Here is a 230,686-nt window from a genome sequence, read left to right as displayed (position 1 = left end):
CATATTGGCCTGCGGGCAATTTTAGTTCATACTCTAGGGTAGAGCGGTCAAATTCTCTAGTGGTCATCATGGCGCCTGTTCCAATATTGCGGGCCACAATGGTGAGGTCCTTGGGCAAATGCCCCGGATAAGCCAGTTTTCCAGAAACAGTAGCTTTTGGCGTTGCGGCCTGATCCTTAGTTTGTTCTTGCGTTTCTGTTTGGACCGGCTGCTCTTCGCTTGCGGTTTGGCAGGCCCAAAAACTCATAGAAAGGAGAAGAAAGAAGATTGTTTTTTTCATAATGCTGATTTTGGTCGTGCAGGCGGCGAAGCCGCCGCAGGCTTAGGGATGGAAAGCAGTGGCCGTCAGGCCAGACCCAGCCGCCGAAGGCGGCGCAGGGCCGAGCGAACAGCGAGCTGCGACACAGCCCGGCCCGCCCGCAGGGCGGGCAAGCCCCAAAAAAAATAAATAAAATTAGGGATCCCCTTAAAAAAGGGCTTTTTTTGCAAAAAAAAAGAAATGCAGTTACCAGAGGACTTTTGTCAGTTGATGCAGGAGCAATTGCCTGCGGCGGATTGGGCCAATTTGCAGGCGGGGCTAGAAGCCGAGGAAAAGCCGCTTTCTCTGCGGCAAAACCCGTATAAAAGGACCAATTTGCCTTGGGCCGAGCAGTTGCAGCCCCTGCCTTGGTCTGCCGATGCCTATTATTTGTTGGAGCGGCCAAATTTTGCCCTAGATCCGCTTTGGCATGCGGGAGCCTATTATGTGCAAGAGGCCTCTTCGATGCTGTTGGCGCAGGTGATTCGGCAGCATTTGCCGCAAAAAGAAAATCTGGCGGCCCTAGATTTATCGGCAGCGCCGGGTGGAAAAACGACTTTATTGGCCGCTCAACTGCCTGCTGATGCCTTATTATTGGCCAATGAGGTGGTAAAATCTAGAGCCCATATTTTGGCCGAAAACCTACAGAAATGGGGCCGGCCAAATGTTTGGATTTCTTGTAATCGCCCAGCTGATTTTAAGGACCTAAAGCATTGTTTTGACTTTATTTTGGTGGATGCGCCCTGTTCTGGAGAGGGGATGTTTAGAAAATTGCCGGCTAGTCGAGGCGAGTGGTCTTTGGCCAATATGCAGCATTGTGCGAGTCGACAAAATGAGATTTTGGACCAAATTATTGGCTGTTTGGCGCCGGAAGGGGTTTTGGTGTATAGCACTTGCACCTTTAACCGACATGAAAATGAGGAGCAAATCGAGCGGCTTTTGGCCGAGCGGGAAGATTTGGAGCTATTGCGTTTGGCGCTAGATGAAAACTGGGGTTTTATCGAAAGCAATTTGGGCTATCGGGCCTATCCAGGTCGGGTTTCTGGAGAAGGCTTCTTTTTGTCGGTCATTCGGAGAAAAGCGGGGCGAGCCAAAAAGCTCAAAGCGCCTAAAAAGCCAGCCTTTAAGGCCGTTAAGGAGCTGGATGATTGGGCCAAAAAACTGGATGTGGCTTGGGGCCTAGACTTTTGGTCGAGAGGAGAAGAAATTTTAGCCTTTCCCAAAGCGCATAAAAAACTGGGCGAGCAATTGGCCCAATCCTTATATCTTTTGCAGGCGGGGGCCAACTTATTGGAGCAAAAAGGCCCAAAATATCGGCCATTGGCGAGTAGTGGACAAAGTTTGGCTTGGGCCAAGTCTGCTTTTCCGAGCATAGAGTTAGAAAAAGAAGCGGCCTTAAATTACCTAAGAGGAGAAGTTTTATCCTTAGAAAATATGCCCAAAGCTTGGTTTCAACTCCATTATCAGGGCTTGCCCTTAGGCTGGGCCAAAGGCTTGGCAGGGGGGAGAATGAATAACTATTACCCCAAACATTGGCGGCTCAGACAGCGTTAATCTCAATGTTTACGATTTCTTAATAGAAAATGTCTATAGACAAGCCCGAATAGTCGCCCTGCTTTTCTCTAAAAAAGCTTAACTTTGCGCAAAACAAAGCTGCCTGTTATGAAAGACCAAAAGGACTACAAAATTCTAATTGCAGATGATGAGCCCGATATTTTGGAGTTCGTTACCTACAACCTCATCAAAGAAGGCTATCAGGTGAGTACGGCCAGAAACGGCATGGAAGCCGTAGAAAAAAGGCCAAGGAAGTACAACCTCACCTTATTTTGCTCGATATTATGATGCCTGAGCTAGACGGGGTAGAGGTTTGCCGAGAATTGCGTAGCCAGCCCGAATTTGAACACACCATTATTGCTTTTCTCACGGCCCGAAGCGAGGATTACTCGCAGATTGTGGGTTTTGAAGTGGGAGGCGATGACTACATCACCAAACCGATTCGCCCTAGAGTGCTCATCAGCCGAATTGCGGCCCTTTTGCGACGCTATAATAATAGCCCGCAAGAAGAAGGGGACCAAATTCGGGTGGCGGACCTCGTTATTGATAAGGAAAGAGTTTTGGTGATTCGAGGAGAAGAAGAAATTGCCTTGGCCAAAAAAGAGTTTGAACTGCTCTGTTTGTTGGCCTCTAAACCCGGAAAAGTCTTTGCTCGCGAAGAGATTTTCAAGAATGTTTGGGGCAATGATGTCATTGTTGGTAACCGAACAATTGACGTGCACATTCGCAAAATTCGAGAGAAGATTGGCGAGTATTATATCAAGACCATTAAGGGGATTGGTTATAAGTTTGAGTTTTAATTTTTGAAGAAATAATAAAGAGGAGAGTACTTAGCTGACTCTCCTCTTTTTTTGCCTTTTGTTAAATTTTGACCCTATGTTATTTTTGGCGCCTAAAAATCCTACGCCCCAATTATTGGCCTTTCTTACGGCCCTACAAGCCAGTTTGCCGGCCTTAATTGGCTTGATTACGCTCAAGTTATTACTGCCTAGCTTACTTAGTTGGTGGGCACTTTTGCCCGCCTTCCTGATCTTTTTGGGCACAGGATACTATGCTAGCCATCGGGCTTTGCGCAAGTTTATCTACAACAAAGTGAAGCTGATTTATAAGTCGATTCACAGCCTAAAGGCCCCTAAATCAAGCAAGCCGCTCAATATTGATATGCGCAATCATATTATTGACCGAGTAGAAAAAGAGGTGACCGAATGGGCCAAAGACTGGACCCAAGAGATTCGCTACCTCAAAAAAATGGAGCAGTACCGCCGAGAGTTTATTGATAATGTTTCGCATGAACTCAAAACGCCTATCTTTAATATGCAGGGCTATTTGTATACCTTAGCCGATGGCGGTTTGGAGGATGAAATGATCCGAGATAAGTATTTACAACGGGCCATTGATAATGTAGAGCGCATTGCAGAGATTGTCCAAGAGCTCAATCAGATTTCTAAATTTGAGTCTAGTGCGGTAGAGCTAGAAATGCAGCCTTTTGATATTCAGGAGTTGGCCCAAGAGGTGGTGGAAAGCATGGAGATTAGCGCAGAGAAAAAGCAGATTGATTTGCGCTTCAAGGACACGGCCAAAAAACCTTATATTGTACAAGCCGACCGCGAGATGATTCGGCAGGTTTTGGTCAATTTGGTCTCCAATTCGATCAAATATGGCCGCCCAAAAGGCCATACCCTCATTGGTTTTTACGATTTGGACCAAAATGTCCTGATCGAGATTTCCGATACGGGCAAGGGCATTGCCCAAGAGCATCTGCCCCGCCTTTTTGAGCGCTTTTATCGGGTAGACAAAGGCCGCTCTCGACATGAGGGGGGCACTGGTCTGGGCCTTTCTATCGTTAAGCATATTGTGGAGGCGCATCAACAGACGATAAATGTGCGCAGCCGCCTAGGCGTGGGCTCCACTTTTGGCTTTACTTTGGCCAAATATAAGGGCTAGGATAATGAGGATTTGGGGCCCGCGGCCGGCTAGCCTTCGGCTAGGTCGGCCGCCGCTATGCTGCGCGGCTTAAATCTATGAGGGTTTCAACCCTCATTTTATGAATTATCGCAGAGCGATGCCATTGTTGCGGTGGGTTTTAACCCACCGAAAAAAGGTCCTGCGCAGCGCTGGGCCATTTGGACCATTCTTTATGCTTTAAACTAAACTGCTAATGAACAAATTTATCTTGTTATTTGCTGCTTTGCCCTTGCTTTGGGCCTGCAAAAAAGAAACGCCCGATCCTCAAACAGAAGAGGCCAAAGTCATTTTCCGCATTTCGGTAGATCCTAGCCAAGAGCGGCTAGATAATTTGGGGCAGCCTGCAGCCATGCCCGCAGGGCATGCGGGCCAAGATCCCGATTTTTACGAAATTACGGCCCATTATTTAGAGCTGGCTCCCTCGGCTTATACCCAATTGGGCGATGGGGCAGTTTTGTATCATGCTCCAGAAGTGACTACTGGCGGCGATCAAGCTATTGATTTCTCGCAGCGGAAAGCTACTTCTTCTGGTGATATTTTTTTGGAGGTCCCTATTTCTCAATTTCCTCTGGGCGACTATGAGTGGATCCGCCTTTCTTTGGCCTACCAAAACTATGGGGTAGCCTTCTATTATAACAATCAGGCGTTTACTGGCCGTTTGGCTAGCTTTGTGGGCTATAATACCTATATCGATACGGTGGTGGTGGACCAACAATCTTTGGCCGTTAATGCCAATAAGTTGCAGGGATTTTGGGCCTTTGAAACGCCCTTTAATTTAACTTCTGGTCAGGCCGCAGGGACCACCGTGCCCAATCCTTTGGCGGCCAGCTCGCCTATTCCGGCCGGTAGCTGCATTGTCACTGGCCAATTGGACCAAATCCTGAGCATTACAGGCAATGAAACCGAAGATATTGAAATCAATATGAGCCTGTCGACCAACAAAAGCTTTGAGTGGGAAGACCTCAATGGCAATGGAAAATGGGATGTAGGACCCAATAATCCAGAATCTGTAGTGGATATGGGCTTGCGGGGATTAAAAGCTTTTGTTGATTAAGCTTTCCTTGATGCCATCTAAAAAGCGCCTTCTGTTCAGAAGGCGCTTTTTTATAGATAATTTTAGAACAACAAACATAAAGAAAATGAGTGCGAAGCTATGGAAGCTATATGAAGAGAAAATTCATCAAGAGTTGAGTCTGGTGTATAAAAACTGTGACTTCTTTTTTGACGATAGAATTTTTGGGAAATATAGTAGAGTTGATAGACAAATTGATATTTCAATTAGAGGAAACCTTGGCGGAGAAAAAATTTTGGGGGTAGTTGATTGCAAGTATTTCTCTAAAAGAATAGATGTGAAAATCGTTGAATCATTCTTGGGGATGATAGAGGATGTTAAGGCTAATTTTGGTCTTATCATCACTAATAAAGGGTATAGCGAAGCTGCAAAAAACAGAGTTTCAATGAAAAATTTAAACGTTGAAATTCTAGATTTCGACTCTATGGGAAATGTAACAATAACATTAGATTACTTATTTAACAAGCATATTAAAAGCTTAGACCTCTCAAAGTACGAGTTCTTTAATAGATGTAGCCAGAATTGGGCGCTCTTTGATCGAGAAAAATCTAGTTATGAAAAAAGGAGTCTTGTATTTAGAGCAGGACATGCTAATACAGAATATTACGCGTATAAAAAAATAATAAAGGCTTCAGCAAGGTGCTTTAGAGATTTCAATGATTTGACTAGAATTAGAGTTGAAATCCCTGTGGTAAAAGATACAGAGGAAGCCTTAATCTATTATTCTGAAATAAGCAGAAGGGAGTTAGAAGATTTCTTAGAGTTAAATTTTGAATCTCTTAAAGAGGATATAGAACTATGGCGAACTAATTTTATTTCTAATAGCCGATATACAAAGGCATCTATATATGAATTTGCTGAAAAATATATTCAGTCAAAAAAATAAACTACTACAGGCCTGAAGGGCCGCAAGCCTAGCGATGCGAAAGGGGGCGGCGAAGCCGCAGACCAAGGCCGTTAGGCCGCAGGGCCGAGCGAGCCGACCAACGGGAGCCGACGCAGCGAAGCAAGTAATAGCGAGCCCTGACAACAAGGACTTTAGTCCGCAGTTCGACGACCAAAGGGAGTAACCGTAGCGCCGACGAGCGGAGCGAGGAGGAGCCCCCAAAACCAACAAAGCCCACTACTTAATTGTAGCGGGCTTTCTCTATTCAGCGCAAAAGCTTAAGCATTCATCAAGCTTTCGATTTCTTCCACCTCAATCGGAATTTGCCCCATGAGGTTATCCACCCCATTTGCCGTGATGAGCAAATCATCCTCAATGCGCACGCCCAAGCCCTCTTCAGGGATATAAATACCGGGCTCGCAAGTAAAGACCATCCCCTCCTTAAATTCAACATAGCGGTTGGCCAAATCATGCACATCCAAGCCAATGTGATGCGAGGTGCCATGCATAAAATATTTCTTATAAGCAGGCATGGCCGGGTTTTGCTGGGCCACTTCTTCTTGGCTAATCAAACCCAAACCAATGAGCTCTAGCTCCATAATATGCCCCACTTCCTGATGGTAATCGGTCAAGTTGTTGCCCGGACGAAGCAATTGCTGTGCCTCATTTTTTACCCGCAAAACCGCCTCATAAACCGCCTTCTGGCGCTCTGTAAACCGACCATTTACCGGAATCGTACGCGATAAATCAGCCGCATAATTGCCATATTCCGCCCCAAAATCCATCAACATCAAATCGCCATCCTGCAAAATGGCATTGTTGTCATTATAATGCAAAATACAAGCCGCTGGCCCCGAAGCAATAATAGGCGAATAAGTATGCCCAGAAGCCCCAGAGCGAATAAATTCATGCATGATCTCGGCCTCTACTTCATACTCTTTTAGGCCCGGACGAGTCGTTTGCAATACTCTGCGAAAGGCCCGATTTGTAATTTCACAAGCCGCCCGCATCAATTTAACCTCTTCCTCCGTTTTCTGCATCCGCAGTTCCTTCAAAATAGGCTGAGCACGCAAAAACTCATGCCCCGAATACTGATGCTTCAATTCCAAGGCCTTGCGCTGGTTGCGGTTAGGCACCTCCGAAGCGGCCCGATCATTCTCATTGCCATTAACATAAATCGTATCGGCCAACAAAATCATCTCATTGAGCATGGCCGGCATACTCTCTAACCAAGCCACCGTAGATACCCCAGAGGTCTGGGCCGCATCCTCTTTGCTGTATTTATAACCTTCCCAAATTTTAATATATTCACTGGTCTTTTTCGTAAAAATTACCTCCTCAAATGCTTTCCCTTTGGGGCAATTGGGGTAAAGTACCAAGACGACCTCCTCCTGATCTAAACCAGAAAGATAAAAAAGGTCGCTGTCTTGCCGAAAAGGAAAAAAACAGTCCCCATTACGTGGCAATAGGTCTGCCGCATGGAAAATCGCAATGCTGTTGGGCTTCATTTTTTGCATAAATCGCTGCCGATTCAATTGAAAAAGCGCAGCGGGAATATCTTGGTATCGTTTCATCATGATGTGTTTTAAAAATGCAATCCCGAAAGCTAATTTTTTTCTCTTAAAGGACCAAATCAAGCCGCCTTTTAGGTTTTTTTTAGAAATTTTTGGGGCCTCCGCCTCGCTTCGCTCGTCGGCGCTACGTTGCGCAGCTCGCTGTTCGCTCGGCCCTGCGGCAGCAAAGCTGCCTCGGTCTGGCCCTGCGGGCCACTGCTGCACATCGCTAGGCCTGCGGGCCTGACGGCCCTCTAGGACCCCCATAGCACTTAACAAATTCTTCACTACCTTTAGATTTCCTTAAAAACTATTGGTCTTCTTCTTGTCTTTTCCTAAAAAAAGACTTTCTTTTAAGTGCTCCATGTCCCTACCTTCCCCTTTTTAGTACCTACTGCTTTAGGAAGTCGCTTCCATTAAAAAAAATGCTAATCAGGATTTTATGAATCAAACTATTGGTCTTTGTTTGGGCCTGCTACTTTTGGCCCTTCCCAGCTTCGCACAACAATATTTATTATCTGATAAAGAGCTGGAGCAAACACAAATTTACCGCAATCTAGATGAGGCCCTAGCCAACCCCGAGTTTGTCTATATATTAGATCTTCGCTCTCAGGGAATTACCGATCTGCCCAAAGAAATTAGTAAGCTCTATAAACTCCAACGCCTATATCTGCAAAATAATAATCTTCATAAGTTGCCCGCCTCGGTGGCCAAACTCGAAAATTTGCAGCTCTTGCAGTTGGAGAAAAATCAACTGACAGATATTCCAAAAATTGTAGGCAAACTCGCCAACTTAGAAGAGCTGCGCCTGCGCTACAATAGCATCAAAGATATTTCTAAGTATTTGGGCAAATTGACTAAACTTAGAGTGCTGGACCTTAGAGATAACCAAATTAAACGTTTGCCCGAAACCCTGGGCCAATTAGAAAAATTAGAGGAGCTCCAGCTAGGCTATAATAGTATCCAACGGCTGCCCAAAAGTATGGGCCAACTACAGTCCCTCTATTATCTAGATTTGGCCGGCAATCCGCTTTACCAAATCCCTATGGACCTCTACCGAAATGAAAAAATTACGCATCTCAATTTGGGCTATTGCCAAGCTTTACACCCCGTTTTTGTAGCCGAATGGGCCTGTTATCTGCCCGCCCTAGAAGAACTACATTGGGAGGGCTGCAATTTTGAAAAGCTCTCAGAAAAAGAACGCTTCGAGGTGCCTAAACTAAAACGCTTGTACCTCAGTCAGTCTAGAGGGGCCAACTTGCCTTCTTTCTTTTTGCGCCTGGGCGAACTAGAAGAACTAGAGCTAGATGAGGGCCAATTTAAAACCCTCGATTTTTCTCAGGCCCAACTCCCCAATCTCCAAAGGCTTTCTCTCAAAAAGGGCCTGCTCGAAGAGCTGCCCAAAAATATTGAAACACTGAAGAGCTTGAAAAATCTTAATCTAGAGGAAAATGCCATTGTGGCCTTTTCTGCAGATTTGGCCCAATTAAGCGCCCTGCAAACGCTCTCTCTGCAAAAGAATAAAATAGAAACCATTCCCAATAATCTCGACCAATTGGTCAATTTGCGCCTGCTCGAGTTACAGGGCAATCCCATTAAAGAATTGCCAAGCTGCCTAGGCAATATGCCGCAGCTTTCTGGCCTTTATCTCAATAATACCGAAATTCCCCTAGAAGATATTCAAGCCCTAAAAGAGCTCTTGCCTTATACGGCTATTCAGTATTAGAAAAAAAAGCGCCCGTTCTTTAATGAACGGGCGCTTTTGCGTTCTGCAAGGCGGCAAAGCCGCCGCAAAGGCGCGTAGCGCCTCGGCTGAGGGATGGATAAGGGGGGCCGAAGGCCAGACCGAGCAAAAATGCGCAGCATTTTTTGCGAAGGGCCGAGCAGACCTGCGAGCCCTGACACAGCCCGACCCGCCCGCAGGGCGGGGCAGCCCCAAAAAAAGATCCTAATATTCTGGAGTATCTAGACTTTTGGGATCGGGCAAGAGTTGCCATTCCTCGGCGCTAATGGCTCGGCCAACGCCAATTTCAGTTTCTGTGCGCAAATCTAGCTCAAAAACGGGATAGGCCCGCAGATAGGCCGGATGCCCCTCGGGAATTTCGGGCAAGGGCAAGGGCATAAATTCTTGCTCATTAAAGAGACGAATGCGGTCTAGCCAAAGGCGATTATCGGGACCTAAATTGGGGCCCGACCAAGTCTGAAGCTCCGGGTAGTAGTCGACCTTAGTGATGATATATTCTCGGCCAGCCCAGTTTTTAGGATTGAGCTGGTTTTTCTTAAACTGCCCCTCCTCATCATAGCCCCGCAAACAGTAGGTATCCTTGGCCAAATGTAGGCGCAACTCGATATGGATGCACTTGCGTTTTGGACCAATATTCTGCTCAATAAAACGATCCAAACTATCCGATAAAAAGCCCTCTAAAAAAGGCAGCGCCCGCTTATATTCTGAAGGCACCAGCTGCGAAAAACGCTGCAGCAAGGCCTCTCGAACCCCATTGAGCAAGGGCTGGTCAAATTGTGCTAAAGAGAAGGCTGGCGGCCGCTGCATCAGATCCGCGGGGGCGCTGCTATAGCCCAGTTCTCTCAAAATTCTAAAGCTGCAGTAGGCCGCATAACGGGCCTCATAGCGACTAGCCGCCTCCGAGGCAAAGCCCGCAAAACCCGAAAGGCCCAAACCGGGCAGCTGAAGCAGGCCATAGGGCTCTTTTTCCGAGTGGTAAAAGTCAAAGGGGGCAATGCCCACAATTTTGGCCTTTTGTTCTTTGGCCAGCAAGCCCAGCCCTAAATCTAGGCCCAAAAAGCTTAGCGCAAGGTCCCAAGCGGCCTGTTCTTCCGCCTTGATTTTTTGCTCCTCTACATAGGCATAAAGGCTGTCCCAAAGCGCCTGCGCATCTTGCCAGGGCAATTTATCGGCAAAAAAGGCTTGCTCCTCACTTAGAATTCGGCTGAGCTCTTGGCTCAGTTGCAAATAGGCCGGCGGCAGGTAGAGCCCCTGACGCAATTGGGCCAATTCTTCTTCTATAAACTGCCGCAAGACCTGCCGCTCTTGAGGCGGAAGCTGCTTGCCCGAATACTGTAGTTTTTGATACTGTCGGAGCTTTTTGCGCTCCTCAAAACGATCCACCACCGCCTTGATTTTTCGCCATTCTCCCTGCTGAGATTCATGCAAAAGGGCCGAGACTAACTTGGGCAATTTGTCGCCAATTCGGGCCAAAGGCGAACGCGCGCCCCATTTGGCTCGACCAGTCAACCAAGAACGCTGCAGCCCCAATACCTGAGTAGAGCCCTCCTGAAAATCCTCCTTAATTTCGCCTACAATAGGATCGACAAAAAGCATCAAGCGGTCGTAATCTGGCCCGCCCTTATGCAGCTGGTCCAAATAACTGCCCAGCCGCATGGCCTCTCGAATCGGCTCATTATTAAACATTCCACCATCTACATAGGTAAAAATATGGCTGTCTTCTGCCGCCAAGGCTTCCGGCCAGCGGTCCTGCAATTCATGCCGATACCGACGAAGGCGAACAGGCTCAAAAGCCAAGGGAAAAGCCGCCGAGGCAATACAACTAGCCGAGAGCTCTTGCCAATAGGCCATATTGAGCAAACTGCCCATTTCTTTTTGTTGCCCCTTGTTTTCATAGCAGTAGGCTGGCCCCAAATGAAATTGCCGCCAGGGAATAGGGTAGTGGTGGAAAAACTCCTCTTTGACCTCCCCAAAGTTGAGGTCAAAACAACGCAGTTCTGCATGAGATTTATAGACTTCGGCATCATTGAGGGCCGAGCCAAAAGGCGATCCCTTTTGACTGCCTTGCAAGTTGAGGGCCTGCAAATTACTTAGGGTACAGGCAAAAAGAACCCTTGGGGCCAACAGCCGCCGCTGACTGACTACGGGCTGCTGCTGCGGAAAACCAAAGTAGCGATGCCCCATTTCATCTATATAACTGCGGTCCAATAAACCAGCCTGCGTCTTTACTTTTTCTTTGTTCTGAGCCAAGAGTTCGCCTAAGTTGACCTCCTTGGCCCAGATGTGCTCTTGTAGCTTCTGAACGCCCTGAATGGCCAGTAAATCCTCAAACTTTTCAGGCTGCTCGCCCATCATTTTATAGGCGGCCTCCCCAAATTGACCCAGCAGTTCTTGCTGCAATTCTTGCCTAAAATGAGGGTAGGAGTTATAGCCCAAAAACTGATATTGATCTCTAGGGCTGGCCAGCCCCCTAAGCATAATTCCCAAACTAATGGCCCCCGCACTAGAGCCCGTGAGTACATCAATTTCAATGCGCGCATAAGGCCGCTTTTGCCCAGCAGTATCCTCATATTCCGCATAAACTAATAGCTGCTTAATCGATTCGCAGAGCGCAGCCGAAGAAAAACTGCCCAGAGAGACGCCACCTCCCATAATAAAACCTAGGCGCAGAGTTTTAGACATCATCAATCTTGTTTTAAGGGGATCATTTGTTTGTTATTCAATGTAGGCATTTCAGGCAGAAAAAAGGAATTTTATTTTTTTCTAAACTATGCGACTTGCTTTTTTGGGGCTGCCCCTGCGGCCTTCGGCCTTGGGTCGGGCTGTGCGGGGGCTCGCAGGTCTGCTCGGCCCTGCGCTTTTTCGCTACGCTCAAAAGCTTGGTCTGGCCTTCGGCCACCCCCTACCATCCCTCAGCCAGATTTAATCGCGCTGCTTTAAGTGAGTGCGTTTAAATTTGGCTATTGCCTGCGGGCCTGCGGCCCTGTAGAACGCAAATGAAAAGCGGGCTGGCTTCAATACTGAAGCCAGCCCGCTAATTACTTAAAGTGCTCTATAATAATAGCATTCATTCAAAACTTCTCGCTCAAAGTTGGTCCCCTTATACTGTTTAAGGGCCTTGAGGTAGTTTTTGTGTTTGCTTTTCTTGACATTATCTTCCCAGTCCCAATAATGCCCCAAAATATGCGGACGACTAAGCTCTATCTGCGCGCCCAAATAATTCAATTGGGCCGCAAGTTCGTCATTGATGTCCGCCGCCTTTAAGCCAATTTCTACATACTTAATGGCTAGGTCGGGATTATAATAACGCTGCCGCTCCCAACTCGCTCCCGCAAAGCTTTTGGCTAGCTTCTCCTCTTTGCCGAAGTCGTACCAGGCCGAATGCCCCCCATTATCACTACTGTAATAAATGGCCGGACGATGCCAGCCCGCTGGACCAATATTGTAGAGGGCCTGGGCCAAAATATAGGCATACTCTCCCCGCTGAGGAATGTCGCTCTCGGCTTTTTCCTTCAGCTTTTTGAGCGTCTTTGCAAAGCTGAGCAAATTGTAGTCCTGAGCTAAAAAAGCATGGTCCTCATACATCCGATAGATGTTCTGCTGCTCAATATCAAAATAGTAGGCCGCAGGATTTATCTTGCTGCTAAAAATAGACTTATCCAAGTAACTAGAGTTAAAGCTAGGGCTGCTGGCCTGAAAGGCTTTACTACAACTACTCAGGGCCGAAATGGCCTTGTCCAATTCAAAGCGCTGCAAATGATAAACGCCACGCATCTCCTTAATCTGGTCTACAGCATTTTCCCCAATGCGCTTTTCTAGCAAGTAGTTGTCAAAGTAGTTGGACCAACGGGCCTTGTTCACAAACTGCTCAAAGCTGCGGAGCAAAGGCGCACTGAGCTGGTCCTTGGCGGCTCGCAAAGGGTTTTGCACCAAAAAGGCCCGAGCATAATCGCCTTGTTTGTAGAATTTTCCAGCAAAGACTTCTTGGGTAAATTGCTTCAACTGATATTGGTCCTTAAAGAAGGGGTTGCGCTCTAGTTCTTTCCAGAGCTGCGCAGCAGCGCCCATGTCTAAGGTTTCCAAACTAGCCAGTTGGGCCACAAAATGAATGCGGGCAGCCTCGGCTTGCATTTGGTCGCTATAGTTTTCTTTGCTGGTCAAACGCATGGCCTCATCAAAGTTGCCCCCAAAGAGCTGTACATAGGCCATGGCCAATTGCCAAAGCTGTGGACGGTCTAAGTTGGGTTGGGCCAATTGCTGCGCCAATTGCTTTTCTAAGCTCGCTAGCTCTTGGCGGTGCTGGGCCTGCATTTCTGGGTAGTTCTTGTATTCATTGTAGCCATACTTAAAGGCTTTGCCCTCCAGATGCTCAAATAGACGGGCCAAAAGCAGCTCGGCTAAGGGACTGTTGGGGTTGATCTTGAGTACACGCTCTAGCTCTTTGCTAATATTACCCCCATGAACCAAGGCCCGCATGCTATAAAAGGCCGCTTTTTCTTCTTCGCTTTCGCAAAGGGCCAAGCCTTCCTCCCAATTGGCGGCCAGCTTTTGCGCAAAGCTGTTGAGACTAGAGGCCCGGCGGTCGGCACAATGCGTAAAAACAGCCGCAAAGCCATGGCTGGCCTTGGCCCCCTCTTCGCCTCCGGCCTTATATTCTAGGGCGCGGTAGTAGATGTAGTTTTTTGGTCCTTGGGCAAAATAACGATCAAAGTATTCGGCGCAGCTTTTTGGTCCTAAGGTATAAAAGGCCAAACGAACAAGCTGAAAGCCATAGCGCTGACGAATAAAGTCTAGACGAGCATTATCTGCCGCCTCTTCGCCAGTAGTCAATAGGCGAGTTTGCTTTTTGCGCTCTTTCTCCTCTAGGTCCCAGCTATAGGTTTTTTGTCCCGTATGTAAGGCGGCCTCTTTGGCAAAGCAAAGGTAGTCGGCCATCTCTTTTTTGAGCTGTCGGTCCTTTTGCCAAGCTTGCAAAACAGAGTTGCCCGCAGCGGCTAGCTCCAAACTCCTGCGGTCTCGGCCATACTTATAAATGGTCTCTACTGGGGTTTGATAGATGAGCTGCTCTAAATCGGTAATCCTAACTTCTTGGCCAATTTGCTGCTGCCAATCGCTTAGGTTATGATTGAAGCTTTCATTGCGGCCCCGCCAAAGTCTGGGCTCATAGTCTAGTAAATAACGAACGCCCAAATCAGTGGATACTCTGGGCTCGAAAAAGCGAAAATGATAGTCTCCATCATCAAAATAACAGAGCTGGGGCCGCTGATAGAGCCCAAATAAACACAATAGGGTTAGAAAATAACGCATGGGATAGTTTTATGTATATAATGAGTAGTAGTGGCCTTGGCGGCGGGCTTGGCCCAGCGCTGCGGAGTGGGTGGCCGAAGGCCAGACCAAAGGCAGGCGAAGCCTGCCTGCAGGGCCGAACAGGCCTGTGAGCCCCGTAGCATAGCGGCGGCCGAGCTAGGCAAAGCCTAGCCGGCCGCGGGCCCCAAAATATTATTCAAAACAACGAATATATAAGGGGTCTGACTCGATCTCATTGCTCCAATTACCCGCTCGGTCTCGGATCATAATGGTATAGCTTAGCGAGTCGTAGACATTGGGAATGTTGCTATAAAGCACAGGAAAGCCCGGAACCATGCAGCAAACTGTGCTAATATCCACTTCCACCTCTCCAGAAATGCCATTGGCCACCCCTTGTTGCGGAACATAAGGCATGACGTAGTAGATGCTGTCTTGGGTCCGATTGTCAATGATAATCATGTTGTAGGTAGTATCATTACCCGATTTCCCAATGTCGCCATCGCCATCGGTAAAGTTGACGATGAGCTTCATCTGCCCAGTAAATTGTTGTAGGGTGTCTACCGAAAAACGGTTCCAGCTAATCTGAGGTTCTTCTGGAAAAATGGGGGCCGGCTCGCAGGCCCAAAATAGACTGAGCAAAAGCCCAAGGCTAAAGAGCGCAAAAACAGATTTATTCATAATGCTAGTTTATTGGCAAAGCAAACGAATGGGGGGACAAAGCAGGCGATTACTCGCTTGACCCGCCTGATCGATCAATTGCAGTTCATAAGAAAAGTCTTCATTAAAGACGCTAGGATGTGGCCCGCAGTTGGGGACCGTATCCTGGTAGATACAACAAGCCGAGTAGACAATCAGTTGCAGCTCGCCCTCCTGCGTTTGCGGCGAGTTGGGGTCTAGCGGAAACTGATAGCTAGCCAGCCGTTGGCCCGTTCTGGGGTCGTAGATAAAAATATTGTCGCCTGATTCATAGCCCAAATCTCCTTCCAAATCTTGGTAGGCAAAACGAACTAGTATAGAATCTTGGCCATTTTGAACTAAACTCTCTTTAGAAAAGCCTAGAAATTCTATTTTTGGCACCGAAGGCAGGTTGTCGTTCTTTTGGCAGGCCGTAAACAGGGCCAGTAAGGCGATAAGCAATAGAAATCCTTTCATAAAAAATAGGAAATAGTTATGAGTTCAGCCGATGCTTGGCGAGAGGAGTTATGGACCGCAATTGGGCAGATGCAGGCCCCTGATTTGCCCGAAATAGCCCTGGCGGTTTTTCGCTATCAATATACACATAATTTGATCTATCAACAATGGGTAGATCTTTTGGGCCGAAAGCCCCAAAACGTAAAGCAATTAGAGGATATTCCCTTTTTGCCCATCTCTTTGTTTAAAACGCAGCGGATTGCGGCAGGGGATTGGGCCGAAGAAGAAGTATTTAGTAGCAGTGGGACCACGGGGCAGCAGCGCAGCCAGCACTTTGTTCGAGAACTAAGCCGTTATGAAGAGCAGTCGGTCCGCTGTTTTGAAGCACAATATGGCCCCCTCTCGGATTACCGCATTTTGGCCCTTTTGCCCTCTTACTTGGAGCGGCAGGGCTCTTCCCTAATCTATATGATCGAACATTTTTTGAAGCAGGCCAAGAGGGGCAGCGGCTTTTACCTCTATAATATAGAGGAGCTGCGCAGGCAGATGCAAGCGGCCAAGGCTGCCGACGAAAAGGTTTTGCTTTGGGGCGTGAGCTTTGCCCTGCTCGATTTTGCCGAGGCTGGGGGCTTTCCTTTAGGCCCTCAAGATATTCTGCTAGAAACTGGGGGCATGAAGGGCCGCCGCAAGGAGATTTTGCGAGAGGAGCTGCATGCTATTTTGGGCCAGGCCTTTGGCGTTGAGCAGATTCATTCGGAATATGGCATGACCGAACTTCTATCGCAGGCCTATTCTCTGGGGCAGGGCATTTTTAGTCCCCCCGCCCAAATGGGCATTTATATCCGTGAGCATAGCGACCCTCTACATATATATAGGGAGCCGCAGCGCAATGGGGCCATCAATATTGTGGACCTCGCCAATCTGGATAGCTGTGCCTTCATTGCTACCGACGACCTAGGCCGAAAATATGCCGATGGGCGCTTTGAGGTCTTGGGCCGCCTCGATCAGTCGGACCTTAGAGGCTGTAATCTGCTGGTAGAACTCTAGGAGGATGTTTTGGGGCCTCAGCTGCGGCTTCGCCTTGCTGCGCTACGTTTACTCCCTTCGGTCGTCGAAGACGCCCTAAAGGGCTTGTTGTCGCAGCTCGCTGAGGTTTTGGGGCCTCCCGCCTACGGCGGGCGCTACGTTTCGCAGCTCGCTGTTCGCTCGGCCCTGCGTCGCCTTCGGCTCCTTGGTCTGGCGCTGCGCGCCACTGCTGCACATCGCTAGGCCGTTTGGCCTTCGGCCATAGCTGCGGCTTAAAAGCCGCAGCCAGATTAGGATCCAATCAGCTAGCTCTTTATTGCCCCTTGGCCTGCAGCTTAAAAGCCGCAGGTCCTGAAAACCTAAGCCCCTGCCTTCTATCCTGGAAGCAGGGGCTTTTAAGCTCCTGCGGCGAGCAAGATGATCAATAGTTGAGGCCCTCGCAGAGGGCTGAATCCATTGGATTAGCCTAGGGGCTTGTCCCTAGGCGATGATTGGCCAAATTGTTAAGCAGTTGTTAAAAATTATATTGAGGCAACAAAATAAAAAATGGTCTTATTTAGCTCTCAGACCCAGCCAGCTTACTCTCGGACCTAGCCAGCTTACTCTCAGACCCAGCCAGCTTACTCTCGGACCTAGCCAGCTTACTCTCGGACCCAGCCAGCTTACTCTCGGACCTAGCCAGCTTACTCTCGGACCTAGCCAGCTTACTCTCGGACCTAGCCAGCTTACTCTCGGACCTAGCCAGCTTACTCTCAGACCTAGCCAGCTTACTCTCGGACCTAGCCAGCTTACTCTCAGACCTAGCCAGCTTACTCTCAGACCCAGCCAGCTTACTCTCAGACCCAGCCAGCTTACTCTCGGACCCAGCCAGCTTACTCTCGGACCTAGCCAGCTTAAAAAAATTACTAATACGAGCTTTTTCCAAAACAAAAAGCTAACAAAAAAATCTAACTATCAAAGAATTGCATAAAACAGCTCAGCTCTAGGTCCTGAAAAAATGTTAATGTGAGGTTAATGAAAAAGCCAGTTTACTCTTTTGTAGACTGGCTTTTTTGCTCGTCAAAGGTCGATATATAAAGTCTTTCGGTAAAATTTAAGTTGTAAAGTAGGCTACTTAAATCAATGCGACTAATTTTTTTTGTCGTAAAAAATTAAAGATATAGTTGCATCTATAAAAGTATACGCTTATAATTGTAATGTACAATGAGTTATAACTCTTATTTATAAACTTTAATACCCATGATTTTATGGCAAATCTCAATTTGAATCGTGTGTCTGCATTTATGACTGACGCCGATTTCGCAAATGCTGAGCAGCTCTTGAATGACTGCCAAATGCTTTTTCCTTTTCTCACTGAGCTTGATGAAGAAGAAATTCGTAAGCTTAACCACATTAGCGTAAACAATCATCGCTTTGTTGCAGAAACTATTTCTGTGGTCAACTACCTTGACCTTAGCATGCCTGCACACATCAACATGACTGAAATTTCAAATGACCTACGACTCTTTGATCAGCTTCAGCAGTTTATTGTGCGTATGGAGCAGTTTCTAAAGGCACTAAAAAACACGGCAGCCCTCTCGGGCAGCGAAGCCTATGTCAATAGCCTTTTTGTTTACAAGATTATTACTGCCTATGCAGAAGCTAGTGTACCTGGTGCAAAAACGGCTTATGACCGTCTCAGCGAACGCTTTAAGGGACAAAGATCTTCAAAGAAGCAAGAAACAGTAGAAAACTCTGACTCTTCATCTACAAACGATGATGATACGGTGGATAATGACAACCCAATTATTAGCCGTTAAGCTCATCATTATTTTGGCCTGCAGCTTAAAAGCTGCGGAAGTTGAAAACCTAAGCCCCTGCCTTCTATCTTGGAAGCGGGGGCTTTTTAGTTATATCCATCCTACAGGCCCGAAGGGCCGCAGGCCTAGCGATGCGGCGGGGTGGCCGTTAGGCCAGACCAAGGAGCCGAAGGCGACGCAGGGCCGAGCAGACCTGCGAGCCCCAAAGCGTAGCGCAGCAAGGCGAAGCCGCAGCTGAGGCCCCAAAAAAAGAAGATGAAGCTTCTTATATAGAGGGGCTTAATTAGTTTTAAAGAGCGCTTGGTGGATATAATTTTGTTCTTTGGGGGAGAGATTTTGCAGGCAGGGCCAATCCTTTTTGGCTAATTGGATAGCTTGGTAGGGCAGGAGTTGGTGCTGGGCGAGGCTATCTTTGAGGGCGAGGAGGAGGGGATCTTGTTGGCGCCATTTATAGAGTTGTTTTGGGCCATATTGGGAGACCACAAAAGCGAGAGTATGAGGCCAGAGTGAGTCATTTAATTCGCTTTTTTGCCAAAGATGTTTAAATTGAAGGAGGCGTCGGTCTGCTTGATGTTTGGGACCATTTTTTTCGGCTTCAAAAAGCTGAAGGAGCGCTTTGTTCGTATCAGTAGTTTTGGGCGCTTGGCAGGCCGAAAGGAAGCTGAAAAAGAAAAGGAAAAAAAGGGGGAGAGGCGGCAAACTCATGCTAAGATGCGTTAAATAAGTATAAATTAAACAAGCGAAAGAGATTGGGCGGATTCTACAAATTTATTGTAAATTTGTCGGCAAAGTGGTAGGAAAAGATGCCATTTAAAAAAAGCAACCTAAGTAATATATGAGTAACAGACCTTTACAACAGTTAATGATTCTTGCGGTCTTTTGTCTGTCTGCTGTAAGCATACCGCTTACGGTTTGGGGGCAAACAGTACAGCGATGTGTAACAGGAAATACGGTAACAGCTTCTGGAACGGCTAGTTCTGGGGCTGTTGTCTTTAGTTCTCCGGGAGATTTTGCGCCGGGTCAGCAGATTGCTGATGTGGAAGTAGAATTGACCTGGTCGGTAGTGCCCAATGCCTGCGGAAGTGGGGTAGGGGGAACAGTTGATTTGTCGGATATAGGTTTTGAGTTAGTTTCTCCTACGGGGACCGTGGTCCGTTTGGTACAGACGGCGGCACAGGGGGGAGCGACTTATAGTGGAACTACGGCGGTAAATAGCTTAGTGACGACCTTCGCCTTTGGTGGGGCGGTACAGGGGGCGACTCCTGCTGCGGGAACCTATGCGGCGGCCCAGCCTTTATCGGCATATTGGGGCGAGAACCCTGCGGGGAGTTGGAGCTTGAACGTCATTCATGATGGGGGCGGGAGTTCTCCGGTTTGTGTAGAGAACCTTTGTATTCAGCTTTCGGCTTGTACGCCGGGTAGTTTGGCGGCACTTTGTCAGGCTACGGCTTCGGTTGCTTTGGATGCTAGTGGAAACCACAGCTATGAATTTATAGATGTAGATAATGGATCGGATACGACTTGTTATTTGCAATCGGCGGTATTTTCTCCTGCTACGGCTAGTTGTGCTGATGTAGGGGCTGGGCCGGTTACGGTACAGATGACCCTAACGGACCGATTGGGCAATACTGATTTTTGTTTTACCGATGTAACGGTACAGGATGTTACGCCACCAACTATTGATGCCTGTACGGCTTATCCTGCAGTATGGGACACCATTTATTTGGACAATACGGGAGTGGGGGCCTATGATGCGGCTGCGGCCATTGTGGCTACAGATGCTTGTGGAGTGAGCAATGAATTGGTTTCTCAGCAGGTAAACTTTCCTTTTACCTTTGGGCCGGTTCGCAACTTTGATTGTTCGAACAAAGGGACCAATAATATTTTCTTTCAGGCGCCAGACCCTTCTGGAAACGTACAGACCTTTGGGCCGATTAACGGTTGCCGGGCCAGAGTTGTCGTTTTTGATACTATTGCGCCTACGGCTCTTTGCCAAGACACTACCGTCTACTTAGACAATACGGGTAATGCAACCATTGATGGTAGCTTTATCGATAATGGAAGTAATGATATTTGTACCCCTTCCAACCTATTGCAATATCAGGTGAATGGGGCAACAACAATAACCTATAATGCGAGCAATATTGCCGCCTCGCCTAACAATGTGACCTTGACAGTTGTAGAGGCACAGTCTGCGGCGCAGGGGGGAAGTAATATTGCTACTTGTTCGGCTTTGGTGACGGTTTTGGATACTACAGCGCCTACAGCTATTTGTAGAAACCTTACAGTAGATCTTGATCCTGCGGGTAATGCGACCTTATTGGCTGATAGCGTAGGTATTTTGAGTACGGATAACAGTGGTTCTCCTTTGAGCTTTAGTTATTCTGGGGGGGCAACTACAGTAAGTTATGATTGTAGTAACCTCGGGACCAATACAGTAACGATTATTGTAGCCGACCCTTCTGGTAACCTAGACTCTTGTACGGCTACGATTACGGTAAGAGATACCACTGCACCCACGGTCATTTGCCAGCCCGCTACCATTTATCTAGACAATAACGGACAGGCTAGCTTGAGTGCGACAGATGTAGACAATGGTAGCTCGGATGTTTGTGATCCTTCGCCCACTCTTTTGATCGATGGGCAGGCGAACTTGAGCTATAGCTGTACGCAACTGGGTAATGGAAATACAGTGACCTTAACCGTAGAAGATGCTTCGGGGAATATTGACTCTTGTCAATCTGTAGTGACTGTATTGGATACGGTCGCTCCTGTAGCGAACTGTCAGAACATCACGGTATATCTAGATGCTTCGGGTCAGGTCCTTGTCAATGCGGCAGATGTAAACAATACGGGAACGCCTTCATCGGATAACTGCGGTATTGTCAATGAATATATTAACAACCAGGCCAGTCTTACTTTTGATTGTTCGGCGGTAGGAGCGGTACAAACTGTATCTTATTTGGTAGAGGATGCCTCGGGGAACTTAGATTCTTGTCAGGCAGACATTACTGTTTTGGATACGGTAGCCCCTGCGGCAATTTGTCAGAACATTAGTGTGAGTCTGGACCCAGTGAGTGGCCAAGTTGTAGTGAATGCAGCAGATATAGACAATGGTAGCAGTGACAACTGTCCTGCCTTTGTTTTGCGCATTAACGGGCAGGCTGCGGTAACTTATGACTGTAGTCAATTGGGGAACAATACAGCTACCTTAGTGATAGAGGATGCTTCGGGTAACCTAGACTCTTGTCAGGCTATTGTAGAAGTATTGGACCAAACGGCTCCAGATATGCAATGTCAGGCGAGCATTAGTTTGCCTTTGGATGCTAGTGGTCAGGCCACGGTAGTGCCTGCAGACATAGACAATGGTAGCACTGACAACTGTACAGTATTGAACTTGACCGTCAATGGTCAGCCTTCTATTAACTTTGATTGTACGCAATTGAACAACAATACCGTTTGGTTGATCGGAACAGATGGCTCTTCTAATGTAGACTCTTGTTCTACGATTGTGAATGTACAGGATACGACTTCTCCAGTTGCGCAATGTTTGAACATTGATGCTTATTTGGATGCTACGGGTTTGGCTACTGTTGTACCTGCTGATGTAGATGACAACAGCACGGACAACTGTGCGATCATCAACTATACGGTAAATAATGGTGGGCAAGTCAACTTTAGCTGTGCGGACATTGGTGCGCAGACCGTCATTTTAGAGGTAACAGATGCCAATGCCAATGCGAATAGTTGTCCGGCTACAGTAACAGTAAGAGACACCTTTGCTCCTGATGCGGTTTGTCGGACTCGTCCTTTGAACGTTAGTCTCAACCCCTCTGGTCAGGTAGCTGTATTGGCAACGACCATAGATAGTGCAAGTACAGACAACTGTGGAACCACCAACTTGCAGCTCAATGGAGCAGGTCAAGTTACCTTTGATTGTGATGATTTAGGATCAAATACAGTCAACTTGGTGGTTAGTGATAATGCTGGCAATGCAGACTCTTGTACGGCAACGGTAGTCGTTAATGATAATCAGTTTCCCTTAGCGCTTTGTCAGGCCGACACGGCTATTCTAGATCAGAATGGGGAAGCCACCTTATACCCTATAGACATTATTGACCCTGCTAGTGGAGACAACTGTGCAATTGTAGATAGTACCATTAACAATGCGGCTAGTCAGTTGTATGACTGCAGCAGTTTGACTGTTTTGACGGGAACGCCAGTTTTGGCCACCTTAGAAATCACGGATGCTGCGGGTAATCCTTCTAGTTGTCAGTCTCAGATTACGGTATTGGATACTATTGCGCCCAATGCGATTTGTAGAAACATTAGGGTGGTCTTGAACGCTACAGGGCAGGCGGTAGTGAGTGGGACCGATATTGATGGCGGTTCTACAGACAACTGTGCGATTACGACTTACTTTATTGATGGGGCCAACTCAGTAACTTATGGTTGTGCTGATATTGGGACCAATAGTGCTCAATTGATTGTAGAAGATGCCTCTGGAAATAGAGATACTTGTACAGCTACGGTAACGGTAGAGGACAGTCAGTTGCCTACAGCGCTTTGTCAGAACATCACGGTATATTTGGATGTGAATGGTCAGGCTGTGGTGAATGCAGTAGATATTGATGGGGGGTCTTTAGACAACTGTAGTCCTATTACGCTACTCATCAACAACCAGCCAAGCTTTACCTATACTTGTGCTCAGGCGGGCTTGACTGTAAATGCTCAGCTATCGGTAGAAGATCCTTCTGGAAATGTTAGTTTCTGTACTGCGCAGGTGACGGTAAGAGATACTATTGCTCCACAGGCCAACTGTAATAGTCCGATTGATATTTTCTTGAACAGTAGTGGTACGGCTACCGTAACGGCTGCTCAGGTGAATGGTGGATCTACCGACAACTGTGGAGTAACGGCAGTGAGTCTATCGGGAAGCAACTCTCAGACCTTTGACTGTAGTCAGATTGGGGTAAATACAGTAACCTTGATTGTTCGTGATGCAGCGGGTAATATAGACAGTTGTGTAGCGACAATTAACGTTTCGGACCAATTGGCTCCTACTGCAGATTGCAGAAACATTTTGGCCTATTTGGATAATAATGGTCAAGTGGTGGTAAGCACCTCTGATGTAGACAATGGTAGTGATGACAACTGTGGTACTCCGACCTTGAGCTTCTTGAATGGTTTGGATACCGTTATTTATAGTTGTGCCTACCTGGGTAGTCCTAACCTCTTGTCTTTGGTGGCCACGGATTCTACTGGAAATGCGGATACTTGTCAGTCTTTGGTGACGGTATTGGATACCCTAGCGCCTGTTGCTCGATGCCAGAACATTAGTGTTCAGCTAGATGCTGTAACTGGACAAGTTACTGTTCAGGCCATTGATGTGGATGCTGGATCTACGGACAACTGTGGAACCTTAAGTTATCTAATCAATGGACAGAACAGCTTGAGTTATGACTGTAGCAGTTTGGGCCAAGATACGGTAACCCTTAGTGTAACAGATGGACAGGGCTTGAGCAGCAGCTGTCAGGCTGTTATTACGGTAGAGGACCTAACGCCTCCAACAATGCAGTGTCAAAACATCAATGCTTATTTGGATGTGAATGGTAGTGTGACCATTTTGCCTTCAGATATTGATAATGGAACAGCGGACAATTGTGGACTACTCAGTTTGACCATTAACCGTCAAGCTTCGGTGAGTGTGACTTGTGCAGTAGCTGGCCCCAATGTCTTTACGCTTTATGCTACAGATGTAAATGGCAATGAGGATTCTTGTCAGGCGGTCGTTACCATTATTGATACCATTGCCCCAACTGCTATTTGCCAGAACATAGATGTTTATCTAGACATCAATGGCGATGCTCGGGTATTGCCTTCAGATGTTGATAATGGATCTAATGACAACTGTACGATTGTTAACTATCTCATTAACGGCAGTTCTTTTGTGGACTATACTTGCTTAGAGATTGGTAGCAATACAGTAACCTTAGTCGTAGAAGATGCGGCTGGTCTACAGGATAGTTGTCAGGCTACGGTAACGGTACATGATACTCTTCCGCCCACAATGGTTTGTCGTACGCCGCTCTTCCGCAACTTGGATAACAACGGACAGTTGGTGATTCAGTACTTTGCCTTAGACAATGGTTCTAATGATGCCTGTGGTATTCAGAACTATGCGCTGTCTCAGGATACTTTTGACTGTAGTCATATTGGGGCCAATACGGTCACGCTTTATGCTACAGACTTTAATGGAAATACAGATTCTTGTAGTAGTACCTTGAATATTCAGGATGCTACAGCTCCTACAGCTTCTTGTCAGAACGTACAGCTGTTGTTGGATAGCAGCGGTACAGTAGTGCTTTATCCTCAACAATTGGATGATGGCTCTACCGATAACTGTGCAGTAGCCTATTTTGAGGTAAACAACCAAGACAGTTTGATCTTAGACTGTACTGCTATTGGAAGTCAGTTTGTGACCTTGACAGTTTATGACTCTTCTAATATTCAGGCAAGTTGTTTTGCCAACGTTACTGTTTTTGACTCTATGCCTCCGGTAGCTGTTTGTCAGTCTATTACGGTGCAGCTAGATGCAGCGGGTAATGTTACTGTAGGCGCTACCGATTTGGATGGCGGTTCTTTTGATAACTGCGGCATCAACTCTATTCTTTTTGATGATGGTACGGCTAACCGCAGTTTTGACTGTAGTCAGTTGGGGCCCAATACGGCTAATATTGTTGTGACGGATGCCAATGGTAATCGCGATACTTGTTCGGCCATTATTACTGTAGAGGATGTTACTGATCCTATTGCAAGCTGTCAGGCGGCTACCGTATATGTAGATGCCAATGGTTTGGCCCAGATTGACCCTGCTGTTATTGATGACAACAGTAGTGATGCCTGTGGTATTGATAGTATGTATGTGAGTCCCGCCCAGCTCAACTGTAGCAATATTGCTGCTCCAGTCAATGTTGTTTTGACGGTAATTGATGCTAGTGGCAACAGCAATAGCTGTACGGCTAACCTAGCGGTTCAGGATACTTTGCCCCCCACTATGATTTGCCAAAATGCTACTGTTTATGTAGACCAAAACGGCTTTGTCAATGTGCCCGCCTCTGTAATTGATGGGGGATCTATTGACGCTTGTGGTCCTGTTAGCTTGGCCATCAATGGAGCGAGTAACCAAATTTATACTTGTGATAGTTTGGGCGTACGCACGGCCATCCTAACGGCGACTGACATTTATGGCAATAGCGATACTTGTCAGGCACAATTGACGGTTTTGGATACGGTGGCCCCCGACGCTATTTGTCGTGCTCCATTTGAAGCCTTCCTAGATGGAAACAGTGGTTTGGCTACGGTCCAAGCTCCTCAGGCAGATAGCGCAAGTAGCGATAACTGTAGCTTAGATCCTTCTAGTTATTTGCTAAACGGTCAAACGGCGCTTACATTTGATTGTACCGATGCAGGAACAAACCAAAACGTAGTGCTTACTGTAACCGATAGCTCTGGAACCTCTAGTACTTGTTCTACCGAAATTATTGTTCGAGATACAACGGCTCCTGTGGCCAACTGTAGAGCAACACTTTCTGTTAACTTGGATGCCATTAACGGTTTGGCTACGGTCAATGCGAGCACACTCAATAACAACAGTACAGATGTTTGTGCACCACCGCTTAGCTACCTCATCAATGGACAGCCTTCTTATCAGTATAGCTGTTCTGAAATTGGAAACAATACGGCTACTTTGACGGTAACTGATCCTAGTGGTAACTTTAGTACTTGTACCACCCAAGTGACCGTAAATGATGTGACTAGCCCCAACGCACAGTGTAACTTCAATGTACAAGTGCAGCTAGATACAAGCGGACAGGTAGTGGTTCAGGGAATTGATTTGGATAATGGCTCTACCGATAACTGTGGAGTAACTACTTACCTGATCAACGGACAAGCTTCGCAAACTTTTGATTGCTCTAATATTGGAAATTCCTTGGTGACCCTAACGGTCCAGGATTCTAGTGGCAACCCCAGTAGCTGTTCTTCTGTGGTGAATGTCCAAGATACTATTGATCCCGTAGCGGTTTGTCCCACTACTCCCGTAGATGTCTACCTAGATTCTTCTGGAATTGTACAGGTGGCCGCAGCAACAATTGATAGCGCTAGCTATGATAACTGTGGGATCCAAACCTATTTGATTAACAACACTAGCGCACAAAGCTATACTTGCCAAAATATTGGCCTAAATGGCGCTACCCTAATTGTTAGAGACCCCTCTAACCAACAGGCGAGCTGTGCTGTAGATGTTAATGTACTCGATACGATTGCTCCTGTGGCGATTTGCCAAGACGTAACGGTCACGCTAAATGCAAATACAGGCCAAGGTACTGTAGATGCTACTAGCCTCGATAATGGTTCTACCGATAACTGTGGAATCAATAGCTATCAAATCAATGGACAAGCACAAGCTAGCTTTGATTGTAGTAATGCAGGCGTAAATGTAGTGACGCTTACGGTAACAGATAATCAAGGGACCACTAGCCAGTGTCTATCTAATGTGACGGTGGTAGATAATAGCCAACCCACCATTAGCTGTACAAACGGCAATGTTTATCTGGACCTCAACGGAGATGTTTCTGTTTTGCCTACAGATTTTGCTACTGGAAACGATGCTTGTGGTATCCTTTCTTGGACTATCGATAGCTTGCCACAACGACTATATGATTGTTCCGCCATTGGCCAAACTTTCCAAGATACTATTCGCGCTAGCGATCCTTCTGGAAATACTGCCAGCTGCTTGGCCCAAATTACCGTGCTCGATACAATTGTACCTCAAGCCAATTGCAGAAATATTACGGCCCAATTGGATAGCTTCGGCAATGTGAATATTGCTGCAGTACAGATTGACAATAACAGCAATGATAATTGCTCGATTACTACTTACTTGATCAATAACCAACCCTCTGTTAGCTTCAACTGCGCCGATACTGGCCAAAATATAGCTACCCTGACGGTGGTAGACCCCGCCGGAAACCGCGACTCTTGTCAAGCTACTATTACTGTAGAAGACAATATCGCTCCTGTGGTGATCTGCCAAAATATTACGGTTCAATTGAATGCAAACGGTACGGTAACGGTGCCCGCTACTAGCGTAGATAACGGCTCTTCCGATGCTTGCGGTCCTTTGAGCTATACGATTAACGGCCAAACGGCCATTACTTACAACTGTACCAATATTGGAAACAATCAGGTGCAGCTAGAAGTGACAGATGCAAATGGGAATGCCTCAACTTGTCAGGCTACTATTACGGTAGAAGATAATTTGGCCCCCACGGTTAGCTGCCAAGCCTTTACGCTTTATCTAGATAATGGCGGAAACGGAACGGTTCGCCCTGTCGATGTAATCGATATGAGCAGTAGCAGCGACAACTGTAGCATTTTCTCTTATACTGTAAATGGTTCTACTACTGGAGTGAACTATAGCTGTGCAGATGTTGGACAAGATACGGTTATGGTGATCGCTAACGACTTTAGCAGTAATGCTGATACTTGTTATGCTGCTGTGACTATTGTCGATACAACCGCTCCTGTGGTAAACTGTAACAATATTTTGGTTAACCTCACGGCTTCTGGTGTAGATACCCTAACGGCTCAACAGCTAGGCGTAAATACCAATGATGCCTGTGGTATTGATACCGTACTCATTAACCCGCAAGTGATTACTTGTGCCGATATTGGGGTGGTGCCAGTTACGGTAACAGCCATTGATGTGAATGGCGTGTCTAGTGTTTGTATCTCTGATGTGACCGTGGTCCTCGATGGTCCTCAGCCCACGAGCAATGACCCACTTTGTGAGGGCCAAACCCTAACGCTCTTTGCCAACCCGCCAGCTACTGGCTTTAACTACAATTACCAATGGACCGGGCCCAACGGCTTTAGCTCTACCTTAGCCAACCCGACTAGAAGTAATATGCAAGCCGCCGATGAAGGCTTCTATATCGTAACGATTAGCCCGCAAGGCGCTCCCGGTTGCTCTCCTACCGATAGTGTGTTTGTAGATATGAATGTAGTGCCACCTCCCGTTATTGCCGTAAATGCTCCGCTTTGTGCCACTGGTCAAGCCGTATTTACCCTAGATAATCCTGGCGATTATAGCGGGACGAACTTTGACTATCAGTGGTTCTTTAACGGAACTTCTATTGGTCCAAATGACGATACCCTAATCATTAACAACATCGATACAGTGAATTCTGGCGATTATACGATGATTATTACTGTAGATGGTTGCCGCGATACTTCTGCCGCCCCCTTGGCCGTAGTCGTTAATCCGCTTCCTCTACCCTTTACGCCTTTGGCAAGCACGCCTTGCCAAGATAGTACCCTAGATCTAGATGCTAATGCGGATCCCGCTTCTACTTATACCTATCAATGGACGGGCCCCAACGGCTTTAGCTCTACTTTAGGTACACCTAGTATTAGCCCCGCTGGCCTAGCCGCCGCAGGTAGCTATGTCGTTACAGTTACCGACCAAAATAGCTGTACCGCTACGGGCGCAGTTACCGCTAGCATTATTCCTACTCCACAAACGCCTAGCTTGTCTTTCAATGAGCCGCTTTGTTTGGATGATGTCCTAGAATTGACCGATAGCACGATTTATAACCCCACTGCGGTTTATAATTGGTTCTTGGCCGATAGCAGCAGTCAACAGACCTTTATGGGCCAGTTGGTGGTGGTCGATGCTCTTGAAGGGTTCTATAGCTTGTCGGTAACGGAAAATGGTTGTCCCTCTCGCCTAGATAGTATTGAGGTGCTCTATGAACCCGCTCCCGATGCCCTAGATGATGCCTTTACACTCAATTTCCGCGACTCAATCACGGGAATGGATGTGACGCTCAATGATGCCGTTCGACCAAATGCTAGCGTTCAGTTGGTGAATGCGCCACTCAACGGAATCGCCACAATCAATGCGAATAATACCTTTGATTATGTGCCCGATCGCCTCTATTTTGGTATCGATTCTTTCACTTATGAGGTTTGTGACGCCACTTGTCCCACCATCTGTGATACGGCCCTAGTGGTCCTCGATATCCAATATGAAGAGCGCTGCCTCATGCCGAATGGTCTTTCTCCAAACGGCGATGGAATCAATGACGAGATCTTTATCGTCTGCGATGAAGAGTATCCCAATATGCAAATCCGCATTTACTCTCGCTGGGGCAATATGGTCTATGAAGGCGAACCTACTGGCTTTAATGGCCAGTTCAACGGCGCCGACCTACCCGATGGTACTTATTTCTATGTCCTAGATTATGGAGATGGCACTGACCCCTCTACCGGATATATTATTATTCATCGATAGGCCTAGAGCCAACAGAAAAAAGACCGCTACGCTTTAGTAGTGGTCTTTTTTTATGCCCAAAAACAGGCTAATGATGGGGTTTTGGGGCCTCCCGCAGCAAGCTGCGGGCGCTACGTTTCAGGGCTCGCAGGTCTGCTCGGCCCTTCAGCGCTGCGCGCTTCGGTCTGGCCTTCGGCCACCCTTGCACATCGCTAGGCCGCCTAGGGGCGCCTAGGGCCAAGGCCCTAGGCTTCGCAGTTTCTGGACCTAAAACAGTTTTTTGCTCCTAAAGAAGAGGACCAAAATAATAGAAATAAGCACGGCAATACCCATTAAGGCCCAAAAGGCATTGGGGTGTTGCATCATGGGCAAACTGACGTTCATGCCATAAAAACTAGCCACTAAGGTGGGCACCATCAACACAATAGTAATGACGGTGAGCCGCTTCATGACTTCATTCAAATTATTAGAAATCATAGAGGCCAGGGCTTCCATGGTGCCCCCCAAAATATTGGAGTAAATATGGGCCATCTCCAAGGCTTGGCGGTTATCAATGAGGATATCCTCAAAGAGGTCTTCTTTTTCCTCATCGCCCCGAATGCCTAAAAAATTGGTCCGCTGGATCTTACTCATCAACTGATTGATGGTGGTGAGCTCGGTGACAAAATAAACCAAAGACTTTTCTAGATTGAGCAACTTTTTGAGGTCCCGATTCTTAGAAGATTCATAAACCTCTTGCTCTACTACATTTCTACGGACGTTAATATCTTTGAGGCAGCGCAAATAGGCATAGACGTTTTGTTCCAAAATTTGCAAAACAAATAAAGAAGGGTCTCTAGGATCAAAGTCCTTGACCTTTTGGCCCAAAAAGCTCTGCAAGACCGAGTTTTCATAAGAAGAAATAGTAATAAAATAGTCGGGGGTCCAGATAAGGCCCATGGGCACCGTAATATAAAGGGTGCGCTCTTCGGTGCTATGATCATTGAGCACCGGCGTATTTAAGATAATGAGCTTGGCCTCATCGCTAAACTCGAAACGGGTCCGTTCATCAATATCCAAAGGGTCGGTCAGATAATCGAGATCGAGCTCTAGCTCTTCGGCCAGGGCTTCTATGCTGGCAATATTGAAAGGAGGCGAAATATTGACCCAGCAGGGGGCCTGCATTTCGTTGAGTTCTTGCAATTTGCGGTCTTCTAGGCGGTAATAACGAATCATTTGGTCACATTTTTCAGAAGCTCCAAACTTACAATAAACTTTAGGCTCTAGCTTATTCTAGGCATACTTTTTAAGGAGCCTAAGCATATTTTTAAATGCTCGGAATAGTTTGTACTTTTAGCTAGTTGTTTTCTTGGCTTAGGCGGCGAAGCCGCCGCCAAGGCGCGCAGCGCCTCGGCTGAGGGATGGACAGCAGTGGCCGAAGGCCAGACCCAGCTTTTTTGAGCGTAGCGAAAAAAAGCGCAGGGCCGAGCGAATAGCGAGCTGCGACACAGCCCGACCCGAGCCGAAGGCGAGGGGCAGCCCCAAAAAAGAATCAAAAAAAATCAGTAAAAAAAAGATAGATGTCAAAAAGTTGGATGTTTTTGCTCCTACTGCTTGCGGGTAGTTTGAGCGCACAAAAAAAAATGAGTTTAGAAGTAGAGCTAGCCGCTGATTGTGAGCTAGAAAATTTGCAGCTTTTTCAGTGGACCGGCACGCAGGTGGAGCCTTTTAGTGCGATGGAACTGACGAGCTCGAAATCGGCAAAACGCTATAGTTATAGTGGGAGTTTGGAGGAAGGAAACTATTATTTGGGGACCTCGCTCAACCAGATGCGGCCGCTTTATTTGGGCAATGAAAAAAAGGTAATTTTGACGGGCGTTTGTGAGGACATTAACGCCTATGAAATAAAAAAATCGAAGACGAATCAGGCTTTTGTGGCCATGTTGGATAGTATTCGGGAGCAAAGTGCTAGTTTTTTTGCCCTAGTTTCGGCCTATAAGCAAAATGTAAATGAGCCCAAAGTGCTGGCGGATTTGGATAAAAAGCTGGAGGCTTTGGATTATCGCCGCAAGTCATATTTGCTGGCTTTGAAGAAGGAGCAGCCCGAATTGGCCAAAATTGTGGGCTTGTATACCTATTTGTCTTATCAGAATAACAAAAGTTCGGCGGAGCAAAGAGAGGGCGATTATTTGGCCCAAACTTATTTTCAGTTTACGGACCTTTCTGATGGGACCTTCAAGCGGATTCCCTTCTTTTATGAGGCGATTAAAAGCTATGCGACTAATGTGAGTCGGGTGGGCTTATCGGCGGAAGAAGTGCAAAATTATTTGGACAAAACTTTGGATGCGGTGGGGCAGGAGAGTCCTCATCATCAGTCGGCTTTGTTGGGCGTGGCCTTTGGCTTGTTGTCGGCTCAGCAAAAAGAATTATTTGTGCAATATGCCGAGCGTTATCAGAAAATTCATGGCGGAAAATCGGAAGTATTGGACAATTTTATTCAGCAGCAGATTATTCAGGTTCGTGGAGCCGCTCCTATTGGTGGTTTGGCGCCCGATTTTGAGGTAGCCACGCCAGAGGGCAAAATGCTCAAGCTATCGGATTTGCGTGGAAAAGTGCTGTTGGTTGATTTTTGGGCCAGTTGGTGTGGGCCTTGTCGCCGCGAGAACCCGAATGTGCGCAAAGTTTATGAAAAATATAAAGATCAGGGCTTTGAAATTTTGGGTGTTTCCTTGGATAACAATCGCGATCGTTGGCTCAAAGCCATTGAAAAAGACGGTTTAGACTGGTATCATGTTTCTGATTTGAAGGGCTGGAGCTCTGCACCGGCAAAACTATATGGCGTTCGGGGCATTCCCTTTACCCTTTTATTGGATGCCGAGGGCCGAGTATTGGCCAAAAATTTAAGAGGGCCAGCTTTGGAAGCCAAGTTGGCCGAACTTTTTGAAAAAAAATAGGATGTTTCAATTTTCAAATTTAATTCCGCTTCCTTTAGCCGAAAAAGATTTATCGAGCTCTGAAGTTTGGGGCTGTGATTGGGCCTTAGTCGAGGGCACCGCTTATTTTTTGGAGGCGCCATCGGGGCGAGGAAAAACCACATTTCAGCATTTGCTCTATGGTTTGCGTCAGGATTATAGCGGTCAAATTTCATGGAAAGGCCAAGATATTCGACAATTTTCTGCGGAAGATTGGGCGCTTTTGCGGCAAAAGGAATTGGCCATTATTTTTCAGGATTTGCGTTTGTTTCCCCAGCTCAGCATGGCGGAAAATTTAATCCTCAAGCAGGAATTGAATCCCGCCATGGATCTGGACCAACTCAAAGCTGCCGCCGAAGAACTGGACATGATGGAGCATTGGGATCGGCCCACGGGGCTTTTATCTTATGGGCAAAAGCAGCGGATTGCGATCATTCGGGCGCTCAGTCAGCCCTTTTCCCTTTTGTTGATGGACGAACCCTTTGCGCATTTGGACCAAGAAAATATTCGCCGGGCTTGCCAACTGATTCAGCGCCGTTGCGAGGAAGAAAAGGCCAGCTTTTTAATTGCCAGTTTGGGCGACGATTATTTTTTGAACTACGATAAAAGCATTCGCCTTTAGGGGCCAAGCGGCAGGAGAACAAAAGTTTTTCTGCCGCTTTTTTAAGCTAAGAAAATGAACTATTTAGATATAGAAAACTGGAATCGAAAAGAACTTTTTGATCATTTTCGAAAATTTCAGGACCCTAGTTTTGCGCTAACTGTAGAGATGGATTTGACAAAAATCTATGCTCGGAGCAAGGCCGAAAAGCAATCTGTTTTTTTATTGTATTTGCATGCTTGTCTGCGGGCCATCAACCAGATAGAGCCCTTAAAATATCGGATAGAAGGCGATCGGGTCCGAATTTACGAGCGCATAGATGTTTCAGCCACCATTGCTCGGCCCGATCACAGTTTTGGGTTTTCTTATGTGGAGTATACGGAGGATTTTGCGCTTTTTTCGGAGCGTTTTCGTTTAGAAAAAGAGCGGATATTTAATTCGCGCAATTTATTTCCGCCTCGCAGCAGTTTGGGCTGCATTTATTGTTCTGCTGTTCCTTGGGTGCATTTCAAGGCGCATAAAGAGCCCTTTTTTGGCGACAAAGACATGAGTGTTCCGCATTTATCTTTTGGTAAAATTTTGCTGCGGGACAAAAAAATGATCATGCCCTTGGCCATCAGCGTCAATCATGCTTTGCTCGATGGATATCATATTGGGCAATTTATAGAGCGCTTTCAATTATTTTTGGATCAGTAATTTTTGAGGCCTCCGCCTCGCTTCGCTCGTCGGCGCTACGTTTCGCAGCTCGCAGGTCTGCTCGGCCCTGCGCAAAAAAACAAGTTTTTTGCTGGGTCTGCGGCTTTGCCGCACTGCTTCACATCGCTAGGCCGCTCATCTGTCTTTTTTTCTCTACTCTTTTTCTTCGGCCCTTAATTTCCCCCTTTCAAATAGCGGCTTTCAATTAGCAATTGGGCTAAAAAACAATGAATTTTTTTGGCGCTAAAAAAATTACGCTGATCAAAACAAGAGAAAAAAATAACCGCCCCAAAAAAAGGAAACGGTTTTAGTTTAATTTTTCATGAGCCGATGGTTTCAACCTTCGGCTCATTTTTTTGGGCTGTAGAATGGCTAGCTTTTTTGCGGTGGGTTTTAACCCACTGGTCCAAAAAAACTTCAAAAAAACAACCGCCAAGAAAAATCCCCTCGTATGAGGGGATGATAATTTTTTTTCTTAGCCCAGGGCCTTGGCCCTGGGGTTGCTATGAAATTTATGAGGCAGAAATAATAGCAATTGTTTTTATCGCTGACTTTTTCTGCGGTGAAAAAACTAATGGATTCAAAACCATTAAGAAAAACAACAACCACCCAAGCACAACCGCCAAGAAAAATCCCCTCGGATGAGGGGATGACAATTTTTTCCTTAGCCTAGGGCCTTGGCCCTGGGGTTTCGATGAAATTTTTGGGGATATAAAAAATCCCCCTTTCAAATAGCGGCTTTCAATTAGCAATTGGGCCAAAAAACAATGAATTTTTTTGGGGCTAAAAAAATTGTGCGGATCAAAACAAGAGAAAAAAATAACCGTCCAAAAAAAAGGAAACGGTTTTAGTTTAATTTTTTATGAGCCGATGGTTTTAACCATCGGCTCATTTTTTTTGGATGTAGAACGGCATTCTTTTTTGCTGTGGGTTTTAACCCACTGCTCTAGAACTACTAAAGAAAAATAATCTGCTCCAACCGCCGAAGAAAAAAACCGCCCATGTTTAAAGCGGTGGAGGATTTTAATCCTCCCCGCACTATAGATGTAAAATAGCTTTGTTGTATGGCTGTAGGTTTCAACCTACAGGTCCAAAAAACCAAAACCAAAACTGCCGAAGAAAAACAATGGCCTGAAAAAACTAGATGAGCGGCTGAGGGATAGAAAGCAGTGGCCGCAGGCCAGACCCAGTTTTTTTGAGCGCAGCGAAAAAAAACGCAGGGCCGAGCAGACCTGCGAGCTGCGACATAGCCCGACCCAAGCGAAGCGCAGGGGCAGCCCCAAAAAAAATAGAAAAAAATAAAATATTCTAGATAGGCTGGACAGCGACTTCCTTTTTTGTGAAAAATAAGGGCAAAACTTGCTTTTTTTGGTTTGGAAAGTTAATTTGGGGGAACCTAAAGACAAAACAGATAAATCGTGCGAAAAAATATTTATACATAATATAATTGGGCTAGTCGAAGTATGTGCTTCGGCCAGCCCTTTTTTTGTAGCAAAAACTAAAAGCTTATGCACACAATAACTTTTGAATGCGAGACCATTACGCCCATGTTTATGGCTGGGGCCGATGGAAAAACGCCAGAGCTTCGAGCGCCAAGTATAAAAGGGGCGCTGCGGTTTTGGTGGCGCGCACTTAATGGGCATTTGGAGTTGGAGGAGTTGAAGAAGAGGGAGGGGGAGATTTTTGGGAATACAGAGCAGCGTAGTAAAGTGTTGTTAAGGGTGCGGGAGGTGAATGTGAAGTATTCTGACCGAATATTTAAAAATTCTTCTCCGGAAGTATCAATGGATGTAAAGTACATGGCTTATGGAGTTCAAGATAACTACTACATTGAAGAGGGAAGTCGGTTTAATATTATTGTATCATGTCGCAACAAAGAAATTTTAGAAAAAGAAATAAAGCCAGCCTTTAGCGCATTAGTAGCATTTGGAGGTTTGGGAGCAAAAGGCCGTAACGGTTTTGGTTCTATAAAAGCATCAAATGTAGATGATATCGATATAGTGTTAAGATATTCTGCATTTAAACAAGAAATACAGGCAACATATACCGCACTTTCATCAAAAGTAAAAGTTTTTGAAGGGGTTTACTCGGTATGCAGTTGGGAGGTAGGAATATCTGATTTGAAACTTATTTATGCAGATAATGGGAAGAAAAAAGTTGATGATGAGAAAAAAGTCTATGTAGCAGCTCCATATCCTAATGTGAAGACTCCAGAGAGGCACGCAAAGCTTTTTTTTATGAGTTTTTTTGAGGTAAAGGGTGAGATCTATTATAGGATTACATTTATTCCATATCAATATTTGAGTGGATACCCATTAGGTAATGAAGTGTCTTATGATAGTATCTTTAAGACTTGGACTCAGGTGATTTATGATGAAGAAAATGGAATGAATGATAATGTTTGTAATTCGTCTGATCAAGGTGATTTTTTACTAAAAAAAAGAGAACATAATGATAACTACTAAACACCTATTCATATTTACCATTGGCCCAGTGCAGTCTTTTATTTCTAAGGCAAGAAAAACTCAGGACCTGTATGTTGGGAGTAGAATGCTTTCTGACCTTATTGGTCAGGCGATGGAAAAGCTTAAAAGTTTAGAACCTAAGGTTGAATTTGTTTTTCCAAATAAGGAAGTAGAATCTAAACCTAATCGTTTTGTAGCAGAATTAAGTAGGGCTTCCACTATTGACTGGCAAAGTCATTTTGAAGAATTACAGAAGCATATTTTTGACTACTTAAAAAAAGATGTAACTGGAGGTATATCTTTCCCTGCTAGTTGGTTTGCTCAGATAGAAGATTATTTTACTTGCTATTATAGTAGCCTTCAATATACTGATGACAAAGAATTTATTGCTGCCTTGGGTGACTTAGAGCGTCAATTAGCGGAGCGAAAAAATATTAGAGATTTTGCTTTCTTTGAAGAACAGGGACGCAAATGCATGATCGACGGAGAATATAATGTGAAAATTTATCGCAAAAACGATAAGGAAGAGAAGGCGAGTGATGATGAAAAACTTCGCAAGAACAAATATCTTTTTGATGATGACATCACCATTTTAGGAGCTAATGAACAGAGGTGTGTAAACTACAGAGCTCTAAAAAAGGGAGAGGGCTTATCTGCTATATCTTTTTTGAAAAGACTTTATGCACAAAAAAAGGGTATGGCCTTATTTCCTTCTATTGCTGAAATTGCATTACGGCCAACTATAGAGTCGGTAATAAATGATGAAGCAAAATTGAAAGCGATAGAGTTAGCACTTTTAGACTGTAAGTATAAGCTTGGTATACCCTTAAAAAAAGAGCATTTAAACCAAGGCCGTAAGGATTATGATGCTTGGGATTTATACTATGAAGATAACTGGACCAAAAAGCATTTTGAAGAAAATGATCTGGATTTATCTGCATTAGATAAAGGCAATCTTGTCATTGAAAAACGTGATGAACTCCTTAAGCTTATTAAGGGAGACAAGGATAATCCAAGAAAATTAGCTAAATATTATGCAGTAGTATTTTTTGATGCTGATGACATGGGTAAAAAGCTTCAAGCTGCAGAAAGTAAAGAAGATTACCAGCGATTATCGAATCGCTTGGCAAATTTTGCTCAAAAAGCTAGGAAGATTACAGATGAGAATGCTTGGGGAAGAACTGTTTATGCTGGAGGAGACGATTTTGTTGGTTTTTTCAATTTGAACTATGTCTTTTCGCAGCTAAAACGATTGAGAGTAGAATTTGACCGCATTGTCAATAGAGGAGAGGGCATGGGCGAAAAGGAAACAAAAGAATACCAGCTCACTTTTTCTGCGGGATTGGCAGTAGGCCATTATAAAACACCTTTAGGAATTGTTTTGAATGCGGCCAGAGGAATGGAGCATAGAGCAAAAGCAGTTGAGGGAAAAAATGCGATTGCTATTGCTGTTCTAAAACGATCAGGAGAGATTCATGAAACGGTATGGCCTTGGTCTTTTGAAAATGATGGACAAGAATACTGGCCTATAGAATTTTTAGATGAGCTTACTTCTATCTATAAGGCGGAAGAATTGTCCAAACGGTTTAATCAAAAACTTGCAGAACAGTTCAGGTCTTTAGTTGGCACAAATGGGAAACTAAAAAATGAATTACAAGATGTGCTTAAGCGTAATTTGCAAAAGCGATGGGAGCGTCAACTAAATGTAAAGGAAGAAACGACTGAAGACAGGCTATCTAACTGGAAAGTACTTTATAAACTACATGAGGAAACACATGAAAAAACCTATGGAGGCTTTCAAAATTTCATGTCGTTTATTGACATCGCTGAATTTATTTCTAGAGAACTAAACCGCAAATAAATAAGAACTATGGATAAGATTTTTGAAGTGACAATCAATCCTTTAGATACCGTTTTCTTTAGGGATGCCAAACCGTTTACAATGGGAGATGACAGTTGGGGGAATGGACTTTTTCCACCAGCACCTTCTGTTTTATATGGAGCGATTCGTTCTGCTTATTTATATCAACATCCTCATATCTTAGAAGAAGAATTAGTCGATACAGATCAAGATCCTTCTAAGAGTATTGAGGTGATTGGGGTTAATTTGAACTATAAGACTAGAGACTTATTTCCACTTCCTTTAGATTTAGTTCAAAAATTAGATAGACTGAAGGAGGAGGAAAAAGAGGATAAAAAGAGGGGGGTACAATATGCAGAAGTATGTTTGTTGAATTTAGAAGGAGAAGAAGAGGGAGATGGATCACAACAAATTCTATCTAAGGGGTTAGGGCAAATAGATGTGTTAACAAAAAAAGATACTAAAGTTGAGTTGTTGTCCCTAGGACTTTTAGCAGAAAATGTATATGATAAATACTTGAAAGGGCCAGATGTTTTTAATAATGCTGTTAGAAAGGCATATACATTAGATCAGCTTTTTGTAGAGGAGCCTAAAATTGGAAATCAAAGTGCAAGAACGCTTTTAACAGACAATGATAGAGCCTTATACAGAGTTGGTTTTAAACGAATGAAAAAAGATCTGAGTTTTAATGTAAAGGTTCGTTCTCTTGCAGACTTATCAGTTTTAAACAAAAGTTTTATTCGGTTAGGGGGCGAAGGTAAATTGGCTAAACTAGCGGTAAAGGAAATTGAGCTAAAAAATAAGCCCATTAAGCTAGACACGGTATTTAAGTTAGTATTAACTAGTCCTACTTTTTTTGAAAAAGGTTGGTTTTCTCAAGAATTAGCAGATGCAGGTTTTGAGCTAATTACAGCAGTTGTTGGTAGCCCTGTAGCTATAGGTGGATTTGACTTAGCAAAAAAATGTCCCAAACCACTTAGAAAAGCAGTTCCCGCAGGTTCAGTCTATTATTATAGAGCAAGTTCAGAAGCTCAAATTAACAGTTTTTTTAACGGAAAATTTTCATTATGCAAAGTTGAAGCTGACCGAAAGCAGGGCTACGGTTTGTTTAAGCTAGCGAAAAAGTAATTGGATATGTTGCATATAATTAGCACGGTAGGAACTTCTATATACTCTAATTTTATATCGGATAAAAACACGAAGCCAATTGATGATTTGAAGTTGGATGATTTACGTGACAAAATAAAATCTAACCGAGAGTCAGAGGAAGAAGACATAGAGTATTGGCCACCAGAAGGTGTCTTTGAGAATTGGCTAAAAAAGTATAGAAAAAAAAAGGACTACTGGCTTAAAGCTAGTGAGACTGATGTCAATGTCGAAGCATCCGCAGAAATTCAGTCTATCATCAAAATCATTGAAGAGGCTAAGCTTGAAAAGGGGGCTAAAGTAAAGTTGTACTTTGTTGCAACAGATACCGCAGAAGGTTGTTCTGCGGCTCGTATTGTAGCCCATTTTTTTAGTTCAGGCATTTATAAAGAAGGTGCAGCGGCTAAAGAAGTAGAGATAGAAGTAGTTGGTTGTAAGTTGTTGGAAGAAAATCCAAAAACTACTGATGGAATAAAGGAAATAAGAAACTACCTGTCAGTTGACTATCAGTCTGAGGTAGATGATCAAGCTTTTGCTGTGGCTGGTTTACAGGTGAAAAACCTAAAAGAATTTCAAGAAAAAGGGCTTTATAACTTGCTAGAAGTTGTTGGCATTTTGAGTGAGCAAGCTTCATCCAAAAAAGACCAGCTAGTCCTAAATATTTCTGGGGGCTATAAAGCAATGATTCCAGTAATGACTGTTTTTGCACAGATTTTATCTGTTCCCATTAAGTATATCTATGAGGAAAGTGACGAACTCTTTACCCTAGAGCAGTTTCCGATTGATTATGATTGGGATTTGATTATGGAGTACTCTCATTTCATTAAAGAATTTAATGCATTAACGAAAGCTATACAGTTAAAAGAAGAGGACCAAATAAAAGAATGTACTGAAGAAGAGAAAAAAACAAAGGAAGTTATAAGTTTGAAGGAGATGAGGGTTAGGTCATCTGAAAAATTAAAAACAAGATTTATTGTTAGAGCAGTAGATGGTGAATATCAACTCACTTATTTAGGCAAATACTTGAAAAAGTATTTAAGCAATGATAAAGGATTTTATAAAGCAGATATTTTAGGAAAAATTGCAGAACATTTGATAGGGGCTTATTTTAATAAAAAAACTAAACCTGATAAAGAACATCAGTACACGATACTAAATCCAACTCCATTTTTTGAAGGGTACAATTTTTTATGGGATAAAGAAAAAGATATATTAAGTCTTTACAGTGATAAGGATAAAGAAGCCTTATCTACTACTGAAAAGAATGTTTGTAGATCTGTAAACGATGTAGATTTGGAGCTGATTAGGTGTACGGGTAATGAGGAGGCTGAGTGGTGTCTCTCAGAAATAAAAACTATTCAGGCCTTTCAAAATGCTCTGTCTAAAAAGAATCTTAATAAGACAAAGTCACAGTATAAAGCGAGGATTTTAACACAGATAGGGCTTTGGGAGGAAAAATTGAAGACTGCGAGCTTTAATTTACCTGTTAATGATAAAAAATGGGGTAGAGTAAGTTCTTTGGGTTTTAGGATTGTTTTTTTAGACTTTAAGTTTAAAGAATTTACTTTATATAGTTTTCCATTTGTGAAAAAAGGAGTTGATGAAAAAGCAAAGGAGATTGTCGAGTATTTGAGTACTGATGAACAAATTCAAAAAGAGTTGGAAAGATTAAATATTTCTTTATCTATTGATATTTGGATGTGTGTTTCTAAAGTGGAAAAGGGTAGTGATGGAAAACTTAAATGGGCTGAGGCTCTTCTAAATCCAGGAAAAGGGATTCAGTGGAAGTTAATACAAGAAAGTTTTGTGAAAAATCTAAAATAAAACAATAACACTATGTTTACAGAAAATAAAATTTTATTCCTACAGGCCAAAAGCCCTGTACATGCGGGATCAGGAAATGATTTAGGCTATATTGATTTACCCATTCAGCGAGAGAAGCATACGGGGTATCCAAAAGTGGAGGCTTCTTCTTTGAAGGGAGCTATGCGTGAGCGTCTAGAAAGTGTAGGTGAAAAAGTAGATAAGATAATGGGCTCTAAAAATAGTGGAGACCATGCTGCAGCACTGGCATTATCTGATGTTCGACTACTATTTTTTCCTGTGAAATCACTAAGGGGAACCTTTGCATGGGTAACTTGCCCTGCTGTTTTAGAGAGCTTTAAAGATGCTTTTGAACTTTGTGGTGGAACTAGCACTAATATAGCTTTTCCTCGTTTTGAGGATAAACAAAAGGTTTACTGTGGGGATGATTGTGAGCTTTTTGTAAAAAATACTAATCTAGTTTTGGAAGACTATAGCTATACGGCAGAAAAACGAACAGAGGTTACTGCTTTTGCTCAAAAGCTAGGAACTATTTTGTCTATCAAAAATTTAGCTCAAAAGCTATTGATTGTACCAGATGATGAGTTCAAAGATATTGTAGAACTACATACAGAAGTAATTACTCGTAATAAAATATCTGAGAAAGGAACAGCTGAAAACCTCTTTAATGAAGAGTTTTTGCCTGCAGAAAGTATTTTATACAATATGTGTTTTGCTCGAAAAGATTTTAAAGATAAAGAAAGTTCGGCAGTTCATATTATGAATGCGTTTGAGAAGTTCTTTTTAGAAGATGATGCTCCTCTGAAATATTTTCAGATTGGCGGAGATGCTAGCTTAGGGAAGGGAATTGTCAAAGCAACTATTTACTCAGCACAATAAATAAAAAGAACTATGTTAATAATGCGAAATACAGATCAGAAATTGGCTGCTTATGCCTTAGAATGTGTAAAAAACGTAGAGGGTAGAGAAGGAAAATATGCCAGCTATGTTAAGTCGTTTTCTATGATGATACATAATTCTGGTTTACGTGCAGCTATGGCTTTTGCTGCACAGAAGTCTAAAAAGTCTTCTACTGCTAGTAGTCCTTCTGGAGATGCTCCTGCTTGGGGGAATTTGTTTAAGGATGTAGCAAACTTTTGGAAGACTGAGAGTGAAATTCTAAAAAACAAATTTACCCTTATACACTTTATTGGTCCTGTATGGCAAAAAAAGGTAATAAACGTTTTAATCGAAATGGATAATGCTGAATATCGTCAAGCACAAAGAGAAGCCTTGAAATTACTGGCTTGGTTGAAGAATCTTTTACCTGAAGACGCTTAAAATAAATGACTTATGAGTATTTCATTCTTTAAAGACCGGCGTTTGCCAATAGCCCAAAATGGGCTGGAAGATAAGGTGACTGAATTAAATTTTTCTATACTGTATTATCACTATCCACATTGGGACAAAGAGGATGACTTTCAATTTTTTTGGGAAGAGGAAGAGGATAAAACCAGAAAAAATAAAAAACCCAAAAAAATAAAAACCCTTTGTGGACATACTATGAGGTCCAATACAGATCAGAATGCTTTTTTCCCTTCTGCTAAGCTAGAAGGCCTTGTAAAAGATCAAAAAGACGTAGTAGAGGGATTATTTCCTAATTCTAGTACTTGTTTTGATTTAGAGGTAGATGGGAGCATGGCTATTGGTCTGGGAATATCTTCTGTTTATGAAACAGGAATTTGTCTGCACCATACTTATGCAGTACCTTATATTCCTGCAACAGCCATAAAAGCAGTTTTTAGACGCTATTTGGAAGATGAAGGAAATGAATCTTTAGTGAGTAGTTGGTTGGGATTTTCTGACGAAGAGACAAAAAATGCTGCTAAGGGAAAAATTACTTTTTTCGATGCTTTTCCTTACAAAGTTAAACTAGCTCCAGATATAATTAACAGTCATTATCCTAAATGGTATAGTGATGGTAAAACTCCACCAGCAGATTGGCAAAGCCCTGTTCCCGTATTTTTTATGAGTCTAAAAGATGCAAAATTTCAGTTTGCTTTTGCTTTAAAAGAGGGTTCTAAAGAAGATTTAGAAGAAATAAAAACTAAACTCACCCAAGCCCTCCAAAACCACGGCCTAGGCGCCAAAACCGCAGTAGGCTACGGCTTTTTCAAATAACCCCTTTCAAATACCACGGCAGAAAAATCATCGAGATTTTTCTGCCGTTTTTTTTTGCTTACGCTTGCAATCCCCAAAAAATAAACTTAACTTTAGAAACAACAAAAAAATACGGCCCCATGATCAATCTCCAGCAAAAACTTCAAGATTATAAACTGAGCAAAAAAATGCTCAAGGTATTTTACGGCATTTCTTATCCCACCTTGCGCAAACGCCTAAGGGCGGCGGGCTTGGATGAATTTATTGGCCGCAGAAAATTTTTGTTTGGGGAGTTCCTTCTTATTTTTCGGGCGTTGGGCCAGCCCGAGCAAATTTATGCGGAGCTGCAAGAGCTGGCGCAAATTTATGAGCAACTCATTAGCTTGGGCTTATTGGCAGGGCAATCGCAAAAAGATTTGCCGAAGAAAGCAGCAAAAAAGGAGAACCCGCAGAGCAGTTCTTCAAATTTATCTTTGTTGCAAGCGCCTTTAAGGTTACTCAACCGCTTTATTGCCCTTTATTATCAGTTGCTTTTGCAAGGATGGGAGCTGATGCAAACCCAAAAAGCGCATCCCATAATTTTGGGACAGGCAGCCTAAGCTTTTACCGAAAATTATAGTAGGTTTGCAAAAAAATATGAAAATATATAAGGATATCGTCCAAATTAGAGAGGCACTACTTAATGGCAGTTTTTTTAATCCAGAGAAGACATTTGCCGATAGTCTAGAAGATATACATGAGGCCGAAGCAATAGTAGATCAGCTTGGAGATGCTGTAACGGAAGAGGGCTTGATCCTGCTACAAAAAGCTTTGCATTTAGATCCAAATAATCCAAAGGTTTATGCGAAGCTTGGAGAATATGAGGGGCAGGAGGAAATAGAAGTTTATTTTTGGAATAAGCTAGGCAGCACTAGATACGAAAGAGTCCTTAAAGAGTCTTTAGTGGTTAGAGGTCAAGACTTTTGGGAGAACGAACATGCCCGTTCTTATTTAAGGATAAAGGCCGAATATGCAGAGGATTTACTAAAGAGTGACTATATTGATGCAGCGATGTCAGAATATCAAACAATATTGGAACTTGACCCCAAAGATCATTTAAATCTAAAAGTTTTTTACGGAGTCCTCCTGTTGGAGTTTGAAGAGGATGAGGCTTTCGAGGAGTTGTTGCAGATGTATGAAGGACAAGAGGTAGAAGCAGGATTCTTGTTTAATCATGCCCTCTATTTGTTTAAAAAAGAAAAAGGACGTAGCCCAAAAGCAAATAGTCTATTAGTAAAAGCCGATCAGTTAAATCCATTGATTACCATATATCTAATGAATGCTAAATTATCGCTTAGTTGGGAAGATATGCAAGCTAGAGGTATTTTTGCTCTGGATGAGGAAGCACAGTCTTATGTCAGTGCGGCAAGATATCTATGGAAGGATACAAAAGGAACCCAAAGATGGTTGCATAATCTTCACCGCAGAATAACAACAGGAAAGTAGTTTCCCCCTTTCAAATTTCATAAGCCGATGGTTTTAACCTTCGGCTCATTTTTTTAACACGAAATGCTTTTCTATTTCAAGACGCTTCATTTTTTAATGCGATTTTTTTGGGGCCTCCGCTTCGGCTTCGCCTTGCGGCGCTACGCTTTGGGGCTCGCTGTTACTTGCTTCGCTGCGTCGGCTCCCGTTGGTCGGGTCGCTCGGCCGTTATTCCCTTCGGTCATCGAACTGCGACTTTCAGCCTTGTTGTCGTTTTTTGAGCGTAGCGAAAAAAACTCGGTCTGGCCTGCGGCCACCCCGCCGCATCGCTAGGCCGCTTATCTGTATTTTTTCTCTAAACTTTTTTCTTCGGCCCTTAATTCGCCCTTTCAAATAGCGGCTTTCAATTAGTGATTGGGCTAAAAAACAATGAATTTTTTTGTACTGGAAAAAAACTAATCGTTCAAAAAAAGCCAAGAAAAAAAAGCGAACAAGGACTTTAGTCCGCTAGTTCGCTCAAGTCTACAACCCTGGGCTTCAGCCCAGGGCGGTAATAATAGCAATTGTTTTTATTGCTGACTTTTTTTGTGTGGAGTTTAAGTGTAGAATTGTTTTATGGCCATGGACTAAAGCCCATGCTTGCGAATCTATGCAAACTGGCGGGCTAAAGCCCTTGTTTGCTTGAAAATGGAAAAGATTTTTAGTTTATCTTTCATGGGCCGATGGTTTCAACCATCGGCTCATTTTTTTTGGAAGTAGAACGGCCTCCCTTTTTGCAGTGGGTTTTAAGCCACTGTTCCAAAACAACCAAGAAAAACAACAAGCACCCAAGCACAACCATCAAGTTTCTATGAAATTTTTGGGGATATAAAAATCCCCCTTTCAAATAGCGGCTTTCAAATAACGGTTGGGTTAAAAAACAAGGAAATTTTTCTGCGGTGAAAAAACTGCGGTGGTCTGTAGGTTGAAACCTACAGCCAGGCAACAAAAAGGCATTTCATTTTAAATGGAGGTTTAAAAACCTCCATAAAAAAACAGGGATGAAAATTTCTCTTTGGGAAAAGCTGGCCGAATGGCGATGAATGATTTTTTTCCACAATTTTTTTCTTAGCCTAGGACCTTGGCCCTGGGGTTTCGATGAGATTTTTTGGGAGAAATAATATCAATTGTTTTTTATCGCTGACTTTTTTCTTCGGTGAGAAAACTGCTCTGGTCTTTTCTCATCTGTTTTTCTCGATGTGCTAAGCCCCAACTAACCATCTGGTCCAAAACTTTTTTGAGCGCATGGCCCGAACTCGTGAGTTCATATTGAATCAATACAGGCGTTTGATCATAAACTTTACGAATCAAAATGCCATTGAGCTCCAACTCTTTAAGTTCTTTAGACAACATTCTAGGGCTAATTTGAGGCAACATCTCTTGAATGCCTGAAAATCGCTTGGCCTCAAAAAAAAGACAACTTACAATCGCCAGTTTCCATTTGCCCGTCACCGCATTCAAGCTGTCATTGAGGGCCAAAACATATTCTTTCGGACATTTAATGCCGTTAAAATAATTATTACTCATTTTAGCGTAGTTTTTTCTGTGATATACTCTAGTATAGCGCTATACAATAGTATAGTACTATATAAAGAGAAGTCAATTTACTGTAGATTTGTGAAAGAAAAAATTTTTGACCCACTAAAGAAGGTAAATATGATTTTAGTTAATGCTGCAACAGGCCAATTGGGCCAAGGAATTATTCGCGAACTTCTCAAAAGTGTTTCGGCCAAAGAAATTCGCGCTTATGTACGCAATGAAGAAAAAGCAAAATTCCTAAAGGATTTGGGCGTAGAACTTGCCCTTGGCGATTATGATAATAAAGCCGCCATTGCTCAAGCCATGCAGGGCATTGATACGCTTATGCTCATTTCTGGCGCAGATCCTCATCGTCTAGAGCAACACAAAAATTTTGTGGATGCAGCTAAGGAAGCAGGCGTGAAACGCGTACTTTATACTAGCATAAGCATGAAATCAGTTGAAGATGCAGCCCTAAAAGGAATGATGAGCGATCACTTTGAAACGGAAAAACATATTATGGCCGCCAATTTTGAGTCGGCTGCTAGTTTGCGCAATACGCTTTACTTAGATGTGCTCAAAGATTTCTTTTTGGGCCCTCAACCGCAGGGTATTTATCTGCCAATCAAATCGGGAGCCGTGCCTTTTGTTTTGCGTAGCGAATTGGCCCAAGTTGCGGCCAAACTACTTTTAGCCGATAAGCTAGAGAAAAAATATTATGAACTATATCATCCCGAAACCCTCAGCTTTGCAGAAATTGCTAAGCAGTTGGATGTCCCTTTTGTTTCGCTCACAGAGGCCGATTATTTGACGCAGCTCAATAAAATGGGCTTGCCCGAGCCAGTACAACAAATGTTGTTGGGTTTTTGCCAAGATATGCAAGCCGGCCAGTTCATTGTTGATCGTCCCAGCGATCTAAGCGCAATTTTGGGCAAAGCGCCTAGCAGCCATGCAGAAGGCCTAAAGGAATTGTTTGCTTAAACTAAAATAGAGCAAAAAATAGCTTACTGTTTCCAGAAAATTATTTTTTGGGGCCCGCGGCCAAACAAGGCATTGCCTAGTTTGGCCGCCGCTATGCTGCGGGGCTCACAGGGCCGAACAGACCTGCGAGCTGCGCCATAGCCCGACCCAAGCGAAGCGCAGGGGCAGCCCCCAAAAAAACCGTCAGAAAAATGAAAAAGTAGTATCTTCCCAAAAAAAGCGCTATGAAATGGATCTCTTTATTTTCTTTGCTTCTATTTTTATCGGCCTGCCAGCCTTTGTCTACAGAAAAAAGCTCGACAAAAAGTCCGATTTGGGAGGAGCAAACGGCCGCCCAGCAATTATTGACGCCCATCAAAGGAGAGGAGAAAAAAAGTTACCTTTCTGTTTATCCCGCCGTTTTTTCACTGCATGAGGGCCGCCAACATCAATTGACCGTGACTTTGAGTTTGCGCAACCGCTCGCCCAAAGATAGTTTGTATATTTCTCAGCTCGATTATTATAATGGGGAGGGCAAATTATTGCGAAATTATTTGGAGCAACCCATTTTTTTGCGCCCTTTGCAAACCCTTTCTTTAGTTTTGAACGAAAAAGACAAGGAAGGCGGAACGGGCGCCAGTTTTATCATCAACTGGGCGCAAGAAGCTGGACCAAGGCCCATTTTTGAAGCCATTATGATTTCTACTTCGGGCCAACAAGGGCTGTCTTTTCGGACCCAAGCCGAGCAAATTGATTAAAATAGAAGCGAAAAATAAAAAGAGCGCAAAAACAATTCGTTTTTGCGCTCTTTGCTCTAGAACAAGAAAAAAAATGGCTTAAACCAAATCACTCAACCAATCGAGCAGTTCTTTTTGCAAGCTCTGCGTTTTATCCTTGGCATACCAAAGCTGCATATCTTTTGCAAATTCTGCATAAGGCGGTTTTTCTTCCAAGGCTTTATAATCGCGGACTTTTTGCTGGGCTTCTGCCGGACGAGGACCCCAATGGCCCAAAACAGTTTGCGTATCAGCATCAATCAGCAAAACTTTGGGAATCCCAATGCCGCCATCCGTTTTATAATCTTCCATCAAATCCAAATGCTCATCTCGCCAAAGCGTTTTCATCTGCCAATTGGGCTGTGTTTCCACCAATTTATAGATGGGCGGCAAGTTTTGCGCGGCATCTCCGCACCAAGCCTCCGTGAGGACCAAAAAAAGCAAATTTTTCTGGCTGTTTTTCGCCAATTCAAGCAGTTCGGGCCAAAGTTTTGTCGTTTTTTCCAAACGCTTCATGCGCTGCAAATTCATTTTTGTAAAATGCAGATACATTTCAGAATGATTTTCGCCTGAGGTTTTACCTTGGGCCAAAGCGGCTTCAATCCAAGGCAAATAATCGGCATAGTCTTTTGCGGCAGCTATTTTTTTCGCCAAATCGTAAGACATCAGTCATTGTTTTAAAGGTCCAATAATCCTTCTGGAAGTTGCATGATAATTTGCTTTTGGGCTTCCAAAATTTCTACAATCAGATCCTCATGAAGGGGGATGAGCACCTCTTTTTCTTCAATATTTAATACGGCCATCTCTTGCTGAGGCAGCTCAATTAAGTCGATAATTTCGCCCAAATCGCCCAATTCCTCATCAAGGAGATGAAAACCGATCAAAAAGTCAAAAGCGAGGCCCGAAATCGGGGCGGCTCCTTCCAAAAGGTCTTTTTCTCTGAGGTAAAGCGTTTTTCGGCTCCATTGTTCAGCCTGATTGCGGTCATCAATGCCTTCTAGCTTGATAATCCAGGTTTTTCCGCTTTCCAATTCTTCTAAAAAAAACGGAATTTTTTGGCCCTGATGCTCAATAAAAACGGCTGCAGCAGCCTCTAAACTAGGGACATATCCCTCTTCTAGCCGCGCTTTTAGCGCGCCTTTAATATGGTGTGGTTTGAGCGTTTTGCCCAATTCTACAAATCCTGCTGACATCTTTAATTTTAAGGATATTTAACAACTGAGGTCTTTTTTTGGGGCTTCCCCTGCGGCCTTCGGCCTTGGGTCGGGCTCTGTCGTGGCTCGCAAGTCTGCTCGGCCCTTCGCAAAAAAACAAGTTTTTTGCTCGGTCTGGCCTTCGGCCACCACTATCCATCCCTAAGCCGTTTTGGCCCTTTGGGCCAATTGGGCCGAGCCCTTTTGTTTTATTCTTCTTCCGATAGAATTTGGGCGGCAGTTTTGCCAAATCGTCTTTGTCTAGACTGAAAATCGGCAATGGCGGCATAGAGTTCTTTCTCTCGGAAGTCGGGCCAAAAAACGGGCGTAAAATACAGTTCGGCATAAGCAATTTGCCAAAGCAAAAAGTTGCTAATGCGGCTTTCTCCGCTGGTTCTGATGAGTAATTCTGGATCGGGTAGGCCAGTGGTACTTAGGGCGTTGGCCACTACTTTTTCATCAATATCTTCTAGTTCGAGTTCGCCTTTTTTGCTTTGGGCGGCAATGCGTTTCACGGCCTCTACAATTTCCCATTTGGCGCTATAACTGAGGGCCAAAATAAGGGTCATTTGTTCATTATGGGCGGTAGCATCAATGGCCTCTTGCAGTTCGTCGCGGGTAGCTTGGGGCAAGCTCTCCAAATCGCCAATGGCCTGCAGCCGAATTTTATTTTTTTGCAAAGTAGGGAGCTCTCCCTTAATGGTTTGGACCAAAAGGGCCATCAGGGCGGCCACCTCTTCTTTGGGGCGGTTCCAGTTTTCGGTAGAAAAAGCATAAAGCGTTAAATACTCAATGCCCAATTTGGCCGCCGTTTCTGTAGTCGATCGAACGGCTTCTACGCCATTTTGATGGCCAAAAACACGGGCCTTTCCCTGTTTTTCGGCCCAACGGCCATTTCCATCCATAATAATAGCAATATGCTTGGGCAAACGGCTTTTGTCAATTTGGGCCAAGGCACTGGCCGCTTCTGGCGATGTTTTGTTGGTCATAACGGAAGTTTTTTGGCTTTTCTGCAACTTAACAACAGTTTAAACAATGATGCGGGCCTTTTTTGTTACTTTTGCCCCTTGCAAATTTAGCCTGCGCAAAAATAGGAAAAACTTTCTTTTTCTACGTGACTTACACCATCAAGCTTCCACAATTCGAGGGGCCCTTTAACCTCTTGCTCTTTTTTATCGAGCGCGATGAGCTCGATATTTACGATATCCCGATCTCTTCGATTACCAAAGACTTTTTGGCCTATACGCAAGAGCTCGAGCGGATGAATATTGACCTAGCCAGCGAGTTTATCTTGGTGGCCGCTAGCCTGATGCGCATTAAGGCCAAAATGCTTTTGCCCCGCAAAGAATTAAATGAAGAAGGAGAGGAGATTGATCCCCGCCAAGAATTGGTCGAACGTCTGCTCGCTTATAAAAGCTATAAAGAAATTTTTGCCCTCCTCCGAGCGCAAGAACTCAAAAGGCAAGAACAACAAGCTCGGGGAAACTTGGTTCTAGAACTACAAACCGTAGCCAACCAAGCCCTAGCCGATGCCGAACTAGAACACCTTAATCTTTTTCGCTTACTCAAAACTTATGAGCAACTTTTAGAAAAATTAGAAGAACGAGAAAATCGCCCTGTGCATAAAATCGTTCATTATCCCTACACCATTGAAGGGCAAAGACATTACCTCAAAAGGCAGTTGCAAAAACTAGAACGCGCCCGCTTTGAGGACCTCTTTTTGCCGCTCGATGGACAAATGCAGGCCATTTTTACCTTCTTGGCCTTACTCGAACTCCTCCAACAAGAAAAAATCAAGATCTTAAGCCTCTCCGAAGAATACAATGATTTTTGTATGCTTTGGGCCGAGGAGGATTAAGCTCATTTTATCATCGAACTCCCCAAAAGAGTTCATCTTAAAGTTTGCCAAGCATGTCTGTGCAACCTTCTTCTACAGAAGAATCATCTACACCCAAAGATAAACAAGATGAAGCCCTAAAATCAATCAGCCCCGGCCGTATCGCTATTGCCGTGGCTGCTGGCCTAATCGTTATCGTTTATCTTTTTATCCAAGATTTTAGCTTAGAGGATTTTCAGAAAATTTCATGGAACCCCAAAACGCTCTACTGGATCGCCGGCGCCTTTTTCTTTGTGCTGCTTCGCCATTTTGCCTATATGTTCCGCCTCTGAACAATTACGCAGGGCTTTTTTAGCTGGCGAAAATGCTTCGAAATGATTTTTGTCTGGGAGTTTAGCTCTGCCGTTACCCCTACCTCTGTGGGTGGCTCTGCAGTGGCCTTGGTGGCCCTCTCTCAAGAAAAAATTTCTCCCGGTAGAACCACCATGATTATCTTTTATACTATAGTATTAGATACCTTTTTCTACCTCTCTTCGCTCTTACTGCTCTTCTCTATTTTTGGTTTTCTGATCATTTTGCCCGGCACAACCAGCTTTTCTGAAATGATTAACCAGTATTTTGGAGCCGGCTTTTTTGGCGCCTATTTATTTATGTCTATTTATGGTAGCCTCTTTTTTTATGGGGTCTTTATCAATGCCAAAGCTGTGCACCGTGTACTCATGGCCATTACTAGCCTGCCCCTTTTGCGCCGCTTTAAAGAAGGAGCCGATAAAATGGGCCAAGATATGCAGCTGGCCTCTGGCGAACTCCGCCGCCAAAAATGGCAGTTCCACCTCAAGGCGTTTGGTGCCACCGCTGGCGCCTGGGCCTCCCGCTTTATGGTCCTCAATTGCCTGATTATGGCCTTTATCGCCAATTCTACCGACCCCGCCGTGCAAGCACATTATAATAGTGTACTGATCGACCAACAAGATTTCTCGCTCTTTGTCCAACAGGTATTTATTGTGGGCCGACAAATTGCGATGTATGTGATTATGGCTATCGTTCCCACTCCCGGCGGCGCCGGAGCCGCAGAGTCTTCTTTCGAAAACTTCCACTCCGATTACCTGCCCGCAGGAGGTACGCTCTTACTTGTCATGACCATTTTCTGGCGCTTCTTTACTTATTATCTTTACCTCTTTATCGGTATGATCGTGGTCCCTAACTGGATTCGCAAACTCATCAACCGAAATAAACAAGAGGCCGAAGCCGCTCAGCCCACAGAATAAGAACAGAAAAAAAGACCGCTCAAAAAGCGGTCTTTTTTTTTGAAAATAAAGGCTCCAAAAAATCTAACTTTCATGGAGATGCCTTAATTTTAAGCCCTTATGATGGAATATATACAGATTATACTCGACTTCTTTCAAGTCTACTATATCGACCGATTTAGTTGGTGGGTGCTGCTCATCCCCATAATTTCGGCGGTGGTGGGCTGGGGGACCAATAAATTGGCCCTCAAGATGACCTTTTATCCCCTAGAGTTTGTCGGCTGGAAAAGCAAAAGCGGCCAGCCAATTCTAGGCTGGCAGGGCATTATTCCATCCAAAGGCGTGAGTATGGCCGATACTTCCGTAGATATGATTACGGATAAACTCATTGATGTGGAAGAACAGTTCGACCGCATCAACCCCAGAGTCATTGCCAAAGAAATGGAGCCCCGCATGCTCGATCTTACCCGAGAGATTATCAATGAGGCCATGCGCGAAGAACTTCCGCTCTGGAAGTTGCTGCCCGAAAAACAAAAGGCCGCCGTTTTTGAACGAGCCGCCCGAGAAATTCCTAAGGTGACCGAGGAAATTATGCAGGAGGTAAAAGATAATATTACCGAAATCTTTAACCTCAAACAAATGACCATCAACCACCTGAGCAGCAATAAGGAATTGATGAACCGCATGTTCTTAGATGTAGGCGATAAGGAATTTCAGTTTATTGAATACTCGGGCCTCTATTTTGGCTTTTTGTTTGGCCTGGCCCAAATGTTAGTCTGGATTCCCTTTGGCGCTTGGTGGCAACTCCCCCTAGGCGGCTTGGTGGTCGGTTACCTGACCAATGTTTTGGCCCTCAATATGATTTTTAAACCCGCCAAAGCCTATAAACTTTTTGGCTGGAAAATTCAGGGCCTCTTTATCCTACGCCAAAAAGAAGTGGCCAAGGAATACGCCAATATTGTGGCCAACGAAATTATTACTATGCCCAATATTTTTCGGGCCATGTTTGAAGGCGATGCCTCTGACCGCCTGCTCCACATTATCGAGGAACATGTCAATGAGAGTTTTGACCATACCGCTGGCTTTTCTAGCGCCCTCATTCGCATCACTTCGGGCAGCGATAGCTATGACCGCATCAAGGAAATTGCCTGCCGCCGCCTAGTGGCCGAGGTGCCCGAACATATCCACCTGATTTTTGATTATGCCCAACAGGCCCTAGATATCGAGCATACGCTCAGCGATAAGATGAGCAGCCTCCCCCCAGAGGACTTTGTCGATTTTCTGCGACCCGTTTTCCAACAAGATGAATGGAAATTACTTTTAGTGGGCAGTATTTTAGGTATGATTGCCGGTTTTCTACAAATTCTGACCGTTTAATTTTTTTTGGGGCTGCCCCTGCGCTTCGCTTGGGTCGGGCTGTGCCAGGGCTCGCAGGTCTGCTCGGCCCTGCAGGCTTTTTCGCTTCGCTGCAAAAGCCTTTGGTCTGCGGCTTCGCCGCCCCCTTTTCCATCCCTCAGCCTGCGGGCCTTCGGCCCTGTAGGACGCAGAAATCCAACCCAGAAGGCCATTTTTTCGTCTTAGCAAAGAAGGACGCCCAAGCGGGCGCAGCCCGCCCGGCCTAGCGATGTGAAGCAGTGGCCCAAAGGGCCAGACCCAGGCGGCAAAGCCGCCGCAGGGCCGAGCGAGCAGCGAGCTGCGGAACGTAGCGCCCGCCCTAGGCGGGAGGCCCCAAAACAGCAGCATACAATTAGAGAACAAAACCCCCAGAACGCCATGCCAAAAGATGAGTTTGCAAAATTGACCGATGAGGAGTTAGTGGCCCATTGCATTAAGCATAAAAGGCGCTATCAAGAGGCCTTGTATCGTCGTTATGCCGATGATTTATATGCCGTGGCTTTGATTTATTGTAAATCGGACCAAGATGCGGCGGATGTATTGCAAGAGTCTTTTATTAAGATATTTAAGAACTTAGAACGCTTTAAGTTTCAGGCCGCCCTAAAATCTTGGATGCGTCGCATTTTGGTGAATACCGCTTTGGACCATTATCGGAAGCGCAAGCGGGAAAAGGCGCATTCAGAAAATTATCAGCAGCAGCAAGAGCTCAAAGTAGACGATATTTTGTCGAGAATCAATGCGGCAGAACTACTCGAACTATTGAACCAATTGCCCAAAAAGGCGGGCATGGTGCTTAAGTTGTATGCCATAGAAGGCTATGCGCATAAAGAAATTGCGGAACAGATGCAGATTTCGGAGGGCACCTCTAAGTCGCAGCTGAGTCGAGCCCGCAGCCTATTAAAAGAATTATTGGCCAAACTTCAGGGAGATGTTTAGAGAAGAAGAGAAGGACCTTTTGGGGCAGCGTTTGCGAGATTTACCCAAGGATTTGCAGGCTTCGGCCCCCGCTGGACTTTGGGATAATTTGGCCCAAGAACTAGATGATTTGGCCCTAGATGAGCAACTAAAAGATAAATTATCTACGCAAAAAGCAACAGCACCCGCTGGGCTTTGGTCGGCCATCTCTGCCGATTTACCCTTGGACCAGGATGCCCTTTTGGATGAGAAAATACGGCAGGCTTATGCAGAAAAAAAGACGCCTAAAGCCCCCGCACAGCTTTGGTCGGCCATTGACCAGCAGTTGGAATTGGAGGCCGTTTGGACCAAAATGCAGCAGCCTTTGGACCAACTGGCTTTTCGCTATCGGCTGCGACTATGGGGCCGCCGCTTGAGCTGGGCCGCCTTACTCTTATTGTTCTGCAAGGCTTGTGGACCAGAAATTACGGAAGGCTTTTGGCCCGAAAATAAGACGCCTTTGGTGCAAAAAACGAGCTATGAACAGCCTAAAAAAGAGCAAGGAAAAGCCCTTGGGCCAACTTCTTCGGCTGAGCAAAAAGAACGTCCTGCCGCGGCAGAAAAGAAAGCTGAAAATGCGGCGAGATTAGCACAAAAGGCAAAACCTCAAGCTGAAAATGAAGCTGGCCAAAATGGACCAAAAAGAAAGCGTGGAGCTGGACAATTGCCGCCTAGCTCGCCCTTACCCCCTGCTGGGAAAGTAGGAGAGGAGCAGCTCAAAAATAAGGCGAACACTTTGGCTACTGTAGAAAAAGAGGAGGCATTTGCTTTGGAGCAGGCTGGGCAAAAGTCGCTAGCTCCTGAAATCGAGCAATTGGATAAAGCGGCTACTCCTTTGCTAGAAGAAGCAGCATTGGCCAAGCCCCTATTGCTGCCCACTCTTTTGGCAGCGCCCATTGCTTTGGAAGAAAGCGCAGCGGAAGAAACTGGACCAAAAGCCCCCGTTTTACTACTAAAACGGCCTTATCGCAAGCATTACTTGGGGCTGCGGAGCAGCCTAGAGCAGCAACTCATCACCAATGATTTTCAGCAAAAGAAAGTAGAATATCAGCATTTGAGTTTGCTCTTGGCGGCAGAACAGCCCGAAAACCCCTATAGTTTGAGTCAGCCTAGTTTTAATTGGGCCTTAGACTATCGTTATGCGTTTAGCCGAAACCAGCAGCTACAGTTTAACTTTTGGTGGAGCAAAAATATGGTAAAAACTTATGATTATAGCTATGGCGGACGCATTGGCGAGCAGCGGCTCAGTCTAAACTACATGACCGTGGAGCTGGGCCTAGAACAGTCGCTTTATCGCCTTTGGGAGGACCGTCTACAGGGATTTGTAGTGCTTGGGGCCTATGGAGGAAAGCTCATGCAATTTAAAAGCAGCCGTAGTTTACAGTCTTCTGGTTATTTTCTTTTAGACTATAATGATTGGGAGTACGGTTTGTCATTTGCTTTGGGCCAGCGGCATAAGCTCAAAGGAAACTGGGAGTTGCAGTACGGTTTTCAAAGCCGGCTGGGCTTGGGCGCCTTATTGGAAGACCCCAAACAAGATCAGCGTGCTTATGCCCATGCTTGGGGCCTTTATTTGGGCCTAGGAAAAAAGTTTTAGTGCCGAAGGCAACCTTGGCCCCCCTTCTAGCGTCTAATTTTTGGATGTCCGATAGGATGACCACCTAACAATCATGAAAATGGGGATTTGCTGCTACAAATCCAAGACTGCAAAAGAAAACGACTAGCTGGCGAAACTGCTTGCTAGTCGTTCTTTTTTAATAGCTAGGGGGCAACTCTAAGCGCTTTTCAATTTTGCCCGCCTCACAGTAATAGAGCTCAAAGGCGAGTTTTGTTTTAGCTGGGCGGCGGTGGGTACTATAAATAACCGTACAATCTTGGCTGCTGGCATAGGCCTGCAAGAGCTTAAAGAAATTCTGGGCATCTATTTCGTTGAGCTCGGCAGTGGGTTCATCTAATAGGAGAACCTGTGGGTGATTGAGCAGGGCGCGAACCAAGCGGTAGAGCAAGCGCTGCAAAGGCGGCAATTGGCCCAAGGGATTAAATCTAAGGGCATCCAATTGGAAAAAATGCAGCAACTGGTCGATGCGGTGCTGTCTTTGGCTCTTACTGCTCCAATCCGTAGCCAAAAGCAATAAGTCGAGTTGTTCTTGCATTTTTTGCTGAGGCAAAAGAGGTTGTTGGAGCGACAAAAGGGCCACCCTTCTTCGGACTGCCGAGCGCTGCAAATCATCTAGATGGCTTAAATCAAAGTCTAAAATACGGCCCTCTCCCTTAGCTGCGGGCAACTGCCCATGCAAAAAAGCTAAAAGTACAGATTTTGCATTGCTCAGCGGTCCATATAAGATATTAAAGCTGCCCAAAGGAATTTGCCAATCTAGAGGCCCTAAGATTAACTGCTGGTTTTGTTCTAGTAAGAGGCCCCTTAACTCTATGGCATAGTCTTTTTTATTCCACATAAATTGAAAATCCTGTCTTTTTTGTATAATTTTGGATGCTATGCCCAATAAAATAAAAATTTTATTTATTTGACTGTTACTTTTATTGGCTAGGCTTGGTTTTTGTCAAGGCAAGCGAGTACTAGCTAGTTTTGCCTGTCACAAGCTATTGTTTTTTATCCGATAAAGATAGTTTTGCTTTTTTGCACAAACTACCATCGGGCATCCATCTCCAATATAGCATTCTCTTGTTATTTAAAAAGGTATTTTAACCCTGATGAAGCGAATATTTTACAAACTAATGATCGTTTTTTGTCTTTTCGCTAGCTCGGCATTACATGCCCAGGCCAGCAAAATTATTCATCAGAGTATGACTTTGGATGGGGCGCAGACAATCAATATCAATGTAGTAGGGGCCAAGGTAGAGGTCAAGCCCTCGCAGGGGCATCGGCTGATGATTGAAACCAAAATCGAAATTGCGGTCCCTAGTCCACGCCTATTAGATTTTATTGTGAACCAAGGGCGCTACAATTTGGTCAAAGAAATAGATTTGGCGACCAACGAGCTAACGGTTTCCTCTAAAAAGACAAATAATGTACTGATGGTAAAGGGCAAGGAGTGTATGGAAACCCTCTCTTATATCTTTTATGTGCCCGAAACCGTTAAATTTGCCAATAACAGCACCATTCAGGACCTTTCTACAGAATAAGTTTAAATAAGATTTGGGTATTTAAAATTGCTGCCTTACCTTTGTAGCCGCTTTTGAACTAAGAAAAATACCTACGTACTAATGCAGACTTCTAATTCTATGATTTACAGACTACTATTTGTTGTTTTTTGCTTTATTTCTTTTGCTCAGCTCAAGGCGCAAAGTCAGAAAAAGCTGTATCAGTCTTTTGCGGTACAAACGGCCACTACGGTAGCGCTTGAGTTAGGAGATTTTCCTGTAGAGGTTCGGGAAACAGAGGGGCCATCAATTTTTATTGAGGGCGAGCTTTCTGTTACAGAAATTGACGAGCAGTTGTTGAGCTTTTTGGTCCAAAAGGGCCGCTATAAACTAAAGGCAAATTATAATACATCTTGCCAAGAAATCAAGTTGGCTTGGGCCAAAGAATTGTCTACCCTAATGAAAGCGGGAGAAGTTTGCGAGGAGCAGATTAAGTTTGTGCTTTATTTGCCCAAAGGCCTAAAAATTAACGATAGCCAAACTATTTCGGCTAGTCGCTAGATGAAAAGACTGCAATCATCCAAGAAGGAGCGCTATTCCCTAAATTGAGGGCATAGCCTTTTTTTTGGTCCAAAATAAAAGCCCGCTAGAATTCTTTTCTAGCGGGCTTTTTCTGGCCTAGCGATGTGCAGCAGTGCGGCGTAGCCGCAGACCTAGGCCGTCAGGCCGCAGGGCCGAGCAGACCTGCGAGCTGCGAAACGTAGCGCCGACGAGCGCAGCGAGGCGGAGGCCCCAAAAGAAAAAACTAAAACACTCTATTTTTCTTCTTTTCCAGATCAATCAGGCCAAACTGAAGACCCAGGCCCAAATGCGCTCGGAACTCCGTGAGCGAATAATCATCGGGGACTTTTCCGCCTCTTTGTTCGGCTACAATAGCCTGAGCGCCAGCCGATAAATGTAAATATTTGCTGATGTAAAAATTGACACCAGTTTGGAACTGAATGGCTGGCGAAACTTGAAAATCGCCATATTGGGCATAGACAAAACCGGGTTTTTCGTAGGTGGTTTGGCTAATGTGCAGGCCCGCTTGCAGGCCAATATAGGGGTCCCAGATGGGTTTATTGACAAAATGCCAGAAGCCGCCCAGATAAATGCCCGTATTTTGCTTAAGGATACTGGCTTGGCTGGGGCTAGACAAAAGCATAGAAAAATCGGCCCTTAGCGCCACTTTTTTCTCTGGAAAATAGGCCAAACTGCCTTGCAAATAGTGGTTATAAATAATTTGGTTGGGCATAAAGCCAGAGGCAAAAGCGAGGTTCAGTTTGAGAAGGCCCTCGGTAGATGCAAAGGGCGCATCTTTCTCATAATCCTCCAATTGATCGTATTGCGCAAAGCTGGTTTGCCCCAAAAAGAGCAGGGCCAGCGCAAAAAATATTCGGTTTACCATAGGTCTGCAATTTTGTAGTTAAGGCTAAGGCTAAAGAGGAAGCGCTGCTCTACTTTTTCGCTAGGCTGGCTGAGGAGCAAGAGGCGGCCATTATTATTTTGCCAGCTCAATTCCTCGCCAAACTCCAGCATATATTGGGTCGAAAAGCTGAGGTCAAATTTGGGCGTTAGGTTGAGGTGGGTCCCCAAACCCAAGGCTATAGCGGGGTTCCAGCGATCTACCTGATTGCTAGGATTGGCATTGGCCTCTAGGGCGCCATAATTCATACTGCCGCCCAGAGAGATGAATGGGCGCCAGCTTTCCTCAAAATCTTCATTGCCTGGAAAGGGGTAAAAAAGGGCATTGGCCGAGATAAAAATATCTGTTCGGAAGGCCTGTTCGCCAAAATCGGCTTGCATATAATGCAGGGCCCATTCGGTATTGATGCGGTTATGCAGTTGCAGGCGAAAATTTGCGCCTACGCCAATTGGCGCTTGATAATCCTCTTGATGCAGTAGGCTAGCGGTTTGTCCCGCCACGCCCAAACTCAATAAACCAGCTGCCGAATTATCAAAACTCGCCTTGCTGTCTCGCTCATCGGGCCATTGGGCCCAGGCGGTTTGCCCCAGAGCTAGAAGCAGGGCCAAAGAAAGTATAAAAGATCGCATGTTCTAAGTAGTTTGCCCTAAGTTAGGTCTATTTTGCCCTTTAGCAAAGAATTTTTAACAGTTCAGTAAGATGATTTTTTGGGGCTGCCCCTGCGGCCTTCGGCCTTGGGTCGGGCCATTGCGCAGCTCGCAGGTCTGCTCGGCCCTGCGTCGCCTTTGGCTCCTTGGTCTGCCGCCTTCGGCGGCCCTGCTCCAGCCCCTCAGCCGGGCGGGGCGGCCCCAGCTTATTCTTTTATTATAGGGCTTGGGGCTAAAGCCAGGGGCAAAGTTGGCAAATTGGGTTAAAAACTGTAGTTTAGAAGGAGCAAACATAAAAAATAGCGCCGAGGATGTATAAGAAAAAATTCAACAAGATACAACAAGAAGAAGAGGAGGAAGAGCAGCTTAGTCCGGTCAATGAGGAAAGTCAAAAAGGTCTAATGGAAGAAGATGAGCTGCTTTCTGTCAATCGGGCCATGGCTCAATTGGAGCGGCAGCTTTTGCCTAGTCCCAAGGAAGAGGAGAAAAGCGAAGAGATGAGCGAAACGCCCGAGCAAGTTGTTGCCGAAGAGGAAGAAGAGTTCTTGGCAGAAGAAGAGCAGCTTGAAGGGCCAGAGGAGGAAGAGGAGCCCTTAGAAATAGAATTGGAGGAAGAAGAAGAGCTAGAAACAGAGGAGGATTTGGCCGAAGAATTAGCCGAAGCTGCCGAGGAGCAGGAAGAAGACCCCTTGCATTTAACGGAAGCCTTGGAAGAGGAGCAGGAAAGTCGAAAAACCACGGCCAAAGGCCGCCTAGCCCCCGTCCCTGAAGAGGGCCGAGACCCTAGTATGGATGAAGACCCCTTGGAGGCCGAAGATTTGGGCTTGCCAGAAGATAGTATTTTGGTCGATCGGCGTTTGCGCAAGGAAGAACTACAACTACAAATGAACGCCCAAAGCAAAGACTTTTTGGGCTCTAATATGCATCGCACAAGAGATTTTGCGGCCATTTTTGCCAAGGGAAAAAGCTCAAAAGAAGACCCAAAACTCGATTTGGCCTATGAAATTGACCAAAATCTAGAGTATCGCAAAGAGTTGGTGGCCCAACAGCTATTGCGCAACTTCCATTCGGCAGATAGCAAAGAGTCTTATCATGCGGGCCTCATCTTCAAAGAATTGGGCCTAACCGACAAAGATGATGAAGACTTTGCCGATGATGTATCTGCTGACTCTGCAGCCCATGAAAATGAAGAATTTATTGAGCAAATTCGGAAGCGCTTGCCGAATTTGTAGTGTTCTCTTTTTATTGATTGGGACTTTAGGAAATTAAGTTGAAACTTAGAAATAGCAACTATGTTGAGTAGGCCGCGGATTGTACTAACAACCTTTGTAGCTTGGGGGATTAGCAGTTTAATGTATGCCTTATGCTTTTGCCGAGAAAGCAATTTTGAGTTAGAATGGCAGGCCGTTTTGTACTACTTTTTGGTATTTGGCGTAGTGGCCGCCCTCTTTGCTTATATTCCAATAGTCGCTATTTTATTATTATGGCAGCGCAAATTGACTGTTCTCTCAATAAATGGGATAATTCTATTGTTTTCAGTAGTGGCAGCAGCTGGAATTTCCTATTTTTTTATGGGAAAAGACCTTTTTGAGGCTATTGAGCTCTTAGGGTATTATTTATTGCCAGCACTATTTTTAGTGAATTTGGCTTTAGGATATCAGCATGCGGTTACTAAATGCTTACTATTATTGTTAATGCCGATATTGATAGTCGCTTGTAAAACAACGGAGTGTATATATAGTGATAGTGGCGGATTTACCATAATGAAGGTTGATTCCAATACGGTTTTTATCGAAAAAAGGTACCCTATTGGAGGATTGGTTATACTCCCCTTCTTTCTGGAAAAAGAAAAGGGAGATAGCTTGATTTTTAAATCAATTGATGAGCTAAGTAATATTACATACCTAAAGCGGGTTGATAGAGAAAAAAGCAGAGAAGTAAATTTTACTATTTTAGACTTAGAGTTTAAAGACACTTTTTTGGTTAATCATTTGTTTATTAACGACAAGCTGTATCAGACGAATAGAGAGGGAGTCTTTAATATTTTAATCGATTCATTACCAGCAAGTACTCAAGACTCTTTTGTAGTTAAATTTAACCTTCTTGGAGAGTTTAAGGTTGATTTAGATTTTGATTCAAGGTTTAGTTATGTTATATATGCACACAATAATATGTATGTGAATAAATGGACCGATAAAGTTTCTTTTTTTAAGAATAAGTTTTACATAGATGGATGTCAAGTGAAAGGCAGATCCTGTAGTTCTAAAAATAAGATATTGCAGAACTAAAATTAACCTTCTTCTAAGCTGCTCCATGATGAGTTTTCTAGCTTAGATGCCCCAAAGGGCTTGACCTTTTTTATGCTTAATTTGCAATTAGCTGATTTTTATTGATTTGGGTTTATTTGGTGAGGGAGGCTAGAGGAATTATATAACTATTGTTTTTTAGTTAATAAATTTTTAAGAACTATGGAAAATGTAACTGTAGAAGACTTACGAGATGTAGAATTTCACGATGCTACTTTTTCAAATTTTACGATTGATTTTAGGAATAAATGGATCGAAGTTGAAGTAGAGTCTTGCTGTGATAGACCAAAATTAGTCATTCAGTTTTCTAAAGTTAAAAATATTAGTGTAGATGATGAAATTGAGGAATGGGATGACTGTCAGATTGGTGATGTTGATTTCAAACCTATTCCTTCGACTGAAAGGATAGAAGTGACCATTACTCTTATTATGGTGCCTCGTTGTGCCTGTCCTGAATTAAAATTTTCATTTTCAGACTTAAAAGTTCGGTTTACTCATGGAGTAAAGACATTAGATGAGCTAAATCAAATTTGGAGTGAAGATTAGTCGTTTTTCGCTATAGTTTTTTGTAGCAAGCACTAACTAGTAGAAAAATAGCTTATTGGGATAACTTTTTGGGGCCTCCGCTGCGGCTTCGCCTTGCAGCGGTTACTCCCTTCGGTCGTCGAAGACGCTCTAAAGGGCTTGTTGATTTGTAATTAGTTGATTTTCATAGACTTGGGTTTGTTTGGTAAGGCCTTGGGAATATGAAAGTTACCAAGTCTAGAGAAAATAAAACTAAAAAATAATATGTTGAGAATAGCTGTTTGGGTTGTTATTGTGTCTTTGATGTTTTCTTGTGATCCTTTAGATAAAGTAAATGGAAGGCTAGAAAATATTAAGTTATGCCATGATTTTAGGAAGTGGACGAAAGGGGAGTGTAATTTAGTTTACATTGAGTTTAATCTTGAAATAGAAAATTTATCTTCAGAAGAAGTGAGTATAGAGCTCCCATTTGGTAAAGAAAAATGCATAGATAATTCTCCATCTATAAAGAGCATGGCTCTTTACGTTGAAGACACATCTTATTTTTTAATTTCTCCAACTTGGGAAAGAACGACAAAGATTATAAAGCCTTATTCTAAAGACAGTCTTTCTGTAATTTTTATGGAAGAAATCATGCTGCCCTCAAGTTCGTTAGAGGGACTATCAGATTATTATTCTACGTACTTCAGTAAGAAATCTAGAATAGATTTACAACTGAATATAGGTCAGGTAAAAAAGACTATGTCTATAGAGATAGACGAAAATCCAATTTTTGAATATTGGATATTAAAGGATAAGGGAGATTGGACATGGGAGTGGGAATCGATTCAAAGAGATCATCCTGATTTTGACTATTCTCCATTTAGACCACCTGAAATAAAGTAAATAGGTATTTATCAGTATTAGTAGCCGAATCTATCAGCCCTATCTATATTGATGTGTAGCAGGGGCCTCCCGCCTTCGGCGGGCGGTTACTCCCTTCGGTCGTTGAAGATGCTCTAAAGGGTTTGTCAATTTGTAATTAGTTGAGGCCTTGTTGCATAAATAAAACCCTTCAAATCAGTTAATTACAAAAAACCTTGCGAATTAGGCATAAAAAAAGGGACAAGCCCCGTAGATTTAAGTTTTTTCGATGAACAATAAAACCTCGAGCTGTCCCATGACAAATGTAGAAAAAACCTTACAGAATTACGCCCTAATCAACAGATTTTATACTGCCCAAGGAGAGTTTCTTTTTAATGCTTGGTTTCCGCCTTTGGCAAGCAAAAACCTTATAGCTAAGCCTTCAAAACGCGGCAGACCTAAAACCATTTCCGATGAATTTATTCGCTATTTATTCCGATTAAAAGTGCTTTTTTCCTTTGGATATCGACAATTAGAAGGTATTCTAAAATGCGTTATTTCCGAATATAATTTGGATGTCAAGCCGATATCTTACAGCCAAATATGCCGCAGAGTGAAAAAACTAAAGCTGAAGCTTAAGCCTAAAAAAACGGATAAAGAAAGGTCGGTAGCGATAGATAGTACAGGGCTAAAAACCAAAGGACAGGGAGAATGGTTAAGAAAAAAACACCTAGAAAAACAGCGCTCTAGCTGAATTAAAGTGCATTTAGCAGTGGATGATAAAACAGGAGAAATCTTATCCGTAGAGATTACCACAGAGCGAAAAACCGATGCCTCTCAACTCCTCAAAATGATAAAAAAATTGAAGCCATTTAATATTAAGCAAGTTTATGCAGATGGCGCCTATGACCAAACAAAATGTCGAGAAGCAATTTGTGATGCTGGGGCGGTTCCATTGATTCCCCCACGTAAAAATGCTCGCCTAAAAAAAGGAAAAAATGGAGAGCTAGTCGATAGTTATCGCAATGATGATATTTTATATATCTGGGAGTTAGGAGCGGCTGCTTGGAAACAAGATTTAGGCTATCATCGTCGAAATTTAAGCGAAACGGCAATGATGCGACTCAAGCACTTTTTCTCTGAACGGCTCTCTTCGATCAGCTTCAAAATGCAGAAACAAGAAGTGCTGATGCGTATTCAAATTTTAAATGAGCTTAATGCCGTCAAGCTAGAAGTTACTGCTAATCAGTAAGTTACGATTTATGCGACAAGGCCGTAAAAAGTAAAAGCTAAACGATTTGATTTTGAAAAGTTTAATGATGAGTCTAAATAAGTGTTTGTTATTGTTATTTATTTTTACTTGTTGTAAGTTTGATCTTGCTAGTGACCGCTCTGAATTAGAAATGATAACAACTAAAAAACAACTTGTAAATATTCTTTGTAAAGAATTTGAGAAAGAGGGATTTAATGTGCATAAGAGATCAATTATAGATAGTCTCAGTGATATAGGGGAGGTGAAAACCACTCAAGTTTTTTTTGAGATAGGCGAATTAAAGGAGAGAAAGCCTATTGATGGACGAGATTACTTTAGAATTGACCTAAATGTTTTTAATAACCAAGTTTTAGCAGATTCTTTTAAGAAAAGCTTTAAAAGGTATAAAAACTATAAAATTGATACAAATGTTGTCGTTTCATTTGATAGAGGGTGCTGTATGGGAATTAACGAGTTAAAGTTAGTAGAAGAAAAGATTAACTTGATATTCGAGAGTACATCATTTCCCTTAAGATAAAGTGGTATTGTGTTCGTCCGTATTAGTAGCATTAACCATCTTCACGCCAGTAGCTCTACCTATATTGATGTGTAGTTGGGGCCTCCCGCCTTCGGCGGGCGCTACGTTTCGGCAGCTCGCTGCTCGCTCGGCCCTGCGCAAAAAACAAGTTTTTGCTGGGTCTGCGGCTTTGCCGCACTGCCTACCATCGCTAGGCCAGTCGCTTCGCTCCTTCTAGATGCAGGAAATTAGCCTTTCTAGTTATGGGCCGATGGTTTTAACCTTCGGCTCATTTTTATTGTGTTTAGCATAGCCTCCTTTGTTGCTGTGGGTTTCAACCCACAGGTATGTATATATCCATCCTACAGGCGGCTTTGCCGCCTGCTGTTCATCGCCTAGGGACAAGCCCCCAGGCTAATAAATGGAGTCAGCCCTAAAGGGCCTTAAGTTGTTGTTTACGGCTTTGCTCATCTGTTTTTGCAGAGAAGGGCCATATCCAAAGGCCCTCTTTAGAGGGCTGTCTAAAAAAGCTAGCCTAGGGGCTTGTCCCTAGGCGGTAAAAAGGGGCGCAAACAAGATTTTAATATTAGTCCCTCAACTTTTTCTGTGTAGAGAGGGAAGGGGAAAGTAAAGAAAAAGCCTTTTAATAGCTGGGCGGTTTTGGGCCCATGGGCTGAAGCCCATGGTTGCGGGTCTATGCAAACTGGCGGACTAAAGTCCTTGTTGTCGTTCGGCAGCTCGCTGCTCGCTCGGCCCTGCGCGGGCTTCGCCCGCTGGGTCTGGCCTACGGCCACCCCTGCACATCGGTTACTCCCGTTGGTCGTCGAAGACGCCCTAAAGGGCTTGTTGTGGCCGCTCAGCTGTCTTTTTTCTTTGGGCGGTTTTCTTCGGCGGTTGGGCAGTTTGGTCCCATGGGCTGAAGCCCATGGTTGTAGACTATGCAAACTGGCGGGCTAAAGCCCTTGTTTGCTATAAATGATAAAGCTGTTTATTACAACTCATTATGGGCCGATGGTTTCAACCATCGGCTCATTTTATTGCGCTTAGTATTGGCCTCTTTTGTTGCTGTGGGTTTCAACCCACTGGGATATACATCCATCCTACAGGCGGCGAAGCCGCCGCAAAGGAGCGAAGCGACTTGGCCTAGGGGTCTGAAAGGGGGCCGCGCAGCGGCAGACCAAGGGCGAAGCCCGCAGGGCCGAGCAGACCTGCGAGCCCTGCAAGGGCCCGGCCGCCAAAGGCGGCAGGCCCCAAAAAAAGAACATCCCCAAAAAACTAACGAATCAAAGATAGATTGCCTTTGAGGACCTGCCAGGGATCTTCCTCGCTTTGGCCCAAACAACGATAGCGCAAATAATAACCATAGACATCTGGGGGCAATTCTTGGTTCCGAAAACGGCCATCCCAGGCCTCATCCTGTGATTGGCTGCGGAAAACCTGCTCCCCCCAACGATCAAAAACCAAAAGCTCAAACTCCTGAACGACATTGGAACGCAAGCGAAATACATCATTATGCCCATCGCCATTCGGACTAAAACTATTGGGCAAAAAGACATAGGGCGGTCCACAAATATAGCTTTTGGTATAGACCCAAATGCTGTCCGTAGTCTGGCAACCCATGGCATCTTGGGCCGAAACAATATACAACTGCGCACTATCTGGCCGAGCCAAAGGATCGGCAATATCATCAGCGGATAAACTGGGCTGGGGCTGCCATTGGTAGCTATAATCGCCTTGGCCCAGGACCGTCAACTGGCTTTCTTGGCCCAAAAATACAGTATCTGGACTAGCTTGTAGCTGAATGCTCGGCAGTTGTCCCGATACCCGCACCCAAGCCGATAAGCTATCCGTACAAGCATAGGCATTTGTGAGCAAAACCTGATATTGCTGGTCTTGGCTAGGCGACATTTGGACCCTAGCCGTTCCTTGTCCAGCCAATAATAAACTATCTGGCGACCAATAATAGCTCAGACTTTGCTGCTGCAAATCGAGGACCTCCAGCTGAGCTGGGGCATTGGGACAAGCCAAGGCGGTATCTACTAGCTGCGCCCTAATTCCTCTTTGGTAGAGCCAAAAACTATCCATTTGCGGGCAGCCAAATTCCGTTAGCGTTTGTGCATAAAGCAAGAGGCTATCGGCAAAAAGGCTATCTTGATAAAGAGAATCTTGGCCCAAGATAAGAGAGAAATCAGCCTGGCTACTCCAGCTAAACTGCTGGCCCAAATCAGAGCGGGCGACTAGGCTAAAGGCAGGCGCACATAAATCCTCTTCTCCCAAAAGCTGTAAATCGGGAAGGGGGCGATGGCCCAAAACAACTTCGCCACTATCTACACAAGTTCCCATAGTTTGCCCCGCCAACAAAATAGGCGATTGGGCCAAAAACTGATAGTTTCCGGCTAGGAAAGTCCTAGGATTGGGCAAGCTAGGATCATTTAAAGCGGCTGCAGGCGACCAACTATAGCTCCAAGCCGTATCGGCCAGCGGATAAAGCTCCGCAACTTCTCCAGAACAGACCCAAATGCTATCTAAGGTGGACTGTTGCAGCAAAGAAAAATGAATAGGCGCCTGATCCTCTGCTGTACAATTGCCTGGCCCCTGCAGACGAACTTGCAAGAGATAAGTTCCGCTGCTGTCATAACTGATCTGCCCCGAGTCCAAACTACTCAATTGTCCATTGCCAAAATCCCATTGCCAAACTAGGGGAGATAGCAAGTTGCTATCTGCAGATTGGGCCGAATAAGATAGACTCAGGTTCTCTCCACAACTATCTAGCAATAACGCCCATTGCAAATCCAAAGGGCGGTTTAATACCGCCAAATCAACACTATCTATTGCCTTACAGCCCAGACTATTTTGTGCCCGAAGATAAAACCTACGTCCCTGATGTAAATTGATGTTCAAGGGATTAGACTGGCCCAAAATCAATAGGAAATTTGGATCTAAGGCCCAATCATAACGGCTGCTGCTGTCATTGCTATAGGCCCAAAGCGAAACATTATTGCGACAAATGATTTGATTCTCAATAAGATTTAATTGCAAGCTGTCGGCAAAAATATAGAGGCTGTCCGTATACTGGCAGCCCGTCGAGGGGTCGCTAATCAATACGGTATACAACTGATTGCCCGCAGGCGTATAATAAGGACTTGGGCTATTTGGATTGGATAAACCCAAAGCAGGACTCCATTGATAATTTAGCTGTTGGTTAGCATTGGGCTGCAAAACAAAGCCTGAGGTATCTCCGCAAAGTCCTAGGCTATCGGGCAGGGCTAAGCCCAAGGCCCGAACGGCCAAACTATCTACAAATATTCCCCCACAGCCATTTTCTAAGGTCAGCTCTAGCTGGAAAATATGCGTACTATCGGCTGGACCATAAACAAAACTAGGGTTGGGTCCGCTAGCCGTTTGCCCTGGCCCAAATCGCCAGTTCCAACTGACTATACTTGCCTGACTAGTATCTGTCGTTAAGTCCTGAAACTGCACTGCTACGGAATCTGTGGGGCAAGGCGGATAGCTCGCCTGCGCCTGTACCTGAATGGGGGCCGTTTGATAATGCAATTGGGCCGTATCATAAACCGCACAGCCAAACTGGTCCTGCCCCCGAACATAAAAAGTCAAATTGGAGGGGTTACTGCCATAGTTGAGCGTAAAACTCGAACTATTGGCCACCAAAATAGAGCTGAAGTCGGGCGTTAAAGACCAATCTATATCCGATACATTATAACTGGCATTGGCCGAAAGTGTAAACTGACTAATGCAAAAGCTAGTATCCTCCACCACCGAAATGCTCAAAGGGGCGCCCTGCGATACTGTCACCGTTTCTGTTCGACTACAAGTGTCCCAGCTGTTGTAAGCCGTGATCTGGACCTGATAGCTATAAGGAAAACTTGGTGGTTGGGCGATGGGGTTGGCACTATTGGGGTTAGATAAGCCAATGGCGGGGCTCCAACTATAGCTTAGGCCCGTTGCATCGCCTCCGGGGTTTAGGGCCAGAGAATCTTCATTAAAACAAAGCGTCCGGCTATTGGCCCCAGCTAAAGCGGGAATATTAAGGTCCAAAATTTCGGAATAGCTGCCGGTGCAACCATTGGCTAAAGTAATGTCTAAACGGACCAAGACCGGCCCCGAGCGATTGAAGCTGAAAAGAGGATGCTGCTGATTAGATTGTTGTCCGTTGGAGGTTGTCCATTGCCAACTGACAATCTCCGCCAAAGAGCTATCACTCAAATCTGTAAACTGCAATTGCAAGGGGAAGTTGCAGCCCAAACTAGACCAAGAAAATTCCGTATTTGGACTGCTATTGATCTGCTGAACAACCGCAAAATCCGTCGCCTGACAACCATAAACATCTGTCGCTTGTACATAATAGGCCCATGGGCTGCTAGGCGGACTAAAACTAATCGGATTGCCCTGCCCCAAGACCGTGAAAAAACTAGGATCCGAGGACCAAATGTAATTTACAGCCGTTGGACTCTCCGCATTTAGGCTAACGCTATTCCCACAATATTGCTGGTCCTCCAAATTGACGGTAACCGCAGGCGGAAAGCCTAGAAAAACGCTATCTACTGCGGTACAACCATTGGCTGCCGTGATAGTTACCCTATAAGTGGTCGGACCGCTAGGGCTAGCTGTAGGAGAGGGGCTGCTGGCATCTGATAAACTGCCCGCAGGGCTCCAACTATAGCTTAAACTGCTATCTCCTCCCGCATTTAAAACCACCGAACTCTCTCCCTGACAAATTCCTACCGTATCTGGCCCAAACAAAATAGGCAATTGGATCTGTTGAAGCGTATCCTGAACAAAGCCCTGGCAGCCCTGCTCAGAAGTGACCCTCAGTTGCACGACATAACTGCCCGATTGCGTATAATTGACCGCAGGATGTTGCTGATTAGACTGCTGTCCATTGCCAAAATCCCAATCCCAAGCCACTATAGGCCCCTGACTACTGTCTACCGTCTCATCAGTAAATTGTATTTGCATAGGCGGCCCACAATTCGTCATATTATAACTAAAGGCGGCCTGCAAAGGAATATCTTGGCCCTGTAAAATGATGCTATCGACGAGGGTACAGCCCCAGGCGTCTTTGGCCCGAATATAAACGGGAAAGGCAGGCCCAGGCGGGGGCATGATAATCTGAGCGGGATTACTAGTGGATTGTAAGGGCAAAAAGTTTGGCGAATAAGACCAACTAATGTCTGCTGGCACCGAAGTTTGTACCCCCAAGCTAAGTGTATCGGCACAACTAGCCGTATCACTGACCGCCAACAATTGAATGGGCGGCGGAATAATTACCCAAACCGTTTTTATTAACTGACAACTATCGCCAGTGCTGCTATTGGCCGTTACCGTGACCTGATAACTGCTGCTGCTTGTGGGCCGTACCCAAGGACTAGCCGCCTGAGGATCGGAAAAAGCAGCCGCTGGTCCCCATTGATATTGTAAGTTGGGGTCTCCTCCCTGATTTAATTGTATGCTGTCTTGCCCCGGACAAAGCGGAATGCTGTCCGCCATATTGAGTTGGGCCAATTGAATGTCTATGGTGTCGTATAGGCTGCGCTCGCAACCATTTAGCGCCCTTAAGTTCAGGCTAATGGGGTAGCTACCCGATTGCGTATAAACGGTAGAGGCAAAAGGCGTTTGGGCCGTGTCTCCATTGCCAAAATCCCAGAGCCATTGCCCAATAGCCGAAATACTATCGATGCTAAGGTCGGCCACTTGCAGCTCGATGCTGTCACTACAAGGCCCCAAAACAAAATCCGCATCCAAAGCAATAGATTCATACTGCAAATAGATTTCTTGCTGGGCCGTATCGGCACAACTGCTGCCCGGGTCGGCTATTAAAGTGACGGTATAACGGCCCGTATCGGGGTAGATAAATACTGGATCATCTAAACTGGAGCTGCTCTGCAAACTGTCGCCAAAATACCACTGAAAACCAGAACCCAAACTCTGGCTGTTGTTCTGAAATTGGACCAATAAATCATTATCGCACTGAATTTCTGGCGCAAAAAAGGCCGAACTGACTAACTCCCCACAAATGCCCACCGCATACTGAAAGTCCCGCCGCATGGTCGATATTAACTGCCCATTTCGATATTCTTCTACTGCCACACCTACCACAAATACCCCCAAAATGCTCGGCGTTCCCTGCAATAAACCCGTCTGCGGATCTATCCGAAGAGAATCTTGGCCGCCCATCATGTTGGTCTCAGAAAAAGCGCCCAGCCAATTGACGGGCGTATAGGGCGGATTATAAGGCGGCTGCGGCATGGGATTGAGCGGAGCCGCCCCATCCAAAGGCGTAGACAAACGATATACTAAGGAGTCGCCATCCGCATCTGTGGCCGAATGATCAAAGCGCAGGGGCTTGTTGGCACAGATGTAAACTGGGGGCCAATCTCGAAATTCTGGACTGCTATTGCAGCCCTGCAAGGCCGCCTCCGTAATCAAACAATAGTAAGTGGCCCCCGTATTCAAAGGACTGACAATGTTCACAATGTCTTGGTTCCGACAACAACGCTGATAGACCAATTGATAGCCCCCAGCACGAAAGGGAAGCTGCACCGTATCTCGATAATAGGTCGTATGAATGCAAACATTGGGCGGCACGACCAAGCAAGGATCCTGTAGTTCTGGACTCAAAGTATCATTACTAATTGGCCGCGTCCGCAGGTCAAAAAGAAGCTGGTCATTATCATCAAATACCCCAATAGATGCGGGGTTGTCAAACCAAGGTACGCCCGTATCACAATCCCGAAATACCCGAAGATTGATCTCATAAAGCTCATTGCCCAAACAACGATAAGATAATTCGCCCCCAACAATATGCGTGGCCTTCAGGCTGGCCAATGTCAAGAACAAAAGAAAGAGAATGCTGTAGAGTTTTTTCATTTCTTGCTGTTTTTTTGGGGCTGCCCCTTCCGCTGGGTTGAAACCCAGCGCAAAGCGGTATCGCTTTGCGAAGCTATACAAAATGAGGGTTAAAACCCTCATGAATTATCGCTCGGGTCGGGCTGTTTCGCAGCTCGCTATTCGCTCGGCCCTTCGCCGCTTTCAGCGGCTCGGTCTGGCCCTGCGGGCCACTGCTGTCCATCCCTCAGCCGAGGCGCTTCGCGCCTGCAAAACCGGAAATAAGGACCAATGGCCGCCCTCTAAAATATACTTTATTTAGGCTTTTCCCTAAGGATGAGGGGCTAAGCTCGCTTTGCCTGAGCTCAATACGCTAAATAGAGGGCCCTTAGATGAAGCTGGGGGCTATTTTGGCTCCTCGCTGGGCCGCCCAAACTTGAATAGCTCCCTAAAGATGCCTATCTTATGGCCCTAAGATAACGAATCATTATGCAGACAGAAGAGATTGACTTAAATGCCGACTTTCAGGCTTGTTTGGAGGATATAGAGGCAGGGACTCCCGCCATGTTTATTACGGGAAAAGCAGGAACGGGAAAATCTACCCTGCTCCGAGAGTTTGTCCGAAGAACCCAGAAAAAAGTAGTGGTGCTGGCGCCTACCGGCATTGCCGCCCTTAATATTGGGGGACAAACGATTCATTCTTTTTTTGGCTTTCCGGCCCGCCCCTTACAAAGGAGCGAAATTAAGCCCAGAAAAAACCACCGCTTATATAAAGCCATTGATACGATTATTATTGATGAGATTTCTATGGTCCGTGCCGATATGATGGACCAAATAGATTTCTTTATGCGGATTAACGGAAGAGACCGCTACCTTCCCTTTGGGGGGGCTCAGATTATTATGTTTGGCGACCTCTTTCAGTTGCCGCCCGTGATTAGTAGCCCAGAAGTAAGACAACAGCTGCAAGAGCGCTATGAAAGTCCCTACTTCTTTTCGGCCGAGGTCTTTTTCCAGATGGACATCATCATGGCCGAACTCCGAGAGGTGTACCGACAGGCCGACCGCCGATTTATTGGCCTTTTGGATGCTGTTCGTCAAAGTACTATGGATTATGATGAATTTATGGAGCTGAATGAGCGGCATATTCCCGACTTTCCGGAGCAATCAGATTTTTATATTACCCTAGCGGCCAGAAATGCCCGAGTAGATGAGGTCAATCGGGCGAGGTTGCGGGTTTTGCAAGGGGAGGAGTACAGCTATATTGCGGAGGTTTCTGGGCAGATGAATGTACAACCGGCCCCCTCGCCGCTACGGTTAAAGTTGGGCGCGCAGGTGGTCTTTTTAAAGAACGACCCCAAAAGGCGCTATGCCAACGGGACCATTGGCAAGGTGGTTTATCTAGATTTTGATGAAATACAGGTGCAGGTCTATGGTCCTTTTGGCGACCTACAAACGATCAAGGTAGAAAAATTTGAGTGGGAGATGATGACCCATGAGCTCAATGATGCTGGCGAGATTGAGACCAAGGTTAGCGGAAGCTTTACCCAATATCCGTTGCGTTTGGCTTGGGCCATGACCATTCATAAGAGCCAGGGCAAAACCTTTGATCGAGTATTATTGGATATGCCCAAGGGGGCTTTTGAGTTTGGGCAAACCTATGTGGCCTTGAGTCGCTGCCGTACTTTAGAGGGCTTAGTGCTCAAGCACCCCTTAAAGCCCCAAGATATTCGGGTAGACCCCAGGGTAGTCGAATTTTACCAACAACATTTTTAGGTCCAAATTTGCGGATAGCAGGCGGCGAAGCCGCCGCAAAGGCCCAAAGGGCCGCAGGCTGAGGGATGGACAGCAGTGGCCCGCAGGGCCAGACCGAGCCAGCTTGCTGGCGAAGGGCCGAGCGAATAGCGAGCTGCGAAACAGCCCGACCCGCCCGCAGGGCGGGGCAGCCCCAAAACAGCAGTCAGAAGGGTCTGGATTTTATTTTTATAAAAGGGAAAAACGGCTGAATTGGAATTTTTTTTGATGAATAAGCGATGATATAAATAATATGATTTACCCATAGCTCCCCAAAGGGCCAAAACTCTAGCCTATGCGACCGCTTCCCCTGCTTTTACTTTTTATGCTCCTGCAATTTCCGCTTTGGAGCCAAATGATGATTTCTACTTCTTTGCGCGAAGACCTGCGATATAGCGAAGAAACTGGCGAATGGAAACTGATGTCTTCGGATGAGGAAGAGCTTACTTTTTTTGAATTTAATGCGGAGATGAGCATGTTTAAGCATACTACTCCTAGCATTAGTTCGGCTTATTTGATCAAGGAGGCCCGGCAGGATGAGGAGAATGAAATCTTTGAATTTTCGGTGGTTTCCGATGTGGGCAACCACTATGAAATGGTTTTGGACCCCAATGCCGATGAGGTTCGTTTTTATAAGGATTATGAGGGCATAAAAATTATGGTTCGCCACAAAATCAAGCGAATTTGGTTTGAGAATGAGGAGGCAGAAGAGGCCCCAGCGATAGAGGAAAATGTGTCGCCCAAACGGAATAAAGCGCCCAGTTATGGGGAGGAAAAAGGGACCAAAAGAAGTTAAGAAAACAATATATTGCTCCGGCAGTTTCGCTAAAGAAACTGCCGGTTTTTTTGTTTAAAGTCATCTATAAGAAAGGCGGCTTAGTCTAGATTAGGCCCTAAAAGCGGTAAGATTGTAGATATTTGTGTATAAACATCAAATTTATGCAAAAAGAAGACTGCGGTTTTGACTTTTCTCCGAGCTGGCGCAAATTTATTTTTCATTTTCTGCCCTGGCTTATCTTGTTGATTTCCCCGATTTTATGGATTGATTGGACGCATACGCATATCCCTTGGCAAAAGTTTTTGTTCAAGCACACATTAAACCTAGGGTTTAATGTAGTCGTCTTTTACCTGAACTTCTATGTTTGGGTGCCTCAGTTACTCATCAAGCGAAAGCATCGGGCCTTTTTGGGGCGCAATTTGGCTTTTTTGCTGCCGATGTTATTCTTTTTATACTTTGTCTATAGCCAAATAATAAGTGGATATATGTTGGTCAATGAAGGACATTTACATAAGCCGCCTATATTTTTGTTGCTATTTGGTGATAGCCTGGCTTTTTCTTTAAGTGTAGGCGTAGCTAGTGCCATTCGGGTAACGCAGCGCTTGCAAAGTGAGAAAGACCGATATCAGGAAATGGAGAACGAGCATTTAAAGTCGGAGTTGCTTTATTTGAAATATCAATTGCAGCCTCATTTCTTTTTCAACACCTTAAATAACATCTATGCGCTAATTGATTTGGCGCCTAAAATGGCCCAAGAAAATGTGCTTCGTCTTAGCCGCTTGATGCGCTACGTCTTATATCATTCTGATGAAATGGTGGTTCCTTTAGCCGATGAAATACAGTTTTTGCAAAACTATGTCGAGCTAATGCGCCTGCGTTATGCGGAGCATGTACAAATAGAGATGGAATTTCCGAAGGAAGAGGGTTTGCAAGTACCTCCACTCTTGCTCATTCCGCTTTTGGAAAATGCCTTTAAGCATGGGGTCGATGCTCGGCAGCCTTCTTTTATCCAGTTGTCTTTGCGGCTAGATGAAGAATGGCTCTGCTTTGAGGTAAAAAACTCCTTATTTCCCAAAACTGAAACGGATAAAAGTGGTTCGGGTATAGGTTTAGAAAACCTCTGCAAGCGCCTAGAGCTCTTTTATCCAGAAAAAAACTATCAATTTGAGCAAGGGGCCCAATCCAATTACTTCTTGGCCCGGCTTTGCCTTCCAAAATAATCCACTTATGCAAACCTATTCTGTCCTTGTGGCCGACGATGAGCCTTTGGCGCTTTCCTTAGTAGAAAAATACGTTAAGCAAATTCCCTTTTTGCAGCTGATTGGCAGCCATAATAATGCCTTATCCGTACTAGAGCAACTAGAAGAAGAGTGGGTAGACATACTCATTCTCGATATTCAGATGCCCAATCTTTCGGGCATGCAGTTGGCCCAACAACTGGCTGGGCAGGGGCATAAAATTATATTCACTACAGCTTTTGAACAGTATGCCATTCAGGGCTATAAGGTCAATGCTGTCGATTATCTGCTCAAGCCCTTTGCCTTTGAAGAGCTGCTCTCGGCAGCCCAAAAGGCCAAGCAGCAACTGCAGGCGGTTACGGTAGTGCAGGAAGATTACCTCATTCTCAAGTCCGATTATAAACTGCAACAAATTGCCCTAGATGATATACTCTATATCGAGGGCCTAAAAGATTATGTGCGCATTCATCGCAAATCTACTGATAAAAGTTTGCTTAGCCTACTGAGCATGAAGAGCTTGCAGGCCCGCTTGCCTCGGCATCGCTTTATGCGGGTGCATCGCTCCTATATTGTCAATTTAGACAAGATATCGACCATTGAAAGGGGGCAGTTGATTTTTGGCAAACAGCATATTCCCGTTTCAGACAAATACAAAGAGGCCTTTCAAGATTTTATTGATCGCCGATCGGTCTAATTGATCGCTTGGGCCTTAGTCCAAGCTACAGCATCATTTTATCTAGTTCACTAATCCTGTACAATGAAATATTATTTATCTCTGGCCGTTTTGATGCTCCTCAGTTGGAGCCTTTCGGCCCAAAACCAAAGCCAGCTCAATGGGCGCATTTTTGATGCGCAAACTCAAGAGCCGTTGATTGGGGCCAATGTTGTTTTGCAGTCGACCAAAGACAGTACAAAGCAATTTGGCACAAGTACCGACTTAGAGGGCGGCTTTCAATTGGCCCTGCCTCAGGGCCCCTACCAGCTCAAAATTTCCTTTTTGGGCTATGAAACCTATGAGAAACCCTTGCTTTTAGACAAAGCCGCCATTGATTTGGATCCGATCTTGCTCAAAGTTTCGGCCCTAGAGGAAGGGGTGGTAGATGTGGTCGGTAAAACGCCTCCCGCAGTGCTCAAAGGCGATACGGTAGAGTTTAACTCTAAGGCCTTTAAAACCAACCCCAATGCTTCTGCCGAGGATTTGGTGGAAAAAATGCCGGGTATCGAAATTGAAAACGGAACCGTAAAGGCCCAAGGCGAAACCGTGCAGCAGGTGGTCATTGATGGCAAACCTTTTTTTGGCCAAGATGCCAAAACTACTCTAAAAAACTTGCCTGCCGATATGGTGGATAAGGTCCAAGTGTATGACCAAAAGAGCCGCCAAGCCCAATTTTCTGGCTTTGAAGATGGCGAAGAAAGCAAAACGATCAACATTATTTCTAAGCCAGCTTATCGCTCGGGGACTTTTGGTCGCTTTTATGCAGGTATAGGCCATGATGATGGCCAAGAAGCCGACGACGATTGGCGCTATCGCCTAGGTGGGGTCTACAACCGCTTTAATGGCAATGAACGCATCTCGATTTTGGGCCAACTCAATAATATCAATGAGCAAAACTTTAGCTCTGAAGATTTGGCCGGAGTGGCTGCTTCGGGTGGAGGAGGTCGCCGCCGCTGGCGCGGCGGCAACCTCGGCAACTTCTTGGTCGATGATAATGGCGGAATCAATGAGACCTATGCCGGGGGAATTAACTACAGCAACGAATGGAACAAAAAATGGAAACTAAACGGAAGCTACTTTTTTAATCAAACCAATAATATCGGCTTCGATTCTACTTTCCGTAGCTTTATTTCGGAAGAAGAGGCGGGGCAGTATTATCTACAGTCACAAAACCAAAATAGTACGAATGTAAACCATCGGGCGACCTTTCGACTAGAGTATGAAATCAATGAGCGCAACCAAATTGAAATTGAGCCCAATTTGAGTCTGCAAATCAATCAGGGCCAGCAAATGAGCCAGTCCGAAACCTATAATATTGAGCAAACACTCAACCAAAGCCAAAGCCTCTTTAATAGTGAGCTGACGGCCTACAATTTTCGCAACCGCATGCTCTATCGCCACCGCCTAAAAAAGAAGGGCAGAACCTTTTCGGTTCGTCTTCAGCAAGAGTTTAGTGGCCAAAATGGCAACAATCAGTTACAGTCCGAAAATAATTATTATAGCCTCAACCAAATTGATTCTATTGACCAATCTTCGGATTTGGACCAATACGAACGCAGCTACTCGGCCCGCCTAGAATATAGCGAACCGCTGAGCAAACAAATGCAACTACAGTTCCGCTACGATCCCTCGATTAGTTATAATGAGGCCGATCAGTTTACCTATGATTTTGATGGCCAAGATTATAATTTGCTCGATACCTTTTTGTCTAATGAGGCCGATAGCCGCTATGAGCGCCATCGTGCTTCTTTGGGCCTGCGCTACAACAAAAAAGGCTTCCGATTTTATGTCCGCGCCTCTGCACAATGGGCCCAGTTGTCGGCTACGCAGGTCTATCCGCAAAGCTTTGAAAATAGCTACAATTTCTTCAATATCTTGCCTTTTGCCGTCATGCGCTACAAGATTTCGAAGACCAAAAATTTACGCATTTTTTATCGAGCCGGAACCGATGAGCCTTCTATTGGCCAATTGCAGGAGGTGGTCGACAATAGCAACCCCATCCAGTTATCTATCGGTAATGCGCAGCTTGGCCAAGAAACCAATCACCGCATTCATTTTCATTATGCTAGCCCCAATCCAAGCAAAAATACCATGTTTTTTGTCGGTTTTGGCGCCCGCTACAATAAGGATTATTTGGGCCAAAGTACCTTTATCGCTTATCAGGATACTAGCTTTTTGGGCGTAGATTTGGCTCAGGGAACGCAGCTCACGCAAGATGTCAATTTGGACCGCCAATATCAGCTCGATCTCTTTGCCGATTATAGCTTTCCACTCAATTTTATTAAGTCGAATTTTGGGATTAAATTTGGCGGCTCTTTCTCCGAAACCCCCAGCCTGATTAACAATCAGCTCAATTATTCTCGACAGCCTTCTGGCCGTTTGGGCTTTAAGCTAAGCTCGAATATTAGCGAGAAAATTGACTTTACCTTGAGTACGGACGGAAGCCTCAATTATTCGATCAATAGCCTGAATAGCAGCTCGAATAACCGCTACTATAACCAAAATACTCGCCTGCGGGCCTATTGGAACCCCTGGAAGTCGCTGGTCCTTCGCACAGACCTTAGCCACCAACATTATGCGGGCCTTTCCGATGGCTTTAATACCGACTTTTTGCTCTGGAATGCCAGTCTTTCGACTCTACTTTTCAAGAGCCAACGCGGAGAAATTGGCCTTTATGTCTACGATATTTTGGGCCAAAATACTAGCCTCAGCCGAAACTTTACGGCCAGCTATATCGAGGACCAAATTGGGCAGGTGTTGGAGCGCTATTTTATGCTTCGCTTTAGCTACCGCTTTGTACCCAAAAAGGGAAGCCTAGTCGATGAGAAAAAATCTAAGGAAATGATGGAGCATTATCAGCGCCATCGTCGTCATCATCGTTAGGATTTGGGGCTGCCCACTCGCTTCGCTCGGGTCGGGCCATTGCGCAGCTCGCAGGTCTGCTCGGCCCTTCGTCGCTGCGCTCCTTGGTCTGCCGCCTTCGGCGGCCCTGCTACAGCCCCTCAGCCTGCGGGCCTATCGGCCCTGTCCGCCGCAAAATGGACCAAAAAAAGGCCTCGGCTGCTTCTGCAGCTGGGGCCTTTTGCTTTTCTGGGCAAAAAACTGTTATTTAAGAGATATCTTAGTATATTCGGATTCAAAATATCCCCAGTATAAGCTATGGAACCTATACTCAACTTAAATTTTATGCATCCGCAATACGGCACACTCATGAATGCCGAGGTGGATCTTAGTTTCTCTGCTGCCGAAATGATTGAGCAGCTGGAACTTAGTGGCTTCCTTCCCCGAGGGGGCAGCTACCAACTGGCTTTTGGCGAGCAGCTTTTGCAGGCCGAACAGCAGTTGCAGCAACTTAGTGATTTGTATGAGGGCAGCATCTTGCGCATTGAGCAAGAAGGGCCAGCGGTCAAGCATTTTATTTATATACAAGATCCTTTGGGCCAAACTTATGCCCCCCTAGCCTTTGATGAGGAGCAATTGCCCCAGCAGGCGCTGCAGCAACTAGTCGATCAAGGCTTTTTGAGCGACTTGCCCGGAGACCTAAACCTTTACTTTAAGGGCGAGGCCTTGTTTTTGGACCAAAGTTTTGGGGCGCAGGGCTTGGCCGCTGGGGCCTACCTTCAGCTGCGCTCCGTTTCGCAAGCTTCTATAGAGGAAGAGCTAGAAAACTTGCAAAAGCGCCTGCAAGAATTAGAAGCACAGCAAAATCAAAAATTAGATTTGATTATTGAGCAATTGCCGCCGCCTTCGGCTATTCCGATAGACCCCAACTATGCGGTTCGGCCAACGGCAGAGCCCTATCAAAGTATAGATAGTTTGTTGTATGCGCTGCGAATAGAAGAGGGCTTGCCCGTACTAGAAAAAGTGCGAATTTGGAGCCCTATTTTGCTGAGTATTTATATTGTTTTGGCTGCTGCGGCTGTGGTGGGTCTTTTCTTTCTTATTCTATCATTCATTTAATCCCCTATACTTATGAACTGGGACGAATTTGTCGAGCAGTTGCCTTTTTATGCCCTGAGTTTTGCGGGCTTATTGGCCTTGGTGGCGGTAAGTTGGTTTTGGGCGCGTAGTCGCTTTATGGGCGAGTTGGCCAAATACCAAACTGAAATTGCCAAATTGCAATTGGGCCGCAACGACCAACTTTTTGCTTTGGAGGATGCCTGCAAGGCAAAAAACGAGCGTATTCGCTTGATCTTGAAGGACCTCAAGCAGCAGTTGAGAGAAAAAAACGGGGAAATGGTTCGGGCGCGCCGCAACGAGCTGAGCAATGTCTTTGTGCTGGATTATTGTCCGGCTATGCAGGCCTACTGCCGTTTGGCCCAAGAAATGTTTGAGTTGGACCGAGAGAAGCGCCAACAATTTATCGAAAACCATTTGAATCCCTTTTTGCAATTGGCAGGCGATCTGCTGCAGGTCCTCAACCAAAAGAAACTGACGGATATGGCGGGGCCGGGCACCTTGCCTATTCGCTATCAGTATATGGATTTTGACTTTGCCTTTGACTTTTTGCGGGCGCAGATTCGCTTTCAAGATTTTGACCTCAAGCAGGCGCGCAAGGCCCATTTGGAGCGCTTGGGCTTTGAGCGGGCCGTAAAAATCCACAACTAATGAAGAATACTGCATTTTGGCTGGGCTTATTGCTCGGGATTTTATTGAGTTTTTTGGCCTCCTCCATATTTTTCTACTACTACATATATCAGGAAATAGAGGGGTTAAAAACAGAGACCCGTACAGAATTTAAGAGCTTTAAATCATTTTGGGAAAGCGAATTGAAGGAAGAAGTATTGGATGCTAAGTCGGCGGTTTGGAAGCTAGCCGAAGAGAAATGGAAAGCTTATCGGGCCGAGCAATTGGCCAAGGACAGTTTGGTCCAGGAAAACTAGTATTGGAGGCGGCGGAGCCGCCTACAAAGGCCCGCAGGGCCGTCGGCTGAGGGATGGACAGCGGTGGCCCGAAGGGCCAGACCCAGCCGCCGAAGGCGGCGCAGGGCCGAGCGAACAGCGAGCTGCGAAACAGCCCGACCCGACCGAAGGGAGGGGCAGCCCCAAATAAAAAGAACAGTAGAAAACTTCTCCCCCTTAAGTTTGTTTTAAAGAATGGCTTTTCTCATTTTGCGATGAAAGCTGTACTTTTGTTATCCGCAAGATTTGCGGACAGATTACTTTAACCAAAATTTCTCTTTAGAAGATGAAAAGATTTGCAGCCCAATTTCTCAGCTTTGCATTCATTGGCTTGATGGCATTTACCTTTATGCAGTGTGGCGGTGGTGTTTCTGCCGCCGAGGTGGAAGCGACCAAAACCGATGTTGCTGTTCAGAATAACAACACAGTAGGACCTACTGGAACGCAACCCGCTCAATCCATCCAGGCTCAACAGTCTGGCAACCCACAGGAAGCTGTAGACCCCGCTTTGGCCACAAGCATGAAATTTGCCGAGGATGCCTTTGATTTTGGCACCATTAAGCAAGGCGAAAAAGTGACACATACTTTTAAGTTTACTAATGATGGCGACAAGCCTTTGACCATTACCAATGCCAAAGGATCTTGTGGTTGTACTGTGCCTCAGTACCCTAAAGAGCCTATTGCTCCAGGTGAATCTGGCGAAATTGAAGTAGAGTTTAACTCTGCAGGCAAAAAAGGTGCACAAACTAAATTTGTGACACTAACCGCCAACACGAATCCTGCTCAAACTCGTTTGACCATCAAGGCCGATGTAGTAACGACAGAAACAAAATAAGCGATTAAAGCGCTAAAAGAAAAGGAGTTGCAGCCAGCGGGCTACAACTCCTTTTTCTATTTTTGGAGCGCTAAATACTAGGCTTCACTTTCCTTATAGGCTAGGGCAGCGCGGATAAAATCGATAAAAATTGGGTGGGGATTTTCTACTCGACTTTTATATTCGGGATGAAATTGAACGGCCAAAAACCAGGGGTGATTTTTGAGTTCTACGGCCTCTACGAGTCCTGTTTCTGGGTTGCGACCAGAGGCGATCAGGCCGGCCTCCTCAAAGGCTTGCAGATAATTATTATTGAACTCATAGCGGTGGCGATGGCGTTCAGAAATCTCTTTTTGGCCATAGATTTGGGCCATTTTGCTGCCTTCTTGGAGCTGGCAGGGGTAGGCGCCTAGGCGCATACTGCCGCCCAAATTCTCAATGCGTTCTTGTTCCTCCATTAGGGAAATCACGGGCTCGGGCGTTTGGGCCTGCATTTCGGTAGAATTGGCTTGTTGGAGGCCCAAAACATGACGGGCAAACTCAATCACGGCGCATTGCATGCCCAGACAGATACCCAGAAAAGGGATATTATTTTCTCTTAGATAGCGAATGGCCGTAATTTTTCCCTCTACCCCTCTTTCGCCAAAACCTGGGGCCACCAGCACGGCAGATAGTCCCTTGAGTTCTTGGGCCACCGTACTTTCATTGATATGGGCCGAGTGAATATGGCGAATATGTACCTTACATTCATTGCTCACGCCGGCATGAATAAAGGCCTCATGAATCGATTTATAGGCATCTTGGAGCTCGATATATTTGCCCACCAGCCCAATTTCAATTTCATGCATAGGGTTTTTGAGTTGGCCCAAAAAGCGCTTCCAGCGATCTAGTTTGGGCTCATGTCGGTCTAGCAAGCGAAGCTTTGTCAGAATATTGCTGTCCAGTTTTTCCTTGAGCATCAGCATGGGCACATCATAAATACTTTTGGCATCCCGGGCCTCAATCACCGAGGGGGCATCGAGATTACAAAAGAGGGCCAATTTCCGTTTGATTTCCATACTGAGCGGATGCTCGGTTCGGCAGACCAGAATGTCGGGTTGGATACCTGAGCCGAGTAATTCTTTGACCGAATGTTGGGTGGGTTTTGTTTTCAGTTCGCCGGCTGCACGAAGGTAAGGGACCAAAGTGAGGTGGACCGTCAGGCAGTTTTCTCGACCGAGTTCCCAGCGCATTTGCCGCATTGCTTCCACATAGGGCAGAGACTCAATATCGCCCACCGTGCCACCAATTTCGACCAAGACAATATCGTAATTACCCTGATTGGCCAGGGCCATGATATTGCGTTTAATTTCGTTCGTAATATGGGGGACCACCTGCACCGTTTTGCCCAGGTAATCGCCGGCTCTTTCTCGGTTAATCACGCTTTGGTAAATTCTACCCGTGGTCACATTATTGGCCTGCGAGCTATTTTGGTTGAGGAAGCGTTCATAATGGCCAAGATCGAGGTCCGTTTCGGCCCCATCTTCGGTCACATAGCATTCGCCATGTTCGTAGGGGTTCAGGGTGCCGGGGTCCACATTGATATAGGGGTCTAGCTTCAGGACGGTCACTGAAAAGCCCCTGGCTTGCAGGAGTTTACCCACGGAGGCGGCAATAATTCCTTTGCCCAAAGAGGAGCTCACTCCACCTGTAACAAAGATATACTTGGTCATAATATTTTTCATATCGTACGGATTTAGATAAGCGGTAATGGGGGCAAAAATACGGTTTTTTTGCTGGCTCTTTGGCTTATAAAATCAAATTACTGTTAAGGAGTGGGGGAGGGGCCTCCGCTGCGGCCTACGGCCTTGCGGCGCTACGTTTCGGGGCTCGCAGGTCTGCTCGGCCCTTCAGGCTTCACTTCGTTTCGCCTTCGGTCTGGCCTTCGGCCACCCCTGCACATCGCTAGGCCGTTTGGCCTTCGGCCTGCGGCGGCTTTGCCGCCTGTAGGCTGCGGAAAAAGGGGCCAAAATTAAATTAGGAAGTATAGGAGATAAGTTTTATATTGTGAGCAGGAAATGTCTTTAGATAGTGGGAAAATCCAAATCTTAAAACTTTCTTAAAATGAAAAAAGAGCGTTTGGGAGCTTTGTGGTATATCTTAGAGTTTTATAGCTCTGATGTCGGTTATAGCTTTCTTATGGATTTTTAAATTATATGATGTATTATCTATACTAAACCCATTGCAGGCGAAGCAGCATTGAAACCGATATGCTGGTTGAGATACTGGATGACACTATTATACTAAACCCATTGCAGGCGAAGCAGCATTGAAACCCCATAGAGTCTTTGTTAGTGGCTCCTACAAATTTAATACTAAACCCATTGCAGGCGAAGCAGCATTGAAACTATTCTAAAGTTCGCCGAACTTGATAGCGGGCCTTATACTAAACCCATTGCAGGCGAAGCAGCATTGAAACTTGCTTGAGCAAATTGTCACAACACAAACAGTAGATACTAAACCCATTGCAGGCGAAGCAGCATTGAAACTCTCAATTCAACCAGCTCATCAAATCCTAAAATCCTATACTAAACCCATTGCAGGCGAAGCAGCATTGAAACTTTGAATTTAACTCGTATTTTTTTATCATAAAGTTATACTAAACCCATTGCAGGCGAAGCAGCATTGAAACGAGAGGTTTCGGTTTCTTTACAATACCCAAAAGAATACTAAACCCATTGCAGGCGAAGCAGCATTGAAACCCCTTTATTTAAACCCCCCACCAAACAATTCCAATACTAAACCCATTGCAGGCGAAGCAGCATTGAAACTTTGCTAGGATAAATTTCAAAACCTCTCTCATTAATACTAAACCCATTGCAGGCGAAGCAGCATTGAAACCCCAATCTGGGTAGTAGTCAGTAAAAATAGAAATATATACTAAACCCATTGCAGGCGAAGCAGCATTGAAACACTCCTTTGTCTTGGCTAATAAGTTTTAACCATATACTAAACCCATTGCAGGCGAAGCAGCATTGAAACATAATTAATACCCAATGATGCAGCATTGGGTTCGTATACTAAACCCATTGCAGGCGAAGCAGCATTGAAACCCTTAGAAATCCCTGCACTAGGGTTCTTGCTTGACAGATACTAAACCCATTGCAGGCGAAGCAGCATTGAAACTGTTTGCTAGAAATGTGCCGGGCCGAAACCCTTTATACTAAACCCATTGCAGGCGAAGCAGCATTGAAACTACTGAAGCTGCTAAGGACAGCGCAACCCAAATAGATACTAAACCCATTGCAGGCGAAGCAGCATTGAAACTTCCTGGTTGGCTGCAATGAAGTCTGCTGCCGTATACTAAACCCATTGCAGGCGAAGCAGCATTGAAACCGAAGGCTGTTTTAATCTGCTGCAAGACCCCTAGAATACTAAACCCATTGCAGGCGAAGCAGCATTGAAACTTTAAGGGTTTAGCCGAATTCCCTACCATAAATAAATACTAAACCCATTGCAGGCGAAGCAGCATTGAAACAGTCTGACCGTGTTCTACTTCAAGAAGCAAACGTATACTAAACCCATTGCAGGCGAAGCAGCATTGAAACACTCTTAGAAGAGTTGAAGCGTTTCGCTTTTAGATACTAAACCCATTGCAGGCGAAGCAGCATTGAAACTCCGTTAATTTTAATAATGACGTGCCTTTCGAGGTATACTAAACCCATTGCAGGCGAAGCAGCATTGAAACTCTGGGCCCATTCCGATCATTCGGCCAAATTTATACTAAACCCATTGCAGGCGAAGCAGCATTGAAACTCTTTCTAAAGGGATAAACAAAATCTTGTAGTCAGATACTAAACCCATTGCAGGCGAAGCAGCATTGAAACATAAATATTACGATATATTTATCGATGCAGAAATAGATACTAAACCCATTGCAGGCGAAGCAGCATTGAAACTGGGCCATCATTTGGGCTTAGAAAAATTTCTAAAATACTAAACCCATTGCAGGCGAAGCAGCATTGAAACCCGTTTTCCGTTTTTACTATTCGGTTAATACTCAATACTAAACCCATTGCAGGCGAAGCAGCATTGAAACAGCTTTACAAAGCCAATTGCTAGCCCATGGGTTTATACTAAACCCATTGCAGGCGAAGCAGCATTGAAACAGCTTTACAAAGCCAATTGCTAGCCCATGGGTTTATACTAAACCCATTGCAGGCGAAGCAGCATTGAAACTTTTGGATTACTTTCCAAGTACCGTACTCTTTGGATACTAAACCCATTGCAGGCGAAGCAGCATTGAAACAATCTCGTCGTCTTGCTTTGGCTAAGGCCAAGGCGATACTAAACCCATTGCAGGCGAAGCAGCATTGAAACTTGTATAAATTAGACGGCGGACGTCTCCGCTATTATACTAAACCCATTGCAGGCGAAGCAGCATTGAAACGCCTCGCCTGTAATTGCTGCAGAATCGCCTGCAGATACTAAACCCATTGCAGGCGAAGCAGCATTGAAACACTACCGTACTTGACAGGACATAGCTTTGAATGTGTATACTAAACCCATTGCAGGCGAAGCAGCATTGAAACAAATTAGGACCTCCTAACGGAATCGAACCGTTAATACTAAACCCATTGCAGGCGAAGCAGCATTGAAACTACTAAATACATCGTGGACATGTATCTGCGTACCAATACTAAACCCATTGCAGGCGAAGCAGCATTGAAACATTCTTTCGAAGAATGTAAACTTGAACTTCTCATAAATACTAAACCCATTGCAGGCGAAGCAGCATTGAAACAACTGCTTGGCTTTGCTTTGGATTTTAACGTACATACTAAACCCATTGCAGGCGAAGCAGCATTGAAACAACTTATCTATTGCGGTATACTCGCAATTCCAAAATACTAAACCCATTGCAGGCGAAGCAGCATTGAAACCTTTAAAATAGTAAAAGATATACATTTTTTAAATATACTAAACCCATTGCAGGCGAAGCAGCATTGAAACCCGCACTTGATAGCGGGCCTTTTAAATACTCTGAATACTAAACCCATTGCAGGCGAAGCAGCATTGAAACTTTCATATTGAAAGCCACTTTGAACTCAGAGGGCAATACTAAACCCATTGCAGGCGAAGCAGCATTGAAACAGTATTAACGAGTTAAACAACTATATCATGATTAATACTAAACCCATTGCAGGCGAAGCAGCATTGAAACTACTCTAAAGAGCTAGAGTGGCAAGCTTTGCGGCAATACTAAACCCATTGCAGGCGAAGCAGCATTGAAACTGCGCAGGCTAGCAGCCTTAATGAGGCGCAGGTGGAATACTAAACCCATTGCAGGCGAAGCAGCATTGAAACAGAAAGCCAAGATTGGAGTAGACGATTATAAGCTATACTAAACCCATTGCAGGCGAAGCAGCATTGAAACGCCTACCACCGTTTTCTAAACGATGCTGCAATGAATATACTAAACCCATTGCAGGCGAAGCAGCATTGAAACTACCATAGTACTCATCTAAGTAGTCTATGTCTAAATACTAAACCCATTGCAGGCGAAGCAGCATTGAAACGGTGGTCAAAGCTAAAGTCAAAAATTTTGACTCGTATACTAAACCCATTGCAGGCGAAGCAGCATTGAAACTCTCTAATGCCTACTGCATCGATGCCGATGTGGTAGGCATACTAAACCCATTGCAGGCGAAGCAGCATTGAAACAGTACCACGACTTTGCAATACAGCTTTTGAAGCTAATACTAAACCCATTGCAGGCGAAGCAGCATTGAAACAGGACTGTACGACGAGAACGAACCTAATGAATTCATACTAAACCCATTGCAGGCGAAGCAGCATTGAAACTAGCTCTTAATTATTGAAGGCGGGCAAATCTTAAATACTAAACCCATTGCAGGCGAAGCAGCATTGAAACTTTTTTAGCTATTCCAGAAGTCCAAGAAGCTATTCGATACTAAACCCATTGCAGGCGAAGCAGCATTGAAACTACACTAAAGTAGATTTAGCTACATTCAAGACAAATACTAAACCCATTGCAGGCGAAGCAGCATTGAAACTGAATTAAGAAACTCCATAATAGACTGTCTAATCCAATACTAAACCCATTGCAGGCGAAGCAGCATTGAAACTCTAACAGCTCTTCGTAAATTCTTTGATGGGGAGATACTAAACCCATTGCAGGCGAAGCAGCATTGAAACTATTATGAATAATCTACAAGCAGTATCTATGGAAATACTAAACCCATTGCAGGCGAAGCAGCATTGAAACTATATTTTTAAGGGAGGAGAATCTTCCTTTGTTAATACTAAACCCATTGCAGGCGAAGCAGCATTGAAACAAAGGGTCAAAGGTTGCCAGCTTTCACGCTGAAAATACTAAACCCATTGCAGGCGAAGCAGCATTGAAACTGCAGGCACTAGCCTAAGAGTTGTGGAAGACCCTCGGGCGAATACTAAACCCATTGCAGGCGAAGCAGCATTGAAACTTTGGTATGTTCCTTAAGTTTCATAGGCTGCTTGATTATACTAAACCCATTGCAGGCGAAGCAGCATTGAAACTAGTGCGAAGTCAAAACCGATCATCGACCAGTTTCTATACTAAACCCATTGCAGGCGAAGCAGCATTGAAACAGACATTTCTACTTTTTGGAAGCATATTGAAAAGATACTAAACCCATTGCAGGCGAAGCAGCATTGAAACATTCAACGGTCAAACGGCTACGCTCTTGGTTACAGATACTAAACCCATTGCAGGCGAAGCAGCATTGAAACCTATAAATCCTATCATTGATTGGATTATGGAGAATATACTAAACCCATTGCAGGCGAAGCAGCATTGAAACCCCTAGTCTATTTATATACAATACAATAGAATACTATACTAAACCCATTGCAGGCGAAGCAGCATTGAAACCTGGTGGTTCACTCCTTTTTTGATTCGGTTGATTTTATACTAAACCCATTGCAGGCGAAGCAGCATTGAAACAATACTCTTCCTCATTGCTCCCAACGCAGATGGCAATACTAAACCCATTGCAGGCGAAGCAGCATTGAAACACTTTACAGCCTGTAGCTCTCTTTCCGAGGGCATGGTATACTAAACCCATTGCAGGCGAAGCAGCATTGAAACCAGCCAACTCCAACTGGGGAGCGGCTGAAGGAAATACTAAACCCATTGCAGGCGAAGCAGCATTGAAACCTGATGGTGGTGTTGCTGGGGAAGTAGCAGAGTTGGATACTAAACCCATTGCAGGCGAAGCAGCATTGAAACTAAACCGTTGTGGTGTCTTAACAAGATTAACGGCACTATACTAAACCCATTGCAGGCGAAGCAGCATTGAAACTGATGACCATCATGGAACATATTTTAAAAAGTATAATACTAAACCCATTGCAGGCGAAGCAGCATTGAAACATCCAAACATTCCATATAACTCACTACAGATTCCAAATACTAAACCCATTGCAGGCGAAGCAGCATTGAAACAGGAGTTCCTGAAGATCGGGATGCAGCTCGGGCAAATACTAAACCCATTGCAGGCGAAGCAGCATTGAAACATCGTCTACTAGCTTATCATACTGGTGTACCAAATACTAAACCCATTGCAGGCGAAGCAGCATTGAAACTCTCTGGTAATGCCACTGATGGTGGTGTTGCTGGGGATACTAAACCCATTGCAGGCGAAGCAGCATTGAAACTGCCTTGGCTACCCAGTAATCATGGCGGGCTTGGGCATACTAAACCCATTGCAGGCGAAGCAGCATTGAAACACCTTTCGCTTGGTGCATTTGTTTCAATACAACAGTAATACTAAACCCATTGCAGGCGAAGCAGCATTGAAACGTTTAGTGCTTCTTCAAGCACTTGGTACTCTTCTATACTAAACCCATTGCAGGCGAAGCAGCATTGAAACTATGGCAACTCTATCTATGCTCTTGCGAGAGCGTATTATACTAAACCCATTGCAGGCGAAGCAGCATTGAAACGTCTCATGGACTCATTTCAAAATGAACACTACTCTATACTAAACCCATTGCAGGCGAAGCAGCATTGAAACTCATTGATTTTTTACCTTTAATTGTCCATACTTTCATACTAAACCCATTGCAGGCGAAGCAGCATTGAAACATTCCTGCAATAGAGATTGGGGATCAACCTCCTCATACTAAACCCATTGCAGGCGAAGCAGCATTGAAACTGTTAGTCTAGCGCTAGAACACGGAATGTCTCCAGATACTAAACCCATTGCAGGCGAAGCAGCATTGAAACTCATAATAGCCGAACTGAGCGGCCAAAGATGCGATTATACTAAACCCATTGCAGGCGAAGCAGCATTGAAACAGCGGCTGAATTGTCTGGCGTTCCTTTGGCGTCTTATACTAAACCCATTGCAGGCGAAGCAGCATTGAAACTGTAATTATACAGGATATATAACAAAATTAAATAAGATATACTAAACCCATTGCAGGCGAAGCAGCATTGAAACCAGATTATACTATTATTTCCCCTAATCCCCTTATCTATACTAAACCCATTGCAGGCGAAGCAGCATTGAAACCCGTTTATCAGCGGCCAAACACAAGGGATTTTACGATACTAAACCCATTGCAGGCGAAGCAGCATTGAAACGCTCTGATAGATTAAACCCTCTACCTGCAGTCATATACTAAACCCATTGCAGGCGAAGCAGCATTGAAACCCCTAAGTATCTCAACCAGTATTATCCGATCAAGGAATACTAAACCCATTGCAGGCGAAGCAGCATTGAAACCATATATAGGGTTAGAGGATTTTCCTCTAGCCCATACTAAACCCATTGCAGGCGAAGCAGCATTGAAACAATGCAGCCTCAGCACGATCTGCAGCCAAGTCGATATACTAAACCCATTGCAGGCGAAGCAGCATTGAAACCCATTTCCATGATATATGCTTCTAAAAGTTCACATACTAAACCCATTGCAGGCGAAGCAGCATTGAAACCTTCGCGGTGAGTCTGGATAAGGCGGTGGACAATGATACTAAACCCATTGCAGGCGAAGCAGCATTGAAACCTGTGGGCGAAATGCCCATTGTAAATTACCACTATACTAAACCCATTGCAGGCGAAGCAGCATTGAAACACCTCCCCTGCGTCACAGGGAGGATTACCCCCAAATACTAAACCCATTGCAGGCGAAGCAGCATTGAAACCGTGCTTGCTTCGCCTGTTTCAATACAATGATGCTATACTAAACCCATTGCAGGCGAAGCAGCATTGAAACAGTTGTGCAGGCCCTTTCTATTGATTCACAGGCGGATACTAAACCCATTGCAGGCGAAGCAGCATTGAAACTTAACCCAAATGCGAGGTTGTCCCTCAAATTCACCTGAATACTAAACCCATTGCAGGCGAAGCAGCATTGAAACATTTTGTAATCTGCATCTGCAAAATACTCTCTATAATACTAAACCCATTGCAGGCGAAGCAGCATTGAAACAGTTGGGAATCCTAAACGTTGTTTTACACCTTTTGGAATACTAAACCCATTGCAGGCGAAGCAGCATTGAAACAGCTTCTACACATTCGAAATATCCTTCCTTATGGAATACTAAACCCATTGCAGGCGAAGCAGCATTGAAACAATAAGGAGTTTCCTCCTCACCTTCCTCTTTTTATACTAAACCCATTGCAGGCGAAGCAGCATTGAAACAGCCTCTAATGAGACTGTTGTTTTAGTTTTACTTTTATACTAAACCCATTGCAGGCGAAGCAGCATTGAAACTGGCCTAAGCCGTTCATCCTAAACGGCTGGAAAATACTAAACCCATTGCAGGCGAAGCAGCATTGAAACGGGTTTCGATCGTCTTGTAGAAGTTCGCCCACTGCATACTAAACCCATTGCAGGCGAAGCAGCATTGAAACCTGGCCGTGCCATTGCGGCTTTCGAGGCCTTGAGATACTAAACCCATTGCAGGCGAAGCAGCATTGAAACCCCAATAGATTGGGGTATTCGCGGAATTGTACAAAATACTAAACCCATTGCAGGCGAAGCAGCATTGAAACATTAATAGCAATGAGGTAGACGGACTTAGCAGGCATACTAAACCCATTGCAGGCGAAGCAGCATTGAAACAGCCCGAAACGTTGAAGACGGCAATGATGCCGTTTTATACTAAACCCATTGCAGGCGAAGCAGCATTGAAACAGCTGCATTACCTGAAGAAATGCGTAAGTCTATTGAATACTAAACCCATTGCAGGCGAAGCAGCATTGAAACGTTTAATTTAATTTCTAAGGCTCGGATCGTGCCTTATACTAAACCCATTGCAGGCGAAGCAGCATTGAAACTCCATTTCGAACATTAAGCCCCTCTCATCGAGCTATACTAAACCCATTGCAGGCGAAGCAGCATTGAAACTGTTTTACGGTTGTGGCCGCTTCGGTCTCCATAATACTAAACCCATTGCAGGCGAAGCAGCATTGAAACATCGGAAATAACAAGCTAAGTTAGTAATGGGGTCACGATACTAAACCCATTGCAGGCGAAGCAGCATTGAAACAATCCGATCAAAAAGCTAAGCGGGACAAAAGGCGAATACTAAACCCATTGCAGGCGAAGCAGCATTGAAACATTAATAAGATTATTCATAATTTTACTAATGTTATACTAAACCCATTGCAGGCGAAGCAGCATTGAAACGTTGGAGGTTCAAATCAAATGCAATCTACAATTACATACTAAACCCATTGCAGGCGAAGCAGCATTGAAACTTTTGTAGATTTCAAAATCTACGTTAAAGAATAAGTTTATACTAAACCCATTGCAGGCGAAGCAGCATTGAAACTTTTGTAGATTTCAAAATCTACGTTAAAGAATAAGTTTATACTAAACCCATTGCAGGCGAAGCAGCATTGAAACTTTCCCTCATTTCTTAATTTTTGGTTGAGTCTTTATACTAAACCCATTGCAGGCGAAGCAGCATTGAAACAGAGACCTTAACCCAATTTGCGCTCCCCTTATTTGATACTAAACCCATTGCAGGCGAAGCAGCATTGAAACTTTTCTTGTATTTCCCGTTTAGGAGTTTTTCCTTTTTATACTAAACCCATTGCAGGCGAAGCAGCATTGAAACTTTTTCGTCTTTGATTACATTAAATTCGCACATAATATACTAAACCCATTGCAGGCGAAGCAGCATTGAAACAATGAGTTTTGAAAAATTTCTAGATATATATCTATACTAAACCCATTGCAGGCGAAGCAGCATTGAAACTGTTAATAGTAGAAATCCCATTTAGGGGATATATACTAAACCCATTGCAGGCGAAGCAGCATTGAAACTTGAACCCCCTACTTTAATCACTTCCCCCTCTAAGATACTAAACCCATTGCAGGCGAAGCAGCATTGAAACTCTAATCCTTTTGACCAGAGCCATCTCGGCCTCTAATACTAAACCCATTGCAGGCGAAGCAGCATTGAAACTCCCCGTGAATGAACACGGAGTAGAAGGAGGTCTTTATACTAAACCCATTGCAGGCGAAGCAGCATTGAAACAGAGAGCGATAAATACTTATTATTATGAGTAATATTAATACTAAACCCATTGCAGGCAAAGCAGCATTGAAACAAATATTAAGAGTTAACAATGGTCTCTTGGTTGGATACTAAACCCATTGCAGGCGAAGCAGCATTGAAACCTCTATATTAGAGAGGTAAGGTGCCAGTATTTCTATTATACTAAACCCATTGCAGGCGAAGCAGCATTGAAACAGGATAGTTGTCAAGTATTATATTGCTTGACCCAAATACTAAACCCATTGCAGGCGAAGCAGCATTGAAACTATTCAAGCTCCTTAACATTTAGGCTTTGGCCTATACTAAACCCATTGCAGGCGAAGCAGCATTGAAACTGAAGTTGAGTAACATACATTAAATTTAATTTCTTAAAATACTAAACCCATTGCAGGCGAAGCAGCATTGAAACACCTCACTAATTCGGACGGTAAAATTTCCGCCGAATACTAAACCCATTGCAGGCGAAGCAGCATTGAAACAAATAGCCCCTTTGGAATATTCCGATTGCATTAGTCTATACTAAACCCATTGCAGGCGAAGCAGCATTGAAACATATGATGATTTATATATTGAAAAGGAATTTGATACATACTAAACCCATTGCAGGCGAAGCAGCATTGAAACTCCAGCACCTCCGCTGTGAAGGAGTATTGTATGGATACTAAACCCATTGCAGGCGAAGCAGCATTGAAACAACTACTAGCGTAGTCTCTTTGATGTTCTCCCCACTATACTAAACCCATTGCAGGCGAAGCAGCATTGAAACAGTCTTTCCGCCTAAGCTAACGCTTTTGGTGCAAAATACTAAACCCATTGCAGGCGAAGCAGCATTGAAACTCGTTACAGCTTTTTTGAATGGTCTCGTTGGGTATTTATACTAAACCCATTGCAGGCGAAGCAGCATTGAAACGTTTACAGCCAATCTTGCTATAGCCCTTCCTTTAGATACTAAACCCATTGCAGGCGAAGCAGCATTGAAACCACTGCTTGTTCTCCAGAGCCTCTAAAGGCTGGTAATACTAAACCCATTGCAGGCGAAGCAGCATTGAAACTTTACAGCCAATCTTGCTATAGCCCTTCCTTTAGAATACTAAACCCATTGCAGGCGAAGCAGCATTGAAACATTGCGGATGTAGTTTGCTACACCCACAACTTTAACAATACTAAACCCATTGCAGGCGAAGCAGCATTGAAACCTCCAAGTCTTTGGCCATAATAATGGCCTTATCGAATACTAAACCCATTGCAGGCGAAGCAGCATTGAAACTCCCCCACCAGATCCTCCACCACGGAGGACCTTGAATACTAAACCCATTGCAGGCGAAGCAGCATTGAAACAACCCCTCCCGTTGCAGCATACGAGCCAAACAAATACTAAACCCATTGCAGGCGAAGCAGCATTGAAACATTACAGAAGCCGTTGAATTTGAAAAAGACTTTGTGAATACTAAACCCATTGCAGGCGAAGCAGCATTGAAACCGTGACCTTCCTCTTTTAGCACTACTTTTAGTGCTATACTAAACCCATTGCAGGCGAAGCAGCATTGAAACAGCAGTCTTTCCAGCTGTATTGCTTCGAAAGCAAAGATACTAAACCCATTGCAGGCGAAGCAGCATTGAAACTCAGGAGACAGGTGTGACATTAAATCGTCTGTAAGTATACTAAACCCATTGCAGGCGAAGCAGCATTGAAACTTCGGGCTTTGCGCCTTTTTATTCGCTTGCCCTTTATACTAAACCCATTGCAGGCGAAGCAGCATTGAAACTTTCCCATCTTATTAAACCCTGTGCTATTAAGTGATACTAAACCCATTGCAGGCGAAGCAGCATTGAAACAACTGCGTTTGGTGGTACCAGTCGCCCTGATATTTATACTAAACCCATTGCAGGCGAAGCAGCATTGAAACTAAATGGATCTAAGAAATAAGTCAATAGGTCCATTTATACTAAACCCATTGCAGGCGAAGCAGCATTGAAACTACCATTATATTTGCAAGTTCCGGCTTTATAGCAAAATACTAAACCCATTGCAGGCGAAGCAGCATTGAAACAGGAAGATGGAATACTCTTCCTCCTTGCTCCTAAATACTAAACCCATTGCAGGCGAAGCAGCATTGAAACATTTTCTGAAAATAGGGATTACCTTGGGCTCTTTTAATACTAAACCCATTGCAGGCGAAGCAGCATTGAAACACTTGTTCCATAATATCAGCAGAGCAGCCGATGCATACTAAACCCATTGCAGGCGAAGCAGCATTGAAACCTTGGTGGTGTGAAATCAAACTGCACCTTTCTTCCTATACTAAACCCATTGCAGGCGAAGCAGCATTGAAACAGCTTAAGAGAGGCTCTAAGGATTCTTAAGAATACTTATACTAAACCCATTGCAGGCGAAGCAGCATTGAAACTTCTGTTCCCAAGCTAGTCAAACTCGGTTCTACAATACTAAACCCATTGCAGGCGAAGCAGCATTGAAACTAAGGAGTCTGATGTTTTCACTCGGAAGACAAATATACTAAACCCATTGCAGGCGAAGCAGCATTGAAACGTCTGTGTTAAATCTGAAAAACAATCATCAAATTCTATACTAAACCCATTGCAGGCGAAGCAGCATTGAAACTTTCTTACCACGCTTCTGCTTATAAGCGTGGTATTTATACTAAACCCATTGCAGGCGAAGCAGCATTGAAACCTGATGACAGCGATGTCTATGGCTCTGGTGACTATATACTAAACCCATTGCAGGCGAAGCAGCATTGAAACCTCATTGGTTGTACCAAGAGAGTTGAGAATTTGAATACTAAACCCATTGCAGGCGAAGCAGCATTGAAACTTTTTCTACCACCATCTCCAACTTCTCCTTCAAAATACTAAACCCATTGCAGGCGAAGCAGCATTGAAACTTTGGCTGGCATTAGCCAGTCGATTGGCGTGCGGAATACTAAACCCATTGCAGGCGAAGCAGCATTGAAACTTTCACCCCTTTTTCTACCATAAATGCAGATATTATACTAAACCCATTGCAGGCGAAGCAGCATTGAAACAAATGGCATGGTGGTGGAATGTTGTATTATAAAGAATACTAAACCCATTGCAGGCGAAGCAGCATTGAAACTTTTGAATTGTTTTAGGCTTACCACTACAAATTAAAATACTAAACCCATTGCAGGCGAAGCAGCATTGAAACCAATTCCAAGCGTGGAAAGGAAGTCAGAGATTGCTTCTATACTAAACCCATTGCAGGCGAAGCAGCATTGAAACCGACTTACCTCCTCCGCCTCTTCCTCCTTGAACATACTAAACCCATTGCAGGCGAAGCAGCATTGAAACTTTGTAGAATGACTCCAGATGAATGGAGTCCTGCCATACTAAACCCATTGCAGGCGAAGCAGCATTGAAACTTCCACGACGTATTTAGTCTGGCAGCTAAGAACGGCAATACTAAACCCATTGCAGGCGAAGCAGCATTGAAACTTCAGCCTCCCCCTCAGCATCATCTGAGGGAGCTGCATATACTAAACCCATTGCAGGCGAAGCAGCATTGAAACTTTTGTATTGCGAATAAATAAAGAAGCCGACTCCATACTAAACCCATTGCAGGCGAAGCAGCATTGAAACACGTCGAGCCCGTCGAGGTCGTTCCTACAGGTTTCGAATACTAAACCCATTGCAGGCGAAGCAGCATTGAAACTGACAAATGGGATGTCCGAGCCCGTAGCTTAGCTAGATACTAAACCCATTGCAGGCGAAGCAGCATTGAAACTTCTCAGCTGCCTTAGACAGCTTCAAGGGTTTAATATACTAAACCCATTGCAGGCGAAGCAGCATTGAAACAATGAGAGCTTTACTGAGGAAGGAAAAACCATACATACTAAACCCATTGCAGGCGAAGCAGCATTGAAACAAGCCCAAATTTTTTAATAATTTTCTCAGCCTCCTCTATACTAAACCCATTGCAGGCAAAGCAGCATTGAAACCGAATGGTACTACGAAAACACGGATGACCGTGAATACTAAACCCATTGCAGGCAAAGCAGCATTGAAACTTCCTTTATTGAGACTCAACGTCTCATGGACTCATATACTAAACCCATTGCAGGCGAAGCAGCAGTCAATAATCGCCCAGGGACCAGCCCCTAGGCTAATCCAATGGAGTGAGCCCTAAAGGGCCTCAAATTATGACCTACTGCTTTGCTCCATTGTTATTGCAGGGGAGGGCCATATCCAAAGGCCCTCTTTAGAGGGCTGTCTGAAAAAAGCTAGCCTAGGGGCTTGTCCCTAAGCAGCGGAGCAGGAGGCCGTATGGAGATAGCTTTTATTAGTCCCTCAACTTTTTCTTGGGATTTTTGAAGGAAGGGAGAGAGAGGAATGAGAATAAGCCTTTTACTGATAAAACTTTATATTAGAATGTGTTATGGGCTGATGGTTTTAAAACTATCGGCTCATTTTATTGCGCTTAGTCTGTTCTCCTTTGTTGCTGTGGGTTTCAACCCAGAGGTTCAAAAAAACAACCGCCAAACAATAAGCGCTGAAAAAAATCCCCTCGAATGAGGGGATGACGATTTTTTAGCTAGCCTAGGGCTTTGGCCCTAGGGTTCCTATGAAATTTATGGGGGAGAAAAAAACAAAATCAAACTACCGAAGAAAAAATAACTCTTGTTCAAAGCGGTAGAGGATTTTAATCCTCTCCGCACTATAGATGTAGAATGGGGTTGTTGTATGGCTGCTGGTTTCAACCTGCAGCCACAGCTAGCAGGCGGCGAAGCCGCCGCAAAGGAGCGAAGCGACTTGGCCTAGGGGCCTGAAAGGGTGCCGCGCAGCGGCAGACCCAGCCAGCTTGCTGGCGCAGGGCCGAGCAGACCTGCGAGCCCTGCAAGGGCCCGGCCGCCAAAGGCGGCAGGCCCCAGAAAAAGAAAAATAAAATATAGATCTAACTGTTTGGTAATCAGTTGTAAAGGAGGGTTTAAATAGCTTGTTTTTCAAACCGAATTTAACTAATTTTAGAGCTAAATAGCTATTTGTTTTGTGGCAGAAATGCAGTTTTAATTAAATTTTTTAAAAAAATCGGAAAATAAAGTTCACAAAATGGACTTAAGTGACATTAAAGAATAGATCGGCATTTTAGTAGATGATGAACTTTAATAAAATGCTTTAACAGCTATGCCAAGAGTGGAGGCGCAAGTTGAAAATGGTTTTAATTGGAGGGCGTAGTTTTCCCAAAAGATTTTTTCCCAAACCCATGCTCTAGCATGGGGCAAAAAGACAGCATGAAAAAAAATGAGACCTTATTAACCGAGCTATTTGAGCTGGATGAGCTGAGGGCTTGTCAGGAATTGGCCGAAAAATTAATGGCTGAAGGCGCAAAAAGCTCGGCGCCATATTATTATTGGGTGAAGGTGGAATTAGAAAAAGAATCACCTAACTATTTGAATGCCAAGCGTTATTTGCAGTTGGGCCAAAAGCGTTCTGCCGAAAAAGGGCCGCTATATTTTTTGTTTGGCCAATTGATGGAAGAAGAGGGCCGCTATGATTTGGCGCTTCATTATTATGAGCAGGGGCGAGGCGATGAACAGGCCGATTTGGCCCAAGCCAAGTTGCTTTTTTTGTTGGAAGAAGATCTGCCCAAGGCCAAAATTTTACTCGAGAATTTGGCGATCCCCACCGCAGAAAGCTGCTATTTTTTAGCCGCCATTGCCTTGGAAGAAGGCGAATATTTGCAGGGAATTTCCCTCTTATCGCCGATTTGTAACACCGAGTTTGAGGAAGACTGTTTTGAGCTGCTCTGCCGCTTGTATATTGCTTTTGGAGAGGGCGAAAAAGCGCTTCCCTATTTAAAAACCTTGACCGAAAAGGCGGCAGATCCGATCGGCTATATGTCGGAATATGCGCAGCTTTTGCAGGACCTAAAACAAGATTTGGCGGCGGCCCAGGCTTGGTGCAGCTACCACAACAGTTTGCAGCAACCCCAAATGAGCCAGGACCGCATTTTTCTGGAGAAGGCCCAAGATTTTTATGCTTTGGGTTTGCATGAGGGGGCACTCTTTTTTTGCGAGCAGGCCAATCGCCATCAGTTGAGCGTGGAAGGCCTGCGGATGCAGACAAAATTGTATAAAGTGACTGGCGCTCTGGACAAGGTGGAGGATTGTCTGCAGGAGATGGCGCAATTTTATCCGGGAATGGATATCGCGGCTTTTAGCAGCAGTATGGAAAAAAATAATCCAGAGAATGACTTGCCTAAATAAGTAAAATAAATCTAACCAAACTAAACAACCTAATTTTTAACAAAAACACAATTACTATGAAAAATTACACTGAAAATCCTGATCCAGATCAGGACACCCCACCCAATCCCCCTGCGCAATAAGCGGGCGGAAGAGGAGAAGAAGCTTGGCTTTTTCTCCTTTTTTTTGGGGCCTCCGCAGCAAAGCTGCGGCGGTTACTCCCTTCGGTCGTCGAACTGCGAACTAAAGTTCTTGTTGTCGTTCGGCAGCTCGCTGTTACTTGCTTCGCTGCGTCGGCTCCCGTTGGTCGGGTCGCTCGGCCCTGCGCAAAAAACAAGTTTTTGCTGGGTCTGCGGCTTTGCCGCACTGCCTACCATCGCTAGGCCGCTCAACTGTCTTTTTTCTTTTGGCTTTCTTCTTCGGCGGCTGGGCAGTTTTGGGCCCATGGGCTGAAGCCCATGGTTGTGGGTCTATGCAAACTGGCGGGCTAAAGCCCTTGTTTGCTATAAATGATATGGGCCGATGGTTTTAACCATCGGCTCATTTTTATTGAGCTTAGTCTGCTCTCCTTTGTTGCTGTAGGTTTCAACCTACAGGTATATATATATCCATCCTACAGGCGGCGAAGCCGCCGCAAAGGAGCGAAGCGACTTGGCCTAGGGGCCTGAAAGGGTGCCGCGCAGCGGCAGACCCAGCCAGCTTGCTGGCGCAGGGCCGAGCAGACCTGCGAGCCCTGACACAGCCCGGCCGCCGCAGGCGGCAGGCCCCAAAAAAATAGGATAGCATGTTCCACCAAAACCCTTAAAAGCAACATCTGAATAGATATAAGTTTAAGGTTGATCTAAGGCTAATAGAGGAATCAAAAAAACAATTGGTTGATGAGAGTTTTATTTTGTTTGGGGCTGTTAGTCTGCTGTTTTTCTTGTAGTTTCTGGGCGGAAGTTGTCCCTAGAGGTTGTGCAAATATTTTTATCCTTTGCGAGGAGGACAGTTTATTCTTGTATAAGCCATGGACTGCTGAGCAGCATACTAAAACTAAGGATAGCATGTTGATTGAATATAAAGTTAAGGACTGCAGAGGAATAGTCTCCTTTAAAAAAACGGATCTGAGGGAGAACAAAATTTACTATGGGACTTTTCGTAGGCAGCGAGTGGCTTATGAAATGTTTCCCTATGTAGATGAATACAATCAGGACAAATTTTCAGAAGAGCGTGTTGTTTATCTTTGTAGAGATGGAGTATGGAAGCAGCTAAAAAAAGACGGTAGAGTGATAAAGATAGAACGATATAATAAGGGACAGCTAATGGAGGAGAAAGCGTATTAGCTATATTTGATGAGGTAAAAAAAGATAATGAAATATTTGTGCATCAGTATAGCAGCGGAAGGCCGAGCAGCAGAAGGATTCAAAAAAATAGTAGACTTAATGGAGTGCTATAGGCTTCGTAACTTTTTAGTCCAGAAGCATTAAGCATAAAAGGTATAGACTGAAATATTTAGATCAAAAGTAACTTAATGATGAAATTTGGTTTCTGTTTATTCTTGCCATTGATTCTCCTCTTGGCTTGCGTGGCTGAAGTTTCTGAAAAGTCGGAGGAGAAGCTAGAGCAGGAAAATTCAATTAGGCAGTTGAAGCAGCTCAAGAGGCTAGAGGGCTATTATCGGATGAGTTGTAAGATGCTGCTGCATTTGGGCCTGCAAGGAGTAGACTGTGATACATTTAGTAACCTAAATGAACAAAATTATTGGGTGCTAAATGTCATCAATAGCGAATATAGTCCTCATCATTCTTATAAACTGTTGGCCCAATTTAGAAAGGACACGTTTTTTTATACGAAAATAGAGTATGATCTTTACAGAGCCTGCTTTAGTGGACTTCAATTAGCCGGTAGGGATTATGATAGTCTCTATTCTTGGGCCTCTGATGAGTACGAAGGCGCTAAAGATTACTTCATCGTTTATAGTGTAAAAGATAGTTTTTTTATTCCCCCCGATCATTTTAAACGCTTTATGAATGCTCAGTTTTGGGAGTTAGCATCCGTTCAAGAGGAACCTCTAAGGCAGCCATTTTGGGAAATTATTGGTATCGATAAAAACAATAAAAAGCATCTTCATACTATCTATGCTGGAGCTGAATTAGCTAGTTGTGTTGAAATCATCATCAAGGAATCTAGCCTTCCCTTTGATTAGTAAAATGGACATATCTTTGGGGCAAAAAATGCGGAGCGGGTATTTATTATGTCTATCTTTAGTGCCTATTTTTTTTAAATAAAAAACAAAATGAGCTTACATCAACTTCTTTCGTACATCGAGCAACGACCTAGTATGTTTATAGATCCAGTGTCTCTAGACTCTTTATACAATTGTATAAGAGGTTTCTTGATGGAAAAAGATTTTTCGGATAAAGTATGCGAAGATGATCCTGCCTTTGATTTATTTCATCACTGGGTAATTACGAAGTTAGGGCCTGATATAAACCTAGCATATAATTGGCACAAGATCTTAAAACAAAAGTTTCATAATGAAGAACAGCGGTTGAAGGTCTTTTTTGATTTATATAACTCCTTCTCAAAAATAAAAGGAGTGAGCTACTCTTTAGGTGTAGTTGGCAATCATGGAGAGCCCAAAGTCATTGATTACCGGGAAGACAATATTGGCTTAATCCTTATCTATGAAAGAAGATATCATTTTGATGACTTAGAGAGTATGCAAGATTATGTAAAAAATAACTCTTACTTTGATTTTGAGTTCGATTTTCAAAAACTACTGCAGAGCTAAGCTCTAAAGGTCCAAATAGATCGCCCTAACCTTTAGGTTAGATAAAAAAGTTATAAAAGTAGGCAGCAAAATTGACATTTAACTATGAAGGCAGAACCTAAGCTGATCGTATGGGCAATATTTTTTTGCTTTCAAATTTGTGTTTGTCAGGGGCAGAACTGGGAGCCTCCTAAGGGGAATAAGTTTTTTTCTAAAGTAGAAAACATAAAAACTGGGGCTCTTCTTACGGGCTTGAGAAATGATACACTTTTTGTGTTGTTTTATGATAGACTGTTAAAGGTGGAGTTCTATTCGGCTATTGCGGATTTAAGCTGCGATAGTTGTACCTTTTTTGAGGAAACGTATAATTTTAGATCGAATTCTGGAAATCTTGATTCAAAACTACAGTCTACACTTGAAAATAATGGAGATACGCTATTTGTTATAGAGCAAAAAACACATCATAGACATCAATTCCTATCTGAGGATCGCCGCTACGAAGATTTGTGTGTGTTGAAGCGGTATGTTTTTTACTCTAAAAAAAAGGGGATTTACAGAATAGATTATGCCGCTAAAAAGAATGCTGCTGATTGCGCCAAACTAGGGTGGCAGTATATTGAAGGTGATTTTATCTATACATTTGGTCTCAAGTAACTTGAAATTTTGGGGCCTCCCGCCTTCGGCGGGCGCTACGTTTCGGGGCTCGCTGTTCGCTCGGCCCTGCGCGGGCTGAGCCCGCTTGGTCTGGCCTTCGGCCACCCCTGCACATCGCTAGGCCGTTTGGCCTTCGGCCATGGCGGCTTTGCCGCCTGCAATTCATCGTCTAGGGACAAGCCCCAAGCTGTAGAAGAAGATTCTAAATAGCTCTTGTTAGTCCCACAACTTTTTCTTATTTCTTTTGAGGGAAGGGGAAGGTAGAATAAGCCCTTTTAGGAACTAGTTGGTTTTGGGCCCATGGGCTAAAGCCCTAGTTTGCTGTTTATTAGAACTCATTATGGGCCGATGGTTGAAACCATCGGTCCATTTTCATTGCGCTTAGTCTGGCCTCCTTTGTAGCAGTGGGTTTTAACCCACTGGTCTTCTTATTATATAGTCGCTTAGGGGCTTGTTTCTAGGCAGCGGAGCAGATAGTATTGAGATAGCTTTTATTAGTCCCTCAACTTTTTCTTGAGAGTTTTGAAGGAAGGGAGAGAGGGGAGGAAAAAGCCTTTTAACGGCTGGGCAGTTTTGCGACCATGGGCTGAAGCCCATGGTTGTAGGACTATGCAAACTGGCGGGCTAAAGCCCTTGTTTGCTATAAAAATGGAAAAGGTTCGCTCCTCAAAAACAACAACCGTCCAACCACAACGGCGAAGAAAAATCCCCTCGAAGGAGGGGATGACGATTTTTTGCTTAGCCTAGGGCCTTGGCCCTAGGGTTCCTATGAAATTTATGGGGGAGAAAAAAACAAAATCAAACTACCGAAGAAAAAAATAACCCTTGTTCAAAGCGGTAGAGGATTTTAATCCTCTCCGCACTATAGATATAGAATAGGGTTGTTGTATGGCTGCTGGTTTCAACCTGCAGCCACAGCTAGCAGGCGGCGAAGCCGCCGCAAAGGAGCGAAGCGACTTGGCCTAGGGATGGACAGCAGTGGCCGTTAGGCCAGACCGAGGCGCTGAAAGCGCCGAAGGGCCGAGCGAACAGCGAGCTGCGAAACAGCCCGGCCGCCGCAGGCGGCAGGCCCCCAAAAAAGAAACAGCAGTAGAAAGGTGATGTTAGAAATTAGCGCCAAAAGGGACCACTTGAGCATCTGTTGAAATATGAAGTATTTTTTATTTGTAATTGTCCTTTTATTGGCGGCTTGTCATAGCCAAAAGCCTTTGCCAGGGCAATACGTAGAGACTGGCTCAAATCCAGTGGTTAGCATATCAATTGATGAAAAAGATAGTTTTTCTTATGAATTTAAAGGCGGTTTGAGTCATTATGAAGTTAAAGGTAAACTGCTCAAAGTAAAAGGAGGGTATCGCTTTGACTATGAGGCAAAAGTTCCCATTTTGATAAGGCAAGAACCCGCTTCAGCGAACGATAGTTTGAGCTTGACTGTCGTGGGGGCTGCTGCAGAACTCTTTGGATTAAATGCCTTTGATATTAGGAATGAAAAAGGAGTTTTTTATGCTAAGGCCGTTAATGAGACAACAATAAATGAGCTTGATTTTGCTCATCTGAGTCATCGTTTAACCTTTGCTAAAGATAGTGTACCTCTGCAGTTAATCATTAGTTTTCGCTCTTGGGAAGCGCCAATCATCATTAGGCGAGAAGACTGGAAAGAGCAAGATGTAGTACTGGAGCTTTATGAGGGACCTATTATTCGGCTCCGTTTACTAAAAGTAAGTCGATCAGCGAAAAGGATGAGGATAGAATGGAGTATAAATAATACTCCAGCTCATAAATCAGAGTTGGAAATTAGGCCGAGTTATTGAGTATTTTCAAGGGCCCGGCCGCCAAAGGCGGCAGGCCCCAAAAAATTATTTTCGCAATTCGAGAAGTTCCCGAAAAGAAAGTTGGCCAATCAAAAAGGCGCTGAAAAGAGAAGCCGCGCCCGCCAACAAAATCTTGAACCAAAAAATAAGGGGCAAAAATTGACTGCCGTAAAAAATGCCGAAACTCAATGCACTGCCCAAAATGAAGCGGAAAAATAAGGCCAAAGAGAAGTAGGAACGCAAGGCTGGGAAATAGCGAAAACTCAATAACATCTCCGTAATGGCAATGAAAAACTGCGTGATTAGGGTGGCCACAGCCGCTCCCAAAGCCCCATAAGTTGGAATCCAGAGCAGATTGAGGCCAAAATTGAGGACTACCCCAAAGGCAAAAAAGATATTCATCCCCTTGAGACGAGCCGCTGCCGTGAGAAAAGGACCAAAAATATAGATGAGTCCAGCAGCATTGGCCGAAAACAACAAAATCTGAAGCAAAAGAGGGGTCTGGGCATGGCTACTTTCATAAAGGGCCGGGGCGAGCTCCTCGGCATAAAAGAAGAGGGCAATGCTGAGCGAGACAGATAAAAAACTCATCCAGCGGAAAGCCGTGGCCATCAATTGGCCCAAATCTTTGAGCTGCAAAGGCCGCAGCAAACGAGAAAACATAGGCAACAACAAACCCGCAAATAAATAGGCAATCATGTTAAAGGCATCGAGCAAACGATAGGCAAAAGCATATTGGTCGGCCTCCAGTTTTCCCTCCTCCGCAGGTAGCAAACGCTCAATCATCACGGCATCCATACGGCTGTATAAGGTCATCAGCAAAATGACAAAGGCATAAGGCAAGGCCTGCTTGAGCAAAATGTACATCCGCCTAGGCGAAATGCGCCACCCCAAAGGACCCTCTACTTTTTGGGCCAAAAAAAGCGCGCAAATCAAAAAACTGAGGGCATAACCCAGAGATTGCGCCTGCACAAACTGAACAATATCAAAGGGCCCAAAAGGTTCGGCCCAAAGTAAGACGTAAAGCAAAATAATGAGCAGCAATTTATCCAAGGCCGATAGCAAACTGTCGAGCCGATAAAAGGCCATGGCCGATAAATTGGAACGCAAAAATAAAATGCCACTCAATAAAAACTGATTGAGGAGGATATAGGGCAATATCCGCCAAGCCGCCTCTCCATAACCCATCAGAAAAGCAGCCCCAAAGGCCAAGGCAAAATAACCCAAGCCCAAAACCGCCTTGAGACTGAGCAGCATCGGCAAATAGGCAGCGCGCAAATTTTCTTGCTGCGAAATAAACCGACTATTAAATTGTAGCAAACCCAAATCGGCTAGGAGCTGAAAAATAAAGGCAAAATTGAACAAACTAAAGTACAAGCCATACTCCCCATCATCCAAACGGTTTTGGACCTGTAGGTCGATCCCAAAAATATAAAATGGCTTTATCAGCAGGTTGATGCCCACCAATAAAGCCAAATTTAATAGAAATGTTTTCTTCATTAGGTCGAACTTAGAAGCCAAACATTCCACCCAAATCCCCCATGCCTGGAGGCAAGATGTCTTTGAGCATGTTCTGCGTCTCGGCCGCTTCTTTTTCTGCTGCCGCCGCCAAAACTCGGTTCATGGCCGTAAGCAACAAGTCTTCTAGCTCTTCATGATCGTCCAAAGAAAGCTCGGGGTCAATTTTGATGTCCAAAATCTGACGAGCTGCATTGGCCCGGATCTGAATGGCTCCGCCGCCAGCCTGAGCGCTGACCTCAATTTGCGTGAGGCGCTGACGCATTTTCTCTTGTTGTTCCTGAATATTTCCAAACATAGTAGTCGCTAATTTTTTGCGAAGATAAGGATTCAAGCTTATTTTTCTACATCATCTTCCAAAATGTAATCGCCCAACCAAGCTTTACGAATCTTAAGCTGCTCGGCGCTTACTTCTTCAAGCAAATTGAGGGCATGCTCCTGTGGTACTTTTACTTTTTTCAGTTTTCCCTTCAAAAGGACTTCCTCAATGGCTAAAGGATCTACCTTTTTGCCCTTTTTGATTCTGCGGTTGCGCTTGCGCATTTTGCGTTTGCTCAATGTTTCTTCTCGCAAAACAAGGACCTCCAATTCATAGCCTTCTTTGGCTTTGCTGGCATAGCTGGTCAATACCTGCTGCGCATTCAAGGGCGTCAATTCTTCGCCATCCCATTTTTTGAGCATATCGCCTTCTTTCAAGCCGAGCTCTTTGCCAAAGTCATCAATGAATTTTTCATTGGCCACCATCAAAAGCCCTTGCTCCGGATTGAAGCCAATGCCTCCGTTGGGATTGAAACCCAAAAGCGAAAGCTCGGTCCGAAATCCCTGATCACTGTACTCAATCCCCGCCTCTTTCATCAGCTCTACATAGGGCAAAGGCTCGGTGCCAGCCACATGCTTGAGCATAAATTCTTTGATTTCTGGAAAACCTGTAACGGCCACCATCTCATCAAATAGTTCGGCATCCTTGAAGGGTTTTTGAATGCCGTATTTTTTGGCCAAATCTTGCATCATTTCCTGAATGCCATAAGCGCCCTTAGATAAAATACGGAGCTTCAAATCAATGCACATCCCAATCAATGCGCCCTGCATATAGACGTTGGGGTATTGGTCCTTGTTTTCATCCAAACAAGTTTTTGACATCTCCGTAAAAGGCAAATCCTTTTTGAAGTAGTCCGCCGTAGCCATTTTGGTCGACATCTCGTTCAAGAAGTGCTCGGCAGAAACTAAACGCTGCTTAACTTGCACATGCTGGGCCGAGTATTCGGTTACGCCCTCATACAACCAAAGGTGCTCCGACATTTCGGGCTCAATGTAGTTGAAGTAGTGAATTTCTTCCGAATGAATCGATAAAGGCGTAACAATATGAAAGAATTCATGGGCCGCTACATCTCGTACCGTTTGGGCAATATCACCAGATTCGCCCTCAAACAAACAGTAAAAAGAAGAGTAAGAGTGCTCTAGTGCTCCAGCAGAACCCGACAAAAAGCTTTGACCGCCTTCATTCAAGAAAATCAAAAACGCATAGTGGTCCACAGGCAGTTTGCCGCCCAAATAGGCCCGCTGAGATTCCAAAATAGGCTGGATTTCCTGCACCAAATCCTTAGATTTTACCATGCCCGTAGGCGAGTAGGTCTGAATCAAAACATCGGCATCGCCCACCTTAATAATGGCCGTATCGGCCTCGGCATACATAATGGGCGCATCCACCAATTTATGATAATCGGCTACCCGAAAAACATCGGTGTCCTCATCGCCAGCCACTCTTTCCATAGAGGTGCCGCCAAATAAGTTTTTCGGACGGTCAATTTCAATGGTAAAGGGACGACGCTCTTGGTCGTCAAAAAAGCCAAAAATACCGTGGTTATTGAAAACGAAAACTTCATTTTCTGCATCAATATTGGTCCCCGCAGGCTCAAAAACAACATTTTCCTGCTCCGTATCCCAACTGTCTTCCACCTGATACTCAATTCGAGCCAGTTTTGCGCCCTCAGCAATGACCCAACTGTTGTCGTCCGGATGCTGCACTGCCAACTCTTTTCCATTGGCATCCAAGGCCTTAAAGTTAGACACAAAGCGGCCAAAATCATAAATGCTATAGGTGCCAGGCACCATTTTGGGCAAATAAAAACGCAGTTCTCCCTGGGCATTAAAATCCTTGGGCTCCAAACTCACGGTCAATTTATCGTCCTTGACCGCATTCAAATCTACCTTATAATGGTAGCTTAAAGAAGGCGCTTGGGCCTGGGCTTGCCAGGCAAGGCCACAAAAACCAAGGGCTAAAAGTAATTTTTTCATAGTATAAAGGGTTTAATGATTTTTATATTTTGGGGCCTCCTGCCTGCGGCAGGCGCTACGTTTCGCAGCTCGCAGGTCTGCTCGGCCCTGCGGCCTGACGGCCTTGGTCTGCGGCTTCGCCGCACTGCTGCACATCGCTAGGCCAAAGACGGCCCCGCTAGCCAAAGCAGCTTTCCTAACTCATAATACTTCAAAAGAAAAAGCTAGACGCCTTTTTTCGATTAAGTAAATTATTTTCTAGATAGAGTAGGCCCCCCGCTTTTCGTCGAAAAAATGGCCCAACCTACTTTTTTTGGATAAACTGCCCGCAATAACTGAATTTTTTTTCAGAGTCTTCTATTTTTGGATGAACTCAATCGGGAGCTCTTTCCCCATTCTTATCATATAATTATATCGTATGCGCTTATTACCCTTTTTAATGGCTGCTTTTATGACGCTCCCGCTTTGGGGGCAGCAGCTGCAACAAAACATTTACTTTGTTCAGTTGGCCACCTATGCCAATCCCGACTACAAAGATTTTTCTAAGGTGCACAGCCAAGGCTACCTCTTTGCCGAAATGCAACCCACGGGCCTTTATCAGGTGCTTATGGGAACCTATAGCAATTATAATGCAGCCAAAAAGAAACTGGATGCCGTAAAAGCTAGAGGCTATAAAGATGCCTTCATCCAAAGGAGAGCCATTTTGGAGCAAGATGCCGTTTTTATTGTGCAAATGGCCACCTTGGACCAAAACGAAGATGTCTATTGGCCCGATTGGGAACGCCTAACGCCCCAACTCAGTCTACAGCTTTCGGCCAAAAAATTACGGATTGCCGCCGGCCCTTACTACAGCCAAGCCGAAGCCGATGCGGCCCTCAAAACCATTCAGGCCAAAGGCGGCCGCCAAGATATGATTGTGCGCAGAGTAAGCGAAAAAGCTTTGCACCCGCTCAGCAATTTTGAGCGCCAAAAGTCAAAGAGTTATGGTAAAAAAACAGCGGTTCGCCCTACGGTAAAAAGCTTGCAGTTGGCCCTTAACCAAACTGGCGATTATCAGGAAAAAATTGATGGCCAATGGGGCCCCAATACCGAAAAATCGCTTTTGGCTTTTATGCAAAAAGATAGAACGGTCCAAAAATACCAACTCCTTAGCCAAGATAATTTCTTTAAGGAAGAGGTAGAAAAGTATAGCCTGCAATATTACCTCAATCTAATTGACCAAGATCCCGTACAAGCCGAAGCGGGCCTCAAGCAGTTTAAGCACCCCTTGGCCAAGGTGTACCGCGCCTATATGTACCGCAATGGCGATCTAGTGATCAAAAATGCCGATGCGACCATCAACCAACTGATGCAGGCCGCTATTGGGCAGGTCTTTGTCAATTATCGTCAGAAAACCCGCTACGATTTTAGCCAGCAATATGCTTATGGCGATATTCGCCAGCTGATTCAGCATTTGCGGGCCATTCATGAGGCCGTAAAAGATGAGCCCGATGTACCCTGCTGGTTTTTCCGCCGCCACCCCCAACTAGCCGCCGAGGCTTTTGCCCCTTATTGGAACAATGAGCGAGATGATTACCAAATTTCTAGCGATTGCGGCAGCTTTTTGAGCCTGCCCTCTATGCAACTGCTTTTGGCCATGACCGAAGATTTGTCGGGCGGTAAAAAAAGCCAAGATTTGGCCCAACTCAATTTGCTTTATGCTTTTCCCAGAGGATTAGAATATGATCAAATGAAATCCCTAGAGGCTTGGAACAATGGCGTTTGGCAGCAACTAAATAGCTGGAAACAAGGCGCTCCGCTACAGGCCAATAACTACAAAAGCCTAAAAGTAGCTTATTATAATAGCCTTAGAGAACTAGAAGACTACTTCATCCAAAAAGGATTTAGCAATCGGGATGCTAGAGGCTTGGGCTTGCAGACTTTGCAATTTGCCATTGGCTGCCAACTAGATGCCGCCTGCAAGGGCTAGGCTTTTGGTCCTAGAGGGCCGAAGGCCCGACGGCTGAGGGATGGAAAGTGGTGCGGCGCAGCCGCAGACCTAGCAAAATGAGCGTAGCGAAATTTTGCGCAGGGCCGAGCAGACCTGCGAGCCACGACACAGCCCGACCCGAGCCGATAGGCGAGGGGCAGCCCCCAAAAATAAATATTATCTTAAAAGTCGGCAGCAAAAACTGTCGGCTTTTTTTGGGCATAAAATTGGCCCTAATGAACTGCTTAAACAGCTAAATTATGCGTAAACTACTCTATATCTTGCCCTTTTTGGGCCTTAGTTTTTGGGCTCAGGGACAGCAAGATAGTCTGATTCGAGAAGGAGAATATTTTGGAACCACCAGCTTTAATGGCGAAATTATTCCCATTCTGATTATTGATGGAGATACCCTGCCCACGATTAGCGGCATTGATGTGCAAGTGAGCCGAAAACGAAATTTTGAAAACCGAGAAGAGCGTCGACGCTATCATCAGTGGCGGCATTATGCGGCAAAAGTTTTTCCGCTGGCCCTAGAAGCCGTTCGTTTGCATCGGCAAATGGAAGAGGAGACCAGAGGGATGAGCCGCCGAAAAAAGAAGAAATATATTAAGCAATACCAAAAAGAACTGACCCCAGAATATGAGGCACAGCTAAAAAAACTGACCAAATCGCAGGGCTATATCCTGATTAAAATGGTCGAAAGAGAGCTGGAACAGCCTTTTTATCGGGTCATTCGGAATTTTAGAGGCCGTTGGACCGCCGTCAAATGGCAAAGCATGGCCTCTTGGTATGGCTATAATTTGAAAACGGGCTATGATCCTAAAGATGACGAACTTCTGGAGATGATTTTGAGCGATTTGGACCTCTCTTATGAGTACGATATGTACAATACCGACTGGGAAAAAGATAAATAAATGAGTTCTGAAGGCTAATGCCTGCCTATAGCCCTTAGGCAGGCGGCCCAAAAAGGAATTTATCCTTGCCGAAGTTCAAAATTTATCAAAATAAAAGAACTTGCTTAAAAAAACAATAGAAAACTGCTTTATCCTAAAAAAGAGGGGCTTAGCTTGTCTTGGCATTTTGCTTTCTGTATTTTTTTGTCCCCAATATTATTTGCCAAAATACAACCCTCTTATGAATCAAGTTGAAAAGCTACAAGCGGTACTAAAAGATTATGAAAGCAAGCTCAGCAGTTTGCAAAAGTTGTTTATGAGCGATGGAAAAATTGACGCTCAGGAGCAAGAAGTGATTTCGGAAATTGAGGCCTTGATGGGCCGAATTAACCAGCGTTTGGATAAAGCTTTGGCGGCTTCTTCGGCGGCCACAAGCAGCACAGAAGAAACTAAAGAAGAACTGGGCCGAGAACCACAATTTGAGGTAGATCCGAACAAGCGTTGGAGTTTTGATGACTTTATGAAAGAGCGCTCGCAGGTGGTGGTGGACAAAAGCAGCTTGACCGCGGCTGAAAAAGATTATTTTGCCGATTATGCAGCCTTGGCGCAAAAGTATATTGACGAAAAAATGGCCAAATATGGTAAGGGCAAAAAAAGCCCAATTACTGGCCAAGCCCTAGCCGATGCCGCCCTCAAAACTTACCTCAAATATGGCGACATCAAAAAAGTGGTGCCCGTAGAAATGATGTTGTCGCAATTGCAATTTGAAACCTTTTTTGGTAGCCGTGGCAATCGAGAAGGTAGCGAAAAATCGCCTTTCAATGTGGGCGTCTACGATTCTGGAGATGCCAACTTTTTGGACCAATTGCCCGATATGAATGCCGGTATCGAAATGTACTTTGATTTGATGGCCGAAGATTATCTCTCGACCAAAGATGCCGACGAATTAGAGAAAAACTTTACCAATGAGAAGGAGCAGCGCTATGCTTCGGATAAAGAATATGAGGATAAGGTCCAAAGACAATCTGACCATATTGAAAGCTTTGCCAAAAAAACAAGGCCTCGATATGCCCGATGAAGAAGGCCTAGAGGAAGATGATGAGCCTTCTGGCAAAGAGGAAAATGAAGAAACCCCCACCGCCAATAGCAGCATTTCGGCCTCGGTCGGTAAAGGCGGAGAAAACAAAAAAGCCGATGCCGTTTTGGTCCAAAAAACACTAAATGCCAAAAATGATGCAGGCCTAGCCGTAGATGGCGATGTCGGCCCCCTCACGATTAAGGCCATCAGAAACTACCAGCAAAAAACCTTTGGTTGGCAAGATGGCTTGATTGAAGTGGGCGGAAAAACCGCGGGCTCCCTTTTTGGCCATGCAAGTGCTAGCGAAAATAATGATACGCCCTCTGCCGAAAATGATAATACGGTCACAGAAGATCAGCCAACTGATGATGGCAAAACTTCTGAAAAAGAAGGAAACTATCAAAAGCCCGCCTGGATCAGCAAAGCAGAAGGCTATAAAGGCAAAGCCGAAACGGCAAAAATGGTAAAAGATGACCCCTTTGTCAAAATGCTCTTCCAAGAATTGGGCACTTATGACGAATGGGCGCACAAACAAACCGTAAAAACAGCCAACTGGTGCGCGGCCTTCGTTTCGCATTGTCTCAAAAAATCGGGACAGCCCGCACTCAGTTATTATGATGGCGGTCGAGCAAAAAAATACCTTGATTATGGGCGAAAAATTGACAAGCCCGCCTATGGGGCCATCGTCGTTTTTAGTCGCTCTGGCGGCGGACATGTCGGTTTTGTAGCCGGCCAAACCGACAGCCATATTCTTACCCTTGGCGGAAACCAGGGCAATAAGGTGTGCATAAAAGCCTATCCCAAAAGTAAGGTGCAGGGTTATGTGGTGCCTTCTAGCTGGACCGTTCCCGAGGAAAATTATTTAGATTAAGCCTTCTTTTTAGCATGGGCGGAAAAATCGATCTGGTTTTTCCGCCTTTTTTTGTTTTTCTATCCTAGGACTGCAGCTCTTTTTTGATCTGCGGGGGCATTTTCTGTTTAAAAATAGCCTTGAGCAACTCCAACTCTTTCTCTTTTCGGCTATGTTTATCTCGAATAAAATAGAGTGGGTTAACAGAAGGTGTTTTTCCGCTCCAAATCAGCTGCAGCTCCTTACTTTCTAGCTCTTTTTGGATCAAAATATCTGGAATAATAGCTAGCCCTTCTTGTGTTTTTAGGCACTGAATAATCGTAGCTAGGCTGGGCAGCATGAAATTGGGTTGAAAAGGCAGCGATTCGTCAAAATTATCGGACCAAAATCGGCGGCTATGTTCCATTTCATTAATCACTGCATACCATGGAAATTCTCTTAGCTGCTGCGTTAATCGCTTATAATCCTGGGCTTCAATGGCCTGTCGAAAAGGAGAAAGGTCTAAATTTTTAGAGCCAACAAGGTAAAGTTGTTCTTGAGAAAAATGCGCTGCTTCGAAGCGTTTTTTTAGACTATGATCTAGGGGCTGAGCTGTAATTAAGAGATCTAACAGGCCTTGTTCCAATTCTTTAAAAAGAGTAGAATTATCGGCAAAGCGGGCATGTACATCAAAAGAGAGTGTTGATAATTGGGGCGCCAAAACCAATGAAAAAATTTCGGAGCAAAGGCCAATACGAATTCGTTCTCGTTTTTGTAAAGCAGTTTGTTGAAAAAGTTCTTCGACCTGCTCTAGACGTTCTAGTGCGGGCAGAACGTAGGCATGTAGCTGCTTAGCTTCTTCTGTGGGCTTCATTTGTCGGCCTGCTCGAATAAACAGTTTATAGCCTAGATGCTGCTCTAAAGCCCTTAATTGCATGCTAAGGCCAGGTTGAGAGCTATACAATTTTGGAGCAGCTCGGCTAATATTCCCTTCTTCATAAATTGCTTTAAAGCTACGGAGCCATTCTAAATTGAGCATAATTTGATTGCTTAAGCCTGATAGTATAAAAATACTAATAGCTAAATTAAAAATTATTGATTGTTGCTAGCAAAGATAACGCTTAATTTTGTGTTGCAATAAGGAGGGACGGTCCTCCCTTTACTTTCTAAATACATCATTAGCATGAAAAAGCAACATATTTTTGTCATAAATGCCGGATTTCCATTCGGTCATTCTCCCGGTCGATTTAACCAAAGTCTATTAGATATTGATCTTGATTTTTTTGCTCCCAAAGAGAGCTATGAACTACAATACACTAAACTAAGTGAAGAATATGATGTAGAGACAGAAGTACAGAAATTTCTTTGGGCCGACACCATCATTTATCATATGCCAATTTGGTGGTTTCATATGCCTTTTCGTTTTAAGGAATATATTGATCGGGTTTTCACAAAGGGGCATGGGCGGATTTATACCAGCGATGGTCGATCTTCTAAAAACCCAAAAGTCAATTACGGAACTGGAGGCTTACTGCATGGTCGCAACTACTTGATAACCAGTAGTTGGAATGCTCCCAAGGAAGCTTTTGAATGGGAAGGCGAGTTTTTTCAACAAAAATCTGTTGATGAAGGTGCCCTCTTCCCTTTTCATAGAATGAATGCTTTTGTAGGCCTTGAGTTTAAAGGGAGCTTGCATTTTCACGATATAGAAAAAAACGCCAGAGCCGAAGAAGAATTTGCGAACTATAAAGCATTTCTGAAGCAACACTTTGCCTAAAAAGGCAGTTGAGCTATATCCAAATAAAACCCCTAATCCAGTCTAATGATTCAGATGAAGCGTTCTTTTTAGCATGGGCGGAAAAATCGATCTGGTTTTTCCGCCTTTTTTTGTTTTTCTATTTTTTTGGGCCTCCTGCCTGCGGCAGGCGCTACGTTTCGCAGCTCGCTGTTCGCTCGGCCCTGCGCAAAAAAACAAGTTTTTTGCTGGGTCTGGCCTGACGGCCACTGCTGCACATCGCTAGGCCGCACAACTTTAGTTTTTTTCAGCGCTTTTTTCTTCGGCCCTTAATTCCCCCTTTCAATTAGTGGCTTTCAATTAGCAATGGCATAAAAAACAGAAAAGATTTTAGTTCATCTTTTATGAGCCGATGGTTTCAACTGTCGGCTCATTTTTTTTTGGATCTAAAACCAGCAAGAAAAAACAACTTTTTAAGATGCTTATGAAATTTATGCAGCTTATAAACTCCCCCTTTCAATTAGCGGCTTTCAATTAGCAGGCCACCCAACAACAAGGAGCAAAATTCCGCTGGCTTTTCCTTAAAGCAGAACAAAAATACTACTTTTGTAGCCTTAAAATAAAATTGCATGGAAAAGCAACTGCCTTGGGGGAAGATGTACCTACAAAATGGGGTATTTATTTGTGATATTACCGCCGGTGCACATATTGATGTAGCCGAAATGGATATTTGGGCCGATACCGCCGCAGAATTTTCTGCTGGCCAACCTTTTACCTTTTTGGTCAATCTCTCCGAAATGAAATCGGTGTCTAAAGAAGCCCGTCGGTTAAAAATTTATGAAGACGAACGTTTGCATATTATTGCTGGCGCGATCCAAATAAAATCGGTCTTATCTAAAATGTTGGCCAACTTCTTCCTGCAAATGAATAAAATCCCCAGCCCGGTCAAAATATTTAATGAGCGAGAAAAAGCGCTAAATTGGTTGGCCAACTTAGAGAAGGAGCATAAAAACTAAATTGAACAGTTATTTAGGTAAAATACGCATAGGGAAAGTACTGAGCGAGCCCGAAGAACTACCTAAATTTGGTTTATGCGATTAAAACCACTAAAAATCAGTGACTTGAGGCCTAACTTTGTATTATTAGAATAAGACAACTTATTCCAAAACACGCAAAGCTCCTCCTTATGAATTTCCCCAAAATTATTCTTTTTGCTTTACTGCTCTTGGCGCCAACTTTTATCTTCGCTCAACAGGATATGGACCAAGACGGCATTGCCGATGAACTTGATTTTGATGCCGATAATGATGGCATCCCCAATTATATAGAACAAGCTTACCCCTTAGCCGATCAAGATGGCGATGGATTAGCAAACTATCTGGACCTCGATAGCGATAATGACGGTATTTCTGACCTAGTAGAAGCAGGTATGCTCGATCAAGATGGCAATGGCCAAGTGGATGATTTTATTGATGAAGATCTAGACGGCTGGCATGATTATGCTCAATTAGATCTTGCCCAACTGGATGTGGACCAAGATGGATTGCCCGCTTTTTTAGACCTAGACTTTAATGGCGATGGCCAAGCCGACCTTTGGCTTTGGAATGATGTAGAACTAGACCGAGACGAAAATGGCCAAGTCGATAATTTTAGAGATTTGGACCAAGATGGCTTCGATGATCGCTTTGATGGCGACCTACTTAATATCCAAATGCCTGGAGAACTAAGAAATACACCCCAAAAATATATTTCTCTGCAAAACAGACTTTTGCAGCAAGCAACTACTACCGTCAATAGCTGCAAAGAAGCCGATGAATATGGCCGCTGCTATGACAATGATATGTAAAACCAAGACCAACTATAAGTATTCCTAAATTGCCCCCTTTTTGGGGGCTTTTTCATGCCCATATTCCTGATGATAAGCCGCCAAACATTCCTCCAACACTTTCTGCCGATCTTTTTGCTCAAAATTCATCCGCTCTTCAAATGAAAATGGAGAAAAAAGCGCCTCTTGCTGAGCCGACAACTGCCATAGATCCTGATGATGCTGTATGCTTAAGGATAAAAAGGCTTTTTTCCAATTCGCTAGGGCTTCGCCCGCTATATTTTTTTGGGCTTTTTTATACAGTAGCTTTTCTACCTTTTTTAATTCCTTTCTCCAACTTTTATATTTAAGGACAATAACTGTCCTCGCTTCTTGCCGAAAAAATTCCTCATCGGCCTGTGCTAGTTGGGCCTTTTTCTTTTCATACTTTTTTTGCCATTGTTTGCGCTCTTTGGCCAAATCCTTTTTGGCCCGATCAATATTTAGGCGATCTTGCTGAGCCAAAAAGGCTTTTTGCGCTGCCATAACTTCCTGCCACCAATCATATAGCTCTTTCATTAAGCTGGGTTTTTGCTCTACCCAAGGGGCCAAAGAACGTTTTTCTCCTCCCACAAACTCAAGCTCTGCCGAAATTGGATCTACTTGGGCCAAAGACAACATACTGTCAATACCCATATAAATGAGTAAAGTTTGATTGAAAGCTGGAGAAATACTAGGCAACCTTTTTTTATAGTTCCGATCAAAATCTGCCAAGCGATTTAGTCTTTGCTTTCCTTCTAGCTCTTCTTGTTGCCAACTGCTGTCTAAAGAACGCTGCTGACTTTCCCAAAGGGCCATATTTTCTTGGTAGTTTTTCTCTAAAATGGCCAATCTAGCTGCTTTTTTATCTGTAGAAAAAGAAGCCTGTTCTATTTTTTCCAATTCTTCAGCCTCTAATGCTGCCAACTGCTGCTTAGCTGCGGCTATACTTTTTTGCCCATTAAAGGGGTAAGGCGATTGCTCCCAGAGCTGGTTTAAAAAAGCATCCTTCTTTTTCCAAAGATGATGGGGAAAAGGCAGACTTTTTTGCCCATGCAATGCCTTTAGGGCTTTTTCCTCCTCTTTAGGATCAATTTGTTTTTCTGCCGCAGCTAAGATTTTGCGCTCTTTTTCTAGCTGCCTCAAAGCTTGCTGATACTCCTTAATTAAGTCTTTTTTCTTTTCTTCCAAATTCCAATAAGCCAATTCTTTTTTGGCCAAAGGAGGCTGCGCACTTTCTTCATTCCAAGCCTTTATTTCGGCCCAAATGGCGCCAATAGCTACTCTTTTTTGTTCTTGTAACAAAAGCTTTTTTCGCTTAAAATAGCCTAGAAGAGCCAAAACAACCGAAATAGGGAAGAGCAAAAAGCTTTTCTGAAATCCATAGGCCCATTTTAAATTTAGGGCCAAAATAGCTGCGACTACAACAAGGATAGGCAAGGCCCACAAAATTTCTTTCCGCAAATGGGGCGGAATAATCACCGCTGAGGGCAGTTCCTGAGGCAGTTCTAGGGCTTGCTGCTCCCAATGGGCCAAAATTGGCGCTTCTAGGGCCACTATGCTTTTTTCTTCCTGTCCAAAGTTAGTCGCTAATTCTTCTACCGTTAATAGTTCTCCTTTTTTTCGCCAAACAATAGGGTAGAAGTCTAAAAAACGTCCCAATAAATTAGGATCTTTTAATTCGGCCCACAAAATAGAACAGTATGCTCTGGCCGAAGGCCGATCTTGCGGCGAAGAATGCCCAAGAATAAAGGCCTGTTTAAATGCTTCTTGCAGAGCTGTAGATTCTTCTTTAAACCGCTGATGCGGAGGGGGAATAACTGAAAAAGGAATTTCTGATTGATGCGGAAAGAGTCCCGCCTCAATTTTTTGATGCAAACTCGTCAATTCGGCATATTTTCCCCCTGCGGCAGCTGCAAAGGGATGAATCCCAAACAATAATTTGTAAATAATCACGGCCAAGGCAAAATTGTCCCAACTGCTATCAAAAACAGAGGGTCGGCCATCTCGATAATATTCTGGGGCGCTATACTCTGGGGTAGTTACGGTGGCCTTTTCTAGCCCTTGAGGATGCTCCAATTGCATGGCATCCAAATCCACAAAAGCCAGTTGATTATCTGCAGTAAGCAAGATGTTTTCTGGCTTTAAATCCACTAGAACGTAGGGGCCCTCGGCCTGCAAACGAGCCAATCCCAAGCTCAATTCAAAGGCGAGGCGAAGCCGCAAAACTCGGCCATTTTCTGCGGATAAATTATATTTTTGAAAATAACTCCCTAAACGAGCGGGCAATTTGGGCAAACAAAAAAGCTCCAATTTATGTCCCTGCACAAAAGGCATCATAAAGCCCCGCAGTTGTTTGTGTTGGTCCACGACTATTTCTTCGGGCCAAACAAAAATAGGCGATTGTTCTTCGCCTAGGCCTTGGGGAGGGTAGTTGGCGAGGGCCCGCAATTTGCTTCTTTTTTCGGCCTGCAATTTATGCGGATAATACAATTTAACCACTCGATCTTGCAACCTTCGGGGGCTTCGCACTTTATACAAGGCCCCTTCTCCACCTCTGGCAAAAGGTTTATGGGCCAAGATGATTCGCTTTTTTGTTTTTTCTAAGTAGTAGCTTGCTCTAGACATGGGAATAAAATCAAGGGAAAGGGAAGGCTGTTGTTTTTTATATTTTGGGCCTGCAGCCTAGCTGGCCGCGGGCCCAAAAACAAGGGCCTTAATCTTGTACACAACGACAAGGCAAAAGCAAGTCGTCAAAAGGCTTTTGAGTAATGGTTACTCTTTGTTCCTCAAAATTGAATAGAACAAATTTATGGTATTTTCTCATAGTGGGATGGCCTGTATCGCTCCAAAAAGCGGTTTTCTTCCCTTGGTCCATAAATAAGCCGCCATTTTTGGGGCTGCCCCAGCCAATAGGCAAAACGGGAAAGCCAAAACCATCTCCTTCATTGATTTTTAAAAAGACTGAAGAAGGGGAGTCCTTTCTTTCGGGCTTTCGGCCATTGACTACCTCATGATAATAGCCGCCCGCTTTTTTGAGCAAAAACTTCCATTCTGCTACAGAAGGTAAATGCCAGCCTTCTGGACAAGCATTGCGGGCGCCAGCCAAGCTGTACAGCAAACCGTCAGATTTTTTACTTTCGTCCTTTCCATAAGGCTGCGCTTCTGCATGCTCAAAGCGGAGGTTTTCCGCCATCCAAACATTGCCGCTTAGGTTTACTGTTTTATAGCTTTGGCCATCTCTTGGATCGGTAAAACTGCCGCTGTTGTTGGCCGTTCTGCAAGAAGAGAGGAAGCCTAGGGCCAAAAAGCAAAATAAAAGCTGCTTTCTCATAATTTATTCTTTTTTGTTGCGCTTCAAAGCGCTATGATAAAATGCGTTTTGTCTATTTGGGTCCTACAGGCGGCAAAGCCGCCGCAGGCTGAGGGATAGTAGGGGGTGGCCGCAGGCCAGACCAAGCTTTTTGAGCAAAGCGAAAAAAGTGCAGGGCCGAGCGAGTAGCGAGCCCCCGCATAGCCCGACCCGCCGGCAGGGCGGGGCAGCCCCAAAATAAAAAAGAGGGAGTCGTCAAAATAAAAAAAATGTCCCTTTGTAAAAACAAAGAGACATATTAAAACTTCTTTAGTTAAGTGTCTTTCCGACTAAAAGTCTTCAGACTTGTACTTATCAGGAAGGTTACCTTTTTTGTCTACCCAGGCAGGAAGAGCATAGTTGTAGCCTTTTCCTTGTCCTTCACGAAGAGGGAATTTAGAGATTTTCTTCTCTTGGTTGCTCAAGCGGTGTAGGGCTCTAGAGATCAAGCGACGTACTTCACCAGCATCGGGGAAGCCCATCTCATCTTCTACATTGGCCTTGATGCCTAGCTCATAAATTTCGCGGCTGCTCAATGTTTTTTGTCCCTCTTCCAACTTGTCTAGAATGAATTTGGGCCAAGGGCTATTGCGAGTATATGGGCGTTTGCGGGGTTGCTCAGCAGCAGCTTGAGTGATTACACGCTCGCCATTATACATATAACCTACAGGAATAAAAGCGCTGTTTACGGGCTGTACCTGAGGTGTGGGATTTACTTCTGAAGAGCTGTCTCCATTCAAAACTGCATGTAATTTACCAATAGCGGTTTGTACCTGCTGTAGTTGGAAAAAAAGTTGACGTTGTTGCGCATCGTACTGCATGAGCAGTTGTTTGGCATCTTCTTCTTTCAAATTAGAGAAATCCATAAAATTTAATTTTAAAGTTAAGTTAGTTCGATTTTTGTTCCAGCTAAATTTACCGACAAAATAGAAGGGAGTTGTGACAGTTGATTAGCCTGCTAGCACGAATATATAACTTATTTCTTTTTTAGAAAAGGAATAACATAAACTTATTAAAATAAATCTTCCATTCTCTTAATGCTTTCTAAACTTTGCCGCATTTATTTTGCATAAAAAGCTATCTCCTAGAAGTAGTTTAAGCGTAACAGTCTATTATTACAAGATGGTTCTTTAGGCCTAATCTAGACGTTATTCATAGCGCAAAGATTCTATGGGGTCTAGGCTAGCGGCTTTCATGGCGGGGTAAATTCCCGATATCAGGCCCACTAAAAAACAGAGCGCAAAGGCTAGGGCCATCCAGGCCCAGGGGATCAGAAACTGCCCGCCCATAGCCAAAGTGACGACATTGCCCATCATGATGCCCAGAAAAATGCCTAAAATGCCGCCGATTTGACAAATAACAAGGGCTTCAATGAGGAATTGTTGTAGAATGCTACGTTTGGTGGCCCCCAAAGATTTGGCAATGCCAATTTCTCTTGTTCGTTCGGTAACCGAAACCAACATGATGTTCATCAGGCCAATGGCGGCGCCCAATAGGGTGACCAAACCGATAAAAATGGCGGCAATTTGAATGCTGGCCGTATTTTCATCCAAAACATCTAGCAAGCCATCGCTTTTTTCTAGCTCAAAGTTATTGGGTTTATCTAGGGGGATCTGCCGAACGGCCCGCATGATTCCTTCGGCCTCGCCCATGGCGAGCTCCATTTGTTGGGCCTCTTGTACGGCCACCGATAAATTGTAGGAGTTGGTCTGCGAGCCCAAATATTTGCGCAAACTCATTAAGGGCATCAAGACAATGCGGTCTCCGGAAAAGCTCATACTCGAGCCTTTTTCTTGCAAAATGCCCACTACGGTATAACTAATATTGCGCAGGCTAATCTGCTGGCCCAAAATCCGCTCTTGGCTTTGTTTGGGAAAAAGCTGTTCGGCAATGCCCTTGCCCAAAATGACCAAATTTCGACCAAATTCTACCTCGGTTTTCGTAAAGTTTCGCCCTCTAGCTACCTCATAGCCCGCCACCGATAAATAATTTTCATCAATGCCATAAACGGTGGTATTGGGGTTGGTTTCTTCTGGCCCCCGTTTGATTAGGCCCAGAGTGGTGCCCAAAGCAGAAACCGAAACCTTGGCGGGAAAATTATATTGTTGCTTAAAGGAAATCGCCTGCTGATAACTAATTGACTCGCCTCTTTTTTGGCGGCGGCCACGCCGCCCGCCCTGAATCCCCGTTCCCGAAGGGATAATATTAAAGGTATTGGCGCCCATATTGGCAAAATTGTCGGCCATAGAGGCCTTAATGCTGTCTATAGACGTCAAAATGCCCACCAATGCCATGATTCCAATGGCAATGATGAGCAAAGTGAGAAATGTTCTTATAAAATTGGATTGTATAGCCGAGAAGGCCATACTGATAGATTCTTGAATGCGCATAAGCGGGGATGTTTTTCCCAAATTAAGCGCTTTCAAAAGCTTTTCCAAGCTGTTTCGACAAAAAGGCTATTCCTGCAGATTTTTGGCCCATTGAATCCGCCAAGCTCCCCGAAAATCGCCCAGTTTATAGTTTTGGGCCTTATCTTCTGGATAAAGTTCGGCTAGTTTTTGTACATCTGCATCGGCAATGTCTTGGCCGGGCTTCCCATGGCATTTCAAACAAGCTGCATTGGGAATGCTAATGGGCTGATAGTAAATATAGTGGGTCTCGCTTTCAAAAATTTGGCTATTGAGGTCTTTGCCCTCTTTTTGGGCCTGTTCATAAGCCACCAAAAGCTGCTCCTCAAATTCATTTTCTGGGGCATCTTTAGGGTTGCGGTAACGAGCCGATCGCCTAGCAATTTCTACGCCCATTTCTTCGCCCAATTTGGCTTTTAGGCCCAAGGCTTCCAAATTACAATAGCTCAAGGCTCCCGCTACGCCCTTTTCGGCCATAGCGCCTTTTACGGTTTTTAGCAAAGTTTGCTGCGCCTTGAGGGCCGCCTCGCTGCCCTTGTTTTTTAGGGTTTGGGCTTGTTCTCCCGAATAAACTTTTGGTTCGCTGCCACTTGGCGTAGAACAATAGGCAAAAAGTAATGAGCCGCTCAAAAGCAAGCTCGCAATTTTTAGTGTTTTCATCTGTTTTTGCTCAAAGATAAACGGAAGAACCGCCCCCCTAAGTGATTTTCCTTACAATTATGCTTTTAGTTCCAAGATAAAACGAACCTCAGGATCAAAAGCATAAAAGGTTTCTTTAATATCAATTTGGAGCAATACTTCAAATTTTAAATTCGCTTTCAAGGCGTCTTCTACACTGTTAATGTTCCATTTTTTGAGCGCCTCGGCCAAGTCAAATTCAAAGTTAAGGGGATAGTGCAATTGCTCCCCTTTTTCTACGGCCAAAGGAAAATGCAAGTTCTCGGGAGCCGTTTTGCTGGCCATTTTATCCGCCAAAACCAGCTCTTCTATACAGGCGTCAAAACCAGAACGCTGCACCCGCACTGTCTGCCGAATATCGGTAATATCCAAATGATGCCCGGCCTGCAAAATATAGGGGAAATCAAATTGAGTGCTGTTGTATGGCAGCTCCAAATTGGGCCGCTTATGCTCTACTTTTAGTCCGGTAAAACCTACAAAGTCCTTAATTTTAGATAGAAAGCTCATCGTTTTTTTAGATTTATTGGGTTAGCTATAAGCAGATTTTTTTCTGCCAGTTGTTCCTACTCCAAAGTTAAGCGTTCTCTATCCTATTTCTAGGTGATTCTACTTACAGAGACATTTTTTTATTCTTAATTTTTTGGGGCTGCCCACTCGCCTTCGGCTCGGGTCGCTATGCTTCGCCGCTCGCAGTTCTGCTCGGCCCTGCAGCCCTGCGGGCTTTGGGCTGGCCCTGCGGGCCACGGCTGCGCAGCGCTCATCCGCTCATCTTTGGGGCTTTGGGCTTGGCTTTCTTCTCCGGCCCGCTATTCTCTTCTGATAAAGAGCTGGGGCCGGGCTTTCTGCAATTGGTCCAAACATTCAGCGCTAATGGGGTTGCCATCCAAATACAAGCGCCTAAGTTTGGGATATTGGGCCAAGTCCGCTACCGAAAAACTATCCATTTGGTTATTGGATAAGTCGAGGAGTAGAAGCTCGGGCCCAGGCTTGGCCCGCCACTGCTCAATCTGGTTTTGGCCCAGGCGCAAGACTTCTAGTTCTTGGCCCAAAACCAAACCCGCTGACAAAGCCAGTTGGTTAGATTGCAAATCTAAAACCTTAAGTTTTTTGGGCCAGTTTTGCGCCCCCAAAGCCGAGTCGGTCAATAAATTTTGGGCCAAATAGAGTTCTTCCAAAAGAGGCATATTCCAATGCCTAGGCAGTTGGTCCAAATGGTTATTTTCCAAACGCAGCTCCTTTAATTGGGGCTGTAGGGCCAGACTATCGGCTATGGCTTGTAAAGAACAAGCCGATAGGTCCAATTCTTCTAAATTTGGGGCCAAGGGCTGAGGATATATATAAAGAGCATTGCCCATTATATTAAGCTGCCGCAAACTACTGGGCCAAGAAGGACTCAATTCGCCAAATTCATTTTGGGCCAAATTTAGGCGCTGCAATTGGGGCAGCTGCATGAGCTGCTGCGGAAAAATCGGCAGCTGGTTGCGAGATAAATCTACCTCCTGCAAATTTTGGCAGAGTAATAAACTATCGGGCAGGGCCTTGAGCCGATTGTTCCGCAAGAATAACTGCTGTAGTTGGGCCAACTGGGCCATGCTTTGCGGCAACTGCCGCAAAGCATTGTGGTTAAGGTTGAGATAATGCAATTGGTCCAATTGGCCCAATTCTTCTCCTAGGGTTTCTATTTGGTTTCCACAGGCCTCTTTGCGAATCTCATAGGGCCGGCCTTCTAGGTCCAAATGGACCAAATCCCGAAAGTCATATATATACTGCGGTAAATTTGTTAGGCAATTGCCCGCCAAATAGAGCTCCCGCAACTGCTGCTGCTGGCCCAAAGAGGAGGGGAGGGCCGTCAGGGCCCTCTGCTCCAAACTCAGCCGATAAATTTTTTGCTCCTTAATCAAAGCAGCCGATAAGCCCTCATGCAGTTTGTCTTTTTGGCCCTGCCGAAATTTTAATAACTGCCAAGCCACAATAAAAGCAAGCAAAAAAAGGCCAAGGGTAGGGAGGTAGGCGGTCCATTTTTTCATCATCTGGGGAATTCGTATCAAAATAAATGAGGATACCTAAGATATTATTTATCATGCGCTTTTGCTCCTTTTTGGCCCCTAGCTTTTTGTTAAACTTTTGCATTCCTACAGGCCCGAAGGGCCGCAGGCTGAGGGATGGGCAGCAGTGGCCGAAGGCCAGACCGAGACAGCGAAGCTGGCGAAGGGCCGAGCGAATAGCGAGCTGCGAGACAGCCCGACCCGCCCGCAGGGCGGGGCAGCCCCAAAAAATAATCCTCCTATTTCGTTCGTTTTTCAAAATAAAAAGTGACCAACTAAAAAAATATACTCCCTACTATGAATCGCAGATAGCGATATTTTTACACAGCCTTTATCATATAGCCCCTTATGTCTATTGTCAATATTACCTCAGCGCGTTATCGAAGTATTTTTTTATTAGAAGAAGAAGATCTTCTTCTCGTGCGTTCGGCCATGAAAGAAATTAAGCAATATAAAGCGCCTATTTTTGAGGACTTTCATCATTGGATGGCCACTCAGCCCGAATATAGCAGTGCTTATACAGAAGAAGTTGTCTCTGTTTTTGATCGTCAATCGGATCGTTTTTGGGAACATATTACTAGCGTAGAAATTTGTGCCTCTTCTATTGAGTATAGCTCAAAGTTAGTCTTGTTCTTTTTACAAATGGGCCTTCCTTTTGAGGCTTACCTATCTGCCGTTTTTGCCTTTAATGAAATCATAGAGAAAGCCTTTGTATACTATAAAATAGCGAGCTTTGAGCTGATGCAAGCCTTTAAGCGAACAAGCAGTGTTGGGGTTTTTGTGGCTATTGATACATTTAATAATGAGATGAATAAACAGCTGCAAGAGCAGAACGATATGCTCAGTCAGTTGTCTACTCCGGTGACTCCAATTTGGGAAGGAATATTACTGCTGCCTGTTGTTGGCATTGTAGATTCATTAAGGGCTCAAAATATTATGTCTACCGTACTCCATGAAGTCGCTCAACGACAAACCAAAGTATTCATTTTAGATATTAGTGGGGTGGCGATTATGGATACGGCGGTGGCCAATTACTTTTTAAAGGTGAGTAAAGCTGCTGCGCTAATGGGCTGTCGAACAATTTTGTCGGGAATTTCTCCAGCCATTGCCCAAACCCTTGTAGAACTAGGAGTGGATACAGGAAAAATAAGTACTCGAAGCCATATGCAAGATGCCTTAGAACAAGCTTTTAAGTGGACGCAACTCAAAGTTGTTCCTGCCTAAGAACTGCCTAGCTAGTGGCAGATAAAAAAACTGACAGGACTGTCAGGGAAAACTGACAAAAAGAACGGCTTTCTGTCAAAAATGCAGCCTTTTTTTTCTTTTTGGCAACTGGCACAAGAGCTGTTAATAGAGGGCTGTCTGACTTTAATTAGGGCCCAAAAGGGCCAAAAGAAGACAGACATTTTATTGAAAAAAGAATTCATCTATAACTAAAAAACAGTTTAGCTATGAGACCCATCAACGATCGCGTTGTTGTGCAACCTGCCGCCGCTGAAGAAAAATCTAAAGGTGGTATTATCTTGCCCGAACAGGCAAAAGAAAAGCCTCAGAGAGGCGTAGTAGTGGCCGTTGGTCCAGGTAAAGACGGAAATGCCCTTACTGTAAAAGTGGATGATGTTGTGCTTTATGGCAAATATGCTGGCCAAGAGATCAGCCATCAGGGAAAAGATTACCTCATTATGCGTGAGGATGACATTCTTGTTATTCTTGACTAAGTTTTCATCTTTTTTCTCAAATTTTAAAACACTAGCAATATATCATGGCTAAAAAAATTAGCTTCAATACAGATGCACGCACTCAATTGCGTGAAGGAATTAACGCTTTGGCGGATGCCGTTAAAGTAACTTTGGGCCCTAAAGGTCGCAATGTAATTATTCAGAAAGCCTTTGGCGCTCCTCATATCACTAAGGATGGAGTAAGTGTAGCCAAAGAGGTAGAACTAGAGGATCCCATCCAAAATATGGGGGCTCAAATGGCTAAAGAGGTGGCCTCTCGCACGGCAGATGTAGCGGGTGATGGTACCACTACAGCTACTGTTTTGGCCCAAGCTATGGTCAATGCAGGAATGAAATTGGTAGCTGCTGGTGCCAATCCTATGGACCTCAAAAGAGGTATTGATAAGGCCGTAACTAAGGTAGTTGCTGCTCTTAAAGAAAGTTCTGAAATCGTTGGCGACAACTTCAATAAAATTGAGCAAGTAGCCACTATTTCGGCCAATAACGATCCCGAAATCGGAAAACTCATTGCCGAAGCAATGAAAGAAGTAAGCACCAATGGGGTAATTACTGTAGAAGAAGCCAAAGGTCGCGAAACTTATGTGACTAAAGTGGTGGGTATGCAGTTTGACCGTGGTTACCTTTCTCCTTACTTCGTCACCAACACCGAAACGATGGAATGTGAGTATGAGTCTCCTCTCATCCTCATTCACGATAAGAAAATCAGCAATGTACAACAGCTGGTTCCCGTACTAGAAAAAGCCCATGGCGCTAGCCGTCCCTTGGTCATCATTGCCGAAGATGTAGATTCTCAGGCTTTGAGCACTTTGGTGGTCAACCGCATCCGTTTGGGCCTCAAGGTGGTTGCCGTAAAAGCTCCTGGCTTTGGCGATCGCCGCAAAGCTATGCTCGAAGATATCGCAATCCTCACTGGAGGTACCGTAATCTCTGAAGAGACTGGCTATAGCCTAGAAAACGTAGAATTGCACCATCTTGGTAGCTCTGAGCGCGTCACTGTAGACAAGGACAACACAACTATCGTGAATGGCGAAGGCAAGCAAGAGCAGGTAGATGCTCGGGTGGCCCAAATCAAGGTCCAAATGGAAAACAGTAGCTCGGAGTACGACAAAGAAAAACTACAAGAGCGTTTGGCCAAATTGGCTGGCGGTGTAGCTGTTCTTTATGTAGGTGCCCCTACTGAAGTAGAAATGAAAGAGAAAAAAGACCGTGTAGATGACGCACTTCACGCTACCCGCGCTGCCGTAGAAGAAGGTATCGTTCCTGGTGGTGGAGTGGCTCTTCTCCGCTCGGTAACTGCCCTAGATGGCGCAGAAGGCGAAAATGATGATGAAACTGCTGGTATCAACATCGTTCGCACGGCTCTAGAAGCTCCCCTACGCACCATCGCAAGCAATGCTGGCGTAGAAGGTTCTGTAGTGATCATGAAGGTATTGGAAGGCGAAGGCGCATTTGGCTACAACGCCCGCACCGAAACTTACCAAGACCTCAAAGAAGCTGGTGTAATCGACCCCACTAAAGTAAGCCGCGTAGCCCTAGAAAACGCTGGTTCTATTGCGGGTATGGTCTTGACTACCGAATGCGTAATCAACGATATTCCCGAGGAGAATGGCGCTGCTAGCATGCCCGGCGGTGGAATGCCTCCCGGTATGGGCGGCATGATGTAAATCATCTCCCCAAATCATTTTATCAACCAGAAAGTCTTTCGAGGCTTTCTGGTTTTTGTTTTTTTGGGGCGTTACTCCTTTCAGTCGTCGAACTGCGCCCTAAAGGGCTTGTTGTCGCCTCCCTTCGCTCGTCGGCGGTTACTCCCTTCGGTCGTCGAACTGCGGCCTGAAGGCCTTGTTGTCGTTTCGCAGCTCCCTGCTGTTTTTGGGGCCTCCGCCTCCCTTCGGTCGTCGGCGCTACGTTTCGCAGCTCGCTATTCGCTCGGCCCTGCGGCGCAAAGCGCCTTGGTCTGGCCTTCGGCCACTGCTGCACATCGCTAGGCCAAGCAGCTCTTGGCCCCATACATAAGCCCCAAAGGATTTTAGAAAAGGGCAAAAAAATGCTAATTTGCTCCCTCAAAACAATGACTACATTCATGAAAAAACTATGTTTGGGGCTACTGCTGCTTGGGCTGCTTTGGTCTTGTAAAGGTGAGGAAAAAGGCTGTACCTTTACCGAATTTCCAGCTGTTTTTCCCCAAGAGCTTTCGCTCATCAAAAACTATCAATATGAAAGTTTTGAGGGCGGTTCTAGCGAAAACTTTGAGCTCGATGGCATTTTGCGCTATCCGATTAAGGTCCGTTTTTTACAAAAGGGCTGTAAGGATTTGGTCCAAGAACTACATTTTGAGATAGACGACAGCCAAGACCCTATTCCAGCCGATTTGCCGCCTAGCGATTGCGCTAGACTTTTGGCGGGGATTTTCTTACAATTGGGCCAATCGCATCCGCAGCTTAGTATGTTGGGCAACTATGCCGAGCTATTTGGGCGCAGAGCCCCCAATTTTGAGTACAATCAACCGCTTTTGTTGCAAGATGGCTTTACCGCCCAAATTGACAAATTGACGAGCAAAAGTTATACGGTAATCAGTCTGACCTTAAGACAAACAAATGAAGAAGAATAACCGCTCTTATCAAGAGGCCTTAGATTTTTTATATGCTCAGCTCCCTATGTTTCAGCGGCAGGGGAGTACAGCCTTTAAAAAGACCTTAGACAACAGTTGGCGCTTATCGGAACGCTTGGGGGCGCCCGAAAAAAAGTTTCGCTCGGTCCATATTGCGGGCACCAATGGCAAGGGCTCGACCACCCATGTTTTGGCCGCTTTGCTACAAGCCCAGGGCTATAAAGTGGGGGTATATAGTTCGCCTCATTATAAAGACTTTAGAGAGCGAATAAAAATTAACGGGCAGTACATCTCGGAGGAAGAGGTGGTCAATTTTGTAGGGGAGCAAGAGGAATTTATTTTGGACCAGCAGCTCTCTTTTTTTGAGTTGACTGTAGGCATGGCCTTTCATTATTTTGCCCAGCAAAAAGTAGATTGGGCCATTATTGAAACGGGCTTGGGGGGGCGTTTAGACTCCACCAATATTATTTCGCCCGAGCTCAGTCTGATTACAAACATTGGTTGGGACCATAGTGATATTTTGGGCGAAAGCCTAGGGCTAATTGCTGGCGAAAAGGCGGGCATCATCAAGGCCCAAACTCCAGTCATTATTGGCGAGCGACAGAGCGAAGAAATTGCCCAAGCTTTTGCGCAAAAAGCCAAGGCCGAGCAGGCCCCACTTTACTATGCCGAGGAATTGGTCCAACTAAATAAAGGCGAAGAAAACTTATTGGGTGGCTACTATAATTACCAATATAGACATTTAGCTGCTGCGGATATTTTTCTGGACCTAGCAGGAGATTTTCAGTTTTTCAATCTGCGTTTGGCCTTGGCGGCCCTGCATCTAATGCAGGAAAAGCAGCTGATTGAGTTTTCGGAAGAGAAAATAAAATTTGCCTTAGCGAATATTCGCTCCTTAACGGGATTTATGGGCCGTTGGCAGCTATTGGAAGAGGGGCCGCCCATGCTACTTTGCGATTCGGCCCATAATGTAGATGGTCTGCGTTATTTGGGGCAGATGTTGGCTAAAATGGAATATGCGCAACTGCATTTTGTTTTTGGAATGGTTCGGGATAAATCGGCCGAGAAGATTTTGGCGGCCCTGCCCAAGGCGGCCAACTACTACTTTGCTGCGGCGCAAATTCCCAGAGCCAAGCCTGCTCAGCAACTGGCCCAAGAAGCTGCTAATTTTGGTCTAAAGGGAAGCGCCCATGAGAGCGTAGCCGCAGCTTTGGCCGCAGCTAAAGCCCAGGCCCAAAAAGAGGATATTATATTTGTGGGAGGCAGTATTTTTGTAGTAGCCGAAATTTTATAAACGAACTGCCATGCCTAAAACCCTAGTCTTTCTCCTTAGTTTTTTTTATGCTCTAGTCCTTTTGGGCCAAGAAGAGGCCGCCCTTGGCGGCCGCATTTACGACGAGCTTTCTTCAGATCCCTTAGTGGACATGCAATTGAGTTTATTGACCTTGGATGGGGCCATACAGCTTAGTGCTTCGACAGATAGCAAGGGGCATTTCTCTATTTATAATATTCCGCCAGGGCAGTATATTTTGCAGGGACAAAAAGCGGGCTATGCCTTACTTTGGGTAAGCGAGATAAAATTGGCCCCCTTGGACCTTTTGACGTTAGAGATTGGGATGGAAGGGCAAAGCTTTTTGATGAATGACAGTTTGAAACTGAATATAGCAGAAGTTTTGGCAGATTATAGGCCAAAAAAGAAGCCCAAAAAGCGAAAAAGGAAAAGAAAATTCTGGCGATTTTGGTCCAGAAAAAAATAGCTCATTTAGGGGGCGGTAGTGCGACAGCACTACCGCTTTTTTGTTTAGGGCAAAGGTCAGCGCCCAAGCCATTGCAGAAGGCCCAAAGCAGAGCAGGCCGCCCCGGCTGAGGGGCTGTAGCAGGGCCGCCGTAGGCGGCAGACCGAGGCTGCGCAGCCGCCGAAGGGCCGAGCAGGCTTGCGAGCTGCGCAATGGCCCGACCCGACCAAAGGGAGGGGCAGCCCCAAAAAAAGAAAAAATTATGTACTATAAAATAAAAAAAAGTGACAGTTAGAGAGTCGTAAATACTTTACAATTTGCTAACAAAAGCTTATATTAGAGCCGTTTTGGGCATAGAAGCCTATATTAACAAGCAAACCTAACCACTCTATAGTAAGTAGAGGCGTGTAGGTTTTTTTGTGTCCAAAATATATTTTCTAACTATTTTATAACAACATTTTATTTATGCGAAAACTACAATTGAGTTGGCTGCTCTTTTTGGGTCTTTGCTTTTCTAGCGGCATTTTGTCTGCGCAGTTGAGCGAAGATTTTGAAGGCAGTGTACCTCCTGCGGGTTGGGCTATTTTTGACAACGGTATTGGTACGGCCCAGTCTTGGGTGGCTGATACTGATGCAAATGGTGGGTCTCAGGCTGCAAGGGTACGTTTTGAGAATGTAACCGGCGGTAATGCGGTAGACTGGATGGTGACTCCATCGGTAGCTATTACGGCGGGGAACAGTGATTTGACTTTTTATCAGAAGCAGGGTTTTTCTGGATCTTTCGGAACTGTTTACACGGTTCGGGTATCTACTAGCTCTCAGACAGATACCAGCACATTTACCATTGTAGACACTCAAGGAGAGGCTGACTTTACGACTACTTATAGCGTGAAAACAGTAGATTTGAGTGCTTATGTGGGCCAGTCTATTTATGTTGCTTTTGTGATGGAGCAGGATGATGGAGACAACTGGTTGATTGATGATGTAAGCATTGGTGCGCCTCCCTGTTTGGATCCTACAGGCTTGATGGTAAGCAATGTAACGGCTAACTCTGCGGAGGTAGCTTGGACCACAGGTGGTGCTGCTCAGGCAGAAGTAGCTGTAGTTGCTGCGGGCAACATGCCTATGTCTGGAACAGTAACGGCCATGAACCCTTATACTGCAACGGGCTTGATGCCTGCCACGGCCTATGAGGTTTATGTACGTGACTACTGCGGTGCGGGTACAGGAACTAGCACCAACATGGCTATTGCTGGTGTAATGGACGGTCCTTTGACTGGCGGTACGCCTAAATTTGTAGAGGTGGTAGTCATCAATGATGTTGCAGACCTTTCTATTTATGGTTTGAGTTCTGCCAACAATGGTAGCGGAACCACGGCTGGTCCGGAAATGAACTTTCCTTCTGGTCCTGCAGTAGCGGGTACTCGTATTTATGTAGCGAGTGACTCTGCTGGCTTCCGTGATTACATGGGCTTTGATGCCGATATCATCGACGGTACAGTAAACGTAAATGGTGATGACGCCATTGAGTTGTATGAAAACACGACTGTAATTGATGTATTTGGTGATGTGAACACTGATGGTACAGGCCAAGCTTGGGAATACCTAGATGGTTGGGCTTATCGTATGGGTTCTGCTAACCCTTCTGCTACTTTCAATGTAGCGGATTGGACGCTATCTGGCCCCAATGCCAATGATGGTTGTAGCAGCAACGGTAGCTGTGCATCTGTATATCCTGCAGGCAGCTATAGCCCTGCTGGAAGCGGAGCCAACACTTCTAACTGGGTGGGTCCTGTTGCCTTTACTACCAACTGTACTTCTGTACCTGCTGGTGACTCTTTCAATTTGGCTATTTCTATTGATAGCACTCCTTATAGCATGATGGGTAACACTGGCATTTGCTATACCAACACCATTGGTAATAGTGCTGCTGATGTTTGGTTTAGCTATGTTATTCCTGCTTGTACAGACTCTTTGTACATTGGTCTAGATAGCTCTGACTTTGACACTTACCTCCGTGTTTATGCTGCTGATGGCATGACTCAGCTAGATGCTGATGATGATGATGGCGCTGCCGCTACTTCTCGTTTGGAGTTGGCCATTACTGGAAATGCTAACTACAATGAAGGCGATACCATTTACATTTTGGTAGAAGGTTTCTCTAGCAACACCGGTAACTTCGTACTAGATGTACAAGCTACTTCTGGCAACCCTGCAGGGAACATGATGAGCTCTGCGCTTACTGTAGGTAGTCTACCTTACAACAATGCTGGAAGCACAGTTTGCTACACCGACGAAATTGGAAATGCTTCTAATGACGTTTGGTTTATGTACATTATTGAGTCTTGCACAGACTCTCTAATCGTTAGCCTAGATAGCTCTAACTACGATACCTATCTTCGTATCTTGGATGCTGCTGGCAACCAACTAGACTTTGATGATGATGGTGGCGTTGGCGCTACCTCTAGAGAAGTAATCAGTGTATTCTCTGATACAGACTACAACGAAGGCGATACCATCTTTATCGTGGTAGAAGGCTTTAGTGGCAACAATGGCGACTATGTCCTAGACATTAGCCGCACAACAGGTACGCCTCCCAATGATATGGCTAGTGGTGCGATGATGGTAGCGGCTGCTCCTGCTTCATTTAGCGGAAACACTTCTTGCTATAGCAACACAATCGGTAACACTGCCGCTGATGCTTGGTTTATGTATATAATTGAGCCTTGTACAGATTCACTTTATGTGGACCTTAGCAACTCTATGTTTGATACTTACCTACGCATCTATGCTGCCGATACGGTTACGCTTCTAGATGATGATGATGACGGTGGATTTAGCACTCGCTCTTTGCTTGAACTAGATGTAACCAACGATCCTGACTACAACATTGGTGATACTATCTTTATCGTAGTAGAAGGCTTTGGTAGCAACTCAGGTATGTTCCAGCTAGATGTTATGCGCACACGCAACTACACGCCTGGTGATGTAGCTGCTGATGCTATCAATATCGCTAGCCTACCTTTTGTAGATAGCGCCAATACCGCTAGCGGTTGCTACAGCAACAGCATCGGTAACACTTCTAATGATGTTTGGTACCAATACATCATTGGCAACTGTACCAACGATTTGACTATCTCTTTGGATAGCTCTGACTACGATACTTACCTCCGCGTTTATGCGGCTGACGCCATGACGCAAATTGCCTTTAATGATGATGGTGGAGTAGGAACTACTTCTCGTCTAGATATCAATGTTGCCACAAGTACCGACTTCAATGATGGCGATACCATCTACATCTTGGTAGAAGGCTTTAGCGGAAACAATGGTAACTACGTACTAGAGGTAAGCAGCACTGTAGGTAACCTCGCTGGCGATTCTATTAGCACAGCTCTACCTATCGTTGCAATGGATACCTTGACCGGAAATACAGGCTGTTATACCAACACCGCCGGACAAAGCAGCAATGATGTTTGGTTCTGGTATGTGGTAGAAAACTGCCGCGACTCTATCGCTATCTCTTTGGATGGCTCTGACTTTGATACTTACCTTTCTGTTTTTGCTGCCGACGGAACAACCGTATTGGCTAGCGACGACAATGGCGCTGCTAACAGCAACGCTTATGTCATGATCGATCTGCCTAACACGGCCACCGTAAATGATGGCGATACCCTTTACTTCCTAGTAGAAGGTGCTGGAGCTGCCACAGGTAACTACCAAATCAGCCTAGAGACAACTCAGAATACTGGCGCTGGCGATATGGCCAATGACGCTATGGTTATTAGCAGCTTGCCCTACAGCAATAGCGGTAGCACTGATGGCTGTTATAACAACAGCATCGGTAATAGCTCAAATGATGTTTGGTTCCAATATGTTATTGATACTTGTACAAACAGTATCATGATTGGTCTAGATAGCTCTGACTATGACACTTACCTCCGCGTTTATGCGGCTGATGCCATGACTCAGCTTGCCTTTAACGATGATGGTGGATTTAGCACTACTTCTCAGCTTACCCTAGATGTAGCCAATGATACGACCTTTAATGAAGGGGACACGATCTACATCTTGGTAGAAGGTTTTTCTAGCAGCAACGGGAACTACGTACTTGATGTTAGCCGTATGGACTGTAACGGTACTGTAGACGCTGCAGCCGCACTCACTGGCCTTATGCCTACTTATTGCGAAGGAGAAGACGCTACTGGACAATTGGTTATTTATAACCTAGGTACAGACACGCTTGCCGCTGCAAACTATAGCATCACTGCTGCAGGTATTCCTGTTGCTACTGGCACAGAGAATAACATTCCTGCTGGCGATTCTGCTATCGTAACTGTTGGTCCTCTTCCCGTTCCCGCTGGTAGCATTACACTTGTAGCTACAGTAACTGCAGCTGGAGATGTTGACGCTAACAACGATGTAGACAGCTTTAGCATTACGGTATTCCCCGCTCCTTCTGTAAGCACTACAGACAATGGCGACGGAACTGCTACTGCCGACGTAACTGGCGGTACTATGCCTTATAGCTATATCTGGACCAATGGTTCTACTAGCGATACAGTCGTAGCCACTGGCCTACAAACTGTTACTGTAACTGACGCCAACGGTTGTCAAGATAGCGCTTCTGTAACTATTGTTGTAGCCCTAACTAATGTGGCTGGCCTAGAGCAAATTCAGCTCTTCCCCAACCCTGCCGACCAACAAGTAACGCTTAGCTTCGAACTAGCCGAAAGCCGTAACCTAGAGCTACAAGTTGTGGCCCTAAACGGTCAGGTGGTTTACAGCCAAACGCTTACTCAAGTTGGCCAACAAAGCTACACGATCCCCACTGCAGAGCTAGCTCCTGCTATGTATATGGTCCGTATCATCGATACAGAGGCCCGTACACAGGCTACTCAGCCTTTGGTGATTAAGCGATAGTCTTTATGGCTTTAGCTTTTGCTAAATAAACTGACCCTCTACAAGTTCTCTTGTAGGGGGTCTTTTTTTGGGGGCCTCCGCTGCGGCTTTGCCTTGCGGCGGTTACTCCCTTCGGTCGTCGAACTGCGGCCTAAAGACCTTGTTGTCGTTGCGCAGCTCGCTGTTGTTTTGGGGCCTCCGCTGCGGCTTTGCCTTGCGGCGCTACGTTCCGCAGCTCGCAGGTCTGCTCGGCCCTTCGGCGCAAAGCGCCTCGGTCTGGCCTACGGCCACTGCTGCACATCGCTAGGCCGAGCGGGCCCTTTGGGGCCCGCCTGGGCCTTCGGCCCAGCCAAACTGCTGCTATTGGTCCAATAAATAGGCCTCGGCCTGGGCTAGGCGAGCAGGCGTCCCAATATCAAACCAATCCTCTTGCTGATGTAAATAGGCCAATAAACGATCTGATTTGGCCCAATTTAAAAAGAAATCAATAATAGAAAACTTGGCCTTTGGTCCAGCCAATAAAGAAAAAGCCGCTGGCCCCAACAAACTAATGCCCGAAAAAGCATAGGCCGAAACCGCCAAAGGATCTGCCGCTCTGGCCCAACGATATTCCCCCGTTTTTTTATTTTGCCAGCCCACTAGCTCTTCTTCCAAAAATAAGAGTTGGCGACTAGAAGGCCGCTGACGCATGGCCAAGACCCCCAAAGGCTGCCCCTTTTGGGCCCAAAAATCAAGGGCGGCCCCAAAGTCAAAATTGCAGTAAATATCTGCATTGAGCAAAAATAAGGGCTGATCGGGCAATAAAAGGGGCGCGGCCTGCCGCAAGCCACCTCCAGTCTCCAATAATTGGCCCCGCTCATCAGAAATGAGGAGCGGAAAGGGAAGCTCCAAGGCCTGCAAATACTCTATCAGCTGCTGGGCATGGCTATGTACATTCACAATCAGTTGCTGGCATTCTGCCTGCTGCAAACGGTCTATCCAATACTGAATAATGGGCTGTTTTCCTAAGGGAACCAAGGCTTTAGGGATATGATTGGTGAGTGGAGCCAAACGGCTGCCTAGGCCCGCCGCAAAAATCATCGCTTGCATAAGTTGGTCTTTTTCTTCATAAATGAGCGAAAAAATACTAATTTCGGCCGTCTTCAGATCAAAAGATTCTAGTTTATCTAAAAACAGCTATCATGAAAGAAGTATATATTGTGGCTATGGGCCGCACAGCGATTGGAAACCTTAGCGGTAGTTTGGCTGCCGTTTCTGCTATTGAACTAGGTAAAACCGCCATTAAAGGCGCTTTGGAGCGTGGAAATATTGCGCCCGAACTGGTTCAGGAAGTATATATGGGTAATGTCTTGCAAGCCAATGTAGGACAGGCTCCTGCCAAGCAGGCCGCCCTAGCTGCAGGTATCCCGAATACGGTACCTTGCACCACAGTCAATAAAGTTTGTTCTTCTGGAATGAAGGCCGTGATGTTGGCTGCTCAGTCTATTATGTTGGGCGATAATGATATTGTTGTAGCTGGAGGGATGGAGAGCATGAGCAATGCGCCTCACTACTTGCCTTCTGGTCGTACGGGCATTCGCTATGGCAATGGCCAAATTGTAGATGCCATTGTTCGCGATGGTCTACAAGATCCTTATAATGGCGATATGATGGGCGTTTGTGGCGAGGTTTGCGCTGAGGGTAAAAACATTGATCGTTTGGCCCAAGACCAATATGCTTTGGCTTCTTATGAGCGGGCCCGTGCTGCTCAAGAAAAAAATCTATTTGCCAATGAGATTGTCCCTGTAGAAATTAAGGGACGTAAAGGCAAGGTTACTGTAGTGGATACAGACGAAGAAGTAGGCAATAGCCGAGTCACTGATTTGGCCTCTGTACAAAAGGTACGTTCTGTATTTAAGAAAGAAGGAACTGTAACTGCTGTAAACGCCTCAAAGATCAATGATGGTGCTGCGGCTATGGTATTGATGAGCAAAGAAAAATGCGAAGAGCTTGGTCTTAAGCCTTTGGCCAAAATTTGCAGCTTTGCCGATGCGGCCCAAGAGCCTGTTTGGTTTACTACCACTCCTGCACTAGCTATGCCCAAAGCTCTAGATAAAGCGGGCGTAGCCCTAGAAGAAGTAGATGTTTTTGAAATTAACGAAGCATTTTCTGTAGTGGCTTTGGCCAATATGCAGGCCCTCAATATTCCTCATAAGAAGGTAAATGTACTTGGTGGTGCCGTTTCTATGGGCCACCCCATCGGAATGTCGGGTTGTCGTATTGTTATGGCTATGATTACTGCCCTTACTGAGCGCAATGGCCGCTATGGTTTGGCGGGTATTTGTAATGGTGGCGGTGGAGCCTCTGCTATGCTTATTGAGCGTCTCTAGTTCTTCGGTCCAAACTAAAAGCGTCCCTCTTTGCTGGTCAAAGAGGGCCGTTTTTTTTTAGCGGCAAGCAGGCGGCGCAGCCGCCGCAAAGGCGCGCAGCGCCTCGGCTGAGGGATGGATAGCAGTGGCCCGAAGGGCCAGACCCAGGCGGCGCAGCCGCCGCAGGGCCGAGCAGACCTGCGAGCTGCGACACAGCCCGACCCGCCCGTAGGGCGGGGCAGCCCCAAAACAAAAAACTAATTATTGCCCATCAAGAAGAAGTGAGGAGTCGCCGCAGTTCTTCTCAAAGCCTAATTTTGCCCATGAAAAGCCCTTTTTAACCGACGGCAATGCCTATCTTAGGGGTAAGCCCCAAAAAATCCATCTAAGAGAAGTAGACGTATTATGTGACAACGAACAGATTTAGCCTATGAATAAGAAATATTTGAAATGGGAGTTTTGGCCTTTTTGGTTTTTTTATATCCCGGTCTATGTGGTCTACCTTTGGTACAGCCTTAAGGCTCGTTCTATGACCTTTTTTAGTGCTACGAATCCGGCGATGTATATGGGTGGTTTTGTGGACTACTCGAAGTATGATATTTTGGAGCGTTTGCCCGAGGAAGTTGTGCCCAAAACCTTGCTTTTGCCTAATGAAGACCCGCTTTCGGTGGCTTTGGCGGCTGTAGCAGAGGGGCAGTTTAGTTATCCGCTCATTTTGAAGCCCGACAAGGGGGAGCGTGGTTTTGCGGTGGCCAAAATTGACAATGAAAAAGAGTTGCGGGAGTATTTGGCCGAGCACAATCAGTTCATTTTGATGCAGCGTTATGTGGATATGCCTTTGGAGTTTGGGGTCTTGTATTATCGCTTGCCCAATGAAGAAAAAGGGCAGGTCAATTCTTTGGTAGAAAAGAGTTTTTTGACCGTAGTTGGGGATGGTGTTTCTGACCTAAAAACCTTATTTGAGACTTCTGAGCGGGGGCAATATTATTTAGATGTATTGCTCAAGGAATATGCCGACCGACTTGATGAGGTCTTGCCCAAAGATGAGGCTTTGCGTTTGGTAGAAATTGGAAATCACTGCCGTGGCACGGCTTTTTTGAATAGGAACAACTTGATTACAGCAGAATTAGTGGCTTCATTTGACCGAATTTCTAAGCAGATTGATGGCTTTTACTTTGGTCGCTATGATTGTCGAGCGGCTTCTTTAGAGGACCTTTATGCGGGGAAAATTCAGGTCATGGAGCTCAATGGGACCAACTCGGAGCCTGCGCATATTTATGACCCAGAAATGCCAATAGGAGAGGCCTATAAGTTCCTCTTCAATCATTGGAAAATCATTTATACGATTGCCAAGCAAAACCATGAAAAAGGCATTCCTTATATGTCTTCTATGGAGGGCATTAAGGTGACTCGAGAGTACTTTAAGAAGCGAAAAGAAGGGGCAGAAAATACCCAAGAGGCGGTGATTGACTTTTAAGCAAAAAGGGCGCAGGGAAATTTCCCTGCGCCCTTTTTTTGGTCCTTTTGATTTAGAATTGATCACTTTTGGCAGAAGCCCCCAGTTCCGCTAAAATATCGGGATGAGGAATCTTTATATCCACGATCAGGCCGCCTTTGGACGCTTCAGAAAGCTGGATGCTTCCACCTTCCTTCTGCAAGACCTTTTCGAGCAGGGCCAAGCCAATACCATGGCAGGGCTGGCCATTTTTGTCCTTATCTTTTTCTGAGAAAAAGAGTTCTTTGGCTTGTGGCAGGGCTTCTGCTGCTATGCCTACTCCATTATCTGTAATTTTTAGATGGTATCCTCGGCTAGTTTCTGATAGATTGATATTGATCCAGACCACATCTTGTTGGGCAAAGCGGCAACTATTATCAATCACTTCATCGACTAAAAGCTTGAACAACTTTGGCCGATAATAAAGCGAGGGCGGCATATTCCACTCCAAATGTGCTTTTTGGCCATAAGCCAATTGAAAATGCTGCTGAATAGGCAAAAGCGGAATATCTTTGAGATCTTCCTCTAGGTATTTATCGGCATGATTATAATTCCAGAGGCCTTCTAGCATTGATTTTAGACGGTCGGCGGATTGCAAGACCTTTTCCATCATTTGCCGTTTTGTATCGGGCAGGGCCAATTTGCCATCAGAGAGGAGCAAACGGGTAACGCTAGCAATATTGCGCATAGGCGTTCGGAGGTCTTTGAGGGCCACTCTTGCAAATCGCTCTAATTCGGCATGTCGTTTTTGTTCTTTGGCCAGGGCTTCTTCTACTTCTCTTTGTTTTTTGCGCAACTCAAATAGGCGCATGACTTGGCGGCCCAAAATTTCGAGCGCCTGTTTTTCTTCTGCTGAAAATGTTCGGGGCGTTTCATCGAGTACACAGAGGGTCCCCAAAGGCAGCCCTTCTTTGTCTAGCAAGGGCACCCCAGCATAAAAGCCTAGATTGAGTGGGCCAGTCACCAGAGGGTTATCCCAAAAGCGTTCGTCTTTTTTGGCATCCTCCACGACAAAGACCTCGTCTTGCAAAATAGCATGCGCACAAAAGGCTAGATCTCGATGCGTTTCTTCAGCTTCTAGGCCCTTTTTGGCCTTAAACCATTGTCGGTCTGTATCAATCAGGCTAATAATTGACATAGGCGTGCCGCAAATTTTAGAAGCCAAATTGACCAAGTCGTCATAGTCTTGTTCTGCTAAGCTATCTAAAATATTATAACTATCAAGAGCGGCCAAACGGGCGGCTTCTTGTTCATGTTTTTTAGCAGGAATCATTCTTGTTCTAATTAGTCTAGCCTTGGGGATAGCTAGCGGGTCGGTTAATTAAGGGTAGGTTATTGTATATACAACTATTTGAGCAATTAGTTGCTTTACTTTTTTCTTTTTAACTTACCTTAAGTTTTTCTTCTCTGTAGATGCCAAAGCTATAGCGGGGTCACAAAAAAAGAGGAGAGAATATTCTGCTTGTTGGTTTTTAGTGTTGGTTTTGGGGGGGGCTTGTTATTTTGTTTTTTAACATTGAATGTTCTTATTGCTGTGTTTTTGGGGCCTCCGCTGCGGCTTCGCCTTGCGGCGCTACGTTTCGGGGCTCGCTGCTCGCTCGGCCCTGCGCGGGCTGCGCCCGCTGGGTCTGGCCTTTGGCCACCCCTGCACATCGCTAGGCCGTTTGGCCTTCGGCCATGGCGGCTTTGCCGCCTGCTGTTCATCGCCTAGGGACAAGCCCCTAGGCTAATCCCATGGAGTCAGCCCTAAAGGGCCTCAAATTATGATTTACGGCTTTGCTCTGTTGTGATTGCAGAGAAGGGCCACATCCAAAGGCCCTCGCAGAGGGCTGTCTGAAAAAGCTAGCCTAGGGGCTTGTCCCTAGGCAGCAAAAGAGGCGCACACAAAATTTTAAACGCTCTCCTTCTGTAGTCTCTGATTTCCCTTACTAGTCCCTCAACTTTTTCTCGGGTCTTAAAAAAAAAAGGGGGGAAGAAAGCATCTTTTAGTGGCTGGGTAGTTTTGGCCCATGGGCTGAAGCCCATGGTTGTGGGTCTGAGCAAACTGGCGGGCTGAAGCCCTTGTTTGCTTAAAAACGGAAAAGAATTTAGCTCCAAGAAAAAAAACAACAGCCAAACTACAACCGCCAAGAAAAATCCCCTCGAATGAGGGGATGGCAATTTTTTCGATAGCCTAGGGCCTTGGCCCTAGGGGTCCTATGAAATTTATGGGGGAGAAAAACAAAACCAAACTACCGAAGAAAAAATAACCCTTGTTCAAAGCGGTAGAGGATTTTAATCCTCTCCGCACTACAGATGTAGAATGGGGTTGTTGTATGGCTGTGGGTTTCAACCCACAGGTATATATCCATCCTACAGGCCCGAAGGGCCGCAGGCCTAGGGGCCTGAAAGGGGGCCGCGCAGCGGCAGACCCAGCCAGCTTGCTGGCGCAGGGCCGAGCAAACCTGCGAGCCCTGCAAGGGCCCGGCCGCCGAAGGCGGCAGGCCCCAAAAAATAAAAACACAAAATTTCAGGCAGTCCTATTTTATGCCGTTAATTGGAACTTAGCGCTAGGATTATTCTTTAAGGGGAGAGAATAAATAACAACTAAAAAAGTAAGAAATATGGATGATGATTTTTATCCCTTAATTGATCGTGTGATGGCACTTTCTAAGGAGGAATACCGAGAAAAAGTCATGCAGCCTTATCCGCTAATAGATGCATTGAGAGCAGAACTAGGAGAATCGGCCGAAATTTATGACAACTTCGATCTTCCAAGGGTGAGCGCTTCTATTTATCACCCCACATTTAAGTATGGGGAATTAGAGATTAACTATAGCACGACTATAGTCATTTCTAAACTAGTGGATGTAGTACGCCTAACGTTTAATTGTACTGTAAAAAACCCAGATCCTAAGGCTTGGGATAAACGGATTGACACAGAGAGTTACTTTGAATACTTTACCCAAGAACAATTTGATTTGGACGAAAAACTGACTGCATTTTTTGATCAGCATGGAATTCGAAAATTCACTTTCAGGGAAGAGATATATGTTATCCCTGAATTAGATTTTGTTCATGAGGGGATGAAGTTTTTTGGTGGACAGCCTAATGCAAGGATGCTGTTTTTTGAAAACTTTTTCGATTATTTTAAAGATTTATAGGAATTAGAGTACTCAAAAAAAGCTGTTGCCTTCGGCCATGGCGGCTTGCCGCCTGCCATTCATCGCCCCTAGGCTACAAAAAGGGAGAACAAAAAATTTTAAACACCCTCAAAAAAAAGGCAGAAAACCAATTGGTTTTCTGCCTTTTCAATCATCTTAAGCGCTAGTTAGAGGCTAGCCAAAATGGCATCTAGGTCCAACTCTTTTTTCAGTTGATCTACGGCTTTTTTAGCGGCTTCCATGCCTGCTTTTAGTTCTTCTAGACTGAGGCTAGCGGTAGCATCTGCTGCATTGGCGCCAGAAGACTGGCTGCCTAGGCGCTCGGCCAACTTTTCTAGCTTGGGCAATTGGGCCGCAATCATATCTTTATGGCCCTGCAAGCGCTCCTGAATCGGTTTTTTGCTATTATGAAAGGCATTGATAAATTGCTCTACCTTTTCAACGACATCTTGCGTAAAACTCAAATCAGTTTGCTGGCTTTCGCCCTTCTTGAGGCGAGCCGCCAATTCCTTGACCTTGTCAAAGTCTGATTTAATTTCTTTAGAGCTATCTACCAAAGCCTTGAGCTCTTCTTTAAGCGCCTCTTTTTTGGCCGCTTTGGCGCTGTCTTCTGTTTGGGCCTTGGCCTCTTGCTGCTCCTCTAGTGCAGATTGGTCCATAGAGGCAGAGGCCGCATTAGAAGCTTCTGCCGCACCAGCAGCTAGCTTAAAGCCCAGTTTGGCCATATTGAACATCTGCTTGCCCATTTTTTGGATCTGTGCCACCTTGGCCATTCCCTGCTTGGGCATCACATTGATCTCTTCCTGGCCATCAGTTTCACTCACAAAACAATGCCCCACCAAAACATTTTTCTTGTTGTCTTTAAGGCGCTGTTTAATTTCTTTTTTCCACTCAGGCGTTTGCTTGCCCGGCAAAATAATCATGGTCTTTTTCCCTTTCTTATCGGCAAACTCAAAGTTGGTCAATACCACAAATTCTACAGGCTGCTCTGGCCCTTTGTGCAATTTCTTTAAGCCGTTAAAAAGAAGACGTACCACCTTCTTATAATCATTAAAGGTGAGGGTCTTTAAGTCCTCTGGCTTGATTTTACTAATTTTCAACATAGGTTCTTAACTATTAGGTATTTTGGCTCAGGATTTCGTTCTAAAATCCTTTGCCCTAAATATACAGAAAAGGGACTAAAATCAAACGTTTTTATAGGCACAAAAAAAAGAGGCTGCTCCTATTCGGAACAGCCTCCCCTAAAAACCCAAACAAATAAACACAAAGACAATACAAATGTACGGATCAGATTTTAATATGCAAACTATGGGCAGTTTTTCTTCAAATTTTAACACTTTTAGGACGGTTTTTATTACTAAAAGGGCTAAATGCCCCATTTTGGGCCAAAAAAAGGAGCAGATGAAAACATCTGCTCCTTTTTAAATTTTCGCTTAGCGATAAATTTTTTGTTGATTGAGCCAACGCTGGTAGGTCCTGGCATTTCGGCCATGCTCTGCCGAGTTTCGGGCAAAGGCATGTTGGGCGGGCTGCCCTTCTTCTGGTGGTTTGGCACAGAAAAACCAGTAGTTGTGCTTTTCGGCCTTCAAAACGGCATCTATGGCTTGGCGAGAGGCCATGCGAATAGGGCCGGGGGGTAAACCTGCATACTTATAGGTATTGTAAGGCGAATCAATTTCGAGCATCTCTCTAGTGACTCTTCGGATAGAAAAATCGCCTTGGGCAAAGACCACCGTGGGATCGGCTTCTAGTTTCCAGCTTTTGCTTTTGAGCCGATTGAGGTAAACGCCAGCAATGCGGGCCTTTTCTGGTCCATAATTACTTTCTGCATCTACAATAGAGGCCAAGGTATAAACCTCTGCAGGGCTCAGGCCAAGGCTGTCGGCTAGGGCCAGGCGGTTGTTGCTTTCCCAAAACTTATTGTGCTCTTTTTTCATTCGGTCTACAAATTCTTCTGGCGAAATATTCCAGTAGAGCTCATAGGTGTTGGGAATAAAAAGCGTCATTAGCGTTTGCGGATTAAGCTGATTCTGGGCCATAAAGTCGGCCTTTTGCATGGCTTCCCAATAGGCCAAAGAATCATAGGCTAGTTCTTGGCCCAAAAGACCCGCTAGCTGTTGGGGCAAACGCAAATTATTAAAGGTAAAGCGAACAGGCGACTGCCCTTTTCTTAGTTGAGCAAAGAGCTGGTAGTAGCTGCTTAGCGTATCTTCTAAAATATAGCGGCCCGCCCGCCCCTTAAACTTCATTTTTTGGCCCACCCAGACAAAATTGGCCTTGTCCTTAAGCCAAGCTTTTTCGCTCAAACTGTCGGCCAGCTGCTCTAGACTAGGGGCCTCTTTTAGGTAAAGCGTAATTTGCTCTTTCTCTTTGGGCAAAGAGGGACCAAAAATGATTTGGTAGTAATAATAGGCAGCGCCAAGAGCCGCAATGGCCCCCAGAAAAACAATAAGCAAACTAATGCGGATAATCCGAGCAAGAGATTTTTTTTCCATGATAACTTGAGATGAAAAAATGCAATTTTGGCGTTTTGCAGGGCCGAAGGCCCGCAGGCTGAGGGATAGAAAGTGGTGCGGCCTAGCCGCAGACCTAGCAAAATGAGCCTAGCGAAATTTTGCGCAGGGCCGAGCAGACTTGCGAGCCACGACATAGCCCGACCCGAGCCGATTATTCATGAGGGTTTCCACCCTCATTTTGTATAAGTTCGCAAAGCGATACCGCTTTGCGCTGGGTTTCAACCCGGCGGAAGGGGCAGCCCCAAAAAATAAAAACCTTAGTACTGTTCTTTTTCGTTGGGAAAATCTTGGGTTTTGACATCCTTGATATAGCGCTGGGTGGCTTCCTTCATCATTTCATACATATTGAGGTAGCGGCGCAAAAAGCGAGGGTGAAAATCTTTGGTCATGCCCAGCATATCGTGCACCACCAGCACCTGCCCGTCTACATCGGGGCCGGCGCCAATGCCAATAATGGGAATGCTGACCGCCTGGGCCACTTCTTTGGCCAGTTGAGCGGGGATTTTTTCGAGAACAATGGCAAAACAACCCAATTTTTCGAGCAATTTGGCATCTTCTAGCAGTTTTTTGGCCTCGGCTTCCTTTTTGGCCCGCACACTATAGGTGCCAAACTTATAGATCGATTGAGGGGTGAGGCCAAGATGGCCCATAACGGGGACGCCAGCCGACAAAATGCGGCTAATCGACTCCGAAATTTCGCTACCGCCCTCTAACTTCACGGCATGTCCGCCCGTTTCCTTCATGATGCGGATGGTAGAATTTAAGGCCGCTTTAGAGTCGCCCTGATAGCAACCAAAAGGCAAATCAACGACCACAAAGGAGCGGTCTACGCCACGTACAACAGATTGTGCATGATAGATAATTTGGTCCAAGGTGATGGGGAGGGTGGTTTCATGGCCCGCCATAACATTAGAGGCGCTATCTCCGACCAATAAAACATCAATTCCGGCTTCATCGAGGATGCGGGCCATAGAAAAGTCGTAGGCGGTGAGCATAGAAATCTTTTCGCCTCTTTGCTTCATGGCGTGCAAAACATGGGTGGTTACTTTCTTGACAGGCTGATGTACAGACATAATTTGTATTCCTAGTTGGTGAATCCCAAAAATGAGATTTTTTAAAAGGATTACAAAGAAGTTAGGCCTTTGATTTATATATGAAGTTCTATATAGCCAGAAAAAAGGAGGAAAGCCTTGGCTTTCCTCCTTTGGGGCCCCTTTAGTTAAGGACCTAGGCGTTTTGGTAAACAGCGGCATAGCGGGCCACGTATTTGCCCAAAATATCAAATTCTAGATTGACGGTATCGCCTACTTTTAGCTGCTTAAAGCTGGTGTGCTCGTAGGTGTAGGGGATAATCGCCACCGAAAATTCATTTTGGCTAGGATTGACCACGGTCAAGCTTACGCCATTGATGCAAATAGAGCCTTTATCGACCAAAAGATGCTCGGGGGCAATTTCGTAGCTAAAGCGAAAATACCAACTGCCATCTACTTCTTCTACCGCAAGGCATTGGCCCGTTTTATCGACATGGCCCTGCACGATATGGCCATCTAGGCGGCCATTATAAGGCATAGCGCGCTCCAAATTGACGCTGTCGCCAATCTGAAGTTGGCCCAAGTTGGTCCGAATTAAGGTCTCTTCAATGGCCGTAACGGTATAGTTCTCTTGATTGCAAGCCACTACGGTCAAACAAACGCCATTATGGGCCAGACTTTGGTCAATTTTTAGCTCAGGCGCTAGGCGAGAGGCTACTTTGATATGCAAATTGCTCCCTTCTTTTTCTAGACCAATAATTTGGCCCGCATCTTCTATGATTCCAGTAAACATAATTGTTGTTTTTGTCTCTAACAGGGCAAAAGGAATAGAGTTTAGTCTTCTTTTTGCTGCGCTTCAATTTCTTCCTGCAATTTAGAAATAAAGATAGATAGGGGCCGAAGTTGGTAGTCCTTAAATTGCAAAAAGTGCACAAATTGGTTTTCAAAACGATTGATTAGGGGCTTTTCAATGATCTCTTCATTTTCTAGCAAGGGCCGCTCCTCTATGACTTCCTCAATGTAGAAACGAGTCTGCAAACCCAAATAGGGCGCTTCATGAAAATGCTCCGGAAAGCCCGTGCCGTATTTTTCTAGCATTTTGCCCAAGTAAAGGGTGGCATCATAACCCATATAGGCAAATTCTCGGGGCGCAATGCCATAGCGCTGCTTATATTTTTTGATAAAGGCCTTGGCCTCCCGACTATCTTCTTGCACAAAAAGGGCATCGCTAAAATGAAGGCGGAGGTTTTCATAGTAATCGTAGTTGATGCGCTCGTAGTATTTCCATTGCGGCATCCCAATGACTAAAAATTCATAGCCTTTGCCTTTTTCTACTCGATCTACCAAACTGTGCAGCTCTCTAAGGGCCGCAAAGACAAAACTTTCCGAGCGATGAGAGGGAATGATGATGATGTTTAGGGCATCTTTGCTCAGCTTTTTTTGAATGTTGGCAATGCTCAAACCATTGTTGGGCGAGAGGTAGCTCGGAATCTGAGCATCCAAATCATTTTTCCCCTTTTGATAGGCCGCAACTAGCTCGCGAACAGCATTGCTGTCTCTTTCTTGGCCCACAATCAGCAGGTTTTGCTTCTTAATGCGGTATTTTAGCTCGGCAGGGGTCTCAATGCCCTGGGCCAAAAAAGCCCCCATATGTTGGTAGTGTACAGGATAACCCGGATTGAGCTGTAGATAGAAAATGTTGTTTTCTGTTACGCTAGGGTTGTTGTTAAATGGCGAAACCACCATAATACCGCTGTCTCGACCAAAGTTGGCCGTTTTTTGTAGCAGTTTAGAACTCACCGGACCCAAAATGACATCCGATTGCGCCAAAGATTTACTCTTGAGCAGACTGTCAACTTTGCTTTCACTAGACTCTGTATCAAATACTTGTACCTTTAGGGCCAGCTTGGTTTTTTGCAAACTATCCAAAGCCAATTCTACGCCCTCATAGTATTCTACAGCCCGCAAAGAACGAAGCGGAATCTCGTTTTTATAGTATTTATTGGCCAAAAAAGGCAACATAATCGTCAAGGTATATTGCTCTTTCATTTCGGCCTGACGCATCTGATTGGGATTGCCCTCATAGATTTTTCCCGCATAATCAATCCAACCCAAGGTGTCTTTGATAATCGGCTGCTGCCCAATTTTTTTATACTCTACAATGATTTGCTTAAACTGCGATTCTTGCAAAGTATCCTGCCAAACAATGGTGTCGGGCTTGATGTTGCGCAGACTATCTCGATTCGTGATTTCTGGCTTGTAGCCATTATCGACAATGGTTTTTGCGGTATCCTTATTGGTCCGAACGGTTTCTAATTCATCCGTTCCGCCCCCTCCTTTCAATAAATGACAACTATCCAAACCCAATAATAGGCCCAGGGAAGCGAGCAGTAATGTTATTTGCTTCAAGTTCATAAACGTAGTTATATATAATCAATAGTTTGATGGGCTAAAGGTACAATTTTTTGCTATTTTTTTGGGGCCTCCGCTGCGGCTTCGCCTTGCGGCGCTACGCTTTGGGGCTCGCAGGTCTGCTCGGCCCTTCGCAAAATTTCGCTACGCTCATTTTGCTCGGTCTGGCCTTCGGCCACCCCGCCGCATCGCTAGGCCCTTCAGCCCTTCGGGCTTCAGTCTGGCCTGACGGCCATTGCTGCCGCATCGGGTACTCCCTTTGGTCGTCGAGCTGCGGACTAAAGTCCTTGCTGTGGCCAGTCGCTTCGCTCCTTGGGGCCAGCTATAGCTTTAGTCCATTTTGTAGGGCCAATAGCAGCAAACTCTCCCCCAGTTGTTTATTGAGCTGCCCATTTTGGACCAAAGGGACCTCTAGCAGCCGGGCGCGTCCTTTGCCGCTGGCAAAGGGCGCAGAGCTCATTTTTGCTCGGCCCAAAGCGGCCGGATAAATGAGCCAGCCTTCTTCGGCCTCCCACTCTTGCTGATAGCTGTAAATTTGTCGCAAGTCTTGCTCGCTAGGTAGCCCTTGCTCTAGTAGTTTCCACTTAAATTCCATTAAAATTCGCCGACCATGGGCATCTTCCCAGCAGCAGTCGGCCCGCAGTTTTCGGCTTTTCCAAAAGGGCTTTTCTGCCTGAAAGGAGAGTTTCCAGTTTTTGGGACAAATGGCGCTCAAACTAGCAGCCAAGTACTGTTCAAATAAAGGGGGCATGGGCAATAAAAAGCTCCAAAGCCAATTTGGTCCTTTTTGGGCCGATGGCCGCAGACCACTAAGGAGCAGACGAGCCAACTCAAAAAGAAGTTGGGCCTTGGGGTTTGTAGGCGCATAGGCCGCCCAAAGAATGCGCCTAGGGCGAGCTGGGGCCGCTGGTAGTTGCGCTAAAATATTTTCTAGCTGCCATTTTTCTTTGGGGGACAAGCCCTGGGCAGCCAGCTCCTTGAGGGTCCAGACCAATAGCTGCAAAAAGGGTTGGGGCCTTTTGCTGCTCTGCCGCATATAGGGCCAAAGTTTGGCCGGTGGCTGCAATTTAGAAAAGTGAATTTGGCCCTTCCAGTTTTTGCTGCGGCGGCCCTGCCGCCCTCCCTGATACTCTTGGGGTCCCTGCCAAAATTTTTCTAGCTCGGCCAAAAACTTCTGCCGATAATGACTGAGCCAGGGCCCCTTTTCGCTAGCTTGTTTGGCCCAGCTTTGCCAATGCGCCAGTTCTTCGGCCTGGCTATAGGCTAGCAGATCTTGCAATATCTGCCGATGCTCTTTTTGGTTTTTGGTTTGGGCTTTTTCTAGCTTGGGCAAAATCTCTAGACAAAGCTGCTCCGTTTCGACTAGGCCCACAAAGTTGCCCCAACGCAATCCCTGATGAAGAGGAAATACATAGGGCGACCCTAGCTGCAAAAGGCTTTGCAGTTCATCGGAGCTGAGGTCTGCCCCCAAATAGAGGCGATCCTGCTCAAAAATTTGAATTTGTTTTTTGCTAGACACTATTTCAATAAGGTCTGGGCCTCTTCTGCAGTGAGCTGAATGCAGTCGCCAGCCTGCATATTTTCAGGCATTTTCCATTGGCCAATCTGATGGCGGAGCAAACGCAGGGTGGGAAAGCCTATGGCAGCGGTCATTTTACGGATTTGGCGGTTTTTGCCCTCTCGCAAGCCGATGCGCAGCCAGCTGGTGGGAATATTGGCCCGAAAACGCACAGGCGGATCCCGCTCAGGTAGGGCGGGCGGCTGCTCCAAACGCTCTGCTTTGGCCGGCAAGCAGGCATAGCGCTTCTTAGAGGGGAGCTTGATGGATAAACCGCCCGCCCGCAACTTTTCTAGATCTTCCTCCTGAGGCTCGCCCTCTACTTGGACCAAATAGTAGCGCCAATGGGCATTTTTTGGGGCCAATAAACGAGTTTTGAGCAGATTGTCATTGCTGAGTAGCAAAAGGCCCTCACTATCGGCATCCAGACGGCCAACGGGATAGACGTCTTTGGGAAAACCTAGCTCGAGATGGGCCAAAGTGATATGATCGGGATGCTCTTGCGTAAATTGCGAGAGCATGCGGTAGGGCTTGTATATAATGTAGTAGGACTTGGCCATAAGATGAATATTTTGCAGTGTACAGGCCCGAAGGGCCTTCGGCTGAGGGATAGATAGCAGGGCCGCGCAGCGGCAGACCAAAGCGCTGAAAGCGCTGCAGGGCCGAGCAGACCTGCGAGCTGCGGCATAGCCCGACCCGCCCGCAGGGCGGGGCAGCCCCAAAAAAAATTAAATAGAGACCTTGGCCTTAATATGGGGATGGGGATCGTAGTTTTCTAGTTGGAAATCTTCATAGACAAAGCTAAAGAGATCCGTTTTTTCAGGGTTGATCTTCATCTTGGGCAAGGGACGAGGGGCTCTTGCTAGTTGTGTTTGGGCCTGCTCCAAATGGTTTTGGTAGAGGTGCAAATCGCCAAAAGTATGCACAAAATCGCCAGCTTCTAGGCCCGTTACCTGCGCCATCATGAGGGTCAGCAGGGCATAGGAGGCAATATTGAAGGGAACGCCCAAAAAGGCGTCGGCGCTGCGCTGATAGAGCTGGCAAGAGAGTTTTCCATGGGCCACATAAAACTGAAAAAGGCAGTGGCAGGGAGAGAGGGCCATCTCTGGCAAATCGGCTACATTCCAGGCCGAAACAATAATGCGTCGGGAGTTGGGATTGTTTTTAATCAGCTCAATAGCCTGCTGGATTTGGTCAATGCTCTCGCCCTTATGGTTGCTCCAGCTTCTCCATTGTTTGCCATAAACGGGGCCCAATTCTCCATTTTCATCGGCCCATTCGTTCCAGATGCGCACCCCATGTTCCTGCAAATAAGCGACATTGGTATCGCCTTGGAGGAACCAGAGCAGCTCGTGAATAATGGACTTGAGATGGAGCTTTTTGGTGGTCAGTAGGGGAAAGCCTTCTTGCAGATTAAAGCGCATTTGGTAGCCAAAAACAGAGCGGGTACCAGTGCCTGTCCTATCGCCTTTATCTACGCCCTCCTTTAAAATATGATCGAGTAAATCGAGATAAGCTTGCATTAAGCGAGTTTTTCTTTTAGTTCATCAAAAGAGAGGAGGCCCAACTGTTCTTTTCTGTTAGCTTCCATCACTTTATATTCAAAAAATGGATTTTGAGGGGGGGCAGGCGGGCCCTAGGGGCTGCGTTTTTGACAAAATGCCTACGCCCCAATCGCTATCGATGCAGCAAGACTGAATGCTCTGCTCTTGTCTCCACTTAAAAAAGGCCTTCCAAGTGGTGCCATTCCAGTAGCCTCTAGCGGGCGAATGATGGTAGGCATAATCCTCTCGGGCATGGTATTCTGTGGGCGGATTACAATCGTGTAGAACAACAAAGCCATGCGGTTGAATAAACTGTAGGGCATGCTCAATATCGCGGTCCACCTGTTCGGCTAGGTGCAGGCCATCAATAAAAATGACATCAAAGCGATGGTTTGGAGAAAGGACTTTTCCTTGGGCCAACTGCTCAAAAAACTGGTCGCTAGTGAGCTTAAAATCTACGGGATTTTCTTCAAACTCGACACCGGGATCTACACTATACTTATTTTTAGCCTGAATGAGGTTAAAGTTGTGATCGGGATTGCGCACCCCAATTTCTAGGTATTCGCTAGCCGCATTATGCTTGGCCGTTTGGGCCAATAGATAGTTAATAATATCTGTTCGGCTAGGCGTTTTGGCCTTTTCTCGGTCGCTTGCTCTTTGTCCCTCTGCCTGATAGGGGTTATCGATCAGTTGTTGCTTAATGCTTTTCAGGTATTTTTTCATAGGAAGAACATTTAGTAGAGTTCATTAAAAAAGGCAGGACCGATGTAGATCCTGCCTTTAGAAGGAGAGAGATGCAAATTAGAGAATCAACATAGCGTCTCCATAGCTATAGAAGCGATATTTTTGTTCTACAGCCTGACGGTAAGCTTCCATCATCAGGTCGTAGCCACCAAAGGCACAAATCATAATCACTAGGCTAGATTTGGGCAGGTGGAAATTGGTAATCATGCAATCGGCAATACTAAAGTCGTAAGGCGGATAGATAAAGCGGTTGGTCCAACCCTCTGCAGGCTTAAGCAAGCTATGAGCAGAAACAGAAGACTCAATAGAACGCATAGAGGTGGTTCCTAGAGCACAACGGCGTTTGCCTTGCTTGATGGCCTCATTAACGGTATCACAAACGGGCTGGCTAATCTTGAAGTACTCAGCGTCCATTTTGTGCTTAGACAAATCTTCTACCTCAATATTGCGGAAAGTACCCAAGCCAACATGCAAGGTCAATTCAGCAAATTCTACTCCTTTCAATTCCAAACGCTTCATGACCTCATGGCTCATGTGCAAACCAGCAGTTGGTGCGGCTACGGCCCCCACTTCCTTAGCATAAATAGTTTGGTAACGCTCTGTGTCTAGCTCCTCTAGATCGCGCTTGATATACTTGGGCAAAGGCGTTTGGCCCAATTTGTAAAGCTGTGCGCGGAACTCTTCATTGGGGCCATCATACAAAAAGCGAATGGTCCGCCCTCTAGATGTAGTGTTGTCTACTACCTCAGCCACCAACAATTCTACGCCATCTTCATCATTGAAATACAGCTTGTTGCCTACCCGGATTTTACGTGCAGGATCTACCAGTACATCCCAAAGTTTTTGCTCTTCATTGAGCTCTCTCAACAAGAATACCTCAATTTTGGCCCCTGTTTTCTCCTTTTGTCCATACAAACGAGCAGGAAAAACCTTGGTGTTGTTCATGATAAATACGTCTCCATCATCAAAATACTCAATGATGTCTCTAAACTGACGGTGTTCAATTTTTCCGCTATCGCGGTGCACTACCATTAGGCGCGATTCATCGCGGTTCTCTACGGGATATTGTGCAATTAGCTCCTGTGGGAGGTCAAAGTTAAACTGAGATAGTTTCATAGTCGTTACGGCTCCTATAAAATGATAAAATAAATGGGTGCTAGACCCAAAGCGCAAAGATAAAAATCTATCTCGCTTTATTGCCGCCTTCCAATAGTATTTTTTTTGATGGGGAGGATTTGGGGCCCGCGGCCAGCAAAGCTGGCCGCCGCTATGCTGCGGGGCTCACAGGTCTGTTCGGCCCTGCAGCCGCCTGCGGCGGCTTTGGTCTGGCCTGCGGCCACCCCTCCGCAGCGCTGGGCCGTTTGGCCTTCGGCCATGGCGGCTTCGCCGCTCTCCCTAGCCCATTAGCTAGAAAAAAAATGGTCTGAAAGAGTTGCATTGCGCTATTCTTTTTCCAGCAAACGCTTAGATAGGATCCCCCAGCCTATTAGCTAGAAAAAAAATGGTCTGAAAGAGTTGCATTGTGCTATTCTTTTTCCAAGAAATGCTTAGATAGGAGCCCCCAGTCCATTAGCTAGAAAAAAAATGGTCTGAAAGAGTTGCATTGGCCTATTATTTTTCCAAGAAATGCTTGCCAACAGTTGTCAAGGACCTATTGTTGGAAAAAACTACTTCTTGACAATTATTTACTTATTCTTTTTGTGCAGGGAAGAGGGCAGGGGCTTGAACAAAAAAACAGCCTCCTTTTTCAAGGAGGCTGTTTTGAAGACCTATCTCTAGGGCCTAGATATAACCGAAGCGCTTGGCACGATCGGGATATTTAGCAATACAAAGTTGCTTTACAGATTTGCCAAAAGGCATTTGGAAGTGCGGCTTATCGACAAAGCCTTTCCAGTCGCCACCCCACTCAAAGCCAAAACGCTTTCCTACGGCAGCAATTTTGGGCCAGTCGCAGTTCCAAATGGCCTGGCCATTTTTAATTTCTACCACATCAATGGCTAAACCGTAGTTATGGTAACTTTGTCCCCCTTGGGCCTTAGTTACATTGCCTTTTTTATAAAGGGCATCTTGTTCGGCCACAGTGCGTAGGGCAGAGGTAACACGCAGCTTAATGCCCAGCTCTTGTTCTACCGTATTGATAAAGCCATAGGCGGCTTTTTGTACCCGAGCATCAAGGGTTGGGATTCTGTTGTTGGTATGCTTGTCCCAAGTTTTATTGGCGCCTCGGTATTCCTCGGCCACAGTGGTGTTTTCTGTTGTTTCTTTGGTGCCTGCATCGGCTGCGGTGCCAGCTCCAGCAGGAGTATTAAGCTTTTGGCCCACTTGTAGTTTCGACCATTTTACGCCAGCATTGACCTCAGAGAGGGCATCGAAGCTAATGCCGAGTTTTCCAGCAATTTTATAGCCCGTATCGCCACTCACTACCGTATAGCTACCCATTTGAGGAGTTTCCTCTTTGGGGGCTGCGGTTTCGGCGGCTTTGCTGCCTGGAACTTGTAGTTTTTGACCCACTTGCAATTTGGTCCAAACTACAGCAGCATTTGCAGCAGAAAGCTCATCAAAGCTAATGCCTAGCTTTCCAGCGATTTTATAACCTGTATCGCCAGCTACTACGGTGTAGTCGCCGCTGCTGCTATTGCCTTCTTCTGTGGTGGTTTCTTTATCGTTGCTGCTCGTTTCCTCTGTAGTTATTGAGCTGCTATCTTCGCTTGAGCTGCTGTTTTCTTCGCTGCTAGCTTTATCGTCGCCGCCCTCGCTATTGGCTTGTTTTTCTACACCAGAAACGGCTTGGCGGTAGGCATCATCTGGAGACATGCCTTTAGCGATATTGGCTTCATAGCTGGCTTTGGCCTCATTGAGGGCCAAAAGGAAATCTTCGGCGGTAATATGTGCGCTATTTCCTCCTTGTTTATCGTAGTAGCTTCGGCCAGTATCAGGGCGAGCGATAGAGGCCCATTCTTTGGCCCCATCCATCTGGGCCGAAAAGGCATCTCCTTGGCCCATAATATAGGCGCGAATAGCGGGACGTTTCTTGCCCATTAGGTAATCGCTAAAGAGCAACTCTTGAATATCGGGAGAGAACTTAGTCGAATCGGCAATATTGAGTTTCTTAACGCCTTCGGCCAAGGTAGTGGGAATCATTTGGTATTTACCCACGGCAAACAATCGTTGTTGGTCATCTCCCTTACGGGCTTGGTCCGCCTTAATTTCTGCAATAGTCATTTTGACCAACTCTCTGGGGCCAACAGGGCCCAAAATTTTATTGCCTTGGGTCCCGCGGTTATAGGCATTATAGCCAGCGGCACCGCTTTCTCCACCCTGAATAATGGCACTTACTGCCGTAGAGGGGGGACCAACGGGAATTTCTCCTCTTAGGCCCTTAAGGGTTTTTCCTCCTGGGTCTACACGACCATCGGGCTTTTTAGTTCCTAGTCGGCGTTGGAACAATTTGATCGCATTGGTTAGGGCATTGTCTGCCTCGCCAGTGACTTCAATTTTAACGCCTTGGGCCTTTAGCATAGCTTGAACGGCCCGAACATCTTCGGTCTCATTCTTTCCGCCTTTACCCACAGAGCCCTTAATATCTTTTTGGATAGGACCACTGGCAGCGGCTTCCTCTTTGGGGCTGCTGTTCTCCTCGCTACTGGCGTTTTCGCTACTACTAGCGCTGCTTTCTTCGCTGCTGCTACTGCTTTCGCTACTACTAGCGCCGCTGAGCTGTCCCTGAATTTTGTTAATGAGTTGGCCAATTTTATCGAGAACGGACTGTTCTTCTTGGTCAATCTTGCCATCATCGCTTTTAAAAAGCGTCTTGAGGCTTTCTAGATTCTTATTATACTTCTCTAAAAGTGCTTGTAACTCTGCTTTCTTCATAATAATGTGCTGTTTAATATTTTGGCGATGCTAATATATTAAAAAAGCTCAAAAGAAAGTGCTAGGCAGTTAACTTATTCTAATAGAAATCGGCCCCCTTAACAACTTAAGGGGGCCGAAGAAGGCCGCTTGTCTGAAAGAAGACCGTTGAGCGGATGAGCGATGCGCAGCAGTGGCCGCAGGCCAGACCAAAGCGGCGAAGCCGCTGCAGGGCCGAGCAGACCTGCGAGCTGCGGAGCGTAGCGACCCGAGCCGAAGGCGAGGGGCAGCCCCTAAAAAAAACTAAATAGCCACTAACTTTCCGGCTTGCAATTGATAGTTTTCGCCAGTTTCGGGACAGCTAGCCTGCCCTTGCTCATTGAGTTCTAGGCGGTGGCCAGCTCTAGACATCCAGCCGACTTGTTTGGCGGGATTGCCCAGCCAGAGGGAGTAGGCGGGAGCGTTTTTAGTGAGAACAGCTCCAGCGCCCACAAAGGCATATTGGCCCAAACGGAGGCCGCAAACGATGGTCGCATTGGCGCCAATGCTCACGCCTTTTTCTAGGTAAGTGGTTTTGTATTCTGCTTTTCGGACGATGCCCGCCCTGGGGTTGAGCACATTGGTAAAGACCATAGAGGGGCCCAGAAAAACCTCCTCTTCACAGATCACGCCCGTATAAATAGAGACATTATTTTGGACCTTACAGCCTTGACCAAGTTGGACCTCATTGGCCACAAAAACATTTTGGCCTAGGCTACAATTTTTGCCAATAATAGCGCCGGGCATCAGGTGGCAAAAATGCCAAATCTTGCTGCCTTCGCCAATTTGAGCGCCAGGATCTACGATGGCGCTAGGGTGGATAAAAGTAGACATTACCATCTGCGTTTTTCGACGGAAAGCTGGCTGGCCAGCAAAAAGATACCAATAATACTAAGGAAATAAAGGAGGTCGCGGCTATCGACTAGGCCCCGACTAATAGAGGCATAATGAAAGCTAATGCCGAGGGATTCTACGATGGCATCGGTTTGTCCGAAGAAAATGGGCAACTTGCTAATGCTGCCAAAGGCATCGTAGAAAAAGGCCGAGAGAAAGAGGCCCAAAATAAAGGCGACAATTTGGTTTTTGCTCAGGGTAGAGGCAAAAAGGCCAATAGCGGCAAAGCAGGCGCCGAGGAAAAAGAGGCCCAAATAAGAGCCCATACTTGCGCCAATGTCTAAATTTCCTTTGGGGTCGCCCAGCTCATAAATCGAAAAGAAATAAATGAGGGTAGGCAAAATAGAGAAAAAGACCAGAAAGAGGGCTGCAAAATATTTGCCCAGCAAAATCTCCCAATCTTTAAGCGGCCGAGTGACCAACAGCTCAATGGTTCCTGTTTGGATTTCCTCTGAAAAAGAGCGCATCGTAATGGCGGGAATCAGGAAAAGGAAAATATAGGGTGCCATACTAAAAAAGCTATCGAGGCTAGCATAGCCGTAGCTAATCACGCTATAATCTGGAAACACCCAGACAAAAAGGCCGGTGCCGAGTAAAAAAACGGCAATGGCAATATAGGCAATCAGCGAGCTGAGAAAAAGGTTAACTTCCTTCTTGAAAATGGTCCACATAAATTAATCTTGTTGGATATAAACAGCTTTTCGGTCGTTATAAATGAGTAAAATCTTAAACAATTTGTCTTCGTATTCTTCTGTTTTGAGGGCCTCTAAAGACTGTAAAAGTCCGGGGTCGTCCTTAATCCAAGCGCGCAAATTTTCATAGGTAAAATCGGTCTGCTCGCCCGTTTCGAATTGCAAGATACGTTCTTTAGAGCTAGGTTCTTTATTGATGATCGTTTTTTGCCCAACGGCTTGGCCCGAAAAAGGGTCGTAGATCGTCATGGGCAACTCATGCTCCTTAAAATAGCGGTAATAATAGTAAGAAATTTTACCAACTACATGCAAATGGACCAAATAAGGCGGGCCCTTGGGCTGCTCTACTCGGATATAAGGCTGATTCCGATAGGCAATCCCCCAAATTTCTCCCTGAGCATCAAGCACTTCCCAGCTGGCCTCCGACAACAACAATAAATTGCCATCTGGAGAAATGGATTGGGCCCAGCTGCTGGTATCGGGCAAGGGAAAAGCTGGCTGATTGGCCTTAAAATCTTCCCATTGGCGATATACACCCGCCTCAAAAACTGTATTCTGACTCAATCGCTGAGCGGCCAACTGCTGGCCCAAAAAAAGTAAAAAGAACAAGAAATATTTATACATACTATAGAAGTGTTTTTTGTTTTGAAAATTTGGGGCTGCCCCTCATTGCATTCGGGTCGGGCCATTGCGCAGCTCGCAGGTCTGCTCGGCCCTGCAGCCCTTCGGGCTTTGGTCTGCCGCCTTTGGCGGCCCTGCTACAGCCCCTCAGCCGCTTCGCTTCGCTCGCCTGCGGCGGCTTTGCCGCCTGCTAGACGCAAGAAAAATCCTTGCCTATTTCAAAACGGCAGTAAATTACAAAAAGAAGAGAAAAGGACCAATTTTGCCATGATTTGCCCTTTTAGAGGAATATACTTTGGGTATATACTGTAAAATTGGCTAGTTTTACTACCTTTGTTAGGTACGAAAAATTAAGGCTTGTTAATTAACAATAAGCTAATAATAGAAAAGGGGAATAGATAGCTGCAAAACGTATTTTCGCAGCCTAAATATATACCTCATCTAACTACCTTTTCGCAAATCATATAATTACTTATGCGACATCTCTACTTAGCACTTTTATGCTTACTTGGCTGGCAGTTATCGGCCCAAACAACAATTGCAACTTATGATTTTGAGGCGAGTCCAGCCGCACCAGCTATGACATTCACTCCGACAGGAGGTGGCGTAGCTACGGCTACAGGACCTTTCCCTGCTGGAGAGCCCAGATATGTAAGTGGCACACAAGGCTATGAGTATAATGATGAATCAGGAACAGCCTTGTTTACAGGCATGAATACTACGGGCTACACCAACATTGACTTTAGCATTCGTTTGGCTTCTTTTGCTGGAACTGGTGGAAATGGTGCAGATGGTGCAGACAATGTAGTTGTTGCTGTTAGTACTGATGGCGGAGCAACATGGAGTGATGAGTTAGAAATTTCTGGATCTAGTAACTCTCAGTGGTCATTTTCTGGTGTAGATCAGGCTACTGTTGCCTATGATGGGGACAATTCTGCTGCAAGTTTTTCTTCTTCAGGAGGTTTAGATTATTCTACTTTACAAATTACAGGACTTCCTTCTGTCAGTGATTTGCAAATTCGTTTAGAGCTTGTAAATAATAGTAATAATGAAATCTGGGTGATTGAAGATGCCTTACTAGAAGGGGATGTTGCGGTAGTTTGCCCGCATACGGTAAGTGCTTTTGCCCCAACTTCTGGCCCTGCTGGCACAGAAGTAACCATTACAGGAACTGGCTTTACTGCTGCTACCACAGTCAGTTTTGCTGGCGTTGCTGCTGCTAATATAACTTTTGTAGATGCCACTACACTTATTGCTACCGTACCCACAGCCGCAAATGATGGTCAACTGACGCTTAGCGAATCGGCTTGTGATATTACTACCCCTTATAGCTTTACATACTTAGAAGAAGTGGGAAGCTGTGCAGGTACACCTATTTTTACAGACCTTATCATCTCTGAGGTTTACGATAATAATGGCGGCTCTTTGGGCTATATTGAGGTTTACAATGGTACCGCTAGCCCTATTGATCTTTCAGACTATGAGATTCGCCGTTATGGTACCCTCACAGCAACAAATGTTTCTTTTACTTTTGACTTTCCTGCAATCACTATCAACCCAGGTGAAGTATTGGTTGGTCGCGCCAGTAGTGCTACAGGAGGAGTGGAAGATTTTATTTTTGCAGGTACAACAAGTGGATATAATGAAGATGACCGCTTAGAGTTAGTACATGTTCCCTCTGGAACTGTGGTAGACGATTTTGAAGATCAAGTTGTAGGTGCAGTTGGCTACCTATATCGTAGAAATACTACAGTAACAGGTCCCAACCCCAACTTCGACGCTTCAGAATGGACCACGGCAACCTCTGGCGATGTTTCTGACTTGGGAACTTTTGCTGCTCCCGCAGGCCCGCCCCTTACGCCTCCCACTTTTAGCACTCAACCCTCAGATGTAAATAGCTGCGAGCTCCTCATGGGCGTAACTGCTAGCGCAAATAATGGCGGAACCCTAACTTACCAATGGTACTTTAACGAAAATGATGGGGCTGCTACGGGCTGGACAGCCGTAAGCGCAGCCGCTTTTTCCAATGCCACTACGGTAAGCGGAGAAACTTCTGATGTTTTATTGATCCAAGGTAATTTGATCGATTATGATGGCTATCAGTTCTACTGCGAAGTCATTGAAGACGGTAACTGCGGAAGCCTAACCGAAGCCGCTCAGTTTAATATCGGTAGCGAACGCTTTTTCCGCTCTGCCACTATTGGTTATTGGACCGATGTAACGAGCTGGGAAATGGCTCCCTCTGCCGCTGGCCCTTGGGTGGCCGCCTGCGATTATCCCCGCTTCGATAATAGCGATTATGTACACATCCTTAATGGTCACCTCATCGAGCTCGACCAAGATATCGAGATTGACCAATTGGTGGTAGAAGCTGGGGGAGAACTAGTGATTCCCGCAAGCCTTCAACTCCGTATCCAAGAAGATACTGGGATCGACTTCCTCCTAGAAGGTACCCTAGAGGATCATGGCGCTGGCGGAGGAAATGGCATTAACTTCCAAACTGGCGCAAGCTGGGAAATGGGCGCTAATGCAAGAATTATCAAAACGGGAAGCAGCACCGTTGCCGCCTACCGAGATAATTATGAAAATGGTATTTCTACTATCCCCGCTACAGCTCACTGGCATTTCCGCTACGCCAATAATGGTACTGTAAGTGTAGTCACGAACAATATGTTCTATCCCAACCTCTATATGGAGTCTGTTAGCGGCGATTATAGCTTTGCTGGCCTCTCGGAGAAATTTAGCGGTAGTGGTGGCTTCATGACCGTTAAAGGCGATATGCTGGTCGGAAATACAGGAACTGGGGCCGTAGAGGTGTTCAATAGCAATACGAATGCTAGCCCCATGCAAATTTTGGGCGACCTGATTATTGGTGGAAACCCCAGCGCTTCTATCTCTAAACTAGAAAATAACGACGGCACTACTGCCGGTACAGGTATGGAGGTTTTTGGTAGCCTCTTGATTAACAGCAATGGCCTCCTCGATTATGACGATCCCAATGCTAGCGCTATTGGCCTTTTCCGCCTGCATGGCGATTGGTTAGATGATGCCGCCAATAACGGTTTTGATGAAACTCATGCGGTGGTCGAGTTTGTCGGAAGTACAGACCAAACCATCATCAAAACAAATGCTGGGGCCACCGAAAGCTTCCGCTTTGTTCGCCTGATCAAACCCGCAGGTTTTCTGATCAACAACTGTAGCGATATTTATATTGATGAAGAAATGGATTTTCAACAAGGTATCGTTTTGGGCTCTGCCTCAGAAAGAGTATATTTTGATGTAGATGCCGCCGCTATCAATGCCTCAAATATTAGCCATGTTGATGGCCCCGTACTTAAAGAAACTTCAGGAACTGGAATCGACGCCTTTACTTATCCCACCGGCGATAATGGCATTTATGGCGCAATCGGTATCGAAACCGCCGTCAATACAGGCGAGTTTTTTGTGGCCCAATACTTTAATCAAGGCTACGGAACTTATAACCTCAATACCGCCGAACTAGACCAAGTTTCTACAATCGAATACTGGACCCTAGACGAGGTATTTACTGGAACTGGCGCCTCTCTTTTTGTTACCCTACACTGGGGCCCGCATAGCCAAGTACTCGATCTCAACGACTTGTTGGTGGGCCATTACTTTACACAAGCCCCCAGCATAAGTAACCAATGGGAGTCAGAAGGTAATACTTCCCTAATGGGAACGACCACTTCTGGGAGCATTACCTCTGATGTCGTCACTAGCTTTAGCCCATTTACTCTTGCCTATGTAGTAGACCAACTCCTTCCACTCCTAGATTTTACCGCTCAAAAAGTAGATGAACAAGCACTACTCTCTGCCACTGTAGCCAACGAACATGCTGGCGATGAATACTGCTTCGAGCGTAGCCTAGATGGTACCAATTTTGAAACTATCGCCTGCTTTACGGCCCAAGAAGATTTGGCCCAAAATACTTACAATACCCTAGATGAGCAGCCCGCTGCTGGCTATAATTATTACCGCCTCCGCCAAAATAATGTAGACGGTAGCCAAAGCTATAGCGATGTCAAGGTGCTTTATTTTGGAGAAGCTAGCGGAGAAACTAAACTCTTTCCCATTCCCGCCAATAACCAAATTCAACTAGAGTTGCCAAGCAATCTTGCCGGCTACCAAGCCGAAATTATCGACGCTTTGGGCCGCGTTTTGCAAAGCCAAACAATTGCCCCGCTTCGCCTACAATATAGCTTTGACCTCAGCAATTTGGCCGCAGGTCAATATATTTTGCGCCTAAAAGCCCCCAACGGCTTGGGCCAAAGCCATAAGTTTACCGTAGAAAAATAACGGGAGCTTTAGCTAATAGGAAAAGGAGTTAGTACGCTATCGTGCTAACTCCTTTTTTCTTTTGGGGCTGCCCCTTCCGCCGGGTTGAAACCCAGCGCAAAGCAGTATCGCTTTGCGAAGCTATACAAAATGAGGGTTAAAACCCTCATGAGTTCTTGGGCGGGTCGGGCTGTGTCGTGGCTCGCTGTTCGCTCGGCCCTGCGGCCTAACGGCCTTGGTCTGCGGCTTCGCCGCCCCACTTTCCATCCCTCAGCCGCGGCGCTGCGCGCCTTTGCAGGCGGCTTCGCCGCCTGTAGACCGCAAAAAATAGCCGCTGCATCCGCAGCGGCTATTTTTTATTCTTCAACTTGTTCCAACAACCACTTAATAGCTTCCTCTCGATCAACAAACAGCCGAATGGGAATATCTGCATGATTCAATTGGATGAGGAAGTTGCCCAATAATCTAGAAACCGCTCCAGAAATCAGCACAGCTGTGGCCCGAACACAGGCTGGGGGACCTTCATTAAATTGTTTGCGGGCCTCTGCACTGCCGCCCTTAATCTGTCGAATATCGGCCAAATGATAAACGGCTTGCCCACGAGCAGCAGCCATTCTGGCCATCGTCTGATCAATTTCTTGGGCATCTTTTGTCTCTACCTTATAGTTCTTGCTAACGACCTGCTCTAAAATAGGCTGTCCATAGGGCCAGTAAATATAGCCAGAGGCCAATTCTATTTTTTCTTTTTTATAATCTGTTGCTTGCATCTTCTAGGCGTTTATCTTTTTTGCTAATTGGCCCAATGCCTTTTTCTTGACCTAGAGACGGAGCAAAGAGAAAGAAGTTTAGTCGCTAAAATGAAAAAGTAGAAGAATCGCCCAAAATTATTCTTTTATCTGCTGTTCTATCCAAGCTAGGGCCTTCTCTTTTTGCTTAAATACAGCAGCAGGAAATACAGGCTTGTTGATGCCCAATAAAAAGTTGCCCAAAAGTTTAGAGAGCGGACTCTTGACCCAAAGGGCACAAACCGCTGCCAATGGCTCTTCCTTATCGGCAAAAATTCGGCGGCCCGCTGCACTGGCCCCCTTAATCTGGCGCATATCGACTAAGAGATATACCGGGCTCTCTTTTTGGGCCGCCAAAATCCGAAGATTTTTCTTGACGGATAAAGAGTCGGCTAGCTGCATATAATAATTAGCCTCAATACGCAATAGGATAATATTGCTGTCCGCTATAAAAGACAAATGACCACAATCCATCTGAATGTGGTTGATTTCGGGATGATACGACATTTTGCTGTTGTGGATAAAATGTAATTTTAGGAACCCCCAAAGCTAAGCCCTCTCTTAGGCTTCTTTTGTGCGAAATACCACAGAAGCTTAAACAATCATTCCATCTATTAAAGGGCCATCCAATAATCAGCAAAAAGTCTCGAAAATATTCTGATATAAATTGGGATTCTAGCTAGAATAGTAGATATTTGCGAAGCATTTTTTAGATGCACTTTTATTTTTTTATTTTCAACCTAAACCAAGGGGGTTTTTATGCTAATTATCAATGTAAAAGATAGCGAGACTATCGACCGCGCCCTACGCCGTTACAAGCGTAAAGTAAGAGACACCAAATTGATGCGTGAAGTTCGTACACGCAAACACTTTGAAAAGCCATCTGTGGTGCGTCGTACAGAGAAGCTCAAAGCGGTTTACCGCGATGTTCGCGAGCGCAAGCTCGATCTCTAGCTCGCTACTTTTTTGACATTAGCTAAGGCTCTACCCCCAAAAGGTAGGGTCTTTTTTTATGTCCATTGGTCCAAATGGCCCAGCGCTAGCCAATGCCCAGACCAAGCGACCTAAGGCTTTTTTCGGTAGGTTAAAACCCACCGCAAAAATGGTATCGCTTTGCGATGACCTATGAATGAGGGTTGAAACCCTCATGAATTTAGCGGCCGCCCTTAAAGGGCGGCCGCGGGCCCCAAAAAAAACCACCCCAAAAAGGAGTGGTTCAAATCTTAAGCTAATTTCATCTCTGGACAATCATCGGAGGCGACTAAAGCCCCAGCGGTTTTTTCCCGAATCTCTTGGACCGAGACGCCAGGCGCCCGCTCCAACAAATGAAAGGCATTCTCCTTGATCTCGAAGACGCCCAAGTCAGTGACTACCTTTTTGATGCAGCCCACGCCCGTAAGTGGTAGGCTACAGCTCGGCAACAACTTTGACTCGCCCTTGCGGTTGGTATGTCGCATGGCCACAATAATGTTTTTGGCCGAAGCCACTAGGTCCATGGCACCACCCATACCCTTAACCATTTTGCCCGGAATCTTCCAGTTGGCAATATCGCCGTTTTGGGCCACTTCCATAGCGCCCAAAACGGTCAAGTCAATATGCCCCCCCCGGATCATCTCAAAGCTTTCGGCCGAGCTGAACAAAGAAGCGCCAGGCAAAGCCGTAACCGTTTGCTTGCCCGCATTGATGAGGTCGGCATCTACATGTTCTTCGGTAGGGAAGGGGCCCATACCAAGCAAGCCGTTTTCAGATTGCAGAAAAACCTGCATATTTTCGGGAATATAATTGGCGACCAAAGTGGGAATCCCGATGCCCAAATTAACATAATAGCCGTCTTGTAGTTCTTGGGCAATGCGCTGGGCAATGCCGTATTTATCGAGTGCCATAAGATTAAATTTTAAGGGTTAGGCTTGACGAACAGTGCGCTGCTCAATACGTTTTTCATAATCTACACCTTGGAAGATGCGCTGCACATAAACGCCAGGAATATGAATTTCATTGGGATGAAGTTCGCCGGGCTCAAGCAGTTCTTCCACTTCGACCACCGTGATTTTACCCGCTTTGGCCATCATAGGGTTAAAGTTTCGAGCGGTACCCTTAAAGACCAAATTACCGTGTTTGTCGCCTTTCCAGGCTTTTACCAAGGCAAAGTCGGCAGAAAGAGCCGTTTCCATAATATACATACGGCCGTCAAATTCTCGACATTCTTTGCCCTCGGCCACCTCGGTGCCATAGCCCGTAGGCGTATAAAAGGCGGGAATTCCCGCTCCGCCAGCACGGATACGCTCGGCCAAGGTGCCCTGAGGAACCAAATCGACCTCTAGCTCGCCAGACAGGAGCTGCCGCTCAAATTCAGCATTTTCGCCAACATAAGAAGAAATCATCTTCTTGACCTGTCGCTGCTGAAGCATCAGGCCGATGCCAAAATCATCTACACCAGCATTATTAGAAATGCAGGTAAGGTTTTTAATGCCAGCTTGGACCAAGGCCGAAATAGCATTTTCTGGAATGCCACAAAGGCCAAAACCACCAAGCATCAGCGTCATATTATCTTCTATGCCCTGAATGGCTTCCTGGGCATTTGCCACAACTTTGTTCATAATGGGTTATGCGATTGTTTGTTAGTAAATTACTTGAGCTTGCCCCCTAAAATGGCGCGGGCAATATTTTTTACTTGCACCGGAAATTCCTTGTCGATAATCCAGCGCAAAGTGTTGGGGTGTTTATAGGCGGGCTGCCCTTTCTGGTTGCCAAAATTAAAGAGGATAATGCCCTCTTCATTGCGGACAAAACGGCCGCCTAAATCTACTTTTCGGTTGGCTTGCTGAATAAAATCATGTAGGGCCTGCATATCATTTTTTACAGGCCGCTCATAAATTTTTTCGGTTTTCGGGTCCTGCCAATTGCTCTCCGCATAGCGCTCAATTTGCCCCTTGAGGACCTCCGCCGTAGCTCGAGTATCGGCTAGGGCATCATGGGCATTTTCCAAATTTTGCCCACAATAAAAACGCAAAGCTGCCTTAAGCGTTCGAGGCTCCATTTTATAAAAAATTTGCATGGCATCAATCAAGCGACGGCCCTCAATCGAAAACTCAAAGCCCGCTCTCGAAAATTCTTCCATCAAAACGGGAATATCAAAGCGGTTAGAATTATAGCCCGCCAAATCGGAATCGCCAATAAAATCGAGCAGCTCAATGGCCAATAACTTAAAGGGAGGCGCATCTTTGAGCTCCTGCTCACCAAGGCCATGAATGGCCAAGGCCTCTGCCGAACTCGGCTGCCCCGGATTCACCAAATAAGAGCGCTCAATAGCCGCTCCGCCATCTTTGGGGTACTTAATTAGTGCAATCTGCACAATGCGGTCCTTCATAATATCCCCGCCTGTAGTCTCTAAATCTAAAAAGCAGAGATCTTTATCCAATTGAAATTGCATTCGCCCTTTTTCTAATAAGGTAATGAAAATAAATGGCCGCTATTGGGCCAGACTCAAGATAATCAAATCTTAGAATAACTAAAGGATTTAGGCGTTTTTTGGGGCCTCCTGCCTTCGGCAGGCGCTACGTTTCGCAGCTCGCTATTCGCTCGGCCCTGCGGCGCAAAGCGCCTTGGTCTGCGGCTGCGCCGCACTGCTGCACATCGCTAGGCCAGCCAGCGCTAAGCCTATTCCTTCTCCTTAAATCCGTTTTCCCAGCGCCAACGGCCATAAGCCACTAGGGCCAGCCAACCAAAAAAGGGAATAAAATAAAGGAAGCAAATAGGGTTGCGGAAGAGCAAATAAATAGAGGCCCCAAAGCCTTTATATACCTTTACCTCTTCTCCTTTTTTGCCCTTCTGATGCCATTGTTTCTCAAATTCATGAAATAGCATGGGCCAACCCAAGGGAGTATTGAGCGGAAAACCTTTAAAGATGACTCGGAGCAGTTCGCCCAAACGGTAGGGCTGCCCGCCATGTTCGGCCTTGGCTAGGTCTAGTTCTTTCTGGCATTGCTGCTGTACCTTTTGGCGGATGTCTTCAATCTCGGCCTCGGTCAATTCTTCAAAGGCCTTGTCGGTCCATTCATAGGGCCGAATCCGAGAGCCCCGAACAAAGGTCATTTTGCTGGGAAAAGAGAGAAAGAAAGCCGCAGGAAAGAGTAAGAGCGGAGTCAAAGGACCCAAGGGAAGAAAAGGAACCCCAATTTTATTGATGGCCTTATTCACGCCTTTGTGGCTGTACATCAAAGGGGCCACATACTCGGCATTGATGGTGGAGTACCAAACAATATCCGTTTTATATTTTAAGCTCATCCGAATGAAGGAGCTAGAAAAACGCTGCAATTTATACCGACGATTAAAGCCCTTGCCAATACCAGGAACCCCCTCAGGATAAATCAATAGTTGGCCATCGGGATAATGCATCATGGTCTCAAAGTTGAGAAAGCTGGCATCTATGCCTCCCGCTAGTTTCCAAGCATGCAACATAAAATAAGGATGCATGGCTGGCGTCTGAGAAAGCATAGGGGCCGTAAGTACCCTGAGTTGCTTTTTAGGATCAAATTTATGCATTTTAGAAAGACCAGAGCCAAAAATCATCCCATCCCAAGGAAAAGCCATACCCGAGTGGTTGCTGGCAAAAATAACAGGATGTTCAGGACGGTTCCGCTCTGGAAGCTCCTCAAAGCCAATGAATTCGGGCCGAAAATAGTTTTGATCCATCAAACTATAAATCTCTCGATTGAACTGACGCACAAAGCCCATACGAAAATGATCATCATAGATATGCCTATTGGCTGCAATTTGCTCTGGCGTGCAGGCTTTTCGCTTCTTGAGTTTGGGGAGGGTCTTTTCTTTGATTTTTTTATCGCTCATGGAGTTGGTTCATTTATCACCAAATTTATAAAAAATTGAGGAGTTCTTCGATTCTCTGGCTTTTTGGTCCAAAAAAGCGATAGATTCAAAGGCTTTTACCTTTGTTCGTCGTATTTTTGCGCAAAACAGAACATAAAACTACTATGGTTAAAATTGGAGATCTTTCTTTGGGAGAATTCCCCTTTTTGCTAGCCCCGATGGAGGATGTTAGCGATCCCCCTTTTCGTGCACTCTGTAAAGAACAGGGCTGCGATATGATGTATACGGAGTTTATTTCAGTAGAAGGGCTGATCCGAGACGCAAAGAAAAGTGTAGTCAAATTAGATATTTATCCAGAAGAACGCCCCATTGGCGTGCAAATTTTTGGGGCCGAACTAGATTCTATGATGCGGGCCGCCGAAATTGTAGAAGAAGCCCAACCCGAAGTTTTAGATATTAACTTTGGTTGCCCCGTGAAAAAAGTGGTCTGCAAAATGGCTGGCGCAGGTATCTTAAGAGATATTGACCGCATGGTGGAATTGACCGAAGCCGTGGTGAAGTCAACCAAACTGCCGGTAACAGTGAAAACCCGCTTGGGCTGGGATCATAACAGCATCAAAATTGAAGAAGTGGCCGAGCGGCTGCAAGATGTAGGCATCAAGGCCCTGAGTATTCATGGCCGCACTCGGGCCCAGATGTATAAAGGCGAGGCGGATTGGTCGCATATTGCCAAAGTGAAAGAAAATCCCCGCATCCATATTCCCATTTTTGGTAATGGCGATATTGATAGCCCCGAAAAAGCTATGCTATACAAAGAACGCTATGGGGTGGATGGTATCATGATCGGCCGAGCGGCTATTGGCTACCCCTGGATTTTTAGAGAAATTAAGCACTACTTTGAAACAGGAGAAAAAATGGCTCCGCCCAATATTCATGAACGAGTAGATGCTGCTCGCCGTCATCTTATTCGGGCCGTAGAATGGAAAGGGCCCGTTTTGGGCGTTTTGGAAACCCGCCGCCATTATACCAACTATTTTCGGGGGATGCCAGGCGTGAAAGAATACCGCAAAAAACTGGTTACGCTGATGGAGCTGCCCGATCTGCTTGCCGTTTTGGAAGAAATTGAGGCCCGCTACGCCGATTATGTCTTTAGCTAAAGGCCCTTTTTGCGGTGGACAGGCGGCGAAGCCGCCGCAGGCTTAGGGACATGAAGTGGTGCGGCGCAGCCGCAGACCCAGGGGCTGAAGCGAAGCGAAAGCCCCGCAGGGCCGAGCAGACCTGCGAGCCACGGAATGGCCCGGCCGCCAAAGGCGGCAAGCCCCAAAAAAAGATACAGCATAGTCAGTTGCAGCTTCAGCCCCTATAAAAGATAGAAGAACAAGCCTAATCATAGCTCTTTGGAGCAATAACACACACACTATATGAAAGTATTTTTTACCCTCTTTTTTGTTGTCTCGAGCTGCTTTTACGGCAGCCTATGGGCACAAGAAAAAATTGATCTGCTAGACCAAAAATTAGAGGTACGCAACTTTAAATTTGAGCAAAATATCGAGATGTCCGACAAGGGGACCAAGGGAATTATGTTCAGTTTTGAGTGCCGATATCCTAGTAATAGCCGTTATTTGCTGACCTATAAGCAGCAACTTAGCGCCCGAAAATATGGGCAAGAGGTATTTAGCGATAGCAGCAGCTATTTGGTCCTAAAACCCAATGAATGGCAGAAACGCCGCCGTTTTGTGGCCTACAGAGACTTGGCTGTAGCAGCAGGTCCACAGGAGGAAATTGAGTTTATTTATGAGGTGCCAGGCCTTTTAAAGTACCGCAATACTATTTCATATACGCAGCCGCAAACCTATAGCATTTTGTTTCAGATGGAGCAGGCGGAAGTAAAGAGAACGGCTCGTTTGCTCGATTCTGGTTCGCCCAAAGAAGGGGCGCCAGATGTTTATTGGACCATTAGCACTAATGGGAGTGACTACCCGGTGTATAGCTCTAAATTGCAGCCCAATAGCTATGAGGCCCCCGCCGAAGAAGCCCAATTTTTTGCCCTAGAAGGGGAGGAGCTCTACATCAATTTTTATGATGAAGATGGTCTAGAAGATGATTTTTTGGGCCGCCTGCCACTAGCTGCAGCCAGCAAAGACTTGCGCAAATCGCAAAAAGGGGAGATGTTTGGCCAAATCAAACGGCTAAATTATACGATGGGCCTGAGCAAAAGAAGCCGACAACCCATTAGTACTTATATACAAGATGACTTTATTTATGAAGGCCGCCGAGGTGTAAAATTGGTGCTTGAGTACTTTTTGCCCAAAAGCCTAAGGGGCCAAAAAATGCGTCCCGATTTTGTTTTCTCGGATGTAGAAGGCAAAAAAGTGAAAATTCCACTTTTTTATTCTTTGGTCGAAGGCCAAGCGCAGCCCGGCGAATTGATGGAACTGCCCGAAAATGGCCGATTGAGCTATTTTATTCCGCATTATGCCTGGAACTCTTCCATTAAAAAGATTGAGTTTTACTTTGATGGAGGTGGACAAAATATTGTGGAAGCAGCACCCTATATTTTCCTCCAACCCCTAGAGTTTCCGCCCTATATGTATTATTCGGGCACCTTTGTAGAAGAAGATGTAGATTATGAAGGGGCAAAAGGAATAAAGATTAGCTTTTCTTATGCAGTAAAAGATGTGCATCAATACTCTAAATTGCGCATTAACTTTGAGAATTTACTGGGGCAACCCTTGGTCCAAACCGTTTACCCTATGCAGGAACTGCCCAAAGATAGCCTGCCTACATCTCTTTTGCATGGGGTCTATGAGCAGCCCAACATGAAGGCAAAAGATAGCTTGGCCTTTTTTATTCCTTATCTGGACCTAGATGATCCGCAAGTTCGCCTGAAGATGAGCTTGATCCCCGATTTAGAAATTCCCATTATTAACGAACGCAGCCCATTGATTGAACGCCCCGATACGCTAACTGATTTACTCTTAGAAGAGGAGTTGGCTATGGACCGGGTCCAAAATAATGATTTTGGTTATGTGGTGACCCTAAAAGCAAAATTGCCCCGCCTCTATCGGGGACGTGCTATGCTGCTGCTTGATGGATTGCGAAATGGCGTTGATTTTATAGGCTATAATACGGTAGGAGAAGGCCTAGTAGAAATAGGACAAGATAGTTTTGCACTAGCGCTAGACTCTACCCAAATTCATGTGCTTTTTCCGCATCGCCGCCTTTTGGCCAATGAAAAAGTAGCCCTTAGTTATCAGTTTGTCGATCGCAAAACGGGAGAGGTCCTATTGGCCGAACAAAAAAGCGAAAGCAAGTTGCCCAAAACCCTGCATAATGTAAGCTTTCAAATTGATCTGCAGTCACTTAAGTGGATGACAGATAGCCTGCAGCTAGATTCTACCCAAACAAAAACCAATTGGAAGTATGAAATTATGGTGGGCAATGAGGTCCAAATGAGCAAAACCCTACCCGCTCTCTTTAAAGGCAAAACCGTAAAAGAGCAGTTTAAACGCTCTTTGCGGGCCCATAGAGAGGACCGAATTCAAATTTATCTGGAAGAAAAAACAGGCGAAAATCCTCTTCGCATTCCCATCTGGAGCGGAGATTTGGGCCAGTTGCTACAAGCCAAAGGCAGTAGCAAGGCCGTTGATCAAAGCCCAGTGAAAAAGGCAAAAATTAAGCTCCGCCTCAAGCGAGCAGAGCGGAAAATAGTGAAGATGAAAGGCTAATAAACAAAAAAAGCAGCTCCTAAGAGCTGCTTTTTTTGTTTATAGCGCTGAGCTAAAATTAACGCAAGGCAATTTTGAGTACATCTTCCATGCGCTTGACATAATGAAATTCTAGGCCTTTGATATATTCGGCTTTTACTTCCATAACATGCGGACGGTTGTCCTCGCAAAGGATCAATTCTTTGACTCCAGCCCGTTTGGCCGCCAAGATCTTTTCCTTAATGCCGCCTACTCGAAGCACGCGACCTCTCAAAGAAATTTCTCCGGTCATGGCCAAATGAGAGCGCAAGGCCTTACCCTTAAAGGCAGAGGCTAGGGCCGAAAGCATAGTGATTCCCGCAGAAGGTCCATCCTTGGGCACAGCCCCGGCAGGAACGTGCAAATGCACATCTCTTTGCTCAAAAAGGCTGGCCTCAATGCCAAACTCTTCTGCATGGCTCTTAAGGTAAGAAAGGGCCAAGGCCGCAGATTCTTTCATCACATCGCCCAAGTTCCCCGTCAATTGAAGCTTGCCCTTGCCCGGGCTTAAGCTGGCCTCAATAAAGAGAATTTCTCCCCCCACTTGGGTCCAAGCCAAACCAACGGCTACACCAGCAGGCAACTTTTCTTCATAAATATCCTTAACGGTGGTTTTAATGCCTAAGGCATCTTCCACATCCTGAGCCGTACTAAAGCGAACCTGCTTTTTATCGCCCTGCGCAATTTGCTTGGCCGCAATCCGCATCAAACGAGCAATCTGGCGCTCTAGTTTACGCACGCCCGACTCCTGGGTATAATCCGAGACTAAGGTTTGTAGCGCTTTGGCCCCAATTCTAAACTGATTGCCCGAAAGCCCATGCTCTTTGCGCTGCTTGGGAATCAAGTGGCGCTTGGCAATTTCTAGCTTTTCTTCTACCGAATAACCCGATAGCTCAATGATTTCCATACGGTCCAAAAGGGCCGGCTGAATAGAACTCAAGGAGTTGGAGGTAGCAATAAAGAGCACCTTAGAAAGGTCATAATCTAACTCCAAATAGTTGTCGTAAAAGCTGCTATTTTGCTCGGGATCAAGGATTTCTAGTAGGGCAGAAGAGGGGTCGCCTCTTTGTCCACGGCCCATTTTATCAATTTCATCCAAAATGAAAACGGGATTAGAGCTCCCCGCTTTTTTCAAAGATTGAATGATGCGACCTGGCATGGCCCCAATATAGGTTTTACGGTGCCCCCGCAATTCGGACTCATCATGTAGGCCACCTAGCGACATCCGAATGTATTCTCGGTTAAGAGCCGAAGCCACCGAACGCCCCAAAGAGGTTTTTCCCACACCGGGAGGGCCCAAGAGGCAAATAATTGGCGCTTTCATGTCTTGGCGCAATTCCAAAACCGCCAAATATTCCAAAATCCGATCCTTGACCTTGTCCAAACCATAATGGTCATGGTCCAAAATCTTTTCGGCCTTGTTCAAATCAAAATTATCCTCACTAAACTCATTCCAAGGCAAATCGACCAAGGTTTCTAAGTAGTTGAGCGTAAGAGAGTAATCAGGCGCCATGGGGTTGGTGCGCTCCAATCGACGGAGTTCCCGATCAAATTTTTCTTGCACCGCTTCCGACCAGTCTTTATCCGCAGCCTTGGCCCGCAAACGGTCCACTTCTTGGCTCTGCGGATTCTCGCCCAGCTCATCCTGAATCAACTTCATCTGCTGGTTGAGGATGTAATCCCGCTGCTGCTTCTCCATCTCTTCCCGCACTTTTTCTTCCAATTCGGCCCGAATCTCAGTAATGTGCAACTGAATACTCAATTGCTCCAACAAGATTTTGGCCCGCTTGAGCAGCTTACTCTCATTGAGTAGCTCCTGCTTGGCACTCACGCTCACCTGCATATTGGTGGCCACAAAATTGACCAAAAAACCAGAGTTCTGGATTTTATGCAGCAGCTGTACCGCATCTGAAGGAATTTGCGGACTAATATCTATTAAGGCCTCACTTTTCTCTCGTATAGATTGTAAGGTCGCCTCAAACTCAATTTGCTCTTTCTTTTTTGGGGGCTCATCAACCAACAAAATAGGCTCGGCCCGCAAAAACGGAAGGGTCTGCAGCGCTTTGCGCTCTCTGCCCGTCCGACGACGCCCCTGCAAAATAGCCGTATAACTATCATCGGGCATTTTGATCAAACGAAGAATTTTAGCCACCACGCCCAAGGCATGCAAATCTTTCAATTTTGGCTCATCGACCTCCATATCTTTCTGGGCAAAAACCAAAATATGCTTACCATCTGCATAGGCATCTTGTACCGCCGCTATAGAACGCTCGCGGCCCACCGTCACAGGAATCACTACTCCCGGAAACAAAACAGTGTTCTTCAATGCCAAAACAGGAAGGTCATAACTATATTCCTCTTCTTGCATCAAACGCTCCTCTTGCTCGTCTACACTAAAAAAGGGTAAAATTTCCATTTCTTCCTCTGGACTCAAATCGTTTTCTTTTTTTGACATGCTGATTATTTGTAATGAATGCAAGCCTCTCGGCTTCTGCTGCCAGTTGCTGACAGCTTGTCAGTCGGTTTGGGCCTAAACTAAGTAGTTTTGCCCGCTTAATCTTGTTCTAACTAAAAAAAATAAGTAAACAAGCTGCTTTTTTAAACCGGCCCTCTATAAGCCAAAAGCTATTCCCTTCTATATATTCTGCCGTTTTGACTTGTTTTTTTCTGGGGCTGCCCCAGCCTGCGGCTGGGTCGGGCTGTTTCGCAGCTCGCTATTCGCTCGGCCCTGCGGCGCTTTCAGCGCCTTGGTCTGGCCTTCGGCCACTGCTGTCCATCCCTCAGCCGCGGCGCTGCGCGCCTTTGCGGCGGCTTCGCCGCCTGTAAAACGCCCAATTGGACCAAAATCAAGGGAATGCCCTTAGCGCTTTTAGTTTGTATTTATTCAAAAGTAGTAACTTTAGTTTATAAACGCAAATTTAGTTTTCTCTAAAAGAACTTTCTTTATATTCGGCAGGGCAAAAACTAGCTAGATCTAGCAGGCGGCGAAGCCGCCGCAGGCCCAGCGCTGCGGAGCGGGTGGCCGCAGGCCAGACCCAAGCCGCCAAAGGCGGCTGCAGGGCCGAGCAGACCTGCGAGCCCCGCAGCATAGCGGCGGCCAGCTCGGCTTTGCCGAGCTGGCCGCGGGCCCCAAAACATAAGAAATACAAGAGCAATTAGAGCGAGAAATTAAAGCTAATGACTCCGCCCCAATCTGGGGTTTTATTTTCACGGATGGCCATTACGGCATCTATGCGGATAATGCGGAAGAGCTTCCAGCCGATGCGGTCGATACCAAAATTGAACTCTAGATGGTTGCCTTTTTCGGGGGTATAGAGGTGGTGGACCCCCAGAATAGTTTCGAAGCCCAACTTTTTGAGGCCCGGCAATTTATTCCAGAGAAAGCCATTAAAATGGTGCTCAAAATGGGTTTGCACAAAATAATCCATCGTGCTGTGCTCATAATAAGGCAAGAGCTGAAAGCTGCGCCACTGCTTGCCATTTTGGGCAAAAAAGGTTTGGTTGCCTCTAAAATGCTGATAATCGACAAAGCGCATATTTTTGCGATTGAGGAAGTGGCCGGCCTCTGTGCGCCAGCTAAACTTGCCGATACCGGCCACCGGCAAATCGAGTTTTTGGATATAGGCGCCTAGGTAATCAAAGGCCGTCATTTCGTCGTTGAGGGCCAGGGCTTTTTTATAAATCAGCCAAATTTCGGGAATATTGCTGGGGCGATAAATGCGTTGCTTGGGGTAAGAGAGGTACTTCTGGCCAAAACGCAGGCGAAAGCGCAGGTCGAGCAGCAGGCGGTCATTGGCTTGGAAGGCCAAGGTATCTTCTGCTGGCGGCTGATTAAAATCGAGGGGCTGGTTAGAGTAAAACTCCCTTTTATCCCTAAACAATAGGCTATAATCGGCCTGATTTCTTAGGGCTTTGCGCTGGGCATATTCGGCCTGAAAGAGCAGGCGAAGGCCATTAAATAGCCGTTGAGAATAGCGCAGATGGGCAAAGGTTTTATCATAGGCCTTAATATAATTTTGCCGATAGACCAAAGAAGTATAGCTATTGATCAGCGGACTCATGGGCGGATCCTCGACAAACTGCTGGACCAAATTTCCGCCGCTGAGCGTTAGATTGGCATCATTGATTTTATTGAAGCGGAAAAAGAGGCTGCCCGAGGGGCGCAGGCGCTTATCGGCAAGGCCATATTGCAGTTTCATCTTGGCATTGAGGTAGCGGGTGTTTTCCTTATTGAAGCGCTTGTTATAGCCCAGATTAACATCTCCATAAAAGCCCTGCAACGTATTATACATTATACTATATAGAGGAGAAGAAATTGACCAACTATAGCCCTTGTTGCGTTTGCGGTAGCTATAGCCCGATAGCAGCAGGCTCCAGCTTGGGCGGTTGGCGATGCGGTCCATAGAATCAATATAGGCGGGGTCGTTGAGGACCTCCTGCAGGCTATCCTTAATATGGTACTCGACGACCTCTTTTTCGGAAAGCGGAAGGGGGCGAATACTATCCCAGTAGACCTCCGTTTTTTTGTTGGCCTCTGCCTCTACCGAAAAGATTTCACTATTGAAGAGCTTTTTGGGAAATTCGGGGGCCAAATCATACTGCTGAAAAACGCCAATAATTCCGCCTGAAATCTCGATGCCAAAGACATTGATGCCCAGTTCAATTTCCTGAGAAAAAAGTCGCCAAACGCTATCTTGCACCTCTACATGCAGCTGCTTAAATGCCACGGTATCGAGGATAGAAATATTGGCGGCCTTGCCCGTCGTTTTGAGGTCGGTACTATGGATGCACCATTCGCCATCTACAATATAAATATCGCCAAAGAAGAGTTGGCCCAAGGGGTTTTTGGGAATAACCTGGACCTGATAGATCATTTTGCCCTCATCAAAAAAGGTATTGAGCAACTTGTATTTATAGGCATTAAGGGCGCCTTGGCCAATAGGCGAGAGCAGGCGGGCATCAATCAGCTCCGTATAATTCTGGTAGAAATTCATATCCATCATGGCGGCCCCAGAATTAAAGCTAAAGCCATTATCATCGCCACTGACCTTAGAAGAAATCATTTCTTCTTTCACTTTATTACCTTGGACATAAATTTTGGATACCGATTCCGAAAGATAAACCATACCACTACCCGAGGAGTCCAGTTGCTTTCTAAACTCTGCTGTAGATTGGCCCATAATGCTTTCGGGCAATTCACTAATTTCCTGAGCGCCTTTAACATAGGCCTCGCAGCTAAAGTTTTGGACCTGATTGAGGTAAAACTTCCGCTTTTTCATAGCCTGCCGAATAATGCCATAGGCAGGATCTTCCGAGCCATCGACCACCACCTCTGGGGCCTGAAGATCTAGGGGGGCGAGCTCTACATTGAGCTCTAGTTGCTCGTTTTCGCTCCAGTTTAAGTTGATGACCTTTTTTTTGTAGCCCACATACTGAAAGACCAATTGGTACTCTCCGGGCGCTAGCCGAAGTAAATATCGGCCCTCTATATTGGAGGTGGTCCCCACCGATTCTTTTTGGAGATAAACCGAGACAAAGGGCAGGGGGTCTCCTTTTTCATCGGTCACTAAACCCGAAAGTTGGGCCAAAACTTGGCTAGAGCTGAAGCCCAGAAAAAGAAGTAAAAAGAAAATCTTGTTCATAATTGTGATTTAGGGAGTTGGAGCAATATTTAGCCCTCAAAATATAAAGCTTTTCCAACTTATGCCCCCCTGCAGCGTCTAAAAAGCGGCGACAGAAATTATTTTTGATAGCAGTTCTATCCAAAATATTTGTAATTTTGCCGCACACAACATATTTAATCACCTTAACACCAAGAAAAACAATGCGTAACCTAAGTTTACTAGCTCTTTTTCTAATGGCTGCACAGTTTGGTTTTGCCCAAAAAGGCCTAGAATTTGGCGTCACTTTCACGCCTGCCACTAGCTGGATCATCAATGATGAAGATTTTGCCCAAGGCGATGAAATGGATCTACAAGCCACTTTTGGCTACAATGCTGGCGCTCATCTAGGCATCAATTTCACAGAAGGTATGGGCCTTCAAGTTGGGCTAAACCTTTCTCAACAAGGCCAAAATTACATCAATAAAGCCTCTTCAAGCAACAAGGACGAGATGGATGTATACTCTCGTAAATTGACTTATGTCCGTGTCCCCGTTTTGCTAAAATTTAATGGAAGCACTGAAGGCTCTTTCACTTCTTATTTCCGTTTTGGCCCTCACCTAGATTTTCTGAGCAAGGCCGTTTATAACTATGAGGAAAATAGTGGTGCAGCTCTTCGTGTAGATCGTGAAGATATTGATTTGATGGAGGTGGAGAAACTGACTGGCGGAAACTATAAAATCTACAATGATGTGGTTATCGGGGCTACCCTAGAAATGGGTGGAGCTATCAACGTAGATGAAAATATGAAAATTTTGGTGCTTTTCCACCTTTCTGGCTCATTGACCAACCCCGAAGGCGAAGATGCATATAGTGCAGGTTATAGTGTAGCTAATCAACTACTTCCTTTCCCTTCAACCAACCCTTCTGCCTTCCCCGATGATGCAGGTTCTGCTTCTCGCGGCACGGCTTATAACGTAATGGGTGGACTTACTGTTGGTCTGACCTATACTATTGGTGGCGGAGAATAAACTGCTGTCACAATAAATAAAGAGTTCATCTTTTAGGACCAAGCACTTTTGTGTTTTGGTCCTTTTTTTTTGGGGCCCGCGGCCAGCAAGCTGGCCGCCGCTATGCTGCGCGGCTCGCTATTCGCTCGGCCCTTCAGCCGCCAAAGGCGGCTTTGGTCTGGCCTGCGGCCACCGCTCCGCAGCGCTGGGCCTGCGGCGGCTTCGCCGCCTGTAGAAACGCAAAATGCAAAAATCTTGGCAAGAGACTACTAACTTTTTGGCATCATTATGTATTCTTAGAGTGAAAAGGACTTTATGGACCTAGAGGCGGCGCAGCCGCCGGCTTAGGGATGGAAAGGGGGGCGGCGCAGCCGCAGACCCAAGTTTTTTGAAGCGAAGCGAAAAAAACTGCAGGGCCGAGCAGGCTTGCGAGCCCCTGAACAGCCCGGCCCGCCCGCAGGGCGGGCAAGCCCCAAAAACAAAAAATAAAACTTATGCGTCAATTTCTTTTTTCTGCTTTTCTATTGGCCTTGGGCCAGGGACTTTTTGCCCAAGAAAACCTACTTAAAAACCCTTCTTTTGAAGAGGGTTGTCATTGTGATGACAGCACCGAATTGGTGTCGATGCCCTCGGCTTGGCAGCTTACAGCTGGGCAGGTCAATTTTTTTAATCCGGGCTGTCCCTTATTGCCTGAGCGAAAAACCTATTTGCAGGCCCTAAAAATGCCTGCCCCCGCAGAGGGCAAGGTCTATGCAGGCTTGGGCTTGGCCAAAGAAGGCGAATATCTGACCGGAGAATTGGAAAGTCCTCTTCTGGCCAATACAGACTATTTGGTCAAAATGAGAGTTCGGCGGCCTATCCGTTTTTGTTATACCCCTATAGATGAACTGGGGCTGCGTTTTGATAGCCTAGCGCCCCAAAAACAAGAAGGATATGCGAGTTTGCCAGGGCCTTCTCTAAAGCTGCGAGCCGATAATGGGCTGATTCAGGAGCAGTATCAATGGCAGGAAATTTCGGCAATTTATAAGGCAGAAGGGGGCGAGCGCTACCTCACTTTAGGAAACTTTATGGACAATAATGAGCTCAGTATGCGAAATTGGGCCAAAGGAGATTGCGCCTATATTTATATAGATTGGGCTTCGGTAACCCTCTTTAAGGGGCAGGTAGATTTGGCCAGCTACCAAAAGGGCCAAGAATTTAAGGCCGAAGAACGGCTTTGGCTCAAAAATATCGTTTTTGAAAAGGCCACAGAGCGCCTCAAAGCGGAAAGCTTGCCCATTTTGGATGAATTAGCTGAAAACCTAGGGCGTTTTCCAGCGCAAAAATTTGAAATCTCTGGTCATACCGACAACAGCGGAGATGAGGGCAGCAATCGCCTTTTTTCGGAGGCTAGAGCCAAAAGCGTAGTGGATTATTTGGTGGCCAAGGGCGTATCGGCCAAGCAGCTGCAACTAAAAGGCCGAGGCAGCAGCCAAAATATCAATGCCAATGATAGCGATAAAAAAAGGGCCAAAAACTGGAGAATTGAGATCAAGGCCTTGGCCCAATAAAAAAGGGGCTGTCTTTGCAGACAACCCCTCAAACACTTGTTGATTCACCAACCTATAAGTAGGTGGACAAAACAAAAATAGAATTTTATTCAAATAAAGAGGAGTTTTACTAAACATTTTTTGGTCCAACTGGTTATTTGGCCCAAATGGAGCTGATGGCTGGCTGTTGCCAGCCTTTTCCATTGGCAAAAAGGGTGTAGGCCAAGAGCAGCTCATGATTACTGCCCAGTTGTGGTCCCAAATTGCTGGCGGTTTGGCTAAAAATATAGCTAATCCGATAGCGTTGTTTAACCGTTGTGCCCAGGGAAACCATCAGGCTGCCCTCGCTGCCATAGCCTAGGCCCAGCAAAAAGCGTTGGTCATAGATATATTGGGCATTTAGCATGACCCCAAAGGGAGAATTGAGGGCATATCTAAACCAAATCTGGGGAATAATTCGGTGTTTGGGGGCATCTCCAGCCTTTCTAAAACTGCTCGAATAAAAATCAATTTTGGTTGCGGCATGCAAATAAATATGGGCCACTCTTCTGAGGTCAGATAGGGCTTGCCCATCAGAAAAGCGGAGCTTTAGGCCCAAAATCTGAGGGACCGAAAAGCCCAGCTGAAATTGCTCTGTTTGATAAAGGGCCCCCAAGGCGGCTTCGGGCAATAATTGGCTTTCATTGTTCTGAATAATCAGCGGATCATTGGGGTCTAGGGCCGATAAATCTTGCCCCCGAAGCTGATAGTGCAAAGCCGATAAGCTAAGGCCCAAATTTAAGCGATGCCCAAACTCGCCTTTTTGGACCTTGCCGAGCTGCAATTGGTAGGCATAAGAAAATTGTAGGGCCGTATAGGAACTAGGGCCCGTTCTGTCTTGTTGCAAGGCCAATCCCCAAGCCATATTTTTATCTTCCGCCCAATGTTGATAGGCCAAACTGGCCGTTCTGGGCGATTCGGGCATATTTAGCCATTGTTGTTTGTAGCCCAACTGTATTTGCTGAACGCCTTCTTGGCCCAGACTGGCAGGGTTGAGAAAAAAGGCCTGCTGCTGATACTCCTGGCTAAGCGGAAGTTGCTGCCCAAATAAAGGCGACGCAAAGAGCAACAGAAAAAATAGATAAGGGGAGATTTGCAGCATAAAATTTAAAGCTTTAGTTTAGACTCATCAAAATAACTAATTATGAGCAAGAATAAAAAAGGGAAAACCCCCAAGATGCATAAAGATCTTGAGGGTTTCGAAATCCACATCAATGAGTTTGGCGAAATTAAGAGCTCTTTTTCTATTGATCGCCTGAATGACTTTCTCAACGAAAATGTTGATGACAAGAAACTCAGAGAAAGAGAGGGAGAGGAAGAAGACGAACAGTCAGAAGATTAAATACGTAGGCGAGCTATGGCCGCTTCTACGGTGCTGGGTTCTATCACTCTCAAAAAGACTTCCATTCTTAGAGCATTCTCATACTCTTGGAGGGCCATTTCTTTTTTGCCCAAACGTTCTGCCGCAAGGCCTTTATAATAGTAGGCATTTGCAAATTGAGGGTCAAACTTTGTGGCATTGTCAAAATGGCGCAGGGCTTTATTAAAAAAGTCTTGCGCTTTTTCTGTTTGTTTGGCCGCCTGATCTCCTTGCTCCAAATACATTAGGGCCAAGTTATAGTTGAGGTTGGGGCTCATGGGCTGCCGCAAAATCCCTTGCTCATAAGCCGCCTCTGCCTCTTCATACTTAGAGCGGAAATGATAATATTGGGCTTTGAGCAAAAGCGCATCCTCATAGGTAGAATCAATCCGCAACACATTATCAATATAGCTGACCGTATAAGGCGCATCTATTTTATCGCCCAAAATGGCCAACTGCATATAGGCATCCAAATAATCGGCATCCTGTTCTACCGTAGCCTGAAAACTTTCTAGGGCCTTGAGGGTATCGCCCATATCTCTAAGCATGCTGCCTCTCAAATAAAGGGCATCGGGCTGGCTGGGCTGTATTTTTTCTAGCTTATCTAAAACAAGCATTCCCTCCTGATACTGCTTGACAATATTCTGCATTTCGGCCAATTTTAAATAAAGGGGAACCGCTTGCGGAAAGCGATCTATGGCTTTTTCCAAGACCTTAATCGCCGAGAGCGAATGCTGATTATCAAAATAGGCATCGGCCAAAACGGCATAATATTCTACCTTAGAAGAGTCTAGAGCCAAGGCTTTTTCAGCATCCAATTCGGCTTCTTTATACAATTCGGCCTCCCAAAATGCACGAGAACGATCGGCATACAGACTAGCATCTTTGGGGCTTTTGGCTATCATCTGGCTCAGTTGGTCAATGGCCGGAATATCGTAGCTTTGTTGTGGCGATTCGTTTACATTTTCAGCACTACAGGCGCCAAATAGCCAGCTAAGTCCAAAGAATAGAAGAAAGGAATAGATGCGCATAATATCTTTTTTTAGATTTTTTTTGTTCTTTTTTGGGGCCTCCCGCCTTCGGCGGGCGCTACGTTTCGCAGCTCGCTGTTCGCTCGGCCCTGCGGCGGCTTTGCCGCCTGGGTCTGGCCTTCGGCCACTGCTGCACATCGCTAGGCCAATTGCGCTAGCGCCCAACTGTAATAATTTGGGCCAAAATTAGCACTTTTAAATTGTACGGACAATGAACTTCCTTAAAAACTCCTTTTATGAAGCTTATCCCTTTTATTTTCAGTTTTCTTATGAGTTGCTCGGCCCTTTGGGCACAACAGCTAACTAGCTCGCCCGCTTATAGTATGGGCCGAGACAAAGATTGCTTTGTTTTGGGCCAAATTGATAGCCTTTATTATGTGTATCGAGAAGGGCCAGGCAAGGAGCATGGCATTCATAGCTTCCGGATGAACCTAGAAGAGGAATGGGAGGCCACAATTAGCTATCCACGTGCAGGTTTGCTCTTTATGGAGAGTTTGCAGCAAAAGGACCGCTTTCAGCTCATCTATGCTATGCACTTTGATGGCAATACGGAAATCCGTATGAAGGAGATAGGAGCAGAGGGCCAAGAATTAGCTGATGAGGCCCTTTTGCTCTTTAAGTATTTTGTGCCTTATCGGGATTTGCGCTGGGAGCTCTCTCAAGATAAATCCGAATTATTGGTCTTTCATAAGGTGAATAACCGAGAAATAGAATGGGGCTGCTATAATTTGGCCGATCGGCAGCTGCGTTGGGAGTATAGCCTTAAAGATTTTGAGATAAAGAACTTTAAGCGTTTGGAGCATATTGTCATTTGTAATTCGGGACAGGCCCTCTTATTATTCGAGTTTCATAATCGCCTGCGGCGAGAGGACCACCATTTTTTGCTCTTCAGTATTTCTGCCCAAGGCGAGCGCAAAAAACATAAAATTGATTTTGCCCAAGCCAAAACAGATGAATACCTAGTAGATTATGATGAGCTCAACCAACAGTTATTGATTGGGGGACTTTATTATCAATCGGGCAATGAGGTAGAAGGCTTATTTTACCTGCGTTATGATATGCAAGAAGAGGCTTTGCTAAAATTCCATCCTTTTCCCGATACCTTAATCCGTAGCCTAACGGGCCAAAAGCGAAAAAACCTGCGGCGAGTAGAATACCTTCGTTTGCGAGAGCTCATTCCCCGCCGAGATGGCGGCATTTTATTGGTGGCCGAGCGCTACCGAAAGTATAATTATAACAACCATAGAACCTATTATCAGGACCATCTCCCAGCGCAGCAAACGGATTACCTCTATGAGAATATTTTGCTAACTTCTGTGCATCCCTCTGGCCAATTACATTGGCAGGAGGTTTTGTTTAAGCAGCAAAAATCAGAAAATGATGAGGGCCGCTATTCTTCTTTTTTTCTGATGAAAACGGCTCGTCATCTGCGGTTTATTTACAATGATGAAATTCGCTATTTGGGCCGAGTATATGAATATACGGTAGATGCAAGTGGGCAGGCCGAGCGGCAGCGGCTATTTGGAGAAAAGCGTTCGGGGATTTTGCCTGATTTTCAGCGGGCGAAACAGGTTTCTGCAAAAACGACCTTAGCCATTAGTGAGCGGAACAATAAGTTTCGTTTGGTCCGCCTGAGCTACGATTAGGTCCAACTGCGTTTTGCAGGCGGCGAAGCCGCCGCAGGCTTAGGGATGGACAGCAGTGGCCGTCAGGCCAGACCGAAGCGCTGAAAGCGCTGAAGGGCCGAGCGAACAGCGAGCTGCGAAACAGCCCGGCCCGCCCAATGGGCGGGCAAGCCCCAAAAAATAAATAAAACACTATTCCTCTGCCCAATTTCGAGTTCTAGAGACGGCTTTTAGCCAGCGGGCATAGCGTTTTTCTCGATCGGCAGCGGGCATATTGGGCTGAAAAGACTGAGCTTGTTTGGCCAAAAAGCCCTGAATATCGCTTTTGGTCCAGACCTTAGCGCCCAAACCGGCCAAATAGGCGGCGCCTGCGGCGGTAGTTTCTTGCAGGCTGGGGCGTAGCAGTTCGGCATCTAGAATATCGGACTGAAACTGCATGAGAAAATCATTGGCCGAGGCGCCGCCATCTACTTTGAGTTGGACCAAAGGCAGCTGGGCATCTTGTTGCATGGCCAAAAGCAGGTCTTTGCTCTGATAGGCCAGCGATTCTAGGGCCGCCCGAACGATATGGGCCTTTGTGCTGCTTCGGCTGAGGCCCAAAATGGCGCCCCGAGCGTACATATCCCAATAAGGGGCGCCCAAACCGGCAAAAGCGGGGACAAAATAAACGCCATTCGTATCCTCTACCTGCTGGGCAAAATAGCTAGAATCCTTGGCAGAATCGAGGATGCGCAGGCTATCTCGCAGCCATTGGATGGCGGCACCGGCCACAAAAACGGCCCCTTCTAGGGCATAAGTTCGCTGGCCGTCAATTTCCCAAGCTACCGTAGTGAGCAAGCCAGAATTTGAGCTTTGGGGTTGATTTCCTGTATTCATCAGCATAAAACAGCCCGTTCCATAGGTGTTTTTTACGCTACCTGCCTGCCAGCAGCCTTGACCAAAGAGGGCCGCTTGTTGGTCGCCAGCTATACCCGTAATGGGAATTTCTGCCCCAAAAAGAGCGGGATCTGTATGGCCAAAAAGGCCAGAAGAGGCTGAAATTTCGGCTAAAATATGAGCGGGAATGCCAAAAATATCCAACAATTTGGGGTCCCATTCTCCAGTATGTAAATTATAGAGTAGGGTTCGGCTAGCGTTGCTGGGGTCGGTTTTATGGACCTTTCCGTTGGTCAGTTTCCAGAGCAGCCAGCTATCAACGGTGCCAAAACAGAGCTGTTCTTTTTCGGCTAGGGCTTTGGCTTGGGGAACATGTTCTAGGATCCAGCGTATTTTGGTGGCCGAAAAATAGGCATCGGCTAGCAGGCCCGTTTTTTGGCGCAGATAATCGGCATGGCCAGCTTGTTTGAGTTCTTCGCAATAGCTGGCGGTTCGGCGGTCTTGCCAAACGATGGCTCTATGAACGGGGCGGCCCGTTTTTTTATCCCATAAAATGGTAGTTTCTCTTTGGTTGGTAATGCCAATGGCTTGAATAGCCTGGGGAGAAATTTGCATTTTTTCGATCAGGCGCTGGGCCACTTGCAATTGCGAGCGCCAAATTTCTTCGGCATCATGTTCTACCCAAGCTTCTTGGGGATAATATTGTTGAAATTCTTGTTGTTCGAGGCCGAGCAATTGGCCATTTTTATCAAAAAGCAGGGCTCTAGAGCTGCTTGTTCCTTGGTCTAAGGCGAGAATCATGATAGTGGCGTATTTTGGTCCAAAAAAAGGCCTAAAATATACGCAAAAAAGCCCCTTGAGCGAGCTCGAGGGGCTTTTTTTTAAAATTCGGCCATCAGGGCTTTTCGGCCCTTAAGAGATATACTTGATTTCTTTTGGTAATACTTGAGGTCCACCTGATCTTGATTATCTAGGTGAAACCCTTGGATACTATTGCCTATTTTGTTGAAAATTAGGCGTTTTTTGGTCCTTAAATTTCTTTTACCAATACAAAGGCCATCAAATCGTTTGAGTTTTTGTTTTTTCTCTTTGGGCCCCTTCCAGATCCAGAAACTGTTTCCTTTTTTATCTTTTTGTTCAATCAGTTGAATTTCTTCTCCATCTTTGGCGGCATAAATGCCTTCAAATTGGGCCGAAAAATTCTGGCAGTGGTCGTTCAGGTCCGTACTTTCGCCATCTAGGCTTCTGGCTAGGCGGTTAAAGACATATCGCCAGAGGAAATTTTCTTTTTTTCCTTGTCGGATGACGACTAAATTTCTGTCGGGATTGACATAAATAAATTGGCCCAAATAGCCAGAGGCAAAAAAGTCGCGATCCTGAAAAATGCCCTTTTCTAGGTCTCCATTTCGCCAAAAGCAGTTGCGGTAGCCCCAGTAGGCGCGGCCATCTTCTTTGCGGTTAATAATTTGTTCAATAAAATCTTTGGGGACCAATTGTTGGCCCTGCCAATTGCCTTTGTGCAGCAGTAGTTGGCCAAGGCGGAGCAAATCTCTAGAGCAAAGGGCAAAGCCGCCAAAAGCCCTTTGGTTACCGGCTTCTCGGCTATCTACGGTAAGTAGGGCGGGGCATTCCATGCCCATCGGCTGCCAAAGTTTGTCCGATAGATAATCGCCCACGCTTTGGCCGGTGGCGGTCTCCAAACAGCTCGATAAAATCTGGGTGGCTAGCGATTTATAGGCAAAATGCGTCCCCGGCCGATGCTCTACGGCATCAAAATTCCGAATATATTTATCTTGGTCATTATTATAATAGAGGACCGACAGTTTGCCAAAATCTCGTTCATCCTTAAAATCAATACCCGAAACCATATTGAGCAAATGAAAAATCTTAATGCCTCGGCGTTCGGGATCCGAAAATTCGGGAATAAAGTCAGAAACGGGCTGTTCGGCTGAGATTTTTCCCTCGCCAATGGCAATGCCGACTAACAAAGCCGTAATGGCTTTAGAGATAGAAAAAACGACCTGCGGCTCATATTTTTTATGTCCATTGGCATAATCCTCAAAGAGCAAACTATCATTGCGAAGGACCAAAAAGGCCGTACTATGGCTTTTTTTCATAAACTGCGCCCAATTTTCCTCCCCTTTGCGGTAATCCTTGGGCACCCAATGGGCCAAAGGGGGCAAAATATTGGGGTTTTGCGCCTCTACAAAGGAGGCAGAAGGAGAAGCCGCCGCAAAAATAGTATCTTTGGGAAACAGCTTGTAGTCGGAAACGGCGGGCATCATGTGCAGCCCAATTCGGCTAAAGGTACAGGCCGATAGGAGGATAAAAATAAAGCTAAAACTGAAGAAAAGGGTAGTGGTTTTTTGCATAAATAGGGGCCTTTTGGCCATGTTTTTTTTGATGAAGAATAAAGTAATTTGGGGCTGCCCCTCGCCTTTGGCTCGGGTCGGGCTGTGTCGCAGCTCGCAGGTCTGCTCGGCCCATCGCTTTTTCGCTTTGCTCAAAAGCTCGGTCTGGCCTTCGGCCACTGCTATCCATCCCTCAGCCAGTCGCTTCGCTCCTCTGGACCACAAAAATCAAGCTTGAACGTTCAGTGAATAAAAACTTTTTACTAAAAAATTGTTTAGTCTATTTTATGCTTTCAATACTGATCCCCAATTACAATTATGAGGTAGGTCCATTATTGCAGGAGCTTTTGCGGCAGATGCAGGCCGAGAATATGGCCTTAGAGTTAATTTGTATGGACGATGGCTCTGCGGAGCCTTATCGGCAGCAGTTGAGGGAGTTGTCGGGGCATCCTTTTTTGCAGAAGGTTTTCCTAGAAAAAAATATTGGGCGGGCGGCCATTCGCAACCGTTTGGCCCAACTGGCTAGCCAGCCTTATTTATTGTATTTGGATGCCGACAGTTGGCCCAGTTCGCCTAGATTTTTGGCCCAATACCTCGATCATTTGGGGCCTTGGGTGCTGGTTGGGGGGAGAGAATACGCCCCAGCTTGTCCCGCCGCCAAATTTAGTTTGCATTGGAACTATGGCCGAAGTCGAGAAGTACGTCCTTTGGCAGGGCGTCAAGCGCAGCCTTATGCCTCTTTTATGAGCAATAATTTTGCTTTGCCTCGGGCTTGGGCTTTGGCCCAACCTTTTGAGGAGCAGCTCAAGCAGTATGGGCATGAAGACAGCCTTTGGGGCTGGCAATTGGCCCAAGAAAAAAAAGAGATTCGACAAATAGATAATGCCGTCATTCATTTGGGCCTAGATGAAAATACGGCCTTTTTGGCCAAGTCTAAGCAGGCCGTAGAAAACCTGCATTTTTTGTCTACTACAGCCGCTTTTCCTATGTTAGACGATATAAAGCTTTGGCGGGTTTGGAAGAAGGTCCAGTTTTTTGCCCCTTTATTGGCTCATCTACACCGAATTATGCACAAAAGTTGGGAAAAGCAGTTGTTTGCGCCTCAGCCCTCCCTAAAACTATTTGATTTTTATCGGCTCTCTTATTTGGCTTTGTATAGACAAACAGCCAAAAATAAAAGGACCTGATTGCTTTTTGGGAGTTTTATTTTACTGAATAGCTAGTCCCACAACTTTTTCTTGGAAGCAGATGAAATGTTAAAAGTACTTAATGAGAAAATTATTAAAAATTAGCTTGATCTTGCTCTTACTGAGCTGTTCGAATACTAAGGATAGATACAAGGGGACTGTAGATCGTATTCATATTGTTTGTCATGGACCTATTAAAAGGGATTTTGAAAGTTATAAACAAGAGGATTTTTACATTGACTATTATCTACCAATACCGAAGACTCAAAATGGGGATCTAGAGAACGCTAATGTTATCCTACTGGGAGCAGCTAGGTTGTGTGATACGGATAGGATGAAAATGTATAATCCTACGAATTTAAAAAACGCTATAATAGAAGAGGCTCAATTGTATAGGGTTCGGGGAATTGCTTTATACCTATTTCGTGATGAGCCTGAAGAATATTTTAAGGACAACCTAGCCTTTGCAAAAAGGGGGCAAATTATCATTGAAAATGAGCATATTTCTTATGCCTATTCTATTGATTCAAGCACAAGGTTCGTCTTTGTTGAAGAGGGGAAGTGATTTTGCGGAAAGCAACTAGGGACTTTCGCCTCTTTTTTGTGATACAGAATGGAATAAAAGCTAAAATAATAAATCCATAAAACCTAATATATGATTCCTTTAGAATATTTAGAGATAAAAGAAGTTGATAATCAGGAACTTTTTATTATAAAAAAAACTTTTTTAGCACAAGTGGTAGAGAACTCAGAATTTTATTTAGACGAGTTTAATCCTCTATTGCGGCGAATTTTTGTGAGTAAAATAATAGAATACGGCAGCATTCTAAACTTAGATTTTGCGTTTGCTAAATTGGGAAATAGATGGATGCCATATAATCTAGTTGAGGTCAATGGAAAACTTCAGCGAATTTATCTTGAAAATATCTCATGCTCTCATTGCGGTTGGGAGGGTTTGATAGGAAATCCTTCTGTCCTGGATGCTTATATAGGAGCAAAGAATTATGAAATTCCAAAAAGTGAAAAACCTTGTCCAAGTTGCAAGACAAAATTATCGCGTCATGCTTTTTATATATTTAGGTAAATAGACGTTCATTTGTACTAGTAGCCCCATCTATATTGATTTGCAGTTGGGGCCTCCCGCCTTTGGCGGGCGCTACGCTTCAGGGCTCGCAGGTCTGCTCGGCCCTGCGCGGGCTGCGCCCGCTTGGTCTGGCCTTTGGCCACCCCTGCACATCGCTAGGCCGCTCAACTGTCTTTTTTCTTTGGGCCGTTTTCTTTGGCGGCTGGGCAGTTTTGGGTCCATGGGCTGAAGCTTAATGGAAAGCTATAAGTAGAAAAAGCGAACAAGGACTTTAGTCCGTCAGTTCGCTCAGTTAACAACCCTGGGCTTCAGCCCAGGGCGGTAAGCATAGCCACTTATTAGTCCCTCAACTTTTTCTCGGATCTTTTGAAAAAAGAAGAAATAAAGCGTCTTTTAGCGGCTGGGTCGTTTTGGCCCCATGGGCTAAAGCCCATGCTTGTAGACTGAACAAAGAGCGGGCTAAAGCCCTTGTTTGCTATAAATGATAAAGCTGTTTATCACAACTCATTATGGGCCGATGGTTTTAACCTTCGGCTCATTTTATTGCGTTTGGTATGGCTTCTTTTGTTGCTGTGGGTTTTAACCCACTGGTTCAAAATAACAACTCCCAAACCACAACCGCAAAGAAAAATCCCCTCGAATGAGGGGATGACGATTTTTTCTATAGCCTAGGGCCTTGGCCCTAGGGGTGGCCGAAGGCCAAATCGGCCTAGGGATGGACAGTAGTGGCCGTTAGGCCAGACCAAGGCGCTGAAAGCGCCGCAGGGCCGAGCAGACCTGCGAGCTGCGAAACAGCCCGGCCGCCGCAGGCGGCAGGCCCCAAAAAAGCAGTTGCTTGGACCTTCGTCTGTATTAAAATTATTTGATAATGTATGCACTTAAGAAAACTTGTTTCCTGCTTCTTGTTTCGGGGCTCTTTTTTTCTTGTCAGCTTAGAGAGCCCTCAGTTGATGGGGCAAAGGAAAAGCTAATTTTTCTACCTTATAACCTTTTGATGACTGCCGTAGAGGCCGAAAATCATTATGTCTTGAGTACTGCTTTGGAAACCAATGATAGTACTTCTTTGAACGCCATACTTCAATTAAATGAATCGGGCGATTTTCAGGAACAGGCACAACTAGAAGTAAAGGGATCTGTGAATGCCTTTGAAGTCATTCAAGGAGAATTCTACTTATTGACAGAAGAGTTGAATGAGGAAGAATCTGGAAAACCTAAGTTTTTAGGGAAACCTGAGTTTTTAGTTAAATATGGAGCTAAGGGGCAACTTCTGTGGCGTAAAACTTTGGGACGGCAATGTCAGGAACGGCCATCTTTTATAAAGAGGTATCAAGATAGTCTTTGTTTTCTGGCGAGTAGTTCGACTAATAGTTATGAAATTCAGTTAGTTGATGCAAAGGGAGAACTACTAAGAACATTTAATGTCCCGAAAGAATTGGAAGCTGGCCTTGATGTAGAATCTCGAATAACTGATTTAGCTATAGGGGAGGAGAATAACATTTATTTGGCTGTTAGTGAGCATTATCAAGATAGGATGCTGACTAATAAGTTTAGCCTCTTAAAACTAAACCAAGAGGGGCGCTTAGAATGGAAAAAAGATTACCCTGAGTTAAAATCAAAAGGTTGTATTTATGAGCATTACCTTCATAGAATTAGTTATGCTAATGGTCAAATTGTATCCTATAATCAAAATTTAGGAATGATTACTATTGATCAAAAGGGGCAGATTAAAGAAAATCGCTTATTGCAAAAATCGAAGTTGGGATGTTTCCCGCTTGCTCTTAGCGCGCTGAGCGATACCACTTACATTCTAGCTTATCAAAAGGCAGGTGATTTTTACTATAATAGCTTTGGGTCTGATGAAATATCCTTACCGCCTTCAAAGAAAATATCTGGAGAAACTAGAGATGCAAGGGGGAGGCCATTTATATTTCATTTTCCAACTGAAAATAAGTTACTGATAATCTGCCCGTTTAATGCTCATGTACAGGAAGAACCTGCCTATATTATTCGTGAAATAGAGAACTATTAAGAGATGAATCGAGCAAGAGCTATTAGCCTAATGATGTTTTTCTGTATGGTTTCATGTATGTCTCTTCGAGGATCTATAGTTCGAAAAGACTACAAGGTCGTATTTAACCATTCAGAGTATGTTGTGATTGAAATGTTGGATATAGAAGAGGTTTTAGAGAAAAAACTATCTTTGAATTTGAGAGAACTTTATAGAGCAGGGATGTATATATCAATAGCTTATGAAGGAATAAATATAGACTCCTTGACAATAAAAAAACAGGATGGAACATTGATCTCATTTTATAATGAGGTTCACGAGCTAAATAAAAAGTTTAAACCTAATGTTAAGCCTAGTCAGAAAATTAAATTGTTAGACAAAACAATTCATGCACATAAGCTAATGGTTTGGACTGATGGTAAATAGCTTGTTATGGCTGCTCAGCTGTCTTTTTTCTTCGGCGGCTGGGCAATTTTGGCCCCATGGGCTAAAGCCCATGGTTGTAGACTATGCAAACTGGCGGGCTAAAGCCCTTCTTTGCTGATGGAGCCTAGTGGAACAGCAAATCCCCTCGAATGAGGGGATGACAATTTTTTCTATAGCCTAGGGCCTTGGCCCTAGGGGTGGCCGAAGGCCAAACGGCCTAGGGATGGATAAGGGGGCGGCGCAGCCGCAGACCAAGCAAAATGAGCATAGCGAATTTTGCGCAGGGCCGAGCAGACCTGCGAGCTGCGAAACAGCCCGGCCGCCGCAGGCGGCAGGCCCCAAAAAAAAACCCTCCGAAGAGGGTGTGTTCAAATGCAAAAGGCCAACTTAGTAGCTATATTCTACCTCTAGTTGGAAGCGGCTGCCATCTGTGCCTTCTATGTTGATAGTGCTTGGTGGATTGGCGACCTTATAACTAGAAATATCGATAAGATCAACAGATGTATCCATCAACTCGTCTTCGCCAAAATCATCATAATCAAAGAGGGCAATAGCAAAATCTAGAGAGCTATTGAGGTCTACTCGAAGAGGATTGTTGAGGGTGAGCGTAATTCCACCGCCAGGAGCGACATCTTCCACATAATTGCTAGCGCCATTATAAATGACATCGCCAATGTAGCCATTGCCATCTGTATAAGCGATATAAAAATACATATCGGCATCGCTAAAGTTGGTATCCCAATCGCGGTTTTCATAGGAGTTATAGGTTGGCGTATTGTTAACCGATACTTTGTTGATGAGCATAGCCGTGGGGATGGGGTCATCATCTTTGCTACAAGATTGTAGGCCGATAGCAGCGAATAGAAGTCCGAGGAACAAAAAAGTCTGTATTTTTTTCATGATAAAAAGCTTGTGCGCCTAGACGCGGGTTAAATAATTGGACCCAAATAAAGGCAGAAGCGAAGGTTTGTTGGGCAAAGAAAGAGGGGGAAAGGGCAGAACTGTTAAATTTTTCTAAGGCGGTAATTTTTTACCTCAAAGGGAGCCCGCTCGATCTGCTTGGCAGAATTGCAGAAAAACCTTAGCTTTGTGCTACCTAAATACGACCATCATGCACAAGAAAAAAGTCCTTTACCTGGCCTTGTCTAATCGGCAAGCCCTAGCCGATTTATTTCCCATTTTACAAGCTTTGGCCCAAAAAGGAGTGGGCAGCTTGGCCCGGCCAAGAGGGCGGCTGCTGTTTCAGTTGGAGAAATGGAAGAAGCGTTCTACCTTCGTTTTTGACCAACTACATATTTTTTATTCGGCCTTGCCCAGCAGCCAAGAAGAAAGCAGCCAAAAGGCCCTAAGCCGCTTGTTGGGCCTAAAACCAAAAGCAGATATAGCGGAAATTATTAGCCATTACGACGGCCTAAATGAACTGAAAAAAGCCAGCCTAGCCGAGGATTTTATGGCCATTTTAGCGCAGTTGTCTGTAGAAAAACAATGGCTGTTTTGGGCTGGAAAAGAGGCCTGTCTAGGGCCTTATCATAAGGGGCGTATATTTTTTCATCCCCTAAATGGCGAGCTCTCTTCTGCCTGTTTGCTGAGCCTAGAAAAACAAATTGAAGCAAATCAATCTAGTGATATTTTCTGTTGGGATAATCCCGCTTTCGGCCCCTGGTACCTCTGCTGCCAATTACTGATCGAACAAGAGCTGTTGTCGAGCGCCAATTATTTGTTTCAAGCCCTAGAAGACGAAAAAGGACAGCTAATTTTGGGGCGGGTGCAAGATAAATTATTGCCCAAACTCAGAGAGCAGTTGTTGCCCAAATTGCCTAGGGCTGCAGAGATAGACCTTGTTCAGTCCGAATTGCAAACCTATCTCAAGCAGGGCTTTTCTATTCTGCTTTTAGGCGAAAGAGGAAGCGGAAAAAATTATCATTTAGAGCAATTGAAAACAATTTTAGGCGATATTCCCCGCCTGCATGCTCTAGAAATAGCCGAGGAGGAGGACCTCTTGTCTGCCCAACTTTTTGATGAACAAACTGGCTTTTTTGAAGAGGCCAATGGGGGCGCCCTGATTATTGAGGAGGTGCAAGAGCTGAACACAAAGGCCCAAATTCGCCTCATGCAGGCCATTTCTACCGATCGAAATAATTATTTTCGGGGAGATGGAGAGGGCCGACGCTATCAGTTTCGCCTCATTTTTACTAGCAGCCTGCCCTTAGAGGAGCTGAAAAAGGCCCTTTTACCCCGCTTTTTTGACCGAATTGCGCAGCTTCGGCTTAACTTAACCGCCTTGAGAAATCAACCGCATAAAATTATTAGCGCCTGGCAATCGGTCTGGAAAAAAATGCGCTTTGCAATGCCTTGCCCCGATGCAGCAGAATTTCTCCTTTGGCTGCAACAACAAGAACTAAAGGGAAATTACCGAGATCTAGAACAGATCGCCATCGCTTATAAGGCCTTTTTTGATTTTCCCGAAGAGCTGCAAAAACGAAAAGGTCCAGAGGTACTCGATTGGCTCAAAAAAGAGTTTGACCAGCCGCTATCTGGAACAGCTGATCTGCCACAACAAGCCATTCTAAATTATTTACTTCCTGCAGAGGCCTTTTTGAAAACAGAACCTAATTTAGGCAATAAGCTGCTCAACCGCTTTCGCCTTCTTTTACTAGAATGGACCAAAGAGGTAGAATCTCCCCATGATTTTTTGGGAATCAGCCCAAAAACAGCCTATAACTGGAAAAGTGCAGCCGATAAAGAGCCACCTAGCTTTTAAGAAAAGCCTCCCAATAGTCAGTCAAAGGCAAGAGTTGGTTCCACTCTTGCCAAATGGCATCTTTGGGCAAGGCCTGAAGTTGCTGCGCATAAAGCGCTAAAAGGTCCAATTGCCCTTCCTCACTCAAATCGCCCAACTGAAGCAGTAGCTTGAGGTTCTTTTCATAGAAAGGATAACGGTTGGCTTGCCGACCCAAACCCTTGAGGTCTTGCTCGACTTCTGCCAGTTGCCCTTTGAGCTTGCCCGCCCGAAAACTTTCCCAATAGACAATTAAGTCAATGGTTTTGGCCCGCAAATTAGCGAGTTCTAGACCCTGAAGTAGCTGCATGCAATGCTGCAATTCTTCAAAATGCCCGCCTTTGTACAAAGGCGATAGGGCCAGGGATAATAGCTGCCCCAAAATGGCCTGCTGCTCCAAACCATAGCGCTTAATTAAGGGCAAACTCCTTTCCTTTAAGAATTGGGCCATCTGCGCATCTTTTAGCTGATCCTGCCAATACAAGAGAAATAATAAATGTAGATGCAATAGCCTAGGATAGAGAAATTTATGCTTTTTGCAATGGGCCTCGGCTTTCTCAAACTCAAGCCAAAGCGCCTCTTCTCCCTTCAACCCCAAAGAAAAACTAAAGTGATTCATCAACAGTTTTAGGTAGGCCGCCGCCTGCGCCTGTATGAGCTTGGGCTGCTCTTCCATACTGTCCAAAGCGGCCTGACTATGCGCCAAGGCTTCCTCATCTCGCCCCTTGGCCTTGGCCAAAAGCGCCTGAGATTGCCACCAACTTCGCATCGCTTTGCTGCTCGCTGGCTGATAGTCTTTATCCAAAATTTGCTCTTCTACTAAACGCTGCATTTTTCTGGCCCGACTCTTCGCCTCCAAGGGACTAGATGGCGCATTCATCATCCGACTCAGTTCCTCATTGACCAAAGCATACTGACTGTAATTGTGCAAAAGAGCAGCCCTTTTTGTTGCGGCCTCCACTTATCGAGCAGCACCACCATACATTTTTTCATAGCGCTCTCGGCTATAACCTTTTTCTATGCGAGTTTTGGGGCTAAGAAAACGGAGGTAAAAACGCTTGGCCAAACTAGCAAACTCTAGGGCCTCCTTTTTGCCATCATTGGTGAAGCCACGTTCTGCTTTATTCATCGCAAGCCACATCTCTAGCATCATAAAGGCCTTAGACTCTTCTTTTACATATTTATTGTTCTTAAGTCCATTGCGCCAAGTTCCATGACGATAGGCTAAATAGTTTCTCATCCCTTTAGGAGAATGGTCCGTTGGTTTGGGCGTAAAGGCAAAACTACATTTAGCCTCAAAAAGAGCAAAGGCTTTTTCACAGGCAGCTCTAGCCTGCAAACTGATTTTACTGGCCTCTTTGTCCAAATCATAAATATTTTCTCCCGCTTTAATGCGAGCTCGCAAGCCAAAGGCAAGTTCCTTAAAAGCGGCTGCTTCTGCTTCTGTCATTACATATTCATCATCTGCCATGGGGTTTTCCTCCATCATGTTCATTGTTGTTTCAGTAGATAAATGATTTTCTGCTGCTTGAGGCATACTGCTAAAAGCAAGCAAGGGGAAACTACAAAAAACGATTAGCTTTTTCATATCTATAGTTTATCTTGTGAGAAATTTTAAATCGAGCTCATCAATATTTAGACCATAAGTAGGTGAGTATAATCCTTGCAGCTATGAGATACTTTTATTTTTTAGTTTTATTATTTTGTTTGGGCGCTTGCCAACTAGAGATGCAAGAAGGCGCTGGCCAAGAAATAGCCAGCCAGCCAGATGAGCCAGCCAAAAGAAGTATACTAAAAAAGGACTTTGATTATGAGGACCTAGAATTTAAGGGACAGCCTTTGCGCATGACCAAACATGGCCGCTGCCGCTCTGCTTGTCGACATATTGATGCCTACGAAATTCAGGAAATTTTAGAAAAAGGCAAAATCAATTATAAAAAAACAAGACCCAATGACCAACCTTGTCCCTCTTTTGCCTATGAAGGCATTAGCCGAGATGGCCAAAAGCTGCGGGTGGTAATTGGCGCTTGTGAAACCGACCCTAGAGTAATTACGGTAATTGATTTGGGCAAAAAATGGTCTTGTAGCTGTAAGTAGGTCCTAAAAGAGGAGCGAAGCGACGACCGGCTGAGGGATGGATAGCAGTGGCCCGCAGGGCCAGACCGAGCTTTTGAGCAAAGCGAAAAAGCGATGGGCCGAGCAGACCTGCGAGCTGCGGTACAGCCCGACCCGACCAGCGGGAGGGGCAGCCCCAAAAGGGGAGTAGTTCGAGGACTAACAGAAGTACCCAGCCCGAGCCGACCACAATTTTATGAGGGTTTAAACCCTCATTTCTATATTATCGCAAAGCGATACTACCCTTGCGGTGGGTTTTAACCCGCCGAAAAGGCAGCCCCAAAAAAGAAAAAAAACAGAAGATTGGATAGTAGTTTATTAAAATTGGAAGCCGTTTATAAGCAATATGCTGGGCATACGGCCGTAAACGACCTAAGCTTTGAGCTAAGTAGGGGCCAGATTTTTGGCCTTTTAGGGCCGAATGGAGCAGGGAAAAGCTCTTTAATTCGGATGATTTGTGCCATTACTAAGGCCGATAAAGGCCAGATTTTCTTTGATGGCAAGCTAGTTGGACCAAAAACGCAGCGCAAAATTGGCTATATGCCCGAAGAGCGCGGCCTGTATAAAAAAATGCGGGTGAGCGAGCAAATTATGTATTTGGCCCGCCTCAAAGGGCTCTCGAAAAAAGAGGCCAAAAAACGAATGACCGCCTGGCTGCAACGCTTTGATATTGAAGATTGGAAAAAGAAACGGATTGAGGAATTGTCTAAGGGCATGCAGCAAAAAATCCAGTTTATTGTGACCGTGATCCACGAGCCCGAACTCTTGATTTTGGACGAACCCTTTTCGGGCCTCGACCCCCTCAATAGCCAAATTATTCGAGAAGAAATTTACCGCCTCAAAGAGGAGGGCAGCACCATTTTGTTTTCTACCCACCGTATGGAGCAAGTGGAGCAAATCTGCGAGCAAATTTTGCTCATCAACAAGGGCGAAAAATTATTTTTGGGCAAGGTAGCCGAGGTAAAAGAGCGCTTTAAGAAAAACGAATTTTTGATCCAAACTCAAGGCCCAGCCGCTAATGATTTTGCGCAGGCTTTTGAGCTCTTGGACCAAGGCGAAGATTGGCTGAAAATCCGTCTGCAAGAAGCGCAAACAAGCGCAGAACTTTTTGCGGCTGTAGTGGATGCAGGCCTGCCAATACGGCGTTTTGAGGAGATTTTGCCTAGCTTGCAAGAGATATTTATCGAAATGGTACAGGAATAAAATTATGCGAAAACTTTGGTTAATTATTAGTCGAGAGTATGGCTCTAGAGTACGAAAAAGGAGCTTTATTCTGACCACAATTCTCACGCCCTTAGGCTTTTTATTGCTCTTTAGTATTAGCATTTTTGCCAGTATGTCGGCCGTGAGTAAAGAAAAAACAATTTGGGTATTAGATGAGGCCAATCTGCTCAATCAGGCCGATGGGGCGCTCTCTTCTTCGGGCAGTTTGAACCTAGTTTCGGCCCCAAAAACGAGCCCAGACAGCCTGCGAAAGTTATTGCTGCAAACAGAAAATAATCCGGTAGATGCCCTTTTGTATATTCCCAAAACGGCGGTCCAAAACCGAGAAAATCTGAGCAATTTATTGAGCATTCAGCTAGAGCTTTATGGCCGAGAGCCGCTCAGCGGTAGCGCCCAATCTATTCTTCGGCAGCGCCTGAGCCGCCGACTCATTAAGGAGCGCAGAAAGCTCTTGGGCATCAATTTGAAGGACCTAGAACGGGCCGAATTGAAGGGCAGCGACCTGCATTTTAACCAGCTCAATATGGCCGGCGAAAAAGAAACGGCCGCCTCTGCTCAGGTCTATTTGGCCAGCTTTTTAGGGGGCGGCATGATGATGCTCATCTATATGGTCATCCTGATTTATGGCAATATGGTCATGCGCTCGGTCATGGAAGAAAAAACCAGCCGAATCGTCGAAATTGTCATCTCTTCGGTTAAGCCTTTTCAATTGATGCTGGGCAAAATTATTGGCGTGGGGGCCGTGGGCCTCACCCAATTTCTCATCTGGGGCCTAAGTATCCCTACGCTGCAGCTCATCCTCAGCTTATTTGTGGCCCTACCTGCGGCCAGTAGCTCGCCTTTGCCCAGCGGCAGCGGCCTAGAAGAGGACCAAATGCTGATGATTATGGACAATCTAGAGGGCTTCAGCCAATTTAATTACAGCTATTTAATGAGCTGCTTTTTGGCCTTTTTCTTACTCGGCTACACCCTTTACGCCTCTATTTTTGCCGCCATTGGTGCCGCTATGGGCGACGATTGGGGAGAGGGGCAATCACTCACCATTATCGTGACTATCCCCGTGGTGGCCGCTATGCTCATTGGCCTACAAGCCATCGAAAACCCCCATGGCAGCTTGGTCGAATACGCCTCTTATGTGCCCTTTTTTGCCCCCGTTATCATGCCCGCCCGCCTCGCTTTTGACCCACCCCTCTGGCAGCTGGGCCTCTCCCTCGGCATCCTTTTCCTTTCGGCCATCGCCATGATTTGGCTATCGGGCCGCATTTACCGCATCGGCATCCTATTATATGGCAAACAACCCTCTGTCAAACAGTTTTTTTACTGGATGTTCAAGTTCTAATGGTTTTGGGGCTGCCCCGCCCTGCGGGCGGGTCGGGCTGTTTCAGGGCTCGCTGTTCGCTCGGCCCTGCGCGGGCTGTGCCCGCTGGGTCTGGCCTTCGGCCACCCTTGTCCATCCCTCAGCCTGCGGCCCTTCGGGCCTGTAGGACACCATAAAAATAAAATAAGGTCCCTTAACCGTTACTTTAGGCAACGTTTTTGCTAAGCACTGGCTAATTCATAGGGAGATAGGAAGGCCTATTTACCCAAATTTTTTAAATAAAAAATCAAATTCTCATGAAGCATTGGATTTATCTTTCCGTATTCGCCCTATTTTTGGGCCTCATGCCCCAAGAAGCACAAGCTCAGGGCTTTTTGAAGCGCGCTCGTGAGCGTGCAGAGAAAAAACTCAAGCAGCGTGCAGACAAAGCCGTGGATAAAACGGTAGACAAAAGCTTGGATAATGCCGAAGATGCCGTTACGGGCAAAAAGAAAAAGAAGAAATCAAGCAGCAAAACAACCGACAAAAGCAGCACAGCCACAAAACGCAGCACTAATGCAGCAGCAAGTAGCTCTGCAGCTTCTTCTAAGCGCAAAAAGGAGCTAGATAGCCGCCTAAGCAGCGCAGAAGAAGTAATGGACGCTTATTTTAATGCCCTAGGTGGCCAAGCCAAACTAGAAAAGCTAAACAATATTTATATTAAAGCTTCTGCCTCTATGGCGGGCCGCGAACTAGGCGAAGAGCGCATTATGTTGCAGGGCCAAAAGTACCGCACACTCACAACGATGAGTGGCAATGAAATTCCAACAACCTTTGATGGTAAGCAACATTTTTCTGATGGAAAAGTAAGCGCACTAGATGCTGAAAATCTTAAAAAACAGCAGCTTTTGGCTACTTATCCCGCCGAATTGGCCATGCAAAAACAAGGCTATAGCTTTGAGTTTTTGGGCATCGACAATGTACAAGGCAAAAAATGCTATAAAGTACGCAGCGAAAATGCAGAAAAAACAGAAAACTATCAGTTGTTTTTTGATATGGAAACTGGGCTGAAAGTACAGCAAATTCATAATTATATGCAGGCGACTCCCGGCACCAAAGGCGTAAACCGCCAACAAGTAGCCGTATATAGCAACTACAAAGAAGTAGAGGGCGTTCAAGTTCCTTATACCGAAAAGCGCGCCTTGCGTGGTTATGAAATTAAGTATAATGTAGAAGCCGTACAGTTCAATATTGATCTGCCCGCAGAAACATTTGAAATCGAAAACTAATATTGAATTAGTCGATTTTTTTAGCCGCCCCTGCCTTCAGGCAGGGGCGGCTTTTTTGGGACCAATTTTTTTGTTTAGCTCGTTTTTCTAAGAGCGCCTAAGCAAAAAGCTAACAGCTTTTTTGTAATAAATTCGGTTTAGTTGCTTTTTGCGGAATATTATTTTAAGGTTAAACCCTCGCTTACCAACAAAAGAAGGGATATTCTGTTTATCTTTAAAGGAATGACCAACTAAACTAAGCGACTATGCAAAAAACGAAAACTGCAGCCCTTTATAGGCGGCAATTTTTTATTGAACAGGCCGATTTGGACCGAATTGCGGCCGCCGGGCAACTACTGCCAGCAGGCCTAGAGCAAAAGGTATTTGATCGCCTTTTTGACTGGATGCGCAATTGCTCTAGCTATGAGGAGTACTACACCGAGGATTTAATTGCAGGCATAGACCAAGGAAAGTCTATTATCTGGGGTGACATGATTTCTGCGGTTTTAGATGAGGCCTATGTAGAGCGACACCTGGGTTTTGGCGATGCCTTTTTGGGCCTGGGGCTAAGTCTAAATGCCTTTATGTCTTTATTGGCGGCTTATCAGGAGTTTGTTTTAGATGAACTGATTGAGCATGCGGGCAAGGATCCCGATTTAATTTTAGCGTTTAAGAAGTATGCGCAGGTGGGCCTAGATATTGTTTCGGAGGTTTATCGCAAACGGGCACTTTTGAGTTTGGAGGAACAAAATGATGCCCTGCGAGAACTGTCGACCCCCGTAGCTCAAATCTGGGATGGGATTTTGCTTTTGCCTTTGGTGGGCTTTATTGATTCTAAACGGGCCAAAGACGTGATGGAGGCCATGTTGGACAAGGTTGCAGAGACGCAAGCCAAGTTTTTTATCTTAGACATTAGTGGGGTGGCCATTGTAGATACGGCAGTCGCCAATCATCTAATTAAGATGAGCAAGGCGGCTCGCCTGATGGGGAGCCAGTGCATGATTTCGGGGGTTTCTGGTCCTATTGCACAAACTATTGTAGAGTTGGGTATTGCCATAGATGAAATTAGGACCACGGGCAGTATGCGAGATGCTTTGCGCTTAGCCATTAAAGAGGCTGGGGCCAGCTTCTAAACGGCTAATTTTGTGATGATCGTCTAGCCAGTCTCTTTTGGGGAGACTGGCTAGCTGCTTTTGGGGCGAAGCCCCGGCCCGAAGGGCCAATGGCCCAGCGCTGCGCAGCCGTGGCCGAAGGCCAGACCAAGTTTTTTGAGCGTAGCGAAAAAAACGCAGGGCCGAGCAGACCTGCGAGCGGCGAAGCCTAGCGGCGGCCGCCCCCAAAATCAGGGCGGCCGCGGGCCCCAAAAAAATAGTCAATAAAGCGAATTCAGAAACTTTGGAAATCAGAACAAGCTGCTTATATTAGGCGCCTAAAATTAAATCTCATCAACATTATGTGGTTAGACATTGTCCAAATTACTTTGCCAGCACTGCTGCTATTTTTGAGCACCTTAGTGCTTGTCAATAAGTTTTTGAAAAACCAGAGAGAGGCTATGCAGAGCTTTTTGCTCAAAGAGGCAGAGTTTAGAAAAATTGAGGGCGAACGCCGCAAAATTGAGCTACAAAAAGCCAATAAAGAAACAACTTTACCCCTGCGTTTGCATGCCTATGAGCGTTTGTCGCTCTATTGTAATCGTTTGGATATTGTTGACCTTTTGCAGCGTTTTGACCCCGATGAATTATCGGCTAAAAGTTATAGTGCACAACTACAAATTGCTCTAGAAGAGGAATTTTCGCATAATGTGACTCAGCAAATGTATATGTCTGAGGAGCTTTGGCAGATCATTTTATTGGCCAAAAAAGAAGCAAAAGTGATTTTGCAAAGGGTCCAACAGCAACTAGATGCGGTAGCAGAAGGGAAGCAATTGCCTGCGCAAAAGTATGTAGAAGTTTTGTTGGTCTACCTAGAAGAAAGTCCGCAAGAAGGGCATACTCAGGCTCTTGCCGCCATCAAAAAAGAGGTCGCCCTTTTGTTCTAAGCGCCTCTTTATTCGGTCTTTTTTGGGCCAAAAACAACAGCTAATCAACAACCTATGTCTAAGCGTCTTATTGAGTGCGTGCCCAATTTTAGTGAGGGCCGCCGACCAGAAGTTATTGCCGAAATTACAGCCGCTATTGCTGCTGTAGAAGGGGTGAAATTGCTTAATGTGGACCCCGGAAAGGCCACCAACCGCACGGTGGTTACTTTTGTCGGAGAGCCAGAAGCCGTGATTGAAGGGGCTTTTCAGGGCATTAAGAAAGCCAGTGAACTCATTGATATGAGCAAACATAAGGGCGAGCATCCTCGTATGGGGGCCACCGATGTTTGTCCACTGATTCCGATTTCGGGCGTTTCTGTAGAAGAAGCGGTGGCTTATAGCCAAAAATTGGGAGAAAGAGTGGGGCAGGAGCTAAACATTCCTGTCTTTTTGTATGAGCATTCGGCCACTCAGGCCAAATGGAAAAACTTGGCCAATATCCGTTCTGGAGAATATGAAGCCATGGCCGATAAATTGGCCACGCCTGAGTTTACTCCTGATTATGGCCCCAAAGCTTTGCATAAAGAAGCGGGGGTGATGGCTATTGGTGCTCGTGATTTCTTGATTGCCTATAATATTAACCTCAATACGACCTCTGTCCGTCGGGCCAATTCTGTAGCCTTTGATATTCGAGAAGCGGGCCGCGTTAAGCGAGAGGGGAACCCCATTACGGGCAAAAAAGTATTGGATGAAAATGGGCAGCCGGTCCGCATTGCAGGCGCTTGTAAGGGCGTAAAGGGAATCGGTTGGTTTATTGAAGAATATGGGGTGGCTCAGGTGTCGATGAACATCACGAACATTGAGCAAAGTCCTTTGCATATTGTTTTTGAGGAAAGTTGCAAGTCGGCAACTAAAAGAGGTATGCGGGTAACGGGCTCAGAGCTAGTGGGCTTGGTGCCGCTCAAGGTGATGCTAGATGCTGGCCGCTATTTTCTGCGCCAACAGCAACGTTCTGTTGGGATTTCAGAACAAGAATTGATCAAGATTGCGGTCAAAACGATGGGCCTAGACGAGCTTTCTCCCTTTGATCCCAATGAGCGCATTATCGAATATCAGCTCAAGGATGCCAGTCAGCAGCCTTTAATTCAGATGAGTTTATCTGACTTTGCCACAGAAACCTCTTCAGAGAGTCCAGCCCCAGGTGGGGGCTCTATTTCGGCCTATGTAGGGGCTTTGGGCGCTGCTTTAGGCGGTATGGTAGCCAATTTGTCGAGCCACAAAAGAGGTTGGGACGACCGCTGGGAGTACTTTAGCGATTGGGCCGAAAGAGCGCAGGTTTTAGAGCGAGAACTGGTTGATCTAGTCGATAAAGATACCGATGCCTTTAATGGAATTATGGCGGCTTTCCGTTTGCCTAAAGGCAGCGAGGCCGAAAAAGCAGCTCGCAAAGAAGCCATTGCCGAAGCTACTCGCCAAGCGATTTTAGTGCCTTTCCAGGTCATGAAAGCTTGTATGGCTAGTTTACCGCTTTTAGAGGAAATGGCCAAGGAGGGTAACCCCAATTCTATTAGTGATGTTGGCGTGGGTATGCTTTGCGCTAGAGCTGCGCTTCGTGGTGCCTACCTCAATGTGAAGATTAACAGCAAAGGGATGGAGAGTGATAGCATCGTTAGCGATTGCTTGCAAGAAGGAGCTGCTATGCTCGATAAAATGCAAGCTGCTGAAACAGCGGTTTTGGCTATTGTAGAAACTAAACTCTAGTGCGTTCCTGACCAAAAGAAGAAAAGCCTGTAGCATTTTGCTACAGGCTTTTTTTGTCCCTTTAAACTGGGTTTAAAGCTCTTCCAAAATGAATTTTGTCATTTTGTTATAGAGGTGTAGGCGGGTATAGCCGCCATAAATCCCATGGTTTTTATTGGGGTAAAACTGCTGATCAAAGGGAATATTATTATTGATGAGCTCCGAAGACATTTCGGCAGCATGCTGAAAATGCACATTATCATCGGCAAAGCCGTGCACCAATAAATAGGCTCCTTCTATGCGCTCCACAAAGTTGATGGGAGAGTTTTGCTCATAGCCCTCATTATTTTCTTTGGGGCTGCGCATATAGCGCTCTGTATAAATGCTATCGTACCATTTCCAGTTGGTAACCGGGGCCACAGCAATGGCCATTTTAAAGACCTTATTGCCCTTGGCTAAGCATAAAGAAGAGAGATAGCCGCCAAAGCTCCAGCCAAAGATGCCAATGCGGCTGCCATCTACATAATCTAAACCAGCCAAATAGTTGGCGGCGGCAATTTGGTCCATGGCCTCATATTTACCCAATTGCATATAGGTCGCTTTTCTAAAGGCTTCTCCTCTGGGCTCGGTGCCTCGGCCATCTACAGAAACTACAATATAGCCTTTCTGGGCCAGTAGCTGAAACCACATATTGTTGCCATCCTTCCAAGCATTACCCGCTGTGGGGGCCGAGGGGCCGCCATAGACATACATAAAGACGGGATATTTCTTTTTAGGATCAAAGTTGGGAGGCAAAATGCGCCAGCCATTCAATTTAGTCCCTTCGGGATTCTTAAAAGAGAAATACTCAATTTTGCCCAAATTGTAGTTTTTCAAACGCTGCTTCAAAGGGGCATTATCCTCAATCACACGCAATTTTTTATTGCCTTTGGTCTGATAAACCGTAAAGCTAGGCGGCGTATTGATGTCCGAATGCTTATTGATGTAAAAAGCAAAGGTGGGGCTAAATTCTGCACTATTGGTCCCCGCGGCCTTGCTGAGCTTTTTCATCTTTTTGCCCTTCAAGCTAACCCAATAAACCTCTCTTTCAGTCGATTTTTCGGCCGCAGCCTGAAAGTAAAGGCGCTCATTTTTTTCATCTACCCCATAAAAGTCGGTAACATCCCATTCGCCTTTGGTCAGTTGGCGAATAACCTTGCCCGCTTTATCATAAAGGTAAAAATGGCGGTAGCCATCAGTTTCATCTGACCAAACAAAGCGGCCATCTTTCAAAAAGACCAAATGGTCCTCAATATCAATAAAATATTTATTCTCTTTGCTCATCAACAACTTGGGGGTGCTAGCATCAGCAGCCAATAAAAATAGGTCCAATTGGTTCTGATGACGGTTCATCCGATAGATGCAAAGCTCGTTGTTGGGGGTCCAAAGCAAACGCGGAATATACTGATCCGTCTCCCTCCCTACTTCCAACTGACGTAGCTTTTTGCTCTCCAAATCATAGAGATGTACCGTGACAATGGCGTTTTTCTCTCCCGCTTTAGGGTACTTAAAGCTAACGGGATTAGGGTAGAGGTTCCCCAAATAATAGGTCATCCCAAATTCCTTTACCGCCGATTCATCAAAGCGCAAAAAGGCAATTTTACGACCATCAGGCGACCAAAAAAAGGCCTTGTCAATGGCAAATTCTTCTTCATATACCCAGTCCGTGGCCCCATTGATAATTTTATTTTGTTCGCCATCTTCCGTGATTTGTAACTCTTTGCCCGTCTTCAAGTCCTTGTAAAAGAGGTTGTTGTCCCGAACAAAAGCCACTTTGTCTGCCTGCGGATTAAAGCTAGCATAACGCTGCTTGCCTGCCTCCGAAATCGCCTCCAATTTCTGGCTCTTGCGGTCATAAACAAAGTAGTTGGCCTTATAAGAGTAGCGATAAATTTTTGCGGGCTCCGTCTCCAACAAGATTTTTTCTTCTTTGGGCCCAAAACTATAGCCCGAAATGTCAAAGCCGTTTTCTGCCGTAAAAAGAACCTGACTTTCTTGGCCCGTTTTCAAATCAAACTCCCGAATCTTCTTGCCGTCTAACTGGCTGTAATGCTGCCCGTCTTGCATAAAGTTAAAGCCCTGAGCCGATTGCGAAAAGAACTGGTAATTTCGCCAAATCTCCTCTAGCTGAATCTCCTTTTCTTGAGCCCAAACCAAATTGGGCGCCGCCACTAGCAATAAGAATGCTAGCCCAACATAATGTTTTATCATTTTTTCTAAATTGATGAATGAAAATACAGTTTGATAATCAGTTCTTTAGGGCTGATAAGCTGCTGTATTCAAATAAATATATATGAAAATAGAATCTTTTTGCCGAACTTTGGGTTGTTTCTAAGTAGCCCCCAAAGCCCTTTATCTAAAAAAAGAAGTTCTTCGCAAAAGGACTATTCTTTTCTACAAAAAAGAAAAAAAGTTCGACTATATCGAGCGCTAAGCAGCTTCTTTTGGGGCTGCCCCGGCCTTTGGCCGGGTCGGGCTGTGCCGCAGCTCGCAGGTCTGCTCGGCCCTGCAGCGCTTTCAGCGCTTTGGTCTGGCCCTGCGGGCCACTGCTATCCATCCCTCAGCCGGCGGCTTCGCCGCCTCTAGACGCAAAAAATAAAAACAACTTTCTCAATAAAAAAAAACAATATTATGGCAGAACTCAGATCTACCCACCTGCACCAAAATGGCAAAAAAGTATGGCGATTGCAGGCCCTAAGTACCGAAGTTTATGATGTGGACAAGGGCGGAATGGTCACTACAGACCTCGTTGATTTTAATGACAGCAACTTTACTAGCCGATTTGGTGGCTATGTCCCCGTACAAATTACCTTCTACGATAACCGCAACTTTGAGGTCCTTTACCATACTGCCGATGGCCCAATTGAAGGCAATGGCCGCTGGACCAAAAATGCCGACCATATTATCTTGAAACAAAATACTGGCGATGAAATCGAACTGCCCAAAGCTGTCTTAGCTGCCGAAGACCAGTTCCATAGCCAATATGCTTATCTAGGCGGCAATATGGATATTCAACAGCTAAAGTATAGAGCTATTTAGTATCCCTCCTTTTAAAGAAGAGATAAAAAGGCCCAAGCGCAGCTGCGCTTGGGCCTTCGCTTTTCCCTTTCAGCATGTTGATGGCCGAAGGCCAAATGGCCACAACAAGGCCTTTAGGCCGCAGTTCGACGACTGTAAGGAGTAACACCCCAAAACAACCAACAAAAAAGAGCAGCCCTAAAGCTGCTCTCCAATAGTACATCCATTTAGCCTGAGGCTAGTATTTTTTCCAGAAGAAAGGCGTAAGCACAATCAGAACCGTAAAGAGTTCTAGGCGGCCAAGTAGCATCAAGAAAGAGAGAAAAAACTTCTGTCCCTGATTAAAAAAGGCAAAATTGGAGACGGGATTGACCTGCCCCAAACCAGGGCCCACATTACCCAAAGAGGTAGCCACCGAGCCCAAAACGGTTTCAAAATCAAAGCCCCAAGCCGCCATAATTAGGCAGCCAAAACAATAGAGGGCCATATAGACCAAGAAAAAGGCCAAGACATTATAGGCAATTTTGCCCTCTACGGCCTTTTTGTTGTAGCGCAGAGGTAAGATAGCATGAGGGTGCAATTGTCGCTTGAACTCCAAAATCCCGTTTTTCAGAATTAGGATGTGCCGAACAATTTTTACGCCCCCAGAGGTAGAACCCGCCGAGGCGCCCATGAACATCATGAGGAAAAATACCACCTTGAGAAAAGGACCCCAGGCCGTAAAATCCTCGGTCACAAAACCCGTAGTGGTAATCACGGCAATCACCTGAAATAGTGCATCTCTAAAGGCCTCTTCTAAAGAAACATTTAGCTTTTGGGGGTCATAACTAAAGACCAAGGCCGTGGCTATAGTCGTAATAATAAGGACCGAAAAGAGGTAGGCTCTAAACTCTTCATTGCGCCAAATGCGGTGCAACTGCCCCTTGAGTCCCCAATAGGTAAGCGAAAAGTTCATACCCGACAAAAACATAAAGACAATCACAACATAATGCACGGCGGGACCATAGGCCGCCAAACTGGCATTTTGCGTAGAAAATCCACCCGTAGAGACCGTGGCAAAGGCATGATTGACCGCATGATAGAGGTCCAGACCACAGAAAAGCAACAAAATGGTTTCTACTACGGTCAGCATCACATAAATCACCCACAGCCGCTTAGCAGTTTCGGTAATTCTGGGGTGCAACTTATCGGCAGTGGGACCAGGAGCCTCGGCTACAAAAAGCTGCATTCCGCCAATGCCCAAAAGTGGTAAAATGGCAATCGTGAGCACAATAATCCCCATTCCCCCAATCCAGTGCGTAAGCGAACGCCAAAACAGAATGGAGCGAGGCATGGCCTCAATATCATTGATGACCGAAGCCCCCGTAGTGGTAAATCCAGAAACCGACTCAAAGAGGGCGCAGGCAAAATCTGGAAATTCCACTCCGCCAAAAAGGTAATAGGGAAGGGCCCCCACTACAGACATCAGCAGCCAGCCCAAACTAACAATGAGGTAGCCGTCTCTTTTACTCAAATTGCCAGAATGCTTGCGAGTAGCCAACCAACTGCCGAGACCAAAGAGAATAGAGCCTAGACCAGGAATCAAAAACTCCCAAAAACCAGCCATTTCCATCATACCGCCTCCCTCTGCTTGGTAGATTAGGGCAATGGGCAGACAGGCTAACATAAAAAGGCCATTAAAAAAGAGCATACTGCCCAATACATTTAATATGACCTTGAGGTGAAATCTATTTTTAGGCATTTTAGGGCTATTTAAAGAAACGTTCTACTTTACGAATGGCATCGGGCAAGGTGAAAACAACCACTCGGTCGCCTTCCTCGATTTTAAAATCTCCAAGTGGGGTATAGCTTTGGCTACCCCGAAGCACGCCCCCAATAATGGCCCCTTCCGGAAAACCCAATTTGCGAATGGGCGAACGGGTGATCTTTGATTTTCGCTTGACCTCAAACTCCAAAATTTCGGCCTGTACGCCATGCAAGTTCCCAATGGTCAAGACTTCGCCCTTGCGGACAAACTTAAAGATATTAGAAGCTGCCAACAGCTTTTTATTGATGAGCGTATCAATACCAATATTCTGAGAAAGATGGATATAGTCCATGTTTTCTACTAGTGCAATGGTCTGACGAACTCCCAAGGATTTGGCCACCAAGCAAGACATAATATTCGTTTCCGAATTGCCCGTTACGGCAATAAAAGCATCCATCTCGTCAATGTTTTCCTCCTTGAGTAGGTCCACCTGACGAGCATCTCCGTGAATAACCAAGGTTTCGGGCAGGCGCTCGGCAAAGTTGTAGCACTTCTCCCTATTGACCTCAACCAATTTGACATTGTACTTATCGCTGAGCAATTTAGCCGATTGTTGCCCAATCAAACTTCCGCCAACAATCATGATATTGCGAATATTAACCTCGGGTTTTCCCGTGAATTTCATCAAATCGGGCAGGTCTTGAGGGGAAGAAACAAAGTAGGCAAAGTCATTTAGCTTGAACATAGAGTTACCTCTGGGGATCAATGTTTTATACCCTCTTCGTATGGCTACGGGCATTAGCTTGCGGCCATGGGCGGCAGCGGCCTCAATGACCGTTTTGTTCAAAATTGGGGCATCTTCTTCTACCAAATGCACCCCAACAACCTTCAGCTGTCCATCGCCAAAATCAATAGAGTCTGTCACACCAGATTGCTCCAATAAGCGCTCAATTTCATGAGTGACTAGGGCAGCAGGCGAAATCAATTCATCAATTCCGAGCTCCAATAAAGAAAAATCGCCTTCTCCACAAGAAAGGTATTCAGAGTTAGATACCCGCACAATGCTATGCCGAGCCCCCAATTTTTTACCAATCAAACCAATAGTAATATTGGTGGTTTCAGAGGCCGTAGCGGCAATGAGCATATCGGTGCGCTCAATTTTTGCCTGCCGCAAGGCTTTGGGCGAGGCCGCATTGGCATTGAGGGTAAGGACATCCAAACGATTTTCAATATAGGCCAATCGGTCTTTATTGGTGTCTATCAGGGTAATATCTTGCTGCTCATCGGCAAGCAGACGAGCCAAGTGGAAACCCACTTCTCCAGCTCCAGCAATAATGATTTTCATTTGTAGATAACTTTTATTCTACCACAAAAGTACAAGGAAGTTTTATAAAATGTTAGGCTTATTATAACTATTTAAAGTTGGGGACCGTTTTGGGGCCTCAGCTGCGGCTACGCCTTGCTGCGGTTACTCCCGTTGGTCGTCGAACTGCGCCCTAAAGGGCTTGTTGTCGTTCCAGGGCTCGCAGTTCTGCTCGGCCGTTATTCCCTTCGGTCATCGAACTGCGGCTTTCAGCCTTGTTGTCGCTTTTTCGCTTTGCTCAAAAGCTCGGTCTGGCCTTCGGCCACCCTTTCACATCGCTAGGCCAGTCGCTGCGCTCCTTTGCGGCGGCTTTGCCGCCTGCAAGACGCCATTGGACCAAAAACGCCTGTTCTGTAAACAGAAAAGAGCCAGCCCTTTTGGGGCTGGCTCTTTATTGCGACCCTAAGCCTTAGGCTAGATCGATATCTTGACAAGCATATACGTCTTGAACGGCAGAGATGATATCTACTCCTTCGTTCATGGGTTTTTGGAAAGCTTTGCGGCCCAAAATAAGGCCCAAACCACCCGCACGTTTGTTAATAACAGCAGTTTCTACCGCATCTTGCAGGTCATTTCCGCCAGAAGCTCCTCCAGAGTTGAGTAAGCCCACACGGCCCATATAGCAGTTGGCTACTTGGTAGCGGCAAAGGTCAATGGGGTGCTCAGTAGCCAAGTCAGTGTACATCTTAGGATGCGTTTTACCAAAGCCTACTGCCGTAAAGCCGCCATTATTTTCAGGCAACTTCTGCTTAATAATATCTGCCTGAATGGTAACGCCCAAATGGTTGGCTTGGCCAGTGAGGTCGGCTGCTAGATGATAATCCTTATCCTTTTTGAAGGCCGAGTTACGAGTGTAGCACCAAAGAATGGTGGCCATACCTAGCTCATGAGCATATTCAAAAGCTTCGGCAATTTCAATGAGTTGGCGATTAGAATTTTCTGAGCCGAAGTAGATGGTGGCCCCTACGGCTACGGCACCCATATCCCAAGCATTTTTGATAGAGCCAAACTGGATTTGGTCATATTTGTTGGGGTAAGTCATCAATTCATTGTGGTTAATTTTAACCACCAAAGGAATTTTGTGTGCATACTTTCTAGCCACAGCACCCAAGACACCATAAGTAGTGGCCACGGCACTACATTGCGCTTCTAGGGCCAACTTAATGATATTTTCAGGATCAAAATAGATGGGATTGGGGGCAAAAGAGGCCCCAGCGGTATGCTCAATGCCCTGATCTACAGGCAAAATAGAGAGGTAGCCCGTTCCACCCAAGCGGCCATGATTGTGCAAGGCGCCCAAGCTACGGAGCGTTTGTATATTTCTGTTGCTCTGGCTCCAAACTTCATCAATAAAGTTGGGGCGAGGAGCGTGAATTGCAGATTTAGGAAAAGTCGATGATTGGTGTTCGAGCAGATAGGCTGCTTTTTCGGCGCCTAGGCGCGCTACAATTTGGTCCAACAAAGCCATGTCGTTTCAATTTTTTGGCGGATAAAAAGCGTTTGCGCCCCAAAATACAAAGTTCAGTTAAATTTTGATGCCGCAGCCTATTTTATTTATCTGTAGGCATAGAATCGGGGTGCACCAACAAAACCCGATTGCTATCTAGTTTGCTAGAGTCTACGGTGGCTCGCATATTATCGCCAGTGATGCCAGAGTAATAAGTGAGGTACCATTTATTTTGCACTTCATTGTGCTGGTAGCGCAGTTTAATCACAAAGGCTTTTTGGGCAATAATATACTCCTCCATGAGGTCATCGGCTCTGGGAGCAAATTGGCGCTCTACGCCTTCTTGGCCCTCAATGGGGCGCAATAAGGTCCAGTCTTTTTCTTCTATGATTTTGGGCAGGCCATTGGCCATTTTTGGGCCAGTAATGGGAAAGTCAATTCGGGCCAACTGAAAATCAATTTCATGGAAAAACTTATGATGAAAACTCAAGAAATCTTCTCGACCATATTCATCTAAGGGGAGCCCCTCTTCGGTTTGTTTAGGGCTACAAGAAAAGAGAAATAGGCTGGCAAATACTAAAAGAAGTAAGTTTGGTCTGTTCATGTTTTATCTTTTTTTCGAAACGCAAATCTAGGAAATAGATACAATTTTTTCCCCAATAGCTTTCTTTTTTGCTAGGGGCTGGCCCTCGGCCTAGCGATGCGGCGGGGTGGCCGTTAGGCCAGACCCAGCCAGCTTGCTGGCGCAGGGCCGAGCAGAGAGCGAGCCCCAAAGCGTAGCGCCGCAAGGCGTAGCCGCAGCGGAGGCCCCAAAAAAAACGCCTACTCCTTATAGAAGGAATAGGCATTTTTATAGCAAGTTGAGGCTAGCGCTTAGTGTCCTCCGCCTGTGGGGGCGGCATGGCTAGCGGCATCAATAAGGTAAGGCTCTACGATGGGGTGCATGATCAAGAAAACGATAGCTCCGGCAAAGAAACCCAAAAGGGCCAACCAGGCAATCTTCTTCATATACCACATAAAGTCGATTTTTTCCATACCCATAGCGGCTACACCAGCAGCAGAACCAATGATGAGCATAGACCCTCCTGTACCCGCAGAATAGGCCAAGAAGTGCCAGAGTTTGTGGTCCATCACATACTCTTCGGTAGAGTACATACCCATAGCGGCGGCCACCAAAGGCACGTTATCAATTAGGGCAGAACCGAGGCCCAAAATGGCCACAACAAGGTCCAAACCAACTACACCAGGTAGATATTGTTTGTCAGAAGGGAAGACGCCGTTCATGGCTTCGGCCAAATCCTTAAGCACATTTAGTGATTCTAGAGAGGCTACGGCCATCAAGATACCGAGGAAGAAAAGGATACTAGACATCTCGATACGAGAAAGGGCGTGGTGAGCCGAGTATTTCTGCTTATCTTCAAATTCTTCATCGGGGTGAAGGTACTCTGAAATCAACCAAACAACACCCAAAGAAAGCATCATGCCCACATAGGGAGGAAGATGCGTTACTGTTTTGAAAATAGGAACGAAAACCAGACCGGCCAAACCAGCAATAAGCATAGTGTCGGCCCCTTTGATTTTGGGGTTTTTCTCTCCTGAATGAATATCAGAAGTGTCGGCAGGAGTGATGTTTCCTTTCATATAAGGCATAGCGGCCATTACGGCTGTAGGAATAATTGCACAGGCAATAGAAGGAAGCAAAAGCGCCAAGACCAAACCAGAAACCGAAATACGGTTACCAATCCAGAGCATAGTGGTGGTTACATCTCCAATTGGCGACCAAGCACCGCCCGCATTGGCAGCAATAACGCCCAAACTGATGAAATAAATACGCTCTTCTTTGACGGGGACCAATTTGCGAAGCAAAGACACCACCACAATCGTACAGGCTAGGTTGTCTAGGGTTGCAGAAAGGAAAAAGGCCAAAGGCATCACCATCCAGAGCATGGTCGATTTTTTGGTCGTTTTGATGCGATCGGTAATCGCCCCAAAACCACCGTGTAAGTCAATTAGCTCTACAATTGTCATGGCGCCGATCAGGAAGATGAGAATTTCGGCAGTTTTACCAATATGGTGAAGCAGGATATTATCGAGGGCCGCTTCATGTCCATGATGATCAAAAACCTCGAGATGGCCCAAAGAAACGAAAGCCCAACAAAGGGCCGCCATAATGAGGGCAGGTACCGTTTTATCTAGCTTGAGCGGATGCTCAAACACAATGGCCACATAACCAATGATAAAACTCAAGATAACGGAAAAGAGCATAATTTAATTTATTAGGAATAGTAAGTGAAAATACATTCGTACCCGCTAAAAATAGTGATTTTGATTTGATTGGGGCATTGGGGGCCAAGTTTTTTTTGGCAATATAATTTACATTCCACACAAAAGTTTGTTTGTCAGTTATTTAGAGTAAGTCTAAAAACTAAAGCCCTCTTAAGAAAACCTTAAGAGGGCAGATTGTGACAGCTTAGTCCGCCGCTATTTACTTCTTTTCTATGGCCTCAAAGGAAGCCAAAATCCCTTTGATCAGGGCCGAGCTAAAGCCCGAATGCTCCATTTCATTGAGGCCCACAATGGTACAGCCTCTGGGCGTAGTCACCTTATCAATTTCTTCTTCGGGGTGTTTGCCGCCTTGCAAAAGGAGCTCGGCTGCTCCCTTGGTGGTTTGGGTGACAATCTTTTTGGCCGTTTGGGCATCAAAGCCTAGCTGAATGCCGCCCTGCACCATAGCGCGGATAAAGCGGAGCACATAAGCAACGCCACAGGCGCCCAAAATGGTGGCGGCTTCCATCAGTTCTTCTTCTATCCAAATCGCTTCGCCAACGGCTTCAAAAATGCGGCCCACTGCTTTTTGCTGCTGCAAACTACAGTTTTTTTGCGCCAAACAACTAAGCGATTCGCTCACATCGGCTGCCGTATTGGGCATGGCCCGCACTAGTGGTTGTTCTTCGGGCAGCTCTTGGCCCAAACTCTCCAAACTTAGTCCGGTGGCCAAAGAGACCACAATTTGCTGCGGCCCTAATTTTGGGGCAATTTCGGCCAATACCTTGGGCATAACATAGGGCTTGAGGCCCAAAATAATAATATCGGCCCCCTGAATGGCCTCCAAATTATCCGAAAAGGTCTGTACGCCTAGTTCAGACAAGGGCTGCAGGGCCCAAAGCGAACGCCGACTAGCCCGAATGTGCTGGGGCGCTTGCCCACTAGCCAATAATCCCTTAATAATGGCGCTGCCCAAGTTTCCACAACCCACTAAAGCAATTGTTTGCATAATAAAAATTTAAATGTATGCTGATTCAGCAAAAGAAAGTAGTTTACCTTATATATGATGTTTTTTTGGGGCCTCCTGCCTGCGGCAGGCGCTACGTTTCGGGGCTCGCTATTCGCTCGGCCCTTCGTCGCTCCGCTCCTCGGTCTGGCCTTCGGCCACCCCTACACATCGCTAGGCCTGCGGCCCTTCGGGCCTGCAAGACGCAGCTGGCTAGCTTTTGGCCCAATATCCGAAGCTAGTTAATTTATGTTAAGGCTTGGCATAAAAAGCAGAAAAACCGAAAATCAATTTTTTTGTTGTAAATTGGCGAAACAGACATTTCTCAGAGAGCATTGCTCTCTTCAAACTATTGGACCAAAAGGAAAGCCCCAAATTGGTCCCCAAAAATCTCTTTATTTAATTTATGGATTACATGAACAGCTCAGCCAATGAGGCCTTGGCTCTTATTCAGGAGTCTGCCCGCAACTTTGCCGAAAAACATATTCGCCCCGAGATGATGGATTGGGATGAACGCCAGTATTTTCCCAAAGACCTTTTCCAGAAAATGGGAGAACAAGGGTTTATGGGCGTTTTGGTCCCTGAAGAATATGGCGGAACAGGCCTAGGTTATCAAGAGTATATTACCGTGATCGAGGAGGTCGCTCAGGTGTGTAGCTCTATCGGCTTGTCTTTGGCGGCCCACAACTCTTTAGGAACCAACCATATTTTGATGTTTGGCAATGAGGAGCAAAAGAAAAAGTATTTACCCAAGTTGGCCAGTGGCGAACATGTTGCTTTTTGGGGACTTACCGAGGCCAACACGGGTTCTGATGCTATGCGTATGCAATGTACCGCAGAAAAAGATGGCGATTATTATGTAATTAACGGGACCAAAAACTGGATTACCCACGGCATCAGTGGCGATGTTGGGGTGGTGCTCGTCCGTACAGGCGACCTACTCGACAGCCGCGGCATTAGTGCCTTTGTTATTGAGCGGAATATGGAAGGATTTTCTGCTGGGAAGAAGGAGAATAAGCTCGGTATGCGCGCCTCTGAAACTGCCGAATTGGTTTTTGAAAATTGCCGAGTACACAAGAGTCAGTTGCTAGGCAATGAGGGCGAAGGCTTTATCCAAGCCATGAAAATTCTAGATGGTGGCCGCATTTCTATTGCTGCCCTTTCTCTAGGTATTGCTAAAGGTGCTTATAAGGCGGCCCTAAAGTACTCTAAAGAAAGAGAGCAGTTTGGCAAAGCCATTTCTAAGTTCCAAGCTATTGCCTTCAAACTTGCCGATATGGCCACAGAAATTGAAGCGGCAGAATTGCTTACTCGCAAGGCGGGTTATCTTAAAGATAATCATTTGCCCGTGACCAAAATCTCGGCTATGGCGAAATATATGGCCTCTGAGGTTTGTGTAAAAGTAGCTACCGATAGTATTCAGGTACATGGTGGTTATGGTTATACCAAGGACTTCCCCGTAGAGAAGTTTTTCCGCGATTCTAAACTCTGTACTATTGGAGAGGGTACCTCTGAAATTCAGAAGCTAGTGATTTCTCGCTCTTTGCTAAAAGACTAGTCTATTATATAAGTCGCTCTTTTATGGGCCAAGAAAGGAGACCGATTTATCGGTCTCCTTTTTTTTTGCCTGCCGAAGCCGAATGCCCAGCTCTAGCTCTTTGGTGGAGCCGGCTGAGGGATAGAAAGCAGTGGCCCGAAGGGCCAGACCCAGCTTTTTGAGCAAAGCGAAAAAAGCGCAGGGCCGAGCAGGCTTGCGAGCTGCGACATAGCCCGACCCGCCCGCAGGGCGGGGCAGCCCCAAAAAATAAAAATAAAAAAAAACAAGGGCCTTAAACCCTTGTTGAGCACTAGCGTCTGAGGTTCAAATTTTATCCCCAAAAAACAAATTTTATGAAAAATCTACTGATGTTAATTGGATTTGGATTGATTGCTTTGAATGCTCAGGCACAAGACCAAAAAAGAGAAGGAAAAGAGCGTTTGTCTAAAGAAGAGCGCTTTGAAAAAATGGATGCCGACCAAGATGGGCAGATTTCTCAGGCAGAGGCCAAAGGTCGCCTCAAAAAGAATTTTGCAACAATTGATGCCGACCAAAATGGCTTTATTAGCCTAGAGGAATTAAAAAACAAACCTAAGGGCAAGGGCAAAAAAGGCAAAGGCAAGCGTTTTGAGAAGCTAGATGCTGACCAAGACGGACAGATTTCTCAGGCCGAAGCCAAAGGTCCCATCAAAGAAAATTTTGCAACAATTGACAGCAACCAAGATGGCTTTATTAGCCAAGATGAGCTGAAAGCGGCCCCAAAATCGGCCAAAAGAAGAGAACGGAAAACAAATTAGAATAGGGTAAAAGGGATTTTTGTTTTCTATTTAGAGGAGGAGCTTCGGCTCCTCTTTTTTTATGTTTGCCCTACAGCGTTCAAAAAAACAACTGCCAAACGATAAGCGCTGGGTTTCTGTGAGATTTATGAGAGAATATATATCTAGGCAGCAAGAAGGGGAGACACAAAATTCTGGACAGTCCTGGCTTATGCCCCCCCTAGCTCTCTTAGCGGCTTATTCATTCTTGTTACAAAAAATAAAGTAGATAGTAGTTTTTTTGATAAGACAATATTAGCTCATTATAACCCATATATGCGTGATGATAATGCAAACTGGCTATTGGAGATTAACAGGGAGGGAGGTTATCATTTTATATCTAGAAAATATAATGATGAAGATTTCTTTTTGGTGGAAGATTTAGCTTCAATTTTGGACCTAAATGTCGATTCGCTCCTTATGGAAAGGTAAGTTCTTGGGGCCTCCCGCCTTTGGCGGGCGCTACGTTTCGGGGCTCGCTGCTCGCTCGGCCCTGCGCGGGCTGCGCCCGCTGGGTCTGGCCTTCGGCCACCCCTGCACATCGCTAGGCCGCTCAACAGTCTTTTTTCTTTGGGCGGTTTTCTTCGGCGGTTTTGGGGTCATGGGCTGAAGCCCATGCTTGTAGACTGGGTAAACAGGTGGGCTAAAGCCCTTCTTTGCTGGAAAATGGAAAAAAATTAGCTCCAAGAAAAACAACAACTCCCCAACCACAACCGCAAAGAAAAATCCCCTCGAATGAGGGGATGACAATTTTTTCAATAGCCTAGGGCCTTGGCCCTAGGGTTCCTATGAAATTTATGGGGGAGAAAAAACAAAATTAAACTATCAAGAAAAAAACAGCCCTTGTTCAAAGCGGTAGAGGATTTTAATCCTCTCCGCACTATAGATGTAGAATGGGGTTGTTGTATGGCTGTAGGTTTCAACCTACAGTAAAAAGGGCCGAAGGCCCGTCGGCCTAGGGGCCTGAAAGGGTGGCCGCAGGCCAGACCGAGCCGCTGAAAGCGGCGACAACAAGGCTGAAAGCCGCAGTTCGATGACCGAAGGGAATAACGGCCGAGCAGACCTGCGAGCCCTGCAAGGGCCCGGCCGCCGCAGGCGGCAGGCCCCAAAAAAAATTAAACCTCCTTAGGATCTAGCGTTTTGTTAATACCCTCTCCTAATAAATTGAAAATACTGAGCGTGAAAAAGATGGCAAGCCCTGGAAAAAGCGCCAGCCACCAAGCCGAAATACCCGCATCTCGGGCGCTACGCAATAAAGAGCCCCAACTCACCTGCTCGGGAGGTAGGCCCACATTGATAAAAGAAAGAAAGGACTCGGTGAGTACCGCCGCAGCCATCCCAAAAGCCAAGGCAATGAGGACCGGAGGCAGGGCATTGGGCAAGGCCTGCCGCCAGATGATGCTCAGCTCTCTATAGCCCAAAGCCCGAGCCGCCTCCACATAGGGGAGCGCTCTTATACGCAGCATTTCGGCTCGAATAAACTTGGCAATACCGGTCCAAGATAACAAACCAATGAGGACCATGACGGTATAAATAGAGCTATCTTTAATGAGGGGCAAAATGGCCAAAATGAGCAAGAGAACCGGAATGGAGTTAATCAATTCTATAAAGCGCATGACGGCCAAATCTAAGGGGAGCCGCTTCTTGACCGAAAGAAAAGGGAGCTGCCCCAAAATCCAGCCCAAAAGTGTAGAAATAGCTGCTAGAAGAACTCCTAAAAGCGTGAGATAAAAGCCTGCTTTTAAGAAATTACCCGACCTCAAGAGCTCGCCCAAGGGATAGGCGCCCCAAACAAAGGCCAAAAAGCAAAAGGCAAAAAGACCAAAGAAAAAAGCAAGGAAATAAGCGCGTTTCCAGTAGAGCCGATCATCGCCATAATAGCCAGCCAAAGCCCCCAGCAAAATGCCAATTAGAGCCGCTATCGACATGGCCACCAAGCCTACCAATAGGGCCGTTCGGCAGCCATGTAGCAGACCCGCAGCTAAATCTCGGCCCAAAGGGTCGGTGCCTAAATAATGCGGTCGCATATAGCCAGTCAGGACCTGCTCATCTCGAGGACCCACTAAGGGATTGCGCAAATCAACCTGCTCGGCAGAATAGCTAATGGGCGGAAAAATAACCCCATGATATTGCCACTGCTTTTCATCTGGAGCATACCAGTTGAGCCGTTTCCACTTAATCTCCCAATTGCGAAAGCCCAAACCAACGGCATAATCGTATAGAATGGGCTAAAACTGATAGCGCTCGCCCGTTTCTAGCTCCTCCAACTCACAGTAAATTGGTTTTTGATTGGCCAGAAAGTCAGAAAAAAGGGCCAAAAAACAAAAGAGCAGAAAAAAACGGAGGGTCCAGCGACGACCCGCCTGCCCATAAAACTTTCGCCAATAGGTTCGCTCTACCGCCTGAGGCGATGGCAGCTTTTGGGCAAAAGGGTTTCTTTTTCGAATAATATTTAACATGAGGTATTTTGGCTTAGCGGTCTTGGCGACAATTTAGTTTTTTTAAATGAGTTCTAGCGGAAAAAGGTGGATATTTGCGCAGCTAGACTCCGCTTTAAATGCGAACTTAAGCCCATCTTCTCCAATAAAACTTCCCTATATTTGCCCGGATATATAAAGCAAAATTATGAATATCACTAGACTATTTTTATTAACGCTTTCTGTTCTTTTTGCCAGCCTTAGTTTGAGGGGGCAAAAAAAACAATGGCAAGCTAGCGAGTTGGCCTTAAGCCAAGGAGACTATCAGTTGGCAAAAGCTAAGGCGCAGGAGCTATTACAATCGGCAAAAAAGCCAAAATCTAACTACTATTATACCTTAGCTCAGGCTCATTTTGGCCTCAATGAGTTTGATAGCTGTTTGCAAAGCCTACAAATTTATTTGCAGGATAAAAACCATAAGGACCAAGCGCTTTTTTTGGCGGCTAGAGCTTTTCATTATGAAATGAATTATCAGCAGGCTATGCATTATTATAAGCTCTTTTTAAAAACAAAGGGCAGCCGAAAATTTAATAGAAAAAAGGTCAAGCGCTTGCTGCTACAAGCTGTTTTTGCCGAAAGAAATGCGGCGGTTTCTTCTCCCGCTATTGCCTCTCCCTATCAGTCGCCCATCAATACGGCCTATGATGAAGGTCCCCTTTTTAAGGGGAATAAGGCTTATTATTACTTTTCTTCTGACCGCCCAGATAGTAGCGGCCAAAAAAATAGACAAATCTATCAAATTGAGCGAAAGGAGAGGAGCTGGAGTCAGCCTCAGCCCCTAAGCGAACGCTACAACAGCCCTGAAGAAGAATGTTTATTGGGGTTTAGCAGTGATTATAGACAGTTGTTTTTTCAGCGAGATAGTCAGGGCTTAGTCGATAATTTTGGCGATGGATATGGCCAGTCTCTAGCAACTCCCATTGCCCTAGATAGTCAGTATCATAGTTGGACCGGCGACCATTATTTTTTTAGTGATAGTTTGTTTTTCTTTGTGGCTGGTCCTCATGCCCAGGATCTAGACATTTATTATCGGAAGCGAAATGCAGACCGTAGCTGGTCGGCGCCTATTGCTTTGGCGGGGCCTGTCAACACGCCAGCAGCAGAACGCACGCCTTTTTTGGCTGCCGATGGGAAGACGCTTTTTTTCTCTCGTTTATCCGCCCTGGGAGTAGGCGGCTACGATGTCTACGAATCAGTTTATGAGGCCGAAAAGGGCCAATGGACTTCGCCCCGTTTGTTGCCGGCTCCCATTAGCAGCCCTGGAGATGATTTGTTTTTTCGCCTGTCGGCCAATGGCCTAGGGGGCAGCTGCTCAGCCGTAGAGCTGGCGGAGAAGGGGGGCTCGACCTTTATCAGTTATATTTTAGGCAAGAAAGAAAGGCGCAGTTGGCGGTTTCGGCTAGTTTGGATTTTCTGCAAGGAGCGGCCCAAGAACTGGCCCCTCCACCGCCTAGCAATTTGGCTGTTTTATCGGCCCTAGATAGTAGCTCTACCGAGGCCAACATTCAGCTTCGGCCATTTTATTATACTGCAGCAACTGGGGCATGGCAAGATCAGCGGCAGATAGACCGTTTGCTTCGTTTGCTTCAGGATTATCCCAGCCTAAAGGTATTGATTGAGGCCCATGCCGATGCCCAATATGAGGCCAGCCGAGGGCTGTTTTTGTCCTTGCAGCAAGGGCAGCAACTGGCCCAAAACCTAATGGCCAAAGGGATTTCCTCGCAGCGCATTTATCTAAGAGGTTGCGGCATGTCTTACCCTCAGGCCCAAAACTTTTCTTTTGATGGTTCGCCAAATGAGGCGGGGCAGCAATTTAACCGACGGATAGAGCTGCGCTTATTAGAGGCCCAACCAACGGCCTTGAAGGTAGATTATAGTTGGCCCAAATTGAGCCCGATTTTACTAGCTGCTGAGGCCCAGGATTTTAGAAGCAAAAGCCAAGGCCTACGCTATCGCATTGCTATTCAAACGACTAGCCAGCTTTTTGATGACCCCATTTTGAGCCAGCTAGCCAATGTCGCCGCCGAAAAACAGGCCAACGCTCCCGAAATTACCTATTATTTGGGCTTGGAGCGCAACTTTAAAGCTGCCAATGCCCTAAAAGAAACTTTGGAAGAAAGCGGCTTCGAGAACTTATATATACAAGCCTATATAGATGGTTGGCCCATAGAAAAAGAACAACTGCCGGCTTTGCTGCAGCGCTATCCAGACCTTAAGGAGTATGATGGGCAGTAGGCAAAAAAATGCAGCTTTTTTATATGAATATGATGGCTTTGGGGCCTCCGCAGCGAAGCTGCGGCGCTACGTTTCGCAGCTCGCTATTCGCTCGGCCCTGCGCAAAAAACAAGTTTTTGCTGGCTCTGGCCTGCGGCCACTGCTGCACATCGCTAGGCCAAATGAAAGCCTTTCGGCCAGCTGTTTTTCTGCCTCAAAAGGCAGAAAAACAAAAAGCCCCTCCAAGGAGGGGCCGCTATTGGACTTTTCTAGACAAAGCCTTAATCTTCCAGCAAAAAGAGGCGCATCAAGTTGAGGGCAATACTGCTACTCATTTCAATATTTCTTGCTCTATTATTGCCCAATTCTAGTTTTTGGACCCATTGTTTTTCTGCAGAACCCATAGCCAGCCAGATGGTGCCTACGGGCTTATCGGGCCGGCCGCCGCCGGGGCCAGCAATGCCAGAACTGACTATGCCATAATCTACTTTTAGGTTTTTGATTAGGCCGCTGAGCATTTGGCGGACGGTAGCCTCAGAGACGGCTCCTTCCGTATCTAAAGTTTCTTCAGCAACGCCTAATTGCTGCATTTTTACCTTATTGCTATAGGCGACCACTGAGCCCATGAAATAATCGCTACAGCCAGGAATGGCCGTAATTTTATGGGCAATATTTCCGCCCGTGCAGCTTTCGGCAGTGCCAATAGTTTTTCCCTTTTTGCGGAGCAGTTCGCCTAGTTTAGCCTCTAAAAAATCGCCTTCTTGGCCAATAATGAGTTTGGGCCCCAGAATTTGGCAAAGTTTGGCCCCCTCTTCTTGTACGGCTTGGACCAAAGCGGCCTCTTCTTGCCCTTTAGCGGTAAGGCGCAAGCGCAAATAGCCCGTTTTGGTATTGGGCAAATAGGCCAATTTGATGGCTTCGGGCAATTGGGCCTCAAAATCTTCTAGGGCCGTGGATACATCGGTTTCGCCTTTGCCAAAGCAAAGCCAAGTTTGCTGTACAATATTAGAGCGGCCAGGCAATTGGGCCAAACGGGGAAAGACCTCCTCTTGCATGAGGTATTTCATTTCTTTGGGCACGCCAGGCATAGAGACCACAATGGGATAGCCCTCTTCTTGGAACCAGATGCCAGAGGCAGTCCCCATTTTGTTAATTAGAATCTGGGCTCCTTCGGGCATTTCAGCCTGTACTTTATAGCGCTCGTCTGGGCGGCGGTTTCGGCCAAATTGCTCAAATAAACGCTCGATATTTTGGAAGCTGGGGGCATGAAAAGCCAGCGACATTCCGAAGTAATCGGCTAGGGTGAATTTAGTAATATCGTCTTTGGTGGGCCCTAAGCCTCCCGTAATTAGGACCAAATCGGCTTGGCCCTTGGCTTGCTCCAAGCTATCAATAATGGCTTGGCGCTCATCGGAGATGGTCAGGATTTTTTGTAAATCGACGCCCTGAGCTTGTAGCTCTTGGGCCATCCAATGGGCGTTGGTATTGAGAATCTGGCCCAATAAAATTTCATCTCCAATATTGATGATGTATGCTTTCATGATGATTGTTTTTGGCTAAACAAGTTTTTGATGAAGAGGTTTTGGGGCTAGGCGGGCCGAAGCCGAAAACTAAAGCCAAAACCTTAGTGATGAGCGGCTGAGGGATGGAAAAGGGGGCGGCGAAGCCGCAGACCAAAGGCTTTTGCAGCAAAGCGAAAAAGCCTGCAGGGCCGAGCAGACCTGCGAGCCCTGACACAGCCCGACCCGACCGAAGGGAGGGGCAGCCCCAAAAAAACAGCCCTAAAAGTAAAAACTTCTAGAGCTGCAGGCGATTATTCCGTTAGGCATTCTTCTCTTTCTTCAAAGACCACCCCATAGTTTTCCAATTCTTGGAGAATGGGGGTATAAATTTCTTCATGAATAGGGATAAGCACCCCTCTTCTTTCGATTTGGCCCAGCATAATTTGCTTGACGCCCATGGCTAAGGGCAGGCCGACAAGCCGCGCCATAGCGGTATCCTCGGCATTATCGCCCGTTTGTACCATGGTCGAGAGGCGGCGGTGTTCTTGGCCTTGGGTATCTTGGTAAATAAATTCGTGTTGCATGATAATCATATCCTTTTCTTCGGGCTGCAACTTCCATTTTTTCTCTAGAATATCTTGCAAAATAACGGCTGGAGAAGCCTGGTCGAAAGGAATGGGCGTTTCTTCAAAAAGGCCTAGCCATTCGAGCTTATCGAGGGCTTTATCTGCCTCTTCTAGCTGGAAGAAATGGGCCAGGCGGGCCCTTAGGCTATCAAACTGCAGCTCATCATTGGCGGCAGGCAAAAAGCTGCGAATAAGGCTAGCGTAAGTGAGATTTTCGGAGTACTCTAGTTCATGAGAATCATCGGTAAGGCCCAGTTGGAGCAGTAGGTTCCAAGCCTTGCAATAGCCAGGATGGCGGAGGGTTTGCCGCAAAATTGTGGGCGTGCCTTCCAAGCCATAGGCCGATTCATATTTTAGTGAAATGCGGTTGGGATAGGCCTCATATTGGCCCATGCCGGGCACCTCCACTAGCTCGATATCTTCAAATAGGCGCTGATAGGGAACGTGTTTATACTGCCCATTATACATATACTTAGCAATACCTTGGCCAGCAAGGACCACATTTCGGGGGCTCCAAGAGAATTTATAATGCCAGGGATTGTCGTCGCTTTCGGGGGCCACCAAACCGCCAGCGGCCGATTTGAAAGAAAGCATTTTGTGTCCAGCTTCCTGAATTTGGTGAATACCTTGCATAGCCGACATATGGTCGATACCAGGATCGAGGCCCAGCTCACAAAGGAAGATCAGGCCTTTTTCCTCAGCTGATTCGGCCATTTCTTTGAGCTCGGCAGCCACATAAGAGGCATTGGCCAGATGCTTTCCATACTTTAGGCAATCGCCGGCCAAATGATGGTGCATAAAAGGAGGCAACATAGACACCACCACATCTACCTCTTGGACCAATTCGCCACGGCTTTCTACATCTAGTACATCAAGCGCAACGGCTCGGCCATGCGCTCTGCCCTCTAGTTTTTTTTCGGCTAGGGCCAAATTGGCATCGGCAATAATGATTTCCCACTGGTATTTAGGCGTTTGTTCTAGCAAATAATCTATTAGAGAAGTGGCCGAACGCCCTGCGCCCACCACAAGAATTTTATTCAACATAAATCAAATTGTTTAGCTGTTTGTTAACTGTAAATTAGTCGACAAGATAAAACTTTCTCTTAGAACTCATTTATAGCCTAGCTAATTTTGAATGATTTTAAGGACTTTGGCCAAAACAAACAATATTTCTCTGAAGTAGCTGCAAGGGCCAGAGATCAAAAAAAAAGTCTTTTCCTTGGCGAGTTTGCCCAAGAAAATTATCTTTAAGCGACTCAATTACTGAGAAGAGAGTCACAGCAAACAAACCGCATTTTATTTTTTTAAATCGAGAACAGCTATGTTGAAAGATCTTCAAGTGGCCGCATTGATCCGGGAGGAGCACGAACGCCAGCAGAACGGTATCGAACTGATTGCCTCTGAGAACATTGTTAGTCAGCAGCTCATGCAGGCCATGGGGTCTTGCCTCACTAATAAGTACGCTGAGGGATATCCCCAAAAGCGCTATTATGGCGGCTGCGAGGTCGTAGATAAAATTGAACAATTGGCTATTGATCGCGCCAAAGCGCTTTTCAATGCGGAATATGTCAATGTGCAGCCACATTCTGGCGCCCAGGCCAATGCGGCCGTATATTTGGCTTGTGTAAAACCTGGCGATACGATCCTCGGTTTTGATTTGGCTCATGGCGGTCATCTTACGCATGGCTCTAAGGCCAATTTTTCGGGCCAGCTCTATCATCCCGTTTTTTATGGGGTAGAAGAAGCCACGGGCCGTATCGATATGGATAAGGTGGCCGCCAAGGCCAAAGAGCATCAGCCTAAAATTATCCTTTGTGGGGCCTCGGCCTATTCTAGAGAATGGGAGTATGAGCGCTTCAGAGAGATTGCCGATGAGGTAGGGGCTATCCTTTGGTGCGATATGGCGCATCCTGCGGGCGTTATTGCCGCTGGCCTGCTCAAAAATCCTTTGGACTATTGCCATATCGTGACCACCACGACGCATAAAACTTTGCGTGGCCCCAGAGGGGGAATGATTTTGATGGGCAAAGATTTTCCCAATCCCTTTGGTAAGGTCTGGAAGAAGTCGGGCAATCCCAAAAAGATGTCGGTACTCCTCAACTCTGCCGTTTTTCCCGGCACCCAAGGAGGCCCGCTAGAGCATGTAATTGCCGCTAAGGCGGTTGCTTTTCACGAGGCCTTGCAACCTAGCTTTAAGACCTACCAAAAACAGGTGGTGGCCAATGCCAAAGCGATGGCGCAGGCTTTTGTCGATAAAGGCTATAAGGTCATTTCTGGCGGAACAGATAACCACCTTATGCTGATTGACCTTCGCCCCAAAGGCGTAACGGGCAAGCAGGCAGAAGAAACTCTCATCTTGGCCGATATTACGGTCAATAAAAATATGGTGCCCTTTGATACTGAATCGCCTATGGTGACTTCGGGCATGCGTATAGGTACCCCCGCCGTCACGACTCGAGGCTTCAAAGAGGCCGATTGTGTGAAAACTGTAGAATGGATGGACCGCATTTTGAGCAATATTGATGATGCCCAAGAAATTGCTGCCGTCAAAGCCGAAATCAATGCCTATATGGCCAATTATCCGCTTTTTGCCTCGGATGAGGAAGGGGTAGAAGTGGCTCCACTATAAGCAATAAATAGCTTAATTTTATATCGTCCTAGAAGCTTTGACTTTTAGGGCGTTTTTTTTTGGGGCTGCCGCTACGCCCTTCGGTTGTCGAACTGGCGCCCCTTTGGGGCTGGTTGTCCCTGCGGTCGGGTCGCTCCACTCCGCAGCTCGCAGGTTTGCTCGGCCCTGCAGCGGCAAAGCCGCTTTGGTCTGCCGCCTTCGGCGGCCCTGCTCCGGCAGCTCAGCCTGCGGCCCCTTTGGGGCCTGTAGGACCTAAAAAAGGCGGCTAGAGGATTTCCTCTAGCCGCCTTTCTATGATCTTGTTCCCGCTTTTAGGGCTGGGTATTTTGCTTAATCTTCTGCTTGAGATCGGCTACAATTGACTTAAAACTTTGGTCATTTTGCAGCATGGCCTCTACGGATTTACAGGCGTGAATAACCGTGCTATGGTCTCGGCCACCAAAGGCGGCCCCAATAAAGGTTAGCGACTTATTACTTAGCTGTTTGGCCAAATACATAGAGAGTTTTCGGGCCGTAACGATAAGCTTTTTGCGGGTCTTTTCACGCAGCTTTTCTACTGGAATATCATAGTAGTCGGCCACAATTTTCTGAATAAACTCAATAGAAATCTCTTGGCTCACATCATCTACAAACTTAGAGATGACCTCGCGGGCAAGCGACATATCGATATCTCTTTGGTTGAGGGCCGATTGAGCAATTAGAGAAATGAGAATCCCTTCTAGCTCACGGACATTAGAGCGAACGGTATAAGAAATATACTCCATCACATTATGAGGCAGTTCAATGCCATCATTATGCATCTTTTGTTGGATAATGGCCATTCTTGTTTCTAGAGAAGGGACCTGCAAATCGGCAGAGAGCCCCCATTTGAATCTAGAAATTAAACGCTCTTCAATATCGGCCATTTCTTTGGGTGGACGATCTGAGGTGAGGATGAGTTGTTTACCTCTTTGGTGCAGATGATTAAAGATATGAAAGAAAATATCTTGGGTTTTCTGCTTCTTGGCCAAAAACTGAATATCATCTACAATCAGTAAATCTACGAGTTGATAGTAGTTGACAAAATCCGAGATGGCGTTTTTGGTCAGTGACTCAATAAATTGGTTAGTAAAATGCTCTGAAGAGACATAAAGGACCACCTTGTCTTTCATGTTCTTCTTCACTTCATTGCCAATGGCATGGGCCAAATGCGTTTTGCCTAGTCCCACATTACCAAAAATCATTAGGGGATTAAAGGCGGTTTGTCCGGGCTTTTTGGCCACGGCCATACCTGCAGAACGGGCCAAGCGGTTACAATCTCCCTCAATAAAGCGGTCAAAGGTATAGCTAGCATTGAGCTGCGACTCAATTTCCTTTTTCTTGATCCCTGGAATAACAAAAGGGTTATGGATCTTTTCGTTCTTATCTCGGATAGGCGCTTGCCCATAATGCCGATTGATTCTTCTTTCTTTTTGTTGTAGGGGATTGCGCAAAGGTTTTTCTCTTTGCACGGCCACCTGTGGCTTTTGGGGCGCTTTTTTCTGTTGTAAAACGTACTGTAGCTGTCCTTCTTCGCCTAGTTGGCTGCGGATAGCGGCCTTGAGTTGGTCAATATAATGTGACTCTAGCCATTCATAGAAAAAGAAGTTAGGAACTTGCAAGGTAAGGGTGTTCCCTTCCAGCTTTTTGGGCTGAATGGGTAGGAACCAAGTCTTAAAGGCTTGGTCTTTAACCTCCTGTTTAATTTTATTTAAGCACTGTTGCCAAACTTCTATATGTGAATTTTCCATGCGGCTATACTCTACTATATTGGGTGTTGTGGCGGGCCAAAGGGCCAA

At 45.5% G+C, this 230,686-nt stretch carries 170 protein-coding genes, 1 pseudogene and 1 CRISPR repeat array (1 of these 172 cut by a window edge); of the genes and pseudogenes, 98 read left to right on the top strand and 73 right to left on the bottom strand.

What is annotated here, in order from left to right:
- A protein-coding gene (locus OP864_RS00865; RefSeq protein WP_270099441.1) for a hypothetical protein crosses the window boundary here: on the bottom strand, nucleotides 1-280 show its 5' portion. It extends 176 nt beyond the left edge of the window; only the first 280 of its 456 coding nucleotides appear in the window; the start codon lies at nucleotides 278-280; its stop codon lies beyond the left edge, outside the window.
- Nucleotides 281-499: 219 nt separating this feature from the next.
- Here OP864_RS00865 and OP864_RS00860 point away from each other — a divergent pair, with 219 nt between their 5' ends.
- The 5 genes and pseudogenes from OP864_RS00860 (at nucleotide 500) to OP864_RS00835 (ending at nucleotide 5,775) form a co-directional block, all read left to right on the top strand.
- Entirely contained in the window at nucleotides 500-1,852 is a 1,353-nt protein-coding gene (locus OP864_RS00860) for a methyltransferase RsmF C-terminal domain-like protein (protein WP_270099440.1), read from the top strand.
- A gap of 108 nt (nucleotides 1,853-1,960) precedes the next feature.
- Nucleotides 1,961-2,652: pseudogene (locus tag OP864_RS00850) on the top strand (response regulator transcription factor).
- Nucleotides 2,653-2,728: 76 nt separating this feature from the next.
- Nucleotides 2,729-3,796: a sensor histidine kinase gene (locus OP864_RS00845; protein WP_270099437.1), complete on the top strand. Its 1,068-nt coding sequence runs from the start codon at nucleotides 2,729-2,731 to the stop codon at nucleotides 3,794-3,796.
- A gap of 214 nt (nucleotides 3,797-4,010) precedes the next feature.
- Complete coding sequence (locus OP864_RS00840; RefSeq protein ID WP_270099436.1) at nucleotides 4,011-4,871, top strand: hypothetical protein; 861 nt, start codon at nucleotides 4,011-4,013, stop codon at nucleotides 4,869-4,871.
- Between the two features lie 85 nt (nucleotides 4,872-4,956).
- Nucleotides 4,957-5,775 (top strand): restriction endonuclease, encoded by an 819-nt coding sequence (locus tag OP864_RS00835; protein WP_270099435.1) that lies wholly within the window; start codon nucleotides 4,957-4,959, stop codon nucleotides 5,773-5,775.
- A gap of 278 nt (nucleotides 5,776-6,053) precedes the next feature.
- Here the strand turns inward: OP864_RS00835 and OP864_RS00830 are convergent, their stop codons facing one another.
- Nucleotides 6,054-7,352, bottom strand: a complete 1,299-nt coding sequence (locus OP864_RS00830; RefSeq protein WP_270099434.1) for an aminopeptidase P N-terminal domain-containing protein — start codon at nucleotides 7,350-7,352, stop codon at nucleotides 6,054-6,056.
- 418 nt (nucleotides 7,353-7,770) lie between these two features.
- Between OP864_RS00830 and OP864_RS00825 the strand changes: the two genes are divergently transcribed.
- Nucleotides 7,771-9,054, top strand: a complete 1,284-nt coding sequence (locus tag OP864_RS00825) for a leucine-rich repeat domain-containing protein (protein WP_270099433.1) — start codon at nucleotides 7,771-7,773, stop codon at nucleotides 9,052-9,054.
- Between the two features lie 222 nt (nucleotides 9,055-9,276).
- Here OP864_RS00825 and OP864_RS00820 read toward each other — a convergent pair whose 3' ends face one another.
- From OP864_RS00820 to OP864_RS00805, 4 genes are all read right to left on the bottom strand, one after another.
- Nucleotides 9,277-11,757, bottom strand: coding sequence for a patatin-like phospholipase family protein (locus OP864_RS00820; protein ID WP_270099432.1), 2,481 nt, complete (start codon nucleotides 11,755-11,757; stop codon nucleotides 9,277-9,279).
- A 357-nt stretch (nucleotides 11,758-12,114) separates the two neighbouring features.
- Nucleotides 12,115-14,379 carry a hypothetical protein gene (locus tag OP864_RS00815; RefSeq protein ID WP_270099431.1) on the bottom strand — a complete coding sequence of 755 codons (2,265 nt, stop codon included), beginning with the start codon at nucleotides 14,377-14,379 and terminating at the stop codon, nucleotides 12,115-12,117.
- 192 nt (nucleotides 14,380-14,571) lie between these two features.
- Nucleotides 14,572-15,057: a hypothetical protein gene (locus OP864_RS00810; protein ID WP_270099430.1), complete on the bottom strand. Its 486-nt coding sequence runs from the start codon at nucleotides 15,055-15,057 to the stop codon at nucleotides 14,572-14,574.
- A gap of 9 nt (nucleotides 15,058-15,066) precedes the next feature.
- On the bottom strand, nucleotides 15,067-15,531 hold the full coding sequence (locus OP864_RS00805; RefSeq protein WP_270099429.1) for a hypothetical protein: 465 nt from the start codon (nucleotides 15,529-15,531) through the stop codon (nucleotides 15,067-15,069).
- Nucleotides 15,532-15,549: 18 nt separating this feature from the next.
- Here OP864_RS00805 and OP864_RS00800 point away from each other — a divergent pair, with 18 nt between their 5' ends.
- Together OP864_RS00800 and OP864_RS00795 are read left to right on the top strand one after the other, a co-directional pair.
- Nucleotides 15,550-16,557: a phenylacetate--CoA ligase family protein gene (locus OP864_RS00800; protein ID WP_270099428.1), complete on the top strand. Its 1,008-nt coding sequence runs from the start codon at nucleotides 15,550-15,552 to the stop codon at nucleotides 16,555-16,557.
- Nucleotides 16,558-17,819: 1,262 nt separating this feature from the next.
- Entirely contained in the window at nucleotides 17,820-18,335 is a 516-nt protein-coding gene (locus tag OP864_RS00795; protein ID WP_270099427.1) for a hypothetical protein, read from the top strand.
- A 279-nt stretch (nucleotides 18,336-18,614) separates the two neighbouring features.
- Here the strand turns inward: OP864_RS00795 and OP864_RS00790 are convergent, their stop codons facing one another.
- Nucleotides 18,615-19,040, bottom strand: a complete 426-nt coding sequence (locus OP864_RS00790; RefSeq protein WP_270099426.1) for a hypothetical protein — start codon at nucleotides 19,038-19,040, stop codon at nucleotides 18,615-18,617.
- Nucleotides 19,041-19,170: 130 nt separating this feature from the next.
- Between OP864_RS00790 and OP864_RS00785 the strand changes: the two genes are divergently transcribed.
- Nucleotides 19,171-29,694 (top strand): T9SS type B sorting domain-containing protein, encoded by a 10,524-nt coding sequence (locus OP864_RS00785; protein ID WP_270099425.1) that lies wholly within the window; start codon nucleotides 19,171-19,173, stop codon nucleotides 29,692-29,694.
- Between the two features lie 246 nt (nucleotides 29,695-29,940).
- On the opposite strand, the gene OP864_RS00780 is transcribed toward OP864_RS00785, so the two are convergent.
- Entirely contained in the window at nucleotides 29,941-30,888 is a 948-nt protein-coding gene (locus OP864_RS00780; RefSeq protein WP_270099424.1) for a magnesium transporter CorA family protein, read from the bottom strand.
- Nucleotides 30,889-31,026: 138 nt separating this feature from the next.
- Entirely contained in the window at nucleotides 31,027-31,239 is a 213-nt protein-coding gene (locus tag OP864_RS00775) for a hypothetical protein (protein WP_270099423.1), read from the bottom strand.
- Here OP864_RS00775 and OP864_RS00770 point away from each other — a divergent pair.
- Genes OP864_RS00770 through OP864_RS00760 form a run of 3 tightly spaced genes read left to right on the top strand, consistent with a single transcriptional unit; the run spans nucleotide 31,233 to nucleotide 33,921 of the window.
- Entirely contained in the window at nucleotides 31,233-32,606 is a 1,374-nt protein-coding gene (locus tag OP864_RS00770) for a TlpA family protein disulfide reductase (RefSeq protein ID WP_270099422.1), read from the top strand. The two genes, OP864_RS00775 and OP864_RS00770, sit on opposite strands and share 7 nt — an antisense overlap.
- A gap of 1 nt (nucleotide 32,607) precedes the next feature.
- Nucleotides 32,608-33,246, top strand: coding sequence for an ABC transporter ATP-binding protein (locus tag OP864_RS00765; protein WP_014373210.1), 639 nt, complete (start codon nucleotides 32,608-32,610; stop codon nucleotides 33,244-33,246).
- A 54-nt stretch (nucleotides 33,247-33,300) separates the two neighbouring features.
- A complete protein-coding gene (locus OP864_RS00760; RefSeq protein WP_270099421.1) occupies nucleotides 33,301-33,921 on the top strand; it encodes a CatA-like O-acetyltransferase in 621 nt (206 codons plus the stop codon).
- A 1,082-nt stretch (nucleotides 33,922-35,003) separates the two neighbouring features.
- On the opposite strand, the gene OP864_RS00755 is transcribed toward OP864_RS00760, so the two are convergent.
- Nucleotides 35,004-35,435 (bottom strand): hypothetical protein, encoded by a 432-nt coding sequence (locus OP864_RS00755; protein ID WP_270099420.1) that lies wholly within the window; start codon nucleotides 35,433-35,435, stop codon nucleotides 35,004-35,006.
- On the opposite strand from OP864_RS00755, the gene cmr1 reads away from it, so the two are divergent.
- The 9 genes from cmr1 (at nucleotide 35,430) to OP864_RS00710 (ending at nucleotide 44,841) form a co-directional block, all read left to right on the top strand.
- Nucleotides 35,430-36,386 (top strand): type III-B CRISPR module RAMP protein Cmr1, encoded by a 957-nt coding sequence (gene cmr1, locus OP864_RS00750; RefSeq protein ID WP_270099419.1) that lies wholly within the window; start codon nucleotides 35,430-35,432, stop codon nucleotides 36,384-36,386. The two genes, OP864_RS00755 and cmr1, sit on opposite strands and share 6 nt — an antisense overlap.
- Nucleotides 36,373-38,247, top strand: a complete 1,875-nt coding sequence (cas10, locus tag OP864_RS00745; protein WP_270099418.1) for a type III-B CRISPR-associated protein Cas10/Cmr2 — start codon at nucleotides 36,373-36,375, stop codon at nucleotides 38,245-38,247. The genes cmr1 and cas10 overlap by 14 nt, the downstream gene beginning before the upstream one ends.
- A gap of 9 nt (nucleotides 38,248-38,256) precedes the next feature.
- Complete coding sequence (gene cmr3 / locus OP864_RS00740; RefSeq protein ID WP_270099417.1) at nucleotides 38,257-39,375, top strand: type III-B CRISPR module-associated protein Cmr3; 1,119 nt, start codon at nucleotides 38,257-38,259, stop codon at nucleotides 39,373-39,375.
- Between the two features lie 6 nt (nucleotides 39,376-39,381).
- A complete protein-coding gene (locus tag OP864_RS00735) occupies nucleotides 39,382-41,217 on the top strand; it encodes a hypothetical protein (RefSeq protein WP_270099416.1) in 1,836 nt (611 codons plus the stop codon).
- A gap of 12 nt (nucleotides 41,218-41,229) precedes the next feature.
- A complete protein-coding gene (gene cmr4, locus OP864_RS00730; protein ID WP_270099415.1) occupies nucleotides 41,230-42,096 on the top strand; it encodes a type III-B CRISPR module RAMP protein Cmr4 in 867 nt (288 codons plus the stop codon).
- A gap of 21 nt (nucleotides 42,097-42,117) precedes the next feature.
- Nucleotides 42,118-42,537 (top strand): type III-B CRISPR module-associated protein Cmr5, encoded by a 420-nt coding sequence (gene cmr5, locus OP864_RS00725; RefSeq protein ID WP_270099414.1) that lies wholly within the window; start codon nucleotides 42,118-42,120, stop codon nucleotides 42,535-42,537.
- 12 nt (nucleotides 42,538-42,549) lie between these two features.
- Nucleotides 42,550-43,377 (top strand): type III-B CRISPR module RAMP protein Cmr6, encoded by an 828-nt coding sequence (gene cmr6, locus OP864_RS00720; RefSeq protein ID WP_270099413.1) that lies wholly within the window; start codon nucleotides 42,550-42,552, stop codon nucleotides 43,375-43,377.
- Between the two features lie 119 nt (nucleotides 43,378-43,496).
- The gene (locus OP864_RS00715; RefSeq protein ID WP_270099412.1) at nucleotides 43,497-43,955 is read left to right on the top strand and encodes a hypothetical protein; all 459 of its coding nucleotides are present in this window, start codon (nucleotides 43,497-43,499) and stop codon (nucleotides 43,953-43,955) included.
- 37 nt (nucleotides 43,956-43,992) lie between these two features.
- Nucleotides 43,993-44,841 carry a hypothetical protein gene (locus OP864_RS00710; protein WP_270099411.1) on the top strand — a complete coding sequence of 283 codons (849 nt, stop codon included), beginning with the start codon at nucleotides 43,993-43,995 and terminating at the stop codon, nucleotides 44,839-44,841.
- 1,152 nt (nucleotides 44,842-45,993) lie between these two features.
- On the opposite strand, the gene OP864_RS00705 is transcribed toward OP864_RS00710, so the two are convergent.
- Nucleotides 45,994-46,386, bottom strand: a complete 393-nt coding sequence (locus OP864_RS00705) for a winged helix-turn-helix transcriptional regulator (RefSeq protein ID WP_270099410.1) — start codon at nucleotides 46,384-46,386, stop codon at nucleotides 45,994-45,996.
- Between the two features lie 129 nt (nucleotides 46,387-46,515).
- Here OP864_RS00705 and OP864_RS00700 point away from each other — a divergent pair, with 129 nt between their 5' ends.
- Nucleotides 46,516-47,358, top strand: coding sequence for an NmrA family NAD(P)-binding protein (locus OP864_RS00700; protein WP_270099409.1), 843 nt, complete (start codon nucleotides 46,516-46,518; stop codon nucleotides 47,356-47,358).
- Between the two features lie 224 nt (nucleotides 47,359-47,582).
- On the top strand, nucleotides 47,583-48,095 hold the full coding sequence (locus OP864_RS00695; protein ID WP_270099408.1) for a DUF3124 domain-containing protein: 513 nt from the start codon (nucleotides 47,583-47,585) through the stop codon (nucleotides 48,093-48,095).
- Between the two features lie 78 nt (nucleotides 48,096-48,173).
- Here OP864_RS00695 and OP864_RS00690 read toward each other — a convergent pair whose 3' ends face one another.
- From OP864_RS00690 to uppS, 3 genes are all read right to left on the bottom strand, one after another.
- A complete protein-coding gene (locus OP864_RS00690) occupies nucleotides 48,174-48,779 on the bottom strand; it encodes a thioredoxin family protein (RefSeq protein WP_270099407.1) in 606 nt (201 codons plus the stop codon).
- An 11-nt stretch (nucleotides 48,780-48,790) separates the two neighbouring features.
- Nucleotides 48,791-49,306, bottom strand: a complete 516-nt coding sequence (gene rimM / locus OP864_RS00685) for a ribosome maturation factor RimM (RefSeq protein ID WP_270099406.1) — start codon at nucleotides 49,304-49,306, stop codon at nucleotides 48,791-48,793.
- A 209-nt stretch (nucleotides 49,307-49,515) separates the two neighbouring features.
- Nucleotides 49,516-50,295: an undecaprenyl pyrophosphate synthase gene (gene uppS, locus OP864_RS00680; protein ID WP_270099405.1), complete on the bottom strand. Its 780-nt coding sequence runs from the start codon at nucleotides 50,293-50,295 to the stop codon at nucleotides 49,516-49,518.
- Between the two features lie 62 nt (nucleotides 50,296-50,357).
- Between uppS and OP864_RS00675 the strand changes: the two genes are divergently transcribed.
- The 6 genes from OP864_RS00675 (at nucleotide 50,358) to OP864_RS00650 (ending at nucleotide 56,336) form a co-directional block, all read left to right on the top strand.
- Complete coding sequence (locus OP864_RS00675; protein WP_349294428.1) at nucleotides 50,358-51,164, top strand: segregation and condensation protein A; 807 nt, start codon at nucleotides 50,358-50,360, stop codon at nucleotides 51,162-51,164.
- Nucleotides 51,165-51,217: 53 nt separating this feature from the next.
- The gene (locus tag OP864_RS00670) at nucleotides 51,218-51,475 is read left to right on the top strand and encodes a hypothetical protein (RefSeq protein ID WP_270099403.1); all 258 of its coding nucleotides are present in this window, start codon (nucleotides 51,218-51,220) and stop codon (nucleotides 51,473-51,475) included.
- 3 nt (nucleotides 51,476-51,478) lie between these two features.
- The gene (locus tag OP864_RS00665; protein ID WP_270100781.1) at nucleotides 51,479-52,411 is read left to right on the top strand and encodes a lysylphosphatidylglycerol synthase transmembrane domain-containing protein; all 933 of its coding nucleotides are present in this window, start codon (nucleotides 51,479-51,481) and stop codon (nucleotides 52,409-52,411) included.
- Between the two features lie 99 nt (nucleotides 52,412-52,510).
- Nucleotides 52,511-53,767 (top strand): DUF445 domain-containing protein, encoded by a 1,257-nt coding sequence (locus OP864_RS00660; RefSeq protein ID WP_270099402.1) that lies wholly within the window; start codon nucleotides 52,511-52,513, stop codon nucleotides 53,765-53,767.
- Between the two features lie 396 nt (nucleotides 53,768-54,163).
- The gene (locus tag OP864_RS00655) at nucleotides 54,164-54,721 is read left to right on the top strand and encodes an RNA polymerase sigma factor (RefSeq protein WP_002660512.1); all 558 of its coding nucleotides are present in this window, start codon (nucleotides 54,164-54,166) and stop codon (nucleotides 54,719-54,721) included.
- The gene (locus OP864_RS00650; protein WP_270099401.1) at nucleotides 54,714-56,336 is read left to right on the top strand and encodes a hypothetical protein; all 1,623 of its coding nucleotides are present in this window, start codon (nucleotides 54,714-54,716) and stop codon (nucleotides 56,334-56,336) included. Before OP864_RS00655 ends, OP864_RS00650 begins: the two co-directional genes overlap by 8 nt.
- Before the next feature lie 157 nt (nucleotides 56,337-56,493).
- Here the strand turns inward: OP864_RS00650 and OP864_RS00645 are convergent, their stop codons facing one another.
- Nucleotides 56,494-57,195 (bottom strand): ATP-binding cassette domain-containing protein, encoded by a 702-nt coding sequence (locus OP864_RS00645; RefSeq protein WP_270099400.1) that lies wholly within the window; start codon nucleotides 57,193-57,195, stop codon nucleotides 56,494-56,496.
- 256 nt (nucleotides 57,196-57,451) lie between these two features.
- Between OP864_RS00645 and OP864_RS00640 the strand changes: the two genes are divergently transcribed.
- Both OP864_RS00640 and OP864_RS00635 read left to right on the top strand, forming a co-directional pair.
- Complete coding sequence (locus tag OP864_RS00640; RefSeq protein WP_270099399.1) at nucleotides 57,452-57,883, top strand: hypothetical protein; 432 nt, start codon at nucleotides 57,452-57,454, stop codon at nucleotides 57,881-57,883.
- Nucleotides 57,884-57,982: 99 nt separating this feature from the next.
- Nucleotides 57,983-58,402: a hypothetical protein gene (locus OP864_RS00635; RefSeq protein WP_270099398.1), complete on the top strand. Its 420-nt coding sequence runs from the start codon at nucleotides 57,983-57,985 to the stop codon at nucleotides 58,400-58,402.
- A gap of 244 nt (nucleotides 58,403-58,646) precedes the next feature.
- On the opposite strand, the gene OP864_RS00630 is transcribed toward OP864_RS00635, so the two are convergent.
- Nucleotides 58,647-59,288, bottom strand: a complete 642-nt coding sequence (locus OP864_RS00630) for a hypothetical protein (RefSeq protein WP_270099397.1) — start codon at nucleotides 59,286-59,288, stop codon at nucleotides 58,647-58,649.
- Nucleotides 59,282-59,935, bottom strand: coding sequence for a hypothetical protein (locus OP864_RS00625; protein WP_270099396.1), 654 nt, complete (start codon nucleotides 59,933-59,935; stop codon nucleotides 59,282-59,284). The genes OP864_RS00630 and OP864_RS00625 overlap by 7 nt, the downstream gene beginning before the upstream one ends.
- Nucleotides 59,936-60,264: 329 nt before the next feature.
- Between OP864_RS00625 and OP864_RS00620 the strand changes: the two genes are divergently transcribed.
- The 7 genes from OP864_RS00620 (at nucleotide 60,265) to OP864_RS00590 (ending at nucleotide 65,417) form a co-directional block, all read left to right on the top strand.
- Nucleotides 60,265-61,185, top strand: a complete 921-nt coding sequence (locus OP864_RS00620; protein WP_270099395.1) for a hypothetical protein — start codon at nucleotides 60,265-60,267, stop codon at nucleotides 61,183-61,185.
- A gap of 177 nt (nucleotides 61,186-61,362) precedes the next feature.
- Nucleotides 61,363-62,241, top strand: coding sequence for a hypothetical protein (locus tag OP864_RS00615; RefSeq protein ID WP_270099394.1), 879 nt, complete (start codon nucleotides 61,363-61,365; stop codon nucleotides 62,239-62,241).
- A gap of 180 nt (nucleotides 62,242-62,421) precedes the next feature.
- Nucleotides 62,422-62,805 (top strand): hypothetical protein, encoded by a 384-nt coding sequence (locus tag OP864_RS00610; protein WP_270099393.1) that lies wholly within the window; start codon nucleotides 62,422-62,424, stop codon nucleotides 62,803-62,805.
- A gap of 243 nt (nucleotides 62,806-63,048) precedes the next feature.
- Entirely contained in the window at nucleotides 63,049-63,669 is a 621-nt protein-coding gene (locus OP864_RS00605) for a hypothetical protein (protein WP_270099392.1), read from the top strand.
- A gap of 274 nt (nucleotides 63,670-63,943) precedes the next feature.
- The gene (locus OP864_RS00600; protein WP_270099391.1) at nucleotides 63,944-64,381 is read left to right on the top strand and encodes a transposase; all 438 of its coding nucleotides are present in this window, start codon (nucleotides 63,944-63,946) and stop codon (nucleotides 64,379-64,381) included.
- A 6-nt stretch (nucleotides 64,382-64,387) separates the two neighbouring features.
- Nucleotides 64,388-64,879 carry an IS5 family transposase gene (locus OP864_RS00595; RefSeq protein ID WP_270099390.1) on the top strand — a complete coding sequence of 164 codons (492 nt, stop codon included), beginning with the start codon at nucleotides 64,388-64,390 and terminating at the stop codon, nucleotides 64,877-64,879.
- A gap of 52 nt (nucleotides 64,880-64,931) precedes the next feature.
- Nucleotides 64,932-65,417, top strand: a complete 486-nt coding sequence (locus OP864_RS00590; RefSeq protein ID WP_270099389.1) for a hypothetical protein — start codon at nucleotides 64,932-64,934, stop codon at nucleotides 65,415-65,417.
- A gap of 1,254 nt (nucleotides 65,418-66,671) precedes the next feature.
- On the opposite strand, the gene OP864_RS00585 is transcribed toward OP864_RS00590, so the two are convergent.
- The gene (locus OP864_RS00585; RefSeq protein ID WP_270099388.1) at nucleotides 66,672-72,284 is read right to left on the bottom strand and encodes a PKD domain-containing protein; all 5,613 of its coding nucleotides are present in this window, start codon (nucleotides 72,282-72,284) and stop codon (nucleotides 66,672-66,674) included.
- A 447-nt stretch (nucleotides 72,285-72,731) separates the two neighbouring features.
- Between OP864_RS00585 and OP864_RS00580 the strand changes: the two genes are divergently transcribed.
- From OP864_RS00580 to OP864_RS00540, 9 genes are all read left to right on the top strand, one after another.
- Complete coding sequence (locus OP864_RS00580; RefSeq protein WP_014373172.1) at nucleotides 72,732-74,015, top strand: ATP-dependent DNA helicase; 1,284 nt, start codon at nucleotides 72,732-72,734, stop codon at nucleotides 74,013-74,015.
- 313 nt (nucleotides 74,016-74,328) lie between these two features.
- A complete protein-coding gene (locus OP864_RS00575; RefSeq protein ID WP_270099387.1) occupies nucleotides 74,329-74,829 on the top strand; it encodes a hypothetical protein in 501 nt (166 codons plus the stop codon).
- Between the two features lie 143 nt (nucleotides 74,830-74,972).
- A complete protein-coding gene (locus OP864_RS00570) occupies nucleotides 74,973-76,031 on the top strand; it encodes a sensor histidine kinase (RefSeq protein ID WP_270099386.1) in 1,059 nt (352 codons plus the stop codon).
- Nucleotides 76,032-76,038: 7 nt separating this feature from the next.
- Nucleotides 76,039-76,743 (top strand): LytR/AlgR family response regulator transcription factor, encoded by a 705-nt coding sequence (locus tag OP864_RS00565; protein ID WP_270099385.1) that lies wholly within the window; start codon nucleotides 76,039-76,041, stop codon nucleotides 76,741-76,743.
- A gap of 63 nt (nucleotides 76,744-76,806) precedes the next feature.
- Nucleotides 76,807-79,647: a TonB-dependent receptor gene (locus tag OP864_RS00560; RefSeq protein ID WP_270099384.1), complete on the top strand. Its 2,841-nt coding sequence runs from the start codon at nucleotides 76,807-76,809 to the stop codon at nucleotides 79,645-79,647.
- A gap of 276 nt (nucleotides 79,648-79,923) precedes the next feature.
- Complete coding sequence (locus OP864_RS00555) at nucleotides 79,924-80,724, top strand: hypothetical protein (protein ID WP_270099383.1); 801 nt, start codon at nucleotides 79,924-79,926, stop codon at nucleotides 80,722-80,724.
- A gap of 12 nt (nucleotides 80,725-80,736) precedes the next feature.
- Nucleotides 80,737-81,372 carry a hypothetical protein gene (locus OP864_RS00550; protein ID WP_270099382.1) on the top strand — a complete coding sequence of 212 codons (636 nt, stop codon included), beginning with the start codon at nucleotides 80,737-80,739 and terminating at the stop codon, nucleotides 81,370-81,372.
- Nucleotides 81,372-81,647, top strand: coding sequence for a hypothetical protein (locus tag OP864_RS00545; RefSeq protein WP_270099381.1), 276 nt, complete (start codon nucleotides 81,372-81,374; stop codon nucleotides 81,645-81,647). The genes OP864_RS00550 and OP864_RS00545 overlap by 1 nt, the downstream gene beginning before the upstream one ends.
- Before the next feature lie 304 nt (nucleotides 81,648-81,951).
- Nucleotides 81,952-82,500, top strand: a complete 549-nt coding sequence (locus tag OP864_RS00540; protein ID WP_270099380.1) for a DUF1573 domain-containing protein — start codon at nucleotides 81,952-81,954, stop codon at nucleotides 82,498-82,500.
- Between the two features lie 77 nt (nucleotides 82,501-82,577).
- On the opposite strand, the gene pyrG is transcribed toward OP864_RS00540, so the two are convergent.
- Nucleotides 82,578-84,191 carry a CTP synthase gene (gene pyrG, locus OP864_RS00535; RefSeq protein ID WP_349294439.1) on the bottom strand — a complete coding sequence of 538 codons (1,614 nt, stop codon included), beginning with the start codon at nucleotides 84,189-84,191 and terminating at the stop codon, nucleotides 82,578-82,580.
- 497 nt (nucleotides 84,192-84,688) lie between these two features.
- Nucleotides 84,689-98,153: a CRISPR direct-repeat array (repeat unit 36 nt; unit sequence ATACTAAACCCATTGCAGGCGAAGCAGCATTGAAAC).
- Between the two features lie 1,150 nt (nucleotides 98,154-99,303).
- Here pyrG and OP864_RS00530 point away from each other — a divergent pair.
- The 6 genes from OP864_RS00530 to OP864_RS00505 all read left to right on the top strand — a co-directional run bounded on the left by OP864_RS00530 (nucleotide 99,304) and on the right by OP864_RS00505 (nucleotide 105,474).
- A complete protein-coding gene (locus OP864_RS00530) occupies nucleotides 99,304-100,278 on the top strand; it encodes a tetratricopeptide repeat protein (protein ID WP_270099378.1) in 975 nt (324 codons plus the stop codon).
- A gap of 1,025 nt (nucleotides 100,279-101,303) precedes the next feature.
- Complete coding sequence (locus OP864_RS00525; protein ID WP_270099377.1) at nucleotides 101,304-101,582, top strand: hypothetical protein; 279 nt, start codon at nucleotides 101,304-101,306, stop codon at nucleotides 101,580-101,582.
- A 188-nt stretch (nucleotides 101,583-101,770) separates the two neighbouring features.
- Complete coding sequence (locus OP864_RS00520) at nucleotides 101,771-102,445, top strand: hypothetical protein (RefSeq protein ID WP_270099376.1); 675 nt, start codon at nucleotides 101,771-101,773, stop codon at nucleotides 102,443-102,445.
- 393 nt (nucleotides 102,446-102,838) lie between these two features.
- Nucleotides 102,839-103,033, top strand: a complete 195-nt coding sequence (locus OP864_RS00515) for a hypothetical protein (protein WP_270099375.1) — start codon at nucleotides 102,839-102,841, stop codon at nucleotides 103,031-103,033.
- Between the two features lie 84 nt (nucleotides 103,034-103,117).
- Nucleotides 103,118-103,666 (top strand): hypothetical protein, encoded by a 549-nt coding sequence (locus OP864_RS00510; RefSeq protein WP_270099374.1) that lies wholly within the window; start codon nucleotides 103,118-103,120, stop codon nucleotides 103,664-103,666.
- 1,148 nt (nucleotides 103,667-104,814) lie between these two features.
- Nucleotides 104,815-105,474, top strand: a complete 660-nt coding sequence (locus OP864_RS00505) for a hypothetical protein (protein ID WP_270099373.1) — start codon at nucleotides 104,815-104,817, stop codon at nucleotides 105,472-105,474.
- A gap of 45 nt (nucleotides 105,475-105,519) precedes the next feature.
- On the opposite strand, the gene OP864_RS00500 is transcribed toward OP864_RS00505, so the two are convergent.
- Genes OP864_RS00500 through OP864_RS00490 form a run of 3 tightly spaced genes read right to left on the bottom strand, consistent with a single transcriptional unit; the run spans nucleotide 105,520 to nucleotide 109,287 of the window.
- Complete coding sequence (locus tag OP864_RS00500) at nucleotides 105,520-106,974, bottom strand: MATE family efflux transporter (protein WP_270099372.1); 1,455 nt, start codon at nucleotides 106,972-106,974, stop codon at nucleotides 105,520-105,522.
- Between the two features lie 10 nt (nucleotides 106,975-106,984).
- Nucleotides 106,985-107,290 (bottom strand): YbaB/EbfC family nucleoid-associated protein, encoded by a 306-nt coding sequence (locus OP864_RS00495; RefSeq protein ID WP_014373146.1) that lies wholly within the window; start codon nucleotides 107,288-107,290, stop codon nucleotides 106,985-106,987.
- A gap of 38 nt (nucleotides 107,291-107,328) precedes the next feature.
- Entirely contained in the window at nucleotides 107,329-109,287 is a 1,959-nt protein-coding gene (locus tag OP864_RS00490) for a M61 family metallopeptidase (RefSeq protein ID WP_270099371.1), read from the bottom strand.
- A gap of 397 nt (nucleotides 109,288-109,684) precedes the next feature.
- On the opposite strand from OP864_RS00490, the gene OP864_RS00485 reads away from it, so the two are divergent.
- The 4 genes from OP864_RS00485 (at nucleotide 109,685) to OP864_RS00470 (ending at nucleotide 114,077) form a co-directional block, all read left to right on the top strand.
- A complete protein-coding gene (locus OP864_RS00485) occupies nucleotides 109,685-111,235 on the top strand; it encodes a hypothetical protein (protein WP_270099370.1) in 1,551 nt (516 codons plus the stop codon).
- 260 nt (nucleotides 111,236-111,495) lie between these two features.
- Nucleotides 111,496-112,149, top strand: a complete 654-nt coding sequence (locus OP864_RS00480) for a DUF4294 domain-containing protein (RefSeq protein ID WP_270099369.1) — start codon at nucleotides 111,496-111,498, stop codon at nucleotides 112,147-112,149.
- Between the two features lie 220 nt (nucleotides 112,150-112,369).
- Nucleotides 112,370-113,206, top strand: coding sequence for a hypothetical protein (locus OP864_RS00475; RefSeq protein WP_270099368.1), 837 nt, complete (start codon nucleotides 112,370-112,372; stop codon nucleotides 113,204-113,206).
- Nucleotides 113,196-114,077, top strand: coding sequence for an NlpC/P60 family protein (locus tag OP864_RS00470; RefSeq protein ID WP_270099367.1), 882 nt, complete (start codon nucleotides 113,196-113,198; stop codon nucleotides 114,075-114,077). Before OP864_RS00475 ends, OP864_RS00470 begins: the two co-directional genes overlap by 11 nt.
- A gap of 64 nt (nucleotides 114,078-114,141) precedes the next feature.
- Here the strand turns inward: OP864_RS00470 and OP864_RS00465 are convergent, their stop codons facing one another.
- Nucleotides 114,142-115,074, bottom strand: coding sequence for a LysR family transcriptional regulator (locus tag OP864_RS00465; protein WP_270099366.1), 933 nt, complete (start codon nucleotides 115,072-115,074; stop codon nucleotides 114,142-114,144).
- A 144-nt stretch (nucleotides 115,075-115,218) separates the two neighbouring features.
- Here OP864_RS00465 and OP864_RS00460 point away from each other — a divergent pair, with 144 nt between their 5' ends.
- The 3 genes from OP864_RS00460 to OP864_RS00450 all read left to right on the top strand — a co-directional run bounded on the left by OP864_RS00460 (nucleotide 115,219) and on the right by OP864_RS00450 (nucleotide 117,616).
- Entirely contained in the window at nucleotides 115,219-115,812 is a 594-nt protein-coding gene (locus OP864_RS00460; protein WP_270099365.1) for an NAD(P)H-dependent oxidoreductase, read from the top strand.
- Nucleotides 115,813-116,399: 587 nt separating this feature from the next.
- Nucleotides 116,400-116,786, top strand: coding sequence for a DUF7793 family protein (locus tag OP864_RS00455; protein WP_270099364.1), 387 nt, complete (start codon nucleotides 116,400-116,402; stop codon nucleotides 116,784-116,786).
- A 170-nt stretch (nucleotides 116,787-116,956) separates the two neighbouring features.
- On the top strand, nucleotides 116,957-117,616 hold the full coding sequence (locus OP864_RS00450; RefSeq protein WP_270099363.1) for a thrombospondin: 660 nt from the start codon (nucleotides 116,957-116,959) through the stop codon (nucleotides 117,614-117,616).
- Nucleotides 117,617-117,640: 24 nt separating this feature from the next.
- Here the strand turns inward: OP864_RS00450 and OP864_RS00445 are convergent, their stop codons facing one another.
- The 7 genes from OP864_RS00445 to OP864_RS00415 form a co-directional block, all read right to left on the bottom strand.
- The gene (locus OP864_RS00445) at nucleotides 117,641-120,241 is read right to left on the bottom strand and encodes a protein kinase domain-containing protein (RefSeq protein ID WP_270099362.1); all 2,601 of its coding nucleotides are present in this window, start codon (nucleotides 120,239-120,241) and stop codon (nucleotides 117,641-117,643) included.
- An 88-nt stretch (nucleotides 120,242-120,329) separates the two neighbouring features.
- Nucleotides 120,330-120,947: an FISUMP domain-containing protein gene (locus OP864_RS00440; RefSeq protein ID WP_270099361.1), complete on the bottom strand. Its 618-nt coding sequence runs from the start codon at nucleotides 120,945-120,947 to the stop codon at nucleotides 120,330-120,332.
- A gap of 308 nt (nucleotides 120,948-121,255) precedes the next feature.
- The gene (locus OP864_RS00435; protein WP_270099360.1) at nucleotides 121,256-121,831 is read right to left on the bottom strand and encodes a hypothetical protein; all 576 of its coding nucleotides are present in this window, start codon (nucleotides 121,829-121,831) and stop codon (nucleotides 121,256-121,258) included.
- A gap of 282 nt (nucleotides 121,832-122,113) precedes the next feature.
- Nucleotides 122,114-123,355, bottom strand: a complete 1,242-nt coding sequence (locus OP864_RS00430; protein ID WP_270099359.1) for an ABC transporter permease — start codon at nucleotides 123,353-123,355, stop codon at nucleotides 122,114-122,116.
- 66 nt (nucleotides 123,356-123,421) lie between these two features.
- Complete coding sequence (locus OP864_RS00425) at nucleotides 123,422-124,033, bottom strand: Tll0287-like domain-containing protein (RefSeq protein ID WP_270099358.1); 612 nt, start codon at nucleotides 124,031-124,033, stop codon at nucleotides 123,422-123,424.
- Nucleotides 124,034-124,090: 57 nt separating this feature from the next.
- Nucleotides 124,091-124,558 (bottom strand): hypothetical protein, encoded by a 468-nt coding sequence (locus tag OP864_RS00420; RefSeq protein WP_270099357.1) that lies wholly within the window; start codon nucleotides 124,556-124,558, stop codon nucleotides 124,091-124,093.
- A gap of 299 nt (nucleotides 124,559-124,857) precedes the next feature.
- Nucleotides 124,858-126,081: a hypothetical protein gene (locus OP864_RS00415; protein WP_270099356.1), complete on the bottom strand. Its 1,224-nt coding sequence runs from the start codon at nucleotides 126,079-126,081 to the stop codon at nucleotides 124,858-124,860.
- A gap of 363 nt (nucleotides 126,082-126,444) precedes the next feature.
- On the opposite strand from OP864_RS00415, the gene OP864_RS00410 reads away from it, so the two are divergent.
- The 7 genes from OP864_RS00410 (at nucleotide 126,445) to OP864_RS00380 (ending at nucleotide 137,099) form a co-directional block, all read left to right on the top strand.
- On the top strand, nucleotides 126,445-127,320 hold the full coding sequence (locus OP864_RS00410; protein ID WP_270099355.1) for an STAS domain-containing protein: 876 nt from the start codon (nucleotides 126,445-126,447) through the stop codon (nucleotides 127,318-127,320).
- 227 nt (nucleotides 127,321-127,547) lie between these two features.
- Nucleotides 127,548-127,814, top strand: a complete 267-nt coding sequence (locus OP864_RS00405) for a co-chaperone GroES (protein WP_002661144.1) — start codon at nucleotides 127,548-127,550, stop codon at nucleotides 127,812-127,814.
- Between the two features lie 44 nt (nucleotides 127,815-127,858).
- Entirely contained in the window at nucleotides 127,859-129,499 is a 1,641-nt protein-coding gene (gene groL, locus OP864_RS00400) for a chaperonin GroEL (RefSeq protein ID WP_270099354.1), read from the top strand.
- Between the two features lie 416 nt (nucleotides 129,500-129,915).
- Nucleotides 129,916-130,443: a hypothetical protein gene (locus tag OP864_RS00395; RefSeq protein ID WP_014373119.1), complete on the top strand. Its 528-nt coding sequence runs from the start codon at nucleotides 129,916-129,918 to the stop codon at nucleotides 130,441-130,443.
- On the top strand, nucleotides 130,430-131,737 hold the full coding sequence (locus OP864_RS00390) for a bifunctional folylpolyglutamate synthase/dihydrofolate synthase (protein WP_270099353.1): 1,308 nt from the start codon (nucleotides 130,430-130,432) through the stop codon (nucleotides 131,735-131,737). Before OP864_RS00395 ends, OP864_RS00390 begins: the two co-directional genes overlap by 14 nt.
- 10 nt (nucleotides 131,738-131,747) lie before the next feature.
- Nucleotides 131,748-132,200 carry a carboxypeptidase-like regulatory domain-containing protein gene (locus tag OP864_RS00385; RefSeq protein ID WP_270099352.1) on the top strand — a complete coding sequence of 151 codons (453 nt, stop codon included), beginning with the start codon at nucleotides 131,748-131,750 and terminating at the stop codon, nucleotides 132,198-132,200.
- A 444-nt stretch (nucleotides 132,201-132,644) separates the two neighbouring features.
- Nucleotides 132,645-137,099 (top strand): T9SS-dependent choice-of-anchor J family protein, encoded by a 4,455-nt coding sequence (locus OP864_RS00380; RefSeq protein ID WP_270099351.1) that lies wholly within the window; start codon nucleotides 132,645-132,647, stop codon nucleotides 137,097-137,099.
- A gap of 339 nt (nucleotides 137,100-137,438) precedes the next feature.
- On the opposite strand, the gene OP864_RS00375 is transcribed toward OP864_RS00380, so the two are convergent.
- The gene (locus OP864_RS00375; protein ID WP_270099350.1) at nucleotides 137,439-138,167 is read right to left on the bottom strand and encodes a nucleotidyltransferase family protein; all 729 of its coding nucleotides are present in this window, start codon (nucleotides 138,165-138,167) and stop codon (nucleotides 137,439-137,441) included.
- 92 nt (nucleotides 138,168-138,259) lie between these two features.
- Between OP864_RS00375 and OP864_RS00370 the strand changes: the two genes are divergently transcribed.
- Nucleotides 138,260-139,447 carry an acetyl-CoA C-acyltransferase gene (locus OP864_RS00370; protein ID WP_270099349.1) on the top strand — a complete coding sequence of 396 codons (1,188 nt, stop codon included), beginning with the start codon at nucleotides 138,260-138,262 and terminating at the stop codon, nucleotides 139,445-139,447.
- A 409-nt stretch (nucleotides 139,448-139,856) separates the two neighbouring features.
- Nucleotides 139,857-140,903, top strand: coding sequence for an ATP-grasp domain-containing protein (locus tag OP864_RS00365; RefSeq protein ID WP_270099348.1), 1,047 nt, complete (start codon nucleotides 139,857-139,859; stop codon nucleotides 140,901-140,903).
- A 52-nt stretch (nucleotides 140,904-140,955) separates the two neighbouring features.
- Here the strand turns inward: OP864_RS00365 and OP864_RS00360 are convergent, their stop codons facing one another.
- Nucleotides 140,956-142,194, bottom strand: coding sequence for a GAF domain-containing sensor histidine kinase (locus OP864_RS00360; protein ID WP_270099347.1), 1,239 nt, complete (start codon nucleotides 142,192-142,194; stop codon nucleotides 140,956-140,958).
- 1,330 nt (nucleotides 142,195-143,524) lie between these two features.
- Between OP864_RS00360 and OP864_RS00355 the strand changes: the two genes are divergently transcribed.
- Nucleotides 143,525-144,064, top strand: a complete 540-nt coding sequence (locus OP864_RS00355) for a hypothetical protein (RefSeq protein WP_270099346.1) — start codon at nucleotides 143,525-143,527, stop codon at nucleotides 144,062-144,064.
- A gap of 167 nt (nucleotides 144,065-144,231) precedes the next feature.
- Here the strand turns inward: OP864_RS00355 and OP864_RS00350 are convergent, their stop codons facing one another.
- From OP864_RS00350 to OP864_RS00285, 14 genes are all read right to left on the bottom strand, one after another.
- Nucleotides 144,232-145,167 carry a hypothetical protein gene (locus tag OP864_RS00350; RefSeq protein ID WP_270099345.1) on the bottom strand — a complete coding sequence of 312 codons (936 nt, stop codon included), beginning with the start codon at nucleotides 145,165-145,167 and terminating at the stop codon, nucleotides 144,232-144,234.
- Between the two features lie 330 nt (nucleotides 145,168-145,497).
- Complete coding sequence (mltG, locus tag OP864_RS00345; protein ID WP_270099344.1) at nucleotides 145,498-146,559, bottom strand: endolytic transglycosylase MltG; 1,062 nt, start codon at nucleotides 146,557-146,559, stop codon at nucleotides 145,498-145,500.
- 278 nt (nucleotides 146,560-146,837) lie between these two features.
- A complete protein-coding gene (gene panB / locus OP864_RS00340) occupies nucleotides 146,838-147,653 on the bottom strand; it encodes a 3-methyl-2-oxobutanoate hydroxymethyltransferase (RefSeq protein WP_002660578.1) in 816 nt (271 codons plus the stop codon).
- Between the two features lie 154 nt (nucleotides 147,654-147,807).
- Nucleotides 147,808-148,404: a riboflavin synthase gene (locus OP864_RS00335; protein WP_270099343.1), complete on the bottom strand. Its 597-nt coding sequence runs from the start codon at nucleotides 148,402-148,404 to the stop codon at nucleotides 147,808-147,810.
- Nucleotides 148,405-148,445: 41 nt separating this feature from the next.
- On the bottom strand, nucleotides 148,446-150,026 hold the full coding sequence (locus OP864_RS00330; protein WP_270099342.1) for a type 1 periplasmic-binding domain-containing protein: 1,581 nt from the start codon (nucleotides 150,024-150,026) through the stop codon (nucleotides 148,446-148,448).
- 319 nt (nucleotides 150,027-150,345) lie between these two features.
- Nucleotides 150,346-151,542: a 5-methylcytosine restriction system specificity protein McrC gene (locus tag OP864_RS00325; RefSeq protein WP_270099341.1), complete on the bottom strand. Its 1,197-nt coding sequence runs from the start codon at nucleotides 151,540-151,542 to the stop codon at nucleotides 150,346-150,348.
- The gene (locus OP864_RS00320; protein WP_270099340.1) at nucleotides 151,542-152,141 is read right to left on the bottom strand and encodes a pseudouridine synthase; all 600 of its coding nucleotides are present in this window, start codon (nucleotides 152,139-152,141) and stop codon (nucleotides 151,542-151,544) included. The genes OP864_RS00325 and OP864_RS00320 overlap by 1 nt, the downstream gene beginning before the upstream one ends.
- Nucleotides 152,142-152,309: 168 nt before the next feature.
- The gene (locus OP864_RS00315) at nucleotides 152,310-153,104 is read right to left on the bottom strand and encodes a thymidylate synthase (RefSeq protein ID WP_270099339.1); all 795 of its coding nucleotides are present in this window, start codon (nucleotides 153,102-153,104) and stop codon (nucleotides 152,310-152,312) included.
- 78 nt (nucleotides 153,105-153,182) lie between these two features.
- Complete coding sequence (locus OP864_RS00310) at nucleotides 153,183-153,848, bottom strand: class I SAM-dependent methyltransferase (RefSeq protein ID WP_270099338.1); 666 nt, start codon at nucleotides 153,846-153,848, stop codon at nucleotides 153,183-153,185.
- A 78-nt stretch (nucleotides 153,849-153,926) separates the two neighbouring features.
- Complete coding sequence (queA, locus tag OP864_RS00305) at nucleotides 153,927-154,985, bottom strand: tRNA preQ1(34) S-adenosylmethionine ribosyltransferase-isomerase QueA (protein ID WP_014373092.1); 1,059 nt, start codon at nucleotides 154,983-154,985, stop codon at nucleotides 153,927-153,929.
- A 666-nt stretch (nucleotides 154,986-155,651) separates the two neighbouring features.
- Complete coding sequence (locus OP864_RS00300) at nucleotides 155,652-157,742, bottom strand: LysM peptidoglycan-binding domain-containing protein (protein WP_270099337.1); 2,091 nt, start codon at nucleotides 157,740-157,742, stop codon at nucleotides 155,652-155,654.
- 282 nt (nucleotides 157,743-158,024) lie between these two features.
- Nucleotides 158,025-158,594, bottom strand: coding sequence for an acyltransferase (locus OP864_RS00295; protein ID WP_270099336.1), 570 nt, complete (start codon nucleotides 158,592-158,594; stop codon nucleotides 158,025-158,027).
- Entirely contained in the window at nucleotides 158,594-159,325 is a 732-nt protein-coding gene (gldF, locus tag OP864_RS00290) for a gliding motility-associated ABC transporter permease subunit GldF (protein WP_014373086.1), read from the bottom strand. Before gldF ends, OP864_RS00295 begins: the two co-directional genes overlap by 1 nt.
- Before the next feature lie 3 nt (nucleotides 159,326-159,328).
- Nucleotides 159,329-159,970, bottom strand: coding sequence for a hypothetical protein (locus OP864_RS00285; protein ID WP_270099335.1), 642 nt, complete (start codon nucleotides 159,968-159,970; stop codon nucleotides 159,329-159,331).
- A gap of 471 nt (nucleotides 159,971-160,441) precedes the next feature.
- Here OP864_RS00285 and OP864_RS00280 point away from each other — a divergent pair, with 471 nt between their 5' ends.
- Complete coding sequence (locus OP864_RS00280) at nucleotides 160,442-164,284, top strand: lamin tail domain-containing protein (protein WP_270099334.1); 3,843 nt, start codon at nucleotides 160,442-160,444, stop codon at nucleotides 164,282-164,284.
- A 335-nt stretch (nucleotides 164,285-164,619) separates the two neighbouring features.
- On the opposite strand, the gene OP864_RS00275 is transcribed toward OP864_RS00280, so the two are convergent.
- Together OP864_RS00275 and OP864_RS00270 are read right to left on the bottom strand one after the other, a co-directional pair.
- On the bottom strand, nucleotides 164,620-165,030 hold the full coding sequence (locus OP864_RS00275; RefSeq protein ID WP_270099333.1) for a DUF7793 family protein: 411 nt from the start codon (nucleotides 165,028-165,030) through the stop codon (nucleotides 164,620-164,622).
- Between the two features lie 117 nt (nucleotides 165,031-165,147).
- A complete protein-coding gene (locus tag OP864_RS00270; RefSeq protein WP_270099332.1) occupies nucleotides 165,148-165,555 on the bottom strand; it encodes a DUF7793 family protein in 408 nt (135 codons plus the stop codon).
- 252 nt (nucleotides 165,556-165,807) lie between these two features.
- On the opposite strand from OP864_RS00270, the gene rpsU reads away from it, so the two are divergent.
- Entirely contained in the window at nucleotides 165,808-166,002 is a 195-nt protein-coding gene (gene rpsU / locus OP864_RS00265) for a 30S ribosomal protein S21 (RefSeq protein ID WP_014373077.1), read from the top strand.
- Nucleotides 166,003-166,271: 269 nt separating this feature from the next.
- On the opposite strand, the gene OP864_RS00260 is transcribed toward rpsU, so the two are convergent.
- The 4 genes from OP864_RS00260 to OP864_RS00245 all read right to left on the bottom strand — a co-directional run bounded on the left by OP864_RS00260 (nucleotide 166,272) and on the right by OP864_RS00245 (nucleotide 169,893).
- Nucleotides 166,272-166,931, bottom strand: coding sequence for a CoA transferase subunit B (locus tag OP864_RS00260; RefSeq protein WP_014373075.1), 660 nt, complete (start codon nucleotides 166,929-166,931; stop codon nucleotides 166,272-166,274).
- A gap of 18 nt (nucleotides 166,932-166,949) precedes the next feature.
- Complete coding sequence (locus tag OP864_RS00255; protein WP_270099331.1) at nucleotides 166,950-167,645, bottom strand: CoA transferase subunit A; 696 nt, start codon at nucleotides 167,643-167,645, stop codon at nucleotides 166,950-166,952.
- A gap of 29 nt (nucleotides 167,646-167,674) precedes the next feature.
- A complete protein-coding gene (locus OP864_RS00250; protein ID WP_270099330.1) occupies nucleotides 167,675-168,478 on the bottom strand; it encodes a 3'-5' exonuclease in 804 nt (267 codons plus the stop codon).
- A 227-nt stretch (nucleotides 168,479-168,705) separates the two neighbouring features.
- Nucleotides 168,706-169,893: a lysophospholipid acyltransferase family protein gene (locus tag OP864_RS00245; protein ID WP_270099329.1), complete on the bottom strand. Its 1,188-nt coding sequence runs from the start codon at nucleotides 169,891-169,893 to the stop codon at nucleotides 168,706-168,708.
- A gap of 143 nt (nucleotides 169,894-170,036) precedes the next feature.
- Between OP864_RS00245 and dusB the strand changes: the two genes are divergently transcribed.
- Together dusB and OP864_RS00235 are read left to right on the top strand one after the other, a co-directional pair.
- Complete coding sequence (gene dusB, locus OP864_RS00240) at nucleotides 170,037-171,029, top strand: tRNA dihydrouridine synthase DusB (protein WP_270099328.1); 993 nt, start codon at nucleotides 170,037-170,039, stop codon at nucleotides 171,027-171,029.
- A gap of 264 nt (nucleotides 171,030-171,293) precedes the next feature.
- Nucleotides 171,294-173,600 carry a hypothetical protein gene (locus OP864_RS00235; RefSeq protein ID WP_270099327.1) on the top strand — a complete coding sequence of 769 codons (2,307 nt, stop codon included), beginning with the start codon at nucleotides 171,294-171,296 and terminating at the stop codon, nucleotides 173,598-173,600.
- A 58-nt stretch (nucleotides 173,601-173,658) separates the two neighbouring features.
- Here OP864_RS00235 and lon read toward each other — a convergent pair whose 3' ends face one another.
- Together lon and OP864_RS00225 are read right to left on the bottom strand one after the other, a co-directional pair.
- Nucleotides 173,659-176,073: an endopeptidase La gene (gene lon / locus OP864_RS00230; RefSeq protein WP_270099326.1), complete on the bottom strand. Its 2,415-nt coding sequence runs from the start codon at nucleotides 176,071-176,073 to the stop codon at nucleotides 173,659-173,661.
- A gap of 700 nt (nucleotides 176,074-176,773) precedes the next feature.
- Nucleotides 176,774-179,260, bottom strand: a complete 2,487-nt coding sequence (locus tag OP864_RS00225) for a DUF5686 and carboxypeptidase regulatory-like domain-containing protein (protein ID WP_270099325.1) — start codon at nucleotides 179,258-179,260, stop codon at nucleotides 176,774-176,776.
- A 182-nt stretch (nucleotides 179,261-179,442) separates the two neighbouring features.
- On the opposite strand from OP864_RS00225, the gene OP864_RS00220 reads away from it, so the two are divergent.
- A complete protein-coding gene (locus OP864_RS00220; protein WP_270099324.1) occupies nucleotides 179,443-180,249 on the top strand; it encodes an outer membrane beta-barrel protein in 807 nt (268 codons plus the stop codon).
- A 473-nt stretch (nucleotides 180,250-180,722) separates the two neighbouring features.
- Nucleotides 180,723-181,778, top strand: a complete 1,056-nt coding sequence (locus tag OP864_RS00215) for an OmpA family protein (RefSeq protein WP_270099323.1) — start codon at nucleotides 180,723-180,725, stop codon at nucleotides 181,776-181,778.
- Nucleotides 181,779-181,911: 133 nt separating this feature from the next.
- Here the strand turns inward: OP864_RS00215 and OP864_RS00210 are convergent, their stop codons facing one another.
- Nucleotides 181,912-182,898, bottom strand: coding sequence for a PorP/SprF family type IX secretion system membrane protein (locus tag OP864_RS00210; RefSeq protein ID WP_270099322.1), 987 nt, complete (start codon nucleotides 182,896-182,898; stop codon nucleotides 181,912-181,914).
- Nucleotides 182,899-182,940: 42 nt separating this feature from the next.
- Between OP864_RS00210 and OP864_RS00205 the strand changes: the two genes are divergently transcribed.
- Nucleotides 182,941-183,138 (top strand): hypothetical protein, encoded by a 198-nt coding sequence (locus OP864_RS00205; protein ID WP_014373057.1) that lies wholly within the window; start codon nucleotides 182,941-182,943, stop codon nucleotides 183,136-183,138.
- On the opposite strand, the gene OP864_RS00200 is transcribed toward OP864_RS00205, so the two are convergent.
- Entirely contained in the window at nucleotides 183,135-184,187 is a 1,053-nt protein-coding gene (locus OP864_RS00200) for a tetratricopeptide repeat protein (protein ID WP_270099321.1), read from the bottom strand. The genes OP864_RS00205 and OP864_RS00200 overlap by 4 nt on opposite strands.
- Before the next feature lie 236 nt (nucleotides 184,188-184,423).
- Here OP864_RS00200 and OP864_RS00195 point away from each other — a divergent pair, with 236 nt between their 5' ends.
- The gene (locus tag OP864_RS00195) at nucleotides 184,424-185,833 is read left to right on the top strand and encodes a hypothetical protein (protein ID WP_270099320.1); all 1,410 of its coding nucleotides are present in this window, start codon (nucleotides 184,424-184,426) and stop codon (nucleotides 185,831-185,833) included.
- Between the two features lie 171 nt (nucleotides 185,834-186,004).
- On the opposite strand, the gene glpK is transcribed toward OP864_RS00195, so the two are convergent.
- Together glpK and OP864_RS00185 are read right to left on the bottom strand one after the other, a co-directional pair.
- Nucleotides 186,005-187,489: a glycerol kinase GlpK gene (gene glpK, locus OP864_RS00190; protein ID WP_270099319.1), complete on the bottom strand. Its 1,485-nt coding sequence runs from the start codon at nucleotides 187,487-187,489 to the stop codon at nucleotides 186,005-186,007.
- 80 nt (nucleotides 187,490-187,569) lie between these two features.
- Nucleotides 187,570-189,060, bottom strand: a complete 1,491-nt coding sequence (locus tag OP864_RS00185; protein ID WP_270099318.1) for a serine hydrolase domain-containing protein — start codon at nucleotides 189,058-189,060, stop codon at nucleotides 187,570-187,572.
- Nucleotides 189,061-189,326: 266 nt separating this feature from the next.
- Between OP864_RS00185 and OP864_RS00180 the strand changes: the two genes are divergently transcribed.
- From OP864_RS00180 to OP864_RS00155, 5 genes are all read left to right on the top strand, one after another.
- Nucleotides 189,327-190,226, top strand: a complete 900-nt coding sequence (locus tag OP864_RS00180) for a glycosyltransferase family 2 protein (RefSeq protein WP_270099317.1) — start codon at nucleotides 189,327-189,329, stop codon at nucleotides 190,224-190,226.
- An 82-nt stretch (nucleotides 190,227-190,308) separates the two neighbouring features.
- Entirely contained in the window at nucleotides 190,309-190,791 is a 483-nt protein-coding gene (locus OP864_RS00175; protein WP_270099316.1) for a hypothetical protein, read from the top strand.
- Between the two features lie 90 nt (nucleotides 190,792-190,881).
- On the top strand, nucleotides 190,882-191,310 hold the full coding sequence (locus OP864_RS00170) for a hypothetical protein (protein WP_270099315.1): 429 nt from the start codon (nucleotides 190,882-190,884) through the stop codon (nucleotides 191,308-191,310).
- Nucleotides 191,311-192,178: 868 nt separating this feature from the next.
- Nucleotides 192,179-193,339, top strand: coding sequence for a hypothetical protein (locus OP864_RS00160; protein ID WP_270099313.1), 1,161 nt, complete (start codon nucleotides 192,179-192,181; stop codon nucleotides 193,337-193,339).
- A gap of 3 nt (nucleotides 193,340-193,342) precedes the next feature.
- On the top strand, nucleotides 193,343-193,744 hold the full coding sequence (locus tag OP864_RS00155) for a hypothetical protein (RefSeq protein ID WP_270099312.1): 402 nt from the start codon (nucleotides 193,343-193,345) through the stop codon (nucleotides 193,742-193,744).
- A 387-nt stretch (nucleotides 193,745-194,131) separates the two neighbouring features.
- On the opposite strand, the gene OP864_RS00150 is transcribed toward OP864_RS00155, so the two are convergent.
- Nucleotides 194,132-194,644, bottom strand: a complete 513-nt coding sequence (locus OP864_RS00150) for a hypothetical protein (protein ID WP_270099311.1) — start codon at nucleotides 194,642-194,644, stop codon at nucleotides 194,132-194,134.
- Between the two features lie 211 nt (nucleotides 194,645-194,855).
- On the opposite strand from OP864_RS00150, the gene OP864_RS00145 reads away from it, so the two are divergent.
- Nucleotides 194,856-196,505: a sigma 54-interacting transcriptional regulator gene (locus OP864_RS00145; protein ID WP_270099310.1), complete on the top strand. Its 1,650-nt coding sequence runs from the start codon at nucleotides 194,856-194,858 to the stop codon at nucleotides 196,503-196,505.
- Here OP864_RS00145 and OP864_RS00140 read toward each other — a convergent pair.
- On the bottom strand, nucleotides 196,495-197,454 hold the full coding sequence (locus OP864_RS00140; protein ID WP_270099309.1) for a hypothetical protein: 960 nt from the start codon (nucleotides 197,452-197,454) through the stop codon (nucleotides 196,495-196,497). The genes OP864_RS00145 and OP864_RS00140 overlap by 11 nt on opposite strands.
- A 30-nt stretch (nucleotides 197,455-197,484) precedes the next feature.
- A complete protein-coding gene (locus OP864_RS00135; RefSeq protein WP_270099308.1) occupies nucleotides 197,485-198,111 on the bottom strand; it encodes a hypothetical protein in 627 nt (208 codons plus the stop codon).
- 83 nt (nucleotides 198,112-198,194) lie between these two features.
- On the opposite strand from OP864_RS00135, the gene OP864_RS00130 reads away from it, so the two are divergent.
- From OP864_RS00130 to ftcD, 7 genes are all read left to right on the top strand, one after another.
- Complete coding sequence (locus OP864_RS00130) at nucleotides 198,195-198,620, top strand: DUF4258 domain-containing protein (protein ID WP_270099307.1); 426 nt, start codon at nucleotides 198,195-198,197, stop codon at nucleotides 198,618-198,620.
- Nucleotides 198,621-198,941: 321 nt separating this feature from the next.
- On the top strand, nucleotides 198,942-199,841 hold the full coding sequence (locus OP864_RS00125) for an ABC transporter ATP-binding protein (RefSeq protein WP_270099306.1): 900 nt from the start codon (nucleotides 198,942-198,944) through the stop codon (nucleotides 199,839-199,841).
- Nucleotides 199,842-199,845: 4 nt separating this feature from the next.
- On the top strand, nucleotides 199,846-201,201 hold the full coding sequence (locus OP864_RS00120; protein WP_270099305.1) for an ABC transporter permease: 1,356 nt from the start codon (nucleotides 199,846-199,848) through the stop codon (nucleotides 201,199-201,201).
- Between the two features lie 275 nt (nucleotides 201,202-201,476).
- Nucleotides 201,477-202,448: a metallopeptidase gene (locus OP864_RS00115; RefSeq protein WP_270099303.1), complete on the top strand. Its 972-nt coding sequence runs from the start codon at nucleotides 201,477-201,479 to the stop codon at nucleotides 202,446-202,448.
- A gap of 245 nt (nucleotides 202,449-202,693) precedes the next feature.
- Complete coding sequence (locus OP864_RS00110) at nucleotides 202,694-203,560, top strand: STAS domain-containing protein (protein ID WP_270099302.1); 867 nt, start codon at nucleotides 202,694-202,696, stop codon at nucleotides 203,558-203,560.
- A gap of 320 nt (nucleotides 203,561-203,880) precedes the next feature.
- Nucleotides 203,881-204,465 (top strand): DUF7935 family protein, encoded by a 585-nt coding sequence (locus tag OP864_RS00105; protein ID WP_270099301.1) that lies wholly within the window; start codon nucleotides 203,881-203,883, stop codon nucleotides 204,463-204,465.
- 54 nt (nucleotides 204,466-204,519) lie between these two features.
- The gene (gene ftcD / locus OP864_RS00100) at nucleotides 204,520-206,205 is read left to right on the top strand and encodes a glutamate formimidoyltransferase (protein WP_270099300.1); all 1,686 of its coding nucleotides are present in this window, start codon (nucleotides 204,520-204,522) and stop codon (nucleotides 206,203-206,205) included.
- A 72-nt stretch (nucleotides 206,206-206,277) separates the two neighbouring features.
- Here ftcD and OP864_RS00095 read toward each other — a convergent pair whose 3' ends face one another.
- Nucleotides 206,278-208,434, bottom strand: coding sequence for a S9 family peptidase (locus OP864_RS00095; protein WP_270099299.1), 2,157 nt, complete (start codon nucleotides 208,432-208,434; stop codon nucleotides 206,278-206,280).
- A 420-nt stretch (nucleotides 208,435-208,854) separates the two neighbouring features.
- On the opposite strand from OP864_RS00095, the gene OP864_RS00090 reads away from it, so the two are divergent.
- Nucleotides 208,855-209,262, top strand: a complete 408-nt coding sequence (locus OP864_RS00090) for a hypothetical protein (RefSeq protein ID WP_270099297.1) — start codon at nucleotides 208,855-208,857, stop codon at nucleotides 209,260-209,262.
- A gap of 217 nt (nucleotides 209,263-209,479) precedes the next feature.
- Here the strand turns inward: OP864_RS00090 and OP864_RS00085 are convergent, their stop codons facing one another.
- The 6 genes from OP864_RS00085 to proC all read right to left on the bottom strand — a co-directional run bounded on the left by OP864_RS00085 (nucleotide 209,480) and on the right by proC (nucleotide 217,072).
- A complete protein-coding gene (locus OP864_RS00085; protein ID WP_270099296.1) occupies nucleotides 209,480-210,982 on the bottom strand; it encodes a TrkH family potassium uptake protein in 1,503 nt (500 codons plus the stop codon).
- Nucleotides 210,983-210,989: 7 nt separating this feature from the next.
- Entirely contained in the window at nucleotides 210,990-212,333 is a 1,344-nt protein-coding gene (trkA, locus tag OP864_RS00080; protein WP_270099295.1) for a Trk system potassium transporter TrkA, read from the bottom strand.
- 427 nt (nucleotides 212,334-212,760) lie between these two features.
- On the bottom strand, nucleotides 212,761-213,819 hold the full coding sequence (locus OP864_RS00075) for a class I fructose-bisphosphate aldolase (protein ID WP_270099294.1): 1,059 nt from the start codon (nucleotides 213,817-213,819) through the stop codon (nucleotides 212,761-212,763).
- Between the two features lie 82 nt (nucleotides 213,820-213,901).
- Complete coding sequence (locus OP864_RS00070; RefSeq protein WP_270099293.1) at nucleotides 213,902-214,402, bottom strand: hypothetical protein; 501 nt, start codon at nucleotides 214,400-214,402, stop codon at nucleotides 213,902-213,904.
- Between the two features lie 269 nt (nucleotides 214,403-214,671).
- Nucleotides 214,672-216,063 (bottom strand): sodium:proton antiporter NhaD, encoded by a 1,392-nt coding sequence (nhaD, locus tag OP864_RS00065; protein ID WP_270099292.1) that lies wholly within the window; start codon nucleotides 216,061-216,063, stop codon nucleotides 214,672-214,674.
- A 220-nt stretch (nucleotides 216,064-216,283) separates the two neighbouring features.
- Nucleotides 216,284-217,072 carry a pyrroline-5-carboxylate reductase gene (proC, locus tag OP864_RS00060; protein ID WP_270099291.1) on the bottom strand — a complete coding sequence of 263 codons (789 nt, stop codon included), beginning with the start codon at nucleotides 217,070-217,072 and terminating at the stop codon, nucleotides 216,284-216,286.
- A gap of 412 nt (nucleotides 217,073-217,484) precedes the next feature.
- Between proC and OP864_RS00055 the strand changes: the two genes are divergently transcribed.
- The 3 genes from OP864_RS00055 to OP864_RS00045 all read left to right on the top strand — a co-directional run bounded on the left by OP864_RS00055 (nucleotide 217,485) and on the right by OP864_RS00045 (nucleotide 219,853).
- A complete protein-coding gene (locus OP864_RS00055; RefSeq protein WP_041329411.1) occupies nucleotides 217,485-218,627 on the top strand; it encodes an acyl-CoA dehydrogenase family protein in 1,143 nt (380 codons plus the stop codon).
- Between the two features lie 332 nt (nucleotides 218,628-218,959).
- A complete protein-coding gene (locus tag OP864_RS00050) occupies nucleotides 218,960-219,403 on the top strand; it encodes an EF-hand domain-containing protein (RefSeq protein WP_270099290.1) in 444 nt (147 codons plus the stop codon).
- A gap of 294 nt (nucleotides 219,404-219,697) precedes the next feature.
- Nucleotides 219,698-219,853, top strand: coding sequence for a hypothetical protein (locus OP864_RS00045; protein ID WP_270099289.1), 156 nt, complete (start codon nucleotides 219,698-219,700; stop codon nucleotides 219,851-219,853).
- A gap of 683 nt (nucleotides 219,854-220,536) precedes the next feature.
- On the opposite strand, the gene OP864_RS00040 is transcribed toward OP864_RS00045, so the two are convergent.
- Both OP864_RS00040 and OP864_RS00035 read right to left on the bottom strand, forming a co-directional pair.
- Entirely contained in the window at nucleotides 220,537-221,622 is a 1,086-nt protein-coding gene (locus tag OP864_RS00040; RefSeq protein WP_270099288.1) for an ABC transporter permease, read from the bottom strand.
- Nucleotides 221,623-221,649: 27 nt separating this feature from the next.
- A complete protein-coding gene (locus tag OP864_RS00035) occupies nucleotides 221,650-221,880 on the bottom strand; it encodes a hypothetical protein (protein ID WP_270099287.1) in 231 nt (76 codons plus the stop codon).
- Nucleotides 221,881-222,046: 166 nt separating this feature from the next.
- Here OP864_RS00035 and OP864_RS00030 point away from each other — a divergent pair, with 166 nt between their 5' ends.
- Both OP864_RS00030 and OP864_RS00025 read left to right on the top strand, forming a co-directional pair.
- Nucleotides 222,047-223,378, top strand: a complete 1,332-nt coding sequence (locus OP864_RS00030) for a hypothetical protein (protein WP_270099286.1) — start codon at nucleotides 222,047-222,049, stop codon at nucleotides 223,376-223,378.
- Nucleotides 223,285-224,133 (top strand): OmpA family protein, encoded by an 849-nt coding sequence (locus OP864_RS00025; protein ID WP_270099285.1) that lies wholly within the window; start codon nucleotides 223,285-223,287, stop codon nucleotides 224,131-224,133. The genes OP864_RS00030 and OP864_RS00025 overlap by 94 nt, the downstream gene beginning before the upstream one ends.
- 260 nt (nucleotides 224,134-224,393) lie before the next feature.
- Here the strand turns inward: OP864_RS00025 and OP864_RS00020 are convergent, their stop codons facing one another.
- On the bottom strand, nucleotides 224,394-225,653 hold the full coding sequence (locus OP864_RS00020; protein ID WP_270099284.1) for a CinA family nicotinamide mononucleotide deamidase-related protein: 1,260 nt from the start codon (nucleotides 225,651-225,653) through the stop codon (nucleotides 224,394-224,396).
- Nucleotides 225,654-225,925: 272 nt separating this feature from the next.
- On the bottom strand, nucleotides 225,926-227,284 hold the full coding sequence (locus tag OP864_RS00015; protein ID WP_270099283.1) for a saccharopine dehydrogenase C-terminal domain-containing protein: 1,359 nt from the start codon (nucleotides 227,282-227,284) through the stop codon (nucleotides 225,926-225,928).
- Between the two features lie 277 nt (nucleotides 227,285-227,561).
- On the opposite strand from OP864_RS00015, the gene glyA reads away from it, so the two are divergent.
- Nucleotides 227,562-228,869 carry a serine hydroxymethyltransferase gene (glyA, locus tag OP864_RS00010; protein WP_270099282.1) on the top strand — a complete coding sequence of 436 codons (1,308 nt, stop codon included), beginning with the start codon at nucleotides 227,562-227,564 and terminating at the stop codon, nucleotides 228,867-228,869.
- 311 nt (nucleotides 228,870-229,180) lie between these two features.
- On the opposite strand, the gene dnaA is transcribed toward glyA, so the two are convergent.
- Nucleotides 229,181-230,638, bottom strand: coding sequence for a chromosomal replication initiator protein DnaA (dnaA, locus tag OP864_RS00005; protein WP_270099280.1), 1,458 nt, complete (start codon nucleotides 230,636-230,638; stop codon nucleotides 229,181-229,183).
- Between the last annotated feature and the right edge of the window lie 48 nt (nucleotides 230,639-230,686).

Origin of the sequence: Saprospira grandis (assembly GCF_027594745.1) — a bacterium.
Taxonomy (GTDB): Bacteria; Bacteroidota; Bacteroidia; order Chitinophagales; family Saprospiraceae; genus Saprospira; species Saprospira grandis.
The sequence above is the reverse complement of the archived record's forward strand: the minus strand, read 5'-3'. Positions and strand labels throughout refer to the sequence as shown.

Coding starts and splice junctions, on each gene's coding strand:
- OP864_RS00450 (WP_270099363.1), top strand. CDS start 116,957: ATGAATTTCCCCAAAATTATTCTTTTTGCTTTACTGCTCTTGGCGCCA.
- OP864_RS00210 (WP_270099322.1), bottom strand. CDS start 182,898: ATGCTGCAAATCTCCCCTTATCTATTTTTTCTGTTGCTCTTTGCGTCG.
- OP864_RS00805 (WP_270099429.1), bottom strand. CDS start 15,531: ATGAAAGGATTTCTATTGCTTATCGCCTTACTGGCCCTGTTTACGGCC.
- OP864_RS00250 (WP_270099330.1), bottom strand. CDS start 168,478: ATGCAATTTCAATTGGATAAAGATCTCTGCTTTTTAGATTTAGAGACT.
- OP864_RS00045 (WP_270099289.1), top strand. CDS start 219,698: ATGCGTGATGATAATGCAAACTGGCTATTGGAGATTAACAGGGAGGGA.
- OP864_RS00770 (WP_270099422.1), top strand. CDS start 31,233: ATGTCAAAAAGTTGGATGTTTTTGCTCCTACTGCTTGCGGGTAGTTTG.
- OP864_RS00030 (WP_270099286.1), top strand. CDS start 222,047: ATGAATATCACTAGACTATTTTTATTAACGCTTTCTGTTCTTTTTGCC.
- OP864_RS00625 (WP_270099396.1), bottom strand. CDS start 59,935: ATGCGATCTTTTATACTTTCTTTGGCCCTGCTTCTAGCTCTGGGGCAA.
- OP864_RS00090 (WP_270099297.1), top strand. CDS start 208,855: ATGGCAGAACTCAGATCTACCCACCTGCACCAAAATGGCAAAAAAGTA.
- OP864_RS00765 (WP_014373210.1), top strand. CDS start 32,608: ATGTTTCAATTTTCAAATTTAATTCCGCTTCCTTTAGCCGAAAAAGAT.
- OP864_RS00085 (WP_270099296.1), bottom strand. CDS start 210,982: ATGCCTAAAAATAGATTTCACCTCAAGGTCATATTAAATGTATTGGGC.
- OP864_RS00660 (WP_270099402.1), top strand. CDS start 52,511: ATGATGGAATATATACAGATTATACTCGACTTCTTTCAAGTCTACTAT.
- OP864_RS00555 (WP_270099383.1), top strand. CDS start 79,924: ATGGAACCTATACTCAACTTAAATTTTATGCATCCGCAATACGGCACA.
- OP864_RS00510 (WP_270099374.1), top strand. CDS start 103,118: ATGAAGGCAGAACCTAAGCTGATCGTATGGGCAATATTTTTTTGCTTT.
- OP864_RS00540 (WP_270099380.1), top strand. CDS start 81,952: ATGAAAAGATTTGCAGCCCAATTTCTCAGCTTTGCATTCATTGGCTTG.
- OP864_RS00310 (WP_270099338.1), bottom strand. CDS start 153,848: ATGAAAAAATACCTGAAAAGCATTAAGCAACAACTGATCGATAACCCC.
- glyA (WP_270099282.1), top strand. CDS start 227,562: ATGTTGAAAGATCTTCAAGTGGCCGCATTGATCCGGGAGGAGCACGAA.
- OP864_RS00365 (WP_270099348.1), top strand. CDS start 139,857: ATGAATAAGAAATATTTGAAATGGGAGTTTTGGCCTTTTTGGTTTTTT.
- lon (WP_270099326.1), bottom strand. CDS start 176,073: ATGTCAAAAAAAGAAAACGATTTGAGTCCAGAGGAAGAAATGGAAATT.
- OP864_RS00635 (WP_270099398.1), top strand. CDS start 57,983: ATGATTTACAGACTACTATTTGTTGTTTTTTGCTTTATTTCTTTTGCT.
- trkA (WP_270099295.1), bottom strand. CDS start 212,333: ATGAAAATCATTATTGCTGGAGCTGGAGAAGTGGGTTTCCACTTGGCT.
- nhaD (WP_270099292.1), bottom strand. CDS start 216,063: ATGCTCTTTTCCGTTATCTTGAGTTTTATCATTGGTTATGTGGCCATT.
- OP864_RS00275 (WP_270099333.1), bottom strand. CDS start 165,030: ATGCAAGCAACAGATTATAAAAAAGAAAAAATAGAATTGGCCTCTGGC.
- OP864_RS00105 (WP_270099301.1), top strand. CDS start 203,881: ATGTGGTTAGACATTGTCCAAATTACTTTGCCAGCACTGCTGCTATTT.
- OP864_RS00440 (WP_270099361.1), bottom strand. CDS start 120,947: ATGAGAAAGCAGCTTTTATTTTGCTTTTTGGCCCTAGGCTTCCTCTCT.
- OP864_RS00810 (WP_270099430.1), bottom strand. CDS start 15,057: ATGAATAAATCTGTTTTTGCGCTCTTTAGCCTTGGGCTTTTGCTCAGT.
- OP864_RS00055 (WP_041329411.1), top strand. CDS start 217,485: ATGAACAGCTCAGCCAATGAGGCCTTGGCTCTTATTCAGGAGTCTGCC.
- uppS (WP_270099405.1), bottom strand. CDS start 50,295: ATGACCAACAAAACATCGCCAGAAGCGGCCAGTGCCTTGGCCCAAATT.
- OP864_RS00520 (WP_270099376.1), top strand. CDS start 101,771: ATGATGAAATTTGGTTTCTGTTTATTCTTGCCATTGATTCTCCTCTTG.
- OP864_RS00815 (WP_270099431.1), bottom strand. CDS start 14,379: ATGCGTTATTTTCTAACCCTATTGTGTTTATTTGGGCTCTATCAGCGG.
- dusB (WP_270099328.1), top strand. CDS start 170,037: ATGGTTAAAATTGGAGATCTTTCTTTGGGAGAATTCCCCTTTTTGCTA.
- OP864_RS00790 (WP_270099426.1), bottom strand. CDS start 19,040: ATGAGTTTGCCGCCTCTCCCCCTTTTTTTCCTTTTCTTTTTCAGCTTC.
- OP864_RS00820 (WP_270099432.1), bottom strand. CDS start 11,757: ATGATGTCTAAAACTCTGCGCCTAGGTTTTATTATGGGAGGTGGCGTC.
- OP864_RS00315 (WP_270099339.1), bottom strand. CDS start 153,104: ATGCAAGCTTATCTCGATTTACTCGATCATATTTTAAAGGAGGGCGTA.
- OP864_RS00650 (WP_270099401.1), top strand. CDS start 54,714: ATGTTTAGAGAAGAAGAGAAGGACCTTTTGGGGCAGCGTTTGCGAGAT.
- OP864_RS00490 (WP_270099371.1), bottom strand. CDS start 109,287: ATGAAAAAATTACTTTTAGCCCTTGGTTTTTGTGGCCTTGCCTGGCAA.
- OP864_RS00375 (WP_270099350.1), bottom strand. CDS start 138,167: ATGCAAGCGATGATTTTTGCGGCGGGCCTAGGCAGCCGTTTGGCTCCA.
- OP864_RS00480 (WP_270099369.1), top strand. CDS start 111,496: ATGCGTAAACTACTCTATATCTTGCCCTTTTTGGGCCTTAGTTTTTGG.
- cmr1 (WP_270099419.1), top strand. CDS start 35,430: ATGCACACAATAACTTTTGAATGCGAGACCATTACGCCCATGTTTATG.
- OP864_RS00465 (WP_270099366.1), bottom strand. CDS start 115,074: ATGCTCAATTTAGAATGGCTCCGTAGCTTTAAAGCAATTTATGAAGAA.
- OP864_RS00380 (WP_270099351.1), top strand. CDS start 132,645: ATGCGAAAACTACAATTGAGTTGGCTGCTCTTTTTGGGTCTTTGCTTT.
- OP864_RS00145 (WP_270099310.1), top strand. CDS start 194,856: ATGCACAAGAAAAAAGTCCTTTACCTGGCCTTGTCTAATCGGCAAGCC.
- OP864_RS00470 (WP_270099367.1), top strand. CDS start 113,196: ATGCCCGATGAAGAAGGCCTAGAGGAAGATGATGAGCCTTCTGGCAAA.
- OP864_RS00355 (WP_270099346.1), top strand. CDS start 143,525: ATGGATGATGATTTTTATCCCTTAATTGATCGTGTGATGGCACTTTCT.
- proC (WP_270099291.1), bottom strand. CDS start 217,072: ATGCAAACAATTGCTTTAGTGGGTTGTGGAAACTTGGGCAGCGCCATT.
- ftcD (WP_270099300.1), top strand. CDS start 204,520: ATGTCTAAGCGTCTTATTGAGTGCGTGCCCAATTTTAGTGAGGGCCGC.
- OP864_RS00530 (WP_270099378.1), top strand. CDS start 99,304: ATGAAAAAAAATGAGACCTTATTAACCGAGCTATTTGAGCTGGATGAG.
- cas10 (WP_270099418.1), top strand. CDS start 36,373: ATGATAACTACTAAACACCTATTCATATTTACCATTGGCCCAGTGCAG.
- OP864_RS00075 (WP_270099294.1), bottom strand. CDS start 213,819: ATGGCTTTGTTGGACCAAATTGTAGCGCGCCTAGGCGCCGAAAAAGCA.
- OP864_RS00630 (WP_270099397.1), bottom strand. CDS start 59,288: ATGGTAAACCGAATATTTTTTGCGCTGGCCCTGCTCTTTTTGGGGCAA.
- cmr5 (WP_270099414.1), top strand. CDS start 42,118: ATGCGAAATACAGATCAGAAATTGGCTGCTTATGCCTTAGAATGTGTA.
- OP864_RS00390 (WP_270099353.1), top strand. CDS start 130,430: ATGAAGAAGAATAACCGCTCTTATCAAGAGGCCTTAGATTTTTTATAT.
- OP864_RS00070 (WP_270099293.1), bottom strand. CDS start 214,402: ATGAACAGACCAAACTTACTTCTTTTAGTATTTGCCAGCCTATTTCTC.
- OP864_RS00550 (WP_270099382.1), top strand. CDS start 80,737: ATGAACTGGGACGAATTTGTCGAGCAGTTGCCTTTTTATGCCCTGAGT.
- OP864_RS00285 (WP_270099335.1), bottom strand. CDS start 159,970: ATGTATAAATATTTCTTGTTCTTTTTACTTTTTTTGGGCCAGCAGTTG.
- OP864_RS00110 (WP_270099302.1), top strand. CDS start 202,694: ATGCAAAAAACGAAAACTGCAGCCCTTTATAGGCGGCAATTTTTTATT.
- OP864_RS00735 (WP_270099416.1), top strand. CDS start 39,382: ATGTTGCATATAATTAGCACGGTAGGAACTTCTATATACTCTAATTTT.
- cmr6 (WP_270099413.1), top strand. CDS start 42,550: ATGAGTATTTCATTCTTTAAAGACCGGCGTTTGCCAATAGCCCAAAAT.
- OP864_RS00220 (WP_270099324.1), top strand. CDS start 179,443: ATGCGTAACCTAAGTTTACTAGCTCTTTTTCTAATGGCTGCACAGTTT.
- OP864_RS00050 (WP_270099290.1), top strand. CDS start 218,960: ATGAAAAATCTACTGATGTTAATTGGATTTGGATTGATTGCTTTGAAT.
- OP864_RS00020 (WP_270099284.1), bottom strand. CDS start 225,653: ATGAAAGCATACATCATCAATATTGGAGATGAAATTTTATTGGGCCAG.
- OP864_RS00115 (WP_270099303.1), top strand. CDS start 201,477: ATGAAGCATTGGATTTATCTTTCCGTATTCGCCCTATTTTTGGGCCTC.
- OP864_RS00500 (WP_270099372.1), bottom strand. CDS start 106,974: ATGAAGAAAACATTTCTATTAAATTTGGCTTTATTGGTGGGCATCAAC.
- OP864_RS00385 (WP_270099352.1), top strand. CDS start 131,748: ATGCCTAAAACCCTAGTCTTTCTCCTTAGTTTTTTTTATGCTCTAGTC.
- glpK (WP_270099319.1), bottom strand. CDS start 187,489: ATGATTCTCGCCTTAGACCAAGGAACAAGCAGCTCTAGAGCCCTGCTT.
- queA (WP_014373092.1), bottom strand. CDS start 154,985: ATGAAACTATCTCAGTTTAACTTTGACCTCCCACAGGAGCTAATTGCA.
- OP864_RS00575 (WP_270099387.1), top strand. CDS start 74,329: ATGCGACCGCTTCCCCTGCTTTTACTTTTTATGCTCCTGCAATTTCCG.
- OP864_RS00180 (WP_270099317.1), top strand. CDS start 189,327: ATGCTTTCAATACTGATCCCCAATTACAATTATGAGGTAGGTCCATTA.
- dnaA (WP_270099280.1), bottom strand. CDS start 230,638: ATGGAAAATTCACATATAGAAGTTTGGCAACAGTGCTTAAATAAAATT.
- OP864_RS00830 (WP_270099434.1), bottom strand. CDS start 7,352: ATGATGAAACGATACCAAGATATTCCCGCTGCGCTTTTTCAATTGAAT.
- OP864_RS00525 (WP_270099377.1), top strand. CDS start 101,304: ATGTTGATTGAATATAAAGTTAAGGACTGCAGAGGAATAGTCTCCTTT.
- OP864_RS00270 (WP_270099332.1), bottom strand. CDS start 165,555: ATGTCGTATCATCCCGAAATCAACCACATTCAGATGGATTGTGGTCAT.
- OP864_RS00415 (WP_270099356.1), bottom strand. CDS start 126,081: ATGATGAAAAAATGGACCGCCTACCTCCCTACCCTTGGCCTTTTTTTG.
- OP864_RS00670 (WP_270099403.1), top strand. CDS start 51,218: ATGTCTGTGCAACCTTCTTCTACAGAAGAATCATCTACACCCAAAGAT.
- panB (WP_002660578.1), bottom strand. CDS start 147,653: ATGTCTGTACATCAGCCTGTCAAGAAAGTAACCACCCATGTTTTGCAC.
- OP864_RS00825 (WP_270099433.1), top strand. CDS start 7,771: ATGAATCAAACTATTGGTCTTTGTTTGGGCCTGCTACTTTTGGCCCTT.
- gldF (WP_014373086.1), bottom strand. CDS start 159,325: ATGTGGACCATTTTCAAGAAGGAAGTTAACCTTTTTCTCAGCTCGCTG.
- groL (WP_270099354.1), top strand. CDS start 127,859: ATGGCTAAAAAAATTAGCTTCAATACAGATGCACGCACTCAATTGCGT.
- cmr3 (WP_270099417.1), top strand. CDS start 38,257: ATGGATAAGATTTTTGAAGTGACAATCAATCCTTTAGATACCGTTTTC.
- OP864_RS00200 (WP_270099321.1), bottom strand. CDS start 184,187: ATGCGCATCTATTCCTTTCTTCTATTCTTTGGACTTAGCTGGCTATTT.
- OP864_RS00580 (WP_014373172.1), top strand. CDS start 72,732: ATGCAGACAGAAGAGATTGACTTAAATGCCGACTTTCAGGCTTGTTTG.
- OP864_RS00330 (WP_270099342.1), bottom strand. CDS start 150,026: ATGAACTTGAAGCAAATAACATTACTGCTCGCTTCCCTGGGCCTATTA.
- OP864_RS00350 (WP_270099345.1), bottom strand. CDS start 145,167: ATGTTGAAAATTAGTAAAATCAAGCCAGAGGACTTAAAGACCCTCACC.
- OP864_RS00095 (WP_270099299.1), bottom strand. CDS start 208,434: ATGATAAAACATTATGTTGGGCTAGCATTCTTATTGCTAGTGGCGGCG.
- OP864_RS00135 (WP_270099308.1), bottom strand. CDS start 198,111: ATGAAAAAGCTAATCGTTTTTTGTAGTTTCCCCTTGCTTGCTTTTAGC.
- OP864_RS00605 (WP_270099392.1), top strand. CDS start 63,049: ATGTTGAGAATAGCTGTTTGGGTTGTTATTGTGTCTTTGATGTTTTCT.
- OP864_RS00460 (WP_270099365.1), top strand. CDS start 115,219: ATGAAAAAGCAACATATTTTTGTCATAAATGCCGGATTTCCATTCGGT.
- OP864_RS00700 (WP_270099409.1), top strand. CDS start 46,516: ATGATTTTAGTTAATGCTGCAACAGGCCAATTGGGCCAAGGAATTATT.
- OP864_RS00620 (WP_270099395.1), top strand. CDS start 60,265: ATGTATAAGAAAAAATTCAACAAGATACAACAAGAAGAAGAGGAGGAA.
- OP864_RS00245 (WP_270099329.1), bottom strand. CDS start 169,893: ATGAGCGATAAAAAAATCAAAGAAAAGACCCTCCCCAAACTCAAGAAG.
- OP864_RS00860 (WP_270099440.1), top strand. CDS start 500: ATGCAGTTACCAGAGGACTTTTGTCAGTTGATGCAGGAGCAATTGCCT.
- OP864_RS00705 (WP_270099410.1), bottom strand. CDS start 46,386: ATGAGTAATAATTATTTTAACGGCATTAAATGTCCGAAAGAATATGTT.
- OP864_RS00780 (WP_270099424.1), bottom strand. CDS start 30,888: ATGATTCGTTATTACCGCCTAGAAGACCGCAAATTGCAAGAACTCAAC.
- OP864_RS00485 (WP_270099370.1), top strand. CDS start 109,685: ATGCGCTTATTACCCTTTTTAATGGCTGCTTTTATGACGCTCCCGCTT.
- OP864_RS00215 (WP_270099323.1), top strand. CDS start 180,723: ATGCGTCAATTTCTTTTTTCTGCTTTTCTATTGGCCTTGGGCCAGGGA.
- OP864_RS00785 (WP_270099425.1), top strand. CDS start 19,171: ATGAGTAACAGACCTTTACAACAGTTAATGATTCTTGCGGTCTTTTGT.
- OP864_RS00015 (WP_270099283.1), bottom strand. CDS start 227,284: ATGTTGAATAAAATTCTTGTGGTGGGCGCAGGGCGTTCGGCCACTTCT.
- mltG (WP_270099344.1), bottom strand. CDS start 146,559: ATGGAAAAAAAATCTCTTGCTCGGATTATCCGCATTAGTTTGCTTATT.
- OP864_RS00435 (WP_270099360.1), bottom strand. CDS start 121,831: ATGGATTTCTCTAATTTGAAAGAAGAAGATGCCAAACAACTGCTCATG.
- OP864_RS00425 (WP_270099358.1), bottom strand. CDS start 124,033: ATGAAAACACTAAAAATTGCGAGCTTGCTTTTGAGCGGCTCATTACTT.
- OP864_RS00420 (WP_270099357.1), bottom strand. CDS start 124,558: ATGAGCTTTCTATCTAAAATTAAGGACTTTGTAGGTTTTACCGGACTA.
- OP864_RS00560 (WP_270099384.1), top strand. CDS start 76,807: ATGAAATATTATTTATCTCTGGCCGTTTTGATGCTCCTCAGTTGGAGC.
- OP864_RS00160 (WP_270099313.1), top strand. CDS start 192,179: ATGTATGCACTTAAGAAAACTTGTTTCCTGCTTCTTGTTTCGGGGCTC.
- OP864_RS00430 (WP_270099359.1), bottom strand. CDS start 123,355: ATGCGCATTCAAGAATCTATCAGTATGGCCTTCTCGGCTATACAATCC.
- OP864_RS00035 (WP_270099287.1), bottom strand. CDS start 221,880: ATGTTAAATATTATTCGAAAAAGAAACCCTTTTGCCCAAAAGCTGCCA.
- OP864_RS00640 (WP_270099399.1), top strand. CDS start 57,452: ATGAAGCGAATATTTTACAAACTAATGATCGTTTTTTGTCTTTTCGCT.
- OP864_RS00545 (WP_270099381.1), top strand. CDS start 81,372: ATGAAGAATACTGCATTTTGGCTGGGCTTATTGCTCGGGATTTTATTG.
- OP864_RS00410 (WP_270099355.1), top strand. CDS start 126,445: ATGTCTATTGTCAATATTACCTCAGCGCGTTATCGAAGTATTTTTTTA.
- OP864_RS00695 (WP_270099408.1), top strand. CDS start 47,583: ATGAAATGGATCTCTTTATTTTCTTTGCTTCTATTTTTATCGGCCTGC.
- OP864_RS00335 (WP_270099343.1), bottom strand. CDS start 148,404: ATGTTTACTGGAATCATAGAAGATGCGGGCCAAATTATTGGTCTAGAA.
- OP864_RS00120 (WP_270099305.1), top strand. CDS start 199,846: ATGCGAAAACTTTGGTTAATTATTAGTCGAGAGTATGGCTCTAGAGTA.
- OP864_RS00185 (WP_270099318.1), bottom strand. CDS start 189,060: ATGCAAAAAACCACTACCCTTTTCTTCAGTTTTAGCTTTATTTTTATC.
- OP864_RS00295 (WP_270099336.1), bottom strand. CDS start 158,594: ATGTCTACTTTTATCCACCCTAGCGCCATCGTAGATCCTGGCGCTCAA.
- OP864_RS00130 (WP_270099307.1), top strand. CDS start 198,195: ATGAGATACTTTTATTTTTTAGTTTTATTATTTTGTTTGGGCGCTTGC.
- OP864_RS00565 (WP_270099385.1), top strand. CDS start 76,039: ATGCAAACCTATTCTGTCCTTGTGGCCGACGATGAGCCTTTGGCGCTT.
- OP864_RS00175 (WP_270099316.1), top strand. CDS start 190,309: ATGAGAAAATTATTAAAAATTAGCTTGATCTTGCTCTTACTGAGCTGT.
- OP864_RS00150 (WP_270099311.1), bottom strand. CDS start 194,644: ATGAAAAAAATACAGACTTTTTTGTTCCTCGGACTTCTATTCGCTGCT.
- OP864_RS00155 (WP_270099312.1), top strand. CDS start 193,343: ATGAATCGAGCAAGAGCTATTAGCCTAATGATGTTTTTCTGTATGGTT.
- OP864_RS00475 (WP_270099368.1), top strand. CDS start 112,370: ATGAATCAAGTTGAAAAGCTACAAGCGGTACTAAAAGATTATGAAAGC.
- OP864_RS00195 (WP_270099320.1), top strand. CDS start 184,424: ATGAAGCTTATCCCTTTTATTTTCAGTTTTCTTATGAGTTGCTCGGCC.
- OP864_RS00455 (WP_270099364.1), top strand. CDS start 116,400: ATGGAAAAGCAACTGCCTTGGGGGAAGATGTACCTACAAAATGGGGTA.
- rpsU (WP_014373077.1), top strand. CDS start 165,808: ATGCTAATTATCAATGTAAAAGATAGCGAGACTATCGACCGCGCCCTA.
- cmr4 (WP_270099415.1), top strand. CDS start 41,230: ATGTTTACAGAAAATAAAATTTTATTCCTACAGGCCAAAAGCCCTGTA.
- OP864_RS00395 (WP_014373119.1), top strand. CDS start 129,916: ATGAAAAAACTATGTTTGGGGCTACTGCTGCTTGGGCTGCTTTGGTCT.
- OP864_RS00835 (WP_270099435.1), top strand. CDS start 4,957: ATGAGTGCGAAGCTATGGAAGCTATATGAAGAGAAAATTCATCAAGAG.
- OP864_RS00795 (WP_270099427.1), top strand. CDS start 17,820: ATGACTGACGCCGATTTCGCAAATGCTGAGCAGCTCTTGAATGACTGC.
- rimM (WP_270099406.1), bottom strand. CDS start 49,306: ATGTCAGCAGGATTTGTAGAATTGGGCAAAACGCTCAAACCACACCAT.
- OP864_RS00505 (WP_270099373.1), top strand. CDS start 104,815: ATGAAGTATTTTTTATTTGTAATTGTCCTTTTATTGGCGGCTTGTCAT.
- OP864_RS00225 (WP_270099325.1), bottom strand. CDS start 179,260: ATGAACAAGATTTTCTTTTTACTTCTTTTTCTGGGCTTCAGCTCTAGC.
- OP864_RS00600 (WP_270099391.1), top strand. CDS start 63,944: ATGACAAATGTAGAAAAAACCTTACAGAATTACGCCCTAATCAACAGA.
- OP864_RS00690 (WP_270099407.1), bottom strand. CDS start 48,779: ATGTCTTACGATTTGGCGAAAAAAATAGCTGCCGCAAAAGACTATGCC.
- OP864_RS00585 (WP_270099388.1), bottom strand. CDS start 72,284: ATGAAAAAACTCTACAGCATTCTCTTTCTTTTGTTCTTGACATTGGCC.
- OP864_RS00370 (WP_270099349.1), top strand. CDS start 138,260: ATGAAAGAAGTATATATTGTGGCTATGGGCCGCACAGCGATTGGAAAC.
- OP864_RS00495 (WP_014373146.1), bottom strand. CDS start 107,290: ATGTTTGGAAATATTCAGGAACAACAAGAGAAAATGCGTCAGCGCCTC.
- OP864_RS00655 (WP_002660512.1), top strand. CDS start 54,164: ATGCCAAAAGATGAGTTTGCAAAATTGACCGATGAGGAGTTAGTGGCC.
- OP864_RS00570 (WP_270099386.1), top strand. CDS start 74,973: ATGCAAAAAGAAGACTGCGGTTTTGACTTTTCTCCGAGCTGGCGCAAA.
- OP864_RS00715 (WP_270099412.1), top strand. CDS start 43,497: ATGATCAATCTCCAGCAAAAACTTCAAGATTATAAACTGAGCAAAAAA.
- OP864_RS00760 (WP_270099421.1), top strand. CDS start 33,301: ATGAACTATTTAGATATAGAAAACTGGAATCGAAAAGAACTTTTTGAT.
- OP864_RS00260 (WP_014373075.1), bottom strand. CDS start 166,931: ATGGCACTCGATAAATACGGCATTGCCCAGCGCATTGCCCAAGAACTA.
- OP864_RS00845 (WP_270099437.1), top strand. CDS start 2,729: ATGTTATTTTTGGCGCCTAAAAATCCTACGCCCCAATTATTGGCCTTT.
- OP864_RS00840 (WP_270099436.1), top strand. CDS start 4,011: ATGAACAAATTTATCTTGTTATTTGCTGCTTTGCCCTTGCTTTGGGCC.
- OP864_RS00205 (WP_014373057.1), top strand. CDS start 182,941: ATGAGCAAGAATAAAAAAGGGAAAACCCCCAAGATGCATAAAGATCTT.
- OP864_RS00300 (WP_270099337.1), bottom strand. CDS start 157,742: ATGAAGAAAGCAGAGTTACAAGCACTTTTAGAGAAGTATAATAAGAAT.
- OP864_RS00800 (WP_270099428.1), top strand. CDS start 15,550: ATGAGTTCAGCCGATGCTTGGCGAGAGGAGTTATGGACCGCAATTGGG.
- OP864_RS00645 (WP_270099400.1), bottom strand. CDS start 57,195: ATGTGGAATAAAAAAGACTATGCCATAGAGTTAAGGGGCCTCTTACTA.
- OP864_RS00710 (WP_270099411.1), top strand. CDS start 43,993: ATGAAAATATATAAGGATATCGTCCAAATTAGAGAGGCACTACTTAAT.
- OP864_RS00360 (WP_270099347.1), bottom strand. CDS start 142,194: ATGATTCCTGCTAAAAAACATGAACAAGAAGCCGCCCGTTTGGCCGCT.
- OP864_RS00320 (WP_270099340.1), bottom strand. CDS start 152,141: ATGGCCAAGTCCTACTACATTATATACAAGCCCTACCGCATGCTCTCG.
- OP864_RS00170 (WP_270099315.1), top strand. CDS start 190,882: ATGATTCCTTTAGAATATTTAGAGATAAAAGAAGTTGATAATCAGGAA.
- OP864_RS00405 (WP_002661144.1), top strand. CDS start 127,548: ATGAGACCCATCAACGATCGCGTTGTTGTGCAACCTGCCGCCGCTGAA.
- OP864_RS00255 (WP_270099331.1), bottom strand. CDS start 167,645: ATGAACAAAGTTGTGGCAAATGCCCAGGAAGCCATTCAGGGCATAGAA.
- OP864_RS00235 (WP_270099327.1), top strand. CDS start 171,294: ATGAAAGTATTTTTTACCCTCTTTTTTGTTGTCTCGAGCTGCTTTTAC.
- pyrG (WP_349294439.1), bottom strand. CDS start 84,191: ATGACCAAGTATATCTTTGTTACAGGTGGAGTGAGCTCCTCTTTGGGC.
- OP864_RS00610 (WP_270099393.1), top strand. CDS start 62,422: ATGGAAAATGTAACTGTAGAAGACTTACGAGATGTAGAATTTCACGAT.
- OP864_RS00445 (WP_270099362.1), bottom strand. CDS start 120,241: ATGTCTAGAGCAAGCTACTACTTAGAAAAAACAAAAAAGCGAATCATC.
- OP864_RS00280 (WP_270099334.1), top strand. CDS start 160,442: ATGCGACATCTCTACTTAGCACTTTTATGCTTACTTGGCTGGCAGTTA.